The sequence below is a fragment of the Nonlabens sp. Ci31 genome (assembly GCF_012974865.1).
In the GTDB taxonomy this organism is placed as follows: domain Bacteria; phylum Bacteroidota; class Bacteroidia; order Flavobacteriales; family Flavobacteriaceae; genus Nonlabens.
In genome coordinates this window covers 1,745,001-1,975,686 of the sequence record NZ_CP043633.1, presented here as the reverse complement: position 1 = coordinate 1,975,686, position 230,686 = coordinate 1,745,001, and the positions used below count along the sequence as shown (strand labels likewise).

At 37.3% G+C, this 230,686-nt stretch carries 196 protein-coding genes, 5 tRNA genes, 3 rRNA genes and 4 pseudogenes (1 of these 208 running past the window's edge); 103 read left to right on the top strand and 105 right to left on the bottom strand.

Annotated elements, in window-relative coordinates; translation table 11 throughout:
- The 3 genes from F0365_RS08730 to rlmB form a co-directional block, all read left to right on the top strand.
- Positions 1 to 1,316 carry the 3' portion of a RagB/SusD family nutrient uptake outer membrane protein gene (locus F0365_RS08730; protein ID WP_169933347.1) on the top strand. The gene continues 145 nt to the left of window position 1, outside the view, so only the last 1,316 of its 1,461 coding nucleotides appear in the window; its start codon lies off the left edge, out of view; the stop codon is at positions 1,314 to 1,316.
- Between the two features lie 20 nt (positions 1,317 to 1,336).
- Positions 1,337 to 2,074, top strand: coding sequence for a hypothetical protein (locus F0365_RS08725; RefSeq protein WP_169933346.1), 738 nt, complete (start codon positions 1,337 to 1,339; stop codon positions 2,072 to 2,074).
- A gap of 91 nt (positions 2,075 to 2,165) precedes the next feature.
- A complete protein-coding gene (gene rlmB / locus F0365_RS08720; protein ID WP_169933345.1) occupies positions 2,166 to 2,900 on the top strand; it encodes a 23S rRNA (guanosine(2251)-2'-O)-methyltransferase RlmB in 735 nt (244 codons plus the stop codon).
- A gap of 132 nt (positions 2,901 to 3,032) precedes the next feature.
- Here rlmB and F0365_RS08715 read toward each other — a convergent pair whose 3' ends face one another.
- Positions 3,033 to 3,710, bottom strand: coding sequence for a rhomboid family intramembrane serine protease (locus F0365_RS08715; RefSeq protein ID WP_169933344.1), 678 nt, complete (start codon positions 3,708 to 3,710; stop codon positions 3,033 to 3,035).
- A gap of 117 nt (positions 3,711 to 3,827) precedes the next feature.
- On the opposite strand from F0365_RS08715, the gene F0365_RS08710 reads away from it, so the two are divergent.
- Positions 3,828 to 5,120, top strand: coding sequence for a replication-associated recombination protein A (locus F0365_RS08710; protein WP_169933343.1), 1,293 nt, complete (start codon positions 3,828 to 3,830; stop codon positions 5,118 to 5,120).
- On the opposite strand, the gene F0365_RS08705 is transcribed toward F0365_RS08710, so the two are convergent.
- The 6 genes from F0365_RS08705 to F0365_RS08680 form a co-directional block, all read right to left on the bottom strand.
- Positions 5,102 to 5,800 carry a YjjG family noncanonical pyrimidine nucleotidase gene (locus F0365_RS08705; RefSeq protein WP_169933342.1) on the bottom strand — a complete coding sequence of 233 codons (699 nt, stop codon included), beginning with the start codon at positions 5,798 to 5,800 and terminating at the stop codon, positions 5,102 to 5,104. The genes F0365_RS08710 and F0365_RS08705 overlap by 19 nt on opposite strands.
- Complete coding sequence (locus F0365_RS08700) at positions 5,784 to 7,040, bottom strand: DUF7033 domain-containing protein (RefSeq protein ID WP_240961577.1); 1,257 nt, start codon at positions 7,038 to 7,040, stop codon at positions 5,784 to 5,786. Before F0365_RS08700 ends, F0365_RS08705 begins: the two co-directional genes overlap by 17 nt.
- Before the next feature lie 53 nt (positions 7,041 to 7,093).
- Positions 7,094 to 7,795 carry a RadC family protein gene (gene radC / locus F0365_RS08695; RefSeq protein ID WP_169933341.1) on the bottom strand — a complete coding sequence of 234 codons (702 nt, stop codon included), beginning with the start codon at positions 7,793 to 7,795 and terminating at the stop codon, positions 7,094 to 7,096.
- 60 nt (positions 7,796 to 7,855) lie between these two features.
- Positions 7,856 to 8,617: a peroxide stress protein YaaA gene (gene yaaA, locus F0365_RS08690; protein ID WP_169933340.1), complete on the bottom strand. Its 762-nt coding sequence runs from the start codon at positions 8,615 to 8,617 to the stop codon at positions 7,856 to 7,858.
- Between the two features lie 258 nt (positions 8,618 to 8,875).
- Positions 8,876 to 9,916, bottom strand: a complete 1,041-nt coding sequence (locus F0365_RS08685) for an RluA family pseudouridine synthase (protein WP_169933339.1) — start codon at positions 9,914 to 9,916, stop codon at positions 8,876 to 8,878.
- Positions 9,909 to 10,493: a PASTA domain-containing protein gene (locus F0365_RS08680; protein WP_169933338.1), complete on the bottom strand. Its 585-nt coding sequence runs from the start codon at positions 10,491 to 10,493 to the stop codon at positions 9,909 to 9,911. The genes F0365_RS08685 and F0365_RS08680 overlap by 8 nt, the downstream gene beginning before the upstream one ends.
- A 142-nt stretch (positions 10,494 to 10,635) precedes the next feature.
- On the opposite strand from F0365_RS08680, the gene F0365_RS08675 reads away from it, so the two are divergent.
- From F0365_RS08675 to F0365_RS08660, 4 genes are all read left to right on the top strand, one after another.
- The gene (locus tag F0365_RS08675) at positions 10,636 to 11,619 is read left to right on the top strand and encodes a D-alanine--D-alanine ligase (RefSeq protein WP_169933337.1); all 984 of its coding nucleotides are present in this window, start codon (positions 10,636 to 10,638) and stop codon (positions 11,617 to 11,619) included.
- Positions 11,616 to 12,068 (top strand): pantetheine-phosphate adenylyltransferase, encoded by a 453-nt coding sequence (coaD, locus tag F0365_RS08670; protein WP_169933336.1) that lies wholly within the window; start codon positions 11,616 to 11,618, stop codon positions 12,066 to 12,068. The genes F0365_RS08675 and coaD overlap by 4 nt, the downstream gene beginning before the upstream one ends.
- 212 nt (positions 12,069 to 12,280) lie before the next feature.
- Entirely contained in the window at positions 12,281 to 14,047 is a 1,767-nt protein-coding gene (locus F0365_RS08665) for a M14 family metallopeptidase (protein ID WP_169933335.1), read from the top strand.
- Positions 14,044 to 14,865, top strand: a complete 822-nt coding sequence (locus F0365_RS08660; RefSeq protein WP_169933334.1) for a hypothetical protein — start codon at positions 14,044 to 14,046, stop codon at positions 14,863 to 14,865. The genes F0365_RS08665 and F0365_RS08660 overlap by 4 nt, the downstream gene beginning before the upstream one ends.
- Here the strand turns inward: F0365_RS08660 and F0365_RS08655 are convergent.
- A complete protein-coding gene (locus F0365_RS08655; protein WP_317169814.1) occupies positions 14,845 to 15,456 on the bottom strand; it encodes an NUDIX hydrolase in 612 nt (203 codons plus the stop codon). The genes F0365_RS08660 and F0365_RS08655 overlap by 21 nt on opposite strands.
- 7 nt (positions 15,457 to 15,463) lie before the next feature.
- Here F0365_RS08655 and pyrE point away from each other — a divergent pair, with 7 nt between their 5' ends.
- A complete protein-coding gene (gene pyrE / locus F0365_RS08650; protein ID WP_169933332.1) occupies positions 15,464 to 16,105 on the top strand; it encodes an orotate phosphoribosyltransferase in 642 nt (213 codons plus the stop codon).
- 9 nt (positions 16,106 to 16,114) lie between these two features.
- Complete coding sequence (locus F0365_RS08645; RefSeq protein WP_169933331.1) at positions 16,115 to 16,501, top strand: SRPBCC family protein; 387 nt, start codon at positions 16,115 to 16,117, stop codon at positions 16,499 to 16,501.
- Here the strand turns inward: F0365_RS08645 and F0365_RS08640 are convergent.
- Positions 16,498 to 17,205: a biotin--[acetyl-CoA-carboxylase] ligase gene (locus tag F0365_RS08640; protein ID WP_169933330.1), complete on the bottom strand. Its 708-nt coding sequence runs from the start codon at positions 17,203 to 17,205 to the stop codon at positions 16,498 to 16,500. The two genes, F0365_RS08645 and F0365_RS08640, sit on opposite strands and share 4 nt — an antisense overlap.
- Positions 17,206 to 17,290: 85 nt before the next feature.
- Here F0365_RS08640 and rsfS point away from each other — a divergent pair, with 85 nt between their 5' ends.
- The 6 genes from rsfS to F0365_RS08610 all read left to right on the top strand — a co-directional run bounded on the left by rsfS (position 17,291) and on the right by F0365_RS08610 (position 22,143).
- Positions 17,291 to 17,662 carry a ribosome silencing factor gene (rsfS, locus tag F0365_RS08635; protein ID WP_169933329.1) on the top strand — a complete coding sequence of 124 codons (372 nt, stop codon included), beginning with the start codon at positions 17,291 to 17,293 and terminating at the stop codon, positions 17,660 to 17,662.
- An 18-nt stretch (positions 17,663 to 17,680) separates the two neighbouring features.
- Positions 17,681 to 19,699, top strand: a complete 2,019-nt coding sequence (gene ftsH, locus F0365_RS08630; RefSeq protein WP_410505442.1) for an ATP-dependent zinc metalloprotease FtsH — start codon at positions 17,681 to 17,683, stop codon at positions 19,697 to 19,699.
- 63 nt (positions 19,700 to 19,762) lie between these two features.
- Entirely contained in the window at positions 19,763 to 20,380 is a 618-nt protein-coding gene (locus F0365_RS08625; RefSeq protein ID WP_169933328.1) for an LUD domain-containing protein, read from the top strand.
- 1 nt (position 20,381) lies between these two features.
- The gene (locus F0365_RS08620; protein ID WP_169933327.1) at positions 20,382 to 21,221 is read left to right on the top strand and encodes a phosphatidate cytidylyltransferase; all 840 of its coding nucleotides are present in this window, start codon (positions 20,382 to 20,384) and stop codon (positions 21,219 to 21,221) included.
- Positions 21,211 to 21,861 carry a phosphatidylserine decarboxylase family protein gene (locus tag F0365_RS08615; protein WP_169933326.1) on the top strand — a complete coding sequence of 217 codons (651 nt, stop codon included), beginning with the start codon at positions 21,211 to 21,213 and terminating at the stop codon, positions 21,859 to 21,861. The genes F0365_RS08620 and F0365_RS08615 overlap by 11 nt, the downstream gene beginning before the upstream one ends.
- The gene (locus tag F0365_RS08610) at positions 21,862 to 22,143 is read left to right on the top strand and encodes an acyl-CoA-binding protein (RefSeq protein ID WP_169933325.1); all 282 of its coding nucleotides are present in this window, start codon (positions 21,862 to 21,864) and stop codon (positions 22,141 to 22,143) included.
- Between the two features lie 315 nt (positions 22,144 to 22,458).
- Here the strand turns inward: F0365_RS08610 and F0365_RS08605 are convergent, their stop codons facing one another.
- Positions 22,459 to 25,089: a valine--tRNA ligase gene (locus F0365_RS08605; RefSeq protein ID WP_169933324.1), complete on the bottom strand. Its 2,631-nt coding sequence runs from the start codon at positions 25,087 to 25,089 to the stop codon at positions 22,459 to 22,461.
- A gap of 114 nt (positions 25,090 to 25,203) precedes the next feature.
- Between F0365_RS08605 and F0365_RS08600 the strand changes: the two genes are divergently transcribed.
- Positions 25,204 to 25,602, top strand: a complete 399-nt coding sequence (locus F0365_RS08600) for a DUF1573 domain-containing protein (protein WP_169933323.1) — start codon at positions 25,204 to 25,206, stop codon at positions 25,600 to 25,602.
- Here the strand turns inward: F0365_RS08600 and F0365_RS08595 are convergent, their stop codons facing one another.
- Entirely contained in the window at positions 25,603 to 26,958 is a 1,356-nt protein-coding gene (locus tag F0365_RS08595; protein ID WP_169933322.1) for an aspartyl protease family protein, read from the bottom strand. It lies immediately after the preceding gene.
- A gap of 79 nt (positions 26,959 to 27,037) precedes the next feature.
- On the opposite strand from F0365_RS08595, the gene F0365_RS08590 reads away from it, so the two are divergent.
- From F0365_RS08590 to F0365_RS08555, 8 genes are all read left to right on the top strand, one after another.
- Positions 27,038 to 28,228: a pyridoxal phosphate-dependent aminotransferase gene (locus F0365_RS08590; RefSeq protein ID WP_169933321.1), complete on the top strand. Its 1,191-nt coding sequence runs from the start codon at positions 27,038 to 27,040 to the stop codon at positions 28,226 to 28,228.
- On the top strand, positions 28,228 to 29,256 hold the full coding sequence (gene murB, locus F0365_RS08585; protein WP_206071333.1) for a UDP-N-acetylmuramate dehydrogenase: 1,029 nt from the start codon (positions 28,228 to 28,230) through the stop codon (positions 29,254 to 29,256). The genes F0365_RS08590 and murB overlap by 1 nt, the downstream gene beginning before the upstream one ends.
- Positions 29,257 to 29,737: 481 nt before the next feature.
- Entirely contained in the window at positions 29,738 to 29,947 is a 210-nt protein-coding gene (locus F0365_RS08580) for a membrane or secreted protein (RefSeq protein WP_169933319.1), read from the top strand.
- 9 nt (positions 29,948 to 29,956) lie between these two features.
- The gene (locus F0365_RS08575) at positions 29,957 to 31,066 is read left to right on the top strand and encodes a glycosyltransferase (protein ID WP_169933318.1); all 1,110 of its coding nucleotides are present in this window, start codon (positions 29,957 to 29,959) and stop codon (positions 31,064 to 31,066) included.
- Between the two features lie 46 nt (positions 31,067 to 31,112).
- Positions 31,113 to 31,985, top strand: a complete 873-nt coding sequence (gene lipA / locus F0365_RS08570; protein WP_169933317.1) for a lipoyl synthase — start codon at positions 31,113 to 31,115, stop codon at positions 31,983 to 31,985.
- A gap of 39 nt (positions 31,986 to 32,024) precedes the next feature.
- Entirely contained in the window at positions 32,025 to 32,462 is a 438-nt protein-coding gene (locus tag F0365_RS08565) for a hypothetical protein (RefSeq protein WP_169933316.1), read from the top strand.
- Complete coding sequence (gene gap / locus F0365_RS08560) at positions 32,456 to 33,457, top strand: type I glyceraldehyde-3-phosphate dehydrogenase (protein ID WP_169933315.1); 1,002 nt, start codon at positions 32,456 to 32,458, stop codon at positions 33,455 to 33,457. The genes F0365_RS08565 and gap overlap by 7 nt, the downstream gene beginning before the upstream one ends.
- A 146-nt stretch (positions 33,458 to 33,603) precedes the next feature.
- Entirely contained in the window at positions 33,604 to 35,907 is a 2,304-nt protein-coding gene (locus tag F0365_RS08555; protein WP_169933314.1) for an ATP-binding protein, read from the top strand.
- On the opposite strand, the gene lpxK is transcribed toward F0365_RS08555, so the two are convergent.
- On the bottom strand, positions 35,902 to 36,870 hold the full coding sequence (gene lpxK, locus F0365_RS08550; protein ID WP_169933313.1) for a tetraacyldisaccharide 4'-kinase: 969 nt from the start codon (positions 36,868 to 36,870) through the stop codon (positions 35,902 to 35,904). The genes F0365_RS08555 and lpxK overlap by 6 nt on opposite strands.
- Before the next feature lie 47 nt (positions 36,871 to 36,917).
- Between lpxK and F0365_RS08545 the strand changes: the two genes are divergently transcribed.
- From F0365_RS08545 to msrA, 3 genes are all read left to right on the top strand, one after another.
- Positions 36,918 to 38,009, top strand: a complete 1,092-nt coding sequence (locus F0365_RS08545; protein ID WP_169933312.1) for a Nif3-like dinuclear metal center hexameric protein — start codon at positions 36,918 to 36,920, stop codon at positions 38,007 to 38,009.
- 3 nt (positions 38,010 to 38,012) lie between these two features.
- Complete coding sequence (locus F0365_RS08540; RefSeq protein WP_169933311.1) at positions 38,013 to 38,792, top strand: zinc ribbon domain-containing protein; 780 nt, start codon at positions 38,013 to 38,015, stop codon at positions 38,790 to 38,792.
- A 122-nt stretch (positions 38,793 to 38,914) separates the two neighbouring features.
- On the top strand, positions 38,915 to 39,565 hold the full coding sequence (gene msrA, locus F0365_RS08535; RefSeq protein WP_169933310.1) for a peptide-methionine (S)-S-oxide reductase MsrA: 651 nt from the start codon (positions 38,915 to 38,917) through the stop codon (positions 39,563 to 39,565).
- Here msrA and F0365_RS08530 read toward each other — a convergent pair.
- Positions 39,562 to 40,899 (bottom strand): NRAMP family divalent metal transporter, encoded by a 1,338-nt coding sequence (locus F0365_RS08530; protein ID WP_169933309.1) that lies wholly within the window; start codon positions 40,897 to 40,899, stop codon positions 39,562 to 39,564. The genes msrA and F0365_RS08530 overlap by 4 nt on opposite strands.
- 250 nt (positions 40,900 to 41,149) lie before the next feature.
- On the opposite strand from F0365_RS08530, the gene asnB reads away from it, so the two are divergent.
- The 21 genes and pseudogenes from asnB (at position 41,150) to F0365_RS08430 (ending at position 61,783) form a co-directional block, all read left to right on the top strand.
- Positions 41,150 to 42,811 carry an asparagine synthase B gene (gene asnB, locus F0365_RS08525; protein ID WP_169933308.1) on the top strand — a complete coding sequence of 554 codons (1,662 nt, stop codon included), beginning with the start codon at positions 41,150 to 41,152 and terminating at the stop codon, positions 42,809 to 42,811.
- A 195-nt stretch (positions 42,812 to 43,006) separates the two neighbouring features.
- The gene (locus F0365_RS08520) at positions 43,007 to 44,416 is read left to right on the top strand and encodes an anthranilate synthase component I family protein (protein ID WP_169933307.1); all 1,410 of its coding nucleotides are present in this window, start codon (positions 43,007 to 43,009) and stop codon (positions 44,414 to 44,416) included.
- A 4-nt stretch (positions 44,417 to 44,420) separates the two neighbouring features.
- Positions 44,421 to 44,921: a hypothetical protein gene (locus F0365_RS08515; protein WP_169933306.1), complete on the top strand. Its 501-nt coding sequence runs from the start codon at positions 44,421 to 44,423 to the stop codon at positions 44,919 to 44,921.
- Positions 44,914 to 45,483, top strand: coding sequence for an anthranilate synthase component II (locus F0365_RS08510; RefSeq protein ID WP_169933305.1), 570 nt, complete (start codon positions 44,914 to 44,916; stop codon positions 45,481 to 45,483). Before F0365_RS08515 ends, F0365_RS08510 begins: the two co-directional genes overlap by 8 nt.
- Position 45,484: 1 nt before the next feature.
- Entirely contained in the window at positions 45,485 to 46,480 is a 996-nt protein-coding gene (gene trpD, locus F0365_RS08505; RefSeq protein WP_169933304.1) for an anthranilate phosphoribosyltransferase, read from the top strand.
- 374 nt (positions 46,481 to 46,854) lie between these two features.
- A complete protein-coding gene (gene trpC / locus F0365_RS08500) occupies positions 46,855 to 47,658 on the top strand; it encodes an indole-3-glycerol phosphate synthase TrpC (protein WP_169933303.1) in 804 nt (267 codons plus the stop codon).
- Between the two features lie 17 nt (positions 47,659 to 47,675).
- The gene (locus tag F0365_RS08495; protein WP_240961576.1) at positions 47,676 to 48,293 is read left to right on the top strand and encodes a phosphoribosylanthranilate isomerase; all 618 of its coding nucleotides are present in this window, start codon (positions 47,676 to 47,678) and stop codon (positions 48,291 to 48,293) included.
- Positions 48,290 to 49,459 (top strand): tryptophan synthase subunit beta, encoded by a 1,170-nt coding sequence (gene trpB, locus F0365_RS08490; RefSeq protein ID WP_169933301.1) that lies wholly within the window; start codon positions 48,290 to 48,292, stop codon positions 49,457 to 49,459. Before F0365_RS08495 ends, trpB begins: the two co-directional genes overlap by 4 nt.
- A gap of 145 nt (positions 49,460 to 49,604) precedes the next feature.
- Positions 49,605 to 50,369 carry a tryptophan synthase subunit alpha gene (gene trpA, locus F0365_RS08485; RefSeq protein ID WP_169933300.1) on the top strand — a complete coding sequence of 255 codons (765 nt, stop codon included), beginning with the start codon at positions 49,605 to 49,607 and terminating at the stop codon, positions 50,367 to 50,369.
- A 300-nt stretch (positions 50,370 to 50,669) separates the two neighbouring features.
- Positions 50,670 to 51,521 (top strand): ATP phosphoribosyltransferase, encoded by an 852-nt coding sequence (hisG, locus tag F0365_RS08480; protein WP_240961575.1) that lies wholly within the window; start codon positions 50,670 to 50,672, stop codon positions 51,519 to 51,521.
- On the top strand, positions 51,521 to 52,819 hold the full coding sequence (gene hisD / locus F0365_RS08475; protein ID WP_169933298.1) for a histidinol dehydrogenase: 1,299 nt from the start codon (positions 51,521 to 51,523) through the stop codon (positions 52,817 to 52,819). Before hisG ends, hisD begins: the two co-directional genes overlap by 1 nt.
- Positions 52,816 to 53,976: a pyridoxal phosphate-dependent aminotransferase gene (locus F0365_RS08470; RefSeq protein ID WP_169933297.1), complete on the top strand. Its 1,161-nt coding sequence runs from the start codon at positions 52,816 to 52,818 to the stop codon at positions 53,974 to 53,976. Before hisD ends, F0365_RS08470 begins: the two co-directional genes overlap by 4 nt.
- 39 nt (positions 53,977 to 54,015) lie before the next feature.
- Positions 54,016 to 55,125 carry a bifunctional histidinol-phosphatase/imidazoleglycerol-phosphate dehydratase HisB gene (hisB, locus tag F0365_RS08465; RefSeq protein WP_169933296.1) on the top strand — a complete coding sequence of 370 codons (1,110 nt, stop codon included), beginning with the start codon at positions 54,016 to 54,018 and terminating at the stop codon, positions 55,123 to 55,125.
- Positions 55,122 to 55,778, top strand: a complete 657-nt coding sequence (hisH, locus tag F0365_RS08460) for an imidazole glycerol phosphate synthase subunit HisH (protein WP_169933295.1) — start codon at positions 55,122 to 55,124, stop codon at positions 55,776 to 55,778. Before hisB ends, hisH begins: the two co-directional genes overlap by 4 nt.
- Positions 55,779 to 56,038: 260 nt before the next feature.
- Positions 56,039 to 56,752: a 1-(5-phosphoribosyl)-5-[(5-phosphoribosylamino)methylideneamino]imidazole-4-carboxamide isomerase gene (gene hisA, locus F0365_RS08455; RefSeq protein WP_169933294.1), complete on the top strand. Its 714-nt coding sequence runs from the start codon at positions 56,039 to 56,041 to the stop codon at positions 56,750 to 56,752.
- A 7-nt stretch (positions 56,753 to 56,759) separates the two neighbouring features.
- Positions 56,760 to 57,086 carry a hypothetical protein gene (locus F0365_RS16455; RefSeq protein WP_206071267.1) on the top strand — a complete coding sequence of 109 codons (327 nt, stop codon included), beginning with the start codon at positions 56,760 to 56,762 and terminating at the stop codon, positions 57,084 to 57,086.
- Positions 57,034 to 57,216, top strand: a complete 183-nt coding sequence (locus tag F0365_RS16795; protein ID WP_206071332.1) for a GNAT family N-acetyltransferase — start codon at positions 57,034 to 57,036, stop codon at positions 57,214 to 57,216. The genes F0365_RS16455 and F0365_RS16795 overlap by 53 nt, the downstream gene beginning before the upstream one ends.
- 326 nt (positions 57,217 to 57,542) lie before the next feature.
- Positions 57,543 to 58,332: pseudogene (gene hisF, locus F0365_RS08445) on the top strand (imidazole glycerol phosphate synthase subunit HisF).
- 200 nt (positions 58,333 to 58,532) lie between these two features.
- A pseudogene (gene hisIE, locus F0365_RS16790) lies at positions 58,533 to 59,177 on the top strand (bifunctional phosphoribosyl-AMP cyclohydrolase/phosphoribosyl-ATP diphosphatase HisIE); the annotation flags it as partial.
- Between the two features lie 745 nt (positions 59,178 to 59,922).
- Complete coding sequence (locus F0365_RS08435) at positions 59,923 to 60,570, top strand: hypothetical protein (RefSeq protein ID WP_169933293.1); 648 nt, start codon at positions 59,923 to 59,925, stop codon at positions 60,568 to 60,570.
- 97 nt (positions 60,571 to 60,667) lie between these two features.
- Positions 60,668 to 61,783, top strand: a complete 1,116-nt coding sequence (locus tag F0365_RS08430; RefSeq protein ID WP_169933292.1) for an alkene reductase — start codon at positions 60,668 to 60,670, stop codon at positions 61,781 to 61,783.
- Here F0365_RS08430 and F0365_RS08425 read toward each other — a convergent pair.
- Complete coding sequence (locus F0365_RS08425) at positions 61,773 to 62,336, bottom strand: TetR/AcrR family transcriptional regulator (RefSeq protein ID WP_169933291.1); 564 nt, start codon at positions 62,334 to 62,336, stop codon at positions 61,773 to 61,775. The two genes, F0365_RS08430 and F0365_RS08425, sit on opposite strands and share 11 nt — an antisense overlap.
- Positions 62,337 to 62,515: 179 nt before the next feature.
- On the opposite strand from F0365_RS08425, the gene F0365_RS08420 reads away from it, so the two are divergent.
- Positions 62,516 to 64,168 (top strand): aromatic amino acid hydroxylase, encoded by a 1,653-nt coding sequence (locus tag F0365_RS08420; RefSeq protein ID WP_169933290.1) that lies wholly within the window; start codon positions 62,516 to 62,518, stop codon positions 64,166 to 64,168.
- 98 nt (positions 64,169 to 64,266) lie between these two features.
- Here F0365_RS08420 and F0365_RS08415 read toward each other — a convergent pair whose 3' ends face one another.
- Positions 64,267 to 64,914 (bottom strand): sensor histidine kinase, encoded by a 648-nt coding sequence (locus F0365_RS08415; protein ID WP_169933289.1) that lies wholly within the window; start codon positions 64,912 to 64,914, stop codon positions 64,267 to 64,269.
- A gap of 147 nt (positions 64,915 to 65,061) precedes the next feature.
- On the opposite strand from F0365_RS08415, the gene F0365_RS08410 reads away from it, so the two are divergent.
- The 5 genes and pseudogenes from F0365_RS08410 to F0365_RS16785 all read left to right on the top strand — a co-directional run bounded on the left by F0365_RS08410 (position 65,062) and on the right by F0365_RS16785 (position 69,314).
- A complete protein-coding gene (locus tag F0365_RS08410) occupies positions 65,062 to 65,364 on the top strand; it encodes a rhodanese-like domain-containing protein (protein ID WP_169933288.1) in 303 nt (100 codons plus the stop codon).
- Between the two features lie 102 nt (positions 65,365 to 65,466).
- Positions 65,467 to 66,300 carry a helix-turn-helix domain-containing protein gene (locus F0365_RS08405; protein ID WP_169933287.1) on the top strand — a complete coding sequence of 278 codons (834 nt, stop codon included), beginning with the start codon at positions 65,467 to 65,469 and terminating at the stop codon, positions 66,298 to 66,300.
- 779 nt (positions 66,301 to 67,079) lie between these two features.
- Entirely contained in the window at positions 67,080 to 67,739 is a 660-nt protein-coding gene (locus F0365_RS08400; protein ID WP_169933286.1) for a hypothetical protein, read from the top strand.
- 35 nt (positions 67,740 to 67,774) lie between these two features.
- Entirely contained in the window at positions 67,775 to 68,338 is a 564-nt protein-coding gene (locus F0365_RS08395; protein ID WP_169933285.1) for a hypothetical protein, read from the top strand.
- A gap of 341 nt (positions 68,339 to 68,679) precedes the next feature.
- Positions 68,680 to 69,314 (top strand): annotated as a pseudogene (locus tag F0365_RS16785) (DUF4291 domain-containing protein).
- A gap of 90 nt (positions 69,315 to 69,404) precedes the next feature.
- Here F0365_RS16785 and F0365_RS08385 read toward each other — a convergent pair.
- Positions 69,405 to 69,866, bottom strand: a complete 462-nt coding sequence (locus F0365_RS08385) for a pyridoxamine 5'-phosphate oxidase family protein (RefSeq protein ID WP_169933284.1) — start codon at positions 69,864 to 69,866, stop codon at positions 69,405 to 69,407.
- A gap of 97 nt (positions 69,867 to 69,963) precedes the next feature.
- On the bottom strand, positions 69,964 to 70,764 hold the full coding sequence (locus F0365_RS08380) for a hypothetical protein (RefSeq protein ID WP_169933283.1): 801 nt from the start codon (positions 70,762 to 70,764) through the stop codon (positions 69,964 to 69,966).
- Between the two features lie 139 nt (positions 70,765 to 70,903).
- On the opposite strand from F0365_RS08380, the gene F0365_RS08375 reads away from it, so the two are divergent.
- From F0365_RS08375 to F0365_RS08350, 6 genes are all read left to right on the top strand, one after another.
- Positions 70,904 to 74,056: a WD40/YVTN/BNR-like repeat-containing protein gene (locus F0365_RS08375; protein ID WP_169933282.1), complete on the top strand. Its 3,153-nt coding sequence runs from the start codon at positions 70,904 to 70,906 to the stop codon at positions 74,054 to 74,056.
- A gap of 3 nt (positions 74,057 to 74,059) precedes the next feature.
- A complete protein-coding gene (locus tag F0365_RS08370; protein WP_169933281.1) occupies positions 74,060 to 74,521 on the top strand; it encodes a hypothetical protein in 462 nt (153 codons plus the stop codon).
- 117 nt (positions 74,522 to 74,638) lie between these two features.
- Entirely contained in the window at positions 74,639 to 74,929 is a 291-nt protein-coding gene (locus tag F0365_RS08365; protein ID WP_169933280.1) for a GIY-YIG nuclease family protein, read from the top strand.
- 3 nt (positions 74,930 to 74,932) lie between these two features.
- On the top strand, positions 74,933 to 75,193 hold the full coding sequence (locus F0365_RS08360) for a GIY-YIG nuclease family protein (RefSeq protein WP_169933279.1): 261 nt from the start codon (positions 74,933 to 74,935) through the stop codon (positions 75,191 to 75,193).
- Positions 75,171 to 75,247, top strand: a tRNA-Arg gene (locus F0365_RS08355). Before F0365_RS08360 ends, F0365_RS08355 begins: the two co-directional genes overlap by 23 nt.
- A gap of 193 nt (positions 75,248 to 75,440) precedes the next feature.
- On the top strand, positions 75,441 to 76,508 hold the full coding sequence (locus F0365_RS08350) for a glycosyltransferase family 9 protein (RefSeq protein WP_169933278.1): 1,068 nt from the start codon (positions 75,441 to 75,443) through the stop codon (positions 76,506 to 76,508).
- An 86-nt stretch (positions 76,509 to 76,594) separates the two neighbouring features.
- On the opposite strand, the gene F0365_RS08345 is transcribed toward F0365_RS08350, so the two are convergent.
- From F0365_RS08345 to F0365_RS08335, 3 genes are read right to left on the bottom strand one after another with little or no spacing between them, the layout of a single operon-like run.
- A complete protein-coding gene (locus F0365_RS08345) occupies positions 76,595 to 77,554 on the bottom strand; it encodes a sodium-dependent bicarbonate transport family permease (protein WP_169933277.1) in 960 nt (319 codons plus the stop codon).
- Positions 77,555 to 77,578: 24 nt separating this feature from the next.
- Entirely contained in the window at positions 77,579 to 77,875 is a 297-nt protein-coding gene (locus F0365_RS08340; protein ID WP_240961574.1) for a hypothetical protein, read from the bottom strand.
- Positions 77,876 to 77,878: 3 nt separating this feature from the next.
- Entirely contained in the window at positions 77,879 to 78,154 is a 276-nt protein-coding gene (locus tag F0365_RS08335; RefSeq protein ID WP_169933276.1) for a hypothetical protein, read from the bottom strand.
- Between the two features lie 93 nt (positions 78,155 to 78,247).
- Here F0365_RS08335 and F0365_RS08330 point away from each other — a divergent pair, with 93 nt between their 5' ends.
- On the top strand, positions 78,248 to 79,165 hold the full coding sequence (locus tag F0365_RS08330; RefSeq protein WP_169933275.1) for a LysR family transcriptional regulator: 918 nt from the start codon (positions 78,248 to 78,250) through the stop codon (positions 79,163 to 79,165).
- Positions 79,166 to 79,393: 228 nt separating this feature from the next.
- Positions 79,394 to 80,725, top strand: a complete 1,332-nt coding sequence (gene nhaA, locus F0365_RS08325) for a Na+/H+ antiporter NhaA (protein ID WP_169933274.1) — start codon at positions 79,394 to 79,396, stop codon at positions 80,723 to 80,725.
- Positions 80,726 to 80,907: 182 nt separating this feature from the next.
- Here the strand turns inward: nhaA and F0365_RS08320 are convergent, their stop codons facing one another.
- From F0365_RS08320 to F0365_RS08265, 12 genes are all read right to left on the bottom strand, one after another.
- Positions 80,908 to 82,338, bottom strand: a complete 1,431-nt coding sequence (locus tag F0365_RS08320) for a TolC family protein (RefSeq protein ID WP_169933273.1) — start codon at positions 82,336 to 82,338, stop codon at positions 80,908 to 80,910.
- Between the two features lie 4 nt (positions 82,339 to 82,342).
- On the bottom strand, positions 82,343 to 85,591 hold the full coding sequence (locus tag F0365_RS08315; protein WP_169933272.1) for an efflux RND transporter permease subunit: 3,249 nt from the start codon (positions 85,589 to 85,591) through the stop codon (positions 82,343 to 82,345).
- A 23-nt stretch (positions 85,592 to 85,614) separates the two neighbouring features.
- The gene (locus tag F0365_RS08310) at positions 85,615 to 86,691 is read right to left on the bottom strand and encodes an efflux RND transporter periplasmic adaptor subunit (RefSeq protein WP_169933271.1); all 1,077 of its coding nucleotides are present in this window, start codon (positions 86,689 to 86,691) and stop codon (positions 85,615 to 85,617) included.
- A 130-nt stretch (positions 86,692 to 86,821) separates the two neighbouring features.
- Positions 86,822 to 87,223, bottom strand: coding sequence for a hypothetical protein (locus F0365_RS08305; RefSeq protein WP_169933270.1), 402 nt, complete (start codon positions 87,221 to 87,223; stop codon positions 86,822 to 86,824).
- Between the two features lie 226 nt (positions 87,224 to 87,449).
- A complete protein-coding gene (locus tag F0365_RS08300) occupies positions 87,450 to 89,852 on the bottom strand; it encodes a glycoside hydrolase family 31 protein (RefSeq protein WP_169933269.1) in 2,403 nt (800 codons plus the stop codon).
- A gap of 339 nt (positions 89,853 to 90,191) precedes the next feature.
- Positions 90,192 to 90,530: a GlcG/HbpS family heme-binding protein gene (locus F0365_RS08295; protein WP_169933268.1), complete on the bottom strand. Its 339-nt coding sequence runs from the start codon at positions 90,528 to 90,530 to the stop codon at positions 90,192 to 90,194.
- Between the two features lie 27 nt (positions 90,531 to 90,557).
- A complete protein-coding gene (locus F0365_RS08290) occupies positions 90,558 to 90,851 on the bottom strand; it encodes a putative quinol monooxygenase (RefSeq protein WP_169933267.1) in 294 nt (97 codons plus the stop codon).
- A 681-nt stretch (positions 90,852 to 91,532) separates the two neighbouring features.
- Entirely contained in the window at positions 91,533 to 91,934 is a 402-nt protein-coding gene (locus F0365_RS08285; RefSeq protein ID WP_169933266.1) for a DUF4136 domain-containing protein, read from the bottom strand.
- A 158-nt stretch (positions 91,935 to 92,092) separates the two neighbouring features.
- Positions 92,093 to 93,988 (bottom strand): 1,4-alpha-glucan branching protein GlgB, encoded by a 1,896-nt coding sequence (glgB, locus tag F0365_RS08280; RefSeq protein ID WP_169933265.1) that lies wholly within the window; start codon positions 93,986 to 93,988, stop codon positions 92,093 to 92,095.
- 3 nt (positions 93,989 to 93,991) lie between these two features.
- Positions 93,992 to 95,257 carry a glucose-1-phosphate adenylyltransferase gene (locus F0365_RS08275; RefSeq protein ID WP_169933264.1) on the bottom strand — a complete coding sequence of 422 codons (1,266 nt, stop codon included), beginning with the start codon at positions 95,255 to 95,257 and terminating at the stop codon, positions 93,992 to 93,994.
- Between the two features lie 2 nt (positions 95,258 to 95,259).
- Complete coding sequence (locus F0365_RS08270; protein WP_169933263.1) at positions 95,260 to 96,666, bottom strand: glycogen synthase; 1,407 nt, start codon at positions 96,664 to 96,666, stop codon at positions 95,260 to 95,262.
- A gap of 84 nt (positions 96,667 to 96,750) precedes the next feature.
- A complete protein-coding gene (locus F0365_RS08265) occupies positions 96,751 to 97,131 on the bottom strand; it encodes a hypothetical protein (RefSeq protein WP_169933262.1) in 381 nt (126 codons plus the stop codon).
- Between the two features lie 257 nt (positions 97,132 to 97,388).
- Between F0365_RS08265 and pelF the strand changes: the two genes are divergently transcribed.
- The 6 genes from pelF to F0365_RS08235 all read left to right on the top strand — a co-directional run bounded on the left by pelF (position 97,389) and on the right by F0365_RS08235 (position 109,505).
- Positions 97,389 to 98,918, top strand: coding sequence for a GT4 family glycosyltransferase PelF (gene pelF / locus F0365_RS08260; RefSeq protein WP_240961573.1), 1,530 nt, complete (start codon positions 97,389 to 97,391; stop codon positions 98,916 to 98,918).
- Positions 98,915 to 100,525 carry an exopolysaccharide Pel transporter PelG gene (gene pelG, locus F0365_RS08255; RefSeq protein ID WP_169933260.1) on the top strand — a complete coding sequence of 537 codons (1,611 nt, stop codon included), beginning with the start codon at positions 98,915 to 98,917 and terminating at the stop codon, positions 100,523 to 100,525. Before pelF ends, pelG begins: the two co-directional genes overlap by 4 nt.
- Positions 100,526 to 100,538: 13 nt before the next feature.
- Positions 100,539 to 101,321, top strand: a complete 783-nt coding sequence (locus F0365_RS08250; RefSeq protein WP_169933259.1) for an endo alpha-1,4 polygalactosaminidase — start codon at positions 100,539 to 100,541, stop codon at positions 101,319 to 101,321.
- 1 nt (position 101,322) lies between these two features.
- A complete protein-coding gene (locus F0365_RS08245) occupies positions 101,323 to 103,308 on the top strand; it encodes a hypothetical protein (RefSeq protein ID WP_169933258.1) in 1,986 nt (661 codons plus the stop codon).
- A gap of 2 nt (positions 103,309 to 103,310) precedes the next feature.
- Positions 103,311 to 107,297, top strand: coding sequence for a DUF2194 domain-containing protein (locus F0365_RS08240; protein WP_169933257.1), 3,987 nt, complete (start codon positions 103,311 to 103,313; stop codon positions 107,295 to 107,297).
- A gap of 114 nt (positions 107,298 to 107,411) precedes the next feature.
- Positions 107,412 to 109,505: a T9SS type A sorting domain-containing protein gene (locus F0365_RS08235; RefSeq protein ID WP_169933256.1), complete on the top strand. Its 2,094-nt coding sequence runs from the start codon at positions 107,412 to 107,414 to the stop codon at positions 109,503 to 109,505.
- Between the two features lie 688 nt (positions 109,506 to 110,193).
- Here F0365_RS08235 and F0365_RS08230 read toward each other — a convergent pair.
- From F0365_RS08230 to mraZ, 15 genes are all read right to left on the bottom strand, one after another.
- Positions 110,194 to 111,408, bottom strand: coding sequence for a tail fiber domain-containing protein (locus F0365_RS08230; RefSeq protein WP_169933255.1), 1,215 nt, complete (start codon positions 111,406 to 111,408; stop codon positions 110,194 to 110,196).
- A 299-nt stretch (positions 111,409 to 111,707) separates the two neighbouring features.
- Positions 111,708 to 112,154 (bottom strand): GatB/YqeY domain-containing protein, encoded by a 447-nt coding sequence (locus F0365_RS08225; RefSeq protein WP_169933254.1) that lies wholly within the window; start codon positions 112,152 to 112,154, stop codon positions 111,708 to 111,710.
- 162 nt (positions 112,155 to 112,316) lie between these two features.
- A complete protein-coding gene (gene ftsZ / locus F0365_RS08220) occupies positions 112,317 to 114,293 on the bottom strand; it encodes a cell division protein FtsZ (protein WP_169933253.1) in 1,977 nt (658 codons plus the stop codon).
- 87 nt (positions 114,294 to 114,380) lie between these two features.
- Positions 114,381 to 115,712 (bottom strand): cell division protein FtsA, encoded by a 1,332-nt coding sequence (gene ftsA, locus F0365_RS08215; RefSeq protein ID WP_169933252.1) that lies wholly within the window; start codon positions 115,710 to 115,712, stop codon positions 114,381 to 114,383.
- Positions 115,713 to 115,716: 4 nt separating this feature from the next.
- Complete coding sequence (locus F0365_RS08210) at positions 115,717 to 116,433, bottom strand: cell division protein FtsQ/DivIB (protein ID WP_240961954.1); 717 nt, start codon at positions 116,431 to 116,433, stop codon at positions 115,717 to 115,719.
- Positions 116,426 to 117,787 carry a UDP-N-acetylmuramate--L-alanine ligase gene (gene murC / locus F0365_RS08205; protein WP_169933251.1) on the bottom strand — a complete coding sequence of 454 codons (1,362 nt, stop codon included), beginning with the start codon at positions 117,785 to 117,787 and terminating at the stop codon, positions 116,426 to 116,428. Before murC ends, F0365_RS08210 begins: the two co-directional genes overlap by 8 nt.
- Positions 117,784 to 118,869 (bottom strand): undecaprenyldiphospho-muramoylpentapeptide beta-N-acetylglucosaminyltransferase, encoded by a 1,086-nt coding sequence (gene murG / locus F0365_RS08200; RefSeq protein WP_169933250.1) that lies wholly within the window; start codon positions 118,867 to 118,869, stop codon positions 117,784 to 117,786. The genes murC and murG overlap by 4 nt, the downstream gene beginning before the upstream one ends.
- Positions 118,856 to 120,058 (bottom strand): FtsW/RodA/SpoVE family cell cycle protein, encoded by a 1,203-nt coding sequence (locus F0365_RS08195; protein ID WP_169933249.1) that lies wholly within the window; start codon positions 120,056 to 120,058, stop codon positions 118,856 to 118,858. The genes murG and F0365_RS08195 overlap by 14 nt, the downstream gene beginning before the upstream one ends.
- Position 120,059: 1 nt before the next feature.
- A complete protein-coding gene (murD, locus tag F0365_RS08190) occupies positions 120,060 to 121,421 on the bottom strand; it encodes a UDP-N-acetylmuramoyl-L-alanine--D-glutamate ligase (protein ID WP_169933248.1) in 1,362 nt (453 codons plus the stop codon).
- Positions 121,421 to 122,653, bottom strand: coding sequence for a phospho-N-acetylmuramoyl-pentapeptide-transferase (gene mraY, locus F0365_RS08185; protein WP_169933247.1), 1,233 nt, complete (start codon positions 122,651 to 122,653; stop codon positions 121,421 to 121,423). Before mraY ends, murD begins: the two co-directional genes overlap by 1 nt.
- 1 nt (position 122,654) lies before the next feature.
- Positions 122,655 to 124,121, bottom strand: coding sequence for a UDP-N-acetylmuramoyl-L-alanyl-D-glutamate--2,6-diaminopimelate ligase (locus tag F0365_RS08180; protein ID WP_169933246.1), 1,467 nt, complete (start codon positions 124,119 to 124,121; stop codon positions 122,655 to 122,657).
- Positions 124,118 to 126,109 carry a penicillin-binding protein gene (locus F0365_RS08175; protein WP_169933245.1) on the bottom strand — a complete coding sequence of 664 codons (1,992 nt, stop codon included), beginning with the start codon at positions 126,107 to 126,109 and terminating at the stop codon, positions 124,118 to 124,120. Before F0365_RS08175 ends, F0365_RS08180 begins: the two co-directional genes overlap by 4 nt.
- Positions 126,096 to 126,425, bottom strand: coding sequence for an FtsL-like putative cell division protein (locus tag F0365_RS08170; protein WP_169933244.1), 330 nt, complete (start codon positions 126,423 to 126,425; stop codon positions 126,096 to 126,098). The genes F0365_RS08175 and F0365_RS08170 overlap by 14 nt, the downstream gene beginning before the upstream one ends.
- Positions 126,426 to 127,343 (bottom strand): 16S rRNA (cytosine(1402)-N(4))-methyltransferase RsmH, encoded by a 918-nt coding sequence (gene rsmH, locus F0365_RS08165; RefSeq protein ID WP_169933243.1) that lies wholly within the window; start codon positions 127,341 to 127,343, stop codon positions 126,426 to 126,428.
- A complete protein-coding gene (gene mraZ / locus F0365_RS08160; protein ID WP_169934805.1) occupies positions 127,318 to 127,785 on the bottom strand; it encodes a division/cell wall cluster transcriptional repressor MraZ in 468 nt (155 codons plus the stop codon). The genes rsmH and mraZ overlap by 26 nt, the downstream gene beginning before the upstream one ends.
- A gap of 294 nt (positions 127,786 to 128,079) precedes the next feature.
- Between mraZ and F0365_RS08155 the strand changes: the two genes are divergently transcribed.
- The gene (locus F0365_RS08155) at positions 128,080 to 128,844 is read left to right on the top strand and encodes an alpha/beta fold hydrolase (protein ID WP_169933242.1); all 765 of its coding nucleotides are present in this window, start codon (positions 128,080 to 128,082) and stop codon (positions 128,842 to 128,844) included.
- Between the two features lie 891 nt (positions 128,845 to 129,735).
- Complete coding sequence (yihA, locus tag F0365_RS08150) at positions 129,736 to 130,338, top strand: ribosome biogenesis GTP-binding protein YihA/YsxC (protein WP_169933241.1); 603 nt, start codon at positions 129,736 to 129,738, stop codon at positions 130,336 to 130,338.
- A gap of 263 nt (positions 130,339 to 130,601) precedes the next feature.
- On the opposite strand, the gene F0365_RS08145 is transcribed toward yihA, so the two are convergent.
- The 3 genes from F0365_RS08145 to gldB form a co-directional block, all read right to left on the bottom strand.
- Complete coding sequence (locus F0365_RS08145; RefSeq protein ID WP_169933240.1) at positions 130,602 to 130,853, bottom strand: DUF3820 family protein; 252 nt, start codon at positions 130,851 to 130,853, stop codon at positions 130,602 to 130,604.
- Between the two features lie 126 nt (positions 130,854 to 130,979).
- A complete protein-coding gene (gene gldC / locus F0365_RS08140; RefSeq protein ID WP_169933239.1) occupies positions 130,980 to 131,327 on the bottom strand; it encodes a gliding motility protein GldC in 348 nt (115 codons plus the stop codon).
- Positions 131,327 to 132,298, bottom strand: a complete 972-nt coding sequence (gene gldB / locus F0365_RS08135; protein WP_206071316.1) for a gliding motility lipoprotein GldB — start codon at positions 132,296 to 132,298, stop codon at positions 131,327 to 131,329. Before gldB ends, gldC begins: the two co-directional genes overlap by 1 nt.
- 60 nt (positions 132,299 to 132,358) lie before the next feature.
- Here gldB and nadE point away from each other — a divergent pair, with 60 nt between their 5' ends.
- Positions 132,359 to 133,147, top strand: coding sequence for an NAD(+) synthase (gene nadE, locus F0365_RS08130; RefSeq protein ID WP_169933237.1), 789 nt, complete (start codon positions 132,359 to 132,361; stop codon positions 133,145 to 133,147).
- A gap of 102 nt (positions 133,148 to 133,249) precedes the next feature.
- On the top strand, positions 133,250 to 133,873 hold the full coding sequence (locus F0365_RS08125; RefSeq protein WP_169933236.1) for a response regulator: 624 nt from the start codon (positions 133,250 to 133,252) through the stop codon (positions 133,871 to 133,873).
- On the opposite strand, the gene dnaG is transcribed toward F0365_RS08125, so the two are convergent.
- From dnaG to F0365_RS08090, 7 genes are all read right to left on the bottom strand, one after another.
- Complete coding sequence (gene dnaG / locus F0365_RS08120; protein ID WP_169933235.1) at positions 133,866 to 135,857, bottom strand: DNA primase; 1,992 nt, start codon at positions 135,855 to 135,857, stop codon at positions 133,866 to 133,868. The two genes, F0365_RS08125 and dnaG, sit on opposite strands and share 8 nt — an antisense overlap.
- A 137-nt stretch (positions 135,858 to 135,994) precedes the next feature.
- Positions 135,995 to 136,489, bottom strand: a complete 495-nt coding sequence (locus F0365_RS08115; protein WP_169933234.1) for an outer membrane beta-barrel protein — start codon at positions 136,487 to 136,489, stop codon at positions 135,995 to 135,997.
- A 20-nt stretch (positions 136,490 to 136,509) separates the two neighbouring features.
- Positions 136,510 to 137,172 (bottom strand): hypothetical protein, encoded by a 663-nt coding sequence (locus tag F0365_RS08110; protein ID WP_169933233.1) that lies wholly within the window; start codon positions 137,170 to 137,172, stop codon positions 136,510 to 136,512.
- A 412-nt stretch (positions 137,173 to 137,584) separates the two neighbouring features.
- Positions 137,585 to 138,532, bottom strand: a complete 948-nt coding sequence (locus F0365_RS08105; RefSeq protein ID WP_206071315.1) for an OmpA family protein — start codon at positions 138,530 to 138,532, stop codon at positions 137,585 to 137,587.
- 31 nt (positions 138,533 to 138,563) lie between these two features.
- A complete protein-coding gene (locus F0365_RS08100) occupies positions 138,564 to 139,466 on the bottom strand; it encodes an IS1595 family transposase (RefSeq protein ID WP_169931964.1) in 903 nt (300 codons plus the stop codon).
- Between the two features lie 102 nt (positions 139,467 to 139,568).
- The gene (locus F0365_RS08095; protein WP_169933231.1) at positions 139,569 to 139,766 is read right to left on the bottom strand and encodes a hypothetical protein; all 198 of its coding nucleotides are present in this window, start codon (positions 139,764 to 139,766) and stop codon (positions 139,569 to 139,571) included.
- Positions 139,767 to 139,948: 182 nt separating this feature from the next.
- On the bottom strand, positions 139,949 to 140,137 hold the full coding sequence (locus F0365_RS08090; RefSeq protein WP_169933230.1) for a hypothetical protein: 189 nt from the start codon (positions 140,135 to 140,137) through the stop codon (positions 139,949 to 139,951).
- Positions 140,138 to 140,507: 370 nt separating this feature from the next.
- On the opposite strand from F0365_RS08090, the gene F0365_RS08085 reads away from it, so the two are divergent.
- The 6 genes from F0365_RS08085 (at position 140,508) to selD (ending at position 147,974) form a co-directional block, all read left to right on the top strand.
- Complete coding sequence (locus F0365_RS08085; protein ID WP_169933229.1) at positions 140,508 to 141,812, top strand: M20 family metallopeptidase; 1,305 nt, start codon at positions 140,508 to 140,510, stop codon at positions 141,810 to 141,812.
- Positions 141,813 to 142,065: 253 nt separating this feature from the next.
- Entirely contained in the window at positions 142,066 to 142,494 is a 429-nt protein-coding gene (locus tag F0365_RS08080) for a DUF2141 domain-containing protein (protein WP_169933228.1), read from the top strand.
- Between the two features lie 879 nt (positions 142,495 to 143,373).
- On the top strand, positions 143,374 to 143,661 hold the full coding sequence (locus tag F0365_RS08075) for a helix-turn-helix transcriptional regulator (protein WP_169933227.1): 288 nt from the start codon (positions 143,374 to 143,376) through the stop codon (positions 143,659 to 143,661).
- Positions 143,662 to 143,666: 5 nt separating this feature from the next.
- Entirely contained in the window at positions 143,667 to 144,917 is a 1,251-nt protein-coding gene (locus F0365_RS08070) for a type II toxin-antitoxin system HipA family toxin (protein WP_169933226.1), read from the top strand.
- Between the two features lie 991 nt (positions 144,918 to 145,908).
- Positions 145,909 to 146,940 (top strand): tRNA 2-selenouridine(34) synthase MnmH, encoded by a 1,032-nt coding sequence (gene mnmH / locus F0365_RS08065; RefSeq protein WP_169933225.1) that lies wholly within the window; start codon positions 145,909 to 145,911, stop codon positions 146,938 to 146,940.
- On the top strand, positions 146,937 to 147,974 hold the full coding sequence (gene selD, locus F0365_RS08060) for a selenide, water dikinase SelD (RefSeq protein ID WP_169933224.1): 1,038 nt from the start codon (positions 146,937 to 146,939) through the stop codon (positions 147,972 to 147,974). The genes mnmH and selD overlap by 4 nt, the downstream gene beginning before the upstream one ends.
- Positions 147,975 to 148,478: 504 nt before the next feature.
- On the opposite strand, the gene F0365_RS08055 is transcribed toward selD, so the two are convergent.
- The 5 genes from F0365_RS08055 to F0365_RS08035 all read right to left on the bottom strand — a co-directional run bounded on the left by F0365_RS08055 (position 148,479) and on the right by F0365_RS08035 (position 154,105).
- Positions 148,479 to 150,476 carry a DUF2779 domain-containing protein gene (locus tag F0365_RS08055; protein ID WP_240961953.1) on the bottom strand — a complete coding sequence of 666 codons (1,998 nt, stop codon included), beginning with the start codon at positions 150,474 to 150,476 and terminating at the stop codon, positions 148,479 to 148,481.
- Positions 150,476 to 151,156: a hypothetical protein gene (locus F0365_RS08050; RefSeq protein ID WP_169933223.1), complete on the bottom strand. Its 681-nt coding sequence runs from the start codon at positions 151,154 to 151,156 to the stop codon at positions 150,476 to 150,478. Before F0365_RS08050 ends, F0365_RS08055 begins: the two co-directional genes overlap by 1 nt.
- Positions 151,135 to 151,848 carry a hypothetical protein gene (locus tag F0365_RS08045; RefSeq protein ID WP_169933222.1) on the bottom strand — a complete coding sequence of 238 codons (714 nt, stop codon included), beginning with the start codon at positions 151,846 to 151,848 and terminating at the stop codon, positions 151,135 to 151,137. Before F0365_RS08045 ends, F0365_RS08050 begins: the two co-directional genes overlap by 22 nt.
- Positions 151,849 to 151,884: 36 nt before the next feature.
- Positions 151,885 to 152,802 carry a helix-turn-helix transcriptional regulator gene (locus tag F0365_RS08040; RefSeq protein WP_169933221.1) on the bottom strand — a complete coding sequence of 306 codons (918 nt, stop codon included), beginning with the start codon at positions 152,800 to 152,802 and terminating at the stop codon, positions 151,885 to 151,887.
- Positions 152,803 to 153,031: 229 nt separating this feature from the next.
- Positions 153,032 to 154,105 carry an AAA family ATPase gene (locus F0365_RS08035; RefSeq protein ID WP_169933220.1) on the bottom strand — a complete coding sequence of 358 codons (1,074 nt, stop codon included), beginning with the start codon at positions 154,103 to 154,105 and terminating at the stop codon, positions 153,032 to 153,034.
- A gap of 545 nt (positions 154,106 to 154,650) precedes the next feature.
- On the opposite strand from F0365_RS08035, the gene F0365_RS08030 reads away from it, so the two are divergent.
- The 3 genes from F0365_RS08030 to F0365_RS08020 all read left to right on the top strand — a co-directional run bounded on the left by F0365_RS08030 (position 154,651) and on the right by F0365_RS08020 (position 156,070).
- Positions 154,651 to 154,866, top strand: a complete 216-nt coding sequence (locus tag F0365_RS08030) for a hypothetical protein (protein ID WP_169933219.1) — start codon at positions 154,651 to 154,653, stop codon at positions 154,864 to 154,866.
- A gap of 61 nt (positions 154,867 to 154,927) precedes the next feature.
- Positions 154,928 to 155,158, top strand: coding sequence for a hypothetical protein (locus tag F0365_RS08025; protein ID WP_169933218.1), 231 nt, complete (start codon positions 154,928 to 154,930; stop codon positions 155,156 to 155,158).
- 411 nt (positions 155,159 to 155,569) lie between these two features.
- The gene (locus F0365_RS08020) at positions 155,570 to 156,070 is read left to right on the top strand and encodes a hypothetical protein (protein ID WP_169933217.1); all 501 of its coding nucleotides are present in this window, start codon (positions 155,570 to 155,572) and stop codon (positions 156,068 to 156,070) included.
- Here F0365_RS08020 and F0365_RS08015 read toward each other — a convergent pair.
- The 4 genes from F0365_RS08015 to F0365_RS08000 form a co-directional block, all read right to left on the bottom strand.
- Positions 156,067 to 156,369 carry a DUF6804 family protein gene (locus F0365_RS08015; RefSeq protein ID WP_169933216.1) on the bottom strand — a complete coding sequence of 101 codons (303 nt, stop codon included), beginning with the start codon at positions 156,367 to 156,369 and terminating at the stop codon, positions 156,067 to 156,069. The genes F0365_RS08020 and F0365_RS08015 overlap by 4 nt on opposite strands.
- An 11-nt stretch (positions 156,370 to 156,380) precedes the next feature.
- The gene (locus tag F0365_RS08010; RefSeq protein WP_169933215.1) at positions 156,381 to 157,652 is read right to left on the bottom strand and encodes an McrC family protein; all 1,272 of its coding nucleotides are present in this window, start codon (positions 157,650 to 157,652) and stop codon (positions 156,381 to 156,383) included.
- Positions 157,645 to 160,743 (bottom strand): AAA family ATPase, encoded by a 3,099-nt coding sequence (locus tag F0365_RS16445; RefSeq protein WP_206071314.1) that lies wholly within the window; start codon positions 160,741 to 160,743, stop codon positions 157,645 to 157,647. The genes F0365_RS08010 and F0365_RS16445 overlap by 8 nt, the downstream gene beginning before the upstream one ends.
- A 90-nt stretch (positions 160,744 to 160,833) precedes the next feature.
- Positions 160,834 to 161,340, bottom strand: a complete 507-nt coding sequence (locus F0365_RS08000) for a hypothetical protein (protein WP_169933214.1) — start codon at positions 161,338 to 161,340, stop codon at positions 160,834 to 160,836.
- A gap of 204 nt (positions 161,341 to 161,544) precedes the next feature.
- Between F0365_RS08000 and F0365_RS07995 the strand changes: the two genes are divergently transcribed.
- On the top strand, positions 161,545 to 162,039 hold the full coding sequence (locus F0365_RS07995; protein WP_169933213.1) for a hypothetical protein: 495 nt from the start codon (positions 161,545 to 161,547) through the stop codon (positions 162,037 to 162,039).
- Positions 162,039 to 162,452, top strand: coding sequence for a hypothetical protein (locus F0365_RS07990; RefSeq protein ID WP_169933212.1), 414 nt, complete (start codon positions 162,039 to 162,041; stop codon positions 162,450 to 162,452). The genes F0365_RS07995 and F0365_RS07990 overlap by 1 nt, the downstream gene beginning before the upstream one ends.
- Before the next feature lie 39 nt (positions 162,453 to 162,491).
- Here the strand turns inward: F0365_RS07990 and F0365_RS07985 are convergent, their stop codons facing one another.
- The 15 genes from F0365_RS07985 to F0365_RS07920 all read right to left on the bottom strand — a co-directional run bounded on the left by F0365_RS07985 (position 162,492) and on the right by F0365_RS07920 (position 182,024).
- Positions 162,492 to 163,523, bottom strand: a complete 1,032-nt coding sequence (locus tag F0365_RS07985) for a PD-(D/E)XK nuclease family protein (protein ID WP_169933211.1) — start codon at positions 163,521 to 163,523, stop codon at positions 162,492 to 162,494.
- Between the two features lie 266 nt (positions 163,524 to 163,789).
- Complete coding sequence (locus F0365_RS07980) at positions 163,790 to 165,268, bottom strand: ATP-binding protein (protein ID WP_169933210.1); 1,479 nt, start codon at positions 165,266 to 165,268, stop codon at positions 163,790 to 163,792.
- An 89-nt stretch (positions 165,269 to 165,357) separates the two neighbouring features.
- Positions 165,358 to 165,486 carry a hypothetical protein gene (locus F0365_RS16655; protein ID WP_262889034.1) on the bottom strand — a complete coding sequence of 43 codons (129 nt, stop codon included), beginning with the start codon at positions 165,484 to 165,486 and terminating at the stop codon, positions 165,358 to 165,360.
- On the bottom strand, positions 165,483 to 166,865 hold the full coding sequence (locus F0365_RS07975) for a restriction endonuclease subunit S (RefSeq protein ID WP_169933209.1): 1,383 nt from the start codon (positions 166,863 to 166,865) through the stop codon (positions 165,483 to 165,485). The genes F0365_RS16655 and F0365_RS07975 overlap by 4 nt, the downstream gene beginning before the upstream one ends.
- On the bottom strand, positions 166,865 to 168,361 hold the full coding sequence (locus F0365_RS07970) for a type I restriction-modification system subunit M (RefSeq protein WP_169933208.1): 1,497 nt from the start codon (positions 168,359 to 168,361) through the stop codon (positions 166,865 to 166,867). Before F0365_RS07970 ends, F0365_RS07975 begins: the two co-directional genes overlap by 1 nt.
- A gap of 183 nt (positions 168,362 to 168,544) precedes the next feature.
- Complete coding sequence (locus tag F0365_RS07965; RefSeq protein WP_169933207.1) at positions 168,545 to 169,234, bottom strand: hypothetical protein; 690 nt, start codon at positions 169,232 to 169,234, stop codon at positions 168,545 to 168,547.
- Positions 169,212 to 169,745 carry a hypothetical protein gene (locus F0365_RS07960; protein WP_169933206.1) on the bottom strand — a complete coding sequence of 178 codons (534 nt, stop codon included), beginning with the start codon at positions 169,743 to 169,745 and terminating at the stop codon, positions 169,212 to 169,214. The genes F0365_RS07965 and F0365_RS07960 overlap by 23 nt, the downstream gene beginning before the upstream one ends.
- Before the next feature lie 90 nt (positions 169,746 to 169,835).
- Positions 169,836 to 173,048, bottom strand: a complete 3,213-nt coding sequence (hsdR, locus tag F0365_RS07955; RefSeq protein WP_169933205.1) for a type I restriction-modification system endonuclease — start codon at positions 173,046 to 173,048, stop codon at positions 169,836 to 169,838.
- 419 nt (positions 173,049 to 173,467) lie between these two features.
- Complete coding sequence (locus F0365_RS07950) at positions 173,468 to 173,833, bottom strand: hypothetical protein (RefSeq protein ID WP_169933204.1); 366 nt, start codon at positions 173,831 to 173,833, stop codon at positions 173,468 to 173,470.
- 53 nt (positions 173,834 to 173,886) lie between these two features.
- Positions 173,887 to 173,959: transfer RNA gene (locus F0365_RS07945), tRNA-Met, on the bottom strand.
- A gap of 123 nt (positions 173,960 to 174,082) precedes the next feature.
- Positions 174,083 to 174,262 (bottom strand): CPXCG motif-containing cysteine-rich protein, encoded by a 180-nt coding sequence (locus tag F0365_RS07940; protein WP_169933203.1) that lies wholly within the window; start codon positions 174,260 to 174,262, stop codon positions 174,083 to 174,085.
- The gene (locus F0365_RS07935) at positions 174,259 to 175,626 is read right to left on the bottom strand and encodes a TolC family protein (RefSeq protein ID WP_169933202.1); all 1,368 of its coding nucleotides are present in this window, start codon (positions 175,624 to 175,626) and stop codon (positions 174,259 to 174,261) included. Before F0365_RS07935 ends, F0365_RS07940 begins: the two co-directional genes overlap by 4 nt.
- Positions 175,613 to 178,831, bottom strand: a complete 3,219-nt coding sequence (locus F0365_RS07930; protein WP_169933201.1) for an efflux RND transporter permease subunit — start codon at positions 178,829 to 178,831, stop codon at positions 175,613 to 175,615. The genes F0365_RS07935 and F0365_RS07930 overlap by 14 nt, the downstream gene beginning before the upstream one ends.
- A 3-nt stretch (positions 178,832 to 178,834) precedes the next feature.
- Positions 178,835 to 179,992: an efflux RND transporter periplasmic adaptor subunit gene (locus tag F0365_RS07925; protein WP_169933200.1), complete on the bottom strand. Its 1,158-nt coding sequence runs from the start codon at positions 179,990 to 179,992 to the stop codon at positions 178,835 to 178,837.
- A gap of 79 nt (positions 179,993 to 180,071) precedes the next feature.
- A complete protein-coding gene (locus tag F0365_RS07920; RefSeq protein WP_169933199.1) occupies positions 180,072 to 182,024 on the bottom strand; it encodes an ABC-F family ATP-binding cassette domain-containing protein in 1,953 nt (650 codons plus the stop codon).
- 57 nt (positions 182,025 to 182,081) lie between these two features.
- Here F0365_RS07920 and F0365_RS07915 point away from each other — a divergent pair, with 57 nt between their 5' ends.
- Complete coding sequence (locus tag F0365_RS07915) at positions 182,082 to 182,456, top strand: DUF983 domain-containing protein (protein ID WP_169933198.1); 375 nt, start codon at positions 182,082 to 182,084, stop codon at positions 182,454 to 182,456.
- Positions 182,457 to 182,504: 48 nt separating this feature from the next.
- Here the strand turns inward: F0365_RS07915 and F0365_RS07910 are convergent, their stop codons facing one another.
- The 7 genes from F0365_RS07910 to topA all read right to left on the bottom strand — a co-directional run bounded on the left by F0365_RS07910 (position 182,505) and on the right by topA (position 192,081).
- Complete coding sequence (locus F0365_RS07910) at positions 182,505 to 183,560, bottom strand: NAD(P)/FAD-dependent oxidoreductase (protein ID WP_169933197.1); 1,056 nt, start codon at positions 183,558 to 183,560, stop codon at positions 182,505 to 182,507.
- A gap of 125 nt (positions 183,561 to 183,685) precedes the next feature.
- Positions 183,686 to 184,615 (bottom strand): gliding motility protein GldN, encoded by a 930-nt coding sequence (gene gldN / locus F0365_RS07905; RefSeq protein ID WP_169934802.1) that lies wholly within the window; start codon positions 184,613 to 184,615, stop codon positions 183,686 to 183,688.
- A 19-nt stretch (positions 184,616 to 184,634) separates the two neighbouring features.
- Positions 184,635 to 186,170, bottom strand: a complete 1,536-nt coding sequence (gene gldM / locus F0365_RS07900) for a gliding motility protein GldM (protein WP_169933196.1) — start codon at positions 186,168 to 186,170, stop codon at positions 184,635 to 184,637.
- A 45-nt stretch (positions 186,171 to 186,215) separates the two neighbouring features.
- Positions 186,216 to 186,875, bottom strand: coding sequence for a gliding motility protein GldL (gene gldL, locus F0365_RS07895; RefSeq protein WP_169933195.1), 660 nt, complete (start codon positions 186,873 to 186,875; stop codon positions 186,216 to 186,218).
- A gap of 47 nt (positions 186,876 to 186,922) precedes the next feature.
- The gene (gene gldK / locus F0365_RS07890; RefSeq protein ID WP_169933194.1) at positions 186,923 to 188,284 is read right to left on the bottom strand and encodes a gliding motility lipoprotein GldK; all 1,362 of its coding nucleotides are present in this window, start codon (positions 188,282 to 188,284) and stop codon (positions 186,923 to 186,925) included.
- A 107-nt stretch (positions 188,285 to 188,391) separates the two neighbouring features.
- Positions 188,392 to 189,549: a formimidoylglutamase gene (locus F0365_RS07885; protein ID WP_169933193.1), complete on the bottom strand. Its 1,158-nt coding sequence runs from the start codon at positions 189,547 to 189,549 to the stop codon at positions 188,392 to 188,394.
- Between the two features lie 6 nt (positions 189,550 to 189,555).
- On the bottom strand, positions 189,556 to 192,081 hold the full coding sequence (topA, locus tag F0365_RS07880) for a type I DNA topoisomerase (protein ID WP_169933192.1): 2,526 nt from the start codon (positions 192,079 to 192,081) through the stop codon (positions 189,556 to 189,558).
- 372 nt (positions 192,082 to 192,453) lie between these two features.
- On the opposite strand from topA, the gene miaB reads away from it, so the two are divergent.
- The 10 genes from miaB to F0365_RS07830 all read left to right on the top strand — a co-directional run bounded on the left by miaB (position 192,454) and on the right by F0365_RS07830 (position 204,080).
- Positions 192,454 to 193,926, top strand: a complete 1,473-nt coding sequence (miaB, locus tag F0365_RS07875; RefSeq protein ID WP_169933191.1) for a tRNA (N6-isopentenyl adenosine(37)-C2)-methylthiotransferase MiaB — start codon at positions 192,454 to 192,456, stop codon at positions 193,924 to 193,926.
- A gap of 1 nt (position 193,927) precedes the next feature.
- Positions 193,928 to 195,232 carry a sigma 54-interacting transcriptional regulator gene (locus F0365_RS07870; RefSeq protein ID WP_169933190.1) on the top strand — a complete coding sequence of 435 codons (1,305 nt, stop codon included), beginning with the start codon at positions 193,928 to 193,930 and terminating at the stop codon, positions 195,230 to 195,232.
- On the top strand, positions 195,222 to 195,734 hold the full coding sequence (gene lptE / locus F0365_RS07865) for an LPS assembly lipoprotein LptE (protein ID WP_169933189.1): 513 nt from the start codon (positions 195,222 to 195,224) through the stop codon (positions 195,732 to 195,734). The genes F0365_RS07870 and lptE overlap by 11 nt, the downstream gene beginning before the upstream one ends.
- Positions 195,728 to 196,597: a hypothetical protein gene (locus tag F0365_RS07860; RefSeq protein ID WP_169933188.1), complete on the top strand. Its 870-nt coding sequence runs from the start codon at positions 195,728 to 195,730 to the stop codon at positions 196,595 to 196,597. Before lptE ends, F0365_RS07860 begins: the two co-directional genes overlap by 7 nt.
- Complete coding sequence (gene secG, locus F0365_RS07855) at positions 196,594 to 196,938, top strand: preprotein translocase subunit SecG (protein ID WP_169933187.1); 345 nt, start codon at positions 196,594 to 196,596, stop codon at positions 196,936 to 196,938. The genes F0365_RS07860 and secG overlap by 4 nt, the downstream gene beginning before the upstream one ends.
- A 139-nt stretch (positions 196,939 to 197,077) precedes the next feature.
- Positions 197,078 to 197,353, top strand: a complete 276-nt coding sequence (gene groES, locus F0365_RS07850) for a co-chaperone GroES (protein ID WP_169933186.1) — start codon at positions 197,078 to 197,080, stop codon at positions 197,351 to 197,353.
- 159 nt (positions 197,354 to 197,512) lie between these two features.
- A complete protein-coding gene (gene groL, locus F0365_RS07845) occupies positions 197,513 to 199,141 on the top strand; it encodes a chaperonin GroEL (protein WP_169933185.1) in 1,629 nt (542 codons plus the stop codon).
- 140 nt (positions 199,142 to 199,281) lie between these two features.
- Positions 199,282 to 199,797 (top strand): hypothetical protein, encoded by a 516-nt coding sequence (locus F0365_RS07840; protein ID WP_169933184.1) that lies wholly within the window; start codon positions 199,282 to 199,284, stop codon positions 199,795 to 199,797.
- Between the two features lie 198 nt (positions 199,798 to 199,995).
- Positions 199,996 to 201,360, top strand: a complete 1,365-nt coding sequence (locus F0365_RS07835) for a M28 family peptidase (protein WP_169933183.1) — start codon at positions 199,996 to 199,998, stop codon at positions 201,358 to 201,360.
- A 251-nt stretch (positions 201,361 to 201,611) separates the two neighbouring features.
- Complete coding sequence (locus F0365_RS07830) at positions 201,612 to 204,080, top strand: zinc-dependent metalloprotease (protein ID WP_240961952.1); 2,469 nt, start codon at positions 201,612 to 201,614, stop codon at positions 204,078 to 204,080.
- Between the two features lie 124 nt (positions 204,081 to 204,204).
- On the opposite strand, the gene F0365_RS07825 is transcribed toward F0365_RS07830, so the two are convergent.
- Positions 204,205 to 204,642 carry an exosortase F system-associated membrane protein gene (locus tag F0365_RS07825; RefSeq protein ID WP_169933182.1) on the bottom strand — a complete coding sequence of 146 codons (438 nt, stop codon included), beginning with the start codon at positions 204,640 to 204,642 and terminating at the stop codon, positions 204,205 to 204,207.
- Entirely contained in the window at positions 204,635 to 205,177 is a 543-nt protein-coding gene (xrtF, locus tag F0365_RS07820) for an exosortase family protein XrtF (protein ID WP_169933181.1), read from the bottom strand. Before xrtF ends, F0365_RS07825 begins: the two co-directional genes overlap by 8 nt.
- Positions 205,178 to 205,250: 73 nt before the next feature.
- On the opposite strand from xrtF, the gene F0365_RS07815 reads away from it, so the two are divergent.
- The 6 genes from F0365_RS07815 to F0365_RS07790 all read left to right on the top strand — a co-directional run bounded on the left by F0365_RS07815 (position 205,251) and on the right by F0365_RS07790 (position 212,859).
- Positions 205,251 to 205,706, top strand: a complete 456-nt coding sequence (locus tag F0365_RS07815) for a GAF domain-containing protein (protein ID WP_169933180.1) — start codon at positions 205,251 to 205,253, stop codon at positions 205,704 to 205,706.
- Between the two features lie 73 nt (positions 205,707 to 205,779).
- A complete protein-coding gene (locus F0365_RS07810; RefSeq protein WP_169933179.1) occupies positions 205,780 to 205,971 on the top strand; it encodes a hypothetical protein in 192 nt (63 codons plus the stop codon).
- Positions 205,971 to 207,344 (top strand): class I SAM-dependent methyltransferase, encoded by a 1,374-nt coding sequence (locus F0365_RS07805; protein WP_169933178.1) that lies wholly within the window; start codon positions 205,971 to 205,973, stop codon positions 207,342 to 207,344. Before F0365_RS07810 ends, F0365_RS07805 begins: the two co-directional genes overlap by 1 nt.
- Positions 207,334 to 208,809: a hypothetical protein gene (locus tag F0365_RS07800; protein WP_169933177.1), complete on the top strand. Its 1,476-nt coding sequence runs from the start codon at positions 207,334 to 207,336 to the stop codon at positions 208,807 to 208,809. Before F0365_RS07805 ends, F0365_RS07800 begins: the two co-directional genes overlap by 11 nt.
- A gap of 353 nt (positions 208,810 to 209,162) precedes the next feature.
- Positions 209,163 to 212,198, top strand: coding sequence for a histidine kinase dimerization/phosphoacceptor domain -containing protein (locus tag F0365_RS07795; RefSeq protein ID WP_169933176.1), 3,036 nt, complete (start codon positions 209,163 to 209,165; stop codon positions 212,196 to 212,198).
- On the top strand, positions 212,188 to 212,859 hold the full coding sequence (locus tag F0365_RS07790) for a LytR/AlgR family response regulator transcription factor (protein ID WP_169933175.1): 672 nt from the start codon (positions 212,188 to 212,190) through the stop codon (positions 212,857 to 212,859). The genes F0365_RS07795 and F0365_RS07790 overlap by 11 nt, the downstream gene beginning before the upstream one ends.
- Positions 212,860 to 213,349: 490 nt before the next feature.
- On the opposite strand, the pseudogene F0365_RS16780 reads toward F0365_RS07790, so the two are convergent.
- The 9 genes and pseudogenes from F0365_RS16780 to F0365_RS07745 form a co-directional block, all read right to left on the bottom strand.
- Positions 213,350 to 213,442 (bottom strand): annotated as a pseudogene (locus F0365_RS16780) (GIY-YIG nuclease family protein); the annotation flags it as partial.
- An 86-nt stretch (positions 213,443 to 213,528) separates the two neighbouring features.
- Positions 213,529 to 213,603, bottom strand: a tRNA-Val gene (locus F0365_RS07780).
- Between the two features lie 59 nt (positions 213,604 to 213,662).
- Positions 213,663 to 214,832: a bifunctional folylpolyglutamate synthase/dihydrofolate synthase gene (locus tag F0365_RS07775; protein ID WP_169934799.1), complete on the bottom strand. Its 1,170-nt coding sequence runs from the start codon at positions 214,830 to 214,832 to the stop codon at positions 213,663 to 213,665.
- 50 nt (positions 214,833 to 214,882) lie between these two features.
- Positions 214,883 to 215,698, bottom strand: a complete 816-nt coding sequence (locus F0365_RS07770) for a hypothetical protein (RefSeq protein ID WP_169933174.1) — start codon at positions 215,696 to 215,698, stop codon at positions 214,883 to 214,885.
- A 2-nt stretch (positions 215,699 to 215,700) separates the two neighbouring features.
- Complete coding sequence (locus F0365_RS07765; protein ID WP_169933173.1) at positions 215,701 to 216,093, bottom strand: ExbD/TolR family protein; 393 nt, start codon at positions 216,091 to 216,093, stop codon at positions 215,701 to 215,703.
- 2 nt (positions 216,094 to 216,095) lie between these two features.
- Complete coding sequence (locus F0365_RS07760; RefSeq protein ID WP_169933172.1) at positions 216,096 to 216,791, bottom strand: MotA/TolQ/ExbB proton channel family protein; 696 nt, start codon at positions 216,789 to 216,791, stop codon at positions 216,096 to 216,098.
- Between the two features lie 133 nt (positions 216,792 to 216,924).
- Positions 216,925 to 218,454 (bottom strand): sodium/proton antiporter NhaB, encoded by a 1,530-nt coding sequence (nhaB, locus tag F0365_RS07755; RefSeq protein ID WP_240961951.1) that lies wholly within the window; start codon positions 218,452 to 218,454, stop codon positions 216,925 to 216,927.
- Positions 218,454 to 219,680, bottom strand: a complete 1,227-nt coding sequence (locus tag F0365_RS07750; protein WP_169933170.1) for a Glu/Leu/Phe/Val dehydrogenase dimerization domain-containing protein — start codon at positions 219,678 to 219,680, stop codon at positions 218,454 to 218,456. The genes nhaB and F0365_RS07750 overlap by 1 nt, the downstream gene beginning before the upstream one ends.
- 65 nt (positions 219,681 to 219,745) lie before the next feature.
- Positions 219,746 to 220,801: an anhydro-N-acetylmuramic acid kinase gene (locus tag F0365_RS07745; RefSeq protein ID WP_169933169.1), complete on the bottom strand. Its 1,056-nt coding sequence runs from the start codon at positions 220,799 to 220,801 to the stop codon at positions 219,746 to 219,748.
- Between the two features lie 78 nt (positions 220,802 to 220,879).
- On the opposite strand from F0365_RS07745, the gene F0365_RS07740 reads away from it, so the two are divergent.
- Together F0365_RS07740 and galE are read left to right on the top strand one after the other, a co-directional pair.
- Positions 220,880 to 222,022 (top strand): acyl-CoA dehydrogenase, encoded by a 1,143-nt coding sequence (locus F0365_RS07740; RefSeq protein WP_169933168.1) that lies wholly within the window; start codon positions 220,880 to 220,882, stop codon positions 222,020 to 222,022.
- 89 nt (positions 222,023 to 222,111) lie between these two features.
- Complete coding sequence (galE, locus tag F0365_RS07735) at positions 222,112 to 223,128, top strand: UDP-glucose 4-epimerase GalE (protein ID WP_169933167.1); 1,017 nt, start codon at positions 222,112 to 222,114, stop codon at positions 223,126 to 223,128.
- A gap of 116 nt (positions 223,129 to 223,244) precedes the next feature.
- Here galE and F0365_RS07730 read toward each other — a convergent pair whose 3' ends face one another.
- The 6 genes from F0365_RS07730 to F0365_RS07705 form a co-directional block, all read right to left on the bottom strand.
- On the bottom strand, positions 223,245 to 224,108 hold the full coding sequence (locus tag F0365_RS07730; RefSeq protein WP_240961966.1) for an IS1595 family transposase: 864 nt from the start codon (positions 224,106 to 224,108) through the stop codon (positions 223,245 to 223,247).
- A 766-nt stretch (positions 224,109 to 224,874) separates the two neighbouring features.
- Positions 224,875 to 224,983: ribosomal RNA gene (gene rrf / locus F0365_RS07725) — 5S ribosomal RNA — on the bottom strand.
- Positions 224,984 to 225,060: 77 nt separating this feature from the next.
- A 23S ribosomal RNA gene (locus F0365_RS07720) occupies positions 225,061 to 227,879 on the bottom strand.
- Between the two features lie 133 nt (positions 227,880 to 228,012).
- A tRNA-Ala gene (locus F0365_RS07715) sits at positions 228,013 to 228,086 on the bottom strand.
- A 113-nt stretch (positions 228,087 to 228,199) separates the two neighbouring features.
- Positions 228,200 to 228,273: transfer RNA gene (locus tag F0365_RS07710), tRNA-Ile, on the bottom strand.
- Between the two features lie 128 nt (positions 228,274 to 228,401).
- A 16S ribosomal RNA gene (locus F0365_RS07705) occupies positions 228,402 to 229,927 on the bottom strand.
- The 16S, 23S and 5S rRNA genes sit together here with 2 tRNA genes alongside, the layout of an rRNA operon.
- Positions 229,928 to 230,686 lie beyond the last annotated feature (759 nt).

Here is a 230,686-nt window from a genome sequence, read left to right as displayed (position 1 = left end):
ACGCCTACACAGGTATGTTTGTTACTGCTGAAATGCACTTTACTTCAGTTTTTACTGATGAAATTAGAATTGGATTTGACAGTGGTGGTCAAGGGCAATCGTTATACCGATTTAACCTGGCCTCTAATAATGCTGGTCCTTCTAACGTATGGAGAAATAATTATTCCAGCATTAGAAGAACAAATTTAGTGATTGAGGCTGCTGCAACAGTGGACGCAACAGGAGATGAAGCTAGAAGAGACAATATCTTAGGTCAAGCTCATGCAATAAGAGCATGGCAACACCTTCAACTAGCAAGTCTTTATATTGTGGACATGTCAGATGATACATCTTTAGGGATACCAGTGGTAGATTTTGTAACAGGTACAGGTTACACCGCTCTTAGAAATACTACAGGTGATACATTTGATTTCATTTATGACGATTTAGATACTGCTGTATCTTTAATTTCTGCAAATTCAGGTTCTATATTTTTTAGTAAAGACGCTGCTAGAGCACTAAAAGCTAGAGCTGCCGCTTACCGTGAAGATTACACTACAGCCGCTCCAATAGCACAGACTCTAGCAACTAGCTATCCACTTGCTGGAACAACAGCTTATGAAAATGTATTCAGAGATACCGACAATTCTGAGGTGATCATGAAATTGGAAAGAACTATCAACGATGCATTTGATGGTCAAGGTAATACTGGTGATTCATCCAATGGTGGATGGGCAGGAGCTAAATATGCCTTTACTGGACCTGATATTGCTGGATCTCCTTATTACGAAGTTGCAACAGCATTATACAATGCATTTGATGCAAATGACGTAAGAAGAGGTGTGAATGCAGCAGCATTTGAACCATGGCCTGCAGCAGGACGTAACGTTTATACGGTAAACAAGTATAGAGGTTCACAAGGAAGACCTCTTATGAATGACCATAAGATTTTAAGATCTTCAGAAATGGTTCTTATTCTTGCTGAAGCAAGAGCACAAGCAAACGATCCAGCTGGAGCAGCAGGATTTGTTGACCAAATCAGAGATGCTCGTTATGGTGCAGACCAAGCGACTCCTTCTTATGGAAGTCAGACGGAAGCTTGGGGTGGTATTCTTGACGAAAGAAGATTAGAATTTGCTTTTGAAGGACACAGATATAAAGATCTTAGAAGAATGGGTAGCAAAGGAAATAGAACAGTTGATAGAGATACAGGAGACTGTACTCCATTCGGAGCTTGTACTATTGCAATCAATGACGATAGATTTACATGGCCTTTGCCTCTAGTAGAATTTAACGGAAATCCAGCGTTGAGAGCTCAACAAAATCCTGGATATTAATAAATTTAATACTTATTAAAATGAAAAAAATATTTATAACATTTAGCATATTTGCATCCATACTATTTACTAGTTGTGAATATGATGCAGTTGTGTATGAAGGCACAGCTGTAGGTCTGAGTGAAAGCTCAGCACAAGTTTCAGTTCCAGATACGGGAACATCAGAAACATTTTCGGTAACCGTAACTAGCCCTTCTAGTGAGGCTAGAACTTTCGGACTGGAATATGTAGGAGATGCTCCTGAGGCAGGTGGTGTAACTTTAGGTACCATAACGGTACCTGCAGATTCATACGAAGGTATTGCTACTGTAGATTTTGATTTTAATGCTATTACCTTAGCAGATGGTGTTACTGATACCTTCTCAATCAAAGCAACAAGTACTACTACTGATGTATTTGGTACTGTTTTAGTAATTGAGTATTTCAAAGCTGTTATTTGTAATGATGCTACTTTTACTATGAATACTGATTTGTATGCAGAAGAAACAGGTTTTACCATTACTGATGATGCAACAGGTAACGTAGTTTATACGATGCCAGTTTTATCTAGCGGTGTACAAACTTTCACCGCTGACGTTTTCTTAGCTGACGGTTGTTACACGGCTACGATAACTGACGCTTTCGGTGATGCTCAAGCAAACGGTGCCGATCCTACGGTAGGAAATTACACTCTTACTTGTTCCATCTTGACATTTGCGTCAGGTGGTGGTGGTAGTTTTGGAGCTTCTCAAAGCAGAACATTCTGTGTGAATCAATAATTATTGATCCACATCATAAATTTAGAAACCCAAGCTTAGGCTTGGGTTTTTTTTTGCTCTATACTCAAATAATAACTACTACATTTGCAGCATGGAAAAGACTACATACATTTACGGAATCAGAGCAATCATAGAAGCAATAGAAAGCGATAAAGAAATTTCTAAAATCTACCTTCTTAAAGAAGCTGACGGCGTTTTAATGCACCAACTTCAAAACACCGCACGTAAAAACAACATTGCTGTCTCTTATGTTCCTAATGAAAAACTGGACCATATTGCAAAAGGAGGTAACCACCAAGGTGCCGCAGCTAGCATATCTCCTGTAGACTTTCATGATCTAGAAAGCATTCTTGAAAATACAGATCTAGAAACCAAACCACTTTTCTTATTACTTGATGGAATCACTGATGTACGCAACTTTGGAGCTATTATAAGAACTGCTGAGTGTACAGGTGTAAAAGCAATAGTAGTATCAGAGAAAGGAAGTGCGCCTGTAAATGCAGCCACCATCAAAACAAGTGCTGGTGCCGTTTTTAACATGCCTATTTGTAAAGTAAACCACATTAAAGACGCTGTTTTTCTTTTACAAGCCTATGGAATACAAACTGCAGGAGCTGATGAAAAAGCGACCCAACTGTTGTATGATATTGATTTGAACATACCACTTGCTATTGTAATGGGTAGTGAAGATCGCGGTATCAACCCTTCTACATTGAAAACCCTGGACCACGTGGTAAAGTTACCTATGCAAGGTGATATTGCCTCTCTAAATGTCTCTGTCGCTTGTGGAGCTATGCTTTATGAAGTAGTACGACAGAAGTTATAAAAATAGTTACATACTTATCCTGAACTATGTCCTTTCCATAGGATTACACTTTAAATTTAGTTGTCCCGATCTCCTAGAAAACCGAGTGAACACAGTCTCATTTCTTTACACCACCTAAAAAAGGTATATTCTTCACTCCTCTTCATCGATGGATTCGATAAAATTACCGTTTTCATCAAAATGGCGCATAAATGGATCTTCCTCTTCTTTGTAATGCTCTAATTCCCATACATACTTTCTCTTTTCAGGAAGCTTGTTACGAGTCACAATAGCTAGAAGTAACCCTGCTATGGCACCACTTAGATGGCCTTCCCAAGAAACACCCTCTTTTATGGGCAGCACATACCAGATCAAACTACCATAAAAGAAAGCTACTAAAAAGCTTAAAGAAAGTAATTTATAATGACCCGTAAACACCCCTTTAAAAAACAAAAAAGCAGTTAACATATAAACCACACCACTTGCTCCTATATGGTAAGAAGGCCTTCCTATAAACCACGTGAGAACCCCAGTAATCAAGATTCCACCTGCCAACACTAAGAAACTCACTCTTCTGTAAAAAAAGCTAAGTGCGGTAATAAGAATAAGACATGGCAGTGAATTGCTCCATAAATGTTTCAATCCAGAATGAATAAAAGGACTAAAAACAACCCCTTGCAAACCCGATAATCGCTGTGGACGGATTCCATTATCTGTAAATCTAAAGTGAAAATTCACTTCTAACCAATACACCAGCCACATGACCAATACAAAAAGCACCGCCGGTAAAACGGTGAACCCATCAAATTTAAAATATTCTGAATCTTTCATTAAAACATACCTATCAATTAGGAAGCCAATACAAATAAACGAAATCCTGTCATGACATCCTTACAAATGATTGCATCTTAAATTGTTCGTAAGAAGAAGAACCTTTAATTTAGCCCTATGCAAAACACACCACTCGCAGAACGCATCCGACCTAACAATCTTGATCAATATTTAAGCCAGCAACATCTTGTAGGTGACAAAGGTACATTGAGACAGCATATACTTAATGGGACAACTCCATCCTTGATCTTGTGGGGACCACCAGGCACTGGAAAAACAACTCTTGCTCATATTATTGCTCAGGAGAGCAAACGCCCTTTTTATTCGCTTAGCGCGATCAACAGTGGTGTAAAAGACATACGTGAGGTTATTGAGAAAGCAAAGAACTCTGGGGGTCTGTTTACGGCTAAAAACCCTATATTGTTTATTGATGAGATCCATCGTTTTAGCAAATCACAGCAAGACTCGCTTTTGGCTGCGGTAGAGAAAGGCTGGGTCACGCTTATAGGCGCCACCACAGAAAACCCTAGCTTTGAAGTCATCCCAGCACTTTTATCTCGTTGTCAGGTGTATGTTTTAGACGCTTTCGCGAAAGCGGACTTAGAAAACTTACTGCGCAGAGCAATTGAAATGGATGAACTGTTATCTAAAAAAGATATTCACATTACAGAAACAGAAGCACTCATAAGAATTAGTGGTGGTGACGCACGCAAACTGTTGAATGTTTTTGAGCTTGTAGTGAATTCTCAAACTACCGATAAAATATCCATCACCAACAAGCTGGTATTATCACAAGTACAGGCTAATCCTGCTCGATACGATAAAACTGGTGAACAACATTATGACATTATCAGTGCTTTTATCAAATCCATACGTGGGAGCGATCCTAATGCCAGCGTTTACTGGCTTGCAAGGATGATTGAGGGAGGCGAAGATCTAAAATTCATAGCGCGTAGAATGTTGATACTGGCCTCTGAAGATATAGGGAATGCTAATCCTACGGCTCTTATCATGGCAAACAATACCTTTCAAGCGGTTTCTACAGTAGGTTACCCTGAATCACGGATTATTTTAAGCCAATGCGCTGTTTATCTAGCGACTTCCTTAAAAAGTAATGCTAGTTATCTAGCCATAGGAAATGCTCAGCGACTCGTAAAAGAAACAGGAGACTTATCAGTGCCATTGGGACTGAGAAATGCTCCTACAAAGCTCATGAAAGAACTGGGCTATGGAGAAGAGTACAAATATGCACACGACCATTCAGGTAATTTTGCCCACTACGATTTTTTACCTACGGAGATCAGTAAAACAAAAATCTACGAGCCTGGGAATAATCCCAGAGAAAATGCACAAAAGGAATTTTTACAAAAACGCTGGAAAGACCATTACGATTATGACAGTAATGGGTAGATATCCCTGAGGTGGCGCACAAATACTTCATTTTCGGGAACTACTTCCTCTTTTACTTGAAACCAGATGGTGGATAAGCCTATATTTTGCGCACCTTTAATATCTGCCTCATAGCTGTCTCCTATCATCAGGCTGTTCTCCACTGACGCATCAGCCATTTGTAGCGCTTGGTGAAAAATTTCAGGTGCTGGTTTCTTTGTTCCTGCCGCTTCAGCAGTTAATACCACATCAAAATACTTCTCTAAACCAGAGTTCTTGATTTTATTTTGTTGGACACCATTAAACCCATTGGTAATCAAATGAAGTCGGTATTTATCTTGAAGTTGATCCAAGAGTTCAATACAACCTTCAAAAAGGTGATTGTAATTAGGAAGGTACTCCATATATAAATCTGCAAAGAGATGGATTTTCTCGTCTTCTATGGCATAATCACAAGCATCGAAAGCCGCTTTTAACCTTTGGTAGCGTAGGTTTTCCTTAGAAATCTTATTCTCTCTAAACATGCGCCAAAATTGCAAGTTCAAAGGTTCATATATTTCAATGAATCTGTCCAACTCTAAAGTGAGCTGATGCTCTTCAAATATCTGTTTATAGGCCAATTTACTATTCAGATCAAAATCCCATAGCGTGTGATCTAAATCAAAAAAAATATGCTCTATATTATTAAACTTCTTTGTCATATATATGTTCTAAAATGGTAGTCGCATGACTTTTTAAACCTTGCTCAAATTGTGCATAATCATACATGACTATAAAATGGCCTGACACCTCTTCTACTCTTCTTTTCAATTGCTGTACTATTTGTTTCTGACCGTTAAGCATATTGCCAGAAATACTCTTATAATGCAAGGCGTAGGGATAGATAAGCAATGGAGTTTGCACTTCGTAATCGAGGTCATAAAAATAAAACGGGTGGCTGGTACTTGCTCTAAAACCAGGCATGGTCTCGTAACCCATACTGTAATCTTCTAGCTTTTCTAAATCAACAAGTCGTTTGTAATGTCCTGGAGTGGAAATCTTAGAATAAGCTGCCATAGTTTTACTCAGCGGCCTATTCGATATTTTTTCAAACTTCTTTCCTTGAGTTTTTACTTCATTATCATCACAGAAAAACGAATACCGCAAACCTATATCTACATAATCTCCTATTTGCTTTATAGCTTCCCTATACCCTCTAGACCTGTGACTGATCCCGTTATCGGTACGGTTATATCTTCCCAAATGAAAGAAAAAGATCATGTTTTCTGTAGCACTGGATGTTTTCCTACCGTGTTTCCATCTATTTCTCATAGAACGTATCAATTGCTCATGGTTGCTAAATGGGTCTACTTTTAAACCTAAAAGAACAAAGATCTGTTTGAATAAATAGCGTATTTTAAATCGCTTGAAATGCCCATAAAACATGATTGCATTATCAATCACACCACGACCTTTGTACTTGAAAAAAGAAGACACCTCAATAGTTACAGTTGTTTTAAGCTGCAGCTCCCGCCTAATAGTGGTGTCGAAGCTTCGGTTTAGAAGAAGGAGTAATTTTCTAATCCATAGGTCTACTAAGGGCATTAAAATAAAGCCACCTTTAACGGCAGTACTTTCTTTTGCGCTATACCTTCCTAGGTCGTCTTTTACCTGTGGTAAGTACTCTTCGTATCTCGTTATTAAATAAAACGCAGCCGAAAAGATATCAAAGGGAATATCACTGCGTTCTGGAGCTTTAAAAAAGATAGGCAGCTCCTCCCATTGATGAAATTCAATTTCATGATCATCTATACCATTTTCATCGAGAAGACCATAGGACCAGACAAATAATTCTTCTCCTAATGGTTTAGGTCCATAGCTAAATTTCACGCCCGAATGACTTACAAATTCACTCACCTCTGAAGTAAATTTAAAATCCTGTAACATCAAACGTCGAAACACGTGTTTGAAAATATACTCTTTCCTAGCAGTGATATTCGAACAGTAAATTAAGATCATAATAGCTGTCCTTCATCTGCAAAGCTATAGAAACTTTGTTGTGTTATAATTAAATGGTCGAGTACTTTGATATCGAGTAATTTACCTGCTTCTACTAATTTATGAGTAAGTGATTGATCTTGAACACTAGGTTGTAGATTACCACTGGGATGATTGTGTGCCAGCACCATAGCAACAGCTCCAGCTTCTATAGCCTTTTTAAATACCAGTCTTACATCTACCAGCGTGCCGGTAATTCCTCCTATACTGATGTTTTTTTTCTCTAATACTTTATGAGCATTATCCAGCAACATGACCCAGAACTCTTCGTGAGGCAATTCTCCTATAATAGGTTGCATGATTTTAAAAGCATCCTTGCTGGATTTAATTTTGGGAAGTGCCTCTGGCATTTCCATAGCACGACGTTTACCTAATTCCATTGCCGCAGCAATGCTAATAGCTTTTGCCTCCCCAATTCCCTTATACTTCAGGAGTTCTTTCAGGCTTTTTTTTCCTAGAATATCCAGTGAGTTTTGAGCATCGTTTAAGATAATACGACTTAACTCTACCGCACTCATTTTACGAGTACCGCTACCTATTAATATCGCAATCAATTCTGCATCAGAAAGTGAGGAACTGCCTTTGTGCAAGAGCTTCTCTCTAGGTCTATCGTTAAGAGACCAGTCTTTAATAGAAAAGTGGGAGTTATCTTCTTCCATGCCGAAAGATAAAACTTATACCTATGAAACTCTAAACTAGTTTCATAATTTTGTCGAGGCTTATCTTACAAATACAGGCTCATTTTCTTTAAGGGTCTCTTGTGTTGAAAATTTATAATCGTCCATGGCAAAGGCTTGAATCCCTTCTAAAGAATCGATTTTATTGTCAATTAGATACCTAGTCATGGTTCCTCGGGCTTTTTTTGCATAGAAAGAGATCACTTTAAGCTTACCATTTTTGTAATCTTTAAAAACCGGGGTGATTAATGTTCCCTCCTGATTCTTTTTATCTACTGCTTTAAAGTATTCGTTACTGGCTAAGTTGACCAATAACTCCTCTTTTTTTATCTCTTTATTCAAGGCTGGTGTAATCTTATCTTTCCAATATTCATAGAGATTTTTATTACTTTCAATGGACAAAGATGTTCCCATTTCTAGTCGGTAAGGCTGCAACAAGTCCAGCGGCCTTAAATAACCATACATACCAGACAGTATACGTATACTTTTTTGAGCATGATCTAAAAGATCTGTAGGTAAACTATACGCATCTAAGCCTGTGTATACATCTCCTGCAAAAGCATAAATAGCAGGTCGTGCATTTACTTTGGTAAAATCGTCTTGGAAATTCTTGTAACGTTCGTAATTCAAATCAGCTAGCTTATCTGAGATATGCATCAACTCCCCTACTTCCTTTTTGCTCATACGCTCTAGCTTTGCATTTATTTGCGATGCATCTTCTGCAAATAAAGGTTGCGTTGCTCTGGCAGTAGGCAATTTAGTTTCGTAATCCAATGATTTTGCGGGAGAAAGTAAGATTTTCATAAACTGTATTTTGAATAGTAAAAATACTATCGAAAATCTAATCTTGTTCTCAAAATCTAGTTAAGTTCCTGATTTAGCTGTGAACTTTCTCGATCTTAACAAGAACCGAGATGCTAACTAGAGTTAACACCATATGGAGATAGCACTAGTAAGAAGTGGGGAATAAAGGCTTGGTATCTTGTTTTCGCCTTGAGCTACCTCATGACAAACAAGCATTTCAAGATAGAAAAAGAAAAAGAGATCTTAGACAACCTCTTCTTACATATCTTTAGAATTAGTAGCATAAATACGCCACTTATCGATACATTCTACCATATCCTGCGGTACATCGCTAGTAAAACTCATCCATTCCTTAGTATGTGGATGTTCAAAGCCTAAAGTCCTAGCGTGCAAAGCCTGACGCGGGAGTACTTTAAAACAATTATCTACAAATTGCTTGTATTTAGTAAAGTTGGTTCCTTTAAGAATTCTATCGCCTCCATAACGCTCGTCATTAAAAAGTGTGTGACCTATAAATTTCATGTGGACACGTATCTGGTGCGTGCGACCCGTCTCTAGGCGGCAACTGATTACCGTTACATATCCTAAATCTTCCTCCACTTGATAATGGGTCACAGCGGGCTTCCCTTTATCTGCATCATCACCCAACCATACCGTATTTTGCAGACGGTTTTTAGGATGACGCCCTATATTTCCTTCTATGGTTCCAGAGGTCTCGTTAAAATTACCCCAGGCAATGGCGATGTACTCGCGCTCACTAGTTTTGGCAGCAAATTGAGCCGATAAGTAGGCCATTGCCTCTTCTGTTTTTGCAACGACTAGCAAACCACTGGTGTCTTTATCAATCCTATGGACAAGTCCTGGGCGGTTGCTGGAATTGTTAGGAAGGTTTTCAAAATGATGAAGGAGCGCATTGATCAAGGTTCCAGAATAATTCCCGTGCCCCGGGTGCACCACCATTCCTGCTGGTTTATTGACTACTACTACATAGTCATCTTCATAAACTATATTCAAAGGAATATCTTCTGCCACCAACAGTGATTCGTGTGGTGGATGGTCAAAGGACACTCTAATATCGTCGTGAGGTTTTACTTTATAGTTCGATTTTACAATAGCGCCATTAACAGTAACTGCACCATCCTTGATCCCTTGCTGTATCTTAGAACGTGTGGCGTTCTCAATAAAATTCATTACGTATTTATCAACACGCAATGGATCTTGTCCACTACCTGCTACAAAGTGATAATGCTCGTGTTTTTGTTGATCGTCGAGATCTTCGTGTTCCAACTCTTTATTCATTATCTGTAGGTTGTGCTATTGCTGATGGGTTATTACCGTCTGCTAAGACTAAATCTATGGTAGATGTTTTACTCAATTGTGACCCTGGTTTCAAAGTCACTCCTTTATAACGCATTTCTAAAACGGTGTTTTCGGCAATATTAGGCTTGTAAGTGATCTGTCCTATTTTAAATCCTAATGCTTCTAATGTAGGAATAGCTTGTCTTCTGGTTTTGTAAATCAAATTAGGCACTGTTACCTTCCCATAACCTGATGCGTTTAATTTGATATAAATTTGTCTGTTTTCTTTTACAAATTTACCTGCTAATGGATCTTGTTCCATCACTGTTCTAGGCTTGTAAGCAGGGTTGTAGCTCGCGCTATCGATGATTTTACGACGTAAATCTAACACTTCTAACTGTTCATCTACTTCTGTTAGCGAAAGTTTTTCTAGATTAGGGACTTCTATTCTCTGGTCGTGGTTGGTGTACCAATCCAGCCAAAATAAATAAGCAAAACAGAGTATTATAGTTGCCACAACAGCTATAACTACTTGAATCCAAAAGGTTTTAGTAAAAATGAATCTGAAGAAATTCATAGAATTTTAATGTTTTTAAAGGTTGAAAAACTGTATTTTTTTTCAAACCGTTAATATATTGAACAAAGATAAGGATAGAATAGGTTCTTAGAACGACATCTTTTTTAACTTTGTTGTTTACGCTTAAGCGAAAAATGAACTTATGAAGAACATTGCAGTATTAATGGGTGGTTATTCTCACGAGTGGGAAATCTCCATGAAAAGTGGCGCTGTCATTGCACAGCACATAGACACTGATCTTTATAGGATCTATGCTGTAGCGATTTTAAAAGAAGGTTGGTACTATAAAGACACTGCTGGAGAGCGGTATGAAATTGATAAAAATGATTTTAGTTTATCGGTAGCGGGCGAGAAAATAACTTTTGATTGTTGTTACAATACTATTCATGGAACTCCTGGTGAGGATGGAAAGTTACAAGCCATGCTGGAACTTCTTAATGTTCCACAGACTTCTTGTGATTATTATCAAAGTGCCATAACCTTTAACAAGAGAGATTGTATTGCTGTTTTAAAACCCTGGAACATAACAACTGGTGAACATATTTATATCAATCAAGGCGATCCAATTGATCTCGATAATATAATTGCTGCCGTAGGACTACCCTGCTTTGTTAAAGCAAATCGCAGTGGCAGTAGTTTTGGAGTCTCTAAAGTATATAAGAGGGAAGAAATGACTGCTGCATTAGAGAAAGCCTTTGACGTAGATGAAGAGATTATTATTGAATCCTTTCTCGATGGTACAGAAGTTTCGGTAGGTGTGTATCAAACTGGAAACAAAATTAAAGTGTTATTCCCTACAGAAATAGTAAGTGAAAATGACTTCTTTGACTACGAAGCAAAATACCAAGGAAAGTCTCAAGAAATAACTCCTGCACGTATACCTCAAGAACAAATGACTTCTGTGCAGGATATTACCTCCCGCATTTACCAAATCCTAAAATTAAAAGGCCTAGCAAGAGCTGACTTTATCTTTCATAATAATGTCCCACACTTTATAGAAATCAATACAAATCCTGGCATGAGTGAAGAAAGCATCATTCCTAAACAAATTAAAGCCTCTGGTGAGAGCTTGAAAACAGTACTGACGCGCCTTATAGAACACACCATCAAAACCCATAAAAAATGAAAAGAGCAGTTTTCCCAGGAAGTTTTGACCCGATTACCTTAGGTCACTATGATATTATAGAAAGAGGATTGGGACTCTTTGATGAAATTATAATCGCAATAGGTATTAATGCCGACAAAAAATATATGTTTTCACTAGAAGATCGCAAAAGATTTATCGAAGATGCTTTTGGAAAGGAACATAAAATCAAAGTGATGACCTATTCTGGACTGACCATTGATTTTTGTAAAGAACAAAATGCCGCTTTTATACTCAGAGGCTTGCGCAATCCAGCCGACTTTGAATTTGAAAAAGCTATTGCCCATACCAACAGAAAACTGTCTGAAATTGAAACCGTATTTTTACTTACCAGTTCAGGAAAAAGTTATATCTCTTCTTCTATTGTTAGAGACGTTATTAGAAATAATGGTGATTACACCAGTTTAGTACCGGATACAGTCAGGATATAAGGTTGTAAGCTGGAGGTTGGAAGTTGGAAGTTGGAGGTTAGAGGAGAACGATTTTCTATTTATCAAACTACTCCATTGCTACTCCAAGTTTTAAAAGTGATCCTGTTTTGAACTTGTACGATAGATGTGGATGGGGCTTTTGACGCCGTATTGATCAAGTGCTGAGAAATGAGAGCTTAGAGTGAAAAAATACAGAAACATAAAAACATAAAATGAACAAAATTATCACACTTTTAGTTGCTGCTTTGCTATTGAGCTCTTGTGGGGCGGACAGTAAAAAACAAGCTGTTCAAGCTATTCAAGACGCTAAAGCATATCCTACGCCTTTTGAAAATGGGAATGGTAACCAAACGGCTACCTATGAAGAGGTTATTGCTTTTTACGAAAAGCTAGCTGCAGACTTCACTAGTGTTCAATTAGAGGAAGTAGGACTCACTGATAGCGGTCAGCCGTTGCATCTCATAAGTTTTTCAAGAAAGTCCATTGACTGGAACAGTGCAAACGAGAACAACATTAAAATCTTGATCAACAATGGGATTCACCCGGGAGAAAGTGACGGTATAGATGCTAGCATGATGCTCTTAAGGGATCTTGCGACTGGAAAGGTAGATGCACCTGACAATTTGATTTTTAGCGCTATTGCTGTTTATAATGTAGGTGGTTCTTTAAATCGCAATACGTCCACTCGTACCAATCAAAACGGTCCAGAATCCTACGGCTTTAGAGGTAATGCCCGCAATTACGACTTGAATCGAGACTTTATAAAAGCGGACTCTCGCAATGCGTTAGCCTTTTATAAGATATACCATAAAATCAATCCAGATATTTTTATCGATAATCACGTCAGCAATGGAGCTGATTATCAATACACGCTAACGCACCTATTCACTCAACACAACAAGTTGGGAAATGCAGCAGGAAATTACCTTCACACGAAGTTACAGCCAGAATTAGAAACACGACTTGCAGCAAGAAATTTACCTATTACTCCCTATGTGAATGTCTTTAATTCTTCACCAGAGAAGGGTTTTTCTCAATTTATGGATTACCCAAGATACTCTACTGGCTACACCAGCTTGTGGAATACACTAGGAATGATGGTAGAAACGCACATGTTGAAGCCTTATAAAGATCGTGTATTAGGTACTCAAGCTATTATGGAAGAAATGATTGTTATAGGCTCTGAGAACGTTGCAGAAATCAAAAAAGTTCGTGCTGATTCTTTTAAGACTTATAAAACGTCTGCCTCTTATGCGATGAATTATACTTTGGACAATTCTAAAGCCGATACATTGGATTTTTTAGGTTATGAAGCTGTAATAGGTATCAATGATTTGACAGGAAACGACTTGATGACTTATGATCGCAATCAACCTTTTAATAAAAAAACAGCTTACCATAATTACTTCAAAGCCACAGATAGTGTCTCCATTCCTGACTATTACATAGTACCCCAAAGTCAATGGAAAATCATTGAATTGATGCGACACAACCAGATACAGATGGAGTTCTTACCGCAGGACACCACTTTAAACGTTACTAAATACCACATTGCAAGCTATAGAACTGCCACAAGTGCCTACGAAGGGCATTATCCTCACTCTAAAGTACAAGTGGAAGAGGAAGTTGTAGAAATACGCTTTCGCGAAAGCGATATGATCATCCCAACCCGTCAACCTGGTATTAGATATATCATGGAAACTCTGGAACCGACTGGACAAGATTCCTTTTTTAAATGGAATTACTTTGACACCATACTTCAACAAAAAGAAGGCTTTTCTAGTTATGTATTTGAATCTACTGCTCAAAAAATTCTAAATGAGAATACGGCTTTGAAAAAAGAGTTTGACTCCTTAAAAACGGTAAACAAAGACTTTAGGGAAAGTAATTACCAGCAACTGGACTGGATACATAAACGCAGTCCTAACTATGAGAAAGCGTATTTAACTTACCCTATTTATAAATGGAATAAAAAATGAAGAAGATCCTTTTAATTATTAGTTGCATCACATTATTATCCTGTAAGGACCAGAAAAAGACTCCTGAAGAAACCCCTATCACCGAGCTAAAAGTTGAAGGAACCATTTCTTACGAGTTGTTAGAAAGAAGCGTGGAATGCAACGGGAAGAACTACCAATATTCCATCCCTAATTTCAACTCAAAAACTGCTGCAGATAAGGTTCTAAACGCTGCGATTACCGGACTGATAACAAGAGACTTTATAGACGTTACTTATGTTCAAGGAACGCCATTAAAAAACCTTTTTGACACCTTTACAAATAGAAGAGAGCGTGTTTTATGTAGGGAACAAAAAAAGGAAGGACTTTTGGATTTAAATACCGTTTTTGTCTCTGATGTAGAAAAATTCACCAGTTATGAATTGGAATATACCAGCAGCAGTAAAAAAGGAAGGCTTTTAAAAACGTTCTTAAAACCAGAATTGAAAGAGATTCACTTAAGTGATCTTATTCCAGAGCATAAACAAGGGGATATAAAAATTATATTTGACGCCAACTTACAACAAGCCGTAGCAAATCTAATAAACGAGATTCCTGCAGGGGACTTACAAAATAAATTTATAGAATATGTGCGCAACACTGCATTTCAGTTTAACCCCAAAGATTTTGAGAGCAGTGGTCTTGCATTTCAATTTAACAGTGACATTTCCAAAAACCTAAGACTCTCTAAGAAAGTAAATTTACCTCAAGAATTTGATTTTTTAAACAATACTGTGATCGTGGAAATAGATGCTTACCAGTTAACTCATTACTTAGATCTATCGCGCATCATCAACTAGCATGTCGTCTGGAAAAAGCTCTCTAATATTAGCATAAGAATCCTTCAAAGCTAGGATCGCCATTTCTTTGTTGAGCCACACCGCTTTGTCGATCCCTTCGTTTTTTTGAGGTTTAAGCTTCTTATGGAAGTCTGTTTCCATGATAAACCAGTGTGTCAACTTCAATTTAAGTTTTCCTTTTCTAGAAAAAGTGTGATAGGTATGTCCTAAGTAATTGGTAATTTGAAGATCTCTAACACCTGTTTCTTCTTCTACTTCTCGTATAGAGGTTTGTTCTATGGTTTCACCCTCTTCTGCTTTTCCTTTAGGTAAGTCCCATTTTCCATTGCGATGTATAAAAAGGAAATCGTTATCTTGGTTCAAGACCAACCCTCCACCAGCAATAACTAGAGGCAACAACTTGTGAAGTCTTTTCAAGAGCTTGGATTCATTTTTAGAATATAAAACCACATTATCGATTTCTTTATTTTCGATTTGTTGAACAAGTTCTTTAAAATTTACCTTTTTAATATTAAAGGTATTATGATCTTTGAAGGTGCTTTTATCAGAGGTGACGATTATCGCGACCTCTTTCACAAAAACTTTATACATTTGCCCCATGGTTAGAGATAAGAATATAGCAATAAAAACTGCTGAGTTGTTGTTGCAAATTAAAGCAATAAAATTGCAACCACAAGAACCTTTTACATGGGCAAGTGGATGGAAATCTCCTATTTACTGTGATAACAGAGTAACACTCTCTTATCCAGTGATTAGAAATTTCTTAAAAGAACAACTAGCGACGCGTATGGAAACGCTGTATGGCAAACCAGATGTGATCGCAGGAGTAGCTACTGGAGCAATAGGAATAGGTATGCTGGTTGCCGATTATATGAACCTCCCTTTTATTTATGTTAGGCCCGAAGCAAAAAAGCACGGCCGACAGAATCAGATAGAAGGACATCTAGAGAAAGGACAAAAAGTCGTGGTCATTGAAGACCTTATCAGTACCGGTAAAAGCAGTATCAATGCTGCAGAGGCACTTCAGGTAGCTGGAGCTGATGTAAAAGGAATGCTCGCGCTATTCTCTTATGGCTTTGATTTTGCAGTAGACAATTTTAAAAAACATAACTTAGAGTTAACTACTTTAAGTGATTATGATCACCTTATCGACCAAGCTACTCAGGCTGGACATTTTAAAGGGGAAGAAATAGAATTATTAAAAAGCTGGAGAAAAGATCCTAGCAACTGGAACGTTTAATTAAACAACATGAATCTAGAAAGTCGTGTAGCAAAAACACAAAAAAATCCTGAAGAATTATATAATTTTCTAATTCAGGTAGCAAATTTTAAAAATCTAATGCCAGAGGACACCAAGTTTGAACTTAAAGGTGAAGACAAGTTCCTCTTTGGGCTTAAAGGAATGCCTGAAATAGCGCTAGCTTTAACAGATAAAACTCCTCATTCACAAGTAGTATTAGGATCTACAAGCGATAAACTTGCTTTTACACTTACTTGCAACATCAGTGAAGCTGCAAATGGATCTGAGGCAAAATTATTATTTGATGGAGATTTTAATGCTATGATGGCCATGATGATCAAGGGACCTATCAATAAATTTTTAGAACAACTAGCTAACGGATTAGAAAAGATCTAATACATCCATTCCAACTCTTTAAGTTCATAGGAGCTTAACACATCATTAATTTGCAATAAAAGCTTCCCGTCTGGGTCGGTTCCTTTAACAACCCCTTCAAAACTTCCTTTGGAAGACTTAAATGAAGTCATCTGATTGTACCTAAAAAGATACCTATTATACTCTTGCGCGACTCTTAACGGGTCGCGTAAATTGTTTTTAAGCAGACTTAAAAAACTGATAAGCAAGCTTTCTAAATCAAATTCGCGTCCTGTTATATTTTTTAAAGAGATAGCTCTAGGCAAACTTTCAAATGTTTCTTGATTTACATTGAGACCTATACCGACTACCGCGTGAGTTAATTTTGTTCCAGAAAAAAAGTTTTCAATAAGAATTCCAGCCAATTTATGTTGAACTGACAGGATGTCGTTAGGCCATTTAATTTTTGCTTGCACTTGTAATTCCCGTTTTAACCATTCGACTATAGTCACAGATACGGTTTGATTAACTAAAAAAGGTGTTAGATGTTGAATGTTTTTAGTTATTAATATACTGAATGTTAAGTTTTTACCTTTTTCAGAGATCCATATTGCCCCTTGCTGACCTTTACCTCTAGTTTGTTCCATCGTATAGATGGTGGTTAGGTGCGGCAGCTCGCTTTCGCGAAAGCGAGATTTCAACTCATCATTAGTGGATGTAGTGGCATGTAATTTGACTATGTTCAAAATGAAGATTTATTCGTTAGTTTATGGGTAATTTAATAAACCTAGATCAAAAAAAGAATAAATTTGTCCACACAAAAAATATTTAATGACTAAAGATACAGTTTCTACCGATGCCCTTATTACTCAAATTATAACCGGAATAGAGGATGTAAAGGGAGATAACATTACCATACTTGATTTACGAGAATTAGAAAACACAGTAACTAGCTATTTTATTATATGTAATGGTACGTCAAATACACAAGTAAACGCGATCGTAAACTCTGTTCAAAGAAAAGTAAGCAAACAACTCCATGAAAATGCGTGGCATGTAGAAGGAAGTGATCAAGGAGAATGGGTTCTTATGGATTATGTAAATGTAGTTGTACACGTGTTTCAAAAACATATTAGAGAATATTACGACTTAGAAGAATTATGGGGTGATGCAAAGTTTACCACTATAGAAAGTACTTATTAACAAGATCACAAACAAAAGATGTCAGAAAACAATAATAAAGAACAGGACAAAAAAAAACCAAATTTAATGCCTGGTCAAGGGAAGCCTAAATTTAATATTTGGTGGGTCATTGTTCCTATAGCTTTACTTTTTGTAGGGTATAGTTTATTTAATAACTCCTTCAATCAGACTAAAAAACTAACCTACAACGAGTTTTTTAAAGCGATTGAAAATCAGGAAGTAGACAGTATAGTAGTAGTAAGTAATAGAGGAGTTGCTCAGGTCTTTATGACTAAAGATGCGCTTGCTCTAACCAAATATAAACCTAGCGCAAAAGCACCATCTTTCGGTGGGGTTAAATTGCCGAACTACACGGTAGAATTTGGTGATGCAAAATCCTTTGAAGAGCAATTAAAACTGGCTATAAATACGTCGAGTCCAGAAACCAGACTTGCTTTTGACCGCGAAGATGAAGGTATAACAGATCTATTAATATCCATACTCCCCTTTGTATTTATCATCGGGATCTGGTTATTTTTAATGAAACGTATGAGCGGCGGCGGTGCTGGCGGTGGCGGCGGACAAATTTTCAACATAGGAAAATCAAAGGCAAAGTTGTTTGATCAAAAGACTGATGTTAAAACCACCTTTAAAGATGTTGCTGGACTGGAAGGTGCAAAAGAAGAAGTACAAGAAATTGTAGATTTCCTTAAAAATCCTGAAAAATACACCTCTCTAGGTGGGAAAATTCCCAAAGGAGCTTTATTAGTTGGTTCTCCGGGGACAGGTAAGACACTCTTAGCAAAAGCTGTTGCCGGTGAAGCAAAGGTGCCGTTCTTCTCTTTGAGTGGATCTGACTTTGTAGAAATGTTTGTTGGTGTAGGTGCCAGTCGAGTACGTGATTTATTCAAACAAGCAAAAGAAAAATCTCCTGCTATTATTTTTATCGATGAAATTGACGCGATAGGTCGCGCTCGTGGCAAGTCTAACATGTCCGGTTCTAACGATGAAAGAGAAAACACATTGAACCAACTTCTTACAGAGATGGATGGTTTTGGAACGAATACTAATGTAATCGTATTAGCTGCAACAAACCGTGCCGACATTCTTGACAAAGCATTGATGCGTGCCGGACGTTTTGACAGACAAATTTATGTAGACCTGCCAGACGTAAGAGAAAGAGAAGAGATCTTTGAAGTACATCTCAGACCTTTAAAGAAAGTAGAGAACGAATTAGACACCACATTCCTAGCAAAACAAACTCCTGGATTTTCTGGAGCTGATATTGCAAACGTTTGTAATGAAGCTGCTCTTATAGCCGCTAGAAATGGTAAAAAGGCTGTTGGAAAACAAGATTTTCTAGATGCGGTAGACCGAATCGTAGGTGGCCTTGAGAAAAAAAATAAATTAATCACTCCTTCCGAGAAGAAAACAATTGCTTTTCATGAAGCTGGCCATGCAACTGTAAGCTGGATGACAGAGCATGCTGCTCCATTAATAAAGGTTACTATTGTTCCTCGAGGACAATCTCTGGGTGCCGCTTGGTACTTACCTGAAGAAAGACAAATCGTGCGTCCAGAACAAATGCTGGATGAAATGTGTGCCACTATGGGTGGTAGAGCTGCAGAAAAAGTAATCTTTAATAATATATCTACAGGCGCATTAAGTGATCTTGAAAAAGTTACAAAACAAGCTCGTGCTATGGTCACCATTTACGGTCTTAATGAAAAAGTAGGAAACATTACTTATTACGATTCTAGCGGGCAGCAAGAATATTCTATGACTAAACCTTATAGTGAACAAACTGCTGTTATAATAGATGAAGAAATCTCAAAAATTATTGAAGAACAATACCATCGTGCTATAAAAATTCTAGAAGAAAATAAAGATAAGCTCACGCAGCTTGCTGAAATTCTTTTAGAAAAAGAGGTGATTTTTAAAGATGATTTAGAGAAGATATTTGGAAAACGACCATTCATCAAAGAGCAAGCGGTATCCTTAAAATCTTCTACTCGACCTATTTTAAATGGAACTCCACCGGCTGATGAGGAAGAATAGTTTGCTAGCATTGATTTAAGTAACTATATTTACGTTAATCCCTTAAAATGCTGCTCACAGGCAATGAATATATTTAAACGATTTTTTAAGAAAACTTCTGATTCTGACCCTATTGCGGGTTCTAATGAAGAACGTTCTAAATATATGCCTGATGAAAAACCTCCTTTAGATGAGGAATTTATTCATAATTTCCAACATCAAGGGGGTAGATTTCTTTATGCTATCGATGAAAAGGAGATCCAGCAACATTTTGAAGACATTCTTGTGGAACATGATTATTTTGAGAAAAATGTCTTGTGTTTTGACGAGCAACTCACTAAACGCTTTGAAGGATTTAACTTAAACTACTCTGCTACTCATTTTCGTGGTGAATTCTTTTTAGGCACTTGTGAATATGTAATTGCAAATAATGGAGCCATTCTTTTTTCTTCTAGACAAATAAAAGAAACTAAACCAGTAGACCTGCCCGATACCTATGTCATACTAGCTAGTACAAGCCAGATAGTAGAATCGATTGGAGAAGGACTAAGAGGCATCAAACACAATAGTCAAGGACATATACCTACTAATATAACTACGCTCAAGAACTTTAAAGAAGCTGCTCCTAAACAAGAAAAAGATTTGATGAATTACGGAGTACCTAATAAAAGACTTTACCTACTACTTTTAGAAGACTTATAACATGAGAGAATTAATTACTCGTTCCATTTCTGGAATCGTTTATGTATCTCTTGTGGTATTAAGCGCTTTATTTTCAAGAGATGTGTTTATTATTTTATTTTGTGCCTTTGCTTTTATTTGTCTTTTGGAGTTGATGCCCATGATTAGGTTAAGACAATGGTTCATCTATCCTATACTTCCTATCGCTTATTATTTTTTAGTATGGAAAAGTGTATCGATGGAGTTTATTTACCTGCTCCTCATAGCGACATTATTGGTCAATATATACCTTATAAGGGATTTAGTTCTCGTAGATAGGATTGCACTTTTTAACACTAAAAAACACATCATAGCCTTGCTGTATTTAATTGGAAGCAGCTTGTTTTTAGCTTTAATTCCAGACGTCGTGGCAAAGACCAACTTCGTTCAGGATTCATTCCAAGAAGAATTGATCATAGGTATTTTTGTGATTATCTGGACCAATGACAGCTTTGCTTACCTCTTTGGTAAGAACTTTGGAAAGCACAAGCTTATGAAACGTATTTCTCCAAAAAAAACCATTGAAGGTTTTATCGGAGGATTAGTTATGGCCATTGCTGCTGGTGCTGGACTTTTCTTTTATTTAGAATCCATAGGAATTATTAACTACAGTGTTTGGGACTGGATGATCATTGCCTTTGTAGTAGCCTTCTTTGGCACCATAGGAGATTTAATTCAGAGTAAAATAAAACGACAAGCAGAAGTAAAAGATAGCGGTAGTATTATGCCAGGTCACGGTGGGATTTTTGATCGCATGGACAGTATTATATTTGCAGCTCCATTTGCTTACGCAACTTTTCTAATTATCAATTATGTTTCATAAAGAAGGAAATCAAAGTATATTCATTGCATTTGTAATTACTATAATTATAATGAGTGCCATATGGCTTATCGCTATACCTCAAATGCTACAGATAAGCTTATCGGCTATCACCATAATTCTACTGCTTATCATTCTGCAATTCTTTAGAAACCCTAAAAGAAATGTAACATTAAGCGACTCTACTGTTATTTCTCCAGTAGATGGAAAAGTAGTAGTGATTGAAAAGGTTATTGATAAAGAGTACTTCAAAGGAGAACGTTTAATGATATCTGTTTTCATGTCCCCTATCAATGTGCATGTGACCAGATACCCTATTTCAGGAAAAGTAGCTTACAGTAAATACCATCCCGGTAAATACCTTGTAGCGTGGCACCCTAAGGCAAGTGAAGAGAACGAACGCACCACTGTAGTGATTAATCACAAGAATAAAATACAGGTGATGTACCGCCAGATTGCTGGAGCACTTGCTAAGCGCATTGTTAACTATGCTGAAGAAAACCAGACTATTATACAAGGAAATGACAGCGGTTTTATTAAATTTGGAAGCCGCGTAGATGTTTATCTACCTGTAGACACGCTAATTACCGTAGAATTGAATCAAAAGGTAAAAGGAGGAGAAACCGTACTGGCTACTTTCTAGATGACAGAAAAAGAACTTGATATTGATTTTAATAACGCTTTCGCTAAAGCGTCCTCTGAAGAACAATCTTTAGTGCCACCAGACCTACAACTACATTTGTATGCGTATTACAAGCGAGCCATTAACGAACCTTATGTGAGTAACCGTAGTTTTGAATCAAATGATTTGAGAAGCGCCTTTAAAATGAACGCCCTTATTCAAGTACAATCCATATCTAAAGCTGAAGCAAAAAGAAGGTATATAAAGATCGTTGAAAAACTGTATCCCAAACCTTGGCAATAAATACCCTAACCGCGTTGTATCAAATTATAAAGCTAGTTAGACGATCATAATATTTAAAAAGCCTCCAAAGAAATCTTCTTCGGAGGCTTTTCTTTTTGATAAAAGGAGGTGATCAATCCTTTTTCCTAAGAATATAAATAGCGAGTACTGTTAAACATAAAACAGCGGCGCCTAAAACAACTACTATAGTTACAAATGGATTCATAATTTGTTGTATTTTATCACAATATATTTCACAAATTTAAAAACAATAAAACCTCATAAGGCATTCCAAGACCAACAAAGCCTCATTGAATACCTTTTTCACGACTAAGTTTATTTTAAAGCGTTTATACTTGCCTCAATCGTTTCGATCTTTGCAAGGCTGTCAGCTTCTTTTTTCTTTTCTATCGCCACTACTTGTTCTGGAGCGCTACCTACAAATCGTTCGTTACTGAGCTTTTTTTGTACGCCTGTTAAAAAGCCTTTAGCTCTTTTGAGCTCCGCTTCTAGTTTTTCTAACTCGGCAGCCACGTCTATGTTTCCTTCTAAAGGTATGAAGTATTCATTAGACCTTACTCGATAACTGGCAGCACCAGCAACTTGCTCCGTAATTACCTCAACACTAGAAACATTACCCATTTTCTGAATCAATGCGTTGTATTTTGTATCGAGATTTTCATTATTGATGGCTTTCAACTCGATCAGGTTTTTAAAAGCGATTTGCTTTTCTTTACGCACCGTTCTTATACCTGAAATAACCTCTTGTACCAATTCAAAATCAGTTAGTAATTCTTGATCTGTAGTCCCACCTTGTGGCCATGTATTGATACATAAAGCTTCTTCTACTGTACGGTTAGAAATACTTTGCCATATTTCTTCTGTAATAAAGGGAGTAAATGGATGCATCAACCTCATGTTATCTTCTAATAATGCAAAAACCTCAGCAAGGGTTTTTGGATCTATAGGCTGCTGGTATTCTGGTTTAATAATTTCCAATAGCCATCCACAAAAATCATCATAGATCAATTTGTAAGAGGTCATCAACACATCGCTAATTCTGTATTTAGAATAGTGATCCTCAATTTCTGTAAGTACTTGATTAAAACGGCTGGTATACCATGCAATTCCTTGAGCAGAATGTTGTGGCTGTTCTAGTGATTTGTCCACTTCCCATCCTTGTATGAGTCTGAAGGCATTCCACATTTTATTTACAAAGCCTTTTCCTTGTTGGCAAAGATCTTCATCAAACATGATGTCATTTCCTGCTGCAGCACTTAATAACAATCCAACACGCACGCCATCAGCGCCATATTCCTCTAATAAATTTAACGCATCTGGAGAATTACCTAAAGACTTAGACATCTTGCGACGTTGCTTATCTCTAACTAATCCTGTTAAGTATACTTTATCAAAAGGCTTTTCATCACGTAATTCATATCCCGCAACGATCATACGAGCAACCCAAAAGAATAAAATATCTGGCCCAGTAACTAAATCACGAGTAGGATAATAGTAATTGATCTCTTCGTTTTCTGGCTCTAAAACACCATTAAACACACTTATAGGCCACAACCAACTAGAGAACCAGGTATCGAGAACATCATTTTCTTGACGTAAATCATCTGGTTGTAGGTTGTTGTTATGAGCTCGCTTTCGCGAAAGCGTAACAGCCTCTTCCAGACTATTGGCTACAACAAAATCATCTTTTCCATCACCGTAATAGTATGCAGGAATACGTTGTCCCCACATTAACTGTCGCGAGATATTCCAATCCCGTACATTTTCCATCCAGTGGAAATAGGTGCTTTTAAATTTAGGTGGTAACAACTCCACAACATCTTCCTTAACAGCTTTGATAGCAGGCTTTGCAAGTTCTTCCATTTTCAAGAACCACTGGTCAGATAGTCGGGGTTCTATAACCGCTTTTGTACGCTCACTAGTTCCTACTTTATGAACATGGTCTTCTTTCTTTATAAGAAAACCTTTTTCTTCAAGTTCCTTAGAAATTTCTTTACGCACTACAAAACGATCTTTACCTTCATAATGCAATCCAAAGCTATTTAACGTAGCGTCCTCATTAAAGATATCGATCACCTCTAGGCCATGTGTCTCTCCTATTTTCTTGTCGTTTTCATCATGTGCAGGAGTGATTTTTAAAGCTCCGGTACCGAATTCCATATCCACATAAGAATCTGCAATTACTGGAATTTCTCGATTTACGATAGGTACGATAACCGTTTTACCCACCAAGCTCGTGTAGCGCTCATCATCTGGATGTACACAAATTGCTGTATCCCCTAAAATAGTTTCTGGACGAGTAGTCGCTATGCTTACAAAGTCTTTGCTTCCTTTAATTTGATATTTTAAATGGTATAAATGACCATTGCGCTCTTCATAAATAACTTCTTCATCGCTTAAAGTCGTCTTTGCTTCTGGATCCCAGTTGACCATGCGGTAACCACGATAAATCAATCCTTTGTTGTACAAATCAATAAACACCTTTATGACCGATGCCGACATATCGTCATCTAAAGTAAACTTTGTACGAGACCAGTCGCAACTCGCTCCTAATTTCTTAAGTTGCTCGAGAATAATGCCACCGTATTCATCAGTCCAGTCCCAAGCGTGTTGTAAAAATTCTTCACGGGTCAAGTCATTTTTATCAATGCCTTGATCCTTTAACTTCTTTACCACCTTTGCTTCGGTAGCGATAGATGCGTGATCTGTCCCAGGAACCCAACAAGCGTTGTATCCTTTAAGACGTGCGCGACGTATCAACACGTCTTGAATCGTATTGTTTAACATGTGCCCCATGTGTAAGACTCCTGTCACATTAGGTGGCGGAATTACTATCGTATAACTTTCTCTTTCATCTGGTACAGAGGTGAAAAAATCGTTTTCCATCCAGTATTTGTACCATTTTTCTTCGGTAGCTTTGGAATCGTATTTTGACGCTAAGGACATGTTTGGCTCAGTTTTTGGAATTGTAATACAAAAATACTATTAACTTAAAATATAAGCAGCATTAACAGTCACTTTAAGCTCGATAGTTTACTTTTAATACTTAAATAAATAATGATGAAAAATTTACTCATAATTTTATTTACCGGATTGTTCTCTAGTGCCTCAGTAGCACAGAACAACTCTGTACAGGACCCTCTTACTACTATAGAATTTGAATCTACTACAATGGACTACGGTAAAATAGAAAAAGGAAGTGATGGCATTAGAACATTTACTTTTAAAAATACAGGAAACAACCCCTTGAAAATCTACAAGATTTACTCTTCTTGCAAATGTGACATTTTATCAAAACCTGAAAAGCCTATCGCTCCCGGAGGAACCGGAGAAATCAAAATAAAATATGAAACCAAAAAAGTAGGACCTATCGTAAAAACGATTACCGTTTATGCAAATATTAATCAAAACCCTATTCCGTTGCGATTAAAAGGTGAAGTTATACCTAAAAATAACTAATTATAAGACAAGAGGAACATTGACCATTTCCACCTTAAATATTTTATCGCCTCTTTTAATTCTAATTTTCAATTTCTTATAGGGATTTTTAAAAAACAGCTCCGTAACTTTATTCATGGTGAGCTGTCTCTGATTGTAACGATTAATACCAATAATTTGATCCCCTACTACTATCCCTGCCTTATCTCCAGGAGAACCTTCTCTAATATAATCTACATATATCTTAGACACGTATTGATAACTTAATCGAACTCTTTGGGAAACATCAATAGTGGTAATCGTACTGGTTGAATTTCCATAGCCTACTTTACGATCAGTAAAGTCTTTTACTCCATAGGTCGTAAACAAGTCTAATTCTCCTTTTTGCACCCCTATTCCACTCATGTTGTAATAAAAGCCTTCATCAAAACTCCTATTGGGAATCATACTGATCTTTCTATTTGGATAATCGATAACTACATCAAACCTCCTGAGTACCTCCCCACCCAAACTACCGTCATGGGTGAAACTAGTTTTTTTAATACTGTGGTATTCTTTATACGGATAAGAAACTGCCACTTTTTTCAATGTAGAATTAAAAAGTTTTAAAGAATTGACCTTTGTTCTAAGTCCGTATATGTTGCCATTTATTCCAAAACCTAAATAATCCTCAAAACTGTTTTTGAAAATCGCATCCTTCCCTATTTCATTTAATATCCATAATGCATCTCCACTCCCCGTATCTATAAGCAGCTCATAATCACCTTTTACCAAATCGTTATCAAGATTGATATTTACAAAAGGCCTATTGATCTTTATGTTCATATCAAATTGTTTTGCTCTGCGTAAAAAATTAGGCAAATCATCAAAATTGTTAAAAACCTTTACATAAGAGTCTTCGTAGTCTATATGAGAAATAAAATTCTTTAAAAAATCCACGCTTAACAAACCGTGAACCTCCACATCTAGCTTAGGTGACATGTCTATCTCTGTATCGCCTAGAACTAAAACTTCTGCGTCTTTATTTATAATGTGTTTTCCTACTTCAATACGGTTTCCTAGGGAGTGATAGGCCCTTACTGATTTTTTTTTACCGTAGCCGTTTACTTGAATATATTTACCCTTTTTAATACTTAAAGAGTCTATACCTCTTAAATTAAAAATTATTGTTTTTGTTGCTCCAGTATCTAGAATAAAATTGAAATCAACATCATTAACTTTAACAGGAATAATGATCAAATTGGAATAAGATTCAAATGAAATTTTTTCCTTGTCAATTCCTGGTTCTAAAACAAAACCCTCCTGTTTATCAACTACTTGTGCATCAACTACAGGAGTAATACAAAAGTATAATAAAAAAAACAACAAATTTTTCATGATATATAAATATAAGGTATTGTCAAAGTCTTTTGTCTATCCTTACGCAAGTATTACCTTTGCATTTTAAAAAATTACTATGCCACAAATCTCTGAAAAAGGACAAAATATGCCTTCTTCGCCTGTAAGGAAATTAGTTCCTTATGCAGAAGCTGCAGCCGCTCGCGGAATTCATATATACCAACTCAATATTGGTCAACCAGATATAAAAACACCAGAACAAGCCATCAATGCGGTTAAAAATGCAGATATGGAGGTTCTTTCTTATAGTCACAGCGCAGGAAATCAATCTTATAGAGATAAGCTTACCACTTACTACAATAAAAACAATATGAATCTCACAAGTGAGCATATCATTGTTTCTACTGGTGGTAGTGAGGCTTTACTTTTTGCTATGGGAAGCATTTGTGACTATGGAGATGAAGTGATTATTCCAGAACCATTTTATGCTAACTACAATGGCTTTGCTACGGCAAGCGGTGTTACCGTAAAGCCTATTTCAACTCATATAGAAAACAACTTTGCGTTACCGGCTATAGGCGAGTTTGAAAAACTGATAACGAATAAAACCAAAGCTATTCTTATCTGTAATCCAGGTAACCCTACAGGCTATTTATACACACAAGAAGAAATGGATCAATTAGCTGCTCTTGTAAAGAAGCACGATCTTTTCCTAGTTTCTGATGAAGTATATAGAGAGTTTGCTTATGATGGACGCCAGCATTTATCTGTGATGAACATGCCGGGTCTTGAAGAGCATGCCATTATGATCGATTCTGTTTCTAAACGCTACAGTATGTGTGGAGCTCGTATAGGCTGTATGGTTTCTAAAAACAAAGAAGTGATGGCAACAGCAATGAAGTTTGCTCAAGCCAGACTAAGCCCACCTAGCTTTGCACAAATCGCTGCAGAGGCTGCCCTAGACACCCCACAGGAATATTTTGACGAAGTCATCACTGAATATATAGAGCGTCGTGATATTCTAATAGATGGACTTAAAAAAATAGAAGGTGTTGAAGTAGCAAATCCAGGAGGCGCCTTTTATTGTGTCGCTCAACTTCCAGTAGAAGATACAGATGTTTTTGCACAGTGGATGTTAGAAGAATTTGAGCTGGATGGTGAGACCATTATGGTGGCCCCAGCTGCAGGATTCTACAGCACACCTGGCATGGGAAAAAACCAAATAAGAATCGCTTATGTTCTTGAAAAAGAATCTCTTAAGAAATCTATTCGTATCTTAGATCGTGCTTTGAAGGCCTATAAAGGATGATAGAAATTAAACATCATTTTCCCTTAAAGGAACACAATACTTTTGGTATTTCTGCTTTCGCTAAAGCGTACACAGCACCAGCATCCCTACACGAATTAAAAGAAGCCCTAGGTTATTACCACGATCAGGACGTTTTTCTACTAGGCGGTGGAAGTAATATGTTGCTTATTAATGATGTTCAAAAACCAGTCATTCATGTTCTTTTAAAAGGCATAGAGGTAACGGAAACAATAGAAAATGAGGTATATGTAAAAGTCATGGCAGGAGAAGACTGGCATGACTTTGTACTTTATTGCATGGAAAAAAACTTTGCAGGTATAGAAAACCTGTCCCTTATTCCCGGTAATGTAGGTACATCACCTATTCAAAACATAGGTGCATATGGAGTGGAACTCAAAGATACTTTTGACAGCTGTACGATCATAGATATCAAAACGTTAGAAGAAAAAACACTGTCTTTAGCCGACTGTAAATTTGGTTATCGAGATTCTGTTTTTAAAAATGAAGCAGCTGGCAAGTATGTCATTACCTCAGTAATTTTTAAGCTTACCGACCTTAACAAAACTGATAATTACGATTTTAAAACAAGCTACGGCGCTCTACAAGAAGAGTTGAAACGACTGGATGGTGATCTCAGTATTCAAAAAGTATCTCAAGCTGTGATCCATATTAGAAGCTCCAAATTGCCTGACCCTAAAATATTAGGTAATAGCGGTAGCTTTTTTAAGAACCCAGTTATTAAACGAGCTGAATATGAAGACCTGATAAGAATGCATCCAGAAATGCCTTCCTATCAAGTAGATGAAGAGCATGTAAAAGTTCCTGCTGGGTGGCTTATAGATCAGTCTGGATTTAAAGGGAAAAGGTATGGTGACGCCGGCATTCACGACAAGCAAGCGCTCGTATTGGTAAATCATGGTAACGCTACTGGGAAAGAAATCCTGGAAGTAGCTCATAAAGTTCAAAAAGCAGTTCACGATCGTTATGGAATAAAGATCGACACCGAGGTTAATTTAATTGATGTTTGATGAAAATCACTACTATAGAAATGGGTCACAATGATGAAATATGGAATTTAGCAGATCTGACAGCTCCTCCTATTTTCATTAGAAATTTCTAACCTCACCGCTCCTCAAATTGATCTAAGAAAACCCTCGAACTTTCTGATCCTAATATTTTTAAACGTACAGCTGTAAGATCCATGAATATGGATATGATGACAAATCTTAAAACTGTTTAGAATTACAGGATACTCCTAACGGGCCCCATAGCTTTGACTAATTTACAAAACCTCCACCTGAAGCCCCTAGTTAAATCGAATCCCTTGACAAACAATAGATAGTGCATGAATCAAAAAAGGCTTCCAACATTGTTTTAGTATCGCCTATGAGTTTTTAACCCTAACGACTATAGATGATCAAATGATCATAGATATGAACAATGAATAGCCAAGGGATAATTTATAGCTCTTGCCTGTAAACCCTTGACTCTAATACCTATATTTGCATTATGGATTTAAAACTTATACTTATATCATTTGTCCTTTTATCACTTGCCTTTGCGGGTATCGCTATAAAAATATGGAGCAAAAAGGACGGTAAATTTGCTGGAACTTGTGCCAGTCAGAATCCGTATCTTAATAAAAATGGTGATGCGTGTGGGATGTGTGGTAAATTACCTGAAGAACAAGATTGTAAAGACGATCAAGTAAGAACCTAATTACTCTTCATGGAAATAAGTGTATTCTTCTATGCCTTGGCGGGCTTTGCCATTATCAATATTGCTTTTAATTTATTTTTATCAAAAGTCGGATTCAGTATAGAACCCCAACCGCAAGGCAATTTAAAAGAGGCTATTTCTGTAATTGTTTGTTCCAAAAACGAACAAGAAAATCTCAAAATATTAGTTCCTAAATTATTGGAACAAGACCATCCCAACTTTGAAATCATTTTAATAAATGACGCCAGCCATGATGATACTATAGATGTCATTGAGGAATTCATGGCAATGGACCATCGCATCAAAATGGTAGATGTAGTTAGTAACGAGAGTTTTTGGGGAAATAAGAAATACGCCCTAACTCTAGGGATTAAAAAAGCGGTAAACGATCACTTGATTTTTATAGATGCCGACTGTACTCCTAACAGTACTGCATGGCTGACTATTATTTCTAAACACCTTTCTAAAGAGAAAACGATCGTTCTGGGGTATAGCGGCTATAAAAAAGTTGACGATTCACTGCTCAACAAACTTATAAGATATGAAACTGTCCTAACAGCCATTCAGTATTTTAGTTATGCTATGAATGGCAATCCTTACATGGGCGTAGGTCGCAATCTAGCGTATACAGCGACACAGTTTTATGAAGTAAATGGCTTTATGAATCACATGAGAGTACTCGGTGGAGATGATGATTTATTTGTCAACCAAGCAGCCACCTCTCAAAACACGACAGTATCTTTAAATCAAGATTCCTTTACCAGCAGCCAGCCTAAAACGGACTGGTCTTCTTGGTGGAAACAGAAAAAAAGACATATCAATACAGCAAAGCATTATAAGAGCTCTCATAAGTTTTTGCTAGCTTTATTTTATATATCTCAAATAGGTTTTATCATTTCAGCGATTTTAGGCCTTCTTTTTGGTATCAATTGGATCATTATATTAGCGGTTATTCTTGTGAGATATGTTGTTTTTTGGGTTGTTTTAAGCAAGGGCTTTTCTCGCTTTCGCGAAAGCGATATCATCATTATACTTCCCTTTTTAGAATTAATTTTAATAGGAATTCAACTCGCACTATTTATTTCTAACATGGTGCATCGACCAAAACAATGGAACTAGTTAGTAATCCTTATTGATACGACTACTTTATCATTAACTTTGAATTATGGAATCAGTAACAACATCAATAGCGCCACCTCAGAAAAAACCAAAATGGCTGCGCGTTAAATTACCAGTAGGTCAGAAATATAAAGAGCTTAGAGCTACCGTAGAAAAGTATGACTTACATACTATATGTACTTCAGGCAGCTGTCCTAACATGGGGGAATGCTGGACAGAAGGAACAGCAACTTTCATGATATTAGGAAACACTTGTACACGTTCATGTGGCTTTTGTGGTGTTAAAACCGGCCGTCCAGATACAGTAGACTGGGCAGAGCCTGAGAAAGTAGCTCGCAGCATTAAATTAATGGGTATCAAACACGGAGTTATCACGAGTGTTGATCGTGACGATTTAAAAGATATGGGGTCCATTATCTGGAAGGAAACTGTCGCCGCGATAAGACGTATGAACCCTGAAACGACACTAGAAACATTAATTCCAGATTTTCAAGGAAACACTAGAAATATAGACCGAATCGTTGAGGCAAATCCTGAAGTGGTTTCTCACAACATGGAAACGGTGAGACGTCTAACAAGAGAAGTACGTATCCAAGCTAAATACGATACGAGCTTAGAAGTTCTTAGGTACTTGAAACAACAAGGCATTAAGCGCACGAAATCTGGTATCATGCTAGGACTAGGTGAGCTAGAAGAAGAAGTAATACAAACCATGAAAGATCTCAGAGATAATAATGTGGATATAGTAACCATAGGTCAATATTTACAACCTTCTAAAAAACACTTGGCTGTAAAAGAATTTATTACTCCAGAGCAATTCAAGAAATATGAAACTATAGGCCTAGAAATGGGCTTTAGGCATGTAGAAAGTGGTGCGTTAGTAAGAAGTTCTTATAAGGCGCATAAGCATATACTTTAAGCCTTTTTATTGACTGTATAAATCCTTTAAAGGAGTAACATGACTATTCAAGAAGCTATAGAACAAATCAACTATTATCGCATAGAAAATGAGGATAAAAAAATTCTTTTGCTACTAGATAAATGGAATGAACTACTTTTTGAAATCATCGCTTTTGATTATAGCGACGATGAAGTTGATATCTTACAAAAAGAATTAGATGTTCAAATGAAACGTTTGAGAAACAAAGAACTGTCTGCTCAAATAATCAAAAACTCGCTCGAGTCTTTTATTCAATTTATAAAAAAACAATTAAAAGCAAAATATTCCTATCAATTTTCAATCATAGGGACATTTGCTGGAATGGCACTTTCCTTTTTTGCGCATTTTAATGTGTTTTTTGGTTTTTTAATTGGCGTATGTACAGGTTTATTTATCGATCAATATTTAAATAAAAAACAAAGAGTAATCAAAACCACTTTAAACAATACATGGTAAAAATAAAAGTAGCCATCAACGGCTTCGGGCGTATAGGACGTACTTTTTTAAGAACGGTATTTAATGATCCACAAATTGAAGTAGTCGCTATCAACGACCTGGCTTCTAATGAAGTCATGGCACATCTTTTAAAATACGATTCTATTCACGGTGTCCTCGATGCTAATGTTAGCTTTGATGAAGACTCTATAAGCATCAATAAACATCAAATATCTTTTACTCATTACAGTGATCTCAATGACCTTACATGGAAAAATGTGGATATCGTTATTGAATCAACTGGTAAATTTAAAACCAGGGCTGATCTACAGAAACATATAGACGCTGGGGCTTCTAAAGTGATTTTGAGCGCTCCTCCTATTGAGGACGGCATAAAAACAGTAGTTTTAGGTGTCAATGAGCACATTCTTACCGATGAAGATCTCATTTTTTCTAATGCAAGCTGCACTACAAATAATGCCGCGCCACTTATTAAGGTAATGAATGAACTTTGCGGTGTAGAGCAAGCATACATCACAACAATACACAGTTACACTTCAGACCAAAGCCTTCACGATCAACCACATAAGGACTTACGCAGAGCCCGTGCTGCAGGGCAGTCTATCGTACCTACTACCACTGGAGCTGCAAAGGCTCTGACTAAAATATTCCCCGAATTGAGTAATGTTATAGGTGGTTGTGGCATACGTGTTCCTGTTCCTAATGGAAGCCTTACCGACTTAACTATTAATGTAAAAAAAGATGTAAGCGTTCAGGAAATTAATGATGCTTTTTACGCTTTCGCGAAAGCAAATCCTAACACATTTTCTTATACTACAGTCCCACTGGTTTCCATAGACATATCAGGAAGTCCTTACTCCTGTATTTATGATTCTGAAATGACTAGTGTAATTGGTAAAATGGTTAAAATTATAGGTTGGTACGATAATGAAAGTGGGTATTCTCACCGACTAAAAGATATGGCTCTGTACGCAAAAACATTAACCAAAAGTTAACTCGCGTGATCAAAACATCGATAAAACACAAATAATGGATGTTTATTTGCCTTTTTAAAATAACTAAATCTATATTTGATTTTATATACTTGAATTTGTTTATTAGATCTATACAGAAAATTATTTTTTTTACTCTGCTCCTAGGAATGCAATATATAACCTATGGACAAGAAAACTATGTGTCAAAACCTACACAACAAAGGGTCGTTAATATCATACTAGAAAAAGCTCAGGTTGCTTTACAAAAGGCAAACTATTCAGAAGCTAACGAACTGATCGCTAGTGCCAGCGAAATCGCTAAAGACTCTACTATTTATGCAGAGGTTGAAATGGTAAAAGTGTCTTACTATAATCAAACAGGCCAGTTAGAAAATGCAAAAAATACAATAGACCAGTTGGCCCCGCATTTTGATAAAACTTCTACAGACTATGCTAGACTGTTACTTTTAAAATCAGATTTTTTAATGAATTCCAACCTCTTAGTAGAGGCACAAGATGCCATTTTAAAATCCCAAGTCATACTAGCTCAAAACCGAGATATAGAGCTAAGTTATAACCTTCAGCTTAAACAAGCAGCATTAGATTTTAAAGTTAAAAAATACAATCAAGCAAAAAAGAATTTAGAAGAATTACTGCCTAAATTATTAGACAACAAACAGTTTCATTCTGCAGCAAAAGCACAATTAGAACTTTTTCGCATCACTTTTATAAAAGGAGAATATATAGTATCTAAGAATTACCTCGCTCAAAGCATAGCGCTTTCTGAAAAATATGAATTTAATACCTTACTCAAAGAAAGTTATCTCCTCAACTCTGAATTATTAAAAAACGAGGGGGAGTTCGAAAATAGTATAACTTATTTAGAGAAGTATACCGTTATTTACAATATGGAAACTGCTTCTGTTCAAAAAACTGCTTCGATCATTGAGCTTGCAGAGTTGAAAAAAACGAATAAAGCATTAACGGACTCTAACAATGAAAAGACTCAAAAACTTAAAGGACGTGACACCAGTTATATTTTACTTTGTATTTTTATAACCCTACTCTCTTTACTTACCTTATCATTATTTAAAAATAATAAACTTAGAGCAAAAAGTAATGATGTATTAGAAAATAAAAATTTGGCGCTTATAGATGAAAGAGATAGAGCTAAAGACGCTACAAAAATCAAGGCAGACTTCCTTTCAACCATTACCCATGAATTAAGAACCCCTATGTATGCCGTGACTGGTTTGACCCATTTATTATTAGAAAAAGATCCTAGAAATGATCAAAAAGAACATCTAGAAACTTTACAATCTTCTGGTGAATACCTGCTATCCTTGATTGATAATATTTTAGATTTTAACAAATTAGAAGCTAATAAAGTGGAGTTAGAAACAATACCTTTTGATCTTAATAAAAGAGTAAATGACATTAGCTTATCCCTGAAAGGGCAAGCTACAGACCGCAATAACAATCTTCATATTGAATACGATGATAGTATTCCTTCTAGACTACAAGGAGATCCTGTAAAAATCTCTCAGATTCTCATCAACCTTATAGGCAACGCCATCAAGTTCACTAAGGATGGCGATATTTATATAAGAGTTCATAAAGTAAATGCCAGATCAGGTAAATGTTTGATTAATTTTGAGATAGAAGATAATGGAAAAGGAATCTCTGAAGAAAAACAGATCGCTATTTTTGAAAACTTTACGCAAGAGGGAAGCAGTACAACTAGAGAATACGGTGGAACAGGTTTAGGACTTGCCATTGTGAAAAACTTGGTAACCCTAATGGGTGGTGATATAAGGCTCTATAGCAAGGTAGACAGCGGTAGTAAATTTTCCTTTGAAATATGGTTTGAACTTCCAGATTCTAATAAATTTTACGATGAAAGACAATACCCTCATATTTCTAATAATAAACGCCTCCATCCAACTACTCCAGGCACAAAGATTAAGGATGTTTTAAAAACTCCTGTTGCTCAAACTACAAACTCTTCCAATGAGATGAATAAAAATAAAATACAAAATACTGGAACAGCAAAAGATGGTGTACTAAATGAAAAACAGGCCACACCTTCTGAGTTATCAAACAAACAAATATTAATCGTTGAGGATAATAAAATCAATCAAATGATTACAAGAAAAATTCTTGAAGGAAAGAATTTTTCTTGTGAGGTAGCTAATAATGGAGAAGAGGCCGTGCAAGCAGCAAAATCTAAAAAGTATGATTTGATCTTAATGGATATTCACATGCCCATTAAAGACGGAAAAGAAGCGACTAGAGAGATAAGAACCTTTGATAGAGAAATTCCTATTATAGCTCTTACTGCGGTTACTTTAAATGAATCTGAAAAAGAATTCTACGAAATAGGGTTTGATGACATCATTCCTAAGCCCTTTAAAATGCACGAATTCTTTGAAAAAATACAGAAGGTATTCACTAATTATGAAGTCCTATAACACCGGTTCTTTACCCACAAATTCTGTTTGAATAGGCAAGTAATAAAGGTTTCTAAGCTCATGTTTTTTTAATCTCATGAAATCCTTTTCTGTTGTAATCACTAGTTTTTTATTCCTAATAGTTTCCACTTCTTGCAAGGTGAAATCATGATGATCACTATAATTGAGATGTTCTATTTTAATAAAACCTTTTAAATGCTTTAGAAAAGGTTTTGGCTTTGCGATTCCTGTGACCACCGTTACCTTTTTACCTCTTAGTCCATCAAGAAGGATTTTATGATCCACTCCTTGAAGTTCTTTTTCATAGCCTATGTAGGAAAAATACACCTGTTGTCCCGGCAACAACTTCAGCTTTAGCTTAACCTCATTCCTTTGAATAGCAGAAATATCAGCTGGACATTTAGTAACAATAATGGTTTGTGCACGCTGCGCTCCTTTGCGAGATTCTCTCAAATTACCAGCCGGCAACAGATAATCATCCACGTACAACATGTCATAACTTGTCAATAACACATAATGACTCGCTTTTACATATCTGTGTTGGAACGCGTCATCGAGCAATATCAAATCTAACTGATGTTCTTTAAGAAGCCTTTCTATTCCATCAACTCGTTTTTCACAAACCGCACTTACAATTAAGTTTTTAAACTTTCTTTTGATCTGCAAAGGCTCATCACCTGCTCGCTCTGTTGAATCATTTTCAGAAAGCTCTATGTAACCAGAAGTATTACGACCATAGCCCCGACTCAAAACACCTATCTTTTTACCAGTAAAATGTCTGATGAGATACTCAATCATAGGAGTCTTACCTGTACCTCCAGTACTTAAGTTACCTACAGCGATGATGGGTATCTGATATTCCTTTTGCTCTAGAATTCCTCTGTCAAAAGCATAATTACGCAAAGAGGTTATACCGTCATAAAGAACAGAAAAAGGATATAATAAAAGTCTTAACTCTTGCATGAGCTCAAAAGTAGGTTAATTTTACAACAGACATAAATATTACTATTATGAAGATTAAAGATGTTATTGCACATCTAGAAGTTCTTGCTCCAAGATTTTATGCAGAAGATTTTGATAATACGGGATTACTGACTGGAGAAAAAACCACTGATTTAACGGGGATCTTAGTCACTCTAGACTGTCTAGAAAATGTTGTTGATGAGGCGATTGACAATAATTGCAACCTTATCGTAAGCTTCCATCCGATTATTTTTTCTGGTTTGAAACACTTGCAGCCTGATGACTACGTGCGCAAAGCTGTAGTTAAGGCAATTAAGAACGATATCGCCATCTATGCTACTCATACCGCTCTAGACCTTGCAAAAGGCGGTGTGAGTTATAGAATGGCCCAAGAAATGGGCTTGAACAATGTCAAGACTTTAATTCCTAAATCACAACTCATTAAGAAATTAGTTACCTATATACCGCAGGACCACTTTGAGGAGGTAAAGGAGGCACTATTTGCAGCTGGGGCTGGCACACTAGGCAATTATTCAGAATGCAGTTTTTCTACCGATGGTGAAGGCACCTTTAGAGGGAATGAATGGAGTAAACCGCAGCTAGGGGAAGCATTAAAAAGAAGTACTGTAAAAGAAAAAGCACTTTCTATAACATTTTTACCTCATTTAGAAGCTGCAATAAAAGCTACTTTGATAAATTTTCATCCTTATGAAGAGGTTTCTTTTGAGATTTCCACCCTAGAAAACAGCTATCAAAACATAGGAATGGGCGTTATTGGCGATTTAGCAGAAGCCTTAGAAACAGAAGAATTTTTAAGGAAAACAAAGTCGGTATTTAAAACAGGGGTTGTAAGAAGCTCGTTTTCACGAAAGCGAACTATCAAGAAAGTCGCTCTACTAGGAGGATCAGGAGCATTTGCTATAAAAAACGCCTTGCAATCTGGAGCTGATGCTTATATCACAGCCGATCTTAAATATCATGATTTCTTTCAAGGCCAAGACCTCCTATTATGTGATGTGGGACATTATGAAAGCGAGCAGTTTACAAAAAACCTTTTACATGAATATCTTAAAGAAAAATTTAGTAATTTTGCAGTCCTTTGTGCACAAGCGCGAACAAACCCAGTTAATTATTTTTAAAAGATGGCAAAAAAGACCGAGGCTACTGTAGAAGATAAGTTAAGAGAACTTTACAACCTACAATTAATCGACTCTAGAATAGATGAAATACGCAACGTGCGTGGTGAATTACCTCTAGAAGTACAAGATCTTGAAGATGAAGTAGAAGGATTAAAAACTCGATTGTCTAAACTAGACGCTCATTCTGATGAACTTATTGAAAAAATTAGGTCCAAAAAGAATTTGATCGAGGAGTCTAAAGCTCTTGTTACCAAATATACAGATCAACAAAAAAACGTTCGTAACAACCGTGAATTCAACTCTCTTTCTAAAGAAGTGGAATTTCAGGAACTTGAAATGGAACTTGCTGAAAAGCATATCCGTGAATTCAAAGCGCAAATCGAACAACAAAAAGAAGTGATAGATAAAAGCAAGGAACGCCTTGATGAAAGAGCTGACCACTTAAAACACAAAAAATCTGAACTTGCAGAGATTCTAAAAGAAACTCAAAAGGAGGAGGAAGCACTTATGAAAATGAGTGATGATCACGCAAAATCAATCGAAGAAAGATTGATCAAAGCCTACACGCGTATCAGAACAAGTGTAAAGAATGGTCTAGCAGTGGTGCCTATTGAAAGAGGTGCTTCTGGTGGTTCTTATTTTACTATTCCGCCACAAGTGCAAGTAGAGATCGCAAGTCGTAAGAAAATTATTACTGACGAACACTCGGGAAGAATTCTTGTAGACGCTGCCTTAGCTTATGAACAAGTTGAAAAAATGGATAAAGTATTTGCTAAAGTTTAGTCCCTACCTTATTAACAAGAAAATCCCTTTATCTGTACAGATAAAGGGATTTTTTATTTAACCCTTTTTTAATACTCTACTCTCCGCACTAAGCATATTTTTATATGTATAATAATGAATATATGAAAATGTTATCTTTCTTCCTGATGTTTCTTCTTGCATCAACATGCGCCGATTCAAACAAAGAGACTGAACAGGCCGTAAATACAGACCCTATTCAAGTGGCTGCTCAAAATGGAATGCAACGTGCTTACTTTGCCAGTGGATGTTTCTGGTGTGTAGAAGAAATTTATGAAGGTGTAAAAGGAGTAAATGAATCTATATCTGGCTATTCTGGCGGCCATACAGAAAACCCTACTTATGAAGACAGCAACACTGGAAGAACTGGTCATGCTGAGGCTAACGAGATCATTTATGATCCTCAACTCGTTTCTTTTAAAACACTAGTAGACGTTTATTTTGCTTCACAAAATATTGAACAAGCAAACGGACAGGGACCAGATAACGGTTCTCAATACAGGAGTATCATCTTTTATCAAAATGATAATGAAAAAAAAATTATTGAAGCTAAAATTTCTGATCTCACTCAAGAAGGTTACGAGGTTGCTGCTGAGGTGAAGCCGTTTAAGAAGTTTTGGAAAGCCGAAGATTACCATCAAGATTACGCAAAGCTGCATCCTACTCAAGGTTACATAAGAGGTGTCTCTATACCTAGATTCAAAAAATTTGCTGCAAAAATGCCTGATCTCATTAAAGAAAACGCCCAGCACTAATCTAACACTCCAAAATAGTAACACATGTAAACGAGTGATAAAAAGCTCAAAGTAAAAATTCCCACAAGAGAAATTGCCCTCATGATAAATTTAGGTCGATGCTCTTCTGGGAATTTTTTTCTTGTCACCAATCTGTAATTTAAGGTAGCAACAATAGGTGCAAATAGGAAAGATAATACCGTTGCAATATCTACCAGGAAAAGAAAACCTTTAGGGTTACCACTTAAACCATAGCAAAGACTAAAACCTCCCAAAGCAGTTACGCTCAAAGCGGCTAAATACCACTTTTCGGCAGTTACAGATCCTGCCTTAAACAACACCTCACTCGTTCTTTTTAAGGCTCTAGAATAACCGTCTAGAACCCCTAGACTTGTTCCGTACATGATACAGAAAGCAGCAGTCGCAATGACATAATAAGACCACTGCCCCATGGCATTGGTAAACAAATTAACAACTTGATTTGCAAATCCTGCACTTCCAGAAATGATAACAGTATCCGTTCCATAAACTAAATAGGAACCTAATGTGAGGAACATCACTGCAAGAACTGCGCTTATCCAGTATCCTAGCGCAAACTCATTAGTAGCCTCTTTTACCGTAGATTTATAACCTGAGGCTTTTTGCTTCTCCAGCGTCCAGAGGCTATTCCAAGTACTTAAATCTACCGCTGTAGGCATCCATCCCATAAGCGCTATAGCAAAAGGAATGGTGCTCAGAGACCAGATTTCTGGACCTTCAAATTGATCTGATGCGACTGCTGCTCCTTTATAAATGACAAGAATAAAAGAAATTGCTACACATACAATCATTACCAGACCAACTACTTTAATAAAGCCGTCGAGGAATTTATACTTCCCCCATGCGAGTATCAAGAAAGAAGACCCTATAATTAAAAGAAGAGGTAAAAACCTATATGCCATTTCTTGAAGCTGAAACAATTCTTTCATAAAAACAGCAGTCACTTGAAATACTGCTGCACTCACAAAAAACAAGCTTACAATCATCACAAAGAAATAAGCGATAATAGCCCATTTACCTAAACTTCTATAACCATCGATAAGACTCTCTCCTGTTCCTGCCGCATAACGAGTTCCGTACTCAAAAAACGGGTACTTTAAAATATTGACCACTACAATAGCAAGTAAAAAACCAAATCCGTATATCATTCCCGCACGAGTGCTTTGTACCAAGTGACTCACCCCTATCGCGGTACTCGCAAATAGCAAGCCTGGACCTAAAACCTTGAAGAATTTATTCCTGCAGGTAATATAAAAATATTTTGATGGGCTTATGGAATGCCGCTTTCGCGAAAGCGGAATTAAAGCTACATTCATTTCATTACAAAAGCAAAGTTTATATTCTTTCCATTTTATTGCGAAAGCGTTGTAGTAAAATATAAGCGTTTTAAATGAACAAATCAATTGGTTATGAAATATTTTTAATTATGTTTGTCTTGTTATGTCAATAAATAATAATTTCAGAACTAATAATAATCCTTCACAAACGTAGGGTAGTCTCTGGTATTTAAAATATTCAAAAGGTCTACTTCACAAGTAGGCCTTTTTTCATTTAAAAATTTAAATTATGTGCGGTATTGTAGGAATGTTTGAGCTGAAGAAAGATAGCCAAGAGCAGAGAGAAAGAATCTTAGAATTATCTAAAAAGTTAAGACACAGAGGTCCAGACTGGTCAGGAATCTATTGCGGGGATAATGCGATACTGGCTCATGAGAGACTAACAATCGTAGACCCGCAATCTGGTGGACAACCACTTTACAGTCCTGACGGAAAAGTAGTTTTGGCGGTCAACGGCGAAATTTACAACCATCAAAATATCCGAGATCATTACAGCAATTATGACTTTAAAACAAAATCGGACTGTGAGGTCATTCTAGCTTTATACCAAGATAAAGGAATCGATTTTATGGATGAGCTTACCGGTATGTTCGGTTTTGCGCTCTATGATATGGAGAAAGATGTTTTCTTGTGCGCAAGAGATCATCAAGGAATGATACCTCTGTATTACGGCTATGATGAATTAGGCCAATTTTACATAGCTAGCGAGCTTAAGGCACTAGAAGGAACTTGTAACGAGATCGCTCCATTCCCTCCAGGACATTATTATTATAGTGAAACTGGTGAGTTTACGAAATGGTACGATCGAGACTGGAAAGATTATAAGACCGTAAAAGACAATACAAGCTCTGTAGCCGATTTAAAAAAAGCGATGGAAGAAAGTGTGCACAGGCACTTAATGAGCGACGTGCCTTACGGAGTATTGCTCTCTGGCGGGTTGGACAGCTCTATTGTTAGTGCTATAGCAAAAAAATACGCTTCTAAAAGAGTAGAATCTGGCGACCATGCAGACGCCTGGTGGCCCCAATTGCACTCATTTGCAATAGGATTAGAAGGAAGTCCTGACCTCGCTGCTGCACAAGTAGTTGCAGACCATATAGGCACCGTGCACCACAGTGTTAATTTTACTATTCAAGAAGGACTCGATGCTATCAAAGACGTCGTTTATTTCTTAGAAACCTATGATGTAACTACCATTAGAGCCTCCACTCCTATGTACTTACTCGCAAGAGTCATTAAATCAATGGGAATTAAGATGGTGCTATCTGGAGAAGGAAGTGATGAAATCTTTGGAGGGTATTTATATTTCCACAAAGCCCCTAATGCAGAAGAGTTCCATAAAGAAACAGTACGTAAGCTCGACAGCTTACACCTTTATGACAATTTAAGAGCAAACAAATCTCTAGCGGCATGGGGAATTGAAGGACGCGTACCCTTTTTAGATAAAGAGTTTATGGATGTGGCGATGCGTTTAAACCCTAAAGATAAAATGTGTGGAAATGGAAAAATGGAAAAACACATTTTACGAGAAGCATTTGAAGATTACCTCCCTAAAAGTGTCGCTTGGAGACAAAAAGAACAGTTCAGTGATGGTGTGGGATACAGCTGGATAGACACCTTAAAAGAAGTAGTTGAAGATGTGGTGACAGATGAGATGATGAAAGCTGCTCCTTTTAAATTCAAGATCAATCCGCCGCAAAGCAAAGAAGAATATTATTACCGCAGTATCTTCTCAGAACACTTTCCTAGCGATGCCGCTGCCAGCTGTGTACCTTCCTTAAAATCAGTCGCTTGCTCTACACCGGTCGCATTAGAATGGGATGAAGCCTTTAAGAATATGAACGACCCCTCTGGACGTGCGATAAGTGGAGTGCATGACAAAGGTTATTAAAATCATCTAAAATAGTTGCGGCTTTCAATTACCGTGATTACTTTTGACACATAATGAAAAGAACAAATCATACATGGTGGTGGAATAATACAGCTCAACAGCCGTAAAGTTGCCCGTATGTTTTTAATAAACTTAAAAGGTCTACTTAACGGTAGGCCTTTTTTCTTTTAACCAGTATTGAAACCCCTTTTAAGAATGAATCACATTCAAGATATTTATACACCTCGCACTACACAACAAGTCATCCTTGCAGACACGCTTACTCCTGTTGCTATTTACATGAGATTACGCGATCGCTATCCCAATAGTATTCTTTTGGAAAGCAATGAATATGGACAACGCAGTAACAGCTATTCTTTTATATGCTGTAATCCTGTAGCCACTTTTGAGGTAAATAAGAAAGAAATTAAATCGAGTTTCCCCGATCATTCCTCCACATCACAAGAATATTCTTCCGCTTTTGACCTCACTTCTGGATTGAGTGAATTTAAAGACTCATTTGCTCAGGTTGAAAATGAGTATCCATTTCCGACTAACGGTCTTTTTGGTTACCTCAGTTATGATGCGGTACAATTATTTGAAGAATTGGAATTCCGCTTACGCGAAAACGAGACCAATAACATCCCTCTTGCTCATTATCAAGTATTTCAAAATGTGATGGTTTTTGATCACTACCACAACCAGTTGTATGTTTTTGATCATTCCTATGCTGATAACGAAAGTAAACTAGAAGAGATAGTAACGGTGATCAATCATAGAGATGTGGCTAACTACAGTTTTAAGTGCACCGAACAGGAGACTTCCGAAATGAAGGACGATGATTTTAGAGAACTCGTAAAGAAAGGGAAAGAGCACTGCCGTAGAGGCGATGTTTTTCAAATCGTACTCTCTAGAAAGTTTGAACAACCTTTTCAAGGAGATGATTTTAACGTTTACCGCCAGTTACGTGCCATCAATCCAAGCCCGTATTTATTTTATTTTGATTACGGTGATTTTAGAATATTTGGATCTTCCCCAGAAGCACAATTACTTATTTCTGGCACAAAAGCCAGTATCCAACCTATTGCAGGAACTTATAAAAGAACCGGAAACGATACCGCTGATTTAAAAGCTGCAGAAGAATTGAAAAAGGATCCCAAAGAAGCTGCTGAACATATGATGCTGGTAGATCTAGCCAGAAATGATTTAAGCCGCCATGCAAAAAACGTGGTTGTAGAGGATTATCAAAATATTCACTTTTATTCTCATGTGATTCACATGGTAAGTAAAGTGAGTGGTATCATAAATGAAAAGGATAAAATTCAGCTTATAGGTGATACCTTCCCGGCTGGTACATTAAGTGGCGCCCCTAAATACAGAGCCATGCAATTGATCGATCAGTATGAACAATCTTCTAGAGAATTTTATGGCGGTGCCATAGGTTACCTAGGATTTGATGGCAATTTTAACCATGCCATTATCATTAGAAGTATTTTATCAAGAGAAAACAAACTGCTATTCAGAGCTGGTGCCGGTGTTGTAGTAGAAAGTATTATAGAAAACGAAACCCAAGAAGTATATCATAAAACCAATGCACTTAGAAGTGCTATAACCAAAGCAAATTAAAATTATGAAAACAATTAAAATAGCAGGCGGCATTTTATTTATTTCCTCTTTGCTTTTTTCTTGTCAAGCAGACAAGAAAAATCTCATTGACATCAAAATAATAGAAAAGGATGGTCTAGAAAATATGACCTACCTACCAAATTTAGAGTTTAATGAAATAAAAGATAGCGCACTATTCCTTTTTGATGAAAAAGATTACTACAGAATTTTCACCAGCGAAATAAAAGTGGCTCCACCTATTTTTCAAAATGATGTTATAAAAGTACGAGTCTTCACTAGAAGCCAATTTGTTGAAAACAAATACGAATATGGTTTTTTAGTAAGAACCTACAGTAAGGATGGAAAAATTAAGGATGAAATGGTTGTAGCATCCACTATCGGTGATCTAAGCTGTGAAGGGAAAGTCACTTCTGACCTTAGAATTGTCACCTATTGTCCAGGTGGAGAAAAGACGATAGCGCAAATTGAAAAAGATGGGGCCATAAAAATTTTAGAAAATGAGTAAAAATATTTTATTAATAGATAACTACGATTCATTTGCTTATAATCTTGTCCATTATTTAGAAGAATTGGGCACACAACTCACCGTAGTGCGTAACGATAAAATCACACCTCAAGAATGTGAATTATATGACGCTATTGTGCTTTCTCCGGGACCAGGAATCCCCAGTGAAGCAGGCAATCTGATACCGATTATTAATCATATGAAGGATAAAAAACCTCTTTTAGGGATTTGCTTAGGACATCAAGCAATTACAGAGGTATTTGGTGGAAAAATTATCAATTTAGAGAAAGTATATCACGGGGTTGCTACCCAAATGTCACATAATGGAAATGAAATTTTTAACGATGTAGATTCAGAGTTTGAAGCTGGCCGTTACCATTCATGGGCAGCTGAAAACAATAGCTTTCCTGATATTTTAGAAATTACCGCAACTGATGAGAATGGTCAAATCATGGCATTGAAACATAAAGAATTACCTATATACGGCTTACAATTCCATCCTGAGAGCATCATGACACCTCAAGGGAAAACCATGCTTAAGAACTTTATAGATACCTTATAAAATGAAGGATATATTAAATGAATTATTTAATCACGGCACACTTTCAAGAAAAGCCGCTTATGACATTCTTACCGCCATTACCAGCGGTACGGTAAACGATGCACAAATAGCAGCCTTTCTTACCGTTTATGGGATGCGCAGTATTACCGTCGAAGAACTCGCCGGATTTAGAGACGCCATGCTAGAGCAAGCAAATCTCATCGATTTAACAGAGTTTGATCCTATAGATTTATGCGGAACTGGCGGTGATGGAAAAAATACTTTTAATATAAGCACACTCGCTAGTTTTGTTACTGCTGGCGCAGGTATTCCAGTCGCAAAACACGGTAATTATGGTGTGAGTTCTGTAAGTGGTTCATCAAATGTAATGGAACACTTAGGATTTATATTTTCCAATGATCATGCCGTTTTAAGAAAACAAATTAGCGAAGCTAACATTACATTTTTACACGCACCATTATTTCATCCAGCAATGAAAGCTGTGGCCCCTATTAGAAAACAACTGGGTGTGAAAACATTTTTCAATATGCTAGGACCTTTAGTAAATCCAGCAAAACCAAAATTACAGAGTGTAGGTGTTTTCAATTTACAGCTCGCACGCAACTATGAATACCTTTTTCAATCGGAGACTGATAAAAAATATGCCATTTTACATGCACATGAAGGCTATGATGAAGTAAGTCTTACCGGCAAAGTACGACTTGCTAGAAATAATGGTGTTAGCGATTTATCAGCCGCTGATTTTGGCATGAAGTTTTTAAAGCAATCAGATATTTACGGGGGAGAAACCGTTGAAGATGCTGCTCGTATTTTTATGGCTGTCCTTAATAATACAGCTACTGATGCTCAAAAAAATGTAGTGATTGCAAATGCAGCGACAGCTATTTCAGTGGCGGAAGATATAGAAATAATAAATGCAGTAGAACGAGCTAGAGCCTCTTTAGAATCTGGAAAAGCTCTGGAAAGCTTTAAAAAACTAATGAGTCTGCACGGCTAGAGAAAGATAACAAAACAAAAAGGGCGGAACGCATTCCGCTAAAACAAGCAACAAGCAAAGGGCGGAATGCATTCAGCCCAAACAAACAAGCAAGGGCGGAACGCATTCCGCCCAAACAAGCAACAAGCAAGGGCGGAACGCATTCCGCCCAAACAAACAAGCAAGGGCGGAATGCATTCCGCCCAAACAAACAAGCAAGGGCGGAACGCATTCCGCCCAAACAAACAAGCAAGGGCGGAACGCATTCCGCCCAAACAAACAACAAGCAAGGGCGGAACGCATTCCGCCCAAACAAACAAGCAAGGGCGGATCGCATTCCGCCCAAACAAACAAGCAAAGGGCGGAATGCATTCCGCCCAAACAAGCAAATCAACATGGAAGACATCCTTAAAAAAATAATTGCTCAAACAGCTCAAGATCTAAAAGCTAGAAAGAAGACGACTTCTCTTTCTGAGTTAAAGGACATGTCTGCCTATTCCCGAGAAGTAATTTCGTTGCACCAAAGCCTTAAAAACGGTAGCGGTATAATTGCTGAACACAAAAGACAAAGCCCTAGTAAAGGTTCTTTTAAATGTCCAATGAACCTGGAAGAAGTAGTAAAAGGATATGAAAATGCAGGCGCAAGTGCTATAAGCTGTTTGACCGATCAGCCCTTTTTTGGCGGCACATTACAAGATTTAATTGATGCTAGAGCAGTATTAAACATTCCAATATTGCGTAAAGATTTCCTGATAGATGTATATCAAGTGCATGAAGCAAAAGCATTTGGAGCAGACGCCATTCTTCTTATAGCAGCTTGTTTAAATAATGAAGAGCTTAAAACAATGTCGCTCGAGGCGATGAATTTAGGACTAGAGATTCTTTTTGAGGTGCACGATTTAGAAGAACTGAATAGAATCAAAGAGGTTACTGATTCCTTTAATATTGAAAAATATATCATAGGTGTCAATAATCGAGATTTGAAAAGGTTCCAAACAGATATTCAAAACAGTAAAGATCTATTACCTCACTTTCCAGAAGGTGTTATCGCCATATCAGAAAGTGGCATTTCCAATCCAGAAGTGGTAAAGGAACTTAGAACTTTAGGATTTGAAGGGTTTTTAATAGGTGAAAACTTTATGAAAACAGAGCGGCCAGGAGCAAGTTGTGAGCAGTTTATAAAAGCGATCAACTCATGATGATCAAAGTGTGCGGTATGCGGGACATAGAAAACATCAACCAGTTGCAGGAATTGGATATAGACTTTATGGGTATCATACGCTACCCAAAATCCAAGAGGTTTGTCTCTGATGAGCAAAGAGAAAAAATCTCTAAACAAGCCATGAATAAAGGTACCGTAGGTGTTTATGTAAATGAAACTTTTGAAAACATTCTACAGGATATCATACCATTAGAATTAGATGTTATTCAATTACATGGTGATGAAGATGTTGCTTTTGCTAAAGCCTTATTAGAAATAGATCTTAAAATATTTAAAGCTTTTCAGATCACAGCCGACTATGATTTTGACAAGTTGAAAGAGTGGCAAAAACTTGCACAACAATATGTTGGAAAACTATTCTTCTTATTTGATACGGCGACACCAGATTATGGTGGTAGTGGCAAGAAATTTAATTGGCACATTCTCGACTCATATAAAGGAGACGTGCCCTTTTTATTAAGTGGAGGCATCTCGAAAAGCGATGCTGATACCATTAAAAAAATAAAACACAATATGTTTTTAGGAGTAGATCTCAACTCAAAATTTGAGTCAGCGCCCGGTCTTAAAAACATAACAGAACTAAAAACATTTATAGAAAAACTAAGAAAATGAACTATCAAGTAGATGAAAAAGGATTTTATGGAGAATTCGGTGGTGCATTCATTCCAGAATTGCTCTATCCTAATATTGAAGAACTTCAAGAAAACTATTTAGAGATTGAAAAATCACCAGAGTTTCAAAAAGAGTTTCACCAATTGCTTAAAGATTACGTAGGTCGTCCTACGCCACTCTTCCTAGCAAAGAGGTTATCGGCAAAGTATGGTGCAGAAATCTGGTTGAAACGAGAAGATTTATGTCACACTGGTGCACATAAAATCAACAATACCATCGGTCAAATTATACTTGCTGAAAAACTAGGAAAGAAAAGAATCATCGCAGAGACTGGAGCTGGACAACACGGTGTAGCAACTGCTACGGTTTGTGCTTTAAAAGGCCTGGAATGTATCGTCTACATGGGTGAAAAAGATATCAAACGTCAAGCGCCTAATGTAGCTCGTATGAAAATGCTAGGTGCCACAGTAATACCGGCAACCAGCGGATCTAAAACTTTAAAGGACGCTACTAACGAAGCGATGCGTGACTGGATTAACAACCCAGAAAACACCCATTACATTATAGGTTCTGTAGTTGGACCACATCCCTATCCAGATATGGTAGCTCGTTACCAGTCGATTATTTCTGAAGAGATCAAAAACCAAATGGAGGGCTTGCCAGATTATGTGATTGCATGCGTGGGTGGTGGATCAAATGCCATGGGAGCTTTTTATCATTTCCTAGATGATAAAGAAGTACAGTTAATAGGTGTAGAAGCAGCTGGATTAGGTATTCATACTGATAAAACAGCAGCTACCTTGACATTAGGAACTCCGGGGGTATTACACGCCAGTCGTTCTATCATGATGCAAGATAAAGATGGACAGGTGGTCGAACCGCACAGTATTTCTGCTGGATTAGATTATCCTGGAATAGGCCCAGCTCATGCGTGGTTAAAAGTATCTGAACGTGCACGATATATGGCAGTAACTGATGCAGATGCGCTTATCGCAGCTGTAGAAGTAAGTCGTATGGAAGGTATTATTCCTGCTTTAGAGACGGCTCATGCCTTTTCAGTTTTGAAAGACTTAGATTTAAAACCTACCGACCGAGTAGTGATCAACTTATCTGGTCGTGGTGATAAGGATATGAACACCTATATGGAGGAATTGGATTTGTTTTAAATTTTTCTATTTCCTAAGAACCGAATTTCCTTCTTAAGTTAAAAGAGGACCAACACATCAATTAATCGCAAGTGATCATTTCAAATCGGTCACTCACTTCGGCCTGAATCTATGTAATGAACAGGCAAAATAAGAGTAATGCATTATGAAAAACAAACTCACGGAGTTACTCCAAGACAAGCCTGAAGGCTTGTTAAATATATTCTTTACCGCTGGATATCCTCAATTAGAAGATACCACTACCCTACTAACTGTGTTAGAAAATTCTAACGTAGACTTAGTGGAAATAGGAATACCATTTAGTGACCCATTAGCTGATGGCCCTACTATTCAAGAGAGCAGTAAAATTGCTCTAGAAAATGGTATGTCTATAGAGAAGTTATTTTCTCAATTAGAAAAGCATACGGCAAAAGTACCCTTGCTTTTGATGGGATATTTGAACCCGGTGATGCAATACGGACTAGAAGCATTTTGTAAACGCTGTCAAGAAGTTGGCGTAGACGGTTTGATTGTTCCCGATTTACCTATGTCTATTTACCAGACCGAATTTAAAGAGGTGTTTGAAAAGTACCACATTAGTAATATTTTTTTAGTGACTCCACATACTTCAGACAAACGTATTAGAGAAATAGATGAAAACTCTAACGGATTTATCTACGCGGTAAGTTCTGCAAGTACAACAGGTTCTAAAACTGATTTTTCGGCAGCAGTAGACTATTTAGGCAAACTCAAGGAAATGAATCTTACCACGCCTATTCTTACTGGTTTCAACATCAAAAACAAACAGAACTTTCAGGATGCCTGCAAATATGTGAATGGCGCTATTATAGGAAGTGAGTTTATCAGACAGATAACCGATGTAGAAGACATTTCTCAAGCAGCTGCAACTTTTGTTGCTTCTATTAAATAAATCAAAAAATCGAACGAAGGATTTATAATTTAAAATTGAGTTAAAACCTATCAATAAAATAGGATAAACTTTCAATATTCAATTTTCGGACTTATGTTTGCACCACAATGAAAATACAATACGTACATCATCATCATTTTTTCACTTACCGTCAGGCGAGATAAAAATGTATTGATGTATTTCAAACATATTTAAAAACCGTCTGTTTCAGACGGTTTTTTTGTTTTCTTAAATTTGAAAACTTTAAAATGTTTGTAGACAGCTTAAACAATATTCCCACATAGAATGGCAACAAAAATTATGATCAGAATAGCAGTACAAAAATCAGGAAGACTATCAGATAAATCTTTGCAACTTTTAAAAGATTGCGGAATCAAATTTGACAATGGCGGTCGCAAATTATCTACTCAAGCAAAAAACTTCCCTCTGGAAATTCTTTTCTTACGAGACGATGATATTCCACAATATGTAGCAAATGGCGTTGCAGATTTAGGAATTCTTGGATTGAACGAAGTAGAAGAAAAGGATCAAAAAGTAGATGTCATTAAACAACTAGGTTTTGCTGGTTGTAGGTTGAGTCTAGCCGTTCAAAAAGATGTAGATTACACAGGTCTGGAATGGTTCAATGGCAAAAAAGTAGCCAGTAGTTATACCACTATCGTTAAAAAATTCTTTGCCGATAAAGGTATCAATGCAACCACGGAAGAAATAGGCGGGTCTGTAGAAATTGCTCCAGGAATAGGACTAGCTGAAGGTATTTGTGATATCGTTTCTACAGGTTCTACCCTTCTCATGAATGGGCTTAAAGAAGTAGAAACAGTTATGTATAGTGAAGCTGTTTTAATTTCTAATCCCAACCTAAACTCCGAAAAAAATGACTTATTAAGCAAACTGCTTTTCAGAATGGAAGCCGTTCAAAACGCTAAAAAAAGCAAGTACATTTTGCTTAACGCACCTAATGATAAGATTGATGAAATATCAGCACTTTTACCTGGTATGAAAAGCCCAACGGTTTTACCACTAGCTGAGGAAGGCTGGTCAAGTTTACACTCTGTTATTGAAGAAAATGACTTTTGGAATGTGATTGATCAGTTAAAAGACGCTGGTGCGCAAGGAATATTAGTAAGTCCAATTGAAAAATTGATTGCCTAATGAAAATTATTTCTAATCCAGACAGTTCGCAACAACAGCAGTTATTAGAACGCCCTCAACAAGAGCGTGCTCATGTGGAGACTGCTGTACAAGACATCATTCAATTGGTAAAAGATAATGGTGACCAAGCCTTATTTGCTTTTGCAGAGAAATTTGATAAAGCAACACTTACTGTTCTCCGAGTTACTGAAAAAGAAATTCAAAAAGCAGGCGAACAAATTGCTCCAGAATTGAAAGCAGCCATTCAAATTGCTTATCAAAATATATACAAATTTCACGAAGCTAATTACACCAAGGATTATCCGGTCATAGAAACCATGCCCGGAATGACTTGCTGGAGAAAATCTTTACCTATTCAAAAAGTAGGTTTGTATATCCCTGGTGGCTCTGCTCCTCTTTTTTCAACGGTATTAATGCTGGCTATTCCTGCAAAAATAGCTGGTAACAAAAAGGTGGTTTTATGCAGTCCAACAGATGCTAATGGCGCTATCCATGCCGCTGTATTGTACACCGCAAACCTTTGTGGAGTAACTGAAATCTATAAAGCTGGTGGAGCACAAGCGATCGCTGCAATGACTTATGGAACGGAAAGTATTCCTGCAGTGGATAAGATTTTCGGACCTGGAAATGCCTTTGTCACCAGAGCTAAAGAACTCGCTCAACAACAAGGTGTAGCCATCGATATGCCTGCTGGACCATCAGAGGTTTTGATCATCGCTGACAAGGATGCAAATCCCGCTTTTGTAGCTTCAGACCTTCTTGCCCAAGCAGAACATGGACCAGATTCTCAGGTCATCCTTTTAACAGATTCCCTAAGCTTAAGCGAGGCTGTGAATGACGCATTAGAAATCCAATTAAGCACGCTTTCGCGAAAGCAAACTGCAGAAAAGGCTATAGAGAACAGCAAGACTATCGTTTTAGAAAACATGGAAGAGTGCATCAATTGGTCTGATGCCTATGCGCCAGAGCACTTGATTATAAATACGATAAATGCTGACGAAGTAGCGGAGCAAATTCAAGTAGCTGGTTCGATTTTTATAGGTTCATATACCTGTGAAAGTTTAGGAGATTATGCCAGCGGTACCAACCATACCCTTCCTACTTATGGATATGCACGTAATTACAGTGGAGTGTCTGTTGATAGCTTTGTCAATAAGGTGACCTATCAAAAAGCAACCGCTCAAGGTATAAAAAACTTAGGCCCAGCTGTTGAGCAAATGGCGGCTGCCGAAGGACTTGACGCACATAAAAATGCGGTGAGTTTGAGGTTGAAAACAGTTAAGAATTCAGATTTATGAGTTCAGAATTTAAATTAAAGTCCATAGTAAGATCTAACATCTGGAATCTGCAGCCATACTCCAGTGCACGTAGTGAATTTGACCTGTATGGTAGTGGTAAAAATAATTTGACTTTACTGGATGCCAATGAGAATCCTAAAGGAGATTTGAATCGGTATCCAGACCCAATGCAGTCTTTGATTAAAGAAGAACTCGCAAAACAAAAAAACCTTCCTGCCAACCAAATTTTTGTTGGTAATGGTAGTGATGAGGCCATTGATTTATTATACCGTATTTTCTGTGAACCTGGAAAAGACAGGGTGATTACCTGCCCACCTACTTATGGAATGTATGAAGTGAGTGCTGCAATTAACAATATAGAGGTAGTGAAAATTGATTTAGGTAAATCATTTGAACTGGATCTTGACGGGATCATGAAGAGTGCTGCTTTTACAAACGCAAAATTACTATGGATTTGTTCTCCTAATAACCCTACAGGAAATGCACTTCTTAAAGCCGATTTAAAGCACGACTGGCAAGCACAAAATTACACTCGTGGAGGAATGATGGACATGCCATTTGCACCAGAGTTTGAAGCTGAAATGCTAAATAATCAACGCAAATTAGATCAATTATTTGGTGCTTTTAAAGGTATTGTAGTCGTTGATGAGGCCTATCACGATTTCACAGAGCATATCAGTTTTATCAATCGATTAGAAGATTACCCCAATCTAGTGGTGCTACAAACCATGTCTAAAGCATATGGACTTGCTGGTGCAAGAGTTGGTTTTGCATTTGCGTCACCAGAAATAATCGAGCTATTCAATAGAACAAAGCCTCCCTATAATGTAAATGAACTCTCACAGAGAGCGGTTCTTGAAGCTTTATTACAAACAGAAAAGACAGAAAACGAAATTAAGGAAATTGTCATCAATAGAGAATTTCTTGCAGCGCATTTGAACAGTTTTGACTTTATCAAAAAGGTTTATCCTAGTGAAGCAAACTTCTTATTAGCTCAAGTAGATCAAGCTACTGACGTATATAATTACTTGCGTGATAATGATGTAATCATACGTAATCGCAGCAGTCAGATAGCAGACACATTGAGGTTTACTGTAGGGACGAGAAGAGAATGTGAAGAAGTGATAAAAACGCTTAGAACATTTAAAAAGAATTAGAATAATTAAAACTGGAGCCGTTCCATAACGGCTTGACCTATGAAAAAAGTATTATTTATAGACCGAGACGGTACGATTGTAAAAGAGCCACCAGTAGATTATCAGCTGGATAGTTATGAGAAGCTGGAGTTCTTGCCTATGGCGATTACGCAGTTACACCGTATCGCTAGAGAACTGGATTATGAGCTCGTAATGGTAACCAATCAAGATGGTTTGGGAACTGATAGTTTTCCTGAAGATACGTTCTGGCCAGTTCATAATTTAATGATGAATGTCTTAGCAAATGAGGGCATCCATTTTAGTGAGGTATTGATAGATCGTTCTTTCCCTGAACAAAATGCGCCTACTCGCAAACCGCAAACCGGTTTAATGTCTCCTTATATAAAAGGTGATTATGACCTGGAGAATAGTTTTGTTATCGGCGATCGCAACAGCGATATGCAGCTGGCAAAAAATTTAGGTTGTAAAGGAATTCAGTTGCCATCAATTACTGATGACTCTGAATTTGAAGATGACCTAGTCGTTTTAAAAACGGAGTCTTGGAAAGAGATTTTCCTTTTTCTACGCGGGCAACCTCGTAAAGTAAGGGTAAGTCGCAAAACCAATGAAACCGATATCAATATCGTTTTAAATCTAGACGGCTCTGGAAATGGAACTATTGATACCGGATTAAAATTCTACGACCACATGTTGGAGCAGTTGCAGCGACACGGTTCTTTGGATTTAGACATCAAGGTTAAAGGCGATTTAGAAATTGATGAACACCACACTATAGAAGATACGGCGATTGCTTTAGGTGACGCTTTCGCGAAAGCGTTATCCTCCAAAAAAGGAATCAATAGATATGGCTTTTTACTACCTATGGACGACTCGCTAGCACAAGTGGGCATAGACTTCGGTGGACGACCATGGATTGTTTGGGAAGCCGATTTTAAACGCGAATATGTGGGTGATATGCCTACAGAATTATTCTTTCACTTCTTTAAATCCTTTAGTGATGCGGCAAAATGCAACCTGAACATGAAAGTGGAAGGAGATAACGAACATCACAAAATTGAATCACTTTTTAAAGCATTTGCCAAAGCCATAAAAATGGCAATAAAACAAACCGGTGATGGTAAATTACCTAGCACAAAAGGAACTTTATGATTGCGATTGTAAAATATAATGCGGGTAATATAGGTAGTGTAACTAACGCACTGAATCGCTTGGGGATTGAAAACAAAGTGACCGATGATCCGGCAGAATTACAGGCGGCAGACAAGGTGATCTTTCCTGGCGTAGGCGAAGCAGGAACGGCCATGAAATACTTGCGGGAACGCGGACTGGACAAAGTTTTAAAAGAACTAAAACAACCAGTATTGGGTATTTGTCTTGGAATGCAATTGATGTGCCTTCACAGTGAAGAAGGCGATACCGATTGTCTTGGAATTTTTGATACTTATGTAAAGTTGTTCCGCCCTTCGAGAACCTCAGGGCTGGGTGAAAAAGTACCTCACATGGGATGGAATATTTTAAGCTCAGAATTTGAAGTTCCAAGCGATGTCCTGAACCAGTCGAAGGATCCAGACAAACTTATAACTCATAACTCCAAACTCTTAACTCATCTTCAGCCGAGTGATGATGTGTATTATGTGCATTCTTATTATGCGGAGCTTTGTGAGAATACAGTTGCGGCTTGTGATTATATCTTGCCTTATAGCAGTGTATTGCAAAAAGATAATTTTTATGCGACGCAGTTTCACCCAGAGAAAAGTGCTGGAATAGGAGAACAGATATTGAAGAATTTTATAGAATTATAATTTCTAAGTAGACAGGAATCTGGCTGGTTCAAGTACTGGATTTTGAGATTATAAATGCTGAGGTTTTCACCCTTTAGGGTTGGAAAAAAAACCGAAAGAAGCCGGAGATTCATTTAAATAGAAGCTGTCTTGCGATGGCTTGACAAGAAAAAAAATACCCTGTTAATTTTCCCCTTTAGGGAAATGTCCGCGGGACAATGGGGCTAAATCAGTCGCAGTTGCTGGAATCAAATAGATCTCCACCTGCACGAAGAATAAATATGAGAATAATACCAGCAATAGATATCATAGACGGAAAATGCGTACGCCTTTCACAAGGTGATTACAATAAAAAAACGGTTTATAATGAAGACCCACTTGAGGTAGCTAAAGAATTTGAGGCCAACGGAATTAAACACCTGCACCTTGTAGATCTGGATGGTGCCAAAAGCAGTCATGTGGTTAATTGGAAAATATTAGAACGTATCGCGGGACAGACCGGCTTGCAGGTTGATTTTGGCGGTGGTGTAAAAACCGATGAAGATATCAAAGTGGTATTTGAAAGCGGTGCAAAACAAGTTACTGGAGGCAGTATTGCAGTTAAAGATGCTGCTAAGTTTGAAGGATGGATTTCCAACTATGGAAGTGATAAAATTATCCTGGGTGCTGATGCAAAGGAAGGCATGATAGCAACACATGGTTGGTTAGAAAGTAGTGAGTTAGAAGTTGTTTCCTTTATTACCGAATGGAACAAAAAAGGAATCGAATACATTATTTGTACCGATATTGCAAAAGACGGCATGCTTGCTGGTCCTAGTTATCATCTTTACACAGAGATTCTTAAAACAGCTCCTGTCAAGTTAATAGCCTCTGGTGGCGTTGCAGTGGTGGATGATTTACATCGCTTGCTCGATATGGGTTGTGAAGGAGCCATAGTTGGTAAAGCTTTTTATGAAGGTAGGATATCCTTTCAAGAACTAAGAGCCTTTGTATAGTGAACATTTGACATATCAACTCCTAAAAGCAAGTGATCTACAAGAATTTCATGCCTTGCATATCATAACTGAGGTAGATCAATTCAATACCATGGGAATACCTGAAAGTATTACAGTCTCTCAGCAGTTACTAGATGAGGCCGTCAAAGATCAGAATAAAAAAACAGTAACTAAAGCCACCTACTCTATCAAATTGAAAGACACAGAAGGTTTTATTGGGATTTGTAGTATTATATGGAGCTCTAAAAAATATGCTAAGGCAGAATTGTGGATGAAGTTTTATCTTAAATTCTGGAATAAAGTTATGCTACCGAGACCGTTCAGAGACTTTTAAAGCTTGTTTTGAAGCATACCAACTTTATAGAGTTGAAGCTGGATGTGCTGTTGAGAATCACGCATCAAAAAGAGTACTAGAAAAATGTGGTTTTGTAGTAGAAGGAATACAAGAAAGAATTTGCCTCTAAAAAGTGGATGGAGTGATCATTATGAGTTGGAATATTGGAAGAAGAATGGAAAAAGAGATTAAAATAATCCTTTTGATAAACTAAATCAGAGCCAATAGGATTTTGAGTAAAGAAATTAAAGCTCAGACTCTTTAGGTTGGGAAAGGAAATTGAAAGAGATGGAGATAGAACTAGGCGATTCCGCGTTGTAGCGGAATGATAATTGAACATTTGAGTCGTAGTTGTTGAATTAAAAAGAGCTTCCTTTTAGGAACTGATCGAAGAGTAAGAAAATAAATTAAATGTAGGTGATAGATCTGAAGAGATTTCAGCCTAAGCGGAGAATTATGCTAAAAAAAAGAATCATACCATGCCTTGATATCAAGGATGGACGCACTGTAAAAGGAATCAACTTTGTTGGGTTAAGAGATGCTGGTGATCCCGTAGCGCTTGCTCAGCAATATGCAGATCAAGGAGCTGATGAGTTGTGTTTTCCTCGATATTACAGCAACTATTGAAAAACGAGATACACTCGTACCATTGGTAAAAGAAATAGCCGCTGTTTTGAATATCCCATTTACAGTAGGTGGCGGCATTAATGACGTGGCACTAGCTAAGGAAATTATTAAAGCTGGAGCTGATAAAATTGCCATTAACAGCGCTGCCGTAAAACGACCTGAGTTAATCAGTGAACTAGCGGCAGAGTTGGGAAGTCAGTGTGTTGTGGTTGCTGTGGATACAAAACGAATCGAGATAAATGATAAGTCAACGCCTTCCTTACTTCGACAGAGCTCAGCACAGGAGGACGCCTTGACGATTAATAAAGTTTTGTCGCCGGTGGACGAGTGGAAACAGAGTTAGAAACTATCGCCTGGTGTGAAGAAATAGAACGTCTGGGCGCTGGTGAAATATTGTTAACCAGTATGGACCATGACGGCACTAAAAACGGATTTGCATTAGCATTGACTGATGTGATTTCCAGAAAATTAAACATTCCTGTAATCGCTTCTGGCGGCGGCGGGACAGCTGCTCATTTTGAAGAGCTTTTTAAAGATACAGAAGCGAGCGCTGGACTTGCAGCGAGTATTTTTCATTTTTGGTGAATTGCCGGTTCCTGAATTGAAAAACATTAGTTGAAGCTGGACTTGCGATAGGATTCCTGCGGACTTAGAAACTTAGTTTGCGATAAGAATTAAAGATTTCCGTTTGCGGGGAAAACAAATCCGAGGCCGTCCTGCGACGGCTTAACGAGCAGCGTTATGTTACGGCTTGAGAAACGATATTAAAAACATTGCGGTGGGAATGGAAAGGTTTCCACTTGCGCAGAACTAGTGCTTATGAAATTAGACTGGAATAAAGAAGAAAACGGATTACTACCAGTAATCATACAGGATGCAACAACACATATGATACTCATGCTGGGTTATATGAATGAAGAAGCTTTTGAAAAAACTAAAATTGAAAAGAGAGTAACTTTCTTCTCGCGCAGCAAGCAAAGACTTTGGACAAAAGGAGAATCCTCTAACAACTTTCTCGATGTGGTGGATATTAAAATAGACTGTGATCAAGACACTATTCTCATAAAAGCAAACGCTCACGGACCTACCTGTCATACAGGTGCGGTAAGTTGCTTCGATGCGGCTAAAGATGGTTTAGATAAGGAGAATTTCTCTCGCTTTGACGCCACGCCTGCCGACAGCCAGAAAAGCAAATTTACCATCAACGACTTAGAAAAAATAATCCACCAGCGCATTGATGACAAAGTAGAGGGATCATACACCTATTCTTTGATTCAAAAAGGTATTAATAAAGTCGCTCAAAAAGTAGGCGAAGAAGCGGTTGAAACAGTTATAGACGCCATTAACGGTAAAGAAGAAGACTTTATCTATGAGGCTGGCGACTTGATGTACCATTACCTAGTTTTATTAAAAGCAAAAGGATTCTCACTAGCTGATATTGAGACGGAACTAGCTAAAAGGCATTCTAAGAACAATATCCAAACCACAGTTTCGTTATTTAAAAAATGCTCACTCGTGAAAAAAGCCGCTTTTTGTTTCATATTCGTCCTGATTATATGTACTCTAATCTCCTGTAGTACAGGAAATTCTTCTCCTGCCGCAGTATATAGCCCTCAAAATCGAGCCTACGTTCAAGGTAACATAATCAACACCTCAGGCCAACCGCTGATCAACAAAGAAATAGAAATTCTAGCCGTTCAAAACAACCTTTTACTTGGCACTTCAATCACCGATGATAATGGCGCGTTTGATGCTGTAGTTTTAGAAACTGGACTTAGCGTATTTGATCCCTTTCCAGGAAATTTTAGAAGTGGAGATAATGGATTTATTGTACGTCTTAAAGATACTAGTTACAGACACTCTTTTGTATTTGCATTTGCAGACTATCAATATAATCAAGATTACAGCTTTCCTGAAGTTATCATCACGCAAGGTGTGCCTGTTACCGTAAATTTTACAGATCAAAACTCGACCAACCTTCTTGAAAACGTAAGATTATTTTATACAAATTCTGAGTGTATGGAATATTATAGAGATTATGAAAACAGAACACGGCCAAATGAGTGTCATCAAGAATTCGGTCAATTTAAAGAGGATGGAATAAACACAATGACCACAAATCACGATGCGCTCATAGACACCCAAATACGATTGTTATATGAAATAGATGGTAACGAACAAGAACAATTGTTTTTAATAAATCAAGAAAATGCGGTATTTACTATTAATTATTAGTCTCTTTCTATTCAGCCATCATTCCATTGCTCAAAAAGTTGGAGATTCACTTAACACAAAACTGAATTATTCAGAAATAAAACAACAGTTTCATTTTAAAGCAGGTTTTCAAACAGACTTTACTTTAGGTGAAAGTTATATTTCTAGCGCAGACTCGCCTGCATTGGGTTTTAATCTTCAGGCAGACTGGCAATTTTATAAATCTTTTCAATTAGGTGTAGGTATGTTTAATAGCTCTCATAAAAACTTAGATAGTGAAGTTTCTGGTTTAGTGGAACAAACAAATTTGAGAGGAACCTTTATAGGAATAGGTTATCTAATTCAATTAAAAGAGGTATGGGCAATATCACCACATATAAGATATGCTGATATTAAGTTAAAACAGCAAACGAACTACCAAAGCAAGGAATTTGAAGAAAACGCTGACATGATCATTATCGGCGCTAGCATAAGCTATCAGTTCAACAATAGTCTTTCTAGTTTTATAGACATTGAATCTCGTCAACTCTATTATGAAATAGACAGTAGTCCTCAAATACAAGAGCTTTATGATAAAGATCATTTTCTTACGCTGTCCATAGGATTGCGATACAGCTTATTTTCCAAGAATAGCTTATTTTAAAATTGTCTTAATAAGCCTTTACTATAAAGAAAACCCAATTAACGCAGACTTGACTCTATTTACTTGTACCTACAATATCTTTGAACAAAAGAAAATTATGAGTAACAAACAACCTCTATTAAAGCCCATAACCATCGGAGCTGTAGAGTTAAAAAACAGAGTCGTTATGGCTCCACTTACAAGATGTAGAGCAACAAACGAACATCAAGCACCAGATGATAAGCATGTAGATTATTATACACAACGTGCTGGAGCAGGGTTGATTATTACGGAAGGTAGTGAGGTTTCAGAAAAAGCAAGAGGTTACCCATTTGTGGCTGGGATTTTTAATGACGCACAAGTTCAAGGATGGACTAAAGTAGTCGACAGTGTGCATAACGAAGCTGGTAAAATATTCTTGCAGCTGTGGCACGTAGGTCGTACTTCTTTACCAGATTATCATAACGGAGAGCTGCCATGGGCACCAAGTGCCGTGAATCCAGAAATAGAACATAGAAATGCACTAGGTGAAAAGAAACAAACTGTTACACCGCATGCCATGACTATGGAAGAAATTCATCAAACGGTTAAAGAGTTTGGTCAAGCCGCTGCAAATGCAAAAAAAGCAGGTTTTGACGGTGTAGAAATTCACAGTTCTAATGGTTATCTGATACATCAATTCTTCAACAATCAATCTAATTTAAGAACCGACCAATACGGCGGTAGTCCTGAAAACAAAGCTCGATTCTTTTTTGAAATCCTTGAGGCTATAAAAGAATCTTTTCCAGAAAACAGAATCGGCTGTCGTTTAAACCCGTCTTTGAATGGTGTTTTTGGAATTCATGGCACTCCAGATACGATTCCGTTTTTTGATTACCTCATCCATCGCTTGAACGATCACAATCTTGCTTATGTTCATTTATCAGAACCTTTTACAAATGTGAGTGATGTCAAATTTTTAGAAAGTCATATTGCAAAACATTACAGACCCATTTATAAAGGGAATCTTATGATCAACAGTCAGTTTGATCACGACTCTGGAAATAAAGTTATAGAAGAAGGAAATGCAGATTTAGTTGCTTTTGGAAAGCTATTTATTTCAAATCCGGATTTACCTCATCGATTTGAATGTAACGCTGTACTAGCAGATTGGAATCAAGATACCTTCTACTCTCAAGGTCGTGAAGGTTATACAGACTATCCTGTTCTAGAGCTGGAAAAAGCTAACAACTAATTCCTGTAAGTAATATCTGAGGCAACTCTTTTTTAAGGTCGATTACTTCGGTGGTCGACTTTTTTGGTATCCATAAATAGATAGATCTCAATGTACTTAAGAGGTTAAAAAGCATGGTCTCCACGCTCATTTTTTTAAATTCTCCAGAAGCAATACCGCTTTCTAGAATCTTTTTAAAATCAAGTTCATAATTCTTTCTCAGCTTGATGTATTCCTGATATTGCTGACCTTCCAGATGCATCCAGTCGGTATTTAAAACGGCAAGTGCGTTGGTGTATTCAAGAGCTATTTTTATGTGTAATAATATGAGCTGTTCCGCTTTCGCGAAAGCGGAATGATCATTATCCTCCACGGCATCCATACCAGTCGTAAATTCTTGAGCTACCTCAAGTATCAAGGTGGCGAGAATCTCCTGCTTTCCAGAAATATGATTGTACAAACTGGCCGCTTTCATGTCCATAGCAGCAGCCAGGTCGCGCATGGTAACAGCGCTATAACCTCGATCTTTAAAAAGTTGAGCAGCCGTTTTAAGAATTTGTTTTTTGCGAGACATAAGATGCAAATATAAGAGATGTAGCCGGTTACTTTTCTACTTTAAAACAAGAGTCAACAACTTATATCGGGTCATCGTATTTGCAACATAATCTGGTATTACTTAAAATTAATTAAAAGTCAATGTTCTGTAATTATAATAATTAGTTTTAGCCTAGCTTTGAGCTTTATCCTATTATAATGCTAGAGAATATAGAAATCAACCCACTTATAGAGCGATTACCGCCTCACTTAAAACAATTTATAAAGCCGCAAAACTACAAGCTTTATACCTATCAAGATCAAGCCGTATGGCGTCATGTAATGCGTAAAAATGTGGAATTTTTGAGTCAAGTGGCTCATGGTTCTTACCTCGCTGGATTAAAGAAAACAGGTCTTTCTATAGATCGTATTCCGTCCATGTATGGAATGAATCGCATTTTAAAAGAAATAGGTTGGGCAGCTGTTGCCGTAGATGGGTTTATTCCACCAGCCGCATTTATGGAATTTCAGGCTTATAAAATACTCGTCATCGCAGCCGATATTAGAAAAGTGGACAATATTGAATACACACCCGCGCCAGATATTATTCATGAAGCGGCTGGGCATGCACCTATTATTGCAAGTCCCGATTACGCAGAATATTTAAGACGTTTTGGCGAGATAGGTAGTAAGGCTATTTCTAGCGCACACGACCATGAGATGTATGAAGCAGTGCGTAAAATTTCTATTCTTAAAGAAGTGAGAAGTGAGAAGAAAGATGCCAAATTAGATAAAGAAATCACCGTAGCAGAAGCTGAAATAGAGCGCCTGCAAAATAAAAAAGTAGTACCTAGCGAAATGTCGCTTATCAGAAACCTCCACTGGTGGACTGTAGAATACGGACTGGTAGGAACGCTGGAGAACCCTAAATTATACGGAGCTGGATTATTATCCAGTATAGGAGAAAGTAAAAGCTGTCTAGAGCCTAGCGTTGAAAAAAGATCTTATTCTATTGATGCCGCTTATCAGGATTTTGATATTACACGCAAGCAACCTCATCTTTATGTAACGCCTAATTTTGCGCATCTAAGTGAAGTATTAGAAGAATTTGCTAACACCATGGCCGTGCGTAAAGGAGGACACAGAGGTTTGCAAAAACTCATTGATTCAAAATCTTTAGGAACTATAGAGCTGAGCACAGGACTGCAAGTAAGTGGTTTGTTTACTCGCATGATTACTAATGATGATAATGAGGTTGTTTTCTTTCAAACTTTTGGTGAAAGCGCTCTGGCGTATCGTGAAAAAGAATTGATAAGCCACGGTCGTCATACTCATAAAAACGGTTTTTTAAGTCCGCTGGGCAAGTTGAAAGGAATCAATCTAGCTATTGAAGATATGGGACCTCGCGACTTGCAGGCCTATCACTTTTATGATAATGAACGTATCGAATTCACTTATGAAAGTGGCATTAAAGTAGAAGGGTTAAACGTCACTGGTCAACGTAACGTAAATGGAAAATTAATGCTGATTCAGTTTACCGATTGTACGGTAAGTTATAAGGATGAGATTCTCTTTTCACCAGCAGATGGTATGCTTAATCTTGCCGTAGGAAAAGAAATAGCCAGTGCTTATGCGGGTCCCGCAGACTATTACAGTTTTGACCAAGTATATCACGAAAGCGACGTCAAAACGAGCAAATCCATTTTTACTAAAGAACAAGTCGCTATTCAAGGACTTTACGAGAAGGTACGTCATTACAGAGAAGAGGATAAGATCAACAAACCGTTATTAGAAAAGCTTAAAATTCAAGTTCAAAGTCACTATCCTGATGAGTGGTTGCTTGTTGAGGAGATTGAGGAGTTGATAAGTTAGTAGAAAATATAAAATTCCCTTATACATACACTATTGTAAGGGTGAAGCACCTTATTATTTTACTACTGATTTTGCAGCTATTCCTATGCATTTCATTTTCATCGAATAGGTATTTCTACATTGACTATGGTACCGTTCCCTATGTTACTTGTCAGTTTTAAATCTCCTTTTAAATCTTGAACAGCTCTTTGAATACTATTAATTCCGTTGTGAGCTGGGGTTTCTTTTCGATCGTAACCTATTCCATTATCGTGTGTGATGAGGTTCAATTTTCCATGTTCTACAGATGCAATACTAAAAACGAAACTGGCTTGAGCATGCGTGATTGCATTGTGCAAACCTTCATTGATGATCGTAAGCAGTTGTAGCGTTTCTTTAGGCTCAAAACGGAGAAGTTCTTTTTCGGGAAAGTTTATTTTATAAGCCAACTCATTTTCGATGGTTTGCGCATAATGTCTTTGAAGAACTCTAGTGGCCTGTTCGACGTCCTTTAAAGTAAAGTTGTTTTTACTGGCTGCAAATTGATAGAGCAATGTAACCGCTTCCGTTTTTGGTAATGTGCTCTGCGATGGCCTATGAGCTAATTCCTTTAGTATTTGATCCCGTTGAAGTTGCCGTCTGTTTTGCTCTTGCAATCTTTGTTGTCGCCTGTCGTTTTGCTTATCTCTATCTGCTGCTGATAGGAAGTAACTAATCACCAGTCCTAACAAAAGACCTATAAAAATATTACCTATAATTCCTTCCATAATTCTAAAATAAGAATTAAAAATGAGATGATTTTATAAGTCTTTTGTTTCAGGTCTTCTTTCGACATAAAATTGAGTAAGCTTCACATAACATTTCACTACTTTGCCGGTAAGTAATAGAAAAACAAACGTCTTAAAAATAAAAATATGTTCGGGTTATTTAAAAACAAGAAAAAAGAAATTATTCAAAAGTTCCTGAAGGATGGTGCTTTATTATTAGACGTGCGTACCTCCTCAGAATTTAATGGAAGTCATATTGAAGGCTCTAAAAATATACCTGTTCAGGTGATCGACCAGAAGTTAAGCAGTCTTGATAAAGAAAAACCTGTCATTGTTTATTGCGCGATGGGAGGAAGAAGTAATATCGCCGCTGCAAAATTGAAATCAAAAGGCTTTAAAGTAGTAAATGCTGGCGGAATAGGCTCCATGAGAAAACACCTCAAGTCCTGATATATCACGACTCTTTAATATCATCTAAAAGTTGTTTTTGTATTGATATGAAGTTTTAAAGCTAATTTAAAATAAGTTATATATTCTTCCTACATTTAGCTTATGAAATTAGATCATCATAATACAAAAGAAGGCGGTAGGTTTACGGTTACCAGCTTTCAATGTGGTCCCTCGCTAGAACTCCTTCAAGAAAAGGGATTGTATAAAATCATATGGTGCACGCAAGGTGAGGAGCGTTTAACCATAGATGGCTATGAAATAATTCTCAAAAAGAATCAAGTACTTTTTTGTACGCCTGTAAATATGGTAGCTATCCCTAAAGACAATGATGGCTTGATCGCTTTTATATTCAATCGGGAGTTCTACTGTATACAATACAACGATTCTGAAGTTTCTTGTATGGGTCTTTTGTTTTACGGTTCTTCCAACGCACCTGTAATTGAATTAAATGAAAAAGATCAGCGTAGTTTTAAAGCGATGTTGGTTTTATTCCAAGAAGAGTTTGCTACTAAAGACCACATTCAAGGAGAGATGTTGCGCACCCTTTTAAAGCGCATGCTGATCACCTCAACTCGGTTGATAAAGCTAGAAACTAATCAGGCAGATCTATCTGTAAAACAGGTGGAACTCATCAGGAAATTTAATATTCTAGTAGAACAACATTTTAAAGAAAAACATCAAGTGGCTGACTACGCAGACTTGCTTTTTAAATCGCCTAAAACGCTTTCCAATTTCTTTAAAAAGCACGACGTGAACTCTCCCTTGAAAATCATCAATGGGCGTATAGCTGCTGAGGCAAAAAGATTGCTGCTGTACTCTGATAAAAGTGCTGAAGAAATCTCTTATGAACTGGGCTATAATGAGCCTAGTCATTTTTCTAAATTTTTTAAAACACAAGTTGGTGTCTCACCAATGGCCTTTAGGAAGCAGGCTTAAGATCTTCTTCGGCACGTCCTCTAAAATAAATGGTTTTTCAGAATCCCTGCTATAGATATAAAGACATATTGAATATTTGCAACATCAGTGGCTTACTTAAATCTATCTAAAGCAACTTGATGATCAAAAGACTCTATTTACACGGCTATTTATAGCAGTGGCCTCCTTGTCGTTCGTAATAAACGCATGATCAGTTCTTTTGATGTTGTTTAAACATCACCCTCTTTTGTAGACTCTTCACACCTGACATACTGCCTAATTTTAAGGTTTTCAAAAGGTCATGAGGGTAGGTTTTATCTGTAATAATTCCTTTATTTAAAAGGAAAACTCCTTAGCCTTTTATTTGAGGATACTTTCTATTAGTCCCTTTTGATACATTGCTTTTTACTTGAGAAACACATGATGCTACCTTAGACAACTCACATAGATGTAGCCTATGTTTTTGACTTTATTCTAAAAATAATCAAAACACTCCAACATCAAATAGCGTTGAACGTATTTATTGGTTATAGATTGAAAGGGGACTTTCAAGTAATCAAGTCCTCTCTTTATCAATTAACCTTTTCATCAAACTGGTTAAACCCATACTTTGTAGTCTCAAGATGCCTTAAGAATGCCTCATATATTTTTGAATCTATCAATTTAAGCACCTACTTCTATGTACTATTTATTTGAATTTTTCTTGTGCAGTGGCTATCTAGAAAGTAGTGCTAATCCACTGCATATGAAGGAAAGATAATCACCACTACAGCTATCATAATCAACTAATACTTTTAAAGATGAAAACAATCAAGACGATTTTATTATTGATCCTTATACCTACCATAAGTTGTGATGGAAACGATGATATGCAAACTGACCCTAGTAATCCTACTGACGGGTTTACACATAACAGCGTTTTTTATGGAACGCCTAATGCTTATTTTGAAATTGATGAAGATGACGATGATCCTATTATAGGAGGTGATGGTTACCCTGATAACTATAGCTTCTTCTTTTCCAATGGAAGGATGTTTGATAACGATGCCAATGTAAATGGATCAAGTGGTGATTTTTTATTCTCTTTAAATACCAATAGCTGGGTATTTCTCAACATAGAAGTGAGTGATAACCCTAGTTTATCGAGTTCTGGGCCATTATCAGGAAACACCTATATCGTATCTAGTGTAAACGACTCTGTAATTGTAGAAAATGGTCAGATAGACTCTTTAACACCTGCTTACTTCATTAACAACATAGAATATGGAATTGGTAATGAAAACGTTGGAACTATAAATACCCCTGGTGTTTCTGGCTTATCGATTACTATTCATGCTATAAATCTAGATAACACAAATCCTACAGCTAGCACCATTGATGCAGATTACACCTTTATGAATCAAAACGGAGAAGTAATTATTGGACATTACGAGGGAACATTTGGGGTTATACTGGATTAAATCAAAAAACAAACATCAATCAAACAAAGTGAACTATGAAAAATATAATCAAAACTCTAGCAATAATAGCCTTAGCGGTAATTACCATAAGCTGTAATACTGATGATGGTACCTCTACCACAGGAAATACTCAAGAATATTTTAAATATAAAATAGATGACGGACCAGTGCGCACTTTTGACTATCAGGCAGAAGGACATCTAGAGACACATACAAGTAGCATCATTGATAGATATGAAATTAACGCAATCGGAATATCGGCTGATACTGGAGAGGTACGACGTATAGGAGGTAGCTTTACTTTTGACAGTTCAGGTCCTTTTATGCCTAATACCGTTTACAATTGGGGGTGGGCGACTGATAACGACCCTACTGCAAAATTTTTTTTTATAGAGAGAACCCCAAGTAATTTGTTTGCTTTATCTCTAGATTTTACAATGAGTGCCATTATAACAGAAGTTACTAGTCCAAACCCTACGAACATAGGTGATTATCTTGAATTCGTCTTTGCGGGTACTTATCAAGACGCAAATAATGTTACTCATAGCATTGAAGGGCAATGTAGAGTACTAAGAGACATGGATCAAAATAACCCATAACCCTATAAGTTTCGATATTTACCGTTTTTTGCGATTACAGGAATGCAAAGCAAACTGCTCGACGGCCCTATTGCTCCTCCCAAGTTGCACATAAAACCGGTAGCCCCTAAATTATCTATAGACCGGATGAGGAAACAACTCTAGGAGTCCATTATTTAATAACGAACTTTTATTTGATTTAGAGAATCCCCTACAAACAGCTTTCCTAAAAAGCTGATGTTTTCGAATTTTAACGGGATTTTTATAAGAAATAAGCTTTCCTGCGGGCAGTCATAGCGCGAAAACAAAACTTTCACAAGCTTAATACACCCAAATTAGCATATCCCCTTGCGGATCAACTAATGAAACTAAAAACAGCCTCCTATAAACACCAATTGATGGAATGGCCACAAGAAGGTCATCATATCATAGCACAATACGATGACGAAAAAGTTATTGTTTACCAATCCTACCGACCTGAAATAGGCCTTTTTGCTGCAGAAAATCAATATTTTGGAAGTGCATTTAGACCGACAAGAATGACATGGATCAAACCTAACTTTCTCTGGATGGTGTAACACAATAGTTGGGGAACAAAAGAGGGTCAGGAAGTTGTACTTGCCATACATCTAAAAAGAAAAGCTTTTGAACGTTATTTATCTAAAGCCGTCTATTCCAGTTATCAAAGCGATATCTATAAAGACCTAGAGCAATGGTAAAAGAAGTTAAGAGTTCCAGCATCAGGTTGCCATGGAATTCAGATCACGATCCCTATGGAGCAAAATTAGGGCGTAGAGCCATTCAATTAGGAATACGTAAAGAGGAAGCCCTTGCCTATTCACAAGAGGACATCATCGAGATAGAAGATATTTCTAATTATGTAAAGGAGCAGTACCAGTACGTAAAAGCACCCCAACTGGACCAATTGATATTGCCTAAAGAAAAGCCTTACTTACCTAAAGATGCTGAGGTTTCCAAACACTTGAGATTGTTATAAGGTTGACAAAGTAAACTCCTATTCCTAATCCTGCTTGGACAATCCATTTCATATAGAGGAGCTATAGACACTACAAATAAGCTCTTGCATCTATGATGGAAACTCCCTCCTTTTGCCAGTAATATCTTCTATTTTAATAGTAAAAACAATGGGAAGGTCGTCGTCATATATCTTACTGGAAAACTGATTGATAAAATCTAAATCACGTTGCTCTTGGTTTAAGATAATTTTTTTTATTCCTAATGAAAACTGATGAAGTATGGCTTTAGCATCACTTCCTGTATGCTCTTCATAAATGCCTTGTACCAAAACCGATTTCCAATTATTGACAGAATTTATTTCAGAAACACATAGTGAGACTGTATTTGTTTTTCTTAAAGCATTTGTTTTATGCCCATTACCGGAGTAACAGATGATATTATTTTGTTCTTCGTCATAAAAATAGGTAATAGGTACCACAAAGGGTTTGTTATTGTATATATAACCTAGGTGACCTATATAATTGGTTTGAAGTACAAAGGATTTTTCGCTAGTGTTTAAGGTTACAATCATATCAACATTATTTGAATTTAAAAATAAGGAACCCTTTATAAGTAAAGAATGACATTTATCATTCTGCCTAAAAAATACTACTGACTATCTCCTTTTATTAAAAATCAAGTTCCACTCCCAAAACTAAACCAGTAGCTTTTACTCCACCTAAAGAGTAATCTTGATAACCCGTATAATAAGCTGTCTTCTTTCTGTGGTATTTTAAGTGAAATTTCAGTTCATTAATGTTGCTTTCATTGATAAAGGATTGTTTAAAAGAGGCTTGCAGGCTGATAGGTTTGATAGGGTAAACCTCCACTCCTACTTGGTAAGCAACACCTATAGTATGCACTTCATTTCCAACATATGTCGCGCCTATTCCCCACCAACCGCTAAACGATCGTTCCCTTATGCGATAGTAATTGAGCATCAAAGAGGACACCTTTAAGTTATCTTTCCCAGCGAGATGACTTTCAAAAAAATGACGATGGGATAGCTCCAAACCTAAAAATGGATCAAATCGATAATTGACATGAGCCTCTACAGCATGTATAGCGTTTCCAGCAAAATAATTTGCGCCAACGTTGATAAAACTTCTTTTATCTCCTGGTTCTAACCCGTAGTCGTATGGCCCGTTAACATTCGTATAGTAATACGGATAAGGTGTAAAATGACGGGTCTCAAAATCTCCTAAAAGAGCTTTATAGCTGATAAATAAAAATAACTCTACAAAAACATCAGCTAAGACACTTTCAAAAAAGCCTGCATTATTGGAGGTATTGTTATTAGAGCTAGAACTGGAACTACTGCTATTAGAAGAAATGGATCTAGAAGAAAGGTTTTGTTTGGCTTGATCCAGTTTTCCTTGTGAAAATCCGAACATAGGGATCAAAAGAAATAAGAATAGCCACTTTTTCATAAAATATTTTCAATGATTTTCTAGAATCAACTATCGTGCCTGTAACCAAAACCCCTAATAATCTTATAAAACTCGTTCCTAAAATTTCCCTTTCCTAAATTCAAATTCATCCTTTATCTTTAGAGAAAATTATCTGACCATGAATAAGCTTTATTACCTCCTGTTTGTTTTTACTATTCTCGCTTTCCCTTCGACAAGCTTAGGGCAGCGCACGAAAGCGGAATTACAACAATTACCAGAACCCCCAGAAGAGCAAAAACTCTATGAATCACAAGAATTCAGATTGCTAGGACCCTTCCGTGGCGGAAGAAGTGCTGCGGTGACTGGAGTTCCAGGAAAACCTAACCTGTTCTATTTTGGAAGTACTGGTGGAGGTGTATGGAAAACACTGGATGGAGGACGTACTTGGAGCAATATCTCTGATGGTTTTTTTGGCGGCTCTATAGGAGCTGTAAGTGTGGCACCTAGTGATCATAATGTGATTTATGTAGGTGGTGGAGAAAAAACAGTACGTGGAAATGTATCCAGCGGCTATGGAATCTGGAAGACAGAAGATGCTGGAAAAACATGGACTGCTGCTGGTTTACCTCAAAGCCGTCACGTCCCGCGTATCGCCATTGATCCAAACGATCACCATACCGTTTATGCTGCAGTTTTAGGAAACATCTATAAACCTACTGCCGAACGCGGTGTTTATAAAAGTACTGATGGAGGTAAGTCTTGGAGAAAAACATTGTTTGCTAATGATATGGCTGGTGCCGTAGATTTAATCATCGATCCTAGTAATGCGCGGGTGTTGTATGCGAGTACGTGGAGATTACAACGCACACCCTATAGCCTATCTAGTGGTGGTGATGGTAGTGCGCTATGGAAAAGTACTGACTATGGGGAGACTTGGAAGGAAATTTCAAATAATGAAGGTTTTGCAAAAGGAACTCTAGGAATTATGGGGATTACCGTTTCTCCTGTAAATTCAGACAGAGTCTATGCTATTGTAGAAAATAAAGAACAAGGCGGTTTATACCGCAGTGATGATGCAGGACTGACTTGGAAAAAAACAAATGATGATAGAAGTCTAAGACAACGTGCTTGGTATTATTCTCGTATTTATGCAGATACTGAAGATGTCGATAAATTATACGTGGTTAACGTGAACTACCATAAAAGTACTGATGGAGGAAAAAACTTTAGCAGTGCACGAGCGCCACATGGCGATCATCACGATTTATGGATCGCTCCAGAAGACCCTAACCGCATGATTATGGGTGATGATGGTGGTGCGCAAATCACTTATGACGGTGGAGAAACTTGGAGCACCTATCACAATCAACCTACCGCACAATACTATAGAGTCACTACAGATGATTCTTTTCCATACCGCATCTATGTGGCACAACAAGATAATGGAACCATTAGAATACCACACCGCACCACTGGTCGCAGTATCTCAGATAGCGACTGGGAAGAAACAGCTGGTGGAGAAAGCGCACATATAGCGATAGATCCTAAAAATAACGACATCGTATACGGTGGTAGTTATGGCGGTTTCTTGACCCGATACAATCACAAAACTAAATCCCAACGCGCCGTAAATGTATGGCCAGACAACCCAATGGGACATGGTGCCGAAGGAATGAAATACCGTTTCCAATGGAACTTCCCTATTTTATTCTCCAAACATGAACCAAATAAGCTTTATGCTTTTTCGAACAACGTTCACGTTACTACGAATGAAGGTCAAAGTTGGGAAACCATCTCGCCAGATTTAACAAGAAATGACCCTACTAAACTCGTTTCTAGTGGTGGACCAATTACACAAGACAATACAGGTGTGGAGTACTACTGTACCATTTTTGCAGCAGCAGAAAGTCCGCTGAACGCTGGCGAACTTTGGGTAGGAAGTGATGATGGATTGATCCACCTTTCTAAAGATGCTGGGAAAAATTGGGATAATATCACTCCTAAGGGAATACCAGAATGGGCTCAAATTAACAGTATAGAACCTAGTCGCTATGATGCAGCAACTTGTTATGTGGCTGCAACCAGTTATAAACTAGGTGATTTTACGCCGTATTTATACAAGACGACAGATTATGGAAAGTCGTGGAAAAAGATAACTGACGGCATTCCAGCAGAGCATTTTACCAGAGTAGTACGTGAAGATGACCAAGTACAAGGAATGCTTTATGCAGGAACAGAAACTGGATTATATATTTCGACTAATGATGGGAAATCATGGAAATCATTTCAAATGAATTTACCAATTGTTCCAGTGACAGATTTGGCCGTAAAAGACAACAACCTGATTGTGGCAACACAAGGAAGAAGTTTATGGATCCACGATGATTTAGAATTGGTTCGGGATGCTTTTAGCAGCACGCTTTCGCGAAAGCAAAACACCAACCACCTCTTTGCACCAAAAACAGCTTATCGCATGGCTGGAAGTGGAAGAGCAGGTTCTCTAACCGAAGGAACAAATCATCCTGCTGGTGTACAAATGCATTACTACTTGCCTGAAGTAACCGATAAAGACAGTATCTCACTTTCGTTCTACGACTCAAAAGAGGAACTGATTAAAACCTATGCCACTTATGATAAAAAGAATAAGCTGGAAGTTAAAAAAGGAGCCAACTCCTTCAATTGGGATACGGTTTATGAGGGTGCTGAAAAACTACCAGGAATGATATTGTGGTGGGCCGACCTCTCTGGCGCTAAAGCGGTACCAGGAACTTATAAAGTAGTACTTATCGTAAATGGCGAAAAGCAATCGCAACCTATTCACATTATCTCTACTCCTACTAGTGAAGCTAGCGAGTCAGATATGCAAGCACAATTTGACTTTGTGAGTGAGATCAACGCTACGGTAGATAAAGCGCATAAGTCTATCAAAAATATACGCTCTTTTAATAAAAAGCTGGATGCTTTTGAAGGTTTATATGGGGATAGAGAAGAACAAGGGGTTAAAGAGATGATCGCTATGTCTAAGGAGATGAAAAAGAAATTTGGCGAAGTGGAAAAAGCACTCTACCAAACTCAAAACCGCAGCGGTCAAGACCCATTAAACTTCCCGATACGATTGACCAACAAACTGGCTCATTTAAATAGCCTTGCACAAATAGGTGACTTTGCTCCTACTTCTCAAAGCATCCAAGTGAAAAATGAACTCACTGTGGAGATTGAAAAGCAACTGGCTATTTTTGATGAAGTGTTGAATTCTGAGATTAAAAAGTTTAACGAGGAGTTTAATAAACTGGAGTTGGATTATTTGGTTATTGAGAAGGAAAAAAACTAATCAATGGAAGAACTTAACGGTTATTGGGAAGGCTATTACATTTATGGATTGGGCTTTGCCTTGCCATTTTTTGGTGAGAAAGTAAAGTTGTTTGCTCAATTAAATTTTAAAGACGGCAAAATAACCGGTCAGCATACCAAAGAAAAAGGACCTTTCTCAACAGGAAAAACTGTTAATTTAAATGGTTTCTGGGAACATCATATGGTTTCAATAACGGTACATTATACAAATAACGACGTGATATTAGAAGATGGGTTCCCTAAAGAGAACTTAGAACACGATTTTGAGATCACTTACAACGGCTATTTAGATTTGGACAAGAAAGCCATATACGGTTTGTGGTATATGGAACATGAAATTAATGGCACATTAGATTTAGAAATCCCACCTGCTGAAGGATTATGGATGTTGAGAAAAGCTAAAAAGCCAGTCAGTGATTTTGATTATTCACTTCTTGGCCTTTAAATTTAATATTAAAATCACTTTTGTAGAGATAAGAAGTAAGAGGCTGCTATCTTTGCGATATCATCGGCTACGCAGCTCAGCTGAATACCTGCCGGCAGGCAGGGAGCACTTTAAAATATGAAATATTTTGTTTATGTGATACGTAGTGATGTGGACGGCAGACTTTACAAAGGATTAAGTAAAGATGTAAATCAAAGATTGGTATGGCATAATCAAGGAAAAACAAGATCAACGAAAGGTTACAGACCATGGAAATTAATTTACACAGAAGAACTTCTATCTCTAGAAGATGCGAGAGAAAGAGAAAAATATTTTAAGTCGGGACAAGGAAGAGAAGAATTGAAAATATTAATACGGCTACGCAGCTCAGCTGAATACCTGCCTGCCGGCAGGCAGGGAGCACTTTAAAATATGAAATATTTTGTTTATGTGATACGTAGTGATGTGGACGGCAGACTTTACAAAGGATTAAGTAAAGATGTGAATCAAAGATTGGTATGGCATAATCAAGGAAAAACAAGATCAACGAAAGGTTACAGACCATGGAAATTAATTTACACAGAAGAACTTCTATCTCTAGAAGATGCGAGAGAAAGAGAAAAATATTTTAAGTCAGGACAAGGAAGAGAAGAATTGAAAATATTAATACGGCTACGTAGCTCAGCTGAATAGAGCACTGGATTTCGGCTCCAGCGGTCACAGGTTTGAATCCTGTCGTAGTCACCATCACTCCAGAATCCATGCTTTAAAAAAAGCATGGATTTTGTTTTTTCTAGGAGGTTTGAAGGCCCTTTAGCTTTCCTAATCGAGGAAAATAAATAAAAACGCAATCGATATTATAGGCATAGATACTAGACCTGTCTTAAATATTGTCCGATATTACGGTCAACTTTACAAATACAAAAAACAGTATTGATCCATGAAGGTTCCCAAGAAGATAGATAAATTTAGAAGAGTCCTATTTCGATCGATTACTCGGCAAATAGGCAGCAACGCAAAGAAACAAGATCTCCGTAACATAGAACCGGATAAGATCAAAAAGGTATTGATCATACGTCCCAACCATAGATTGGGAAACCTCTTACTGACCACTCCACTTGTTCAAGAAATTACGACCACATTTCCTAATGCTCATATCGACTTTTTAGCTAAAGGAATGCTAGCTCCTATTGTTTTTAAAAACTATAAAAAGGTAACTAACTTTATACTTCTTCACAAAAGACCATTTGACAACATTTTAAGCTATTTATCCATATGGTTAAAAATGCCCTTTAAGAAATATGACTTGGTCATCAATACAGTTAAATGCTCTTCATCAGGTAAACTACTTACTAAAATTACTCCTGCTACTTATAAGATTTATGAATATGAAGATGATGAAAACACAAAATCCCAAACTATTCATCATGCAAAAGAAGCTGTAATCGCCATGCGTACTGCTCTATATGGATCGGACCTTGAAAAGGTAACTAAAGAGGTGCCCATGTTAGCTATTAAATGCAGTGACGAAGAGCTACAGAAGGGCAAAGATATTTTAGCTTCTTTAATGGGTAAAACTGAAAATATTATTGCCATTTTCACTTTTGCTACGGGCGATAAGTGTTATTCTAAAGAATGGTGGTCTACATTTTACCAGCATTTATTAGTGGCATTTCCTGACCATCAAATTGTAGAAATTTTACCTTATGAGAATGTTTCTCAAATTGATTTTAAAGCGACTTCTTTTTATAGCAAAGATATAAGAGAGATGGCTTCAGTGATGGCGGCTTGTAATATTTTTATTGGAGCAGACAGCGGTATCATGCATCTTGCTTGTGCCTCAGGCGTACCTACTTTAGGATTATTTAGTGGCCGAATGGAACAATTTCGTCCTTACGGAAAAAACAATAATGCCGTAGATATTTCCTCAACAGGTATAGCGTATTGGACAGAAGAAATTAAAGGCATTCTAAATCCATCTCCAAAAGCAATAGATCAAGAGCACTAGAAGTGCTTCGTTTTCAGAGACCCATATCTTCAATTAGGACAACATAAGAACAGTTAAAATCTGTTCTCAACAAAACGTGAATGATTTTATTGTATGAGGTACAAGTACAATGGAAGTCCTATCGTAATGTTTAAAGGAAATGTTATGGCGAGCGCCATAGGCAAATACAGACTAGGATTAGCTTTAGGAGCTGCAATTCTCATCGCTGCAGGAACCGCTATATAAGAAGCGCTTGCTGCTAGAATGGATAATAGCAGTCGGTCACCAGTTTCACTTATTACATAACCGGATAAAAGTGCTACTGCACAACCATTTACAAGCGGCACAACAATGGCAAAGACTAAGGCAAACCAGCCTTTCTTAAACAGCACTCCTATTTTCTTACCACTAGTGATTCCCATATCTAATAAAAAGACAGCAAGAAATCCTTTAAAAAGATCAGTCGTAAAAGGCTTTATTCCAGCGGCTTGTTCATCACTAGCGATGTAACCAATAATCAAGCTTCCTAAAATTAAAAGTACACTGCCATTAGTTAACGCATGCCTAACCAGACCTAATATTTTACTCTTTGAACGTTCTTCTCCTTTAGAGCAAAAACTCATTAATAAAACCCCTACGATTATAGAAGGTGCCTCCATCAGTGCCATAACTGCCACCATATGACCACCGAATGGAATACCTTCCATTTCTAAATAACTTATTGCTGTAACAAAAGTCACTGCACTTACAGACCCGTAAGCCGCAGCGATCGCACCTGCATTCTCGATAGAAAATTTAAGCCTGAGAATGAAGAACGTATATAGAGGAACTGTTATGGCTAATCCTATTCCGATAAAAACAGCCCAATAAATATCAGCTGTAAATATGCTGTGCGAAAGTTCCTGACCCCCTTTAAAGCCTATGGCAAATAATAAATAAAGAGATATAAACTTTGAAGAATTTTCAGGAATCTCCAGATCACTTTTGACCTGAGAAGCAAATAATCCTAAAATAAAGAATAGCAACGCTGGATTTGACAGGTTATCTGTCAAAAGGTGTAAATCCATGGAAGGTTTTTAGGATACTACTAATTAGTCGATGATCTCTATTTCTAGAATACCGTTGATTTTAATCTTCTTACCCATTAGTCGGGCTTCACGGCATAGTTCCTTAAATTCCTTTCTCTCGGTAGTTAGTTCCACTACACGAGTGTCATCATAGCCCGTATCGCTGTTGATGTTACCTTCAGACATAGAAAGTCTGTGTAATTTATGGAGATTAATTTTTTCTCCTATCAGACTGCTTACGATATCTGAGGCTTCTGAGGCAGTAAATATGCCATCTACAAGTTGTACTTTATTCATAACTTCTTTACTTGTATTCATCATAAGTTAATTTTTGTTGTTATTTTTTATTTTAGATAAAACTGAGATGGCAAGTACCAAAAGGACAATTACCATAGGCATCATTAAAAAAGATGACATGGGATGATCTTCCAGTAAACAGACTGCTGTCACAATAAAATAAGCAATACTTAAAACTGCAATACCTATGTACCTCAAGAATTGAGAGATGCGGTCCAAATCGATATTAGTAAACACATTAAATGAACTTTCTGATCTCAACGAGCCCTCTGAAGACCTTCTTGTATTGATTTGCTGTAACATTAGTTGACTTATTTTTAATTGACAATACAAATATGCGAACATACACTCATTAATTTTTATTTATATTTGTAATGAAGTACATAAGAATTAATTATGCATTATACCTTACATCAGCTACAGATATTTCTTCAAATAGTAGAGAAGCGCAGCATTACTAAAGCTTCAGAGGCTTTGTTTCTAACTCAGCCAGCAGTCTCCATACAACTCAAGAAGTTTCAAGATCAGTTTCCGATTCCTTTAACTGAAGTGATCGGGCGCCAACTCTATGTGACCGATTTCGGTAATGAGATTGCTGATGTTGCCCAACGTATTCTGGAAGAAGTGCAGGTAATAGATTATAAAACCAGTCAATATCAAGGGAAACTAGCGGGTAAACTAAAACTCTCTATTGTCTCCACTGGTAAATACGTGATGCCCTTCTTCCTTTCTGGATTTCTAAATGAACATACTGGTGTGGAATTCTCCATGGATGTGACTAATAAAAAAACTGTAATTCACGATCTCGAAGAGAATAAAGTAGATTTTGCTTTAGTATCTGTGTTGCCCGATCATCTTGATCTCGACACCTTACCTCTTATGAAAAACGAATTGTATTTGGTAGGCAGTTCTGAAAGGGAAAAGAACAGAAAAGGTAAAAAGGAGTCGATCTTTTCAGAAGAACCTTTGTTGTACAGAGAACAAGGCTCTGCCACTAGAAATGCTATGGAAAATTTTATTCAGGGAAAAAATCTGCTGGCAAATAAAAAGATAGAATTAACTTCTAATGAAGCCCTTAAACAAGCGGTAATTGCCGGAATAGGCTATTCCATTATGCCTATGATAGGGATTAGAAATGCAGTTGAGAAAGGAGAAATCAGTGTTATTCCCTATAAAGGGCTTCCCATACAGACTCAGTGGAATCTTATCTGGTTGAAGAAGAAAAAGCTATCGCCTGCTGCGATTGCCTTTAAAGAATATATACTGGAAAATAAAGATCAAATCACTGCAAAATACTTTGACTGGGTTGTATAAGATTAAATAAAATAGTTGTTAGGTTATTTTAGAGTTGTGTTGCGCTTTCGCGAAAGCGAAACAATCACAAATACCTACCACATCACTAATTGAAGAGATCCACTTCCTTTATCGCTTATGGTATAGAGCACTTATAACATTTAATGGCTCTTCCTCACAATTCTAAGAATACCTTATGAAAGTTTAACTACTAAATTCCTAAATTAGGAGCTTATCAAAAGAATTAGAATGATTAAAAATTACACCAAGAGACTTTCTCAGTTGACCCAAGGGTTCTTCACATCAGGCTCTTTCTTAGGAATCATCCTATTGGTTATGGTAGTAATTGCTATGGTCTGGGCAAATTCCCCTTGGTCTCACTCCTATCATGAATTATGGGAGTTGAAGCTCACTATAGGATTTGAAGGTTCTGAATTAACTAAATCATTGCATTATTGGATCAATGACTTTTTGATGGCCTACTTCTTTTTTATGGTAGGTCTTGAAGTAAAACGAGAGTTTATGGTAGGCGAGCTTTCCACTGTGAAAAAAGCTGCGCTACCTTTAGTTAGTGCTCTGGGTGGTATGGTGGTACCCGCTCTACTTTATATACTCATCAACTATAATGGTGAAGGAGCTAACGGATGGGGAATCCCAATGGCTACAGATATTGCCTTTGCAATAGGCTTGTTAGCTTTGGCAGGAAAGGGAGTGTCCGATAGTTCAAAAACATTTTTAACGGCACTAGCAACCGCAGACGACATTGGGGCTATTTTAATTATCGCTTTTTTTCTTAGTGGTGGTCTGGATTTGAGTAATTTACTAGCAGCAGGAATTTATTTTTCGATCATGCTTTTAGGAAACCTTATAGGAATTAGAAACGTATGGTTTTACTTTATATTCGGAGTTTTTGGGTTGTGGGTAGCCCTTTTCCTTTCTGGGGTGCACGCCACCTTAGCTGGGGTGCTAGCCGCCTTATGTATTCCTGCTCGTTCTGTTATTAGCGAGTCCACTTTTGTTAAAAAAATAAAGGAAAGTGCTTCTCAACTGCACGACACTTCTTTTACCGATCATCAACTTCTTAGAGAAAACCAAGTAGGTATTGTTACCGAAATAATAAATGACAGTAAAAAAGTCCTTTCTCCCTTACAACGCTTGGAACAAAAAATAAAGCCACTCGTTAATTATTTTATACTTCCATTATTTGCATTATCAAACGCTGGAGTGACTTTAAAAGGAGATGTATTAGGGATGCTTTTACATCCTATAAGCATTGGAATAATTGTAGGTCTTTGTTTGGGTAAATTGATAGGTATTTTTGGAGCTTCTGCTTTAGTAGTAAAATCTAACTTAGGCAAATTACCTACTGGAACCAACTGGAGTGACATAGGCGGAGTATCCATGATGGCCGGTATAGGTTTTACCATGTCTATTTTTATCGCAGAGCTCTCATTAACTGATGAAAGATTGTTACAAATAGCAAAAGTGGGAATAATCACAGCCTCTGTACTTTCTGCAACTATAGGAATTGCCTGGTTCAAATGGTCCAATAGAAAACAGCTGACTGATGACACCGAATAAGGTTTAAAAGGCAAACAAACAGCTTTATACACAGATTTTTTAATAAAAAAGAGAAGCCTTTCGACTTCTCTTCTCTAAAAATATAAGCACGTGATATCCAATTCACTTTAGAAACCTTCAACAATTAGACACCTTATCAAATAATTTTTAAAGATCGCCACCTTGCTGTTGTATTCAAAACTTCAATTCCATCCACCACCTAAGGCTTTGTAAATTCCTACCCTTGTGAGCAGTTGGTTTTTTCTAGTTTCTACTAATTCTGTTTTTGCATTTAAAGCATCTCTTTGTGTCAATAATACTTCCATATAATCTGCTCTTGCAGATTGAAACAACTTATTAGAAATATCTATAGATTCATTAAGTGATTTTACTTGCTCGATTTTGAGATCATAACTTTTTTTCAAATTCTCAATCGCCGACAGTTTATTTGCCACTTCGATGTAAGCGTTTAAGATGGTTTTTTCATACTCAAAAACGGCCTGTAGCTGTCTGTCATTTGCTGTATGATAAGCAGCTTTAATTGCATTTCTGTTAATTAGCGGAGAGACCACGTCACCTGCAAGACTGTACAACAAAGAACTTGGTGTACTCGTTAAAAATTTAGGTTGAAAGGCTTCTAAACCTACCCCAGAACGTATACCAAAGGAGGGATAGAAGTTTGCCCGAGCAACTTGTACATTTAACTTTGCAGCAGCAAGTTCTAGCTCTGCCTGGCGTATATCAGGTCGGTATTGAAGCAGTTGAGCAGGAATACCCTTTGACACGCTATCAATTTCAATTTCAATAAAATCCTGATTGCTACGCATTACAACTGTAGGTTGCTGCCCTATTAAAAAGTTAATTTTATTTTCTACCTCTACAATTTGTTGTTTGATATCATATCGCTCACTCCTGTTTTTATAAACTTCGGCTTCAAAACGTTTTACGGCTAACTCTGTTGCTCTTGCCGCTTGTTTTTGAATCTTTACAATCTCCAGTGAAGCACCTTGAATTTCTAAGTTTTGATTAATAATCTTAAGTTCATAATCCAAGGCTAGCAATTCATAATAAGAACCAGCAATTTCTGCCACCAAGTTAGTGACCATAAAGTTTTTACCTTCTACAGTAGCTAGGTATTCCATTACGGCAGCTTTTTTAGAGTTGCGCAATTTTTTCCAAACATCTAATTCCCAAGATGCAAAAAGTCCCACTTGATAGTTGGTAAGTGGATCTGGAAAAGCATCTCCTTCTCTGATATTAAGGTTTTCTTCCACCGCACCATTTCTAGTAAACTCACCTACTTTTTCCACCTCAGCACCAGCACGCAGATTTACAAATGGTAAATACTCACCCTTTCTAGCTTGTATTTCATTTTGTGAAACCGCAATTTGCTGTAGCATTATGTTCAACTCTTGGTTATTTGCCAAGGCTTGTTCAATGAGCGTATGTAGTTGTGGATCTGTAAAGAAGTCGTTCCATTTTTTATGAGCGCTGGTTATAGTGTCCCCTTGCTCTAGTTGGTAGCTCTCAGGAAGTTGGGTTTTTACCTCTCTTACGTTCCTTGTAGGAACGCAAGATTGAAGAAGTAAAAACACTAATCCGATTATTATTAAATTATTTTTATATGAAAACATAATATTATTCTTTGTCTGTTGTACTTTTTAAACCGAGTTTATTGATAAGCTTTCTAAGCCTACTAAGTTCCTTTCTAGTCGTATCTCCTTCTTCAGAATATTTATAATATTCTTCAGAAACGGTAACTCTAGTTTCGTTCTTGATAAGGCCGCGACCATCTGCCATGGTAGCAAAAATGTAATAGAGCCCAGGAATGACTATAACACCTAATAAGGTACCTAATAACATACCTCCCATTGCAGATGCACCTATAGTCCTATTTGCTATTGCTCCTGCGCCAGAGGCTAAGACAAGCGGTATCAATCCGGCAATAAATGCAAAAGACGTCATCAAAATAGGTCTAAAACGCATTTTGGCACCTTGAATAGCTGCTTCAAAAATGGTTGCGCCTTGATCTCGTTTTTGGACAGCAAACTCGACAATAAGCACCGCGTTTTTACCCAATAAACCGACCAGCATGATCAAACCTATCTGTGCGTAGATATCGTTTGCTAGCCCCATAAACTTAAGTAATAGGAAGGAACCAAATATCCCAACTGGTAATGATAAAATAACGGCTAGTGGCAGCAAGAAACTTTCATACTGTGCTGCTAGAACTAGATATACAAATAACAATACGATTCCAAAGATATAAATGGACTCACTACCTCTACCGGCCTCATCATAGGACAATCCTTCCCATGCGATATCATAACCACGAGGTAAGGTTTCTTCTGCAACTTCTTGAATGGCTTTTATCGCATCTCCACTGGTAAAACCTTCGGCTGGCAATCCATTTATCGAGGCAGAATTATATAAATTATATCTGGTAATCTCATTAGGTCCTAATTTTTTTTCTAAAGTCATAAAAGACGAATAAGGTACCATTTCTCCAGTATCATTCTTTACATAGAGTTTCTCTAAATCTGATGGAAGCCTACGGTATTCTGGCCCTGCTTGCGTATACACTTTAAAAAATCTTCCGAATCGTATAAAACCCTGTTCGTAGGTACTTCCTATTAATATATTTAGATTTTCCATAGCCTTTCCTATAGAAACCCCTTTTTGCATTGCCGCCTCATTGTTGATCTTCAAGTCTATTTGAGGATAGTTTGCCGCAAAAAAGGTGAACACACCTGTTAGCTCTTCTCGTTTGCTTAAAGCGGTCATGAAATTCTTATTTACCTTATCAAATTCTTGATAATCGGTACTGTTATTCTTGTCCAGTAAACGCATTGCAAAACCTCCTGAAGAGCCAAAACCTGGAACTGCTGGTGGTTCAAAATATTCAATCACAGCTCCTAATCCTTCACTTTTCTCTTCCAGCTCTTCCATGATCTCATGAACAGAGTGTTCTCTTTCTGACCAAGACTTTAAGTTGATCAAACATGTTCCTGCATTAGAACCACGACCTTCGGTCATAATTTCATACCCGGCTAGAGAAGAAACAGATTCTATTCCATCTACTTCCAAACATAGCTTTTGTAATTTTTGAGCCACATCATTAGTTCTTTCCAGCGTAGCTCCAGGCGGCGTTTGAATGATCGCATAAATGGTTCCTTGATCTTCATTAGGAATAAAGCCAGAAGGCAATACTTCATTGGTGAAAAATATCCCAACACAAAAGACTATCAAAATAGAAAAAGTAATCACTCTTCTATTCACAATAAGCCTCAACAATTTGATATATCTACCGGTAAGTTTTTCAAATCTGGAGTTGAAACCGTCTATAAATTTATCTACTAAAGATTTTTTTCTAGGTTTCCCATGATTGTCTTTTAGAATCATAGCACACAATACTGGAGTAAGCGTCAAAGCAACAATAGCAGAAATAGAAATAGCTCCAATCATAGTTATAGAAAACTGTCTGTAAAACACTCCTACTGGACCTGACATAAAAGAAATAGGAATAAAAACGGCAACCATTACTAAGGTGATGGCGATAATGGCACCTCCTATTTCCTTGATTACCTTTTTTACCGCTTTATAAGGGCTTAAGTGTTCTTCTTCCATTTTTTCATGGACGGCTTCTACCACAACAATGGCATCATCTACTACTATCCCTATGGCCAGCACCAGAGCAAATAAGGTGATTAAATTTATCGAAAGACCGAATAATTGCATCACAAAAAATGCGCCTATTAAAGATATAGGCACGGCTATAATAGGAATAAGCGTGGATCTCCAATCTCCCAGAAACAGGAATACCACTATCGCAACCAGTATAAAAGCATCTCTCAACGTATGAATTACTTGCTCGATAGAAGCATCTAGAAAATTAGATACATCATAACTAATTTTGTATGCCACACCTGGCGGTAATTCGGTCTCAAATTCTTTTAATTTATCTTTTACTTTTTGAATAACCTCACTGGCATTACTTCCTAGAGTTTGCTTCAATACAATAGAAGCAGATGGTTTTCCATCTAGATTAGAATAAATATCAAAAAACTCGCTACCTAATTCTACCTCAGCAATATCTTTGAGTTTGAGAATTTCTCCTTCAGAATTTGCTTTTATAATGATCTCTTTATACTGCTCTTCTTTATTATAACGGCCTTCATAGGTCAATACATATTCCAGAGATTGTGCTTCGATCCCAGAGCTTTGCCCTATTCTTCCTGGTCTCGCGATGACACTTTGCTCGTCCATAGCTTGTAGAACTTCTTCGGCAGAGATGTTGTAGGCTCTCATTCGATCTGGTTTTAACCATACCCGCATTGCGTACTTACGGCTTCCCAATATTTGAGCACTAGCAATTCCTTCAATACGTTGAATCTCAGGTATGATTTTAGTGTAAGAATAATTATAAAGGAATTTTTCATCATTTTTATCTGCATCACTGAACAAGTTGACATACATCAACATACTCGGTTGCACTGGAGTGATGATAACTCCTTCCCGCTGCACTAATTCTGGCAATAAGGGCATGACTTGATCCACACGAGTTTTTACCCTTACAACCGCTTCATTAGGATCAGTTCCTGGCTCAAAAATAATACGTATAGTCGCTTCTCCTGCACTGGTAGCATCAGAAGCGATATACCTCATGTCTTGAACACCGTTAATGGCTGTTTCTAAAGGAATAAGTGTAGAGTTGACCAGCACCTCTGCACTTGAACCTGGATAAGCTATAAATATATTTACTGTAGTAGGTGCTATTTCTGGAAATTGTGAAACTGGTAATTTATTGATAGACAATAAGCCCATAAAAACAATCACAATAGCAATAACGATGGCCAGTACTGGCCGTTTTAAAAATCTGCTAAACATCTGTTGGTATTTTTAAGTTGGTATTACTCTGCGTAGAGTCCTAAGTTGGAAATGGCTTCTGCAGGAGGCACAAAATCGTAAGAAATCTTCTCTCCTACTTTCACTAATCTCAACCCCTCAAGCAACACCTTGTCTTTTACCGTAAGACCTTTTTCAACAACAAAAAGATGTGGCAACTCTGCTCCTACTTTAATTTCTCTCTGACGTATGATATTATCCTTATCAATCACAAAAACAAATTTCTTATCTAGAACTTCAAAGGTTGCTTTTTGCGGAATAATAATAGCATTTTTGAGCGGCAGGGTCATTAAAATACTACCCGTCTCACCATGACGTAAAATTCTATCTGGATTAGGAAAAGTAGCTCTAAAAGCTATGTTTCCTGTTTCGTTATTAAATTCTCCTTCTATAGTTTCTACTATTCCTTTGTGATTAAATTCACGATTGTTAGCCAGCAATAAACCTACTTGGGTTTTATCATCCCTATGACCATTCATCATGTAATCTAAATACTCAGATTCTGGAAGATTAAAATAAACCCACATCTGACTGTTATCAGATAATGTAGTAAGCAACTCGCCTTCATCTAGCAAACTTCCTTCTCGCACTAAAAAATGATCAATAATACCTTCAAAAGGAGCTTTAATTGTTGTAAAACCCAAATGAGTTTGAGCCATTAAGACTTCCGCTTGTGCTTTGTCTTTCTTTGCTTTTGCCAGAGCTAACTCGTTAGGGGAAACGATTTTATTTTCAACTAGAAGTTTAGTGTTGTTATACTCAATACCAACCGCCTCTGCTTCGGCCTCTGCTTTTGAGAGCTCTGCCTTGTAAACATTAGGCATTACTTGAAACATTAACTGCCCTTTTCTAACTAATTGTCCTTCACCTACGGCTATATGCTGTAAGTAGCCTCTTTCTAGAGCTCTTAATTCAATATGTCTAATAGAATGAATCTGACTTACGTAATCCTTAGTAATAGTGGTATCTAGTTGTATGGGACTCGTTACTAAATGTTTTACTTCTTTGTGATGGTTTTCTTTATGCTCGTTACAGCTTGATAATAAGACGCATGCAACGATTAGCAAAATAACTTGCTTCATGTTAATTTAATATTTTGATGATGATAAGTGATGAGTGAATTACAACCATGTTCTAATTATGTTATAGAAAACAAGTGGCTGATATAATAAAAGTTTACTGAGAAGGCTTGCCTATCTCAGTTCATCAATATCACAGTCTAAAAACCAGATACTTTATGTATAAAGGAAGTGAAAACGGAGGCTGGTTTTTACGAGAGTAAAATTTACAATCAGCCTCTATAGTTTGAAGAGCAATTCTATAAGGGGAATTACTTTTTAAATGAGAAAAATTACTTAAAAACTCTTTTGGATTACTTTCTTCTTCAAGATCTTCTTCTCCTACTTCTTCCAGATATTCTGCAAAGAAATAAATAGGATCTGATAAAGGGTCAGTAGTAAATTCTTTATTTTGTGTTGTAATCGAATCATCAATTACTTCAGCATGGTTGAAGTCAAAAGCGGCGTTAGATGCAAAGCTATGGACACCCAATAATTGGAATCCAAAAACGAACAACATCGTTATTATAGAAAAATTTCTGACTTTTATTTGCATTTCGAGTGCAATATTAAAGCATTTAATTTTCCAAAATTTAATTTTATACCTTTTTAACTATAATATTTTTAGTGCTAAAAATCTCCTTCGCAAGAATGGGTTCTGGAAGCTTATTAGTGTTCCGCTTTCGCGAAAGCGATAAAACAAAAAATACTTTTTCAAAAAGCATTTATAAAAAAAAGAGAAGCCTCTCGACCTCTCTTTTATAACTGAATAACTTAAAATTTTATTTCCCTACAATGTGCAGCTCTGCAAAATTCTTGTCTACATATAGGGTTTCAGTTTTTTGATCGTATTTCAAATCTTCCAATGAAACTTTTACATTATCTACTTCTACATAGTTGATTTCAAATGGTAAGCCTATAAAGTTAAAACGCAAGGTTTCATATTCTGCCGCATATTTTCCATCTTTATATTGAGAAATAATGATCTCTTTTTCCTTGCCTTTAAAACTTAAATTTCTAAGACTAAAACGGCCCTTTTTATAATCATACCCATCTGCTGCGTCTTCATAAACCACCGATTTTTCTTTACCTATGGTATAATAAACGTCTAAAGTTAAGAACTCTATTTTCTTCTCTCCTACATATTGCATTACAGGATAGCGCGGGATGATGGAACCAGCCTTAACGAATAAAGGGATCTCATCTATATCGGCATCTACCCATGCTTCTTTTCCTCCAGTAATCGTTTCACGAGTCCAGAAATTGTACCATTCCCCTCGAGGTATGTACATTCTACGACCTTTGGCGTTAGGTTCTAATATGGGACAAACTAGGATTTGATCTCCAAAAATAAATTCGTCATTTCTATAATGTGTCTGTGCATCTTCTTGATCGTACACCACTAGTGATTTCAACATAGGAGTTCCTTCTTCAGCATATTGCCAGAAGGCAGTGTAGAGATAAGGGAGTAACTTGTATCGCAGCTCGATAAATTTTCTAGTGATATTGGTCACATCCTCATCAAACGTCCAGGGTTCTTGATCTCCATGATCACCACTAGAGTGCACACGACAAAAGGGGTGAAAAATACCAAGGGCAATCCATCTTACAAAAAGCTCCCCTGTAGGCTGCTCTGCAAAACCACCTATGTCAGATCCTGCAAATGACATTCCTGAAAGTGCCATGCGTTGCGCTTGAATATTTGCAATACTCAAATGTTCCCAAGTTGCTATATTATCACCAAACCAGCTGGAGGAATATCGTTGTGTACCAGAATAAGCAGATCTTGTGATGACAAATGGACGTTTAGGATATATATACTTCTTGACACCTTCATACGTAGCCCTAGCCATTTGAGCACCGTAGATGTTATGTGCTTTTCTGTGAGAACAAGGATGACCGTCATAGTCATGACGTACATCATTTGGAAAAGTTTTATTAGGAACCTCCATCACCGCAGGTTCGTTCATATCATTCCAGATACCAGCAAGTCCATTATCTGCAATGAGACCTTTGAATAAATCTGCCCACCAAGTTCTTACTTTAGGGTTGGTATAATCTGGGAAATAACATTCTCCTGGCCAGACCTTTCCTTTCATATAAGGACCATCAGCACGTTTACAGAAGTAATCGTTTTCCATAGCTTCTTTGTAGACATAATAATCTGGATCTACCTTGATTCCCGGATCTATAATGGCTATGGTCTTAAAACCTTCTTCCCTTAGATCACTAATCATTTTAGTAGGGTTAGGAAACTTCTCCTTATCCCACGTAAAACAACGGAAGCCGTCCATGTAATCGATATCCAAATAAATAGCATCACAAGGAATTTGTAACTCCCGGAATTTTGAAGTGATTTCTCTAACGTTACTTTCTGGATAATAACTCCATTTACACTGATGAAAACCAAGCGCCCATAAAGGCGGTAATTCTGGTTTGCCGGTAAGCTCTGTATAACCACTCACCACGCTATTCACGTCTGGACCGTAAATAAAATAATAATCCATATTCCCCCCTTGTGCCCAGAAGCTGGTCACATGATGACGCTCTTGTGCAAAATCAAAGAAGGATCTAAAAGTATTATCAAAGAAAATCCCGTAGGCAATTTTGTTTTGAAGGCCTACGTAAAAGGGTACATTCTTATAAAGCGGGTCTGTGTGTTTACCAAATGCATATTGATCTGTTCCCCACATTTCAAATCTTTTGGCACGCAAATTATTATCTGCTGGCTTATCGCCGAGACCGTAATAACTCTCACCAGGCTGAGCCTTTTTAGACATTTTTACTATCTCTCCACCGTATTTATAGCTCTCTTCATAATGAAAGCCTAACTCGTCTTCACAGATGATTTTTCCTGTCAGATCAAAAATGCGAGATTTTAAATCTTTTTTTGCGATATGACAAACGATCTTTGAGGTAGTAATCTCGTAGTAATTCTTCTTTTCTACAACACTTAGCTTGTTATAACCTCTATTACTAGTGGCCTCTACCGCATAAGAAAAGTCCTTTTCAAGTTTTCCACCGGTACCGTATTTAAAACGTAACAAGCTGTCGCGAAAGATTTGAACCCGCAAAATCACACCATTATCTGCATGAAAGGTGAGTGTATCTACGACATGGTCAAATGAAGTCAATTTACCTGGAAAGACATTTCCCTGACTGTGTAACTCTGTATTTGTAATCATAAGATGATGCTATTCAGTATTTTAAAAAGCGCTTTGGCAAGACGCTCCCAGTTGTGTAAATTATGAAAAATATTGATCTATCAGCTTGTTAAATAGGAGATAGTTACGCAACGCTGACCCTTGAGAATTTGATAAAAACGATAACTCAGAATTATGGAATTCGCAATTATAATAAACGGTCATGGACAAAATTGCGATTTTGTATGTCGCTTTCTGAAGTACAGGCTGCTTTATAAAGCAGAATCGTTATAAAATACGGTGATCAGTTCGCATAAAAAGCCCACTTAAAAAGGGGCTTTCATCAAATATCTAATGGTATTCAAATAGCACTCACAACAGCTAGGCCACTGCATGATCATGCTCTAAATGTTTACCTCTTACTCCAAAAGCACCTGTCACATTTCTTTCTTTATCTTCTAGTGGAGTTCCAGCTGGAAAAGAAATCAATCTGTTATTTGAATGCTCTGTATTGAAAAGAGTTGTTTCTGGTTGTGATAGCTTTCCTGTTTTTCTGGATGGCATGTCAAAGAAACATGCAGTCTTTGCTTTATTCAATGAAATATCTGCACTACCCAAGCATGTAACATGCATACGAACAAAAACTACTTGATTTGCTCCAACATCTACAACGCTGCTATTCCTCTTTGTGTTTAGTTCTTTTGCCTTTGCTTTTTCCATAACAGCTTCAGCATGTTTTAGAAGGTGCTATTTAGCAGAAAGGATTTCAATTTTCTTGATATCTGGTGCTTGTGATAGCAATTCATCTGCTTTTCCCATCAGGGCTTTTGCGATCTCTCCATTAAGGTGTGCTTCACGACCAGATTCGTCTTGGAACGTATCAAAAATTCCGAAAGTAGTTTCGTCTATTCTAAAGCTGTACCAAGTCAATGTTTTTTCTTCTTTGTTAGCCAATTCTACAGCTCCTTTAATAAAGTCAGCTACTGTATTTGCTTGTTCTGGTTTTGCGTGTAAGGTGACTAATAATCCTAAATTTTTCATGATATATTTTTTGTTTTGCACTAAGGTAGGATAACAATTTTGGGAAAGGAGCAGCATTAATGGAATTTTAACGCAGTCTTCTAAGGGTTCATAAAACATTTTGTTTAGCAACTAATTTTCAAAAGAATCGCCCCTTCTGAATGCATTGCCAGATGATTCTTTCTTCACATCGGTTTGAGAAGAGAAAAAAATAATTTATGTATAAGGTGTCAAAGCTCCTTACCTCCCTTTATATGGAAAGCAGTTTTATTTATTAAAGAAACTCTTAGTGTTTTGTCTTACACAGAGCCGAAAAGAAGAACCGATACTAGAAATAATATTCAATTTTATTATAAAAACAGCCTATAAGTTAAGCTTACTTGAATAAACGATTGAATAAATAAATTCCTCTACCGATTATAATTATATGAATAACCTATTGAGCTATATTTAAAAAAAAGACTGGCTATCACACCAATCTTTGATAAACTCTATTTATTTAAATTTTATTTCTTAGTCATCAATGGATATTTTTTAAAAATAGCATTGACCAAATTAGTCATGGCTGTTACATTAGCACTATCATAAATACTTGTGCTACTTAGACCTTTCCAGACCGTTTCATTAGTTTCTCGATCTACCAACTAAATAATAAGAGTACTTTCTTTATAATTATAGGTATCGGTATCATAACCTACTACTCTAGGAAAGGTAGTATAGCCTCTGTAATAATAATTGCTGTAATATGGATTTACACTTAGCCCTGGACGGTTGTAATACCCATAAGAAGCTATAAATAGGGTCTCTTTCCAATTCTGTCTCTTGATAGATCTTAGAACTGATGAGTAGCAGTAAATCTGGTTGATCCCGCTCTAATTCATAACCGGCATCTATCATATTATCATTTATGGCTTGAATGACCATACGATTTACACCGTCTTTGGCATTTTTATCTGGCATTTCCAAAGCTGCGTTGGGTACATATGAGAATGTACGGTACTTATCTAAATTGTCATTTGTAGGTTTCATTGCAGTCACCGCTGGTCCACAACCATATGTAATTAAAACGATTAATGCGATGGAAATTGATTTTATTAGTTTCATGTTTGTTTTTCTTTAAAATAAGAAAACCCAAAAGCTCCTTCCCATAAAAAAAGTCAATTGACAAGAGCTGTACGCTTTAAGTCCCTATTTTAGGATATTTTAAGAAAATTATACAATCAAACTCCTACACTAGATAAAAACACAAATCCCTTATTCTTCTAACCATAAACTAAAACCCCCAAAGGAGGCAATCGCAACTCTGCACTTTGCTTTCTATGTTGCCATTCTTTTTCTTGAGCGATAAAGGATTTTTTAACTTTAAAGTTGGAGCCACCATATTTAGAGTCATCACTATTAAACAGCAATTTATACTTCTTATGAGTTGGCACGCCTATGCGGTAATGCTCTCTGACTACCGGTGTCATGTTACAGACGATTACTAGATGAGAATCCTTTCCTTTTCTTATAAAACTGATCACTGAATTCTCGTGATCTTCATAAGAAATCCATTCAAAGCCCTCTATACTAAATTGCTTCTCGTGCAAGGCTTTTTCATTTTTATAAAGTTTGTTCAAGTCTTTTACAACCTCTTGAATTCCTTGGTGTGGATCATATTGAGTCAGGTCCCAGTCCAAACTCCCGTTAAAATCCCATTCTTCATGTTGTCCAAATTCAGATCCCATCATCATTAAGTTACCGCCTGGGTGAGTGAACATATAAGAATAGAGCAATCTTAAATTTGCAAATTTTTGCCATTCGTCTCCTGGCATTCTTCCCAGTATGGAGCTTTTACCATAAACTACTTCGTCATGAGATAAGGGCAACATAAAATTCTCCGTAAAGGCATAAGTCATCGAGAAAGTCAAATCGTCTTGATGGTGGCGTCTGTAAATGGGTTCTTTTTTAAAATATTGTAATGTATCATGCATCCATCCCATCATCCATTTCATCCCAAAACCAAGGCCGCCGACTGAAGTGGGTGCGCTTACCATGGGAAAGCTCGTACTTTCCTCTGCAATAGTTTGTGTATCTGGATAATTGAGGTAAACGGCCTCGTTCATTTCTTTAAGAAAAGCAATGGCTTCCAGATTTTCTCTACCTCCATAAATATTAGGGTCCCATTCTCCTTCTTCTCTGGAGTAGTCTAAAAACAGCATGCTGGCCACCGCATCAACTCTCAGACCATCAATATGATATTGATCGAGCCAAAAAAGTGCGTTAGAAATTAGAAAACTTTTTACTTCATTACGGCCGTAATTAAAGATCAAAGATTTCCAGTCGGGATGGTACCCTCTTTTTCTATCAGGATGCTCGTATAAATGTGTCCCGTCAAAATAACCTAATCCATGCGCATCCTCTGGAAAATGCGATGGCACCCAGTCTAATATGACTCCCAGGCCGGCATTATGACAAGCGTTAACCAATTCTTGGAATTCTTCGGGATAACCAAATCTTGCCGTAGGGGCAAAATAACCAGTGATTTGATAGCCCCAAGATGGATCATAAGGGAACTCCATGACTGGCATAAACTCGATATGTGTGAATTGCATCTCTTTCGCGTAAGCGACCAGATCCAAAGACAACTCTTGGTAACTCAAACTTCGATCTTCTTCTATCTTTTGTTTCCAGCTGCCCAAATGAACCTCATATACGGAGTATGGAGCATCAAGCGCGTTATTTTTCTTGCGCGACTTCATCCATTTTTGATCATTCCATTTGGGTTGATAATCGTACACCACACTTGCGGTACGAGGTGGATGCTCGCAACGACCTGCGTAGGGGTCAGCCTTTTCAGTTACCGTATTGTTGTGTGAAGATTGTATTTTATATTTATAGGTTGCGCCGTGTTTTACCCCTGGAATAAAGCCTTCCCAAATACCGCTGCTGTCCCATCTCACTTGAAGCTGGTGTTCATTTTCTGTCCAGAAATTAAAGTCTCCAATTACAGAAACGCTTTTGGCACTAGGTGCCCAAACGGCAAAATAGGTCCCTACTACCCCATTAACGGTCATGACATGAGAACCAAATTTCTCATACAATCTATAGTGCTTACCACTTTGGAATAAATCGATGTCAAAATCTGTAAAACGACTGTGTGCGATTACCTCAGCCATCATTTAAAGTGAAAAACCTTTAGGAATAACTGCGCCTTTCTTAATGACAACAATACCGTCTTTTACCACAAAATACTCCGTTTCTTGATCTTTTAAATGTGGCCCTCCATCGATTTTTACGTCATCTCCTATACGTACATTTTTATCGATAATGGTGTTTTTTATATAGCATCGATCCCCTATTCCTGCCAGAATCTTAATATTTGATGTTTCGATTTTCTCTAGGGATTCATAGTCATCATTACCCATCATATACGTATTGATTACCGTAGAATCTTTTCCAATTCTAGAACGTATTCCTATAACAGAACGTTCAATTTTGGCAGCTTGAATGATACAACCTTCAGCAATAACGGCCTTTTTTAGATGAGTGTCTGATATTTTTGAGGTAGGCAACAATCGGGCGTTGGTAAAAACACGTTGCTTATCGTCATAAAGATTGAACTCGGGGATGTCATCAGTAAGACCTAGGTTAGCTTCAAAAAACGATTCTATATTTCCTATGTCTGTCCAGTACCCCTCAAATTGATAGCTCCGTATTTTATGTTTACCAATTGCCTGTGGAATAATTTCTTTACCAAAATCAATAGTGCTCTTATCGTTCATGAGCTCTATCAATAGATCTTTATTAAAAATGTAAATCCCCATACTGGCGAGGTGATTCTTGCCCTGGTTTTTCATTTCATCACTTACTGGACTGGTCCAATCTGATAATAAACTTGTAACTGGCTTTTCAATAAACGAAGTGATGTTGTTGTCATGATCCGTCTTAAGAATACCAAAAGACGGTGCGTCTTTTTCATTTACAGGAATCGTAGCAAGAGATATTTTTACCCCTGCATCTATATGTGCTTGGAGCATTTCATTAAAATCCATTTGATACAATTGATCACCAGACAAAATTAATACATATTCAAAATCATGTCTCAAGACATGATGCATGCTTTGCCTAACAGCATCGGCAGTACCTTGAAACCAGCCTTTGTTGTCTGGAGTTTGCTCGGCAGCAAGAACATCTACAAATGCTGAGCTAAAAAAACTAAAATGATAGGTATTCTTAATATGCCTGTTTAATGAAGCAGAATTAAATTGTGTCAATACATACATTCTCTTTAAACCAGAGTTGATGCAATTGGAAATGGGTATATCAACTAATCGGTATTTTCCAGCGATATTTACTGCTGGCTTGCTTCTGGTTTCAGTAAGTGGATAAAGTCTTGTTCCTTGTCCGCCACCTAATATGATACTTAAAACTTTGTCATTCATCATAATCAGTCGGTTAATGAGTTATAGAGTTGTATATAGATTCTTGCAGATCGATCCCAAGAATGGTCTATGTTCATGATCTGTTTTCTCAATTTTTTAATTTTTACTTGATCTTTATAAAGGGTGGCTGCTCTTTTCACAGAAGATACTATTTGCTCCACCGTCGTATCGTCATGCATCAATCCAAAGCCGCCATCTTCTATATCCACGATCGTATCTTTTAACCCGCCAATACCTCTAACAATTGGAATGGTTCCATACCTTAAGGAATACATCTGATTGAGGCCACAAGGCTCTACTCGAGATGGCATAAGTAAGAAATCTGCTCCTGCGTAGACGATGTGTGATAATTTCTCATCATAACCTATGTGCAAATTGTATTTGCCTTTAAATTTTTCTTTTAAAGCAATCAACTGTTCTTCTGTTTTAGGATCTCCAGATCCTAATAACAAGATAGAAACATTTTGATTATTGAGCACTTGTTCAAAGGCTTCTGGAAAAAGATCGGAGCCCTTTTCATAAACCAGCCTGCCTATAAAGGCAAATAAGGGTTGATCTATATCTAGGTTATAGGTATCGCATAGCCATTTTTTATTGGCCTTTTTACCACTTGTATTTGTTGCTGCGGTATAATTCTTTACCAGATAAGAGTCAGTGACCGTATCCCAAACTTGTGTATCTATACCATTGAGAATCCCAACACATTTTGCAGACTCATGACTTAATAAACCTTCTAACCCATTAGCCTGATGTTTCAATTCTTCCATATAACTAGGAGAAACGGTGTTCACACGCCAGGCACATTTAATAGCGCAGGCGAGCGGATTTATATTACCATTCCAATCTAGCAGTCCTGCGTGCTCTGCATTAAAAGCAGGGATATAATCTATAAGTTCGTGAGAAAACCACCCTTGATACTGTGCATTGTGAATGCTCAGCACAGAGGCTGTATTTTTAAACAACTCAAAATCATAACAATATTGCATCATAAAAGGAACTAGTCCTGTATGATGGTCGTGGCAGTGAATTACGTCTGGCAGTTGCTTTTGTGTCCCTAACCATTGCAGCGCAGCAATTTGAAAGGCAGTAAATCTTTTGGAATCGTCGGCAGAATAAACGTAATCTTTAAAGAGCAATGCTGGAATATCAATCAAATAGAGTGTAAAACCCAAGTCTATGTCTACGAGCTGGAGAACGTTGAATTTATAATGTTCTTGAGCTAAATGGACACTCCCACTTCCAATGTTTTTAAAGCTGTGTGTTTTTGTAAAAGCAAGGTCATAAAAGGGCATAATGACACTCGCATTTTCTCCTTGACCATTTTGATATTTAGGAAGTGCCCCCACAACATCTGCAAGTCCACCTACTTTGGCGACTGGAAAACACTCTGCACTGATGTGGATGATATTCATAAAATTAAGTGGTTCGTTTACGGCATTTAAATTAAATCAATTCCGACAATAATTACTTACTTTATTTCAAATTAAAGGAACTTTTTACGTCCATAAAGATATTTGCTCCGTCGCCCAAACGATCGCTTCGTTCATATTTGAAAAGATCTTAAATGGTTTTGCGCTGAATTGCTTTTCATAATTTGCTGTACTTTGTTTTATCTCAGAATTTGCGACAATTCCTATCCCTAACAAATTATCAATTTCTGCTACTTTTAAATACACCAACGGATTAACAGAGTATGAATGGACTCTATTTCCTATATAAATCATTTTGCGATTTGAAAAATGTTTATTAATCATCGCTTTCAAGACTTGCGCATGATCTACCGTCACTATTTCTCCTTCTTTAATCTGGTTGATCAAATAATTTTCAAAAATAAAAACCTCCGAGTAACCCAAGTCGTAATAGCGTAATTCCTTCATATGTTAAGTTGGCTCTTAAATATACATTAATTTATAGAAAAGAAGATTTTTTTTGTTCCGCTTTCGCGAAAGCGGAATCTAAATAAGCATGATGTTTAACATTCAGATTGCTTTGAAATCAGCCCTGTTATTAACAACTAAAATAATTATAAATCATTTTTTTTGATCAAAATTATATATGTGTAGTGATTTTATTTTTAGTAATTATGTATGTTATTTCAACCCCCCCCTGTTTAATGACTAGAAATAAGAGTGTTATGCTAGTTACCGAAGGAACTTACCCATACAACGGTGGTGGTGTTTCTACTTGGTCACATATTTTGTGTACGGAAACTAAAAACACCGATTTTACGATCTATGCTATTAATGCTGCTTTTGAATCTGCTACCAAATACGATCTTCCAGTATCTGTAAAAAACATTCTTCAAATTCCGTTATGGACTCCAGATGAACCACATGATTATATCAGTTATGGAGACGAATATTATAAAACCATAGGCAAGAAAGTTTGGACGACTCGCAAACCCGTAAGCACCCAATTTACACCCTTATTTAAAGAGTTGCTAGAATTTATTTATAGTGATCAGAAAAACATTCCCTTACTAGACGAAATATTCAAAAAACTGTGGTTGTATTTTGAGGATTATGACTTTAAAGAAACCATGCGCCAGGAAGCTGTTTGGAAAGTTTATAAGGAAACCATTGAGAAAGTAGTTAAAAAAGAAAGAAACCCTGACGCTAGTCTTATGGACCTTACTATAGGTATGCGATGGATTTATAGATTTTTAATACCACTCTCCATTACCGATGTTCCTAAAGTTGATATAACTCATTTAACCCTAAGCGGCTTTGCGGTCATTCCAGCCTTAATTGCTCAATACAAGTACGGATCAAAGATCGTACTTACTGAACATGGTGTTTTTATCAGAGAACGTCTACTGGCTATCAATAGTTCTGAATACCCATTTTTTCTTAAAAAACTGCTCATTAATTTTTCTGAGGCTTTTTCTCGACTAACCTATTACAAAGCAGAAAAAATCATTTCTGTCAATGAATTCAATATCAAATGGGAACAACTTTACGGTGCACCTTTAGATAAGATAGAAGTTATTTATAACGGTGTGGATCACGAGCTGTTTAAGCCTAGAGAAAAGCCTGAACACTTAAAAGGAATTCCTACAGTAGTAGCTTTGGCGCGGATATTTGAGTTAAAGGATGTTTTAACCATGATTCGATCTTGCGCTTTCGCGAAAGCGAAACTACCCAACATACAATATCTGGTCTATGGAGATGATCAAGCTGTACCAGAGTATACAGCAGAATGTCTGGACTTGATAAAAAAACTGCAACTTGAGAATAATTTTAAATTAATGGGGCCAAGAAAAAACTCGCATCTGTTATTTTGCGAAGGAGATGTTTCCATACTCACTTCTATTTCTGAAGGTTTCCCATATACGGTAATAGAGTCTATGGCATCTGGCATTCCAGTCATCTCAACAGATGTAGGTGGCGTAAAAGAAGCCCTAGACGAAGGATCTGGATTTTTGTGTAAACCTAAAAATGCCGAAGAATTAGGGAATCGAGTGGTACAATTACTTCTAGATGAAGCTTTGCGTCGCTCCATGGGAATACATGCTAGACAGCGCGTATTAGATCATTTTACTTTAGACCTTTTTATCGATCAATATGAAAAGGCTTATGAGAATGTGTTGTCTTCTACTATTTTAGAATCCAACTCTTCTCAAATAGAAAATGCTCAGACCACTTACTCTACAACCAACTCATGAGCACACAAAAAACGGCCTTAGAGCAGCTCCTTGAGGATATCAAAGAACGCAATGGCAAACCTGTTAATGTCTTAGTAGTTGCCGCCTCTATTGAATCCCTTGGAATAAGAGATGTAGATGCTCAAACAGATTATGATTATCCGTCCATACTTGATCTGGCAAACTATATATTTCAAATTCTGGATCAAAAAGAATATTACCAACTTAAAAATGAAAAACAGACCAATGCAGGAATAAAAGAATACAAGCGTATTTCTATTAATGCTTATATGACTGGGCGCAGTCTTCTATTTGCTAAAGAATACAGCACGGGACTTTTTCATTTGCTGCCAGTAGCGCTACAAATTTTTGCTATTATATTTTTTGGCTTTTCGCTTTGGACCTACGTAGGATTTAATGACCTTCAATCTACGGCAGTGGTTTTTGGGGTCATCGTTGGACTCGTTGCGACTGGCGGTTTTGTGCAGGTCATAGGTAAACAAGTATCCTTTTATTGGTATAGTGAAGACTATTCCATGGCCTACGCATCTATAAAACAAATTGTGCTTTTAGGAATGAAAACAATGCTGCTGTTATTTATAGTCTCCGTAGCCATTAATTTCTTTATTCATCTGTATCCCTTTTTATTTATTTGCATTGTTTATGCGTACGGATTTTTAATAGGCTTATTTCTATTAGCTCTCGCTCCATTATATACTATTAAGCAGCGCTGGATGATCAGTGTCAGCGTTTTTGTAGCTACGGCACTCGCCCTTGCTCTTCACCTAACAACTGCCATCAACACCTATCTTATCCACTGGTTGTCCATAAGTATAGGGATTTTTATAGCTTTTTCTTACTTGTTTATTTTCTTTAAAAAATTAATTGGTTCTACTAAAGGAGTTCATAATAAAGCACCTAAAATGCTGCTGGCCATATACCGCAACCTGGATTATTTCTTGTACGGAGTCACTATTTACAGCTTTATATTTATGGATAGAATCATCGCTTGGTCCAGTCGCAGCGGTCGTAATTTTCCTTATGCTATTTACTATGAACCGGATTATGAAATAGGAATGGATCTTGCTATTTTGGTATTTTTCTTCCTTGCAGGTGTTCTAGAATACAGTGTTTCAGCATTTTCTCGATTGATGGATTACAGGCAGCGCACCATGATATTTGATCAAGTGGCGCAATTTAATAAGTCCATGTTGCAACTGTATTTTAAGAATATCAAAATTTTTGTTGGGACCGCTATCCTCATTGGTGTTTTGTTATACTTTATAATCACCCAGCCTTGGGGCTATGAAGCCGGTTTTGATGAACAACTCTCTGATTTGAGTATTCAAGTTTTTATAGTTGGAGCACTGGGCTATTTATTTCTTACCCTAGGCATGCTTAATGTGCTTTATTTCTACACCCTTAACCGTCATAAAGAGCCTTTGGCTGCCATTTTTATAGCTACTATAGTTAATCTTATCATAGGCTTGTTATTGAGCCGATTTTTTTCTTATGAATACGCTGTTATTGGTATGTTAATTGGTTCCATGACCTTTGCTGCATTAACCACAATAAAAGCGATCAGGTATTTTAAAAAATTAGACTATCACTTCTATGCATCCTATTAAACTCATTTTACTTATGACACTCTTAAGTGCTGCTAACTTAAGCCACTCGCAAAAACAACAGGGTAAGATTTTGTTTTGTTATGGAGATTTTTATCCTCAAGATATTAAAGGATATGATTATGTTATTGTAGAACCTACTTTTTTTAATACAGAAGATGTGCAGACTCTCAAATCCCAAAACAAGCATGTACTTGCCTATATAAGTTTAGGAGAGGTTAATGAGGCAGCCTCTCATTACGACGAGGTAAAAAACGAGACCATAGGAGTTAACAAACAATGGAACAGTCATACGTTAGACATTAGTGCTCCTGCAACTATAAATGCGTTAAAGAATCAAATAGAAGACCATCTTGCTGTTAAAAAATTCGATGGCCTATTCTTAGACAATATTGATAATTATACAGAATTTGGGTCTACTCCTCAGCTTAAAGATTCTTTAGTTGGTTTTTTAAAAGGTGTAAAGTCTCGCTTTCGCGAAAGCGTCATCATGCAAAATGCAGGCCTATTCATAATAGAAGATTTGCGTCCACTCATAGATCTTATTGCTGTGGAGAGTGTTGCTACTAATTACAATTTTGAGAAAGACACCTATCAATTACGCGATAAAAAAGATTATAAGGAGCGCCTGGATCGCATTAAAGAAATACAGAAATTACATAAAATTCCTATCATACTCATAGAATATGCAGATACCGAGAAACTAAAGAAAAAAATTAAGAGCCGGCTTAAAGCTTCCCAATTCGATCTATTTATAGGACAAATTGATCTCCAAAAAACACCGAGGTTTAAAAAGTAATATGGATATTTTCTATACACCATCTGTAGTAATAGGCCCTTTGCGACTGCTGCTTTTTATTCTCTTTATTTACGGCCTAAATATTATTGCTGTACGCAGGGTTTCGGCTAGTCGTGGCTTGGACTATTTCATGTTAAGGTATCCATTATTTATAAGCGGCCTGGTGATGATAACCTTAGTTTTAACACAACTCAACGCTTATGACATTATAGTTATTCTAGTCATTTTGCTATCCATTCTTTTACTCATTTTCTTAAATCTCAATTTTAAAAAATCATTAAGAGGGCAATTCAAAGAGATCAAAAAACGCTTGCTCCTTTATCTTTTAATTAAAAAGGAACGAAGAGAGTTCTTCTTGGATGTTAAAGGATTTAATAAAAAATTTGAAGTCAGAAAAAGCATTAATGACCCCAAGCTTTATAAATATTTAAAGTGGCAAGTTGGTGTAGGCATAGCACTCGCCATACTAGCCTTTGCATCGAGATATTACTTCTTTTATTTTGACAGCTACCTCTTATCTGACATTTGGTACAGCGATCTAGCCATCATTAAGGACATCAATCACAATCAGTATTTTTTCCATTCAGGCACTATGATGGGAGAGTCTTCTCTTATCAGTTTTTATAGCGATATTACCGGTATAACTCATGCTAATGCTTTAATTTCTTATGGATTAATAGAAAATGCTTTGCTTACGGTTTCTTTATTTTGGTTTGTCAACAAAATAACCAGTAGGCCTATTTTACCAGGTTTAATTACGGCACTTTCTTTTATTTTACTATACCCATTATTACCTCTTAACATCAATCAACTGACAGAATCTAAACCTATTTTTACAGGTTTGTCCATCATGCTTCCCTATATCATCTATGCGCTGCAACCTGTTCAGAACTTTGAAAACCCTAAGAAATTCTTCTATCACATGTTAGTCCTTTCCTTTGGGATCATTAACATCGATTTTATGTTGGGAATTTTTATACTTCCAGTAATTGTACTGACCGCTAGCCTTTATAATTGGAGAGAATCGCACCTTTATTCTTTAAAACTATTGTGGAGTTATGTCTTGGCCTTAGGGATTACAGCCTTGATTTATTTTATTTCGGCAAGTTTTCAAAATTATGATCTCTTGCTTTTTATAAAATCAAATTTATATTCCTCTAATACCTATAGCTATTTGCCACAACTCCTATTCAAAACTGATGTCTTGTATCAGATCGCCATAGGAGTGGTACTGGTCGTAGCTTTTATCACTGCTTATTTATCCTATAGAAAGAAGGCTTCTACTTCCCTATTTATAGTTAGTTTGTTGCTGTTGAGCTTTTTTCTTTTGAATAAAATTAATTTTTACTTTATAGATATAGATATCCTCAACCAGCTTCTTGCACCTAGCATTTGTATTTTAATAGGTATTACAGTATTCGTTAGTTACAGCGCCTTTTATGTCAAAATCCCTATGTGGTCTAAAATGCTGTTGACTACATGTGCTATAGTAAGTGTATTCCTATTTATGGATAATGGAACTCTGGTTAAATTTCCTAAAAAGAATCTAGTCAATGAGCAAATCATAAGAATCTATGATAAAATGGGAACAGAGTTATTGCCTTATTCCTACACAGTGGTCAACAATGAAAAAAATTCCAGATTGGGAGAAGGAAGACATTTTTTTACCAACTATAGAGAGTTTAACGAGAACTATCTTGTTCTAGATTCTACTTATCATTTGTATCGCAATAATTACAACTACTTAAAAGCTAACCCTGATGCTGTTATTCCTAATAGTGCTTTTGTATTTATCTATACCAAACAAGCTATAAGGGACCAGCGAAACAATCTCGATTTTCAGGAACAAGAAGTCACCTTAAAAATTATTGAAAAACTAAGAAAAAGAGGGCGTACGGTAAATCTCTATCGCAAAAGTTCTCAATTAGAAGTATTTGAAATCATCAATGAGCCTAAATCTAATAAAGTAGTAGACCTCCTTTTGTAACTATGAAAAATATTAAAATTTACAAATACGCCCTATTAATTATACTGGTCTCTTTCTTTCAAAATTGCGCAGTAGAACAAGAAGTCCCTGAAGTAGTTCAGGTTACTTATGACAAAGACAGTGACTTTCCATTAGTCATTGATTTTACTCGAGAAGGCAGCCTTAAAAAAGAAGTCAATCAAATTAGAAAAACACTTAACTACTCTAAAATACCTTATCAACAATCGGACCTTGAAAAGTTCAATAACAACCCTGTAATTCCGTCAACTGTTAGAGTAATTATCTTAAGAGATGTCAGCAGTCTTTCCCCAAAAACTATGGATAGTCTAGTGTTATTTATCGCTCGCGGAAACACTATTCTCCTACCTCAAATCTCTTACCACACAAATTTTGACTTTCTGGCCGGAATAAAACGCAACGCAGATAAAACAGAAAATTATAAAGCTCAAGGCTTTTCCTTTGACAACGATTTCCTACCTGGAATGAGAGGAAAAAAAACTGATGATAAAACAAAACACGACGGGTTTCAAAAAGATAACTTTAAGAAAAATGTGATTGTTTTAGCTACAGCATTTAACGAGCCTACCTATCCTACCATCCTAAAAAATAATATAGGTGCAGGTCAAGTCATTACTTTTAACCGGTTAGAAACACCATTAAAGGAGGGACGTGGTTTATTATTTAGCGCTATTTTAAGTGGCCTGCAAGGGGTTCCTTATACCGTAGCAAATGTGAGCACTATTTTTTTAGATGATTTCCCTACGCCACTTTATACTGGCAAAGAGGAGCCTATTGAAAGAGAATATCATATCAATTCAGCTGATTTTTACACTAAAATATGGTGGCCAGATATGTTGGCTTTGGCTCAAAAATACCAACTTAAATATACCGCTATTCCTTGCTTTGATTATCGCAACAGTGTAGAACCTCCCTTTTTATTTCCAGAATGGGATAATAGTTTAGATCCTTCTAATAGAACCCCTAGGCCAGATATTCTTATGAAAGATGTCGTCAAACAACATCACGAATTGGGATTTCACGGGTACAACCATCAATCGCTTGTAGCGTCACAGTGGCCTAACGAGGATTTTATGTTTACCGCATTAGAATCTGTTGTAAAAAAGTGGAAGGCATCTGAATATGGTACTTTACCTAGAACTTATGTACCGCCATCTAATAACATCGATTATATAGGAATAGAGGCTTTAAGCATAGGAATGCCATCTGTTAAAATAATGAGCAGTTTGTATTTGGGAGACTTTGAAGATGGAGGAGGACGCGAGTTTGACCTGGAGCCCTACAATTCTGACCTTTACGATTTCCCTAGAATAAGTAGTGGTTATGTCATCGAAGAACAGACCGTATTTGATCATCAGTCCTTATTTCTATACACAGGTATCTGGTCTCATTTTATACATCCAGATGATGTCTATCAAATTCCTAAAGAAACCAACTCTGATAGAAAGGGGAATTTTGAGTATAGAAACAAAAATTCTTATGGATGGAAAAATTCAGCTGATGGTAGTCCAGGATTACTTCCTAGGTTTGAAAACTATATCAAGCAAATAAAAAAGCAATATCCTTTAATGCGATCTTTAACTACAGAAGATGCCGTAATTAAAACAAAACAGTGGAGAAATTCAACTTTAGTTTATAAAGTGACCGATCAACAATTAGAGGTAAGGAGTACCGCTGGAACAGCACAGTTCTGGATGATGTATATAGAAGGTCACTTGGTGAAAGACTTTGAAAACCTCCTTAAAAAAAGAGAACTTTACTTTAGCTCCACTAATTTACATGATGGGAAATTATTTATGGTTGAAACTGCTGGCTCTAGCCTCGTAATACCTAGCCCGTTTTTAAGCCCTGCTCCTAGCGGTACATTTACTGCTGACAAGGCTATTGTTGACTATAAAAAGTACCTCAGCGATGAAATAGAATTTACCGACACCAACGAAGAAATTGCTTATTATGTAGCAAATGAGAACCTATCAAAAGCTATTTCGGTTTTACGTGAAAAAATAGTCCAGAATTCAAGTTTTAGCAATAACGACTGGATGGCGCTGCATACCTACTCCATCTGGAATGAAGAGCCCAATCAATTTTGGAGCTTTCTAAATGAAGAATATGTAAAAAGCAACAATGAAATGCTAGTGACGCTTTCGCGAAAGCTTACACAACAGAGCGACTACCCTGACTTACCAACGCGTCAATTGTGGATGGAACGAAAAATGGAGCTTTTCCCTGAAGACGAGGCTCTTAAAAAGCTATACCAAGATTCTTTTAAACCATCTGAGGAAAAGGACCTTTCTGATCAAGAATTACTACAAGCAATAGTCAAGAATAAATCCTCTGAAAAGGCTGAGTTATTATCTGTTTTAATGGACCAAAATGAGGACTTGGCCAGTACCTACCTTATAAAGCTTCAACCTTGTGAAGACAAGTCGTTGCATCAAATAGCAAACAAAATAGCACAAAGCTTTGCCGATAGAGACAATTACGAACTTGCTTTAAAATGGGCAGACTGTGCATCTAATTTAGAGGCTGAAACTACTACCGCGTGGCGCATAAGTACAGGAGATAAGGAGGCTTTAAAAAGCGCTGATTATCCCGCCTATTTAAGTTACTTACTAGAAAAAAATCCTTCAAAAGCCTTGCAGGAATTGATTTCTAAAAATCCTTGTCAGCAACCTAAATTACTTTCTATAGCATCAGATATTGCTTATGCTTATGGAAACATAGGGTCTTATAGGAAAGCGATTGCTTGGTCTCAATGTGTTCCAGATTTTAGTATTACAGATCGTTTGCAATGGAATGCAGAATTGGGTAATTATGAGGAGATGACCTCGATTTATGATACCTATATAAAATCTAACAAAAGAGACCCGGATATTGAATCTTACATGGCTACTGCTTTTAAGTCCGCAGGTTTATACGACAAGGCCTTTGCAATTACTTCAAAAATGCTTGAAAGTGAACAAAGAAAACTACTAGTTGTATCTCTGAACCAAGATTTTAGAGATTTAGAATTACCACAACAAGAGCAACTTGCTCTTTCCTATCCAGAAATAGTAGACGCCGAAAACAAAAGAAGGCTGAAAAATGAATTGCGACCTATTAAAGGAACCTTTATAGAAACACAATCTGATCTTTTGACAGATCAACTAAATCCAACATCCTTAAATAATTCCATAAGCTATTCTTTTACCGACCGTAAATGGCAGCGGCACAAAATAGGAGTTAATCAAGCGAGAGCTTATCAAATCAATATCAATGAAGAGAACATTAATAATCGAGATCATGATCTTCTGGGTGTTAGATATAGCTTTAAATCTAAAGAGGTTTTTAAAAAAATCAACTACTCTGCTGGCTTAGGTTTGAATTATGATCTGACAGATAAAAAGCTTTTTTACGAGTTACAAGCAGGAATTTCCTTACCTCTAGATAGTTTATATAGTTCGGCACAATTTTCATTAAGGCCCGCTATAACTGGACCTGCTTATAGTTTAGATATATATAGAGCTCAATGGAGTGTTTATGAAGAATTACAAATGCGAGGAAGCTATCAAGCAGTACTAAGTATGGAAGGAAACTATTTTACAGACGGTGCTATAGACGGCTTATTATTAGCTAGGTTAGGGAAGAAGCTTAAACATGGTAACTCTGTGCTTCAACCTTATGCAGAAACTGCTGGAATGCTAGGTAATAGAGACAATAGTGCTGGCTACCCCTATTGGACAATCAAAGAACGATTGTATGGAGGTGTTGGGATGGAATACAATTTTAAAAATCCTAGAAATAAATTAGATATTACCCTGAATGCAGGCGGGTTTTTGGACACCTTCTCCGGCAGTTTTCTGAGGTATGGAGGAAAGGTCTATTATCCTATTTCTGATCGATTCATATTGACTAGTAACGCAGAGTTTTTTACTCTAAAAGATTTTTACAGTAATAACTTCCTTTTGGGACTCCAATATTATTTAGATTAAATTTTTTATAGGTTCTATTAGACTTTTAAAGAGGTAAAGAAAAAGGAGGCATTTAGGTTTTAATTGCAGAATAATTTATACATTGATCTCTAATTACCAAATTGATAAAAAATTATGAGCAAAATTACATTTATAATATGCATGCTTTTTACCTCCTTAGGGTTTGCGCAATTATTAGAAGATTTTGAAGGACCAACATTTCCAACAAGAAGCGCAGCAAATGGAGCACCTGTACCTACCATCGTAGCAGATCCAGGTCCAGGAGGAATTAACGGTGATGTTCTTGAAATAATCACCACTAATGCAGGTCAACCATGGCAACAGGCTAATTTAATATTACAAAATGGAAATCTTGATTTAACAGGCACAGATAAACTTGTTTCTGTTGATTGGTATTCAGCAGCGCCTTTTGATGGATTTATTAGAGTTGACAATCGCATATCAGGCACAATCGCAGCAGGAACTGCCGAAGCTGCACATCCAGGAGGAGGCTGGCAAACACTTGTTTTTGACTTTACTAACCAAGCACAGCCAAGTCAAACTGGAATGGTCGCACCTAATGGAGTTTATCAAGAAATGTATTTTTTTAATCTTTGGAATATAGGCGCTGGAGACTTTAACAGCCCAGCCGTTGCATCGACAACTTACATAGATAATATACGTAAAGGCCTTCCGCCTCCTCCGGACACCGATTGGACAGGCGCCACAAATACAGGTTGGAATACCTCATCAAATTGGAGTAATGGCGTACCCGTCCCCAATTCCTTTGTGACTATACCAAACACCGCAAATGATCCCATAGCTGCAGGTGCCGTTAGCATAGCAGGTATGTTGATAGAACCAGGTGCCGCCGCAACCATAAATGGCGCTGTAACTAGTAGTGATGTAATTACCGTTTCTGCTGGTGCTTCATTTATAGCCCCTGCATCCGTTTCTGGAACGGTGACTTATGAAAGGAATCTGAATTCGACTAATTGGCATTATATTTCTAGTCCAGTAGTTGGACAAGATGTAGATGATTTTGTTGCGGCTTCAGGTCTTCAGGCAGGAGGAAGCAACATCAGTTTTTGTACGTTCAATACCGCTACAAATGACTGGGATTTTTATCAAAGTGGAACTTCTAATGCAAATGTTTTAAATGATGGTCAAGGATATATTGTCAATTTAACAGCAGCCTCAGGAGGTATTTCTTTTACTGGAACTATGAATGTAGGTGATGTAACTAAAACGCTTACCACAACTGGAGAAGGTTACAATCTATTAGGTAATCCATATACGTCATACATAGATAGTGGTGCCTTGTTATCTGGAAGCTCAGGATCTTTATTCTCAGAAACCATTTGGGTTTGGGATCAATTTACCGATAGTTATACCACTTATGTATCTATAGAAAATTTTCAATTAGCGCCAGGTCAAGGGTTCTTTATTCAATCTAATGGAGCAGCAGGAAATGTCGCAATAAATGAAGCCTTCCAAAGTCATCAAGGGACAGACACCTTTTTAAGATCATCTGGCAGAACAGAAGTCAATCTCACTCTTTCTGATGGCTCCAACACAAAAAGCTGTAAAATATTTTATATAGGCGGTACTACCACTAGTTTTGATAATGGTTACGACGGACCGAAGTTTCGTGCTTTCCCAGAGCCTTTTTCTATTTATACACATTTGATCACCAATGGATTTGGAAGAGACATGGGTGTTCAGTCATTACCAAATAATGACTACGAAAATTTAATTGTTCCTGTAGGTATTGACGCTACTTCTGGAACACCAATTACTATCTCTGCTAACTCTGAACATCTTCCTATAGGCATTAACCTATATCTTGAAGACAGACAGATGAATACATTTACATTATTAAATGCTACTTCAGATTTCACCTTAACACCTGCGACTGATTTAAATGGGACCGGGCGTTTCTATTTACGCACTACCAATAGTGTACTAAGCACAAATGAGACTGCATCAGCTTATGATTTAGAAATTTACACCAGTGATGCTAGGAAGGAATTGATTATTCAAGGACAATTATCTGGTAGCACAAATGCAAATCTCTATGACTTAAAAGGCAAATTGGTATTAAGTAAAGAATTAGAACAAACAAGCAATTCAAATGCTTTAGATGTTTCTAATTTGAGCAGTGGCCTTTATATCATAAAAGTAGACAATGGCCTTCTTTCTAAAACAGAAAAAGTAGTTATTAGGTAATATACTTTGAATAATAAGTGAATTAAGAAACATCTAATTCCGTTAGCTTAAAGTCTTAAGCCTCTAATCAGTTGAAATGGTTAGAGGCTTGTTTGTTTTAAATAAGCTCAGTTTTATAGCCACCTTTCCTATTTCATTTGGAACTGGACAGCGCTATAGAAGTATGAGCACAACAGATCTGTACTCCCTTGGATTGGTTAACTGGCCATTAGAGGTGTTTTAAAGAGCTTTAGCCTACTTAAAAAACAACGTTGGAAGTGAATGCCACCCAACCTTTACAAATCATTTACCCAGCTCCTAATAAGTAACAAAAATGATATCATGCCGCATTTGTATTTGTATTTGTATTTGTAAAAATGCTTTGCTTTGAGTTTATCCAAACTCCTAAATACAAATAGAAATAGGAGAACCAATCACGCAAATACATCTCGACTAAGAACTTGAAACTAACGAACTGTATTTTACAAGAGGAATTCACCGAGACTTATTTGACAAATTGCCACAATCTAGGAGAGGTAAAAGATACTCCGATCTTTAGGCGTTTGAGGACAGAGGGTCTTTATACCAAGAAAGCCTTCGTACTAAAGGTTTAAATTTTTTCAAAGAAGCTAATGAGTAACCTATTAAAAAGACCTGATTTGTATTTGTACAAATCAGGTCTTTTTAATTTCTGAGAAGTTTAATGAAATTATTTATTTTCTAAAGCCTCTAAGCGTTTTAGTATGGCAGCATTTACTGCCTTTAATTCTTCGTTATCCTTTTGAAGTTCTTCTATGATAACTTGTTGCTCTTGTACCGCTTTTACAGTAATAGATATAAAATCATTGTAACGAACACCATACATTCCTTCAAGATCCTTTGAGATGATAGCATTATTTTGATCACCAGCAGCAATTAAAGCCCCTTCGAGTTCTTGCGCTATAAATCCATACTCTGTTTTTTTGTTTTCATCATTTTTTCTAACATAAGAAACTGGTCTTAGTGTTTGTAAAAAATCTAATCCCAAACCAGAATCTTTGATATTATCTTTCCATCTTCTATCTGAAGTAGTCGTCCAAGCTATTTGTGTTGTAGCCGTCCCTATAGTTGTATTTCCGATTCTTATGCTATTACTCGCTGGTACTGGCGCACTATCACCAATCACAATCCTATTAGTCCCTCCAGCTGGAGCTCCTCCAAAAGAACTCCCGATAAATATACTATTGGTAGCATTTGTAACATTAACCTCTGTCCCAATGACAATATTTCTTTGACCAGTAGTGACGTTAGCATTCCTGCCCATCAAAATATTAAAATTACCACTAGAAGATCCAGACCCTGCACCTTCTCCTATAGCTGTATTATTATTACCTGTATTATTTCTTAAAGCACCAACACCCACAGCAGTATTTTGCGCTCCTGGAGAAGCGTTTATCAAAGCCCCTAGACCGTATGACGCATTTGTACCGCCAATTCTTCCAGCTACATCGCCATTTCTTATAAAAGTCACATCAACAGGAGTTGTTGTCCCTAAAAAATTGGTACCCTCTACAATATCATCATTTCCAACTGTTAACCAACCTGCAGCAACTGCGGTCGGTGGATCAGGCGGCGGCGGTGGACCAGAACTTGCATCAGTTCCTAATCGCACCCATGGTCCAGTAGGGGAATTCAGGTAGTAAAAACCTGGACTAACATCTGTGGTACCTGAGGCTGGTGTTATATTATATACAAGTTCTGATGCAATAGGTGTCGTCACGGTGACCGTTGTTGTATTTACCAATGCAACCCTAGGGATTAATAGACCATCTGTTGTAGAAGTTACATCCAGAGCTCCATTAGGAGTTATTGTGCCGATACCGACTTGAGCACTTAATGTAAACGTAAATAATAAAGCAAATGATAGGTGTAAAAATGATTTCATAGGGCGTTTCAGGAATAAATTTTCAAATCTCAAGCTATTGAAATTTGTTAGCTTTATAAAAATAGAAAATTACACAACTATTACCTCCATAAATGAGAAATCCTTGCTAAATTAGAATATCTATTTAGATTATCTTGATTATTTGCACTTCATCTGTTTTTTATGCACTCTTTAACGATGAATAAAAGGATAAGGAGGCCGTGAGAACATACTCACGAGCAATAAAATTGCTCTGTTACCCCAAAAATAAAAATGGCTGCAATAAATTGCAGCCATTTTAAATGAAGCGAAGTATAAGATTAAGTCAGTTGTGCTTTTACAACCGTACTTATGGTTCTCCCATCTGCTTTTCCAGCGAGTTCTTTATTTGCCATTCCCATGACTTTACCCATATCTTTCATTCCTGCGGCACCTGTTTTAGCTATGATAGCCGCGACCGCTTTTGTTATTTCTTCTTCACTGAGTTGTTCTGGTAAAAATTGCTCTAAGACTGCTGCTTGAGCGAGTTCAGGCTCAGAGAGGTCTTCTCTATTTTGCTCTGAAAAAATAAGAGCACTGTCCTTGCGTTGTTTTACTAATTTTTGAACCAATTTAACTTCCTCTTCTTCGGTCAACCCCTCGCTAGTGCCTGATGTTTTAGCTATTAAAATCTCGCTTTTTACTGCTCTTAATGCTGCGAGAGCTGTTTGATCTTTTGCTTTCATGGCCTCTTTCATGGCTGTCATGATATCTTTCTCTAAACTCATAATCTTATTTTTATAGTATTGATAAAGTCTTCTATATGGTTAGGGTAAATTGCTAGATCTACATACTCTTATCCACCAACCAAAAATACGCTATTGTAAAACATAAAAAAAACCAAATACCATTACCGTATTTGGGTTTTTTGTGTTTTATAGAAACTATTTCTAATCTACATTATCATGTAAAAAAGAATTGTTATTAGGTCGCAATTGGATCTCGTTATTCTCATCTGTAGAAAGTGTTGTTCTCGATCTGTCTCTTTCTTCAGGTAATTTATCCAGTTCCACACCATGCCTTAAATAAGCGGGTTGCTTCTCTATCTCATCTAATCTATGAGAGCTCTTGAACTTAAAATTATAAGCGTGCATCTTGCGCTTGCGTTCTTCTGCTCTAAGTACTAAAGCTTCATTAAGAGGCAGGTCAGTAGGGTCTACATTTTTACGCACCTCTTGATCGGCTTGTTTAGGTGGTTGCTCCACGTCTTTTGTCAGGATCCTTATTTCTGGCTCTGCTACCACATTCTCTTTGGATTCTTTAGGTTTTGCAGAGTTCAATTGCTCTTCTACTTCCATATAGTCTTCTAGAGAATACTTTTTTTCACCTTCTTCAGAAAACTCTGTTACTGGAACCACATTAATAGGATCGTTTACTTCAATATCATCTAATTGGTAGGTAATAGCAGGCGCATCTTTGTCTTTTAACTGTGCTGATAAAGGCATGTCAAAATCTAAGAAAAATTGGTCTTCCTCTTCTTCCTCTGTGATTTCTGAAGTTATTTCTATAGATTTTACTTCTTTGATAACAAATTCCTGCGTCTGTTCCAGTACTTCTTCGTGCACGACATTGAGGTCTTTTATTAACTCTGTGGTAGGAATCAATGTGTTTTCTTCTACTACCGGTACAATTGTTTCCTCTGCCTCTTCATCACCTAGTTCATGAACGATAATTAATGGCTCAGCAGGTTCTGAAGGTTGCACTGTTTTTGGTGGTTGTTCCGCTTTCGCGAAAGCGGGATCCTCTTCTATCTCCTCGCCCAAGTCCATGATCAATTCACCAGGGATAACATTTCTAGTCGTCTCTTCCAAAATTGCTGTGGCACGCTGCTCTTCTTCCAGTGTGTGGATAATGCGCTTAGCTTCTGTATTTGATATCTCATTTTGTTGCTCTACATCAAATCCTGTAGCAATAACAGTGATGGAAATCGCGTCGCCTAAAGCTTCGTCTTCTCCTACACCCATAATGATATTTGCTACTCCTCCAGCCTCATTCTGGATGTGTTCATTTATTTCACCTATTTCATCAATGGTAATTTCTTCGGTACCAGAGACGATCAGTAACAACACATTTGTAGCGCCTTCAATTTTATTATCATTCAACAAAGGAGAGTCTAAAGCTTTAAGAATTCCTTCTTGAGCTCGGTTAGAGCCAGTTGATTGTGCACTTCCCATTATAGCAGTACCGCTATTTGCGAGTACTGTTCTTGCGTCATGTAAATCAATGTTTTGAGTGTAGTGATTTGTGATCACCTCAGCAATACCTCTTGAGGCAGTAGCTAGTACCTCATCAGCTTTAGAGAATCCTGCTTTAAAACCTAGGTTTCCATAAACATCTCTCAATTTATTATTATTGATAATGATCAATGAGTCTACACTTTTACGGAATTTTTCAATTCCTTTTTGCGCTTGCTCATTTCGTACTTTTCCTTCAAAATGGAAAGGCGTCGTCACAATACCTACGGTAAGAATATCCATATCGCGAGCGATTTGTGCAATTACCGGCGCAGCACCTGTTCCAGTTCCTCCACCCATTCCTGCGGTGATGAATACCATTTTAGTATTAGAATCTAAGAGCGCCCTAACGTCTTCTATGCTTTCTTGGGCTGCGCGTTCTCCTACTTCAGGATTTGCTCCAGCTCCTAAACCTTCCGTTAAAGTTACTCCTAGTTGTATTTTATTAGGTACTGGGCTATTTTCAAGCGCTTGCGAATCTGTGTTACAGATGACAAAATCTACTCCTTTAATCCCCTGCTGGTACATGTGCTTGATGGCATTGCTACCACCACCACCTACTCCGATGACTTTGATTACGTTTGATTTGTTTTTAGGCAAATCAAAAGCGATGCTGTTAAATTCTTCACTCATAATATGGCTACTTTATGGTTTAAGCTTTGTGGTCGTTTCACCACGATATTCCTATTAATCTGTTGCAAGCGAGCAATCTTAACTGCATTACTCTGCCTTATCAAGAAACTCTTTAAACTTAGTTGCCCAAGTATCAAAAATTCCTTTCTTTTTCACTTCTTCCGAAATAGTTGAAGATTCTTCTTCTGTTTCTTCTCCTTCTTCTGTTGGTTGCTCTAGAACGGTTTCTTCTACTACTTCTTCCTCATCTTCTTCATATTTTCCTTCCAGGCCTTTCATTACCAATCCTACTGCTGTTGCAAATAATGGACTGGTACTTTCTGTATCGCTATCGCCGGCGAGGTGTTCATTGGGATATCCTATTCTGCTAGGCATTCCTGTCACATACTCTGCGAGTTGTTTGATATGCTTTAACTGGCTTCCTCCACCAGTTAACACCACTCCTGCGATCAATTGTTTTTTAGGCTCATCATGACCGTAGTTTTTAATCTCTACAAAAACTGTTTCTAAAATCTCAATAACACGAGCATGAATGATCTTACTCAAGTTTTTAAGTGTGATCTCCTTAGGCTCGCGACCTCTTAATCCAGGAATGGAGACTATTTCATTTTCTTTATTCTCTCCAGGCCATGCACTACCAAATTTTGTTTTGAGCAGCTCAGCTTGTTTTTCTATGATCGAGCAACCTTCCTTAATGTCCTGAGTAATGATGTTACCCCCTTGAGGAATTACTGCCGTATGCCGTATGATCCCATCTTTAAAAATGGCTAGATCTGTGGTTCCACCACCTATATCGATTAAGGCAACTCCAGCTTCTTTTTCTTCTTGACTCAAGACCGCATCAGCACTTGCAAGTGGCTCTAGAGTTATTCTCTTTAATTCAAGATCGGCACTTTTTACACACCTATAAATATTGCGTATAGAGGCTACTTGACCTACTACTACATGAAAATTTGCTTCTAAACGACCACCGTACATTCCTACCGGCTCTTTCACGTCTGACTGTCCATCAATTTTATATTCTTGAGGCAGTACGTGAATGATTTCTTCTCCAGGAAGCATCACCAATTTAAACACTTGATTACAAAGCGTTGCAATATCGTCTTGGTCGATAACGACTTCACTATCTGCTCTGGTGATGTAATCGCTGTGTTGTAAACTGCGTATATGTTGTCCCGCAATCCCTACGGTTACCTCTTTTATTTTAATCCCACTTACCGTTTCTGCCTGGCTTACGGCTTGTTGTATGGAGGTAATGGTTTGCGTTATATTATTTACCACTCCGCGATGAACTCCCAAACTTTTTGATCTCCCTACACCTAGAATCTCAAGTTTGCCGTATTCATTCTTACGACCGATCATAGCTACAATCTTAGTTGTACCTATATCCAGTCCTACTGCATATTCTTGTTGTTCCATTTTCCTACTTTTTTATTACTACTACTTGATTATCAAATCGCAAGTCTATTGATTTGATCTCGCTCAATCCCTTATCCTTCTGCATCTTTGCAAGAAAGGCTTTGTAATTCACCATTTTATGATCTAGCTTTTCTACTTTTCCTAACTTCACTTTAAAATCAAAAGCTCTTACCGATAGCGTCACCTCGTCTCTTTTATCAAATGCTACTTGTGTAAAAGATGCTTTTAACAACTCATCACTTTTGATAAAATTGATCAACTCAAAGGTTTTATCCTGTACGTTCTTTTTATAACCGTACACCAACGGAACATTTACTGTATGTTCTTTTGATAATGGCATGATCAAATTATCCTGATCGAGATAAGCATTCGTTTTTCCCATGATCCTTGCAATAGGCTTTCTGGGTTGCACAACAGCTTTAAGCAATCCATCAATAGAAACAGAAACCTCTGCGTCTCTGATCATTGCGTTTTGAACAAGTCGCCATTCGCTCTTATTCAAATCTAGATTTTCTATGATCAGGTTCTTTACAGTATCGTTATTTTGTATCAACAATTTATTAACGTTTTTTTCAGAAATCAACGGATCGCTATAGTCTGTAAACGTGATACTTATGTCTTTTAATTTTCTGTTCTTATATCTGCTTGATGCAAAAGCGTAAAGACTAATTACCAATAAGATAACCAGCACCAACCTTAAGATATTCTTTAGTTTATGCATCGCCCCATTTTTTAGTGAGTTGATCTATTTCTACGCCTATATCTCCAGCACCTAACATCAAGACAACTCGTGTGTCCATTTCCTCGATAAATTCTTCGAGATCTTCCTTCTTTACTACCCTAACCATCTCTGGTGCATTTTCTAACGAATTTATTTTTTGACACAACAGTTCTGAATGGATTCCATCTATAGGAAGTTCTCTTGCTGGGTAGATATCTAACAAGCCCACTTTGTCAAACTGACTTAAAGCTTGCGCAAAATCGTCCATAAAATCACGCGTCCTAGAGAATAGATGCGGTTGAAACACGACTATTTTTTTCTCTTCTGGATACATTTCTGAAACGGCCTGAAAAACCGCATTTATTTCTGTAGGGTGATGTGCGTAGTCGTCTATCAATACTCGTTTATCGTTATCGATGCGATAGGTAAACCTGCGCTCTACTCCTGGAAAAGAGGCTAAAGCCAATCGAATTTTTTGAGCATCTGCTCCATATTCTAAAGCTACGGCCATAGCCAGTAGTGCATTACTCAAATTGTGCTTGCCTGGTAGCTTTAAAAAGCATTTTTCTAGAACCCCTTGAGGGGTTTTGAAATCAAAATGATATGCACCGTCAATGATCACTTCATTAAGCGCTTGGTAAGATCCAGAATCAAGTCCTACTTGGAGTCCTTTTAGATCTAATTTTTCATTGATCAACAAGGTTTTACCTTCGAGCAAAGCCGCAAAATCATGAAACGTTTTTTCAAAAGTCGCTGCATCTCCATAAATATCCAAATGATCTGCATCCATAGCAGTAATTCCAGCGATATCTGGATCTAATTGCATGAAGGAACGGTCAAATTCGTCTGCTTCAACGACCATTACATCTGTTCCAGAACAAATATAATTAGTGTGGTATTCTTCTAAAATCCCACCTAAAAAGGCCGTTACTTTGACATCGCTTTTGAAAAGTAAATGAGCCAGTATAGCACTTGTGGTTGTTTTTCCATGGGTTCCAGCAATGGCTAGACAGGTCATTGTTCTAGAAATCTGACCTAGAAGTTGTGCGCGTTTGATGGTGGTAACCCCGCTTTCGCGAAAGCGGACTAATTCTCCAAAACCCGCTGGTACTGCCGGCGTGTAAATAACTTGTGCCGTTGGTGAGTTTTTGAATGCCTCTGGAATCATTTCAAAATTATCTGAATAATGAATCGCAATTCCCTCTGCTTCTAGTTTTTTAGTCAAGGAAGTAGCGACACGATCGTAACCGGCTACTTTTTTTCCTTGTTCATTTAGGTAACGAGCCAGCGCACTCATACCAATTCCCCCTATCCCGATGAAATAAAAATGTGATATGTGTTCTAACTCTTTCATTTGAGTAATTGCTCTAATTCGTTAACAATAGATTTTGTAGCGTCTGGAAGCGCTTGCTTTTTTATGTTTTCAGAAAGTTTTTTCTGTAATTCTAGATCTGCATACAAGCCTTTCCAAAGTGTCGTGAAATTCTGATTCAGATCTTCTTCTTTAATCATCAATGCAGCCTCTTTATCGGTTATGGCTTGTGCATTTTTAGTCTGATGATCTTCTGCCACATGTGGTGACGGAATAAAAATCACTGGTTTCCCGACTATACAAAGCTCTGAAATTGATCCGGCTCCAGCACGCGAGATGATAAAATCTGCTGCGGCATATGCGAGATCCATTCTGTTTAAAAAAGCGTGAACTTGAACGCTTTCTTGATTTTTAGTTTTGTACTCCTCATAATAGAATTTACCGCATTGCCAAATGATTTGCACCTCTTCTTTCCATACGCCCAATTGACTTTCTATCAATTGATTGATTCTTCTTGCTCCAAGACTTCCCCCCAGCACCAATAAGGTTTTTTTATGAGCATCTAATTGGAAATGAGCTATGGCCTCTTCTCTTAAATGAGAACTATCGAGCAGGTCCTGACGTACTGGATTACCTGTCAAAACGAGTTTCTCTTTAGGGAAAAACCGCTCGAGGCCTTTACTTGCTACACAGATTTTATGGACTCTTTTACTCAATAATTTATTAGTGATTCCTGGATAGGAATTTTGTTCTTGTATTAAAGTAGGGACTCTCATTTTATGAGCCATAAAAAGAAGTGGTCCACTGGCAAATCCTCCAGTACCTATAGCAATATCTGGTTGAAATTTTTCTATGATCTTACGTGCATCATAAAGACTTTTTATCACTTTAAACGGAAAAGCCAGATTTCTAAGAGAAAGACTTCTTTGAAAACCACTGATCCATAGCCCTTTAATTTCATAACCTGCAGCAGGCACTTTTTCCATCTCCATGCGATCCTTTGCTCCTACAAATAGTATTTCACAGTCTGCCCATCTTCTCTTGCATTCATTTGCAATAGAAATCGCCGGGTAGATATGTCCACCTGTTCCTCCACCTGATATGATTATTTTATATGGCTTCACTGAGTACATCTAAAGGATTCATTTCATCTTCTTTTACTTTTTCTTGAGCAATAGTCTCTTCTCGTTTTGCACTTACACTCAACACGATTCCTATGGCCATACAAGTCATTAATATAGAAGTACCACCACTACTTACTAAGGGCAAGGTCTGTCCAGTAACGGGAATCAAATTAACTGCTACTGCCATATTTGTCAATGCCTGAAAAACAATAGGAAAACCCACTCCTATGACCAGTAACTGTCCAAAAATAGAGCTGGCTTTTGTAGAAATGATGATCAATCTAAATAAAAAGAACAGGTACAAGGCGAGTATAAATAGACCTCCTATGATTCCAAATTCTTCTAGAATAATCGCATAAATAAAATCACTTGCCGATTGCGGCAATACATGTTTTGTCGCACTTTTTCCTGGACCTACTCCAGCAATGTAACCGTTTGCGATAGCTGTTTTGGCACGTTCTACTTGATAGGTGGAATCTGCATCTCCTTCCCCTCCAAATGTGGCAATACGAGATACCCAAGTATCCACACGGTTGGGAAAGACTCCTGGAAAAGCTTTTGCTGTAAGAATAAATAAACTCAACGCTACAAAGCCTATTCCTATGATACCTAGTAAATATTTAATAGGATAGCCCCCCACAAAACAAGTCATTAATATCATAGTGAAAATAAGTAATGCCGTAGATAAGTTAAAAGGTGCAATAAGCACTAATATGATTCCTACTGGCACCCATAATGGTAAAATAGACTGTTTAAAAGTGACCACTTTATCTTTTATAGCCGCCAAGTATTTTGCTACGTATGCCATCAATACAACAAAAGCAAAGGTGCTGGTTTGAAACTTCATTCCTATTACAGGAACGGTCATCCACCTGCTCGCACTGGCACCACCCATAACGGTACCTTGCATTGCCGTGTAAATGAGTAACAGAATGACTACTGGAAGCAGTAAAACGCTCAACCCTCTAAAATATCGGTAAGGGATCTTGTGTACCGAATACAAAAGCCCCAGTCCTATAACTACATGTCCAAAGTGCTTTACCAAATACTTTGTGGTATTACCTGTTCCCTTTCCTATATAGGCAAGATTTGCACTTGCGCTGTACACAGGAAGGAAGGAGAACACCAGTAAAATAATTACCAGTGCCCATAAAAAGGAATCTCCAGATATGTAGCTTCTAATTTTCAATTTATAATCCTCTTACTGCGTTTTTAAATTGGCGTCCTCGATCTTCATAGTTTTTAAAAAGATCAAAACTGGCACATGCGGGACTTAACAGTACTGTGTCGCCTGCATGAGCTAGCTTATACGCCACTCTTACGGCATCTTCCATGTTACTGGTTTCTACCATTTGCTCTACACAATTACCAAAAGCCTCTACGATCTTAGAGTTATCTTCTCCGAGACATACTATAGCTTTAACCTTGCGATTTACCAGACTGTATAAATCGGAGTAATCATTTCCTTTATCCACACCACCAACAATCCATACTGTAGGTTGCTCCATACTGTCCAACGCATAATAAGTTGCGTTTACATTAGTAGCTTTTGAATCGTTGATGTATTGGACTTTATTAATTTTTAATACATTTTCTAAACGGTGTTCTACTCCTTCAAAAGAAGTAAGACTTTGTCTGATGGTCTCTTTTCTTATCTGTAGAAGTTTTGAAGCGGTAGATGCAGCCATTGCATTTGCTGTGTTGTGCTTTCCTTTAATTGATAATTGCTCTGTAGGCATAGTAAATAATGAGTTATGGGTGTTAATATGAATCTGATTGTTATGTAAATAAGCTCCTGTTTCTAGTTTCCTTTCCATAGAAAAAGGAATGAGCTGTGCTTTTATATCTAGTTGTTCTATCGAGTCGGTAATTGCTTTATCGTCGGCATTATAAATGAGGTAATCGTTCTCATCTTGATTCATCGAGATACGCATTTTACTGGCTACGTAATTCTCAAATTTATAATCGTATCGGTCCAAGTGATCTGGAGTGATGTTAAGGATAATGGCAATATGCGGTTTAAAAGTGCTGATACCATCCAGTTGAAAACTGCTTACTTCTAACAATCTGTTTGCCGAATTACCTTCAAAGACTTGTTGTGCAAAACTCTTCCCTATGTTACCGCCAGTGGTGTGATCGAGCTGGGCCACGTTAAGAATGTGATCTAGTAAACTGGTTACCGTTGTTTTTCCGTTAGCGCCTGTTATCGCAATAATGGTTTCGTCAGTGAAACGAGCGGCAAATTCTATTTCTGATAGCACCTCAATTCCTTTGGCTTTAATCGCTACGATTAGTGCTGTGTTATCTGGAATACCTGGGCTTTTTACTACTATAGAAGCGTCGAGAATTTTCTCCATCGTATGACCTCCTGATTCATAGGAAATAGCTTGCTCTTGTAAAGCTTTCGCGAAAGCGGAACTTAAAACCCCTCCATCACTTAAAAAAACATCATAGCCTTTTTGAGCACCTAATACAGCTGCGCCCATGCCGCTAATCCCTCCACCGAGGACGACAAGACGTTTATTACTGTTATGTGGCTGCGACGCACTCATTAACGCACTTTTAGGGTTACAATACTGATAATAGCGAGCAATATTCCTACAATCCAAAACCTTACAACGATCTTGCTTTCATGAATACCTCGTTTTTGATAATGATGATGTAATGGAGACATGAGAAAAATCCTTCTCCCTTCACCATCTTTCTTTTTAGTGTATTTGAACCAACTTACCTGCATCACTACAGAAAGGTTTTCCATTAAGAAAATACCGCAAAGAATAGGGATCAATAATTCTTTTCTAGTCGCAATGGCCAGCACGGCGATGATACCTCCAATGGTAAGACTTCCTGTATCACCCATAAAAACTTGGGCTGGAAAGGTATTGTACCATAGAAAACCAACTAGTGCTCCAGCAAAAGCGGTGACAAAAACCACCATTTCGCCAGAGTTAGGTATATACATGACATTGAGGTAATTTGAGAAAATGATATTCCCAGAAATCCAAGCAAACAATGCCAGAGTAATGACGACGATAACACTAGTTCCCGCGGCCAGTCCATCAATTCCATCAGTGAGGTTTGCTCCGTTAGAAACAGCTGTTACGATAATAATTACGATAGGTATAAATACCAACCACGCCCAATTTGCAAGACTGGGATCGATCCAGTCGATCAAGCTTGCATAGTCCAACTCATTATTTTTTACAAAGGGGATCGTTGTTTTGGTAGACTTTTCTGCAGGTCCAAATTCTACAGGAATGTTTTGAGAAACGAGCTCTTGTTTATTTGTAGGATTTACAATTTTTTCTTTAATCGTTATACCGTCGTGAAAGAACATTATAGAACCTATAATAGCTCCTAAACCCACCTGGCCTATCACCTTAAAAACCCCTTTTAAACCACCTTTATCTTTTTTGAAAATCTTGATATAATCGTCTGTAAAACCTATCAATCCCATCCAGATGGTGGTGATGATCAACATAACTACGTAAATATTATCTATCTGACATAAAAGAAATGCTGGAATCAAAGTGGCCAAAATGATGATGATTCCACCCATTGTTGGCGTACCAGCTTTTTGCGCTTGCCCTTCCAAACCTAAATCGCGTACGGTTTCTCCTACTTGCTGTTTTTGTAAAAAGTTGATGATGCGTTTACCATAAATAGTAGAAAAGCCTAGCGAAAGAACAAATGCAATAGCCGCTCTAAAGGTGATAAACCCAAAAAGCGATGCGCCCGGCATATTAAATTCTTCTTCTAGATATTTAAATAAATAGTATAACATCTTATTTGTTGAGTTGGTTAAGAAACTCTGCGATTAATTTTCGATCATCAAAATCTGACCGCACACCGTGAATCTCCTGATAGGTTTCATGACCCTTACCTGCGATAAGGATGATATCATTTTTGTTTGCCATTTTTGCAGCTGCTTTTATGGCTTGCTTGCGATTTAAAATGGTAATGGTTTTCTTAAAGTCTTGTGGCTGTACACCAGCTTCCATATCGTCCAGAATCTTCTGAGGATCTTCCGTACGCGGATTATCGCTAGTAAAAATGACTTGATCACTCAGAGCTGCCGCTATATGAGCCATTTTGGGCCTTTTGGTAACATCGCGATCTCCTCCACAGCCTACAACGGTGATCACCTTTTCATTTCTGGTACGAATGGAGTTGATCGTTTCCAACACGTTTTTAAGTGCGTCTGGAGTATGTGCATAATCCACTATAGCGGTAATTCTATCTTCTACTGTAGTAAAGTATTGAAACCTTCCAGAGACTCCTTCTAACTGAGAAATCACCTCAAGCACCTCTATATCTTCTAATCCTAATTCTATCGCACAAGCATAAATAGCTAAAACATTGTAAGCATTAAACTGCCCAACCATCTTAGACCATACTTCATGCTCGTTGATTTTCAACAACAAACCACCAAATTGGTTTTCAATAATCTGTGCTCGGTAATCGGTATAGGTTTTTAAGGCATAACCTAATTTTCTAGCCTTGGTATTTTGAAGCATCAAAGCTCCATTTTTATCGTCCAGATTAGTTAATGCAAAAGCCTTTTTAGGCAACTCATCAAAGAATCTTTTCTTGACATCCCTGTATTCAGCAAAGCTGTTGTGGTAGTCGAGATGGTCATGAGAAAGATTCGTAAAAATCCCACCAGCAAATTCTAACCCAGCAACTCGTTCTTGTGCTATTCCATGACTACTCACCTCCATAAAACAATAATCCACTCCTACAGCAACCATATCTGTCAGATGTTTATTGATCGTTAGTGGGTCTGGCGTGGTATGCTTGGTAGGAACCACTTTCTCATCGATCAAAATCTCTACGGTAGAAATCAATCCAGTTTTAAAACCTGATTTTTTAAATAATTGGTATAATAAAGAAGTAGTGGTGGTTTTACCGTTAGTACCAGTAACACCCACTAATTTTAAGTGTCTTGAAGGGTTTTGATAAAAGTTTGCCGCTACTAATGCCAGTGCATTGTGAGCATTTTCTACTTTTATATAGGTGACCTGCTCCTCTTGGTAATCAGGAAGCTCTTCCAGAATAATCGCTTTTGCTCCTAACGAAACTGCTTTTTCAATGTACTCATGACCATCAACGGTTGTTCCTTTAAGTGCAACAAAAACATCTCCTTTTTTGATCGCTCTAGAATCAAATTGGATTTCATTGATCTGTACATCTGTAGTACCTATGACTACGTCCAGACTTACCTTATACAATATGTCTTTAAGAATCATCATAATAATGTGAGTGTTACTTTATCTGTAGAAGCGAGTTTTGTTCCTTGTTTTAAACTTTGAGAGCTTACTTTTCCAGAGCCTCTAAGAACTACTTTAGCCCCTAGGTTTTCAACTATTGCGATGGCATCCATAGCTTCCATACCTATTAAATTGGGCATTTTATTAGCAGTTGTTTCCGCTTGTTGATGCATGGTCTTTAAGTAGTTGTCATTTGATTTTACGATCTGTACAGGGATAGATTTTTGCAGTTCTACCTCATCTAATAATGGGTTATTAGCATAGATCTTTTGAGCAATTGTTTTAAAAACTGGTCCTGCTACAATGTTACCGTAGTATCCTTTTTTAGTGTTTGGCTTGTGTATGACTACGATACAACTGTACTTGGGCTTATCTGCTGGGAAGTATCCGGCAAAAGAAGCTATATAATTTCCTGGGCTTTTCCAATACTCTGCCTGACAGGTTCCTGTTTTACCCGCCATAGAGAAGTTTTTATTGTAAAGATTATCTGCTGTTCCTCTTTTAACCACATTCTCCATCATCACCTTTACTTTATCGATGGTACTCTGAGAACAGATAGCAGGATTGATAATCACTCTGTCAAATTGTTCTATCAATCGCTCCTTTGACCTTACTTCTCTAATAAGTCTAGGCTTTACCATCACACCATTGTTAGCTACCGCATTATAAAAAGTTAAGGTTTGAAGCGCTGTCAATTGCACCCCATAGCCAAATCCCATCCACGGCAAAGAAAGACCGCTCCAGTTTTCATCGTCTGGATGCGGAATCATAGGAACACCTTCTCCTTTAATAGGAAGGTCTAATTTTTCGTTTAGATTCATACTGTACAATCGATTCACATAATCATCTGGATGTGATTTATAATTGTTTTGAATCATTTGTACCAATGCCGTATTTGAAGAAACCTCAAAGGCTTTTGCAACACTTATTTTTCCGTAACCACCGTATTTAGAATCCCGCACATTACGACCGTAATAGGATATTTTCCCACCTTGAGTATCAAAAACGGTACTGGTATCGACTACTTTATCTTCTAATGCGGCAATGACACTCATCAACTTAAAGGTAGAACCTGGCTCATGAGATTCCCAAACAGCATAGTTTCTCTTTTCATAATACTTACCACTTTCTGCTCTACCCAAATTAGAAAGCGCTTTTATTTCTCCAGTTGCCACTTCCATAACCACCGCAGTACCATGGTCTGCTTCAAAATACTCCAACTGTTCTAATAAAGCGTGATGAGCAACATCTTGCATGTTGACATCTATGGTTGTGTACACATCATAACCATCATTTGGGTCAATTTGATTCTCACTTGAGATAGGCTTCCATTGATTCTTCCCTATTTTCTGTTCTAAACGCACTCCATCACTACCTCTTAAATAAGGAGCAAAAGCACCTTCTAAACCTACAGGCGCACTGCCATTGCGATCATAGCCTACAATACGCTCAGCCATTTTTCCCAACGGATGCTCCCGAACGATCCTTTTTTCTATAATAAGGCCGCCACGATAAGGACCTTTTTCAAATAAAGGGAACTCTCTTATTTCTTTGTAGTCTCCATAATTGAGGTTTTTTGCGATCAGCATATAGCGGTTGCGATTGCTGTGTGCCTTTCTCAATTTTTGAAGGTAATAATCTTTAGACGTATTAAATTTCTTTGATAATGCTTCTGCTAGAGCGGCTATGTTATCATTAAAGTCTTGGTTAGATGGTGCCAAAGCATCAAAACGTATATCATATTTACTGATAGAAGTCGCCAGCAACTGACCGTTAGCATCGTATAAATTCCCTCTTGTTGAAGGGATGGTGTCGTTTCTAAAAATGCGTTGTTCAGCTTTTGCTCTGTAGGCATCACCGTCCACAAATTGAATGTTGATGATTTGCACGACAACCAATAGCGCAACAATAACAAACGCTGCACCTACCAAGTACATTTTATTTAATATGTTTTTACTAGTTGTTGCCATCTTTGGTCTTTAAGATTATGATCTTCTGCGGCGGATTTTGAGCCGGAGCAATTCCTTTCTTTTTAATTTTTACCGTTACGGTAGATTCCATTTGCATGAACATCAACTTTCTTTCTAAATCGGTATACTCGCTATGCAACTCTGTCACATGCTCATTAAGAGCCGCCAGTTTGTGCACCTTTCTCTCGTAACTATGACCTGTGTAAATCATGACTATGGCTAGAAAAGCAGCAAACAGGATAAAGCGCCAGTTTTTAAAAGCATCATCATTAGTTAAAAAACTACCTTTTAGTATGTCATAGATTTTGGCAGCCATTTATTCTCTTTCTATTTTCTCTGCAATACGCAGCTTAGCACTTCTAGCGCGGTTATTTTCCTTGATTTCTTCTCTGGAAGGAATGATCATTTTACCTATTTTTTTAAAAGGCACACTGGACCTACCGAAAACATCTTTCTCAGGCTCTCCCTCAAAGAGTCCATTTCGCATAAACCTCTTTACCGGTCGATCTTCTAAAGAATGGTAAGAAATCACACTCAGCCTTCCGCCTACTTTTAAAATATCTTCTGACTGTCTTAAAAAATCGTACAGCACTTCCATTTCTTTATTCACTTCAATACGTATGGCTTGAAATACTTGAGCCAGCAGCTTATGCTCTATACGTTCTGGAACTAAAGGAGCACAAATCTCCTTAAGGTCTGCAACGGTAGTAATTTCAGACTCTTGTCTTGCAGCTGTAATGCGTTGTGCTAGCTTAAGCGCTATACGCAATTCCCCATAGGACTTAAAAATTCTAATAAGATCTTCTTCACTGTATTGATTCAATACGATGACCGCATCTAAGACTTGATCTTGATTCATACGCATATCTAATCGCGCATCAAACCTGGTAGAAAACCCTCTTGCTGCCTCATCAAATTGATGGGAGCTCACCCCTAAATCTGCTAAAATCCCGTTTACTTTTTTAATGCCATAAAGTCTTAAAAAGCGCTTCATGTAACCAAAATTCTGAGGGATCAACATAAAGCGATCATCTTCAATCGTGTTCTTAAGTGCATCTATATCTTGATCAAAAGCATAAAGCTTTCCTTCAGGACCTAATCGGGCAAGGATCTCACGAGAGTGTCCACCACCGCCAAAAGTTACGTCCACGTATACGCCAGACGGATCAATATTCAATCCGTCTACGGTTTCTTTTAAAAGAACCGGATTATGGTAAGAGATCGGTTGTGTCATTTGCCATTACTTCTTCAGCGAGATCAGCAAAGTCATCTAGCGAGTTATCAATAGCCGCTTCATACCTTTCCTTATCCCAGATTTCTAATATATTTACCGCACTTGAAACGGTAACTTCTTTTGTAATTCCTGCAATGGTTATGAGGTCTTTGGGAATGAGCAGTCGCCCATTTGCATCCACCTCAACAGTTTTAACTCCAGCGGTAAAACGACGTATAAAATCATTGTGCTTTCTATTGAAACGATTCAAACCGTTCAATTTTTCCATCATCTTATTCCACTCCACTAGTGGATACAACTCTAGGCAAGGCTGAAAAACAGCCCTTTTGATTACAAAACCTTCTTGCATGACAGGTGTCAACTGCTTCTTTAAAGCGGCTGGCATCATGAATCGCCCTTTGGCGTCGGTTTTACACTCGTATGTTCCTATAAAGTTGATCACTGGAAATAGCTGTTTTGCGCTATCTAAATCAAAAATAGGGAAATTAATACCACTTTTTACCACAATTTCCCACTTTGTTGATAAATGCAGCTGTTTCTGAATAACTCCCCTAGTTATTAACAATTATAAGATGTTGTATGAAATCTTAAGATTTGTGGTCGTTCCGCTTTCGCGAAAGCGGAATAAAAATTAGAGGAATAGTTTTCAAAGAAACCTTTGCTTTACAAATAGCTAGTAGAAAACATTGTTTTTCCTATACGCAAAACCATTATATTTGCCACTTACAATTGCCATATGACGCACGATCTTATCAAAGACGGTAAATTTGAATATTATATTACTGGAGAGGGTACCCCTATCATCATATTACATGGTTTGATGGGAGGGCTCAGTAATTTCCAAGGTGTAATCGATTATTTTCCTCCTAAAGGTTATCAAATAGTCGTGCCTATTTTGCCCTTATACTCTACGCCATTGATCAAAACTAGCGTTGGGACCTTTGCAAAGCACATCAATGCGTTTATAGATCATATGGGTTGGGATGAAGTGATTTTGTTAGGTAATTCTCTGGGCGGACATATAGGCCTACTGACTACAAAGATGTTTCCTGAAAAGATAAAAGCGCTGATCATCACCGGTAGTTCTGGGCTTTATGAAAGTGCTATGGGAGACAGCTATCCCAAAAAAGGAAATTATGAATACATCAAAGCAAAAAGTGAAGATGTCTTTTATGATCCGGCTGTAGCTACTAAAGAAATCGTGGATGAAGTTTTTGCAACGGTAAATGACCGTAATAAATTGCTTAAAACACTCGCCATTGCAAAGAGTGCTATACGCCACAATATGTCAAAGGATCTTCCTTATATGACAACACCCATTTGCATTATCTGGGGAAGACAAGATGGGGTTACACCGCCTAAAGTCGCTGTAGAGTTTCATGAAAAACTACCCAACAGTGACCTTTATTGGGTGGACAAATGTGGCCACGCTGCCATGATGGAACATCCAGATCAATTCAACGATATTTTAAACAGCTGGTTGGAGAAACGTGGACTGTGAGACGAGGTTCCATGTTCCATACTATTTGCAAAAACGTTGAGATTAAAAATTATTTGAATAACAATATCTGGACATTAATCAACTGATCTTTATCGCTAACTTATTGGTTTATAGGAATTTTAAAAAACATCTGGACCTTTTGAAGCTAAACAGATGGGAACTGATTAGGATTCATCAACAACTTACAGATAAGCATCTGGAAGAGATACCTGTTCTGATTTCTAGTTCCTATTCTACTCCAGCCTTCTATATGGAATCACACCAAAATCCTACATTTGATATTCTTTTTTTAGCTTAAAAACCTTTGAAGTTGCCGATTTGAAACTTAAATCTATATCTAAACTTAAAAGTCAAGAAGTACTCAACACGTTTTTTCAATCTGTTGTTCTCGCTTAAAACCTTTGGGGTTGCCTTGACAGCTGCTCTATAATTTTATACTTTTTCTTCAGGCAAAACTGCACCGATTGGTCCAACCGGTTGGGTAAAATCATCTTTATTCTCTTGAATATTTTAAACTTCCTCATCCCTCATCTCTCAACCCAAATCCCTCAAGCCTCATTACTCATCCCACATACCTCAACCCAAATTCCACATCCCTCATTCCTCATTCCTACTCCCACATACCTCAACCCAAATTCCACATTCCACATTCCACATTCCACATTCCACATTCCTCATTCCTCATTCCTCATTCCTCAACCTGAATTCCACATCCCTTCATCCCTCATTCCTCACTCCTCATTCCTCAACCCAAATTCCACATCCCTTCATCACTCATTCCTCACTCCTCATTCCTCATTCCTCCAATATCACTTACTACTTCATCAACAACTCCTGCTTAAAAATGTCCCTGAAAGGGTTTACTATTCTCCTTAACTGTATCTTTGTCATATGAATATTACGAGCGCAGAATTTATTATATCTAATCAAGACGTATCCAAATGTCCCAATTCTGGTATTCCAGAATATGCCTTTATAGGCAGGTCTAACGTAGGTAAGTCTTCATTAATCAACATGTTAGTGAATCAAAAAAGTCTTGCCAAAACTTCTGGAAGACCCGGTAAAACGCAGTTGATCAATCACTTTTTGATCAATAAATCATGGCATCTGGTCGATTTACCAGGTTATGGTTATGCACGAGTTTCCAAATCTAGTAAAGCTAAATTTCAAAAATTTATAACGAAGTATTTTGAGAAACGCGAGCAGTTGGTATCGGGATTTGTGTTAGTAGACGTAAGACATGATCCACAACCTATAGATGTAGAATTTATGGAATGGCTAGGCGAGAGTGAAATTCCTTTTAGCATCATTTTTACCAAAGCAGATAAATTAAAACCCAAAGCATTAGAACGCAATGTGGATGCTTACAAAAAGTATTTACTGGAAGGAATATGGGAAGAAATGCCTCCTTATTTTATCACCAGTGCTTCTAACAATCAAGGTAAAGAGGAGTTGTTGAGCTATATAGGTGGTATTAATGAGACGATTAATTAAAGTTCAGAGTTCAGAATTCAGAGTTCAGAGTTCAGAGTTCAGAGTTCAGAGTTCAGAGTTCAGTAAGGTTAAAAAAAAACATAGACATTAAAAACTTTTTGGACAGCCACTTATTACCAGTAACTATCAATTTAAGGTTTTATCGCATTCCCACGATGGGAATATAATTTAGAGTCTGCACAAAGATGATGCAGCTATGGAACAGAACGTCTTAAACATGGAGCCCTTATTTATTCCATCATCTTGATTTTTGAATAACCCTATTAAAAAACCGGTCTGTCATTAACGGTGTTCCTGCGTATTTCTCTTAGAATATCTTCTATCCCGTTGACTTTCATATCGTAAACACTGGTCATATAATTACCCAATTTACCCGTAGGAAAACCTTGCCTTCTGAACCAGATGTAATACGACTCTGGCAATTCACTTAAAAACTTTCCTTTATGAGTCCCGAAAGGCATTTTATACCATGCCATCTCTATGAGTAGGTTGTGATCAAAAAGTGGTTCTTCCATAAGACCTGTTTATGTACTCTAATTCAATGTTCCATAAGATTTAAAAAAACAATAAACGTTTTACTGTAATTGATGTTTTCCAACCTCTATGCTATATAAAGCTCTAAGCTCAAGACTCCCTTAAACCTACTCCCCTTCTTCCTTAAGATTCAGCTTCTCTGCAAAATAATCACAGAAATCGATCATGGTATCCCGCATCTTGTCATCATTAGTTGCACGATGATAAGTATCTGCCATAGAAACTAGAGTTTGATGAAAGAAAACACGCATCTCGTCTACGGGCATATCTTTGGTCCACAAATCAATTCTAAAGGACTCTTTCTCCTCGCTGTTCCACATAGAAACCATCATCGCTTTTGCCTCTGCAGCGTCCACGCCACCGTCTGGAGCACTCCACCTGATGTGTTCTGGAACACGGTTTTCATCAAGTTCAATTCCTATTTTAATCGTAGATCTATTTTTTTTATCTGACATTACTGTAAAGGTTTGTATTTGGAACGTTTAAAAATTTCTTCTGCATTTAAGTCGATCATAGTTTGTAGATCCACTTCATTATTTTCCATGAATGACTTGACCATTCGGTATCCTATATAGCGACCTACTCCACCAGGAGTTTGCTGATCTACTTCTAAATAAAACTTTGAAAAAGGCGCTGGAAGTATGAATCTGGAAAGCAACTTAGAGTCTGTGTCGTACAGCAACTCATTATCTATAAAATAACGCCACATTTGGGACTCATTTTCTACGGTAAATGCATATTTCTCTGGAGAATAATAAAACAACTGATCGCCTGTAGCCTTAGGGGCAAAAAGCTCTTGCACATAATGCAGCTTTCCATGGTAAATCATATTATCTAATAAGGCACGCTCCATAGAAGGCGTTACAAAAAGTCTCGCATAAGCCAGAGCGACATCTGCCGGCAACTGCTCTCTATTTAAATTCTCCCGCTGGTATTTATTGATTCCTACATACAATTCGTGATCCTTACCTAGATACGTATCTATAGAAATGATCAATTGGCTCGATGTAGGAATCACTTTCTGACGGTAATTCACATCTGAGAGAACTGTTACCACTGGCGTCGCATCAAATTCCGGAAAATAATAAATAACATGTCTCATGACATCTTCCATCTCGCGCTCCATCTCCTGATAATTAAAATCGGCATTCTTTACCGCATTTTCTAATGCGTTATGAATGGTATCTTTTCCTGTTAATTTTAAAATCCACAGGCTGTCTGGAACTCTAGGCGGAAAAAAGAGAGGGAATTCTTTTTTTAAACGGGGCAAGTCTGCTGCATTTGCATTAGCAAACTCTTTATGGAAGGTGACCAAATCAACATCCACTTGTATGTTAGCGATCTCCTCTTCGACTTTATGAGTAGGAGTGCATGAGGTAAACGCTTTCGCGAAAGCGAGAATAATAAAAAACCTAGATAAATTCATCTTCATACTCTTATAACTCCCTATATTTTTATTTATTTTTAGGCTTGCAAAAATACGATTATGAAAGTAGAAAAGGTAACAGATCACATAGTAAAATGGCTGAAAGATTATGCCTCCAAAGCTGGGGTTAAAGGCTATGTAGTAGGAGTAAGTGGTGGTGTTGACAGTGCCGTTACCTCTACTCTATGCGCTATGACTGGCCTAGAGGTACTGTGTGTAGAAATGCCTATTCACCAGCATCAGGATCATGTTACTAGAGCTCAAGAACATATGATACAGTTAAAAAACCGATTTGACAATGTAGACGATGTGAGAAGTGATCTCACAACGGTGTTTAATATTTTTAAAGATCAGATGCCTAGTGTTACCAGCAACCCTCAAATCGAGCTTAGCCTAGGAAACACCAGAGCAAGGTTAAGAATGACTACTCTGTATTATCACGGTGGCGTTCATGGATTACTTGTTGCTGGAACTGGTAATAAAGTAGAAGATTTTGGCGTTGGCTTTTATACCAAATACGGTGACGGTGGCGTGGATGTAAGCCCTATTGCTGATTTATTAAAAAGCGAAGTTTACGCAGTAGGAAAACACTTAAAGGTACCTGAAAGCATTCTAAAAGCGGCTCCAAGTGATGGACTGTATGGTGCTGAAAGAACAGATGAAGACCAAATAGGCGCTAGTTATGATGAATTAGAACGAGCGATGCATCAAGCAAACAAAAACATTCCTGTGGAGACTTTAAGTGCTAGAGAGCAAGAAGTCTTCCACATATACTTATCTTATAACAGAAAGAATCAACACAAGATGAATCCAATTCCGGTCTGCGTCATCCCAAAAGATTTACTGTAATAGCAGTATGTAATGAACTGTTTTGTAAGGCAATACGTACGTATAATATTGTAGGCATAAGTTATAAACAGTCTATATTTGTTTATTTACTATTTATAACCCATGAATATCTTAATAGCAGATCATCATCCCGTTTTCAGAAGAGGACTTAGAAGTATGATGAAAGATCATAAGGAATTTAGTTTTAAAGCAAAGGTGGATGACGCTAATGACCTCATAGCAAGCATAGCATTCCACCATCCAGATGTTTTAATTCTAGAAGTAGACTTGCCTAATTCTAGCGGCATAGGCACTCTAAGAGAACTGAGATCACATTTCCCAGATTTAAAAGTTCTTGTAGTAAGTTATCATCCAGAAGAAATCTACGCTATAAGCGCTGTAAAAGCAGGAGCTAACGGCTATATTTCAAAAACACGTTCTATAAAAGAGGTTAGAAAATCACTTTTAAGCATAGCTAGGGGAGAGAGCTATCTCTCTGAGGAAATGAAATCCCAAATAGACAATAAAAACAATAAGGACATTCTTAAATTCAAAAAATTATCTACTCGCGAGATTGAAGTTTTGAACTTACTATCTAAAGGCCGTCGCAACAAAGAAATTGCTAAAGCCCTTTCTATCCATGAAAAAACGGTAAGCACTTATAAGACTAGGTTGCTTAAAAAATTAAAGGTTGATAATATCGCTGATTTGATACACCAGTCCCGTTTGCTTCAAATTGCTAGTTGAACCTACTCCAACCACCTGAAGGAATTACTGTTCTATTTTTTACATCAATTTTTCTACGTAAAATATTGTAGTTATTGATTTGTTCCAAAGCGCCAATATTCTCAACTTCAGGACTATTTTTTGCTATAACCTTATTAATTTTATCTACTATATCAAAAAGCAAAAGTTGTCTTAAGTGATATAAAACTTGACTTGTATACTCAGAGATTGTTTGGTCTTTTTGAATGGGAAAAATCTTATGTCGTTCCCAATCATGTAAATGATATTTATCATCAGACATAGCAATATCAGCTATCGTATTTGCATATTCCCCTTCAAAAGCTGATAAGATGAGTTGCGTATCAATTTCTTGCTCCAGTAGCAACACATCAATGATCCTGGTGTATATAATTTGAAAATCTGGATTGGCAAATTTGATTTCATCAGCCTGTAAATCCATATAGATTTTTTCATACACCCGATGTTTGGTTTTTACCGTTTCATATTCTAGCTCGACACCGCTATCATCTTGAATGTATTCATCTTCAAATAACTCATCTTTACCTCCATACATTAGTAAAATTGTAATGATTGAACGTTCTAAAAGGGCTCTTCTATCTACTTTGACCGTTGCTTCAGCAGCTTCTACTTTAGTTAAGGGTTGCTGTGCTTTTTCCCTACTGTCTTTTTTCTTTTGTTCATTAAGGCTGGCATTGCGCACTTGCGCCAGGGTTGAGAACAACACATCTTCCCCTATATCAAGAATGGCAGCACTTTCTCTTACGTAGATTTCTCTGGAGATATCATCGGGTATCTTTGCGATACTATTTACAATATCTCTTATCATCCCTGCCTTTTTGATAGGATCGCCTGCGGCTTCTTTTTTAAGGAGGTTGGATTTAAAAGAAATAAAGTCTTGAGCGTTATTTGTTAAAAAATCTATGATCTCAGACTCTGTATGGGATTTTGCAAAAGAATCTGGATCTTCTCCATCTGGAAAAGTACAAACACGTACATTCATTCCTGCTTCCAGAATAAGATCTGTTCCTCTTATAGCAGCACGCATTCCTGCAGCATCTCCATCGTAAAGCACCGTAATATTTGTAGTCAACCGCTGGATTAAACGTATTTGCTGACTGGTTAGGGCTGTTCCAGAACTAGACACTACATTCTTTACTCCAGCCTGGTGCAACTGAATCACATCTGTATAGCCTTCTACAATATAACAAAGATCTTCTTTAGCAATAGATTGCTTTGCCTCATAGATCCCATATAGTACATTAGATTTATCGTAGATCTCACTTTGAGGTGAGTTAAGGTATTTAGCAGCTTTCTTTTCATTACTCAATATTCTACCACCAAAACCAAGAACTCTTCCAGAATGGCTGCGTATAGGAAACATCACACGCCCTTTAAATCGGTCAAATTGCTTGTTTTCTTTTACGATCGAAACACCTGTTTTATCCAGAAATTCTAATTGGTATCCCGCCTTGATAGCTGCATCTGTAAAAGCGCTCCATTGATCTGGGTTGTAACCTAACTGGAAGTACTCCATCGTTTCATCTGTAAACCCACGCTCTTTGAAGTAGCTGTACCCTATTGCTTTTCCTTCGGCTGTTTTCAGTTGGCTTTGAAACCATTCTGCTGCATACTTAGAAACGAGAAACATGGATTCTTTTTCGTCTTGAGCTTGTTTTTGCTCGTCTGACTGTTCGGTTTCTTCTACTTCTATATTGTATTTTTTGGCCAGCCACTTGATCGCTTCTGGAAACGTAAAATGCTCGTGTTCCATAATAAAGGTCACTGCATTTCCACCTTTTCCAGAACTGAAGTCTTTCCAGATTTGTTTTACCGGTGACACCATAAAACTAGGGGAACGTTCTTCCGTAAAAGGACTTAATCCTTTAAAGTTAGCACCTGATTTCTTTAACTGTACAAAATCACCAATCACCTCTTCTACACGAGCGGCGTCAAATACGGCATCTACAGTTGTTCTTGAAATCATGGGGTTTTGTTAGGAGATGTAAAACTACGTGTTTTTCAACAAAATTTTGTTGTGCGGTAAAGGAAGCCTTATAAAAAAAGAAAAGCAGACTCGTAAGTCTGCTTTGTGAATATATATATATTGTTTTTACGATTACCTTAAAACTGATATCTAAGACCTAATGCGATATCTAAATCTAAACCATCGTTATTAAAATTTGAATCTCCAAAACCGAGTTCTGGTCTAAAGTCTAATGAAATTAACAAAGGAATACTAAAATTGTATTCAATTCCTATATCACCTGCGATAAATACAAAAGTATCTTTATTATCATTGTCATTATTATCATCCTTAAAATCATAGGATCCTACTCCTCCTCCAAGACCAAGATACCAATTGAAACGATTTTCTATAGGCATAACCCATTGGTATAGACCAGTAAGTTTAAAACCGTCATAATTCTTACCATCTCTCCACCCCAAGTCCAGTTCTAATCGATTGCTACTACTCAAACGTGCCTGATAGGATATTTCTCCTCCAAAACCATCGTTATCTCCCAATCTTAGGCCTAAAGCATTTTTAGAAATTTCTTGAGCATTCACTGTAAAACCTACTGCTATTACTAATAGGAAGGTAATTAATATATTTTTCATTTGGATTATTTATGAATTGATTATTGTTTTGCTTTTGCGTTTTCTTCTGATTTTGCTCCCATTCTGTTGAAGGTGTACATAGGTGCAAATCTCAGTTTTAAACCTGCGATTTTATTATTATCTGAACTTGTTAAACCTTCATTTTCCACTGTGTTTTTTCTGGTGTCAATAGCCTCGTACAATAATTTGATTTCATCCCAATCTTCTCTTGAATAGCTATCTCTATTTTCCTGAGCAGTATCTACAAAGTTTTGATATACGCTTAATATATTGTCTTTGTTTATCCATTCAAACTTCATGTCATCATTGATATGATCATTACCTATAAGAGACGCTTTCAAATTGTTTTCTAAAGCGAGTTTATTTTGATAATCTCTTTCCAACATAATATCTTTTTTATAGGATTCAAATTGTGAGATTGATTCGTCTATATCATTTTTTAAGGATTCCGTTTCTTTAAGCTCCCCTAAACTTTCACTGGCGGTAAATCTATACGTAGTATGTTCTTTTTCAATTTTCTCCCAATTGGTACTGGCATTAGCAGGGTCTAAATTGCTGATGGAATCTACGTAGGTAGAATAGTCTTCTACGTTTTCTGTTGCTATTTGTCTTTTACCATCATTACAGGATGTAAGAAGTAAACCCAAAACGCAGGATGCGATTGTAAATTTTATTGTTTTCATGTTATTTGCTTTGTTAGTGTTTGATATATTCTTTTACCGTTTTTCAATCTCAGTAAAAAAGTGTTTGAGCCTATCTCGTAAAACTGTTCTGGGCTATTTATACTTTAAAAAAAGGCTGCTACCCTAAAAGAATGATATAGATAAAGGTGATTCTTTAATCCTGCATTGCTGTTATACAATTACAGCAGGATATTACATAAATCACAGATTTTAATAAGGCATATGACCTGTTGACATCTATTAGAAATATTGTGGTAATTATTTATTTAAGTACCAATAACAAAGATGTCTGGACTCCTAAAATCATGGTTATTCTTAACGTTTAAGATATTATCTGTAAAAAAGGGTAGCTTTTAAAACGCTACCCTTTTAAACAACTTTTATAAATATTATAATGGATTCACCAAATACCTTACATCTTGCTAGGTATAATATCAATGATCACAGTTCTGTTGTAAGCTCTTTGTTCTGGCAGTTTGTTTCCAAAAGGAGCTGAATTTTCATTTTCACCCAAACCGTCTACTTCAAATAGGACTCCAGCCGTGCCCAATTTACTCACACTGTTTTTCAAAGTGGTTTGCACATCTTTAGCTCTTTTTAAAGATAATGCTTGATTATACACTTGCTCACCAATAACATCAGTGTGCCCGTGAATAATCACTTTTGCATTAGCAGGAATTTTAGGTGCTACCACTTCTGAAAGGTATTTGTTATACATTTGGATAGCTGTGGCATCATCAAATTCATAAATAATACTGAATCTCATTCCCTCTTCAATTTTAGCAGGTGTCCAGGCTACAATGTGCACATTAGATTCTTTAGTCACGACCTCTCCGGCACTGCTTGTACCTATCATTTTCATTTGATAATCTCCTTCAGGTTTTGTTCCTAAAATCGTTTTGCCAGGAATACTAACTTCTTCTTCCGTATAAGGTCCGAAATTTTGTACAGTTCCATTTTTATCTGTCACTTCCATTTTCCATGTTCTAAATGCTTCATCTTCTCTGTCAACTTTAAAAGTAACATAACTAGAGATAGGCGCATCTTGAGCTCCTGAAATTTGCACTGGTTTCAAGGGTGCACTTGGGCCGTTCTGGTATTCCATTAATAAGACTGGAGAATTGCTCTCTACAGAAACTCTGCGATCTCCTTCACGAAGAAGCTTTAACTCACTTTTGTTCCCTCTTTCTTCTTCCGAAACTTTTGGCTTATTTCTTCCTTCAATGGCAATTCTAGTTGCATTGATGGAGAAAACATCTACTAAATATGTTTGAACAGATGCAGCCATTAGTTTTCCTTCTGCAGGTCCATTTTCTGAAGATCCAACCAAAGTGATGGTTGAGGCAGGATTTTGATCCATACGTTTACCAAGAATATTTAAAATATTTGAGTTACACACTTAGCATCTGTTTTATATCTTTATGATAAATTGGTTTAGCTATTACCATTCTTTCTATTGTTTTATGGAATATGCTCTGTTTGGATTGAGATCGATTAATTCTAAAACAGAATTCGTCAAAGTAGCTTTGCACATGCCATTTACTAACATGGGTAGGTATTGCTCTCAACCAAGATTTTAACTGCATAATTACAACATGTAGTTCTTTAAAATTACTTCCGTTATTACTTAGCTTCTGCTCTATATCATAATTCTTTTTAAGTGGAGCATAACCTCTCCATTTATCGGTAACTATTTTTGCAGAGGGATCTATATGTTCTTCAAATATTGGAGTTAGTGATTTAGCTGAGTAATCATCTATAGACTTCACATAAACTCTTTTGATTTTATGTTCGGCGCTCAGTTCTACCGCTATCACTGCTTTTTTCTTTTTTGAATCGTAACTTCTACCTTGCTTGCCTTGTTCTTTTCCCCCTACGGTAAATTCATCTACATGAACTATTTCGGTTAGAGGATATTTTTGACTGCTTTTCATTGACTTTCTAACTTTCTGCATGAAATACCAAGCGGTACCTTGACGGATATCAAATCGCTTTCCCATTTGAACACTGGAAACACTCTTGGTACTAGTACTCATTTCAAACACAACGCAGAATGCCTTTTGCAAACCAAATTTAACCTTATGAAACAAGGTGTTTGCAGTGGCGCTTTCAACGTGATTGCAACTGTAACAGTGATATCTATAACCAGATTTTTCACAGCCCTTAGTGTGACCACATTTTGTACATGTAAAACCATCCTGCCATTTTATTTTTGCTAAATATGCTTTACAAGTATCATCATCTGGCAGTTCTTTCACAAAACTCAGTATATTTTGACCTTTAAATACTTCCATAACCCGTGTTATTAATGATAACAAGATACGGAAACTATATGACTAACTCAATAATTATTTATCAGTCAGAGGTTCCAAATAACTTGAACCTTTTAAGTACATTTACTGAGGCAGTTTTACAAAACCATTTAATATTTTTTCACAGTCTTTTATATAACCCTCTAATAAAGATTGTGAGGTATAAGTTATAAATTGAACGGTACCACTAGAGTTAGAATAATAGTAACCGTAATACGTGAATTTAATGCCTTGTAAAGTAACGTTTAATCGCAAGAACAGCACCTTTTGACCGTTCACCATTCTGTATTTTCTTGAATTACCTTTAAATCTGGCGCCACTTCTCTTCCATTTAGTATAGCCATCCCTTTCAGATTTTCCATCGGTATTTCTAATCTTTCAGCGATGAGCATGCCGTATAAATCTTCTCCTTTTAACTGAAATTCATACTCGGCTTGTGCATTATCCGTCGCTTTTTGGAAACTCTACTCTTTAGGATCTAGCCTTACTCCTATAGCTACTTTGGCACTTTTAAGGAGAAAGGTAGCGGCATGCTCTTTAGAAAACTTTTCCATACTGTAATTCACCGAAGTTTCCACGTCATCTTTTTCTTGATTTACATATTTCCGTGTACCATTATGATACAAAACCACTTCTTCAGCTATCTCCGTCACTGCTGACTTTTGTGTTTATATTAAAAATAAAGTTGCCAATGCGAGTACTAATGTTGTGCTTTTCATAAAGAGAATTTAATTTAAGCTTAATAAATTGGTGTGGAAGAAAACCAAAAAAACTGTCGATCCCCTGAAACCTTTTACTTTAGCTTACTATAAGGTTGATGGGTATGAGCTAGAGTGCATACAGTACCTGCCAAAGGGATAAAAGTATGGAAAATTGAGTTTTAGAAGCTCTACCGTCATTCTTGTGAACCTTTTATAAGTATATCAACTACTAACTTTGGGGAGCAAGTAAAAGCTGTAGTATATCCTGAAGCTAATAATGATATTAATACTATATTAGTAAAGGTATAAACAGTTTTACTTAATGAAAACTATCAGAATTCAAATGAAAACCAACATTCAACTCGTAACGATTGGCCTTTTATTAAGTCTGGTAATTTCTTGTAAACCGAATGTGAAAAACACGAATCGACAAGAGGTAGAAAAATACACTGACGAAATTTTTGACCCTTTAATTCGTGTCAGAAGGGACTTACATAGCCACCCTGAATTATCAGGAGAAGAAAAAAGAACTTCTAAAATCGTTGCCGATTATTTGAGAGAATTAGGCTTGGAAGTAAGGACAGATATAGCAGGGAATAGCGTGATCGGAATTTTAAAAGGCGGTAAAAAAGGTAAAAAAATAGCTTGGCGAGCAGATATGGACGCTATTAGAATGGAGGCTACGGACACCGTGAACTTGAATTCAAAAAATAAAGGAATTGCACATATGTGCGGTCATGATGTTCACACCACTATAGGTTTGGGTATAGCTAAGGTTTTATCACATCAAAAAGAAAAGTTAGAAGGAAGCGTTTATTTTATTTTTCAAGCCTCCGAAGAAACATTTACAGGAGCCAAAGATTTGATTGAGAATGGTCTTTTTGATATTATCGAACCTGAGGAAATTTACGGACTTCATATAGGTCCAGCTAAAAAAGGGACCGTCAGCACTAAACCGAAAGAATTATTTGCGTACCAGAAAACAATTCAAATTAAATTAAACAATGACAGTGGTAAAGAAGAAGAAATAAAAAGGTTTTTGACTAGCCTATTACAAGGATTTGTGCGCAATGCTCCGAATAGTTCACCTTGGTCTTTGAACCATCTTACCGATCCAGAAATGGGTTTAGAAAATGAGAAAACCATTTATAAAGACTACTTTATTTTACAAAATACTGAAGTTAAAAACACAGCTGACCTTGTTCTCTTTAAGGCTGATCTCCTTGAAACGAATAAGGATCATATCGATAGCATTCTCACTCGCATTCAAAACAAAATTTTCCATTCAAAATGGAAAGATTCCTTCATTTCAATAGAATTTACAGCAGGCAATCCAACAGTTTACAACGACCCAGAATTGACGAAAGTTGCATTGCAAACTATTGAAAGTTCCTATGACAAAAAGCTTATCCAACCAATTTATGGACAAATACCCTATTTTAATGAAGACTTCATATACTATCAACAAAAAGTACCAGGCGTCCTGTTTCTTTTAGGAGGTTCAAATATGGAAAAAGGCCTCTTTTCAATGCCTCATTCGCCTGAATTTGATGTTGATGAAGAAACTATAAAATTTGGCGTCACCTGTTTTTCCTCTTTGATTTTAAAAAGGGCTAATAGCCAATAATACGAATCACAGAGCCGTGTAAAAACAGTGTCTAATTCAAATAATGAATTGTCTGATCTTACTACAGAATTTAAAAACTTAAATTAATAACAACTGTCTGTATTTTATGGAATAATAGATAAAAGGACCCATAAACAAAAGAGGCACATTAGTATATAAGAACTTTTTTAGTTGACCCCCACTGTTTTTTAACAAGTTTTGTTCTTATTGTTTTCCTCCTGTTATATTTGTATTTTGTAATGAAAATCATAAAATGAAAAAAATAATATTTACAATTGTAGCTCTAGTATTTACCACACCTATTTTCGCTCAAAACGGACTCATTGAAGTAACTGTAACAGGTATTCAAAATACGGCAGGTACTATCGAGATCGGTGTGTATGATCATAAATCATCATTTCTTAACTATGGCCAAGAAATTAAAAGCGCAAGGATAAAACCAACAAAAACAGGAGGTTTACATTATACGTTCGAAAATCTCCCTGACGGAACTTATGCAGTTGCCGTTTGGCACGATGTAAATGGAAATCGTGAAATAGACAAAAACATCTTTGGAGTCCCAAAAGAGGCTTATGGTTTTTCTAAAAATGTATTTGGACCTTTCGGACCTCCTGATTTTGAAGATGTTTCGTTTCAAATTGTAGATAGAAAAGATATGAAGTTCACCATCAATTTAGAATAAAGACCTTATTTGAATCGTTTATGTACTAATGCGATTCGTAAAGATGGTGTACTGTTCTTTTTAGTGCTGCTATTTCTTAACAAACTATGCTGCTAATTAAAATGTACACCCTTTTACCTTTTTGAAAAGGCAGTGGAAAATAAAACAACAAATTCATCCTGATTCACAACCTATACAAACAAAAAAAACTCTTGACTTCTCCAGAGTCTTTTTAACTTAGTAGTCCGCCGCGACGGAGACTCGAACCAGCGTACGCCGCGGCGAATAGGAGCCCGACCAGCTATCCCTTAAAATTAATGTGGGCATCCATCCATTCTCTTCCCAGGCCAGATTTCAACTGTTTTTCTCGTTCCATGGCTGCTTTCTTACTTACACTTTTCTATCGTATGCCATGCTAGTCTGCTATAGGGCAGACTATATGTTGGTAAAACACTAGCGTTCCTATACTTTATGCTGAAATCATCAAAATATACCCTTTATAGGGTATTGACAATACTCCATAGTTGTAGTAATTTTATAAATCAAAACAAACTAAATGAAAATTTATCTTACTCCACTCTTATTTCTCTTAGCAATTACTGGACTACAACTGCAAGCCCAAGAAATTAAATGATAACTAAACATGTAGAAAGCGATGAAGTCGCTCGTTTGGACGAGGGTTCGAATCCCTCCGACTCCACGATTAAACTAAACCTCTTTAAATCAATGATTTAAAGAGGTTTTCACTTTTCTATAAAATAATTAAAGAGTTGTCATTCATAGCGTTATATGTTCGAACTTTTACAATTACTCAATCAAAAGCTTTAGCCTTACTAATATTTTAAATAATGATGCTTATTAAATACATTAACGCTATATTTGTTGTAAGTAAGCAACAAAATGAACTCCAGAAAAACTATTCTTCTCCCTAAATATCAAAAGATGTTTGAACAAATAGGTGAGAATATTAAATTAGCAAGAAAACGTAGAAAGTTAACTACTGAGCAAGTTTCAGAGCGAGCTGGTATTCATAGAGCTACACTTTATCGTATAGAAAAAGGCGATCATGCCGTTTCAATAGGTTTATATTTTAACGTATTTAGAGTCCTTAACCTTCAAGATGACTTTCTAAAGCTTGCCAGCGAGGATGAATTTGGTAGAAAGCTACAAGACCTTGATTTATTATAGAAACTATGGGGAAAGGGAAATTTGATATTTACGTTTATGCAGATTGGATAGGTCTAGAATCTGTTGCATTGATAGGTATTCTGTCTGCTCATTTTGCCAAAGCTAAAAAGGCATTTAGTTTTGAGTATGACCGAGCGTGGCTTAAAAGTGAATCCCTACATCTACTTGATCCAGATATTGACTTTTTCTCTGGTGCGCAGTATCCATCAAACAAAGAGAATTTTGGGATCTTTCTAGACAGTATGCCCGACACTTGGGGAAAAACCTTAATGAAACGCAGAGCCGCTCAAGATGCAAGAACTAAAAACGAAAAAGCTCAAACACTCTATGAAATAGATTATTTATTAGGCGTTTATGATCAAAGCAGAATGGGAGCACTTCGTTTTAAAACTGATAGGAACGGACCTTTTCTCGATAATGATGAGCAATGTCCTACTCCACCATGGTCTTCTTTAGGTGATTTACAAGAGGCTGTTAATCAATTAGAGAATGATGAACATAACGAAACCATCAGAAAATGGATCGCAGTACTTATCGCTCCAGGTTCTTCATTAGGTGGAGCAAGGCCAAAAGCTAATATTCTAGATAGCAAAAAAAATCTATGGATTGCAAAATTTCCCTCCAAAACAGATACCATTGACAAAGCTGCGTGGGAATATCTAACATATCAACTAGCAACAAATGCTGGTATAAAGATGGCAGAATCTAAAATTGAAAGGGTCAGTGGCAATTATCATACATTTCTAACTCGTAGGTTTGATAGAGAAAATGGCAACAGGATTCATTTTGCATCTGCCATGACCATGACTGGTAATACAGAGGATAATACTAAAGGAACAACTCCTAGTTATTTAGAAATAGTTGAGTTTATTGAAAACTTCGGTATAAATATCGATATAAACCTACACCAGTTATGGCGTCGTATTATTTTTAATATCGCTATATCAAACACAGATGATCATTTACGCAATCATGGTTTCATTTTAACGGATAAAGGCTGGATCCTATCGCCAGCTTACGACTTAAATCCTTCCATTGAGAAGGATGGCTTATCCCTAAATATTGACATGAATGATAACGCGTTGGACTTTGAACTAGCAAAAAGTGTTGGTCCTTATTTCCGCTTACGCGAAAGCGAAATGGATACGATCATTAATGAAGTTTTACAAGCAGTTAAGAATTGGAAAATAATTGCTAAAAAAATAGGAATTAAAAATGCTGAGATAGAACTTATGTCTGGAGCATTTAGATTTTGAAAATCTTAAAATTTGATTTAGAGATAATTATCTCAATATCTTCACTCAAAAAGTTCGAACTCTTTCGCTCCGACTCCTCGATCAATCAGAAAACCACGCCGGTAGGCGTGGTTCTTTGTTTTATGGAAAACCTAGAGCGGTACGCTCTAAGGTTTGGAATAAAACAAAGAACTAGGGCGATAGCATCGTGGTTTTCTAGTTGAAGTACTGGACGCGCTAGGGAAAACCAGTAGGTAATCCCTCCGACTCCACGATCAATCAGAAAACCACGCCGGTAGGCGTGGTTCTTTGTTTTATGGAAAACCTAGAGCGGTACGCTCTAAGGTTTGGAATAAAACAAAGAACTAGGGCGATAGCATCGTGGTTTTCTAGTTGCAGTACTGGACGCGCTAGGGAAAACCAGTAGGTAATCCCTCCGACTCCTCGATCAATCAGAAAACCACGCCGGTAGGCGTGGTTCTTTGTTTTATGGAAAACCTAGAGCGGTACGCTCTAAGGTTTGGAATAAAACAAAGAACTAGGAAGATAGCCCGTGGTTTTCTAGTTGCAGTACTGGACGCGCTAGGGAAAACCATTAGGTAATCCCTCCGACTCCACGATCAATCAGAAAACCACGCCAGTAGGCGTGGTTCTTTGTTTTATGGAAAACCTAGAGCGGTACGCTCTAAGGTTTGGAATAAAACAAAGAACTAGGAAGATAGCCCGTGGTTTTCTAGTTGCAGTACTGGACGCGCTAGGGAAAACCAGTAGGTAATCCCTCCGACTCCACGATCAATCAGAAAACCACGCCAGTAGGCGTGGTTCTTTGTTTTATGGAAAACCTAGAGCGGTACGTTCTAAGGTTTGGAATAAAACAAAGAACTAGGAAGATAGCCCGTGGTTTTCTAGTTGCAGTACTGGACTCATTAAAGGTCAAGTGGAATAAAATTGAGCTGCCTAAGCAGGCTAAAAAGCTGCTCAAAAGTTTATCTTTAATAATTAAAGACTTTATATGAAACAAATCATCTCCATAGAATACTACTTTCAAAATTTAGATCATATACCAATGATTGATGTGAGGTCACCTGGAGAATTTGCGAAGGGACATATTCCTAATAGTAAGAACATTGAACTGTTTACTGATGAAGAACGAGCAGTAGTTGGCACTGCCTATAAGAAAGAATCAAAAGAAAGGGCTATTGAAATAGGGTATGAATATGTTAAGACAAAACTCACTGATTTTATAACTAAATCTATTGAAGTCGCACCTGACAAAGAAGTTGCAATACATTGCTGGCGTGGAGGAATGAGAAGCAATGCGTTTGCCGATCATCTTATCGAGAACGGTTTCAAAAAAGTTTATGTCATAGAAAAAGGCTATAAAGCATTTAGAAACTATGCATCCCGATTTTTTGAACAGCCGTTAAATCTCAAAATATTGGGTGGATATACGGGAAGCGGTAAAACTGAAATATTGCATTCCTTAAAAAATAAAGGGCAACAAGTGATCGACCTAGAAGGTCTAGCTAATCACAGGGGTTCTGCATTTGGTGGTATAGATCTCCCACCACAACCCACCAACGAGCAATTCTCTAATGATTTATTTTCAATAGTACACCAGCTGAATCCCGAGCAACCCGTATGGGTTGAGGATGAAAGTAACTCCATAGGGAAAATTTCAATTCCCAGTGGATTTTTTGAGAAAATGCAGGATTTGCCCGTGTATTTTCTAGACGTTCCTTTTCAGGAAAGAACAAAACATCTTGTAGACACCTACTCAAGTCTAAGTCAAGATAAATTAGCAGATGCAATAGGCCGAATAACAAAAAGACTGGGATATGACAAAAGCAAGTTTGCTCTGGATGCACTTGAGAATAAAAATTATTCCAAAGTTGTTGAGATAACACTTTTTTATTACGACAAAAGCTATTTAAAAGGATTATTAAAACGCGAAGAATCTACGGTAACTAAATATAAAGTCCCAAACGTTAATCCTGAAAATACAGCAGAATTCTTAATCAGCTTAATACATAAAAACGAATGAATGAAGTTATAAAATTAACCAGTTTTAGTCATGGAGCTGGTTGCGGGTGTAAATTATCACCCAAGGTGTTAAGCACCATATTAGAAACCACCTCTCTAAAAATAGAGGATCCACGACTATTAGTAGGTAATGATACTAGAGATGACGCTGCTGTATATGATATGGGTAATGGAATAGGTATTATAAGCACTACAGACTTTTTTTTACCTATAGTAGATGACCCTTTTACGTTTGGAAGAATCGCAGCTACTAATGCGATCAGCGATATATATGCCATGGGAGGTAAGCCCCTAATGGCGATTGCAATTCTGGGTTGGCCCATTGATAAAATAGCTCCTGAAGTAGCTGCTCAAGTTATGGAAGGCGGCAGGAAAGCATGCGCTGATGCAGGAATAATTCTTGCTGGTGGTCATAGTATAGATAATCCAGAACCTATTTTTGGACTTGCAGTTACAGGGTCTATAGCAATCGCTAATCTCAAACGTAATGACAAAGCGGAATCAGGAAGTATTCTATATCTCACAAAACCTTTGGGAGTTGGTATTTTAGCAACAGCTCAAAAGAAAGGTGTTTTAGAAGAAGAGCATAAGGACATTGGGGCCAACTCAATGATTATTTTAAATGATGTAGGACAACAACTCTCTGAAATTGAAGAAGTATCCGCCTTAACTGATGTCACTGGATTTGGACTCATGGGTCATTTACTAGAGGTTTGTGAAGGTAGTAATGTATCTGCCATTGTCAATTACAGCAAAGTGCCCGTTTTTGATGAGATTCACGCCTATATCGACAAAAAATGTGTCCCAGGTGGAACCTTAAGAAACTGGGAAAGTTATGGCCATAAGCTTCATATTGAAGATGAAATCACAAAATATATCTTATGTGATCCACAAACCAGCGGCGGATTATTAATTGCTGTGAAAAAAGAGGCTTCACATAAAGTGGAAGCAATTTTAAAAAGTCGAGGGCTTTACGCTGAACCTATAGGAGAACTAATAGAAAAATCAGATGCACTTATTCAAGTTAACGAGTGATGATCTTTATCACAACTGTGTAAAATGTAAAAATCAGAATTCCATAAATCGTTTATAGTTTTTTATCTGGTCTTAAAGTATTCACAGTAAAATTAGTAGCAGATTTGTAGTACTCCGTTCAATAATAACAAGTCTCAAATATCAGGGTATAGACTACGAAAGGGATTCGGTAACGCATCAAAAAAAGCGGTTCGAATCCCTTCGATTCCGCCGACTAAAACCACATTCAACTGATTTTCAGTTTTATGTGGTTTTTTATTTAAGTTAGTAGACGACCGTTATACGATGCTGATTTATTTTACGCCTCCGTGAAATAAAAGTTTGTAATCTGACCAGATCTAAAGCTACACATTAGATTTCTTTCCCGAGAAAGCACCCAAGGCTTTCTCTTGTTTTAGATCATCTGGATGGTATTTCAGAGTTAATGATCAGTCGCACTTTAAAGAACTTTAACTTCTTCTTATCTATTGCATCAAGCGCTTCAAAGGCTACTTGTAAAATCTTTCATGAATCTATCAACTCCTTAAAATGCTCATAGATCATGACCATTGCGAGGGTATCTAGCTCACAATAGCGCAGCAAAGCGTCTACAATTTCTGAATGTTCTAGATCAGAAATGCCTCTTCCTTGCAGTTTTGCGTAAGCGAAAAGTGCCGCACCACCATCTGCTATTTGCGGAGCGTCAACCCTTGCATTTTCTAGAGCTTCCTCTAATTGCTCATTAGTCAAACCCTCAAAAAGAGGTGGTAGCGATTTGTAGGGATTTACGAGTTGGCCTTCTTCCGTTTCCAAGAACACATAATCATCCTTAAAGTTTTTACTGGTGAGGTTGATCGCCTCAACGGGCTGGCTGTACTTTTCTTTTAAGTAATCGCTGGAATCCAATACTGCGGGCAATATGGCCTTGATCGAATTGGACCCGCCAGTTTGCGGATGATAATAATTACGCACCACTGTTTTTTGCAAGTCAATCATATCACGCGAGCCTGGAGCATACCCGTTGGGATTGCTTCCCGTAGCATGGCTTATGCTTTCTATAAAATCGCAGAGTTCCTTTCTATCAGGTTCATTTGAATTGCATAGCTGGTTATGGATCACATTGACAATCGTATTCTCATGATTATGATACCTAAAAATACTGCCGTCATTCACCTCTAAATCTCTTTTCAAAGCTCGTATAAATTCAAAATTAGGCAACACCCCTTTCTCCACATTGATGTACTCGCTGGTATGTTCCACCCGACCATCTTCATAAACAATATGGTGGCTGTATTGAAACGCCAGTTGCTCATAGGGCCGCATTCCTGCAGTAAACGGAATCGCTACCGCACTGGTTTCAAAATCAATAAAATTCAAGGGATACTTCCATTGAGACATTTCTAACCTTAGGTTTTCAACATCTGCATAACTGGTAGAGTCATTCTCCTTGTGCTTCTCGATTTGAAGCCATTGTCGCTCACTACGGCTCAATCCATGTGCATCTGGTATGATGTTCAGATCCTGCTCTTCCAGCTCGTCCATAAAGATCTTACTGCTTTCAAAAGCTGTTCTTGCCGGATTATACCATACGTCCGCTGTTTTAGGATCGTTTAATCGCTTTCGCGAAAGCGGAACAAGGTCAGGTCTCAAAACAGGCAACTGCTCCATCCAGCATTCGTGAAAACCACTTAATTTTCCTGGTGGTGGATCTGAAAGTTTGAATTCGCAACCATAGCAATGAGTTCCAATGGGAGATTCTATTTTTTTATCAGCCGCATAATGATGCTTAAAATCCAACAGCATCTCTTCAAATCCTAATTCTGGTCGATGCGGATTCTCATTAAAAATAAAATCCACTTCCTCAGAAACATTGATGTATGCGAGAATGCAATCGCCCAGATCCTCTCTGGACAAACCTGGAGTAACCTCAACACTGGTTCGCAAAGCCGAATTAGGAACGATTTTAAAATGACTGTTCAAACCATTCACAGTAGTTCGTTTGGATTTGTCCACCAGATTGAGATAAGGCACTATCTGCCATTCTGGATGGCATTCCTGAATCACGTAGTGCTGGAAAGCGACATCATAGAGATTCTCTTTCCATTTGCTTATGAGCTTGCCTTTGGGTGCTAATGAATCATGACTTGAGCTATCAATGGATCTTGCCTTGACCTCAATCAACCGAATCTTATTCCCTTTTTTCTCAAGGATATCCACCCGTATAAAAAGCCCCTCATACAGAAAGGCGGCTTCAAAAATTGTTGCGTTCTCTTGCTGTAATAATTCTTGAGTGCGCTTAACTAGCCCATTATAATCCCAGTCTTGATCCAGTATTGCGACGCCTTCAGGAAAATAAAGTCGGGCTAGTTCTTCCACCTGAAAACCTCCTTGCGCTAGACCTTCCAGAAAACTGTCGGTCTCGCTAGTGTCTTCATACTCTTTCTTTCGAGTATAATAGAGCTTCGTCGGACAGCTTAGTGCGAGCTTGAACCTTGATTTTGTGAGATGGCGTGGGTTGATCATTATTGAGTTCTATCGTCTATAAGTGGATTTCTTAGAATTACACCTTCGTGATCGCAATAATCTTTGAAATCATTTAGATTCTTTTTTGTAGCCTTCTCATTTTCAAACTGAGAAATATTATACGATTTAAAGATCATTTTACCTTCGCCCTTTTCATACTTACCGTGAGCTTCAAGAACTAATTTTGGATTATTAAAATTATCATTGAATACCTCTTCACACTCCCATAAATTTTTACCTGCAATAAAAATTAACTTAGACTCTGACAGCTCCACGCTAGCGAAATTTTCAATATCTGTTTTTGTAGTGTGATTAGATTTACCTTTTCGTTGAGAAGTTTCTTTTTCGTTAAAAAGTTCCTGTCGGTTGGTAAGAAAATATCCCGTATCTGAAACTAAGAATATGGAAAAGTTATATTGGTCTTCGCTAATACTTAGATAATCTGAAGTAAAATTATACATGTAAAGATTTAACCAATCCCATGACCATAAACCTAATGTTACTTTTTTTGCTTTTGGGGTAGCGTTGCTAAATTTAGACCAACCAGCATGGCATTGTCTTCCATAAAATTTATTGCTGTAATCGACGATGTCAAGAATGCGTTTTTGGAATTGATATAACAAACGGTAGGACGATCTTACGTCTTTTAATATTTGTTCTAGGTTGTTTGAGGAATCCATAAAGATATTCTAGTTAATGAGTTAGTTAAATTGTTTTGAGCGCTATCTAGAGTCTCAAACCAAATGTGATTAGAAATGTAATATCCGTGTAGTGCTAAGGCGTCTAAAATAGTTTGTAAAATCCTAAGGTAGGAGCCAGAGGTTGGGACTATTTCTAATGAAAGTTCAATGGTGATTGTATACGAGGTGATGATTTCCATAAGCTGTCGCCAGCGTATTTTAAAAATGTCATAAGACTTAAAATCTACTTCAATTATACTTTTTTTCTCTACTCTAATACCTCCTAGAGCGAAATAAATGAGTTGTTTGTTATCGCTGTCATTACTGATGTTTTCTCTGTAAACCTTGATCTGATCTGCCCATTGTTTCTCAGATTGCTGGTTATTATCATATCGCTTTGCTTCAATAATGATATCAGCGTATTCAAATTCTATAAACACATCAGGTTCTATATATCTAGTGTTGCTTACATCTGGAATATCTTTGGTATCCCAGCTAGGCCAGAAATGTACATCTAGAACTCTTCCCACATGTGGTGGCAGTTCTGAATTTTCTGGGTTAGATTTTCTAATAATCTCCCAAATCATGGTATCCGGAAGTAATAAAAGGTAATCTAAAACAGAGGACGTAAGCGTATCCTCTTTTTGATCGCTTTCCAACTTAAACTTACCTCTAGCTAATGCGTTATACATCTATTCAATTTTAATATTGATTCAGTTAAATATAATTTATTTATAAAGCTTAAGATTATTCTCCAGCTTCACCTTCACAATCTTGCGTAATTCCACTGGCTCCACAACTTCCACATTCTCATTCATCTGCAGCAACTGCATAATGAACTCGTGATTAGGTTGTAAGTAAAATGTAACCTGAGCTTGTGAGTTATCTGGTGTATAGGTAACATGTTGACTATGATGCAGCGGCAGTGTTTCCAGATACTTATGTTGGAAATTATAAGTAGTACAAACAATTTTCAATGGCCCCGGGAAATAATCTTCGCTGTAGTTGATCCCTACGATATCGTTATATCTCTTGAGTCCTTTTTCAAAATTCTTTGTATTAATTCCAGGCTCCCTAATGATTTCCAATGATGAAATACGTTCAATCCCATAGTTTTTAAATATAGTGTCGCCATCCTTGATAGCTATTAGATACCAGCGGTTCAAATATTCCTTCAATCGCAGCGGTGTCACTATATATTCTTTAATCTCACCAGAATGAAAATTTTCCTTTTTGAATTTTAGCTTTACGCCGGTATTCATTGCCTTGACTATGGTGTTTATATGGTGAACACCTCTAAGCTCGCTGCTATCGTCTGGAATAATCCACTTTTCAAATTGAGCGTAGTTTTTCAGACCTTCTTCGTAAATTTTGGCCAGCGAACTCAGTTCCGCAAACTTGAAGAATCTGGAAAGCAATCGTTCATCCTCTGCAAGTTCATAACCACGATGCTGGTGACTGTAACTAATATCTAAGCTGTAGTTTTCTTTTAGTGCTTTAAGATCACGCTCCAGCGTGCGCTCTGTAACGTCAAGATCGTGATCCTTCAATAGTTTATCTATAAGTTCCTGCTTTGTGATGTACTGTTTCCGCTTCAAGATATAAAGGATGTTTTCCAGACGTTCGAGTTGTGTATAACCTGCCATAATTTTTGCTTTGATCCAAATATAATCTTCCTAAACGACAGAACGTGTCGGAGCGTGTTTTTTAATTCAATTATTTCGTTTAAGATCAGCATTGTAAGCCCCATTGTCCTGCGGACATTTCCCAAGAGGGGAAAGTTTTTGTACTTCTTTTAATCTTGGAGGTAGCTTTAAAAGGAGAAGCTTTTTTTTCGTTTTTGGTTTCGATTTCGATTTCAGTTTCACTTTCAGCTTATCTAAACCCCACCACCTTCCGCTCCCGCAGGATGGTGGATGGTTCATCCTGATTAAATACATCTGTCAAGACCTGTGGTTCTGTAAAATGACTGTCGTATCCTAGCTTTCGCGAAAGCGTGTTTGCCTTACCCGTATCCAGCTTGCCAAATTCATATGTGGCTATCAACCTTCCTTTCCGCAATAAAGCCTTATCAACATTAGTCAAATCGGTATTGAAGGAACAGATGATCTGAATATTTAAGCAATCAGAAACTAGACCGTCTGACATGTTAAGTATCGTACTGACGGGCGAATTACCATTCTGATTGCGATCAATCACAATATTTTCTGCATCCTCAATTACCAGTATGGAATTCGTGTTTTCCAACATTAGCGGAATAATTTGTGGACTTCCGAGAGAGCTGGCCATGTGGGGAGGTAGGAAGATAACTTTCTTTTGTAACGCTGTTATCAAAGAGCGTATGTAACTGGTTTTTCCAGTACCAGGAAGCCCATGGAGAAGAACAATTCCTTTGTCATTCTCTTTATTTAAGCGATTTAAAATGGTCTCATGTGCTTTTTGAAAATCATCATTGTAATGCTCTTCAATGTTAAATAGGCTTTTTTTAAGTTTAATGTTTTTAGTATGTAGCCTACCACCGTACTCAACAAGAAGATTAATAGTACTCTTCGGCGCATCAAAAACACGTAGTCTTGAAATCTCCTTTTTGTACGCTTCTATAATTGACATATCGGTATGTTGCCACATCAAACTAACTTTGTTTGATTGTTCACAATTACTGATTAGAAGATCCGCTTCCATAAAAAAATAATCTTCTTCATACTTTAGGGTTTCATCCTTTCCACGCATGCATTTTTTGTAATAATGCTTCGAAGATTTCTCCTTTAATTTTGCGGCATAATCATCCCATTTATCAGTGTCCACATTTGTAATGAGTAATAATTGTGGAATATGATTGAAGTAGATCAGATAAAGTGCGCGTTTATCAAGATGCCGCTGATTATCTCGGTGGATTTCATTGGCAAACAACTGCCTGTCTGCTACAAGACCTTTCGTTTCAACTTTCATAAGTTAAGATTTTGAAGCAATACTAATATCTGATTTCGCCAAATCACGTCGAAGTAGTACGCTCAAAATCAGTATGAAGTTTAGATTGTACACTTCGCTATAAACTGCATTAATTTAATTGACTTATCGTCACGGTCATCTTTTATAGGGTCTTATAAAACCACAATATTGAACGAGTTAAGAAATATTTTTGTAATAATCAAATTTATTTTGTGTCCGTCGCATTCTGGCGCTGTCGCCTTTTAGGTTTGTCATGTGTTTGAAATTAAAACATCCGTTACATGGAATCTAATAGGATTTGGGCGAATCCAGGAGGAGGAAGTGTAGCGCTTAGTTTCAATCTCAGGTTCACGAAAAAAGTTATACTGAATCTACTCAAGAATTTGTCATCAAAAAGGGATCATAAGAAACATGCATAAACACAAAACGAGATTAAATGAACATTAAAACAATTACTGACGTACTGGACCTTCTCTAAGGTAAATCAAATCAATTAAGGAGAACATTAGATTAAAGAACTCAACATCACAAATCAAATTCCAACAATGAAGAAAATAGAAATAGAACTAACGGATGAACAATATTCTAGTATCAAGAGCGAAATAGAACGATGTTCTAAATTAAACCTAGAAGAAGCCACTATGACTGGCTTTAGTTTTAAAGTCTGCGATGCATTTCCAGGCATATCGTGGATGGAATTTGAGATGCATAAGAAGATTGACTTAGGTGATGTAAGTTGGAGATTTGTTGATCCTGAATAAATACAATACCAAATAGATGAACATATTGCCTCTATCAAATGGCTTTACAAAAATGGACTAAATGGATAAAAAGCTCAATTCAAGAGAGAAACTAAATCAAAAGATAAAATCGTTAATTGATGGTCTTTCTCAAAACTTAAAAGTGAGTAGCGACATCAAATCAGATGTTGTGAAAGGGCAAAGATTTGAACTGGGAGCTGAAATGCGTGATATAGAAAAGAATCTGGAGTCTCTCATTGAACAACTGGAAAAGATGGCCGATGGAAATTTAAACAATAAGGAGTCAAGGTAAAGCGAACTGCCTCATTTCAAACTAGATAAAAAACCCAAAGAAAAGTGGGAAACGGAAGTGGATAAGAAAGGTGAAGTTCATGCCGTTACAAATATTTTAAGAGGCAAGAATGCCGATTTCGAATCTGTACAAGTTAGTATAGCGTATCAATATGGGGTTGGAGCTGGCTTTTGAAGCGTGAAATACTACTATATTTAATTTATTAAAACCTATCCAATGAAAACAAAACAAGAGTTAGAGGAAATCTAAAACGAGATTAATCGGGAGGTATAAAAATTATCTGATCCAGTTACTAGAGCTACGGCTAAAGTAGATGGAATCGTTGATATCGATCAATATTTGAGTGCGGAGCTTCGTATTATGTGGGTATTGAAGGAAGTCAATTCCTCCGGAGATTCTGAAGAGTGGAATATGATTGACACTTTAAGAAGCTGTAGTGGTAAATCGATTGACCATCAATGGCGTAAAACTTTTGACAATATTCTCTATACTACAAACGGTATTTTAACACAGACCTTATGGGAAGATCAACAAGATCAAGACAAGCATCCTGAAGTCACTAATCAGCTTTCTAAGATCTCATACTGTAATGTAAAAAAGGTACTTGGAGCATCACAAACTAACATGAGTACCTTAGAAAGGTATTACAATGCCAGCGAAAAGCATGTCCTGCGACAAATCAATGAGTTGGAACCTCAAGTCATCATATTTGGTGGAACGTATGATATATTAGAGCCAGGTTTGAATATCATGCATTATAAATCTGTAATGGAAAATGACCTGCCGTGGTATTACTCGCAAGATCAAATAATATTAAATGCTCGTCATCCTCAAAGTACTAGCGGTACTCGCCAAAAATATTGCGACAATATTATTAAGGCCGTCATAAATTGGAAAAACATGAATGGTTAGTCCGTTTTCTCTGATTTTAACTTATAAAAAATACTCGCAACCAACCCAACCGCCACAACTACATCCACAACATTCCACAGGCTTCTGCCTAAAGCTATTTTGAAGAATGGTTGGAACAAGAGTGCCAAAACAATATAAGCGACCATCAAACCTTGATTTTCTTGCTTATGTTCAACATAGGCTAGGTAACCAAAGGCTACCATCGCAACAAAACGGACAGTTTCAAAGTAACTGTACGGCATATCTAGAAGACACAAAAAAAATAAAATCGCTAAAACAATTTTGATGACTTTTTCCATAGTTTCTAAATCTATTGGGTGAGCAAAGTATTTCTATGATTTTCGTGATCCAACAATCCGAATATATCCGTTGCCATCTGTAAGTTTAGACTTGACTCTTTGATCACGTGTACAAATCCTAGCTTGCAAGAATGATGTCCCTTATCTAAGTACGGTAATTCAAATTTCCCTGAGTTGTACGTTTGGAATCCATCATTAGGGTACAACAGCATACTTTGTTGAGCATTCCAGTGGTGGTTGTAAACGTACATTTGTTTTAGATCAGCATCGCTAGGTCTATTGCTATCGATAACTTTCCACTTAGTATCAATAACATATTTCACACCTTCTTTTTCAAGTACAATATCAGGTCGAATGGTTTTCCTTCTCCAGAATAATTGAGATTCTTGCCCCTTTATTTGCCAGCTTCCATCGTTACCCTTTCTCAATATCTGCAATACATATTCTTCCCACAATCTATTCATATCAAACATGATAGCCAGTAGATCTTTGCGTCCAGCTTTGATATCTGGCCGGTAATTAAGTAAAATAAGTTTTGCTATGGACAGTACTTTTTGATACGGTTTATGCTTTCGCGAAAGCACAATACGTTCAAATAGTGTTGCATTTACTTTGACTCTGCTCACCTCCGGAAATAAGGAACGAACCCGACCCATTTTATCTGCAAGATTTGAGTCTGTTGAAATAATGGATATCACGAAAAGAGCTTCGTTTAAAATTTGATGAATAAGGTGGTCTTTAGAATAAATCGTGTGGAGTGTGAAGAACCGTTCTTTATGCACCAGATTCTTACTTAATTGCTGGCTAAAGACTAATGCTCCCTTAAGTGCTCTCTGCTGTCCTTGCTGTTTGCTATATTTTTTAATGAGTCCTCGTCTGATCAGCGCTTCAACCTCGTTTAAGAACAATTCGAAATACAATTCTAAGACGGAATTTGCTCGTAACTTTAAACTTGCAGATCCGCTTTCCTTTGCAGTCAATAAGTGACAGGTCTTGAGCATCGTGAGCAACACATGCTGCCATTCTTGTCTATTCTCATTCTTGCCAGCTTTGGGCAAGACTTCAATCGTTGTTTTTCCGATTTGAATGGCACCAACATAGTTTTTGAAGCGGACGCCGTTATGGATCAAATCAAAAAATGGTGTATTGGGTTCACGTTCATGAAAGCTTAGGAACGATTCATAAATAACTTTGGAGAATTTAGCATTGTAAAATCGCTTGCCTTTAACGTGTGTTATGGACTCATACTCAAAAACTGATATGGAATTTGGCTTTTTACTCATCTACCGTATCTCCCATCAATTGCATTATTGCCTTACTCATTTCAAAATCCTTCTTAATCTCATATCTTACAACGCCGTCGTAATCTGAAGCATAATCGCCATCACTGGTAGCAAATGTCACCTTGCTGTATTGATCTTTATCCATAAAGCCTTCCCCAATAACCATGGCAATCTTCACATAATCATTGAAGAAATATTCTTGCAATAACGGAATGATTTTATTTTTAAAAACCGATTTTAAATTTTTTTCTAAATCAGCGGAATGCTTCAACTTTAAAAAGTAGGAATGTCCTATCTGATGGTCACGATCAATAAGAATGGTGATACGGTTATTGATTATTTTCAAAATTGCTGAAAGCTGATAACCTTCAAAGTCCATTTGATTCAGCTCTTTATCGATCACATCATAATCTGGCAACATTTCTATGAATTCAAATCTCCTGCGCAATGCGCTATCCAGTGCCTCAATAGAACGATCAGCAGTATTCATAGTTCCTATGATGTGTAGATTGCTGGGTACTGAAAATTTAGTTTTAGAATACGGTAAAATGACGCTTAACTCATTCTCTGCTCCAGCTCTTTTATCGGTTTCAATAAGTGTAATGAGTTCGCCAAAGATGGAAGCTACGTTACCACGATTGATTTCGTCTATTATAAGTATATATGGCTGATCAACATCAGTTTCAATGTTAATGGCTGTAGCACTTTTTACAAAGAAGTCCTTTTTTATTAAGGATTGATCCAGTTTATAAAGACTTCGTTGTGTTAAACTGTTTCTATATATTTCTTTTGAAGGGACTTCTTGATCTTTAAATATCCATTCTACTTTTCTAAAATGAGCATATTCTATTTCAGAATTTGGATCATAAAAGTAACCTCCTGTAATCTTTCCTAAAGCTCTAACAATACGATTTCCCTTACTTATAACTATATAATCGTCTTCTTGTAATCCATGTACAAATGTATTCAGCATTTGAGCAGCTGCAATAGATCTATCATTATCACTACTTATTTCTCTTATTTGAGACTGAGATTTTCCTGTTAAGTCAACTTCTCTTATAAAACCAAGAGTAATGAGATTATTATTAATACAATATTCATAAATTATGTCATCTTCTGGATTTGCTGCTTCTCCTAGACTTAGCTTATAGAATAAAGATTGTTCAAAGGTGTTTTCATCCCATGATAACTCTCCATCAGTTTGTAACTCGTCTATACTGCTACTACCTTTTGCTAGTAAGCACATTTTTTTTAAAATACCATCTTCTACTTTGTATTTTAAATCATCAGATTCCATAACGGGCTTTATGCCTTCCACAAAATCCTCATAAGTAAAAGATTGATGGAAAGTGGTAAAGGCAATCTGACCAGTAGTTTTTTCCCAATTAGAAATCAATAATTCTTGATATCGATTCCCTATTTTTTCTCGATCATCTTTATTGATATTATAAAAATCAGGATCTACTAAGGCAACTGCTTTTGCAATAGTTAGATAGGTCTTTCCTGTTCCTGGCGGACCGTATAAAATAGTATTGGGATTGATCATACTGGATTGATTTGAATCAAATAATTTTTGATAAACTTCATTTCTGAATGGAGTATTAAAAACCATTTCTCTAAAAAAAGGATTATCAAACTTTAACCTACTACATTTAATAGTAGCATCTAATTCTTCTTTTACGGCTATAAAATGGTCTTCTAGAACTGTGAAATTTTGTAAATTTTCTAAATAATAATTAAAATAAGTACTTTCTGGATTATCCTTAAAAGCTTCAGAGTTCTCATTGAGTTTATTCTTTGAAATGACGCCGTATATCTTAGAAGTCTTTTCAAAAGATAAATTGAATACATATCGCTGCCCTATATGAAAGTTTAAATTGCCTTGAGCGATATTAAAAACAATTCGTTCATCATTTATGTTTAGCTTAAATTCATCTTTAAGTAATTCTAGATGTTTAAAATAATCTTTAATTTGTTGCTTTGATAACTGACGTAATGCGCTCATTAACTCATCCATGTCTTCTTGAGTATCTGATGGGGTTGCTCCTGAATAATACCACGTTTTCAAATGATCTAATTGTAAAGCTTGATTTGGGTTCAATCGAATCGCTTCTTCAACTATCACATCAAAGGTCACAGATTCTTGTAAATAAGTGAAACCTATCTGACCGATACGTTCTTTATCTTCAAGAAAACCTTTTTCTTTAATACCATCTATTTTGTTTTCTAAAACAAAACTTAACGCACGATCTCCACTTAAGTTTTTAAAGGCTTCTTCAGTAAAATTACCTATTTGCGCATCTCCATAAAAACCGACTATCTTACCTTGTGAATAAAAGATAAGTAGTAGATTATCTTTAATAGTAGGTTCATTTGTAAATTGAGCATAACCATACAGGTAATCTTCATCATTCCAAGGCGCATCAACTTGAAAATTCCAGCTTTCGCCAGGAACATTTCCTTCTTTCACATAACCGTGATTACTTATATCTACACTAGGTTCCTTCCAGTCTTTACTATTCCAAGTCAGGTTTACCAGAATAAGTTGTGGTAATTCTTGCTGATTAGATTTTAAATAAGGTTTTATTTTTTTAGTTAGTTTTTTAAACTCTGTTTTTGAGACTAGAAAATCCTTAGTTTCACTACTCTCTGACCAGTTCAATAGGATTGGGTAAAAACGATTTAAATATTCAAACAATTGATTAGTATCATCATCCTTAACCTGTGCAACAGCAACCTGCTGTCTGGTATCATTGGACTCTAGATTTAAACGACTTACTAATTGATCCAGTGCATTTTTATCTGTTGCGTTTAAATCATCATTATAATTAATATCCAGTTTAACATCAAAACTGTTTTCTCCAGTCTTTACAAAGAATAAAGAAATAGCACGACTAGACAGGTTTGCTCCTTTGCGATTTACTAGACCAGCGGTAGCATAATCATCATTACCTACTAGAATATATCCATCTTCTTTTTTGTACTTTTTAGAATCTCTTTTTCTGGTTAGAAAAGTAAATGATGGATTTACAGCGTGATATGCGATGAGATATTCATACACAGTAAAATGGAAATTTTTAATTTTATTCATTTATTCTTCATTAGTTTAATCAGGTGCATTTCTATTTTTACATTCAGCATAAAGCTCTGTATTACTAAACAAATCCTTACTCATATATCTCTAAAGCAACTTATATCGTTCTATTTCACTACCAGTAAACAATGTGCCGTATTTACTAATCAAACCAAAATCATCCAGCATACTTTCTCTAAAGTAAGGTTCTTTTGCCTTATAAATTGAACTAGCTCTATAACCATTCATAAAATCAACTTTTTTAATATGTCCTAAACGATCTACTTTATGTTGATCGTTTAATTTTATTAATATTAACTCATCATAATCAGCGTCTATTTTTGTGGTACCACCACTTTTATTTTCAGAACTTATAAGCTTTACAGATACAGTTGCTTTATCCTCGCAGGTAATATCAAAGCCTTTATTGGTTTGGTTTTCTTCTACTTTTGGATTCCTTCCTATTTGTTCTAAATAGGAATGGGCAATAGCTTCTCCTATTCTACCCATAATGTTATCATTACCTTGTAATACAGCATCATCATCTGCTGCTTTTCTAAAAGCACTTCGTGCATTTAAATAATCAAGACATAGTTTTTTTCTTTTATTATTCATCCTTAAATAATTTGGATATTTATACAATTATAAGACATAATGATTTATCCTACTTTTTTAAATCAAACTATTGAATTTAAAGATTTCAATTCCTCAAAAAACAATTTAATTATAGATCAACCTCTACTTATAAGTGAATTTTAAGCTAATAAAGGTATTATATTTGCAATTGTATAGTGAATCATACTATATTGCACATTCTATATGACAAGCGTACAGCAACATACCTCACCTAATCTACCTTTACAGGATAATTTTGATCTTATATTAAAATTGTTAGGAAACCATATTGATGATTTTAAAAAATCTATTGATTTAACTGGTTTAATGAGCCAATTAGGTAGTGATACTGAACTAGGTCGTCAAATCAAACAAATGGTTGAAGATCCTTTAAATGGAATCAACGATAATCGGAAGAAAATTGATGCGGTAAACCACGATATTATTAATTTATTTGTCACAAATTATTTGAGAAACTTAGATGATATTGTTGAACAAGCACATTTAAAGGTATTACCTAATTCAAAACTCTATTACAGTATCATTTTAAAAGAGGATACTTTTGAAAACCGTTTAAGAATTAGTCAGTTTACTACAGACTATAATAATTTTGAAATTTCAGACACCTATCCCGTAACTCTTCAAATCACTCCTTTATCTGTAGTATCTAGTGTTGAACATGAGCGACAGGTGATATAATGAAATCTAGTGCTGCACACTTAACTCAAGCGACGCAAAATCGTCAGTTTCATGATGAGCTATGCACTTCTTATCCTGACCATTATTATGATTGGAAAGTAACCGTTTGCTTTTATGAAGCATTACACTACCTCGACTCCTATTGCTGTGAAAAAGGAGAGACATCTTTAAACACACATCGCAAACGAGAAATCCAGCTTAATCCCAGAAACCAATCTGAAGGATTAAAATTATCTAATGGTGCATGGAATTTATACAGCTTCTTACTAGAAGAAAGTAAAAAAGCAAGATATGATGGATTTATAGATTACGATCATTTTATGGAAATGAAAAGAAACGATCATAGCAACTGTATTATTGCCTTACAAAAATTAAAGGAATATTTTAAAAGTAAAGGTGTCATTTTAGACTAAAGCTCACTACTCTATATAGTAATAGACTAAATTATCTGCTTACTTAGTATTTTCTAGTATCAATTTAGAATTCCATTTAATATCTGGATTATCTATAATAAAATTCTTTAATTTTTGAAGCGATTCTTGAAACCATTTTTTTATCTCACTTTCTTCAACCTCAATAAAATTGTAAATCTTACTATTAAAATTAATCATATAACCGTGCTCATTTTTTTCTACCACGTCAAAAATATTAGCCTTTACCGCACGGTCCAAAATGGTTTCACCTAACAGATGATCACTAGCTAACCAGAGTTGTACCTGATATTTTACTTCATGAAAATGAAGTCCGATTAAAATTTCTGCATACTGATCATTTGTCTCAAATACATCTAAGGTTTTAATAGAAATACGCTCACCATACACGATCTTTTGATAACTTTTCACGTTTTGTTTATGAAGCTTTACCTTAGGAAATATCTTCATCATTAAATGATAGCCTGTGCTAAAATGAAGTCTTGCCGTTTCATAAGCAACCTGAAAATTCTTTAATGCAATTACTGCGTCTGTGGTAAACTTAGTTTCTTGTGCCATATGTTGTTGTTTTAAAAATTGATGATAATCTACAACGAGTACATTTTCTGGAAAATGAAGTAATAGAAATACCGCTACTTCATACCAGCGGTATTGTTTAAAATTATTGAGTTGACCTGTCTTAACATCGCTATGTTTTGTAATGTATCGCATTTCCTTTTGTAACCCTTTAGGAAAGGATTGAAGCACTTTTTGATAACGGTTAATTTGCTCATAACCTTCTGTAGAATCTACTTTATTCTCTACAAAGCAAATACAAGAATCGTTTTTAACGACCATATCTACAAAGCAATTAGGATCATCACTTAAGGGATAATACTCTTGTGTAGTAAATTTATATGCTCCTACTGGTAATTCTAAAAATTGCACAGCAAACAAGTTACCTATCTCTGGTACATAATTAAAAATTCCTACCAGACACTCTGTATTAAAATCTTCTAGTGGCGTTCTATTCCCTTTAGATCTATAGTAGAGCTTGTATAAGCTACTTATCATTTACTCCGTTAGTTTTCGTTCGTTTTATTCTTAGTTCTTTTGCGCTTTGTAGTATCGCGCTATTTGCGCGCCAATCTGACGCGTAAAACTTGTTATTTATCTACTTATTCCTTAATCGCGCCATTTGCGCGCCAACTTGGCGCGTAAAACTTGCTATTTATCTACTCATTCCTTAATCGCGCCATATACATAATTGATTGGCGCGTAAATTTCGCTTTTGTATTACTCTAATTTTATCGCGCCATATACGCGCCAAACTGGCGCGATTAATTGTTCAACCTATATTTAGTTCCTCTTCCCGCGCCAATAGTTTCTATAATTCCACTTTCTACCCAATCTTTCAATATGCGCTGGGCAGTCCTTACAGTGAGTAAAGTGTATGATACAAACTCTGATTTCGTTACCAGCTCTTGTTTCCTGAATAATTCAAGATATCCTAACTCTTCTTTATCTAAGCTTTCAATTGCTGGACTAGCCATAACAGATTTTACTCCTTCAGATGTTCTAGGGAAGGTTAATGTTAAAAATGGATTCTTCATTGTATATTTAGGAATAGGCAAATCAAACTCTTTGTTCAAAGATTTAAAGGTTTTCATTCCAAACCCTTTTTCCTCTATATAATCCATTAAACTAAACGCATAAGTAATAATAGGATTTCTACTTAATGAAGGAGCTTCAAAAGTGTTTAATTGTTCTAAACTAATCGCAGGCAGTGGCTCTCCAGGACTAGTAACAATGATTTTATCGTTATCAATTTTAATCTCACACTTAGCTCCTTCTATTTCATAATCTCTATGGACTATTGCATTTACTATAGCTTCACGTAAAACATTAATAGGGAAATCTGGGACATCTTTTCTTTTAAATTCTGAAGTATCTTTTGATAAAGGCAAAACCTTTTTGAGCCATTCTTCTATTTGATCTGGAATTAAAACCAGTGCATCACTAAAATCTTTAGGTTCAATATTATTGTTGCCATAAGTTACATGCGCTTTTAAAACAGCATTTTTAAATCTGGTTCTAGGGTTTGCTCCAAATAGTAAAATACCAAAACCAGTAGGTATGAATTGCTTTTTATCTTCTGACCATTCCATAGCACCAAAATCTGCTAAATATTGTAAGAACGACATATCTTTAAAGTCATAATTTAATTCAGACTCTTTAATAAACTTTTTAAGTGCGCTCTCAGAAAATTTACTGCTATTATAATCAGCAATCGGATTTTCTATAGGGGAACGTAAATCATCTTCTTCACTTTCTTTCTTACGTGTTAATGCTTGGTTTAAAAAATCTTTATTTTCTAATTCAATGACACGTTGTAAATCTCTATCAAACATTTTAACCTCAACGCCATGATTTTCTAAGTGCTTTATTCCTTTCCCATCTACAGTAGGGTCTTTATCTTCTATACCTACAAAAACTTTTTTAATACGTGCATTAGTAGTTCTTCTACAGCAAGGAACCTTAGGATTATTACGTTTAACACATGGTTCTAAAGTTGTAAACAGAATACATTCTTCTAAATTTTCATTGGGGAATTTCCGTTCCAACAAAGTAAACTCTGCATGGTCACCATCTCGTAATTCTCCACGAAAAGCAGTTTCAATTCTACCACCAGGAAACAAAAGCAATGCACCTACTTTGGGTGGCACCTTACCATCTGATCTAGGTTCATTAATACTTTTATTCATGACATCTATAGTCATTTCCATTAATTCCCTAGTTGTGTATTTCTTTTTTGCCATTTCCCTTATTTTACTTTTATTCCTATGCCATTAATTATTTTACAAAACTACCATAACACAACTCCAGTACTAATTTACTTTATACCAACTTAATTTTCTTCTCCTTTTTTATACCCCACCTCATCCTCTGCAACCTCACCCAGCTTATTATTAATTATATAAGACTTTTTAAGGCCAATCACTTCTCGACTACCGCTCGAAGCTGGTTTAAATATCAATTTGCTTTTATTTTTGATTTTGATTTTATTTCCCCTTTCAAATTCGAGTTCAACTTCAGCTTCTTTATCTCCTCCAACAACTCCACCGCACTCCCATCACTAGCCAACTGCTCCACAAGCTCTCCTTTAAAGGCTTTATGCAATATAGACTGCGGTAATGTGTCAATTTGTTCTTTCAACTGCTCATAACGCTGCTCAATAGCCGTAGCTTTCTCAAACAGGCTTTCCACACGGCGGACGATTTCCTGTTGTTCAAGTAAATCTGGGATATTTATTGTTAGAGATCTTATATCTCCCAACGTCAAACCCGATTTTGTTGCTCCTCTCTTTTTAGACTCGAACTGACCGAACCCTTCTTTAGACATTAAATAATAAGAAATGAATTTTGCATCATTAGAATTATTCGGTCTTGCCAGGCAAACATGTTGGTTAACATACGCTTCGAAAGTAAAATCACCCTGAATTAAGGAAACCATTCCCACATCGCCTGTTATTGATATTAGAATATCATTTACCTTTAAGAGAGTTCTTTTACCCTCATTATTTTCAGGTAATTCTAAAAATTGAAGTTTATTCAATGACAAATCAAGATGAAAAGTCCCAAAATTCATGTTTGTTATTCTAACAAATAATTGAGTGCCAGATGGGCTATAATATTTTGCCCAACCTCTTGATCCACTTGTAATAAAAGAGAACACTTTATTAGAACTTTTCATTTCCCATTCCCCCAACTCCTTCCCAACGCGCCATTCCTCCGTCAACTTCCCAGTCACCGCCTGCGTCAACACCTGCTGCCTGAAATCTTTTAACAATGGCGGAATCCGTTCCATCGCTTGCTGGATCGCGGCATATTGCGTCATCAACGCATCTACCTTGGCCACAATCCGATGCTGCTCGGCTCTTGGTGGTAGTGGGATTCTAAATGCCTTTAATTTCTTCTGATTAATCGACGATTGATTAACTGATCTTTGTGCAACTTCTATGAATTTACCTGAGTACCGTAAATCTCTTAAAACTAGATATATGAATTCTGAATTGACAACATTTGAAGACCGCAACAGCAAAAGATTTATTCCGTGTAATAAAGTTTCTTCATTTTGAAAGAAAGCCGTCTTACCTAAATGTTTATCACTGTTTATGTGGCTAAATAATATATCGCCATCAAGCAGTTCATATTTTTCAATTTCACTCTCATTTGCGTCGACATACTTGACTCTATTGAAGTCGATAGTTTCATTAGCAATTGTTTCAATTCTTGAAATTGGTAACGACCCCTCAAAAAACTCTTCATACTGTTTCAATGATGATCCATTTGACATTCTTTCAATAACTGTGTCTAAATCAGTCTCCACCCAACCCTTCGGTAATATATTTTCCATCAAGCCAATTCCTTTATCATCGCGTTCAATTGTTCTTGAATCGCGCTGAGTTCGCTAAGTGCTTCTTTAGCAATGTCCACAGGTTCGCCCAGATCTTCGGCTTTGCTCACGCTGTCATCTGCAATCAGTCCTAAGTCCAGACTGTCGTTCTTTTTAGCAATGTTTTCTCGGGTGATGTAATTCCACCTCACCCTAGCCCTCTCCAAAGGAGAGGGAACTTTGTTCTCGCTGACGCTCGAACTGACACTGCGATTTGAAATAGAACCGTCGTAGTTTTTCTCTAGATCATCCAGGGTTTTTCCACCCGTATAAGCGGTTACAAACTCTGCGAAAGCGGCTCTGGTAAACGGTGTGCGTTTTCCATAGTTGGGCACATTGGTACGCATGTCGTAAAACCAAATGCCATCTGTATTATTCTTCTCGGTGGTACCTCTGGTAAAAAACAGCACGTTGGTCTTTACGCCTGCGGCGTAAAAGATACCGGTAGGCAATCGCAATATGGTATGCAGGTGACACTTATCCATCAAGTCACGACGTATCTTCTGACCATCGCCATCTTCAAAAAGAACATTATCTGGCAGTACTACCGCAGCACGGGACTTGCCGTTTTTCTTTAAACTTCTATAGATGTGTTGTAAAAAGTTGAGTTGCTTGTTGCTGGTAGGAAAAGTAAAGTCGTCCCGGGTAGGTTTCTCACCGCCTTTTTTAGTGCCAAAAGGAGGATTTGCCAGCACGCCGTCATAGCCGTTCAGGTCTTTACCCATCTCTGTCAAGGTATCGCCCAGGATGATCTCGCTTTCCATACCGTGCAATCGGGCATTCATTAAAGCCAGACGGTGCGCATCGCCTACCAGTTCCACACCACTAAAGGCCTTTTCCTTCTGGAACTTGCGGTCTTTCTCGCTTAGTGCATAATAGTTCTCATGCTTGCTGCGCAAGTACTCGTCTGCCGCGATCATAAAGCCAAAAGTCCCAGCTGCAGGATCGTTCCAGCGTTCGCCCAGTTGAGGCGCTAGTAATTCTGTCATTATATTGATCAGCGGTCGTGGGGTAAAATACTGACCGGCACCACTCTTTTTCTCACCCGCATTTTTCTCCAGCAGGCTTTCATAGATATCGCCCATCACATCGCGGTCGTTCTCTTCATACCAGTCCAGTTTTTCGATCGCCTGTACCAGCGTATTAAAGTTGACCGGTTTTCTCAAACTGGTACTTGCATTGTTATGGATCTCTTTTATGCTGGCACTGGTGGATTCGCTGGAAATAGTGACCAGAAATCGCTTATAACGTTCAAAAGCTTCATTGTTATCATGCTCTTCCACAAAACTGCGCCAGCGGTATTCCTCAGGAATATGATTTTCAAAATCTTTAACCTCACTCAGTTTTAAAAACAAGATATAAGTTAACTCATTAAGATACTGGTGATAAGTCACACCATCATCTCTTAGGACATTACATAGGTTCCATAATTTATTAGCAATTTCGTCTGCGCTCATATTTTTACTTTATCATGCTGCACTTGATTCAGCATTTTGATTTTTTTTTATCTCTTGTTGTGTTCTCGCTTTTTTTGTCTCGCTTTCGTACCGCTCTAAAGCGGGATAAACTTCTTTTGTATTACGCTTTCGCGAAAGCGAAACAAAACAGAAAGCTTAATTATAATAATCTTCATACATTCATTACACCTCTAGAATTTCTTGAAGAGTTTCAGTTATAAAAGCACCACGCTCCAGTGCTGTAGTTTGATTGATGTGACACTCAATAATCTCATTGCTGTTTTCATGATCTAGGATAAAAGAACTCATCTCTTTCAAAGTCTCTTGTAATGCTGCGGTTGCAGTCATGGTATCTGGTACTATTTCCCTATTATTATCGAATACATAAATAATATCTTCAAAATCATGACTGTATCTAGGGTCAGATCCTCTACTTTTAAAAGCTTCCCACTTAGTAGCTAAGAATAAAGAAACTGGCAGTACAGCAATTTCAACACCAGCCACCGTGGTTTTAAAAGCTTTTTCAAACCCTGGTTTTAGCCATGGATTAGTAGGGCCAAAAGCGGTTTCTTCAAATGGAATAAAATCTATCGCAATCCCATGATAGCGGTACCGATACATGTGAACACCTTGAGGATCGGGATAAATACTTTTACTAGCCAGCTGCTCGCGCAATGCTTCCATTTGTGCAAAGGTAGAAACCTGTACACATACATCTACATCTTCTGTCACACGAGGTAAGTCTGCTCCAGGCTCAGTAGCATATATACTTATCACTGCGCCACCTATGTAAACGACTTCTTTGTTGAGATCACCTAGCGCTCTTGCAACGCTAGCCACTACCTCTAGGTTAAGCTGCGAGTCCTGTGCCATGAGTCAGTTGTTTTTTTAATAATTCTATCGCTAGTTGTTGCTCTCTTACTTTTCCTACTCGTATGGCATCTATTAAAGCTAGTGCTTCATATAATTTTTGATCCTGCAAAGCTGCTTGTGGTACGGTTTTATAAAGCGGTTCTATGGACTGTCCTCTCATAGTACCACGAGCATAAGGCCAGACGTAAATCTCTTCTCCTACTATTTTTTCATTTAGTGGTGCAGCGGCATGAGCAGTGGCAATACCTCTAACTATCGCTCCAGGACGTTGCGGAAAAATATACTTCACCCCATGTGCTATTAATTCTAAGAAATTAAGCATATTCACCTTCTTGCCACTAGCATTTAAGAGTCCTGAATATTTAGACCTAGAAATACACTCCGATATCTCAGACTGGCTTATGTGCAAATCTTGAGCAAGTGATTGCTGCAACCAAGGCTGATCACCTAACAGCGCTATCTTTAGCAAAATCAATATATCTTGTGGTTTTAAAATTGTTTTATTTTTCATTTATTGCATATTGCGATATGCAATATAGTGTAATTTTACTACATTATTATTGACGCTTCACAAAATATTGCATATCGCGATATTAGATAATTAAGCGGTATATAAATAGCCATTAATACTATTTATGACTTGCTCTACTTCTTCTTGAAATTGCTTGTTGATTCTTTTAAATCCGCCGTCACTTTTAAAGGGTTCTTTATCAAGATCTTCTTTGGTTAAGACTGTTTCGGCGAGCATTTGTACTTCAAAACGGGTAAGCCATTTGATTTGTATGGCATTAAATTTTTTCATTTGTTTCACTTTCGCAAAAGCAGCCTTGATTCTATCCTCGTGGGATATCAGCGCCTCGCCTAATGCTGCTGTTCTTATATAACTCACAATGTCTGCCGCGATATCTTGATTTTTGGCGCTTTTCCATGCCAGTTGAAGGTGCCTCTCATTGAATCCATCTTGATCTAGCAGGAACTTAAGGCTTTTAAGAGAGTCGCGATCTAGTGCCGCAGGACTTGTGATAATTGTTTTTATAGCCAGTACTTTATTACGATTTGCCGCTATATAATGATTAAAACTTTCTATGTAATCACCAGGCTTCTGGTCATCACCAAATTTTTGGTCCATTTTAATGAACTCATCTTCTTGGTCTGCCACTAGCTGCATTCCTGGTCTGGTAAATTTTTGATCAAGGAATTTCCAAAGATTGCCGTATTCTTCTATAATAGAGGTGACTTCACTGCCTTTGGCATTTTTGAAAATACTTAGAAGTTCATCAGCCGTTTTTCCCTTGGCATTATACTGCAATTCCTCTTCTCGTTCTACCTTTTCAATCTGTCGCTTTTTCACTTGGAATTTTGCAATGATTTTTTGCATCTGTCGTTGGGCACGATCGTCGTTATCGATATGATCCATTTCTTCTGCCAGCTGCTGGAAAGAAATACGAGGATCAGAAACTGGTTTGATTTGAATAAAAGGCTCAATAGCTTCATACAATCGTACCGCATCATAGATTCTAAAGACTTCTTTATTGATCTCATCACATTTTCTAGTCGCGCGACCTACCATTTGCTCATATAAAATACGAGAGCGCACACGTCTTAGAAAAACAAGGTTGGTGATTTTAGGAACATCTATTCCTGTAGTAAGTAAATCCACGGTTACCGCGATGGTTGGGAATTTTTCGTTTTTGAATTGCCGGGTTAATTCTTCAGGTGCGTAGGCTTTTCCAGTGATCTTTTCAATGGTGCCTTGCTCTACGGGTAGACCTATAGCTTTATATTCTTCTATAAAAATAGCCTTTATAAGGTCTGCATGTTCATCTCTGGCTGCAAAAATCAAGGTTTTCTCTTCTCCGGTAGGATCTATTAGATGAACCAGTTGTTTAATTACAGCTCGGTTAAAAGGCTCTGTAATGACCAATTTGTTAAACTGGTCTATATCAAATTTAAGCTCATCTTCCAGAGCAGCTAGTTCTTCAATCTTTCCAGTTTCTGGATTATAGGCTTTAGGTCGCTCCCCCTTTTTCCAGACGATACCTTCTGTATTCAGTTTGGTCTCAATATTATAAGGCGGCTCGTAATCAATTAAATGACCATCGAGAACCGCTTGCCTGTATGAATAGCTAAAAACAGGTTCTCCAAAAATTTGCGTCGTATGCAATGCTGGTGTAGCCGTAAGACCTATGATATAAGCGTTGAAATATTCAATCACTTTTTTATACTGACTTATATAATCGTCTTGATCTTTAAAACTGAGATCATCTTCATCTATTTCTTTATCGAGATTGTAACCGCGGTGCGCCTCATCTATAATGATGCAATCATAAGCATCAATGGGAATAGGATTTTCATTATAAAACAAGCGTTTTACCATACTTTGAACCGTAGCAAAATGCAACCTGGTTTCATGATCAGGAACGGTATCTTTCAATTCTTCTAACTGATACACGTCTGCAAAAGTATTGAGGTTCTCAATTTTGTTATCCTGATAGTTTCCTATGGCTTGTGTAGCAAGCATGCGCCTGTCGGTAAGGAACAAAATGCGCTTAAAACGGTCTGACTTGATCAATCGATAAGACAACCCAATAACGGTTCTCGTTTTTCCTGTTCCAGTGGCCATCACTAATAAAGAACGTTGATCTGCAGGTTGAGCAATGATTTTTTCCTCCACTTTCTTTATGGCTTCAATTTGATAATCTCGAAGTGATAAACCAGTAGCGTCTGCTAGATAATCATAATCGCTTTTTTCCAATCGCTCATTAGACTCATCAATATCTCGTTCGTATACATCTATTAAACCTTGTGGCGAATACCAACCTTTTAAGGCGGCTGCATGGTTGTCTTTTTTTCTAATATCCAGATACCAAATACCACTTTTGGTTTTGAGCTGTTCTAAATATTCTCTTCCGTTGGTACTGAATAGAAAGGGCACTTTATAAGTATTCCATTTACCTAAGAGCAGAATATCTTGAGCATCAGTTGTACATTCTGCATAGATTTTAGATTGCCTTAAATCTGTAGAAATATCGCTTCGATATCTTTTTGCTTCCACAATCCCGTAAAGTGTCGTGCCAATAAACAAAGCATAGTCGGCCCATTTTCCATCACAATACCACTCTGCAATAGCGATGTTGCGGCCTTTTTCTGGTACTGTTTTATGAGTTTTATAATTGAGTAATTCGGTATCCACTTCCCAGCCTGCTTTTTTAAGTGCTGGATCGATCAGCGAGATTCTTGTGTCGTTCTCATCAAGATCTATATTACTAGCACTTTTAAGGGACTGTTTTTTACGTGTTTCTTGAACGGCCTTAGATGTATTAAGTGCTTCAATTTTAGACTTGTAATCTTCTAATTGTTGCTCGAGAGAATCCAACTGACCCTGCAATTCATGTGCTCGATTGTCCACAATTTGCGGCAATTGATATTCTGCCAGCTCTAAAAAATCATTTTCATAGGTTTCATAGAACCATTTGGAGAGTTTAAATGCTTTTTTAAGAACGAACTTGGCTTGTTCAAAAGAACCTGTTCCATCGTGACTCGCTTGATTGCCAGATTTTCGAATGGTATGAAAGATGCTTTCAATTACTTCTGGCAGCATGTTAGCATGCGATAACCTTTTCAATCGCATTATTCGCGTTCCGTCAAAGTCACCCATTTGCTCAAAATCCCAAATAAGAACGCTCATTTTTTCTGCGAGCAATCTCGTTTTAGAAAGTGATGAACTAGGATCCACATGGATCAACTGTTCAGACAACTCTGCAATAACAAACAATTGCTGATAACTGGGTTGTAAAAATTTAAATGCGCTCATTTATTAACGGTTAGCTAATCTTCTGTACTACCTATATCGTAAAATTAAAACACCCCAAACCATTCTTTCACCTATCTAAGTAGGAGAAAGCAATGATTCAGGGGGAATGTGAAGATAAGGAAGGAACTTCAATTTAAGTTAAGGTGTTTTATGAAATTTATATAAGTATTGGTTTTAAGTATTCTGTCTAAAATAAATGCCCTACAAATGGTTTGTAAGGGATCTCTTTTCTACATAGCTAAAAATACGATAGGATAACCATTAATTCTTTGCGGGAATCCGCAATTGGTGTGTTTTATATAGAATATGATATTCTAAAAACCAGAATGCCATATTCTCTAAACCCTTACAATCCGAAACAATCTGCTGCAAAAACCTGAATACTAGTGCTTTTTATATGGAATATGATATTCTAAATATCAAAATACCATATTCTCATAAAAAGGCTGGTTCTCTTCATATGGATTAAAGCCAAGTTGTAAACCTGAATGGATTTTAATTCTAATTCGGTTAAGATACTTGAAACGATCTTCTTTGGAAGTAAATTCGTTTGCTCCCCAATGTATATTTGCCTGTCTTACAAGTAAATTAGTTTCAGGATGTCGGTAAGAAAAGTACACGTACCATCTTTTTGACAATGCTTTTTCTTTTTCTTTTGCGGTTAGTTTACCCCAATTAGTTACATCGACTCCACCAGTATAGATTTTAGGTTTAGAAAACTGTTTCATGGGCAAATCGTGTGCGTTAGCGTGTACGTTACGCAAAATAGTGTAAAAAGAAGACATAAAAAAACGGTTTGTGCGAACACAAACCGTTGGTTTAAAGATACTTACTTTAGTAGCGAGGACTGGACTCGAACCAGCGACCTTCGGGTTATGAGCCCGACGAGCTACCTACTGCTCTACCTCGCGATATAAAAACTGTCTGTCACTTGTTGTAAAAACTTCAGATCATTAGGCTGACGACTTCTTGTTTTATTGGAGTGCAAAAATACATACAATTTCATCCTTATACAAGATAATTCGATAAATAATTTACTGCCCTAATTCTATAGCCTCAAAACCAGCTAATTCCCCTCCTTCAAAAATTACTTTTAGTTCTATAGGATTGCAACATACCTCGCAATCTTCTACATAGGTTTGTGAATATGCGGGGTCTAATAACATAGAGATTTCTTGCCAGCAATGAGGACACATAAAGAAATGCTCTATCATAAGGGAATGTTCAATATTTGTCCAGCCAATTGCAGCAATTGGTATTCCGCTAGTTTGGCGTCGTATTTTGCTAGGTTCTTAATGGTTTCTGCATTGAGCAGATTCACTTGTGCCTGCCGGAATTCGATGCTGGAGACTTGGCCTAATTTAAACTGTTCTTCAGAACGTTCAAAATTGCTTTTATTGGTCAGTACATTTTGTTCTTGCATTCTGTAAATCGCAAGTGCATTGGTATAATTACCCTTTGCATTTGCTACATCACGAGCCACTTCTTGTTCCAATTGATTTTTAAAAAGAGCTTCGGTTTCATAGGAGATCTTTGCATTGCGCAAACTGTTGATAGAACGACCACCGTCAAAAATATCCCAAGTTAAGTTAGCTCCTACCGCAACATTAGAACCTGTTCTCGTAGTGGCAGGAAAAAATGCTGTAGGCGGATTGATCGATTGATTCCATCCATAAGAACCTGTTAAACCTATTCTAGGCAATAAAAGCGCTCGAGATGTTTTAATGTCGTAATCACTGATTTGCAAATTGGATGCTGACTGTAACAAACGCACATTATTATCAGGTACTTTTTCTAGATAACTATCCATAACTAACAGGTTTTGTAATACAACAGTGGTATCTACTACAAAGTTAGCCTGCAGTTCCCTATTGAGCAATAGGTTTAAATCGCGTTTGGTATTGCGCAGTGACTGCTTTGAGTTTAAAATATTAATACTGTCGGTATTGATATCTACACGAGCATTGAGAACCTCTAACTTATTTACCTGCCCATAATCAAATTGATACTGAGCGCGCTGCTCTCGTTTCTTAGAAATTTCTAAACTCTCTTCGAGCACCTTTACATTTTCAGTAAGTCGTGCAATTTCTAGGTACACACTCATCAATTGAACCGTCGTGTTCTCTATAGTAGAACGCGCTTCGAGCTGACTCAACTGGTATTGCTCTTGAAGACGTTTGTAGTTATACAAGCGCCCTAAACCATCAAACAAGGTATAATTAAGCGATAGCCCAGCACTGTATTGAGTGGTTTGCGCGTTGTTAATTTCGATATCCTCTCTAAGGTTTCCGTTTTGATCTAAGGCACCGTTAAAATCGGTATTGGAATCATTTTCATCTCGAGAGGCGCCTGCATTTCCTTGCAGAGATGGCAAGTAGTCAGAGTTCAAAATACCGGAATTATTCTCGGCTATTTTAGTCGTGTTTTCTGCTATTTTGATACCGTAATTATTCTCAAGCATCAACTGTACGGCCTGCTCTCTACTCAATAAGGTATCTATAGATGGTTGCGAGTACGCTTTCGCGAAAGCGAAACACATCAAAATCCCTAAACCATATACCAGCTTATTCATTTTCATAATCTTCTAATGCTTTTTGCTCTTTTGCGACACTTGTCAACGCTGTTTTATCTATGGATTCTCCGGTTTTTAACCAATGTATCCAAACTTTAATATTATTGCCAAAACTGAGGAATAGCGGTAGTAATAGCAGTGTCAACAAAGTCGCCATTCCTATTCCGTAAGAGATAGAAATTGCCATAGGCTTTAAGAATTGCGCCTGTCTACTCTTTTCTAATAGTAAAGGTGCCAGACCGGCAACCGTAGTTAAAGAGGTTAAGAAAATAGCTCTAAACCTGCTTTTCCCCGCTTCAAATAATGCCTCGTCAAATTTTAATCCGTCTTTAATTAAGGAATTGAATTTCCCTATAAGCACCAGCCCATCGTTCACCATAATTCCTATAAGGGCAATGATCCCTAACATGGATAAAATATTAACTGGAAAATCGTGTATCCAGTGTCCCCAAGCTACTGCCGTAAAACTAAACGGAATCAGTAATATCAACATAATCGGTTGCGTACCACTGCGGAAGGTAAAGGCGATCACAAAATAAATAAGGAGCAATACAATTGGAAAAATAAATTGCGCACTGCTGGATATTTTTTCTGCCTCCCGTGCTTGTCCACTCAAATAATTAGGCGAGACGGTAGGGTATTTATTCTGCAGTTCTGGAATGATATTTTGTCGTATGTCGTCTAGAATATCCGTCGCACTTTGATTGGGATCCATCATGTCTGCGCTGATCAATATCTCTCTGCGACCTTCTAAGTGATTGATCACGACATCACCGCGTTCTATAGAGTAACTGGCCACATCACGCAAGGGAACTTTACTGCCAGATGGAGTAGTAATTCTAAACTCGTCCAGATCTTTAATACTGTTGCGATTGTCTCTTTCGTATCGCACCCAAACTCTTATCTCGTCTTGACCTCTTTGAAAACGCTGCGCCTCACGACCAAAAAATGCCGCTCTTACTTGAGCCATTACGGTTCTCGAATTGAGGCCTAAAGCAAATGCGTTATCATTGAGTTTTAATTTGATTTCTTTGATACCAGCAGGGTCGTTATCCTCAATATCTTTTAATAAAGGGTTTTGTTCTAAGATTTCTTTAAAATCTTCTGTAGCTGCTTTTAGTTCGTTGATATCGTTACTTAAAAGGGAAACGGCCACTGGACTACCACCAAAATTACCGCCAGAACCAAAAGTGAGACTTTCTGCTCCAGGAATAATTCCTACCAATTCCCGAAGTCGATTAGCAACAATAGGTGATTTTAATTCTTCTGGTCGGGTTTCTCCAGGAAGTAAATTAATAGAAAGACTGGCAGAAGAAGAGGAGGTTTGAGACTTAATAATGTTTTCAAATAACTGCACCGTATCACCGTATTTCTGGTCGGTCAAGTATTCTTTTGTCAGTTCCCTATTGACCATTTTAGCCTTTTCTTCAATAGAAGAAATAATGGAGTCGGTAATGCGCTCTGCAGTTCCATTAGGCATAGAAAGATTTACAGATACTTGATCACTAGAAATACTTGGAAATAAAGTAACTCCTACAACACCTCCTTTAACAGATCCAATAGTTAAAATTAACGCACCTGCAAAGAATGAAAAAGCAAGCAACTTATATTTTAAGGTAAATCTCAAAGCTGGCGCGTACAATTTATCTCGCATCCAGCTCATAGCTTTATCGCCATAATCGTTTAAGACACGCATCTTTTGAAAGAGTCTTGCGAGACCTTTCTTAGGCCGATCAGATCGTGGCTGTAAGGCTTTAGAATGTGCCAGGTGAGCTGGTAATATGATTAATGCTTCTACTAGGGAAACCAATAAAGTTAAGATCACAATAACAGAAACCTCACTAAAAAATTCCCCTATCCTACCATCTAAAAATAAAAAGGTAGAAAATGCCAGTATCGTAGTAATAATCGCACTTAAGATAGGAGGTATCACTTCCATAGTCCCATCAATTGCAGCCTGAATAGGATCTTTACCATCTTCGTAATGCTGGTAAATATTCTCTGCAATCACAATACCGTCATCTACTAAGATTCCTATAACGATGATCATTCCAAAAAGGGAAAGTACATTGATCGTCACATCAAACTGACCTGCAAAAATGAACATTCCTAAGAAAGCAATAGGCAAACCAAATGCCACCCAAAATGCCAGTCTTGTATTCAAGAAAATGGATAAAAAAAACAACACCAACAACATTCCTATAATAGCATTCTCCGTAAGCAGCGCCGTACGCTGATTTAAGGTTATGGATAGGTCGTTAACAACTTTGAGCTGTACGTTGTTGGAACGTTGGTTATAAACTTCGATATATTCCTTAACCTTATCGGCACTATCGATAAGATCCTCAGCATTTGTGCTGGTTACTGTGATATTAACGGCTCGTTCTTCATTAAAATAAGTAGCGTTAGGCGTTTCAGAAAATCGATCTCTTACTTCAGCTACATCTTTAAGATAAATGATCGTACCATCAGCCTGAGTTCTTACCGGAATATAATCGAGCTCATCTCCGTAATAATTTCGGTTATTAGCGCGTATCAGGTATTCTTCTCTCTCTGTCTTAATATTCCCGCCAGTGGTCAAAATATTAGAAGCAGCAACGGCGTCTGCTACTTCTTGAAAGGTAATATTATAACCTAAAAGGGTGTTTTCATTTAATGCAATCTCGATTTCCTCGGCAGGGTAACCTGTTATCGAGATTTGTGAAATTCCATCTATTGCTCTCAAGTCGTTTTCTACATCTCGAGCCAGTTGTTTGAGCGTTTTAAGCGGTACGTTTTTACCACTCAATGCAAAGGTAATCGTAGGTCTGGACTCTTCTCTTTTTGCTACCACCAGTGGTTCCATACCTATAGGAAACGAAGACACACGATCTACTGCGTTCTTTACTTCCAACAACATGAAATCGATATTATATCCTTTGATGATCTCTACGGTAATGGTTCCAGAATTTTCTCTAGATGCCGAAGTCACTCGATCGATCCCCTCTATACCCTTGAGGTTATCTTCAATTTTAAGTACAACTCCTTCTTCAATCTCTTGAGGAGCGGCTCCTGGATAGATGACGTTAATAGTGATCGTTTTAGAATCTACTAATGGGAAAAAAGAGGATTTTAAGGAAAGAGCTCCTAAAACACCAAAAATAATAAATGCAGCAATAACGACGTTAACTGCCACATGGTGTTTGATAAAATAACCTATAATTTTTCTCATGGCTTATTCTGATTCAGGATTTGAACTGGCTGCTTTTGCTTTATCAGCTTTTGCTTGCTTCTCTGTTTTAACTGCCATACCTTCATAAGCACCAGGAACTGATTTAGCCAGAATAACTGTCCCATCTTCTACTCCTTTAAGCACCACAGTTGCATCAGAAAAATGTATTGGTCTTACACCTGTAAGCACCAATTGACCTTCTTGCACAGTAAATACCTGATTCCCATTTTGAAGCAAGCTTCGATTGATCTCTATCGCATTTTCTATCTTTTGCGCTTGTAAGTTTGCTGTGAGGTACATTCCTTCCTTTAAATAAGGATCGCTCACTTCTATAACGGTAATAATGGTTTGGGAGGCCTGGTCTACTTTTGCATTGATACGGGTAACTTTCCCCTGATAGGATTTTGTATTGGAAATATTTCTCATTTCTACTTCCTTGCCTATTTGTAGTAAATCGGCAAACTCAGCACTTACCGCTACTTGAATCTCATAAATTCCCGTTTGGATAAATTCGCCTAATTGCTGACCGTTGCGCACTAAGGTCCCTTCACTCACCATGGTTTCTGTCAAGACTCCTGTAAACGGTGCTGTAATTCTAAATTTACTTAAACGACTTTCCAGATTTTTAATATTGTAATACGCCGTATAAATATTCCTCCCAGTGATAAAATACTTTTCTTTATCATTTATAGGCTCTGGAAGTTGTGTAACACTACGATCTATATTCCAGTTGTTCAAATAATCCTGCCATTGCTGGAAAGACTCTGGATAGTCCAGCCTTAGATCTGGCATGATGGCTGTAATTTGATTGTTTAAATTACTTCTCGCGCTTTTAACTTGAGCATAAAACTCAGTATTATCAATAGCAATTATGGTTTCGCCTGAATTATATGGCTGTCCAGCTCTAAATAGTTTCCCTGTAGAATTAAAAACCCCTGTTACCTCTGCAAATAATTCCACCCGCTTCTTAGCTTTTAGATTTCCGTTTGCTGGAATAATAATAGGAATGGTGGTATTCTGAATTGTATCTGTAGTTACAATTTTAACATCCTTTTTAATCTTAGGCTTAGGTGCTGTTTTATTATCAATGATGACCTTAGCTCCATAGGAAGCGGCTATAATAATAATTATAGCAAGTACAGAAAGTATAACTTTACGCATGGTATTGATTTAGCGTGACATGATCACACGCCAAAGCTAATTAAGTCTGTATTTTAATCATCATAAAGAATCCTTAAAGCTAACTACTGAATTTTTCGAGCTCTTCAGAGACATTTTCCCATTGCTGCATCCACTTATCTAGTTCTCTTTTCTTAGCTTGATAACCATCAAAGAATCCGTCTTTTTGCGCCAGTTCATCATAGTTTGCTACGAGTTCGGCATCGAGCTTTGCAATATTTTTTTCTAAATCGTTGATCTGCGATTCTGCTTTAGAAAGCCTGTTATGGAGAGACTTTTGTTTTTTCTGATCTTCGTAAGAGAGCTGGCTTTTATCGGCGTCTCTCTTTCCCTTCGACGAGCTCTGGGAGCCACGCGATACTTTAGCCTCCTTAACCACTTCTACCTTTTCTATCGCTCTCATATCTTCTGCTTTTCTCTGACCTAGATAATAATCAATATCACCCAGATAGAGATTTAATTTATGATCGCGAAATTCATAAACCAGCTCTGTTAAGCCTTGTAAGAATTCTCTATCGTGAGATACGACAATCAATGTGCCTTCAAATTTTACCAATGCCGCCTTGAGAACATTCTTAGATTGAATATCCAAGTGGTTGGTAGGCTCATCCATAATCAAGACGTTGAAGGGCTGTAGCAATAACTTACAAAGCGCAAGTCGGTTGCGCTCTCCACCACTCAATACTTTAACTTTTTTCTCTGCTTCATCTCCTCTAAAAAGAAAAGAACCCAGCATATCGCGTACTCTTACTCTATTGCTATCTGTAGCGGCATCCATCATCGTGTCTAGAACAGTCTTCTCCCCGTCCATATATTCCGCTTGATTTTGCGCAAAATATCCTAATTGTACGTTATGCCCCAGATGGACCTGGCCTTGGGCTTTTACGTCTCCTACTATGATTTTGGCAAGGGTAGATTTTCCCATCCCATTTTGACCTACAAAAGCGACCCGTTTACCGCGTTCCAAAGAAAGGTCGATTTGGTTTAGCACATTCTTATCTCCATAAGACTTGCTGACTTGATCCACCTCCAAAACAATTTTACCTGGTTGGATAGACTGCGCAAAATTGATATTCATAGCAGCATTATCGGTTTGCTCGATTTCTACTACATCCATACGGTCCAGCTTTTTTACCAGCGATTGAGCCATAGTAGCTTTACTGGCTTTGGCCTTAAATTTCTGTATCAGCTTCTCGGTTCGTTCAATCTCCTTCTTCTGATTTTTAAAAGTAGCTTCTTGTTGCTCGCGCAACTCTGCGCGTAAGGCTAGAAATTTGGTATACGGCTTTGGGTAATCATAAATGCGACCTAGACTGATTTCAATCGTACGGTTAGTGACGTTATCGAGAAACATTTTATCGTGACTTACAATAACAACCGCACCTGCATAAGTTTGTAAAAAAGATTCCAACCACAAGATAGAGTCTATATCCAGGTGATTAGTAGGCTCATCGAGTAAAAGAACATCGTGCTTTTCTAGGAGCAGCTTAGCCAGTTCGATACGCATGCGCCATCCACCAGAAAGCTCGTCTGTGAGTTTATCAAATTGCTCTGGTTTGAACGCCAGACCTTTTAAAATTTTTTCTGTTTCCCCTTTGTATTGGTACCCACCTATAATTTCATATTCATGATTGAGATCTCCTATATCTTCAATGAGCTTGGAATAAGAATCTGATTCATAATCAGTTCTTGTAGTCAGTTGTTCATTGATGACTTCGATCTGAGCTTCTATTTGTCTCGCTTTCGCAAAAGCGGTATACGCCTCTTCCAAAACCGTGCGGCCTTTTTCGAAATCAATATCCTGTCTTAAAAAGCCAATACTGACTTCTTTCTCTATGGCAATATTGCCTTGATCGTAAGGAATATCTCCCGAGATCACCTTTAAAAGAGTGGATTTTCCAGCACCATTTTTACCGATCAAACCAACACGGTTTCCCGCATTAAGCCTAAAGGTAATTTCTTCAAATAACGGTTCTCCACCGAAACTAACATGTAAATCGTGAACGTTGAGCATAGTCGTTTTGTATCTTTGCAAAGATGCGTAACTGCGCGTTAACACTAAAGCTTTCTTATGATAAAAGGAACAAAATTATACAGCATTTTAACAGGAGCTTGTCCTGTGTGCCACAATGAATCCATGTACACGAGCAGCAACCTCTATAATCCTAGTAAGACACAGGAAATGAACGAGCGATGCCATCACTGTAACACCAAGTACAAGATCGAACCTAGCTTCTTCTATGGCTCCATGTACGTGAGTTATGGCGTCGGAGTTGGAATTGCTATGGTAGCTTTTTTCTTGGGCTATTTTGTATTCGAATTATCTCGATGGACTATCTTTCTAGTGATCACCTCAATTTCTATCGTTAGCCTTCCCATAGTTATACGCTTATCGCGAAATATCTGGATCAATATCTTTATGGATTATGATAAAAAGAGGGCATAGAAGTAAGCAGTAAGCAACATATAAAAGATGTCACCACTTCAGGAGAACTCAGGACTCTTCATTACATCTTTGAATATCAATTTCTGGATCGAGAGGTTTATTTAGGTAAATAGAATCAAACAATTGCTGTGCCGCCCATGGCGCCATAAGAACCGCCCTACTTCCCATACCATTAAAAACCAAATAGTTTTTAAACTGTTGATGTGCTCCTACAAAGGGTCTTCTGTCTTTTGTCGTTGGACGTATACCGTAGTTATGCTCCACAATTTCATAAGGCAACTTTAGAAAACGTTCCAATCTAGAAGTTAAAAATTCCTTTGCCTCATCAGTGGGCGCATCTGAAAGATCGTCATTGTTATAAGTAGCTCCTACCCAAAACAAATCATCTGTATAAGGCATTAAGAATACCGAAGATTTAATGATGTAATCCAGGTGAAGATCTGGAACTTTGATGGTAAAAACCTCGCCTTTATTTCCTTGTAATGGCAGGTTTTTAAAAAACGGATTGGACAACATTTGGAAACCTTCTGCAAAAATAATTTTTGGAGCAACGGTATCTTTATAAACTATATGGTCCTTATGATGACTCAACTCCTTAAAATCAAAAGACTCCATGCGGTAAGACGACTTACTTTGCAAATAGTCTCTAGTTAATTGCATATAACCCAGAGTATCCACCCAACCTGTTCCTGAAACTTTGCCATAATCAAAAGGAGCAAGAATAGCTTGATTTTCATAAGTTACGGCCTCTGGAGACATAAAATCCTTTAAGTCCTCTTTTCCCGACTTCTTGATCCATGTTTTGATTTCGCGCTCGTCATGGAACCTCCTCAATATATCAATCGGATGCAAGAACTTAGCACTTAGCAAAGATTCAATTCTAGGATAAAAATCATTCAATACCTCCAATTGATCGTCAGCTTTCCAAACGCTCGTAAAACGCTTTAAAATAGTTGGATTATAGACGCCAGCCGCCACTGCTGAAGAACCTTTATTAGCGTCGGCAATCATCAACACAGATTTACCCTGCAGCAACCATTGCCAAGCGAGCGCACAACCAGCAATTCCTGATCCTACGATAATGATGTCAACTTTTGTTTTCAAATATGTATATTAAATGTTGATGATGGTGTACCAAATGAAATTAGACTTTAACTATTACACAAATTTAGATATAAAAAAAGCCCCACATGATGTGAGGCTTCGATTTTATTTTGAGGCGAATCTAATTAATAGTTCCACATGTCCAACTCAAAGTTACGTATAATTTCTTTAAGCCTGTCCGACTCTAAAAGTTGCATCATTGAATTATCAGAAATATATCTTTTAATATCTCTATCTCCTTGAACATTATCCATTCTGTAGATCATTGCATTAAATCTTCTAGAATTTAATATGTGATCAAAAGATATAGGACGAGCAGAGTTCAATGTATTAAATGCTTTTGCATTGTGTAACAATAATCTAGCATCTGGATAATAGATCCAAAACAGCTCCACCCCCTTAGGATCATCTGGAAAATTAACATCAGGAGTTACTGGACAAATACCCAATAATCGGTACCTTAAATCACTTTGACGGGTATCAAAATACCACAAACCTCGTATTCTATACTCTTTTACATCATCTGCTCCAATAGTTTTAGTTTCAATGTATTCATCAAAACCAGGGATGTTATACGTAGTATCAATATCTAAAGGGTTGATTCCTTCCTCAGGAATAACACCATTGTCGTTAAGGATATTAATACCTGCGTTAGTGATCTTCTGACTTTTCAAAGTACTTTGTACATCACTAAATTTGCGAGGCTCATTAAAATAAGAATCACCATAGAGTGTAATATCACCCGACATAGCTGCTTTAGTTAATACGTGGTACAAAGAACGACGTTCTTTACCCACATAATTCGTATCCACAGGATAATAAAGCGGGAAATTTACTCGCTCATCAAGATCAATAGTTTCCCATATCGTGCGCTGCCATAAAATTTCACCATCTCCTACAAAGCCATAAGGTAGTGGCCTGTCGTTATCATTTGCCAGTTGAGATTCGGTTTTAGTACCAAACTCCTCTGGACTCTTTGCGTTAAGAATATTGTTTTGCGCAAAAGCAGTTCCGGAAAGAACTACTGCTGCTAATAAAACTATGATCTTATTCATCATTTAAATCTTTTTTAAATTAATCTGTAATCTCCACTGTTACGTCAGAGACACTTTGAACATTTACTCCTGGAAGAACGGCCTTAATTTGTGCGAACTGAACTAGATCTCCTTTACGAGCTTTTCTGAGAACGTTAGTGGCACTTGCGCTTAACTTTGTTCCAGAAACTGGTACCGATGGTTGTCCTGGCACTTTAAATAAGAAACTTGTAACTCTAGGAGTTAAATCAAAATCAAAGTCTAAAAACTCAGCAGAAACCGTAGAGATTGCCAAATTAGCACGTGTTTTTGCTATGTTTTCGTATGCTTTACTTACCATTCCAGTTGGACGAGGTAAATTCTTAATACGGAATTCTTTAAAGTCAGAAACTTTATCACCATTAGGCAAAGTTCCCGTAGCAGTAATGGTAACTGTTTTACCAGCACCTGGCTTCATCATATAACCAGTACTGGCTTTAGAAAGTCCTGCACCAGAAACATTTACTTTATTATCAGGAATACCAGCAAATGCTACAGTCATCGGGTTTTCAACACCTCTGTACACCACATTCATTTTATCAGCAGATATGGTAGCCGAGTTCGGTTTTGGAATTACTGCATATTGAGATTCAATAGGAATCTTAATAATCTTGTCATTCTCTATAAACTCCATGTAACCAGTGATTTCTTTCTCACCAACGCTTCCTGACCCCAATTTTAATGGAATCTGACCATTTTTAATGTCTGCTTTATTAACCTCTTGACCGTTGATCACTACCTTACTAGGTACAGTTGTATCATCATAACGCCCTAAAACTACCGACCCTGTAACCGCTTCTCCGCTAAAAAAAGCAGACTTATCTAAATTGACAATTGCTTTATAGTTGTTCATTGAGGCGATCTGAATCAGCTTACCTTGTAACAATTGACTCATGACATCAGACTGGATATTGCGAACTTCATTTTGCAGCAAAGTCAATTTTGTTTTTGATGCAATTAAAGGATAACCTTTGTAGTTGTACTCTAAATACTCGCGTTTCAAACCCTCACGATCTGACACATCTGATGTATCAAACTTTGAAGTTAAATCAGATTTAACCCCTGGATATCCCTCACCAAGCGCAGCGATCATATCATTTTTATATTGATTCATATTAGACTTAAACTCCTTACCTTCTAGTTTAAGTTTGTCTCCCACAAAAAAAGCATTGTCTAAAACATCAGTTTTATCTTGTGTTTGATAATCTTTTTCAGAACCTTCTTCTATAGTTGAGGTAAGCTTTAATTTAATACTCGCTAAATAATCGTTGTAATCATTACTCAACTTAGAAACCTGTTGTGCTGTTGCAGCAGCAGCCTCATATTGCGCAGCATTAGTTGCTGCCTTTTGATTTAAATCTGCAAGCGCTGCAGAGTTAACCTCAGCTAGAGCTGTATTACTTGTACTTAAGTTTTCTTCAATGAGTCCGAAAGCTTGTAACACTTCTTTACTCATGTTTAACGCTAGCATAGCGATAAAAACCAGGTACATTAGGTTGATCATCTTCTGTCTTGGGGACTGTTTTCCTCCTGCCATAATATTCTAATTAGTTTTGTTAAATTATATAAAGTATGAAACTAATTATCCTTTCATAGCTCCTAGCATGTTACCATACACGCCATTAAGAGAAGACAAGTTATTGGTAAGACCAGCCATTTGTTCTTGAAGTTTTGTTGCATTTTCTGCAATGGCTTCATTGGCTTGGTTTTGGCGTGAAGAACTCTCCACTTGAACCTTATAAAGGCTGTTTAAAGATTCCATTTGAGCAGCTGCAAGAGCCATTTCTTCAGAATATTTCTTAGTAGAAGACATTGCCTCTGCCGTTGGAGCCATTCCTTTTGCAGCACCTTCAAAAGAACGTATGCTGTCTCCTAAACTGTGCATTAATTCCCCATCAAGCTTTGCTTCTTTAAGCATCTCATCTAATTTCTTAGATAATAATCCTTGAGCATCTTCAGGAGCTTCTTTTTTTGATTTTCCACTGACCAATTGTCCACCAGCTAATTCAGGATAAACTAGTGACCAATCTAAATCATCTTCTACCGGCTCAAAAGCAGATACGAAGAAAATCAATGCTTCTGTAATCAAACCTATTGCTAATAAATCACCACCGGTTAATTTATAGAATCCCAGATTAAGTTCCCAATGAAGAATCTTGAAAAGTGCTCCAATAATAACGATTGAGGCTCCGATACCGTAAGCCATGTTAAATAATTTCTTTGTTGCTTTAGACTGTGCCATGTGTTAAGTGTTTAATTTAGTTAAGTTACTTTTTAATATTGGGAAATTTAGTTTGTTGCTGCGTTGAGTGTTAGATCTGTACCCATATAAGACTGTACGGTACGGAAACCTATATAACTTCTTGCGCTGTCTTGGTATTCATAATCACGGGTACTTACTTGAAGGAAATAGGAAACATCTTTCCATGATCCACCACGAACACCTTTACGTTTATTGTTTTTATCATTTACAACAGGACTGATCGTAGACATGAGGTCATATGCCCCAGCTTCATAAGAAGAGTTCACCCATTCCGATACATTACCTGCCATGTTGTATAAATTGTATTCATTAGGCTCGTAAGATTGAGCCTCCACTGTGTATAAAGCTTGATCTGCTGCATAATCTCCTCTGAGTGGCTTAAAGTTAGCAAGAAAACAACCTCTATCGTTTTTTGCATAAGGACCACCCCAAGGGTAAGTCGCTCCTTCTAATCCACCGCGAGCTGCATATTCCCATTCTGCCTCAGTTGGAAGACGGTACTCATTAACACGCTCTACATTTTTTTTCTTGCGATAAGCATTGTGATACAATGTTCTCCATTGACAAAAAGCCTTCGCTTGATTCCAGCTTACTCCTACCACTGGATAATCGCTATATGCTTCATGATAAAAATAATCATTGTGCATAGGCTCATTATAACTGTAGTTGAAGTCGCGAATCCACACCGTAGTATCTGGATATATCTTTACCGGTGTTTGAGAAATAAAGTCTTTTCTAGTTTTATTTACATCCCGATTTCTAGCTGCAGCATTAACATCTAAATCAGTATAGGTAAAGATTATTTTCTCTGTATCTATAGTACGCTCTCCATTATACGCTTGATCAAAAGGAATGTACATCAAATCATATACCTCAGCGTAGAACTCATCTGGAATCTCTTCTGTGTCCCAAATTAAATCTACATCGTTGTTCAACTTACGATCTAATCCGCCGTAAGTATTTTGCACATATTCTTGCCAAGGCGTTAAAACAGCACCATTAGCACCATCTGCATCAAAAAAAGCAAACTCACCAATACCATTATCTCCAGGTAGAGCGCTTTGGCCTTCAGCCATAATAGCTAATTCTGTCCTGAATATAGAATCTCTTGTCCAATGAACAAACTGACGGTATTCAGCATTTGTAATTTCCGTTTCATCCATGTAATAGGATGGAACTGTAACTGTTTTTGTTGGAGCATTACGAGTGGCAGCGATGTCATCATCACTTTTACCCATAATAAACGCTCCACCAGGCACTAACGTCATGCCATATGGTTTTTCAGGATGCCATTTCTTTCCTTTGGTTCCTACTACCATTCCACGATCTCCTTTTCCACAACTTGCAAGAAAGGCAACTACTGCTAAAAGGATAAATAACTTTTTCATAAGGGTAATTATGTTTTCTTTATGAATTAAGGGCGTAAACCTATTTAAAAGATTTCGATTCCACAACTTTTTTTTCTCATTAAATTGAAATACAACAAGCTTTAACTTTATATCTCGTTTTTGCGTCTCGCTTTCAACCACCTATCTGGCAACAATTGATCACATGCCATTTCATAATCACGACGGTCGCAAGGTAATAACGTATGTTGTTTTAGTTTATTATTAACTAAAGAAATAAAAGGCAACTCTATCCACCAGCGCCCGGTGTCAGTAGACTTATAAAAGGTGAGGATTTCATTTTCTACAGGTACTTTGTAGGTCAAACAGTTTTTAGACACATCGATAGGATACTCAAAACTTCGGTAATTGTAACCTTCCATGAAATACCAGATCATTTCTGCTACCAACTGTGAACCAGTATTCTTCTCTTCGTTTATTTCAAAGATACCAAATACTTTTAATCGATCGCTGATACCCGAGTACCTGGACAAACTACATATTTGCTTTCCATCAAGTCCGTTGGGATTCGCTTTCGCAGAAGCGATATCACTCGCCCGTACCACACTCATATCTACTCCAACCACATCTGCATCACGCAAAACAGGCTCTGCCAGTGTAATATCATTATCCAAATGACCCAAACGAACGGCATCAAAATACATTCTGTCCAAAAGATCTATTTCATCTTGCGAATTAAAATAAGTTTGAAACCCAAGATTGCTATAATTAAATAAATTATACGGCTCCACTGTAATCATCTTGCCTATGTAACTTCGGGAAGTCATAGGTAAATCAATGTCTCCTAAATCAAATCTACAATCTACATTGACCACATTAATCATGTGTTGAAATTCATCAAAAGCTCTATAAATAGGATACATCAAATCCTGACTACCTCCTAAAAAGATAGGAATAATGGACTCTCTTAAAAAATATGCTGTCAGCTGGTTGACGACGTAATACGTATCCTCGACAGTAGCCCCCGCCACCACATCTCCTAGATCAGCCAGGTTACTGGTCCAGTTCCCTGGATACAACTCGTAGAGCTTTTCTCGCACCTGATTTAAGGTCTCCACTTGAAACAAAGCATTGGCGTCTCTGCGATTTTCTAAAACACCTATGACAACTAGCTTTACACCACTGAGGTCTGGCAAACCATCGGTAATGGTATGTAAACGAATCGTTTTTGCTATGGTTTGCTTAGGTTGTAACTTAGCATGAGCAACCACAGCATCATTAAGAGGTTTTAGAAATTCTAAAGCCATTGCCATTTATTTTTTAGTCGTTTTCTTTTTAGCAGGCGCTTTTTTCTTAGCAGGCGTTTTCTTTTTAGCAGCGGCCTTTTTCTTTGGTGTTTTTTTAGCTATCAGCTCTTGAGCTTTTTCTAATGTAACCTTTAATGGATCTATCTCTTTGGCAATCTCCACCTTGATTTTACCTTTAATAATATTGTGTCTTCCCCAACGGGCTTTTTCAATACGTATGCCTTCTTCTTCCCAGTCTACAATCAGTTTGTCCTTCTCTTTTTGAATCTTATCCTTAATCAAGGTCTCTATATCCTCATTAGAAAGGTTGTCAAAATCGTATTTTTTATTTACTGAGATAAACATGCCTGCCCATTTGATATAAGGACCAAATCTACCAGCACCTTTGGTAACTGGTTGCTCATCATACATATAAACAGGAGCATCTGCCTTTTCTTTCAACTGGATCAACTCTGCCGCACGCTCAAAAGTAAGCGTCATGGGATCGTCTTCTTTTTCTAGACTTACAAAAGTCTTTTCGTTGAACTTTACATAAGGACCGAAGCGTCCTTGATTGACCTCCACAGGGTGACCGTTATACTCTCCTACTGTTCTCGGCAACTTAAACAGCTCCATTACTTCTTCTAGCGTAATGGTATTCAAATTTTGAGTGGGTAGTAAGCTTGCAAATTCAGGCTTCTCTTCATCTTCCACACTACCTATTTGTGCCATAGCACCAAATCTTCCCAATCGCACACTAATAGGCTTACCACTTTCCGGATGAGTCCCTAAAACACGTTCCCCAACCTCACGCTCTGCATTTTCTGCAACGTCTTGTACGGTAGGATGGAAGCTCTTATAGAAATGCCTCATCATATCGGTCCATTCTTCTTTCCCTTCGGCTATATTATCAAAAGACTCTTCCACGTTTGCTGTGAAATTATAATCTAAAATACTACCAAAGTGCTCTACTAAGAAGTTATTGACCACTCGACCTACGTCGGTAGGAATCATTTTATTTTTATCAGAACCAGTTTTCTCGGTAAGCGTTTTCTCTGCTACTTTATCTTTACTTAAGGTAAGTTGTATATAATCACGCTCTAATCCTTCAGACTGCCCTTTCTCCACATATTTTCTATTCTGTATAGTCGTAATAGTAGGTGCGTAAGTTGATGGACGTCCTATTCCTAATTCTTCCAATTGTTTTACTAAAGAAGCCTCGGTATAACGATACGGAGGTCTTGAAAAACGCTCTGTTGCGGTCATCCTTTTACTTAATAAGTTTTGTCCTATTTTAAGATCTGGAAGTAAGCCTTGCTGTTCTAGGTCCTCATCATCAGTGCTTTCTAGATATACCTTAAGGAATCCTTCAAACTTTACGATCTCTCCACTAGCTGTAAATTTCTTATCGTGGGTATCTGCTGTAATGGTCACATTGGTACGTTCTAATTTGGCATCACTCATCTGACTGGCGATGGCTCTTTTCCATATCAATTCATACAGACGCGTCTGATCGCGATCTGCTCCAGAGCTGTGAATAGCAAAATTAGTTGGACGTATCGCTTCATGTGCTTCTTGAGCACCTTTAGATTTTCCTTTATAATTACGTTCCTGATGGTATTGATCTCCGTAGGCTTTGCTTATTTCCTCTTGAGCTCCTTGCTTTGCTTCGTTACTTAAGTTCACGGAGTCAGTTCTCATATAAGTAATCAGTCCGGCTTCGTAAAGACGTTGTGCCAGTTGCATGGTACGACTTACGTTAAAGAACAATTTACGAGAAGCTTCTTGCTGTAAGGTAGAGGTTGTAAATGGAGGTGCTGGAGACTTTTTTGCTGGCTTTTTAACAAGATCAGCTACTTCAAATTTTGCTCCTTTATTGACGTTAAGAAAATCTTGAGCGGCTTTAAGTGATTTTAAATTACTTGGTAATTTTGCTTTTAGTAAGGAACCATCTGACGTATTAAAATCTGCATCAACTCTAAAGAAGTTTTCAGAATTAAAGTTTAAGATTTCTTCTTCACGCTCTACGATTAATCGCACAGCTACGGATTGTACACGACCTGCACTAGCGCCACCTTTTACCTTACGCCATAAAATAGGCGATATTTCATAACCTACAATACGGTCTAAAATACGACGTGCTTGTTGCGCATTTACCAGGTCGTAATCTATAGAACGCGGATTATCAATGGCATTTTGAACAGCACTTTTAGTAATGGCGTTAAAAACAATTCTCTTGGTCTTTTCTTTTTTAAGATCCAGTTGCTCTGCAAGATGCCATGCAATAGCCTCTCCCTCTCGGTCTTCATCACTAGCCAGCCAGACCATGTCTGAAGCAGCAGCTAATTTTTTAAGCTTTTTAACGAGATCCTTCTTATCGCTACTCACGACATATTTAGGAGCAAAATTCTTATCTACATCCACACCCAATTCCTTTGATGGAAGGTCTGCGATATGTCCAAAACTAGACTCCACTTTAAAGTCCTTTCCTAGAAATTTTTCTATCGTTTTTGCCTTTGCCGGCGACTCTACAATAACCAGATTCTTTGCCATTAAGCTTTGTTTTTTGGATTGCAAAGGTATGCGTTATTTTTTTTAACCCCACAAACTACTGTTAAACAAGTAGTTAAAAAGAAAGGTTTTATTTTAAAACGTTCAGGTCTTGGTTGTTAGATTCCTGCGCTAACGAGTTCAAATGCTACTCCACACATAAAAATCGTTGTTTTAAGGTGGAGAATGGTTGGTATTCCGCTTTCGCGAAAGCGAGATTCCCACAAAAACCGTCCTTTATATATAGCTTAAAACCTATATAAAATCGGTAGCTCAAGAAAGAATTAAAAAATAGGTGTTAAGATCATGCTGACATTGTGTCACAAAACATTCAAAACACATATATTTGCAAGGTTATATTTAAGATGACGCTTGATGGAAAAGATTATTGAAGAAGAAAAACAAGGAACTGCAGTCTTGTTAGAGCATAATGCAAAAAACACCCGTAAACTCTATATAGAAAGTTACGGCTGTCAGATGAACTTTTCTGACAGTGAGATCGTTGCCTCCATTCTTGCAAAAGAAGGATTCAACACCACTAACAATATGGAAGAAGCAGATCTTGTACTGGTGAACACTTGCTCCATACGTGACAAGGCCGAACAAACCGTGCGTAAAAGACTAGAAAAATACAACCGTGTTAAGAATAAGAAGAATCCTAATATGAAAGTAGGTGTTCTAGGTTGTATGGCGGAACGTTTAAAATCTAAATTTCTAGAAGAAGAAAAAATCGTAGATATGGTCGTAGGGCCAGATGCTTATAAAGACCTCCCTAATCTAGTGGCCGAGATCGATGAAGGTCGCGAGGCTGTTAATGTGCTTCTTTCTAAGGATGAAACTTACGGAGACATTGCCCCAGTAAGATTGAACTCTAATGGAGTAACCGCTTTTGTATCCATTACAAGAGGCTGTGATAATATGTGTACATTTTGTGTGGTTCCCTTTACTCGGGGTCGGGAACGCAGCCGTGATCCACATTCTATTCTGGAAGAAGTCAATGATCTGTGGAACAAAGGCTTTAAAGAGATTACTTTATTGGGCCAGAATGTAGATTCTTTCTTATGGTACGGCGGCGGACTCAAAAAAGATTTTAAGAAAGCCAGTAAGATGGCTAAAGCTACTGCAGTAGATTTTGCTCAATTATTGCATAAAGTAGCTAACGCGCATCCACATTTAAGAGTGCGTTTCTCGACCAGCAATCCCCAAGATATTAGCGATGACGTACTTCATGCTATCGCTGCACATAGAAATATTTGCAACTACATTCACCTACCAGTACAATCTGGAAGTGATCGTATTTTAAAAGAAATGAACCGCTTGCATACTCGTGAAGAATACATGAGATTGATAGATCGTGTGCATGCGATTATACCAGAGTGTGCCGTATCTCAAGATATGATTACCGGCTTCCCAACAGAGACAGAAGAAGACCATGCTGACACTTTGAGCCTTATGGAATATGTGAAATACGACTACGGTTTTATGTTTGCTTATTCAGAGCGCCCAGGAACTATGGCGGCTCGTAAACTGGAAGATGATGTGCCAGAAGAAACTAAAAGCCGCAGACTTAGTGAAATCATCGCTGTTCAAAGAAGAACAGGACATGAAAGAGCGCAATACTTTGTAGGTAAAACAGTAGAATGCCTTATAGAAAAAGAATCTAAGAAATCTGATCAACACTGGGCTGGAAGAAACACCCAAAATTACGTTGCCATTTTTGACAAGGAAGTTTACAAAGTAGGTGAATACGTAATGGTGGAAATTACGGATTGTACGAGCGCCACTTTAATAGGGAAAGCTGTAGGCTACAGCGATATGGAAGGACCTTTAACTTACGATACGGTATAATATGGAAAGTGTACAATCGGTTAAACAGCGTTTTGAGCTTATAGGTAACGACCCTAGTTTTAATAGAGCTATTGAAAAAGCCTTGCAGGTTGCCCCTACTGATATTTCGGTATTGGTTACAGGAGAAAGTGGTGTTGGTAAGGAAAGTATTCCTAAAATTATTCACTCGCAATCCTTTAGAAAACATGCTAAATATATCGCAGTCAACTGTGGTGCAATTCCCGAAGGAACCATAGATTCTGAATTGTTTGGCCATGAGAAAGGAGCTTTTACAGGGGCTACCTCTACTCGATCTGGTTATTTTGAAGTGGCTGACGGAGGAACTATTTTCCTAGATGAAGTTGGGGAACTACCCCTGCCTACTCAGGTGCGTTTGTTACGTGTATTGGAAAACGGAGAATTCCTCAAGGTAGGATCTTCTGGTACACAAAAAACAGATGTACGTATCGTTGCGGCCACCAATGTAAAATTGTTTGAAGCCATAGAGAAGGGGAAATTTAGAGAAGACCTTTATTATCGATTGAGCACGGTAGAAATAGACCTGCCCCCATTACGAGAACGCAAAGGAGATATTCATTTGCTTTTTCGAAAGTTTGCCAGTGACTTTGCTATGAAGTATAAGATGCCAACACTGCGTCTGGATGACAACGCCATTTCTATGCTTACTAATTACCGATGGAGCGGTAACATAAGGCAACTGCGCAACATTGCAGAGCAAATTAGTGTTTTAGAAAAGGAAAGGAACATCACGGCAGCTATGCTACAAAACTATTTACCTGATGCGGGGAAAAACTTACCTGCAGTAATAGGTGAAAAGAAAAGAAGCGACAGCGAGTTTGCCAATGAGCGGGAGATCTTATATAAGGTGTTGTTTGATATGAAAAATGACCTCAACGACCTTAAAAAGCTGACCAATGAACTTATGGAGAGCGGTAGTTCCAAAGACGTAAGAGAAGAAAATCCAGGATTGATCAAACGTATTTATGGCAATCAGGAAAGCAAAGAGCAGGATTATGAAGATGTGATCGATAATGCTTATGACTTCAATCAAGAAGAAGCAGTTTCCCCATCAAACACCCCTAGTGCAGAAACCAATCATTATGTAGAACCCACAACAGCGGTAGGCGATCGTTACGATTTTGCGCAAGAAATAGTGGAAGAGGAATCACTTTCTCTAGCCGACAAGGAAATAGAATTGATAAAAAAGTCGTTAGAAAGACATAAAGGAAAAAGAAAAGCCGCTGCAGATGATCTTGGAATCTCAGAACGTACACTTTACCGTAAAATAAAACAATATGATCTTTAAGAACTTGCGCTTTTTTATAATAGGACTTGCTTTTTTAAGCCTGACCTCCTGTAGCTTTTACAGCTTAAGTGGTGTCACACTGCCCGCAGATGTAAAAACTTTTCAAGTAGATTATTTTGGCTATCAAGCAGTTTTAGTAGAACCTGGAATTGAAAGAGATTTTAAAATTGCTCTAGAAGAATTAATACTGGATCAATCGCGATTAAGTCTCGTTACTAAAAATGGTGACTACCTTTATCAAGGAGAAATTACGAGGTTTTATATTGCTCCAATGACTGCAACAGCAAACAGCACAGCATCACAAAATAGACTGACCATTGAAATCAACCTAAGATTTACAAATAATAAAGTAGAAGAAGAAAGTTTTGAAAAAAAATACAGTTTTTTCTATGACTACAGCGCTAACACTCAATTACAAGGCAGCGCACTAGACACAGCGCTAGAAGTGATTTATGAACAGATCACTCAAGATATCTTTAACGATACACTGGCAAAATGGTAAATGTAGCTTCCATAAATAAAGTGCTGGCACAACCTGAAACCATTCATGTAGATCATCTTACTGCATTAGCAGATGTCGTAAAAGAATATCCCTATTTCCAAGCGGTGCGAAGTATGTATCTCAAAGGATTGAAAAATGAAAGCAGCCCTCTTTATAACAAAGAACTCCAACGAACAGCTGCACATACAACAGATAGATCTGTTTTATTTGATTTTATTACCTCTGAGTCATTTATTCAAAATGAAGTAAGTGATCACATCAAATTACTTCAACAGGAAGAAACAACATCAGACTCTGATGCTATTTCAGGTAGCGCCCTTGTTGAGGAAGATCTCAACGCCAGTAAAAACTTTACTCAAGTTACCGATGCAGATCTTTTTGAAAAGAAAAAAGAAACTTCCATTGAAGAAGAGCCATTAGAATTTGACAAAAATGAAACCTATAGCTTCTCCCAATGGTTGCAATTGACCAGTTTGAAACCTATAGACCGAAAAGAAGTACCTCAACAAAAAAATCCAGCAGTCGTGGACGAAGAAGTCGAGGAAACTCCAAAGGCCAAAGAAGTAATTCAGGAGGTAGATGACCGCGCAAGAAAGATGGCTCGTATCGATCAATTCCTTGCTGAGAAGCCTAAAATAAAACCTCGCAAATCCTCCAGTAATACGGTTAATATTAGCAATCACTATGAAGATCCTAGTCCGTTTATGACAGAAACTTTAGCAAAGGTTTATCTCGCTCAAAAAAACTATTCCAAAGCTCTGAAAGCTTATAAGGTTTTAGTATTGCAACATCCAGAAAAAAGTGGTTTCTTTGCAGACCAAATTCAAGAAATTAAGAATTTACAAAGTAACCCTACACAATGACAACATTTTATATCTTTTTAGCACTCATCGTATTGGTATCATTTTTACTAATCGTGGTGATCATGGTACAAAACCCTAAAGGTGGTGGATTATCATCAAGCTTTGGCGGCGGTGGAACACAACAACTAGGTGGAGTAAAGAAAACTGGTGATTTTTTGGATAAAAGTACTTGGGTTCTTTCTACAGCTCTTTTAGTGCTTATCCTTCTCGCAAGTACAACACTTATTCAAGGGAAAGAGCAAAGTGCTATTGATGTTACAGAACCAACATCAGTTGAGACTCCGGTAAATACGCCAAGTCCAGCAAACACAACAACAGAAGAAACTTCTACTGACAAGTAGTACATTATAAATTGTAACTGACAAAATATCCAGCTCTTAAGGCTGGATATTTTTGTTTGCAGCAGTTTTGTCAGTGAATAACAATTGGCACATTTATGGAACTTGTTTAATAATACTAATCATAAAAACATTTTTTAAAATGGCATTACATATTCAACCTTTATCAGATCGAGTAGTTATTGAACAAACTGCCGCTGAACAAAAAACAGCTTCAGGTCTTTACATTCCTGACACAGCAAAAGAAAAGCCACAACAAGGGAAAGTTGTAGCGGTAGGAAAAGGCAATAAAGATCACGATATGACTGTAAAAGTGGGGGACACTGTTCTTTACGGAAAATACAGCGGTACGGAATTAAAATTAGACGGTAGCGATTATTTGATCATGCGTGAAGAAGATATTCTAGCAATTATATAATTTAATTATTTCATAGTTGGTGTGGTTATTCTTTCGCACCGCAACTATTGCGGTACCAGCTTTTTTTTAAAGCAAAAAGAGAAAGCATAATCACAACATAAAAGATACTAATCATTGAGAGATTAGATAGCAATTGAAATCTCTTTAAAATAAAACAAAATGGCAAAAGACATAAAATTTGATATAGCAGCAAGAGACGGAATCAAACGTGGCGTTGATGCACTTGCAAATGCAGTAAAAGTAACATTAGGACCTAAAGGTCGTAACGTAATCATCGGTAAATCATTTGGTGCTCCTGTAGTAACTAAAGATGGTGTAAGTGTTGCTAAAGAAATTGAGCTTTCAGATGAATTAGAAAACATGGGTGCTCAAATGGTAAAAGAAGTGGCTTCAAGAACAAATGATCTTGCAGGTGATGGAACTACTACGGCAACGGTGCTTGCTCAAGCAATCGTAAAAGAAGGCTTGAAAAACGTAGCTGCTGGTGCCAACCCAATGGACTTAAAGCGCGGTATCGACAAAGCTGTTGAAGCCATCGTTAAGGATCTTGAAAAGCAAGCAAAAAAAGTAGGTGACTCTAGCGAGATGATCAAGCAAGTTGCTTCTATCTCTTCCAACAACGACGAAGTAGTAGGCGATCTTATCGCTAAGGCTTTTGCAAAAGTAGGTAAAGAAGGTGTCATCACTGTAGAAGAAGCAAAAGGGACAGAAACATATGTGGACGTTGTAGAAGGAATGCAGTTCGACCGTGGATATTTATCTCCATACTTCGTTACTAATTCTGAGAAGATGACCACTGAGCTAGAGAATCCTTATATCTTGTTATTTGACAAGAAAATCTCTACTATGAAAGAATTGATGCCCGTTCTAGAGCCAGTTGCTCAAACAGGAAAACCACTTCTTATCATTGCTGAAGATGTAGATGGAGAGGCTCTTGCCACTCTAGTCGTAAATAAATTAAGAGGATCTTTAAAAATAGCCGCTGTTAAGGCTCCAGGTTTTGGAGACCGTAGAAAAGCAATGTTGGAAGACATCGCTATTTTAACTGGTGGTACCGTAATTAGTGAAGAAAGAGGATTTACTCTCGAGAACACTACATTGGAAATGTTAGGAACTTGTGAGAAAGTTGATATCAATAAAGACAACACGACTCTTGTAAATGGAAGCGGTAAAGCTGCTGACATTAAATCTCGTGTAGGACAGATCAAATCTCAAATAGAGAACACGACTTCTGATTACGACAAAGAAAAGCTTCAAGAACGTCTTGCAAAACTTGCTGGTGGTGTAGCTGTACTTTATGTAGGTGCTGCAAGTGAAGTAGAAATGAAAGAAAAGAAAGACCGCGTAGATGACGCTCTTAATGCAACTCGTGCAGCTGTAGAAGAAGGAATCGTCGCTGGTGGTGGTGTTGCTCTTGTACGTGCAAAATCAGTTCTTTCTAAAGTAAAAGCGATCAATGCCGACGAAGAGACTGGAATTGCAATAGTGGCTCGTGCGGTAGAATCTCCATTGAGAACTATAGTAGAAAATGCAGGTGGTGAAGGAAGTGTAGTCGTTTCTAAAGTACTTGAATCAAAAGGGAATTATGGTTATGATGCTAAAAATGATAAGTATGTAGATATGCTTAAAGAAGGTATTATAGATCCTAAAAAAGTAACACGTATCGCGTTAGAAAACGCAGCCTCTGTAGCTGGAATGATTCTTACTACAGAGTGTGCTCTTATAGAAATTAAAGAAGATAACGCTGGAGGCGGTGGCATGCCAGGTGGTATGGGTGGAATGATGTAAATCATCTCTTAAAACCAATTATTAAATCAAGCCATCTCTTAGGAGATGGCTTTTTTGTTTGCTACTAGGAGTTGCTTAAAAACCCACTGTTGATCAAAATATAAATCTGTTCAACCCGTTAACTATCAAAAGCCAACTCTATGAAATACCTCAGCATTCTCTTTCTATTTACTTTATTAATAAGCTGTAAAGAAGAATCCTCAAAGACTCTAGCAGGCGATACCGCTTCTGAAGAAGGTATCACTATTGATACTGAAACACCTATGGAAAAAGACGAGGCTACTGCTAGCGCTATCTATATGTATCTTACAGACATCAAATCCTTCTCTAGCACCGAAGATGGAAACCCAATAGAGGAATTTCAAGCGCTAGCAGAAAAGTCGGCAGCGCAAAAAATAGATATTACCAAAGAGAATTTTGTTGATGCTTTAAAAACAGCTGCCCATTTTAAACATATTTATATCACCGTAGAAAATCATACCGTCATTAAAATAGAGGACCTCACTAATTGTCAATCTTCTAAATCTTGGGCAACTTGTGTTCCTTATGCTTACGGTTACATTAAAAAGGGCGAAATGCTTTATGAAGAAGATTATGCCAACAACATTATAGGTCTACCTGATGATCAACAACGTACTCTGTATTTATTCCACTAGATTTTATATTCCTTAATCATAGAAAGCCTCCTCCTATAGAGGTGGCTTTTTAGCTACTGCTTTCTATTTTGAAATGAAAACAAAAGTTACATCCAGACTCCTTATAGTTCGAGAGAATTGATTCAACCAACCTATTTCACTAGATCGCATCTTTCTCAATTATTAATTATCTATTTTCGTGATCTATCAAAAATAAGGATGAAAAGAATTGTAAGTATAATGATTTTGTTGGGCTCTAGCATTTTTACCAGTGGCCAAAATATTCAAGACCTTATTGATCAAGTGAGTATCAGCGAACTTTCTTCTGGGCTGCATATTTTTTCTGGTGAGACGAGCACTACTGTAAATAATACTACTGTTAGCATTCTCAATCGGGTAAGCAACACAGGTAATGATCTCGCGGCTGATTATCTGGTGGAAGAACTTCAAAACCTAAATAATCTAATGATAACAAATAATGTCTATAGTTCATTAGGCAGAAATGTGATCGCCACACAAACTGGTACTGTAAATCCTAACGACATCTATTTGATCTGTGGTCATTATGATGCCGTAGCAAACTATTGTGCTGATGATAATGCGAGTGGAACAGTTGCTATACTAGAAATTGCAAGAATTCTTTCAGAGCAATGCGTCGATAACACGATTGTTTATGCCTTTTGGGATGAAGAAGAATTAGGTTTACTAGGAGCGAGAAACTATGCAAATGCAGCTGCAGCTAGAGGTGACAATATCAAAGCCGTTCTCAACCTGGACATGATGGGCTATGATGGTGATGGCGATAATGAATTTGATATAGACGTTAGAAATATAGCCAACTCCATAACGATGAAAGATGAGCTGGTTGCTCTTCTCAACACTTACAACTCTAGTATCAACCTCAACGTAAACATAGTTGATCCAGGAACACCTTTTAGTGACCACAAACCATTTTGGGATCAAAATTATACCGCAGTCCTCTTAGGAGAAGCCTGGTCTAAAAACGATCAAAATAGCGCTTACCATACCGCTGCTGATCGGGTCAACCTTATAGACCTATCCTATTATCACGATATGGTAAAAATGTGCATGGCTTATATGGCTACCAAAGCTGGTATTTCCAGTAATGATACTGCTATCACTCAAGCAGGAAATCTGTTACAAGTAAATCAGACTGCTGCTGTATATCAATGGGTTGATTGTAACAATAGAGGGGTCATTACTGGAGAGAACGGTCGCACATTAACTATAAATGCTTTAGGTGACTATGCTGTAGAGGTAACTGTAAATGGATGTACAGAACGCAGCGATTGCTTTACAGTAACCTCGTTGAATAGTGCAGATGTAGTTGCTTCTAACATTAGTGTCTATCCTAATCCTACAACCGACTTCTTAACTATTGAAAGAAAATCGGACCTTCTCGCCTCTTTTTCCGTTTATGATATACGTGGTAAAAAGCTGAAAACGATGAATTCCCGGGATCGTTTAACTAAAATAGAAGTGAGCGCTCTATCCAGCGGATTCTATTTTATAGAGGTTAGAACATCACATTCTAAAGAAATTAAGAGGTTTGTTAAAAAGTAACCTGAACATTTCAACGGGATTTCAAATAGCACTTGCCTTTTAACAAATTTAGTTACTTACAGTTACCTATGTAATGTAGCGCTATATCGCTTTTGCACCATGCCTGCCGGCAGGCACGAAAGAGAAATTTCAATAAACTTAAATCCGCTTTTTGTGATGAATCGAGAAAACTTCTCTCGCGTTAACGCCTTGTTAAGAAATATTGAATTTTATCATAATATATTTATAACATTAATAAAAACTATAAATCAATGCGAACAATTAAAATGTTGATGGTACTGCTTCTTGCGGCAACTGTAACAACTAGCTGCTCTATTTTCCAAGGGAAAAAGAAAGCGCCAGCAAACAAAACAGCTTCAGCTAAGAAGCCTAAAAAGGATGATATCCAGCCTTATGCTAAGGTCATCACTAAAGAGGCTAAGAGTGATGAAGGTCTATTCACCGTACACCAAGTAGAAGATAAATGGTTCTACGAGATTCCAGACAGTCTCTTTAACAGAGAGATGTTGATGGTAACTCGTATCGCAAAGACCGCTGCAGGCTTAGGCTTCGGTGGTGGAAAGCAAAATACTCAAACCTTAAGATGGCAAAAGAATAACAAAGATGTTCTTTTAAGAGTAGTTTCTCACGAAGTAGTGGCAGCAGATTCTTTACCAGTAAGTATTGCGGTAGAAAACTCCAATTTTGAGCCTATTCTTTATTCTTTTCCTGTAAAGGCAATTAAAAAAGACAGCGTTACTAATAATACAGTTATCGATGTTACCGACTTCTTTACTAAAGACGTAAAAGCGATAGGATTCCCACAAAGAGCTAGAACAAGATTTAAGATAAGTAGATTAGACGATTCTAGATCTTACATAGATACACTACGTTCTTACCCTCAAAATATTGAATCTAGACATGTAAAAACTTATTTTTCAAGCAGCCCACCTTCTAATGGAAGTGTTCAATCTATCTCTTTAGAAATGAGTAACTCTATGATTCTTTTGCCTAAAGAGCCTATGAAGAGACGTTACTTTGATCAACGCGTAGGATGGTTTGCTAGAGGACAACAAGATTATGGCCTTAATGATCAAAAAACAAAGACGGTTACTTACTTAGACCGTTGGAGACTTGAAGTAAAAGACGAAGACCTAGCAAAATTTAAAGCTGGCGAACTCGTAGTACCTAAAAAACAAATTGTTTACTACATCGATCCTGCTACACCTGTACAGTGGAGAAAATATATCAAACTAGGTATTGAAGACTGGCAAGTTGCCTTTGAAGCTGCTGGTTTTAAAGAAGCTATAATAGCAAAAGATGCTCCTACAAAAGAAGAGAATCCAGAATGGAGTCCAGAAGATGTGCGTTACTCTACCGTAAGGTATTTAGCCTCTCCTATTCCTAATGCAAATGGACCTCACGTAAGTGACCCAAGATCTGGAGAAATACTTGAAAGTGATATCAACTGGTATCATAATGTAATGACTTTATTACACAACTGGTTCTTTATTCAAACGGCAGCTATAAATCCTGATGCTCGTATGAATAATTTTGATGAAGAAGTAATGGGACGTTTGATACGTTTTGTTAGCTCTCATGAAGTAGGACACACATTAGGACTGCCTCATAATATGGGAAGCTCTATCGCTTATCCAGTAGAAAAATTGAGAGACCCTGCTTTTACTAAAGAATTTGGTACTGCTCCTTCTATCATGGATTATGCGCGTTTTAATTATGTAGCACAACCAGAAGATGGTGATGTAGCTTTAATGCCAGAAGTAGGTCCTTATGACAAATATTCTATTGCCTGGGGTTACAAACCTATTTTAGATAAAACAGCTAAGGAAGAGAAAGAAACTCTAGACGCTTGGATTCTTGAAAAAGCTGGAGATCCAGTTTATAGATTTGGCCGTCAACAATTTGGTGTGATCGATCATACTTCTCAAACAGAAGATTTAGGAGATGATTCTATGCTTGCCAGTGAATATGGTATTAAAAACCTAAAGCGTATCGTTCCTAATTTAGGAAAATGGACAGGTGAAGAAGGAGAAAATTTTGACGAACTGGAAAATATGTACGGTCAACTAGTAGGACAGTTTAATCGTTATATGGGTCATGTTTCTGGAAACATAGGGGGAATTAAAGAAACGTACAAAGCCTACGGTCAAGAAGGTGCTGTTTATGAGCATGCTCCTAAAGACAAGCAGGAACGAGCAATGGCTTTCTTAAACACTCAATTATTTGACACACCAGAATGGTTGATCGATCAAAGCATTTTCAACAGGATTGAACCTGCTGGCGGCATCGAAAGAATACGCAGCATTCAAGTACGTACATTGAACAATGTTCTTGACTTTGGACGTATGGCTCGTCTTATGGAAAATGAAGAAGTAAACGGTAACAGTGCTTACGGATTACTAGACATGATGACCGAATTGAGAAAAGGACTTTTCAAAGAACTTCCAAGAGGTCAGACCATAGATCGTTACCGTCGTAATCTACAGAGAGCTTATGTAGAAAGATTAGCGTTTATAATGACTAATGATTCTCCAAGTGGCCGTTTTGGCGGCACAAGTATTGATGTAGAGCAAAGTGACATCAGACCTATTGTACGTGCCGAACTGGTTACTTTGAAAAGAGATGCCGCTCGTGCAACTAATCGTACTAGTGATAGACTATCAAAAATTCACTTAAGAGATCTAGAGGAAAGAATCGATATGATTCTGGACCCTAAATAAGATTAGTATAATTTTATTCTTAAAAACTGGTTACTCCTTAGTAACCAGTTTTTTTATGCCTGAATTATAAAGAAGAATTAAAAAAGAATAGTAAGATATATCCCGAGAGATAATGGAAATCTCTTTAGGGGGCACTCTTAGTTTTAGAGATAAAATAGAAACCTGGCACTAAAATAAAGAGTAAAATAGGATGTATTAAAAATCTTCTAATGTAGAACAAGGTCATTTTTACCCATTCATCATCTAGAGCAACTAAAATAAAAAAAGCAGCTAATAGAATTATAAAACTAAACAAATGAACCCATAAGGTAGCTTTGACAAACTCTTTGCTTCTGTACAGCAACCAGATCGTAAATACAGTAAATAACAGGTTGATTAAGTAACGGGACACTGTTGAGATAAGATAAAGTCCCTTGTGTAATTCCGGTAACGATTGTAATTGAAAATTGGATTTAAAATAATCTATAAAAGGATCGTAAAACAAGTCGTTTTCTAACAAACGAACTGATGCTAAACCTAGCAGCGATAACGCGATAAGAACTACAGATATGGTTTTATTCAACTTCCTTAGGCTTTACATTTCTAATCCAATAAATCCATAGTAAAACTACCGCTCCGTAAATAACACTAGGGAATATGATTTCATGAGAGAAATCAGCATAAACGGAATAGTCGTAGTAAACGATTCCCAAAACTACCAGCCTGATTAAGTTGACTATATAGATAAATACAATTCCAATTACTAAAAAAGCTAGTGTCTTCTTCCAGCCTCTAGCAAAAGCAACTACAAAAGAAGTAAATAAAATCATCACACTTACCGCATTACAACCTTCAATGACACGATATATTTTGAATTCATCAATAAACATCATTACCGAAGGATGTACCGGAGAATTTAAGGTTTGAGCATTATAGCCCACTAGCTTTAAGAGTTCTTGTGTTTGATAACTTATTTGGGCGGTTATGGGATCTGGATAGAGTTGTTGATCCCATTCTATACTTATAAAAAGATAGTAACCAACAGAAAAAAGGATGTATAACATGGCAAAAATGGATACAAACTTAAAAACTGGATAATACGGCTTTAACGCTTTCAATAGTAATTATTTAAGGCAAAGTTAGTTATTAAAACAAAACCATGAACTAGCTTTGTCTTCTTATTATTTCCCTATGAAAACAGACGCATTAAAACCTCAGGTTATTAGCATTATCAATCAGCCAGGTGTAGTGATTAAAGATAAAATGCAAGCTATTTGCGATTTACTTCAATCGGCTGTAGCTACTTATGACTGGGTAGGTTTTTACATGGCTCATGAAACAGAACCCACTCTACATTTATGGAATCAAGCAGGAGAACCTACAGACCATACGGTCATTCCATTTGGCAAAGGGATTTGTGGTCAAGTAGCGGTGTCTAATGCAAATTTTGTGGTAGATGACGTTCATGCACAAGATAATTACATCGCTTGCAGCATTTACGTGAAAAGTGAGGTCGTTATTCCTATGTTCAAGAATGCTAAAAACATTGGACAGATCGATATAGATAGCAATACTGTAAATGCTTTTAACGCAGAAGACGAGCGTTTTCTAGAGTGGATCAACGAGCTTGTAGCGGCAGAGCTGTAACATACTTCTACTCTCCTACTGCAAAATGTCCATTTTATTCTATTATAGCATATTAATTAATTAAATTGCCCTTATGAATTACTTGCTTTATTTAGATCCTGGACTAGGAATGATGATCGCTCAAGCGGCAATAGCGGCAATAGCTGGATTTGTTTTATTCTACAAAAAAGTCATCACCACTGTAAAAGCTTGGATAGGTTTAAAAAAACAACAAAAAGACAGTAGTTTTGACAGCAACTATGAACAAGATTCTGAAAGCAAATAATGCTTAGGCATCCATCTTCATACCGAGATCCCTCTGGTTTTGTATACAGAGAAAAAGGCGCCTTTTACCGACAGATCAATCCGGTGTATTTTGAAGAGTACCACACTGCAAAAAACGCTGGAATTTATCAAAAGCTTTTTGATAAAAAATGGCTTATACCACATAAAGAAATCAGTGTTGATGAAGAAAAGATTATTATCCTTCCAGAGCAATTGGACTTTATCAGTTATCCTTATGAATGGAGTTTTAGCCAGTACAAACACGCAGCACAACTTACTCTTAGAATTCAAATTTTCCTTCTAGAAAATAACTTTTCCTTAAAAGATGCCAGTGCTTTTAATATTGCCTTTCATAAAGGCAAAGCAGTATTTATAGACACCTTGAGTATCGAGCAGTATAAAGAAAATGCGCCATGGAGAGCGTTAAAGCAATTTAATGAACACTTTTTTGGACCTTTACTTCTCGCTCAAAAATACGGTGGACAGTATTTAAAAACCCTTCAGCATTCTATTAACGGGATGGCTTTAATTGAGGTAAAACGACAGTTGCCTTTTACTTCTAGATTCCACCCTACTATTTACAGTCATATTCATTTGCTTTCAAAATCTGACACTAAGGAAAGTTCTGAAAAAACAGAAAGCAAAGAAGCGCGTCTTTCTAAGTCTTCTCAGATAAAAATGTTGCTAGCCTTAGAACAGCATATCAACACCATGACTTCCAAAGAAAATACAGAGTGGTCTAGTTACTACGATCAGATCAATTATCAAGAAGAGTCCTTTCAAGCAAAAAAGAAACTCGTTAAAGAATGGTGTGCTGCTATAGAAGCTCGTAAAATAATCGACCTAGGCGGAAATGACGGCACATTTGCAAAGGAATTATTAGACCAAGCAGATCAGATCATGGTGAGTGATATAGACCAGCCCGCGATAGATCAATGCTACTTGAACCAATTAAAATCTAAAGAAAATAAGCTTCTACCTATCGTTTGCGATTTGATGCAGCCTTCACCGGCTATAGGGTTCCATCATAAGGAACGGGATTCTTTTACCTCACGAGTAATTGACTTTCAAGCAGACGTGACTATGGCTCTTGCTTTGATCCACCACATCACCTTGACGGGAAATGTTCCCTTTGAAATGAGTGCTGCTTATTTTGCAAAATTGACTCCGTATTTGATCATAGAGTTTCCAGATCGAGAAGATAGCTGGGTCAAATTTATCCTAGATAGCAAGCGAGATGCTCGTCATTTATTTGATGATTATACCATTTCCGCTTTCGCGAAAGCGTACCAAAAAAAATTTAAATTGCTCAAATCAGAAAAAATCGAAGGAACAGAGCGCACCCTATTTCTTTTTGAACGATATGAAGGATAGAATAGCAAAATACCTGTCTAGTGAAGACCACTTTTGGTGGACAGCGACCCTACTTCCAGGTGGTTACGCCATCATTTATCTATACCTTAAAAACTATACGCTAGTCAATTCATGGCAACAACTCAGTAGTTTTATAGCCTGTTTTGTGTTGTTACCGAGCTTGTTGTTTCTATTACTTGATGTTCTATTTAAGAGAAAACTACCTAAAAGAAGGGCACAATTGTACTGGTCCTTTCTGCTGATCAATTTCTCTATTGTCTTCTCACTTTCTATATATTTAGGATGGAGATGGAAAGGATTGTTATTATTTGCTCTATTAGCAATAGCGACTTCCTTTTTTATTGCAAAACACTATAAGAAAATTGTTTTGCTACTCGGCATCATGAGTCTGCTTGCCCTATGCCAATTACTATTTTTTATAAGCACGTCTGTAATTTCTAGTAAAGAATGGATACAACCTATGGCATTTGAATCTAGTGTCTTTCAAAAGAAGCCCAATGTTTATTTGCTACAGCCTGATGGATATGTAGGTGAACAAGCGGCAAATAACAATGTCTATCAATTAGATAACCAAAGCTTTTACGATACTATGAAAGCACAAGGTTTCCAGTTTAATTCTGATTTTAGAAGCAATTATCCTACCACCCTTGCCTCTAACAGTACCTTGTTTACTGCACAGCATCATTACTTGCATTATGGAGCAATGAATAATGAACTGATGAATGCTAGAGACATTATTCTTGGAGATAATCCTGTACTAAACACCTTTGTAAATAACGGGTATGAGACCCATTTAATTTTAGAACATTCGTATCTCATGCTCAATTATCCTGAGGTTTCTTATGATACCAATAATGTGGATCGCAGTGAACTGTCCTCTTTATTGCCCAACTATTTTTTAGGAAAGGACTATAAAAAAGATTTTGAGAGCCAAGTTTTAAAAGCCAATAAAAGTCCTCAATTTTACTTTGTAGAGATTCTTCATCCACGTCATATCTCTTTTAGTAAAGATCGAGAAGACGCGATCGCATTTGAAAAAAACAAATACCGAGAAGAGATCAAGTCCATTTCGTCACAACTTATTGATATGGTTCAATTCATCGAAGTAAATGATCCAGAAGCTATTATTTTGATTGTTGCAGACCATGGAGGCTTTGTAGGTTATACGCATACTGGAGCTGCATACGCGCAACCAGAAAAAAATAGAGCCCTTAAGGAAAGTGTTTTTAATGCATTATACACGGTAAAAGCGTCTCCAGATTTTGATCCGTTTCAGAAAACGGTTAAAAGTACCATAGGAGTTTTTCCGACCTTGTTTGCCTATTTATCGGGCGCACCGCCACCTCGCAGCAGCTCATTTGATAACAGCAGTTATTTACTCATCAAATCTACTGGAAATACCGAACTATACCAGTATTACGACAGTTATGGAAATTCTGTGATAGAGAAGGTAGAGCAACCTTGATTTTAGATCATAAAAAAAGGCTTTTATTGCTGAAGAACTTTTGATTTAGGGCGAGACAATTAAACAAGTTTAGTTTTTATTTAATGATATAAGCACCTTAAAGTTGGTTAAAAATTAGCTTTCGCGAAAGCGGAACCTTAAACAATTTTACAAACTAACTACATTAAGGGATGAAAGAGTATGCGGCACCCTGTTTAGAGCTATTAAATCAATTTAAAGTCACCAAATTTATGCAGCATATTATTACTTAATTAGAGTATTATCCCTATTTTGTAGAAACAATGAGGGATGACCACTTTTAAGTTGTATGAAGTTCTTTACTTTTGATCATAGCAGATAACACGAAATTTATTTTGAAAAAACTCCTTCTTCTAATTTTTATTTACAGTACGGCGCTCTACTCGCAAAAGGAAAGTTCTATATTGATAAATAAAAGTACGTTTTCATCCAATGACGGTTATTTAATTTCGAGACCTTATCATACTATTTATGATAACAGCGGCTGGCTATGGGTTCTCGGAGAGAACAAACTTTCCAACGAATATGTTTTTGGAGAAAAAGAAATTATAATACAGCGATTTGATGGTTCTAATTTTTTTACCTTAAAAATTCCTGAAACCCCAGGAAAAAAAATCAAGGAAGGACACTTTTTCAAACATAAGAAAAAAGGTCTTTATTTGAAATTATACTATAGGGTTGCAAGAGCAGAATTGTTTTTTATCGATACAGAAACCTTAGAAATGAGAGCCGTTGATGCTTACAACGACTTAGATAAAAAGTATATCATTTCTGAAGAATATTATGTGGAGGACGATACCAGACTCATAATCACTTCAAAAAATAAATTTTATAGTGCAGAGATCAATCAGCTAAAAGTAAAACTAATCGATTCCATTCCTTTTGATAAGCCAGTTGCCGAACCTTTTTTGGCATTTACAAGAACAACAGAGGAATACTCAATTGTCAAATTATTGTTTGAAAAGGATGGCCTTTTATTGGATAAAAATGGAAAAATAACAAGTAAACTAACGGAAGCTAATTTTATCGATAAGGATGGGAAGCACTTTTTTCCGAGTACGATACACAATGTATTTAAGGTTAACGATGACTATTACTGCTATTTTGATGATTATAAGAATTTGTTTAGCTACCATAAAAAAGAGAAGCGTTTTGTAGAAATACCATACACAGGAAAAGACAATGAAATAAATAAGTTATTGCACATCACAAAAGATGGTAACCATGCTTTTACCAAGGAAATCGTGAGCGATTATAGCGATTACAAACTTTATGATTTCAATAATTTTCAGGCCGATCTCATCACCAAAATTGAAATTAAGAATTTCTCTGAAGTGTATTTTAAAGAATTTAGCAAAGATCTAGTGGTTACCAATGGAAACAACTTGACCATTTATAATTTAAGAGAAAGCAACATCAAAACCTTTTTAAAAGGCAAAAGTATACGGTCCATAAAAAAGCTAGGTAAAAACTCCTATATAGTCGCAACAGATAGTGAAGGCTTTTTCATCATAGACACTAAAAATAATACGGAGCGTCAAATAAAATTTATGAACAAGGGCGTGGAAGTACCCATCAACTACTCTCGAGATATTTTTATGGAAGATAACAACACGATAATCACAGGAGATATTGATTATCTATACACCATAGACTCAAATTTTAATCTAATTGATCATAAAAAAAGAGCGATTTTAGGAGAGGAAATCATTAAAGTAAAGGACACTATTTTCACGGCAAATCAAAATGGTACTATTTCTAAACAAGGTGTCAATGACGACAAGTATATCTTAATTAAAAATACGGAACCCGTTAAAATAAGAGAATTTGCGACCGATGGCACAACACTCTATGCTACCTCTTCTCAAGGGATTTTTGAATATATAAGTGGCAGTTTTCAAACCTATGAATTTGAAAATGAAGATACGGACAATTTACTATCTATCAACTACTTAGAAAATTACGGAGTTTTGGTTTCTACAAAATTTGGTGAGATATACAAATTTGATACCACCACAAAAAAACTAAATCTTTTCTATGAAGATGAGTTAAATGCATCAATTGTAGGTATGATAGCAGATGATAACAATAATTTATGGCTGAACACCTATGCCGGAATTGTTTCTTTAAATCAGTCGACAAAAGAAATGCTTAGATATACTACAGCAGACGGCGTTTACGAATTGGAAGGTAATAGATTTAGCACCTATAAAGATGATGAAGGGAATATATTAATGGGAAGTTTTAAAGGCCTTAGCTTTTTTAACCCAACTGACTTAGATGAAAATAACTTAGAGGTACAGCCACAATTTACGTCCATATCATTTTTTAATTCAGAAAAGGACAGGTGGGAAATCAATACTTCCCCAAGTTTTTTAAAAAGCGCTAAAGAAATCACATTACCATCAGAGTACAGAAGGTTCTCTACCACTATTTCTGTATTTGGAGAGGCAAATCCTCAGGATATAAAATACAGGTATCGTTTGTTAAGCAATGAAAGTAATTCAGACTGGTTTAACAGCTATCCAGGAAAAGAGTTGTTATATGCAAATCTAGCAGCAGGAACCTATACGTTGCAAATAGAAGCATTAGACGCGTCAAAAAACAAAATAGGAGATGCGATAGAACTCCGAGTGATTTCTGAGGAATTTTTTTACAAATCTTGGTGGTTTATAGGACTGTTAGTGTTGATTACCACAGGAGTTTTAGTCTACGTATTCTATCAATATAAACTGAAGCAAAACTTATTTGCCAAAAATGAAATTTCTTCCAATGAAGCCAAAATAAAAAGCACCATGATGTTAGAGATCCATCATAGAATCAAAAACAATCTTCAAATTGTTTCTGGATTATTGGGATTGCAAATGGCCGACAGCGATAATGAGGAATTAATCCTCAAGTTACAAGACAGTCAGAGCAGAATTGAATCTATTGCCGGTATTCATAACCTTTTATATAATTCTGAGAACTTAGAAGTTATTAGAATGAAAGAAAATGTAGAAAACATTGTAGCCTACTACAAATCTTTATTTCCGACTGAGATAACCTATCATTTAGATATAGACACTTCCATTTTAAGCATAGATGAAATTACACCTCTTTCTCTTTTACTTAATGAATTGATCAACAATTCTCTTAAACACGCTTTCTCAAAAATAGCCCAACCAGAAATTTTTATAGCGTTTAAGAAAAGTGGTAATGAGTATCTATTTACATATTATGATAATGGTAACTTCAAAAAACGAGAAGACCAAAAAGAATCTATGGGAATGAATATTGTCGAGATGATGGGCAGTCAACTCAAGGGAGAAATCAAAATAGAAAACACCACCAATTTTAAATTAACATTAGTTTTTCCAGATGCCGCATAAAATAAAAGTCTATCTCTTAGAAGACGAAATAATAACTCAAGAATTATTAAAGAGAAACTTGGAAAAATTACAATTTGAAGTTTGTGGAATGGCTACAAATGCAGAAACTGCGTTACAAGAAATCCAATTACTACAACCAGATATTGCTATTTTAGACATCAGAGTACATGGAGAAAAAACCGGTGTTTGGTTAGGGAATCAATTAACTATACCTTTCCTATATTTGACTGCCTTTCACGATACAAAAACTATTAAAAATGCAATTACTACAAAACCAAGCAGCTATTTAGTAAAACCTTTTAATACGAATGATCTCTATATTGCTTTAGAGTTAGCAGTCAGTAAAATAATAAGCAGGTCGCAAATAATTGTAAAAGAGGGAGGTAAAAACATCGTGATTTCAACTCAGGATATTTTATTTGCAAAAAAAGAAGATCAGTACCTAACGCTTTATTTGAAATACTCTGAAAAGTTAATTCGTTCTAGTGTTCAAGATTTTTTAGATCAGTTGAATTCTACTTCTTTTTTACAAGTACACCGCTCTTATGTCATCAATAAAAATCACATCACCTCTTTTAATAGTAAAGAAATTACAATTAAAAACAGCAGTATTCCCATATCCAAGCGTTTTGTTAAGGACGTTTTAGAAGAGATTGCCTAATCGAGAATTGCCTATTGCAGTTTAAGTTTTTGAAACACTAACGACCCAAAAAATTTAAAAAATAATCAGATAAATAATGTTTCTCAAATATATTTGAGTGGCACAGAAAGAGCCAAATGCTAGGATAACATATGTAATCCTGTTCGATACCAATTCATTGAACGCAGCCGGAATATTTTGATGATAAATTACCAATAAAAATAGCATCAGAAACCAATTCCCTGCAATGAAAGAACTGTTGATGTATGCATCTCCATAAAATAGGTGAGAGCTATCACTATGCATAAAAAAAGGTGTTCCTTGCTTGAAGACCATTTGTGGGTACAGAGGGAGGAGTTTATACCGAATTCACTTCGGTATACCCACGATGCACTGAATCAACTGAGCTACTTTGATAGAAGCTTTTCTATCATTGCTCTGCTTTTCCATTTTTTAATTTGGTCCTCCAATTAGAACGCTTCTGTACGAGACTCCAAAATCTCGTGCTATTTTAATTCCCAGTCTGTAGCTTTAGAGGTAAAGCCTTTTTACCAAATAAGTGCTTTTTGATACGTTCTTGAATATCGTTGGTAGAACCTATATAAAATCCGTTTCACTCTTTTGAAAATAATATATAAGTATAGAAATTCATAGACATAAAAAAAGGTCTTCATTGCTGAAGACCTTTTGTGGGCGCAGAGGGATTCGAACCCCCGACCCCTTGGGTGTAAACCAAGTGCTCTGAACCAACTGAGCTATGCGCCCTAAAGCGGTTGCAAATATACAACTGTTTTTATTTCTGCAAAGAAATAAAAACAGATTTTTTAAATAATTTCAGCTACTACAAATGTGCTTCCTGTCGCCAAAATGACATCGGCTTTTGAAGCTCTTTTCTGAGCGGCTTTAAAGGCTTGATTTATAGTATCAAAACTCTCAAAATCCAAATGAAACGAATTCAAATGATTCCCTAATACTTCTATTTCCATTCCCCTTGGAATATCTGGCTTAGAGATATAATAAAATGCTGTTTTGGGCAAGAGCTTTATAACACTAGTGGCGTCCTTATCGCTTACCATCCCTAGAATTATATGCAGCTCTTTAAACTTCTCTGCTTTGATTTGATGTATAAGAAGTCGTATTCCAGCGACGTTATGCGCTGTATCTAGTATGGTTTTAGGAGCTTGACTGACAACTTCATACCTGCCTCTTAAATTCGTGTTTCTAACAACGTTGAGCAAGCCGGTTTTCAAAGCATCGGAAGATATAGTAAAACCTTCTTTTCTCAAAAGCTCGGTTACTTTTTGAGCCACTCTAACATTGGATGCTTGATAGTCACCTTTCAGGTCTGTAGCTTGGCGAGCAGTTCTGTGATCGATAAAATAAGCAGGGCTATTTAAAGATGTCGCTTTTTCTTTAAAAAGCTTTTTTAAATGATTCCTTTTTTCTCCAATCACTACTGGAATATTTTTTTTAATGATTCCAGCTTTTTCCGCTGCGATTTTTAAATAGGTATTTCCTAATATGGCGGTGTGATCTTTATCAATATTAGTAATAGCAGTCACAACAGGCGTAATGATATTAGTGGAATCAAGTCGACCTCCTAATCCGGTTTCAATAACCGCGACATCTACCTTTTGTTCTTTAAAATATTGAAAAGCCATTCCTACGGTCATTTCAAAAAAGGACAGTTGATGGTCTTTAAAAAAGGATTTATTTTGACCCACAAAGTCCACTACAAATTGTTCTGAACACATTTCTCCATTTATCCTGATACGCTCTCTGAAATCTTTGAGGTGTGGCGATGTATAAAGTCCTACCTTATAACCAGCTTCTTGTAATACACTAGCAAGCATATGGCTGGTAGAACCTTTGCCATTAGTCCCTGCTAGATGTATCGTTTTATAAAATGTATGTGGATGAGCTAAGTGCTGATCAAGACTGATACTGTTTTTCAGATCTGCTTTATAGGCTATTTTCCCTGCTCTTTGGTACATCGGTAGCTGAGAGAAAAGCCACTCTAAAGTTTCTTTATAAGTAGACAAAGCTATTCTCCTAGTTTAAATATCACCTCAATAAAACCTATTTGTGTTTCTTTTGCTTGAGGAGCAGCGCTAAATTTATAAGTCATAGCACTCTTCTCAGCAGCAATTAGTAAACATGCAGCGCGATTTGTTGTTCCCTTTTTTCCTGGGGTAGCTTTTTTAACTTTCCCTGCTCGATCTACTTCTATTTCAACGATCACTTTACCCGTTTCATCACAAGTGGGAAGTATGCCTCGTCCGGCAAGTTTACCACGACCTTTAAGTCCATATCCTTTACCCCCTTGCCCACTTCCTGGAGCACCATAATAGGTATTAGCATAAGGATCGCCATTGATATCTCCTTTGTTTCCTGGTCCATCCCCTGGTCCTTCACCTGTATTGGTTTGTCCATCCACGGTTTCGGCACCCGTGACACTATTCAAAGCATCGAGTACAGACGAGTCTGGTTTTGGATCAGGCTTCGGCTCTACAGGTTTTGTAGCAGGCTTCGTAGGTTTTGTAGTTGGTTTTACCTCCGGATCAGAGACTACGGAGGGTGCCTCTGTATTATCTTGAGTGACTATATTCTCTACTTGAGGGGTTTCTGGTTGAGTAACTGGCTCTGGATTAGACTGTGGCGCCACTTTAGTCGTCTTTGCTGGTTCTACCGGACCAGACCCTACAGCAGTATTGCCAAAATTGATGGCTATCCCAGATTCTACAGGTGCTTCAATGACATTAATTATGGAGACAAATCTAAATAACAGAATAAGCAAAACCACCAGTAAAACACTGATAGATGCTGAAATTTTTTGTTCTTTTGTCTTCAGGTAACTCATGGCTAATTGTTTTTTACAGCAAGTACAATTTGAATTTTATTCCTATTTGCTATATCCATAACTCTAACCGAATGGCTTACCGCAGCATCTTTATCAGACCGCAGCATGATGGTAGGTTTTTCTTTCCCCAGCAGTACAGATAGGATTCTAGTTTCTAAATCTTCTTCTGTGGCCTGTGTTGCATCCACATAAAAAACACCGTCTTTTGATATGCTTACGGTCACTTTACCTTGAGTTTGCGTTTTCCCGCCAGCGCTAGGAAGCAATAGATCCAAAGCCTCCGGAGTTATCGATGGAGATGTAAGCAAAAAGAATACCAAAAGCAAAAACACGATATCAGTCATGGACGACATCGAGAATTCTGGACTTACCTTATTTCTACCTCTTAAATTCATAATTAAGCTGGTTCATTTAAAAGATCTAAGAAGTCAGATGCATTTTCTTCCATTTGATGCACCACTTTATCTGTTTTAACTACTAAATGGTTGTAACCGATGTAGGCAACGATACCTACTATAAGTCCAGCAACAGTAGTAATCATAGCAGTGTAAATACCACCTGCAAGACTACCCATGTCTGCACTACCTCCAGCGTCTGCTAGAGTTTTAAAAGCGATAACCATTCCTATAACAGTACCTAAAAACCCAATCATAGGGGCTGCACCAGCTATAGTTGCCAGCATGCTTACATTTTTCTCGAGTTTATACACCTCAAGTCTACCCGCATTTTCAATAGCACTATTGATATCTTCAAGAGGAGAACCTATACGGCTTATTCCTTTTTCTGTAAGTCGTGCTACAGGAGAATCTTCCTTTGCACAAAGCATTTTTGCACTGTCTAGACGACCATTAGTAATATGGTCTTTTATCTGTAACATAAAATTGCTGTCAATTTTTGAACTGGCCCTTATCTTCAAAAGACGTTCAAAGTAGATATAAAGAGCAAAAAATAATAGAAGGATCAATACGCCTATAATCACTGTACCAGAAGGACCTCCAGCGGTGATTAGGCCTAATAAAGATTGAGATTCTTCATTTACAAGTGGAGCTGCCTCTATTGTAACTTCTGCGGTTTCTTGAAAAAGTAGGTTCATTAAGGTATGTAATTAATATGGTTGTTAACGCAGTTCCTTAGCATTTCATTGTCTTGAACTGTGAATTTGATTTTTAAAATTCCGCTTTCGCGAAAGCGAGATCACAATAATCTCCTACAATAATACTCTTTTCTTATAAAAATAACACCACACATGCTAAACCTACCAATGTCAAAACAACGGTATACGGAAATGCCATCTTTACCATCTTACCATAAGATAAGTTGATTAAAGGTGCCAGTGCAGAGGTTAGCAAGAACAAAAATGCCGCCTGCCCGTTAGGTGTAGCCACACTAGGTAGGTTGGTACCTGTATTAATAGCTATCGCAAGGTGTTCATATTGTTCTCTTGTGATAGTGCCTGCCTCGTAAGCGGTACTTACCTCGTTGATGTACACCGTCGCCACAAATACGTTGTCAGAAATCATACTTAAAAACCCATTTGCTAGATAGAAAATTGCCGGCTGGCTTGCTGGATCCTGACTCAATGCCCATTCTATAATAGGAGCAAATAAATGCTGATCATGAATCATCGCAACTATCACAAAAAACACTACTAATAGACCCGTAAAAGGAAGTGCTTCTTCAAAAGCTTTACCTAGACTGTGCTCATCAATAATTCCTATAAAAGCCGTTTGAACAACGATCAAAGCTAATCCTATAAATCCTACTGGCGCTACGTGAAGAGCAAGACCCGTAATTAATAAAACAGCAGATATCGCCTGAACTACAAGTGCATATTTCTCTTTATCCGTGCGCTCTTCGTCTCTTTTTTCCATCCATCCCTTAATAATATTTCTTACTACAGGAGGCATTTTCTGACCAAAACCAAAAGTTTTAGTCGTTTCTAGAAATATGGTTGTTAAGATACCCGCTGCTAAAACTGGCATGGTTACCACAGTCATTACCTTAAAGAACTCTATAAAATCCCACCCCATTTTAGAACCTATCAATAGGTTTTGAGGCTCTCCTACAATCGTAGAAACGCCTCCTAGCGCAGTACCTACGACACCGTGCATTATCAAACTACGTAAAAAAGACCGAAATTCCTCTAGGGTTTTACCGCTTAACTGCTCCCTGTCTAAGGTGCTGTCTTTATCGAGATCAAGATCACTAGAATGAATTTTATGGTACACGTTATAAAAGCCTATTCCCACACTTATCAGCACCGCAGTAACTGTTAAAGCATCTAAAAAGGCAGATAATACCGCACTTAATAAAAGAAATACGAGCGATAAAGCTAGTTTAGATTTGATCTTTGTAAACAGTTTTACAAAAATATACATCAGTAACGGCTTCATAAAGTAAATACCCGCGACCATGAAAACAAGAAGAAGAATTACTTCAAGGTTTTGAGACACCTCTGCATATACTCCCCCCGTGATATGATTTCCTAATTCATCTAGCACAGGTTGATGTGTATTCTCGTCAATTTTATACATGGGATGTGTCAACCCCAATGCCAATACTTGTATGGCTAGTAACCCACCAGATTGTAATGGATAACACTTTAAAGCCATAGCTAGACAAAAGATAAATTCCCCTATGAAAATCCATCCCATCACCGTACCACTCAAAGTAAAGTAACCTAGGACATTAAAAATTAAAAAAGAGATCATGGTTAACTTGAACCATTTAGGGCTGTTACCTAAAAAATATTTCATCAAACTAGTTGTTTAAGAGCGATTTCAAATGCAGTAGAACTGATTTGTTTTTTGGAGCTATTGTTATTAAATGTATTTTGGATGGCGTTGCGTATGGTCATACTGGTATCATTAAAGATAGACTCATCTGTCATTTGCACGCGACGTTCCATAAAGTAGGCAAATACTCTTGCCATACCACAGTTAGATATAAAATCAGGTATCAAACTTACCTGCTCATCTGTATGTTCCATTATCGAGCCGAAGAAGATTTCTTTATCGGCAAAAGGTACATTTGCACCGCAAGAAATAACTTCTAAACCAGCAGCAATCATTTGGTTAATTTGATCTTGCGAAATCAATCTAGAGGCTGCACATGGTGCAAAAATTTCTGTCTTTATTTTCCAGATGCGGTCGTTCACTTCTTCAAAGGGAATTAATTCTTTGGACCTTAAGTTGTTTCCATGTTTATGGAGAAACAACTCTGTAATTTCTTCAAAACTAAAACCATCTTCATTGATCAGCCCTCCTACTTGATCTATGATTCCCACTACTTTTGCCCCCATTTGAGAAAGGTAAAAGGCAGCTGCACTTCCTACATTACCAAATCCTTGCACAACAGCACGTTTTCCTTTTACATCTCCTCCATAAATATCATAGAAGTGTTTTACCGCTTCTGCAACTCCATAGCCAGTGATCATATCGGCCACTGTATATTTTCTTGAAACGTCTGGAGAAAATGATGGGTTTTCAATCACTTTAATCACCCCTTGACGCAACTGCCCTATTCGGTTGATCTTATCTGCCTCACTAGGAGCAAAATGCCCGTTAAAAACACCTTCTTGCGGGTGCCATACCCCACAGTCTTCTGTCATGGGAATAACTTCGTGGATTTCATCTACATTAAGGTCTCCACCGGTGCCGTAATAACTTTTCAGTAAAGGAGAAACTGCTTTATACCAGCGTTCTAAAACACCTTTTTTACGAGGGTCTTGTGGGTCAAAATTTATTCCCGATTTGGCACCACCTATTGCTGGGCCAGAAACGGTAAACTTAATTTCCATGGTTTTGGCAAGAGAAAGTACTTCATTTTTATCAAGCCCTTTTCTCATTCGGGTACCGCCACCGGCAGCACCACCACGTAAACTGTTGATGACCGTCCACCCTTCAGCATTAGTCTCTGGATCATTCCAGTGAAAAACAATTTCAGGATCGGCGTTTTCATAACGTTTAAGAAGCTCCTTCATATAACTCGATTAGTTTGCACAAATATAACGTAGCTGCAAGTGGAAATCTACATTTTTAGATTTTCTTAAGGTACATAAATGTGACCGCTGCTGTGATCTCGATCTGCTCCTGTAACACTAGAAAGACAATTGTTCTGATTGCGCAATTTTAAAACGCCTAAAAGCCCAAAGATCAATGCTTCTTTATTTTCTACGATAATAGCGTCTGGAATTATAATTTTAGCGGTGGTATGCTTACTTATGGAATCGATTAAGTAAGTGTTAAAGGCTCCACCACCAGTGATAAACAAATTTTTTTCTGGTTGTAATTGTCTTGCAATTTGCACCGCAACATGTTCTGTAAATGTGGCTATGATATCGCAGGTATCGGCTATCTGATCGAGAATTTGAAAAATAGTAGCATTTACCCACTCGATCCCCAGTGATTTAGGGGCCTTTTGATGGTAATAGTCTAAGGAGTTTAACTGTTCTAGTACTAAATTTTGTACAGTTCCCGCTTTCGCGAAAGCGCCACCTGCATCGTACTCCTTACCCAATTTCAAAGCATAATGGTTGAGAACGACATTTACTGGACAAAGGTCGTAAGCGATACGTTGTGTATTTTGCTCAAAACTCATGTTTGCAAAACCGCCCAGATTTAAACAATAATCATAGGCCCCGAATAACAATCGGTCGCCTATGGGAACTAAAGGAGCTCCCTGACCATGTAGGGCAACATCCTGAACCCTATAATCACAAACCACTCGCTGATTGATAAGTTGGGCCAACTCTGGAAGATTTCCTATTTGAAGTGTGTAGTTCTCTTGAGGTTGATGGAAAATAGTATGTCCATGAGAGCAAACTGCTACTAGCTTATCTATTTTATGGGCATCGATAAAATAGAGGATTTTTTCTGCCAGATATTTGGTGTATTTTAGATTTAGCTTTTCAACTTCTTCCTTACTATAGGTAATCGCTTCAGCAAGCTGTTGCTTTATTTCGCTGGAATATGGGAGCGTTTCTGCCCTGTGAATCTGAAAGCTCCAGGACTCTTTACGTACTAATGCGACGTGTGCGATATCAATGCCGTCCAGCGAGGTGCCAGACATGATTCCTAAAACGTTATAGTACTGATGATTCATAAGTTAAAGGTGTTGAAAATGGTTAATAATAGCATTAGATTTGCAAAACGGAAAAATAACTAAAAAATAAAAGAATACATGGATTTTGGCCTAACAGAAGAGCATCTTATGATTAGAGATGCAGCGAGAGATTTTGCAAAAACAGAACTTTTACCTGGCGTTATAGAAAGAGATAACTTGCAAAAATTCCCAACAGAGCAAGTAAAGAAAATGGGAGAACTTGGTTTTATGGGCATGATGGCATCACCTAAGTACGGTGGCGGCGGTATGGACACTATTTCTTATGTATTAGTAATGGAAGAGCTCTCTAAAATTGATGCGAGTTCTTCGGTAATAGTATCTGTAAATAACTCACTCGTTTGTTGGGGACTTGACACTTACGGGAATGAGGCTCAAAAAGAAAAATACCTTACCAAGCTTACTACAGGAGAATCTATAGGTGCTTTTTGTCTTTCTGAGCCAGAAGCAGGTAGTGATGCCACTTCTCAAAAAACCACTGCAATAGATAAGGGTGACCATTACGTTCTTAATGGTACCAAAAACTGGATCACAAATGGTAATAGTGCAGATTATTATATTGTAATAGCTCAAACCGATAAAGAGAAAAAGCATAAAGGAATCAACGCTTTTATTGTAGAAAAAGGTTGGGACGGTTTTGAAATAGGAGCTAAAGAGGATAAATTAGGGATACGCGGTAGTGATACCCACTCCTTAATTTTCAATGACGTAAAAATTCCTAAGGAAAATAGAATAGGAGAAGATGGATTCGGTTTTAAGTTTGCGATGAAGTCACTTTCTGGAGGCCGTATAGGTATTGCTGCGCAAGCACTAGGTATTGCTTCTGGAGCCTATGAACTAGCCAGAGATTATTCTAAGGTTAGAAAATCTTTTGGTACAGAGATCTGCAATCATCAAGCGATTGCTTTTAAACTCGCAGACATGCATACTAATATCGCTGCTGCTCGTCACTTAGTAATGCAAAGCGCTTGGGATAAAGACCAAGGGCGTAATTATGATATGAGTGGTGCAATGGCAAAGCTTTTTGCTTCCCAAACGGCCATGGACACTTCGGTGGAGGCCGTTCAGGTTTTTGGTGGTAATGGTTTTGTAAAAGAATATCACGTAGAACGATTAATGAGAGATGCCAAAATCACTCAAATCTATGAAGGAACTAGTGAGATTCAAAAAATAGTGATCTCAAGAGGTTTACTTAGAGATTAATTAAGAATCGGAATATATAGTAAAGAGCTGCAATTTATGCAGCTCTTTTTGTTTAGGTACTTTCATAATAAAGTTTATTTTTACTTCCTATGAAAATATTAGTTACTGGCGGTTTAGGTTATATAGGTTCTCACGTTGTTGTTGAGCTTCAAGAACAAGGTTATGAAGTTCTTATTATAGATAATTTATCTAACACTTCTTTAGACGTTTTAAATAAGATTACCTCTATAACTAATATAAAACCAAGCTTTGAAAAGGTAGATGTAAGAGATAAAGAATCTCTTGCCACTTTTTTTGAAAAACATAGAAATGTAAAAGGAATCATTCATTTTGCTGCTTCCAAAGCCGTAGGAGAAAGCGTAGAGAACCCATTGTTATATTATGAAAATAATATCAATGCACTGGTTTATATGCTTCAAAACATCCAAGATAAAGAGACGAGTTTTATTTTTAGTTCTTCCTGTACGGTCTATGGCCAAGCTGATAAATTACCAGTTACAGAAGACGCTCCCATTAAGCCAGCCGAATCTCCTTATGGAAACACGAAGCAAATAGGAGAAGAGATTATAAGAGACACTTGCAAAGTAACACCACATTTAAATGCAATCGCTCTAAGATATTTCAACCCAATAGGGGCTCATAAAAGTGCTAAAATTGGCGAATTGCCATTAGGGATTCCGCAAAACCTAGTTCCTTATATTACCCAGACTGCCATAGGATTAAGAGAACAACTTTCTGTTTACGGAAATGACTACCCTACTCGAGATGGAACTGCGGTAAGAGACTACATTCATGTAGTAGATCTAGCCAAGGCTCATGTGGCGGCTCTTTCTAGACTGCTAGATAAAAAAGGAGAAGAAAACTTTGAAGTCTTTAATGTAGGAACTGGAACCGGTTCTACCGTACTAGAAGTGATCACGGCTTTTGAAAACGCAACTGGACACCCACTCAACTATAAGATTGTAGGACGTCGCGCTGGAGATGTGGTTGAGGCCTATGCGCAAACTGATAGGGTAAAGCAGGTCCTCGGATGGGAATCTACCTATTCATTGGAAGAAGCTCTTGCTAGTTCTTGGGAATGGGAAAAAGCGGTAAGAGGAAAATAATTTAAGGACCCATTTGCGTTCTTAGCCATAAGAAGCATGGATCAAGAATTCTATGATCGTTTAAACTAAACTCTGCCTGATTAAAGAATTAGTTTATTGAGTTACACACTTAGCATCTATTTTATATCTTTATGATAAATTGGTTTAGCTATTACCATTCTTTCTATTGTTTTATGGAATATGCTCTGTTTGGATTGAGATCGATTAATTCTAAAACAGAATTCGTCAAAGTAGCTTTGCACATGCCATTTACTAAAATGTGTAGGTATTGCTCTCAACCAAGATTTTAACTGCATAATTACAACATGTAGTTCTTTAAAATTACTTCCGTTATTACTTAGCTTCTGCTCTATATCATAATTCTTTTTAAGTGGAGCATAACCTCTCCATTTATCGGTAACTATTTTTGCAGAGGGATCTATATGTTCTTCAAATATTGGAGTTAGTGATTTAGCTGAGTAATCATCTATAGACTTCACATAAACTCTTTTGATTTTATGTTCGGCGCTCAGTTCTACCGCTATCACTGCTTTTTTCTTTTTTGAATCGTAACTTCTACCTTGCTTGCCTTGTTCTTTTCCTCCTACGGTAAATTCATCTACAGGAACTATTTCGGTTAGAGGATATTTTTGACTGCTTTTCATTGACTTTCTAACTTTCTGCATGAAATACCAAGCGGTACCTTGACGGATATCAAATCGCTTTCCCATTTGAACGCTGGAAACACTCTTGATACTAGTACTCCTTTCAAACACAACGCAGAATGCCTTTTGCAAACCAAATTTAACCTTATGAAACAAGGTGTTTGCCGTGGCGCTTTCAACGTGATTGCAACTGTAACAATGATATCTATAACCAGATTTATCACAGCCCTTAGTGTGACCACATTTTATACATGTAAAACCATCCTGCCATTTTATTTTTGCTAAATATGCTTTACAAGCATCATCATCTGGCAGTTCTTTCACAAAACTCAGTATATTTTGACCTTTAAAGACTTACATAACCCTTGTTATTAATGATAACAAGATATGGAAACTATATGACTAGCTCAAAAGTTTAATTCTAGCGTTCCGTAGATTATCCTTTTAAAGAACCCATGATCCAACAGCATAAGCAGACTAATTTATTGGTTCTACAGCACTATTGATTCATCAGCATTAATAGTTGACCCTTTTCTTATCGCATCAATTTTTTTAGGATCAGATTGATGACTCTGAGTATCAAAAAAACTTTTGACCTCGTTTAATTACCTCCTTTACTAGCATGTAATTTTTTTCTTATACCATCATGCAGAAGATTTCGTTTACTTTCCTTAATAGCCTTAGCAACTTGTCCTTAAGGTAATCAAAAATGACCTTTAATGGTATAGGCATTTCATTATAGATCTATAATAATAAAGAGCTTCCATATATTTTAAATGGAACTATAGTCATCTCTTGTTGACATGGACATCACTCGTATTTTATGTCTTCAGAAGCTGTAATGTGTATTTTGATCCAGATCACGGGTACCATAAAGGCATTATACCCATGACCTACTCTATATGATTAGCTATCCACTTGCCTAAATAGGTTAAGCAAAGCGTACTAGGAAGTGGCGCTGGTCATTAAAGGTTATAGGATTACGAAGGCTTTTATCCTTAGTTAGGTAGTCTGTTCCTGGCACAAGGCCAGATACCAGGTATTTTTTTGATGTAGATTTAGGGCATAAAAAAACCCTCATCCGTTAGGACAAGGGTTTAAAAGAAGGCGGCGACATACTCTCCCACAAATAGCAGTACCATCTGCGCAAATGGGCTTAACTTCTCTGTTCGGAAAGGTAAGAGGTGAGCCCCATCGCTATAACCACCTTAATGGTTCAGCTGATATAAAATCAACTGTATAAGTTGACATATTGAAAATATAAACAAGTAAATAAAAAAAGGAATGAATACCTAAGCTTACGGGTAATTAGTATCACTCGGCTATGACATTACTGCCTTTACACCTATGACCTATCAACGTGGTAGTCTCCCACGACCCTTTAAAGAAATCTCATCTTGTGATGGGTTTCGCGCTTATATGCTTTCAGCGCTTATCCCTTCCCGACGTAGCTACCCAGCAATGCTCCTGGCGGAACAACTGGTAGACCAGCGGTCAGTCCAACTCGGTCCTCTCGTACTAAAGTCAGATTCACTCAAATTTCTTGCGCCCACTACAGATAGAGACCGAACTGTCTCACGACGTTCTGAACCCAGCTCGCGTGCCACTTTAATGGGCGAACAGCCCAACCCTTGGGACCTTCTCCAGCCCCAGGATGTGACGAGCCGACATCGAGGTGCCAAACCCCCCCGTCGATGTGAGCTCTTGGGGGAGATCAGCCTGTTATCCCCGGCGTACCTTTTATCCTTTGAGCGATGGCCCTTCCATGCGGAACCACCGGATCACTATGCTCTTGTTTCCAACCTGATCGACCTGTATGTCTCTCAGTCAAGCACCCTTATGCCATTGCACTCTACGCACGGTTACCAAGCGTGCTGAGGGTACCTTTAGAAGCCTCCGTTACTCTTTTGGAGGCGACCACCCCAGTCAAACTACCCACCAAGCAATGTCCCTTGTGAAAGGTTAGATTTCAAATAAGCAAAGGGTGGTATTTCAACAATGACTCCATACTACCTAGCGATAATACTTCGATGTCTCCCACCTATCCTACACATTACTTATCCAAAATCAATACTAAGCTATAGTAAAGGTGCACGGGGTCTTTTCGTCCCGTAGCGGGTAATCGGCATCTTCACCGATACTACAATTTCACCGAGCTCATGGCTGAGACAGTATCCAAATCGTTACACCATTCGTGCAGGTCGGAACTTACCCGACAAGGAATTTCGCTACCTTAGGACCGTTATAGTTACGGCCGCCGTTTACCGGGGCTTCAATTGAGATCTTCGCCGAAGCTAAACCCTCCTCTTAACCTTCCGGCACCGGGCAGGTGTCAGGCCCTATACATCATCTTTCGATTTAGCAGAGCCCTGTGTTTTTGATAAACAGTCGCTTGGATCTTTTCACTGCGCCCTATATAAATATAGGGGACCTTTCTCCCGAAGTTACAGGTCAATTTTGCCTAATTCCTTAGCCATGAATCACTCGAGCACCTTAGAATTCTCATCCCAACCACCTGTGTCGGTTTGCGGTACGGGCTGCTTCACTTGTTTTTCTTGGAAGTTGCTCCTCTAGATTATCCAATCAGTCGTAACCTCATGGTACTATCTCAATCTTAAAAATTGATTCAACGTACTATTCCGTCAGTACGCACTAGATTTACACCTCCGTCACTTTTATTGTGAGCAGGTACAGGAATATTAACCTGTTGTCCATCCACTTCCCCCTTCGGGTACGCGTTAGGACCCGACTAACCCTCAGCTGATTAGCATAGCTGAGGAAACCTTGGTCTTTCGGTGAGGGAGTTTCTCGCTCCCTTTATCGTTACTTATGCCTACATTTTCGTTTCTATAAACTCCAACAACTCTCACGAATCATCTTCAACGTCAATAGAATGCTCCCCTACCACTCTTTCGAATTCATAGCTTCGGTAATATGTTTATGCCCGATTATTATCCATGCCGTACCGCTCGACTAGTGAGCTGTTACGCACTCTTTAAATGAATGGCTGCTTCCAAGCCAACATCCTAGCTGTCTATGCAGTACAACCTCGTTTATTCAACTTAACATATATTTTGGGACCTTAGCTGATGATCTGGGTTCTTTCCCTCTCGGACATGGACCTTAGCACCCATGCCCTCACTGCTAACCACTATTTTATAGCATTCGGAGTTTGTCAGGAATTGGTAGGCGATGAAGCCCCCGCATCCAATCAGTAGCTCTACCTCTATAAAACTTAGTTAACGCTGCACCTAAATGCATTTCGGGGAGTACGAGCTATTTCCGAGTTTGATTGGCCTTTCACCCCTACCCACAGGTCATCCGAAGACTTTTCAACGTCAACCGGTTCGGGCCTCCACTGTATGTTACTACAGCTTCACCCTGCCCATGGGTAGATCACACGGTTTCGCGTCTACCACTGCTAACTACACGCCCTATTCAGACTCGCTTTCGCTACGGCTGCGGATCTGAAATCCTTAACCTTGCTAACAACGGTAACTCGTAGGCTCATTATGCAAAAGGCACGCCGTCACCCAATTAATGGGCTCCGACCGCTTGTAAGCGTATGGTTTCAGGATCTATTTCACTCCCTTATTCAGGGTTCTTTTCACCTTTCCCTCACGGTACTAGTTCACTATCGGTCTCTCAGGAGTATTTAGCCTTAGCGGATGGTCCCGCTTGATTCATACAGGGTTTCACGTGCCCCGCACTACTCAGGATACCGTTATCAATAATGCAACTTACCAGTACAGGACTATCACCCTCTTTGGTTCTTTTTTCCAAAAGATTCCTATTCATTGCACATCAAATATTACGGTCCTACAACCCCAACAATGCCGTAACATTATTGGTTTGGGCTATTCCGCGTTCGCTCGCCACTACTAGCGGAATCACTATTGTTTTCTCTTCCTCTGGCTACTTAGATGTTTCAGTTCACCAGGTTTGCTCCCTTGCGGGTGATATATCTTCAATATACCGGGTTGCCCCATTCGGAAATTTGCGGATCAATTCACATGTGCTGATCCCCGCAACTTATCGCAGCTTATCACGTCCTTCATCGCCTCTGAGAGCCAAGGCATTCCCCATACGCCCTTAATTTGCTTATGATATTCAATTTTACTCCACAACGATATGGAGTAAAAACCTATTTTATTTTACTATTATAATGTAGAAATTAATCTACGTTACTCGTTTAATCTTTTCAATATGTCAATGAACGTTTGTGTATTAAATACACCAGTGGAGAATATCGGAGTCGAACCGATGACCTCCTGCGTGCAAGGCAGGCGCTCTAGCCAGCTGAGCTAATCCCCCATTTCAGAAATTTAGAAAATAAATTCAAAATTATGAATATGGAATATAATCCTCAACATCTAAAGTTTCCTTATTATTTTAAATGAACAAATGTGGCAAAACCACATAAAAAGTAGTCTCAGGCAGACTCGAACTGCCGACCTCTACATTATCAGTGTAGCGCTCTAACCAGCTGAGCTATGAGACTCTAAATCATTGAACAAAACCTTGCGGCTTCTCTTAATTGACAATTCCTAATATAAAATAAATAAACACACTAATTAAGTAACCCATTATTACATCACTCTTGTAGTTTCATTATTTCAGAAACTCCAGAAAGGAGGTGTTCCAGCCGCACCTTCCGGTACGGCTACCTTGTTACGACTTAGCCCTAGTTACCGGTTTTACCCTAGGCAGCTCCTTGCGGTCACCGACTTCAGGCACCCCCAGCTTCCATGGCTTGACGGGCGGTGTGTACAAGGCCCGGGAACGTATTCACCGCATCATGGCTGATATGCGATTACTAGCGATTCCAGCTTCACGTAGTCGAGTTGCAGACTACGATCCGAACTGAGATAGGGTTTGAAGATTCGCTCCTTCTCACGAAGTGGCTGCTCTCTGTCCCTACCATTGTAGCACGTGTGTGGCCCAGGACGTAAGGGCCGTGATGATTTGACGTCATCCCCACCTTCCTCACAGTTTGCACTGGCAGTCTCACTAGAGTCCCCGACATGACTCGCTGGCAACTAGCAACAGGGGTTGCGCTCGTTATAGGACTTAACCTGACACCTCACGGCACGAGCTGACGACAACCATGCAGCACCTTGCAAATTGTCCGAAGAAAAGTCTATTTCTAAACCTGTCAATCTGCATTTAAGCCCTGGTAAGGTTCCTCGCGTATCATCGAATTAAACCACATGCTCCACCGCTTGTGCGGGCCCCCGTCAATTCCTTTGAGTTTCATTCTTGCGAACGTACTCCCCAGGTGGGTTACTTATCACTTTCGCTTGGCCACTCAGTACTCAATCGTACCGAACAGCTAGTAACCATCGTTTACGGCGTGGACTACCAGGGTATCTAATCCTGTTCGCTACCCACGCTTTCGTCCATCAGCGTCAATATATTGTTAGTGATCTGCCTTCGCAATCGGTATTCTATGTAATATCTAAGCATTTCACCGCTACACTACATATTCTAACCACTTCACAATAATTCAAGACTAACAGTATCAATGGCAGTGCCGGAGTTAAGCCCCTGCATTTCACCACTGACTTATTAGCCCGCCTACGGACCCTTTAAACCCAATGATTCCGGATAACGCTTGCACCCTCCGTATTACCGCGGCTGCTGGCACGGAGTTAGCCGGTGCTTATTCTTACGGTACCGTCAACTCTCTACACGTAGAGAGGTTTCTTCCCGTACAAAAGTAGTTTACAACCCATAGGGCCGTCTTCCTACACGCGGCATGGCTGGATCAGGCTTGCGCCCATTGTCCAATATTCCTCACTGCTGCCTCCCGTAGGAGTCTGGTCCGTGTCTCAGTACCAGTGTGGGGGATCTCCCTCTCAGGACCCCTACCTATCGTAGCCATGGTGAGCCTTTACCTCACCATCTAGCTAATAGGACGCATACTCATCTATTACCGTAACCTTTAATTACTAAATCATGCGATTCAATAATACTATGAGGTGTTAATCCAAATTTCTTCGGGCTATCCCTCAGTAATAGGTAGATTGTATACGCGTTACGCACCCGTGCGCCGGTCGCCATCATCTAGCAAGCTAGATATGCTGCCCCTCGACTTGCATGTGTTAAGCCTGCCGCTAGCGTTCATCCTGAGCCAGGATCAAACTCTTCATCGTCGAATCTTTTTAAAGATCATTTAATATATGATGCTTTTTTGAAACTACTTAATTAGCATTGTGCTTATCTAAATTTATTATATAACTATAATTACCACCCTAAAGTGATAACTCTAATTTGTGCTGTCAATCAATATCTCAATGAACATCTTCAAAATCTAAAACTAAAATCTTACCATAAATCTTCACGATTTTATTGTTGATTTTTTAGCCTTTTTGAAGAACATTTGCCTCGTTAAACATATACCTGTTTTCCTTAGCGGAGGCAAATATACAGACACTATCTGTTACAAACCAAACTTTTTAATGAGAAAAAATGAAAATAATTTGAAATGAAAAACAAACACCTCATTTACAGTAAACTACTATTTGAAATGATTTGATATACTCTTTACATATAAGCCCCATCTTGAGCTAAACGATCCTCCTCCCTGCAGCCGCGTTATAACCGCTACATAAATACCTCTATCTTAAAAATAGCAAAACAGCCGAAACCATTAATACGTTTAATGATTAGAGATAGGTAAGTAAGGATTCTTCCTCACAACACTGATTCAATAAAGTCAAGGTCATTACAAAAAGATAACTTCTAATAAGGTTTCATAATGTCTACACTCCAAGCATTTTTTAAAAAGCTCCTCAGATACAAATCCTTAAGAACCCAATAGGGTATCTTTTGAGGAACCAATACCCCATGCTATATAAATGATTATCCTGGAAACAATCTATTCATTAACCATTGGACTTGTACTCATATAA

Excerpts from the sequence above, each read along its gene's own strand:
- F0365_RS08725 (WP_169933346.1), top strand. The coding sequence starts at position 1,337 with ATGAAAAAAATATTTATAACATTTAGCATATTTGCATCCATACTATTT.
- rlmB (WP_169933345.1), top strand. The coding sequence starts at position 2,166 with ATGGAAAAGACTACATACATTTACGGAATCAGAGCAATCATAGAAGCA.
- F0365_RS08715 (WP_169933344.1), bottom strand. The coding sequence starts at position 3,710 with ATGAAAGATTCAGAATATTTTAAATTTGATGGGTTCACCGTTTTACCG.
- F0365_RS08710 (WP_169933343.1), top strand. The coding sequence starts at position 3,828 with ATGCAAAACACACCACTCGCAGAACGCATCCGACCTAACAATCTTGAT.
- F0365_RS08705 (WP_169933342.1), bottom strand. The coding sequence starts at position 5,800 with ATGACAAAGAAGTTTAATAATATAGAGCATATTTTTTTTGATTTAGAT.
- radC (WP_169933341.1), bottom strand. The coding sequence starts at position 7,795 with ATGGAAGAAGATAACTCCCACTTTTCTATTAAAGACTGGTCTCTTAAC.
- yaaA (WP_169933340.1), bottom strand. The coding sequence starts at position 8,617 with ATGAAAATCTTACTTTCTCCCGCAAAATCATTGGATTACGAAACTAAA.
- F0365_RS08685 (WP_169933339.1), bottom strand. The coding sequence starts at position 9,916 with ATGAATAAAGAGTTGGAACACGAAGATCTCGACGATCAACAAAAACAC.
- F0365_RS08680 (WP_169933338.1), bottom strand. The coding sequence starts at position 10,493 with ATGAATTTCTTCAGATTCATTTTTACTAAAACCTTTTGGATTCAAGTA.
- F0365_RS08675 (WP_169933337.1), top strand. The coding sequence starts at position 10,636 with ATGAAGAACATTGCAGTATTAATGGGTGGTTATTCTCACGAGTGGGAA.
- coaD (WP_169933336.1), top strand. The coding sequence starts at position 11,616 with ATGAAAAGAGCAGTTTTCCCAGGAAGTTTTGACCCGATTACCTTAGGT.
- F0365_RS08665 (WP_169933335.1), top strand. The coding sequence starts at position 12,281 with ATGAACAAAATTATCACACTTTTAGTTGCTGCTTTGCTATTGAGCTCT.
- F0365_RS08660 (WP_169933334.1), top strand. The coding sequence starts at position 14,044 with ATGAAGAAGATCCTTTTAATTATTAGTTGCATCACATTATTATCCTGT.
- F0365_RS08655 (WP_317169814.1), bottom strand. The coding sequence starts at position 15,456 with ATGTATAAAGTTTTTGTGAAAGAGGTCGCGATAATCGTCACCTCTGAT.
- pyrE (WP_169933332.1), top strand. The coding sequence starts at position 15,464 with ATGGTTAGAGATAAGAATATAGCAATAAAAACTGCTGAGTTGTTGTTG.
- F0365_RS08645 (WP_169933331.1), top strand. The coding sequence starts at position 16,115 with ATGAATCTAGAAAGTCGTGTAGCAAAAACACAAAAAAATCCTGAAGAA.
- rsfS (WP_169933329.1), top strand. The coding sequence starts at position 17,291 with ATGACTAAAGATACAGTTTCTACCGATGCCCTTATTACTCAAATTATA.
- ftsH (WP_410505442.1), top strand. The coding sequence starts at position 17,681 with ATGTCAGAAAACAATAATAAAGAACAGGACAAAAAAAAACCAAATTTA.
- F0365_RS08625 (WP_169933328.1), top strand. The coding sequence starts at position 19,763 with ATGAATATATTTAAACGATTTTTTAAGAAAACTTCTGATTCTGACCCT.
- F0365_RS08620 (WP_169933327.1), top strand. The coding sequence starts at position 20,382 with ATGAGAGAATTAATTACTCGTTCCATTTCTGGAATCGTTTATGTATCT.
- F0365_RS08615 (WP_169933326.1), top strand. The coding sequence starts at position 21,211 with ATGTTTCATAAAGAAGGAAATCAAAGTATATTCATTGCATTTGTAATT.
- F0365_RS08610 (WP_169933325.1), top strand. The coding sequence starts at position 21,862 with ATGACAGAAAAAGAACTTGATATTGATTTTAATAACGCTTTCGCTAAA.
- F0365_RS08605 (WP_169933324.1), bottom strand. The coding sequence starts at position 25,089 with ATGTCCTTAGCGTCAAAATACGATTCCAAAGCTACCGAAGAAAAATGG.
- F0365_RS08600 (WP_169933323.1), top strand. The coding sequence starts at position 25,204 with ATGAAAAATTTACTCATAATTTTATTTACCGGATTGTTCTCTAGTGCC.
- F0365_RS08595 (WP_169933322.1), bottom strand. The coding sequence starts at position 26,958 with ATGAAAAATTTGTTGTTTTTTTTATTATACTTTTGTATTACTCCTGTA.
- F0365_RS08590 (WP_169933321.1), top strand. The coding sequence starts at position 27,038 with ATGCCACAAATCTCTGAAAAAGGACAAAATATGCCTTCTTCGCCTGTA.
- F0365_RS08580 (WP_169933319.1), top strand. The coding sequence starts at position 29,738 with ATGGATTTAAAACTTATACTTATATCATTTGTCCTTTTATCACTTGCC.
- F0365_RS08575 (WP_169933318.1), top strand. The coding sequence starts at position 29,957 with ATGGAAATAAGTGTATTCTTCTATGCCTTGGCGGGCTTTGCCATTATC.
- lipA (WP_169933317.1), top strand. The coding sequence starts at position 31,113 with ATGGAATCAGTAACAACATCAATAGCGCCACCTCAGAAAAAACCAAAA.
- F0365_RS08565 (WP_169933316.1), top strand. The coding sequence starts at position 32,025 with ATGACTATTCAAGAAGCTATAGAACAAATCAACTATTATCGCATAGAA.
- gap (WP_169933315.1), top strand. The coding sequence starts at position 32,456 with ATGGTAAAAATAAAAGTAGCCATCAACGGCTTCGGGCGTATAGGACGT.
- F0365_RS08555 (WP_169933314.1), top strand. The coding sequence starts at position 33,604 with ATGCAATATATAACCTATGGACAAGAAAACTATGTGTCAAAACCTACA.
- lpxK (WP_169933313.1), bottom strand. The coding sequence starts at position 36,870 with ATGCAAGAGTTAAGACTTTTATTATATCCTTTTTCTGTTCTTTATGAC.
- F0365_RS08545 (WP_169933312.1), top strand. The coding sequence starts at position 36,918 with ATGAAGATTAAAGATGTTATTGCACATCTAGAAGTTCTTGCTCCAAGA.
- F0365_RS08540 (WP_169933311.1), top strand. The coding sequence starts at position 38,013 with ATGGCAAAAAAGACCGAGGCTACTGTAGAAGATAAGTTAAGAGAACTT.
- msrA (WP_169933310.1), top strand. The coding sequence starts at position 38,915 with ATGAAAATGTTATCTTTCTTCCTGATGTTTCTTCTTGCATCAACATGC.
- F0365_RS08530 (WP_169933309.1), bottom strand. The coding sequence starts at position 40,899 with ATGAATGTAGCTTTAATTCCGCTTTCGCGAAAGCGGCATTCCATAAGC.
- asnB (WP_169933308.1), top strand. The coding sequence starts at position 41,150 with ATGTGCGGTATTGTAGGAATGTTTGAGCTGAAGAAAGATAGCCAAGAG.
- F0365_RS08520 (WP_169933307.1), top strand. The coding sequence starts at position 43,007 with ATGAATCACATTCAAGATATTTATACACCTCGCACTACACAACAAGTC.
- F0365_RS08515 (WP_169933306.1), top strand. The coding sequence starts at position 44,421 with ATGAAAACAATTAAAATAGCAGGCGGCATTTTATTTATTTCCTCTTTG.
- F0365_RS08510 (WP_169933305.1), top strand. The coding sequence starts at position 44,914 with ATGAGTAAAAATATTTTATTAATAGATAACTACGATTCATTTGCTTAT.
- trpD (WP_169933304.1), top strand. The coding sequence starts at position 45,485 with ATGAAGGATATATTAAATGAATTATTTAATCACGGCACACTTTCAAGA.
- trpC (WP_169933303.1), top strand. The coding sequence starts at position 46,855 with ATGGAAGACATCCTTAAAAAAATAATTGCTCAAACAGCTCAAGATCTA.
- F0365_RS08495 (WP_240961576.1), top strand. The coding sequence starts at position 47,676 with ATGCGGGACATAGAAAACATCAACCAGTTGCAGGAATTGGATATAGAC.
- trpB (WP_169933301.1), top strand. The coding sequence starts at position 48,290 with ATGAACTATCAAGTAGATGAAAAAGGATTTTATGGAGAATTCGGTGGT.
- trpA (WP_169933300.1), top strand. The coding sequence starts at position 49,605 with ATGAAAAACAAACTCACGGAGTTACTCCAAGACAAGCCTGAAGGCTTG.
- hisG (WP_240961575.1), top strand. The coding sequence starts at position 50,670 with ATGATCAGAATAGCAGTACAAAAATCAGGAAGACTATCAGATAAATCT.
- hisD (WP_169933298.1), top strand. The coding sequence starts at position 51,521 with ATGAAAATTATTTCTAATCCAGACAGTTCGCAACAACAGCAGTTATTA.
- F0365_RS08470 (WP_169933297.1), top strand. The coding sequence starts at position 52,816 with ATGAGTTCAGAATTTAAATTAAAGTCCATAGTAAGATCTAACATCTGG.
- hisB (WP_169933296.1), top strand. The coding sequence starts at position 54,016 with ATGAAAAAAGTATTATTTATAGACCGAGACGGTACGATTGTAAAAGAG.
- hisH (WP_169933295.1), top strand. The coding sequence starts at position 55,122 with ATGATTGCGATTGTAAAATATAATGCGGGTAATATAGGTAGTGTAACT.
- hisA (WP_169933294.1), top strand. The coding sequence starts at position 56,039 with ATGAGAATAATACCAGCAATAGATATCATAGACGGAAAATGCGTACGC.
- F0365_RS08435 (WP_169933293.1), top strand. The coding sequence starts at position 59,923 with ATGCGGTATTTACTATTAATTATTAGTCTCTTTCTATTCAGCCATCAT.
- F0365_RS08430 (WP_169933292.1), top strand. The coding sequence starts at position 60,668 with ATGAGTAACAAACAACCTCTATTAAAGCCCATAACCATCGGAGCTGTA.
- F0365_RS08425 (WP_169933291.1), bottom strand. The coding sequence starts at position 62,336 with ATGTCTCGCAAAAAACAAATTCTTAAAACGGCTGCTCAACTTTTTAAA.
- F0365_RS08420 (WP_169933290.1), top strand. The coding sequence starts at position 62,516 with ATGCTAGAGAATATAGAAATCAACCCACTTATAGAGCGATTACCGCCT.
- F0365_RS08415 (WP_169933289.1), bottom strand. The coding sequence starts at position 64,914 with ATGGAAGGAATTATAGGTAATATTTTTATAGGTCTTTTGTTAGGACTG.
- F0365_RS08410 (WP_169933288.1), top strand. The coding sequence starts at position 65,062 with ATGTTCGGGTTATTTAAAAACAAGAAAAAAGAAATTATTCAAAAGTTC.
- F0365_RS08405 (WP_169933287.1), top strand. The coding sequence starts at position 65,467 with ATGAAATTAGATCATCATAATACAAAAGAAGGCGGTAGGTTTACGGTT.
- F0365_RS08400 (WP_169933286.1), top strand. The coding sequence starts at position 67,080 with ATGAAAACAATCAAGACGATTTTATTATTGATCCTTATACCTACCATA.
- F0365_RS08395 (WP_169933285.1), top strand. The coding sequence starts at position 67,775 with ATGAAAAATATAATCAAAACTCTAGCAATAATAGCCTTAGCGGTAATT.
- F0365_RS08385 (WP_169933284.1), bottom strand. The coding sequence starts at position 69,866 with ATGATTGTAACCTTAAACACTAGCGAAAAATCCTTTGTACTTCAAACC.
- F0365_RS08380 (WP_169933283.1), bottom strand. The coding sequence starts at position 70,764 with ATGAAAAAGTGGCTATTCTTATTTCTTTTGATCCCTATGTTCGGATTT.
- F0365_RS08375 (WP_169933282.1), top strand. The coding sequence starts at position 70,904 with ATGAATAAGCTTTATTACCTCCTGTTTGTTTTTACTATTCTCGCTTTC.
- F0365_RS08370 (WP_169933281.1), top strand. The coding sequence starts at position 74,060 with ATGGAAGAACTTAACGGTTATTGGGAAGGCTATTACATTTATGGATTG.
- F0365_RS08365 (WP_169933280.1), top strand. The coding sequence starts at position 74,639 with ATGAAATATTTTGTTTATGTGATACGTAGTGATGTGGACGGCAGACTT.
- F0365_RS08360 (WP_169933279.1), top strand. The coding sequence starts at position 74,933 with ATGAAATATTTTGTTTATGTGATACGTAGTGATGTGGACGGCAGACTT.
- F0365_RS08350 (WP_169933278.1), top strand. The coding sequence starts at position 75,441 with ATGAAGGTTCCCAAGAAGATAGATAAATTTAGAAGAGTCCTATTTCGA.
- F0365_RS08345 (WP_169933277.1), bottom strand. The coding sequence starts at position 77,554 with ATGGATTTACACCTTTTGACAGATAACCTGTCAAATCCAGCGTTGCTA.
- F0365_RS08340 (WP_240961574.1), bottom strand. The coding sequence starts at position 77,875 with ATGATGAATACAAGTAAAGAAGTTATGAATAAAGTACAACTTGTAGAT.
- F0365_RS08335 (WP_169933276.1), bottom strand. The coding sequence starts at position 78,154 with ATGTTACAGCAAATCAATACAAGAAGGTCTTCAGAGGGCTCGTTGAGA.
- F0365_RS08330 (WP_169933275.1), top strand. The coding sequence starts at position 78,248 with ATGCATTATACCTTACATCAGCTACAGATATTTCTTCAAATAGTAGAG.
- nhaA (WP_169933274.1), top strand. The coding sequence starts at position 79,394 with ATGATTAAAAATTACACCAAGAGACTTTCTCAGTTGACCCAAGGGTTC.
- F0365_RS08320 (WP_169933273.1), bottom strand. The coding sequence starts at position 82,338 with ATGTTTTCATATAAAAATAATTTAATAATAATCGGATTAGTGTTTTTA.
- F0365_RS08315 (WP_169933272.1), bottom strand. The coding sequence starts at position 85,591 with ATGTTTAGCAGATTTTTAAAACGGCCAGTACTGGCCATCGTTATTGCT.
- F0365_RS08310 (WP_169933271.1), bottom strand. The coding sequence starts at position 86,691 with ATGAAGCAAGTTATTTTGCTAATCGTTGCATGCGTCTTATTATCAAGC.
- F0365_RS08305 (WP_169933270.1), bottom strand. The coding sequence starts at position 87,223 with ATGCAAATAAAAGTCAGAAATTTTTCTATAATAACGATGTTGTTCGTT.
- F0365_RS08300 (WP_169933269.1), bottom strand. The coding sequence starts at position 89,852 with ATGATTACAAATACAGAGTTACACAGTCAGGGAAATGTCTTTCCAGGT.
- F0365_RS08295 (WP_169933268.1), bottom strand. The coding sequence starts at position 90,530 with ATGGAAAAAGCAAAGGCAAAAGAACTAAACACAAAGAGGAATAGCAGC.
- F0365_RS08290 (WP_169933267.1), bottom strand. The coding sequence starts at position 90,851 with ATGAAAAATTTAGGATTATTAGTCACCTTACACGCAAAACCAGAACAA.
- F0365_RS08285 (WP_169933266.1), bottom strand. The coding sequence starts at position 91,934 with ATGAAACTAATAAAATCAATTTCCATCGCATTAATCGTTTTAATTACA.
- glgB (WP_169933265.1), bottom strand. The coding sequence starts at position 93,988 with ATGGCTGAGGTAATCGCACACAGTCGTTTTACAGATTTTGACATCGAT.
- F0365_RS08275 (WP_169933264.1), bottom strand. The coding sequence starts at position 95,257 with ATGATGAATGACAAAGTTTTAAGTATCATATTAGGTGGCGGACAAGGA.
- F0365_RS08270 (WP_169933263.1), bottom strand. The coding sequence starts at position 96,666 with ATGAATATCATCCACATCAGTGCAGAGTGTTTTCCAGTCGCCAAAGTA.
- F0365_RS08265 (WP_169933262.1), bottom strand. The coding sequence starts at position 97,131 with ATGAAGGAATTACGCTATTACGACTTGGGTTACTCGGAGGTTTTTATT.
- pelF (WP_240961573.1), top strand. The coding sequence starts at position 97,389 with ATGCTAGTTACCGAAGGAACTTACCCATACAACGGTGGTGGTGTTTCT.
- pelG (WP_169933260.1), top strand. The coding sequence starts at position 98,915 with ATGAGCACACAAAAAACGGCCTTAGAGCAGCTCCTTGAGGATATCAAA.
- F0365_RS08250 (WP_169933259.1), top strand. The coding sequence starts at position 100,539 with ATGACACTCTTAAGTGCTGCTAACTTAAGCCACTCGCAAAAACAACAG.
- F0365_RS08245 (WP_169933258.1), top strand. The coding sequence starts at position 101,323 with ATGGATATTTTCTATACACCATCTGTAGTAATAGGCCCTTTGCGACTG.
- F0365_RS08240 (WP_169933257.1), top strand. The coding sequence starts at position 103,311 with ATGAAAAATATTAAAATTTACAAATACGCCCTATTAATTATACTGGTC.
- F0365_RS08235 (WP_169933256.1), top strand. The coding sequence starts at position 107,412 with ATGAGCAAAATTACATTTATAATATGCATGCTTTTTACCTCCTTAGGG.
- F0365_RS08230 (WP_169933255.1), bottom strand. The coding sequence starts at position 111,408 with ATGAAATCATTTTTACACCTATCATTTGCTTTATTATTTACGTTTACA.
- F0365_RS08225 (WP_169933254.1), bottom strand. The coding sequence starts at position 112,154 with ATGAGTTTAGAGAAAGATATCATGACAGCCATGAAAGAGGCCATGAAA.
- ftsZ (WP_169933253.1), bottom strand. The coding sequence starts at position 114,293 with ATGAGTGAAGAATTTAACAGCATCGCTTTTGATTTGCCTAAAAACAAA.
- ftsA (WP_169933252.1), bottom strand. The coding sequence starts at position 115,712 with ATGGAACAACAAGAATATGCAGTAGGACTGGATATAGGTACAACTAAG.
- F0365_RS08210 (WP_240961954.1), bottom strand. The coding sequence starts at position 116,433 with ATGCATAAACTAAAGAATATCTTAAGGTTGGTGCTGGTTATCTTATTG.
- murC (WP_169933251.1), bottom strand. The coding sequence starts at position 117,787 with ATGAAAGAGTTAGAACACATATCACATTTTTATTTCATCGGGATAGGG.
- murD (WP_169933248.1), bottom strand. The coding sequence starts at position 121,421 with ATGAGTGCGTCGCAGCCACATAACAGTAATAAACGTCTTGTCGTCCTC.
- mraY (WP_169933247.1), bottom strand. The coding sequence starts at position 122,653 with ATGTTATACTATTTATTTAAATATCTAGAAGAAGAATTTAATATGCCG.
- F0365_RS08180 (WP_169933246.1), bottom strand. The coding sequence starts at position 124,121 with ATGATGATTCTTAAAGACATATTGTATAAGGTAAGTCTGGACGTAGTC.
- F0365_RS08175 (WP_169933245.1), bottom strand. The coding sequence starts at position 126,109 with ATGGCAACAACTAGTAAAAACATATTAAATAAAATGTACTTGGTAGGT.
- F0365_RS08170 (WP_169933244.1), bottom strand. The coding sequence starts at position 126,425 with ATGGCTGCCAAAATCTATGACATACTAAAAGGTAGTTTTTTAACTAAT.
- rsmH (WP_169933243.1), bottom strand. The coding sequence starts at position 127,343 with ATGACACAACCGATCTCTTACCATAATCCGGTTCTTTTAAAAGAAACC.
- F0365_RS08155 (WP_169933242.1), top strand. The coding sequence starts at position 128,080 with ATGACGCACGATCTTATCAAAGACGGTAAATTTGAATATTATATTACT.
- yihA (WP_169933241.1), top strand. The coding sequence starts at position 129,736 with ATGAATATTACGAGCGCAGAATTTATTATATCTAATCAAGACGTATCC.
- F0365_RS08145 (WP_169933240.1), bottom strand. The coding sequence starts at position 130,853 with ATGGAAGAACCACTTTTTGATCACAACCTACTCATAGAGATGGCATGG.
- gldC (WP_169933239.1), bottom strand. The coding sequence starts at position 131,327 with ATGTCAGATAAAAAAAATAGATCTACGATTAAAATAGGAATTGAACTT.
- gldB (WP_206071316.1), bottom strand. The coding sequence starts at position 132,298 with ATGAATTTATCTAGGTTTTTTATTATTCTCGCTTTCGCGAAAGCGTTT.
- nadE (WP_169933237.1), top strand. The coding sequence starts at position 132,359 with ATGAAAGTAGAAAAGGTAACAGATCACATAGTAAAATGGCTGAAAGAT.
- F0365_RS08125 (WP_169933236.1), top strand. The coding sequence starts at position 133,250 with ATGAATATCTTAATAGCAGATCATCATCCCGTTTTCAGAAGAGGACTT.
- dnaG (WP_169933235.1), bottom strand. The coding sequence starts at position 135,857 with ATGATTTCAAGAACAACTGTAGATGCCGTATTTGACGCCGCTCGTGTA.
- F0365_RS08115 (WP_169933234.1), bottom strand. The coding sequence starts at position 136,489 with ATGAAAAATATATTAATTACCTTCCTATTAGTAATAGCAGTAGGTTTT.
- F0365_RS08110 (WP_169933233.1), bottom strand. The coding sequence starts at position 137,172 with ATGAAAACAATAAAATTTACAATCGCATCCTGCGTTTTGGGTTTACTT.
- F0365_RS08105 (WP_206071315.1), bottom strand. The coding sequence starts at position 138,532 with ATGGATCAAAATCCTGCCTCAACCATCACTTTGGTTGGATCTTCAGAA.
- F0365_RS08100 (WP_169931964.1), bottom strand. The coding sequence starts at position 139,466 with ATGGAAGTATTTAAAGGTCAAAATATACTGAGTTTTGTGAAAGAACTG.
- F0365_RS08095 (WP_169933231.1), bottom strand. The coding sequence starts at position 139,766 with ATGGTGAACGGTCAAAAGGTGCTGTTCTTGCGATTAAACGTTACTTTA.
- F0365_RS08085 (WP_169933229.1), top strand. The coding sequence starts at position 140,508 with ATGAAAACTATCAGAATTCAAATGAAAACCAACATTCAACTCGTAACG.
- F0365_RS08080 (WP_169933228.1), top strand. The coding sequence starts at position 142,066 with ATGAAAAAAATAATATTTACAATTGTAGCTCTAGTATTTACCACACCT.
- F0365_RS08075 (WP_169933227.1), top strand. The coding sequence starts at position 143,374 with ATGAACTCCAGAAAAACTATTCTTCTCCCTAAATATCAAAAGATGTTT.
- F0365_RS08070 (WP_169933226.1), top strand. The coding sequence starts at position 143,667 with ATGGGGAAAGGGAAATTTGATATTTACGTTTATGCAGATTGGATAGGT.
- mnmH (WP_169933225.1), top strand. The coding sequence starts at position 145,909 with ATGAAACAAATCATCTCCATAGAATACTACTTTCAAAATTTAGATCAT.
- selD (WP_169933224.1), top strand. The coding sequence starts at position 146,937 with ATGAATGAAGTTATAAAATTAACCAGTTTTAGTCATGGAGCTGGTTGC.
- F0365_RS08055 (WP_240961953.1), bottom strand. The coding sequence starts at position 150,476 with ATGATCAACCCACGCCATCTCACAAAATCAAGGTTCAAGCTCGCACTA.
- F0365_RS08050 (WP_169933223.1), bottom strand. The coding sequence starts at position 151,156 with ATGGATTCCTCAAACAACCTAGAACAAATATTAAAAGACGTAAGATCG.
- F0365_RS08045 (WP_169933222.1), bottom strand. The coding sequence starts at position 151,848 with ATGTATAACGCATTAGCTAGAGGTAAGTTTAAGTTGGAAAGCGATCAA.
- F0365_RS08040 (WP_169933221.1), bottom strand. The coding sequence starts at position 152,802 with ATGGCAGGTTATACACAACTCGAACGTCTGGAAAACATCCTTTATATC.
- F0365_RS08035 (WP_169933220.1), bottom strand. The coding sequence starts at position 154,105 with ATGAAAGTTGAAACGAAAGGTCTTGTAGCAGACAGGCAGTTGTTTGCC.
- F0365_RS08030 (WP_169933219.1), top strand. The coding sequence starts at position 154,651 with ATGAAGAAAATAGAAATAGAACTAACGGATGAACAATATTCTAGTATC.
- F0365_RS08025 (WP_169933218.1), top strand. The coding sequence starts at position 154,928 with ATGGATAAAAAGCTCAATTCAAGAGAGAAACTAAATCAAAAGATAAAA.
- F0365_RS08020 (WP_169933217.1), top strand. The coding sequence starts at position 155,570 with ATGATTGACACTTTAAGAAGCTGTAGTGGTAAATCGATTGACCATCAA.
- F0365_RS08015 (WP_169933216.1), bottom strand. The coding sequence starts at position 156,369 with ATGGAAAAAGTCATCAAAATTGTTTTAGCGATTTTATTTTTTTTGTGT.
- F0365_RS08010 (WP_169933215.1), bottom strand. The coding sequence starts at position 157,652 with ATGAGTAAAAAGCCAAATTCCATATCAGTTTTTGAGTATGAGTCCATA.
- F0365_RS16445 (WP_206071314.1), bottom strand. The coding sequence starts at position 160,743 with ATGAATAAAATTAAAAATTTCCATTTTACTGTGTATGAATATCTCATC.
- F0365_RS08000 (WP_169933214.1), bottom strand. The coding sequence starts at position 161,340 with ATGAATAATAAAAGAAAAAAACTATGTCTTGATTATTTAAATGCACGA.
- F0365_RS07995 (WP_169933213.1), top strand. The coding sequence starts at position 161,545 with ATGACAAGCGTACAGCAACATACCTCACCTAATCTACCTTTACAGGAT.
- F0365_RS07990 (WP_169933212.1), top strand. The coding sequence starts at position 162,039 with ATGAAATCTAGTGCTGCACACTTAACTCAAGCGACGCAAAATCGTCAG.
- F0365_RS07985 (WP_169933211.1), bottom strand. The coding sequence starts at position 163,523 with ATGATAAGTAGCTTATACAAGCTCTACTATAGATCTAAAGGGAATAGA.
- F0365_RS07980 (WP_169933210.1), bottom strand. The coding sequence starts at position 165,268 with ATGGCAAAAAAGAAATACACAACTAGGGAATTAATGGAAATGACTATA.
- F0365_RS07975 (WP_169933209.1), bottom strand. The coding sequence starts at position 166,865 with ATGGAAAATATATTACCGAAGGGTTGGGTGGAGACTGATTTAGACACA.
- F0365_RS07970 (WP_169933208.1), bottom strand. The coding sequence starts at position 168,361 with ATGAGCGCAGACGAAATTGCTAATAAATTATGGAACCTATGTAATGTC.
- F0365_RS07965 (WP_169933207.1), bottom strand. The coding sequence starts at position 169,234 with ATGGCACAGGACTCGCAGCTTAACCTAGAGGTAGTGGCTAGCGTTGCA.
- F0365_RS07960 (WP_169933206.1), bottom strand. The coding sequence starts at position 169,745 with ATGAAAAATAAAACAATTTTAAAACCACAAGATATATTGATTTTGCTA.
- hsdR (WP_169933205.1), bottom strand. The coding sequence starts at position 173,048 with ATGAGCGCATTTAAATTTTTACAACCCAGTTATCAGCAATTGTTTGTT.
- F0365_RS07950 (WP_169933204.1), bottom strand. The coding sequence starts at position 173,833 with ATGTCTTCTTTTTACACTATTTTGCGTAACGTACACGCTAACGCACAC.
- F0365_RS07940 (WP_169933203.1), bottom strand. The coding sequence starts at position 174,262 with ATGATAGAGCATTTCTTTATGTGTCCTCATTGCTGGCAAGAAATCTCT.
- F0365_RS07935 (WP_169933202.1), bottom strand. The coding sequence starts at position 175,626 with ATGAAAATGAATAAGCTGGTATATGGTTTAGGGATTTTGATGTGTTTC.
- F0365_RS07930 (WP_169933201.1), bottom strand. The coding sequence starts at position 178,831 with ATGAGAAAAATTATAGGTTATTTTATCAAACACCATGTGGCAGTTAAC.
- F0365_RS07925 (WP_169933200.1), bottom strand. The coding sequence starts at position 179,992 with ATGCGTAAAGTTATACTTTCTGTACTTGCTATAATTATTATTATAGCC.
- F0365_RS07920 (WP_169933199.1), bottom strand. The coding sequence starts at position 182,024 with ATGCTCAACGTTCACGATTTACATGTTAGTTTCGGTGGAGAACCGTTA.
- F0365_RS07915 (WP_169933198.1), top strand. The coding sequence starts at position 182,082 with ATGATAAAAGGAACAAAATTATACAGCATTTTAACAGGAGCTTGTCCT.
- gldN (WP_169934802.1), bottom strand. The coding sequence starts at position 184,615 with ATGAATAAGATCATAGTTTTATTAGCAGCAGTAGTTCTTTCCGGAACT.
- gldM (WP_169933196.1), bottom strand. The coding sequence starts at position 186,170 with ATGGCAGGAGGAAAACAGTCCCCAAGACAGAAGATGATCAACCTAATG.
- gldL (WP_169933195.1), bottom strand. The coding sequence starts at position 186,875 with ATGGCACAGTCTAAAGCAACAAAGAAATTATTTAACATGGCTTACGGT.
- gldK (WP_169933194.1), bottom strand. The coding sequence starts at position 188,284 with ATGAAAAAGTTATTTATCCTTTTAGCAGTAGTTGCCTTTCTTGCAAGT.
- F0365_RS07885 (WP_169933193.1), bottom strand. The coding sequence starts at position 189,549 with ATGGCTTTAGAATTTCTAAAACCTCTTAATGATGCTGTGGTTGCTCAT.
- topA (WP_169933192.1), bottom strand. The coding sequence starts at position 192,081 with ATGGCAAAGAATCTGGTTATTGTAGAGTCGCCGGCAAAGGCAAAAACG.
- miaB (WP_169933191.1), top strand. The coding sequence starts at position 192,454 with ATGGAAAAGATTATTGAAGAAGAAAAACAAGGAACTGCAGTCTTGTTA.
- F0365_RS07870 (WP_169933190.1), top strand. The coding sequence starts at position 193,928 with ATGGAAAGTGTACAATCGGTTAAACAGCGTTTTGAGCTTATAGGTAAC.
- lptE (WP_169933189.1), top strand. The coding sequence starts at position 195,222 with ATGATCTTTAAGAACTTGCGCTTTTTTATAATAGGACTTGCTTTTTTA.
- F0365_RS07860 (WP_169933188.1), top strand. The coding sequence starts at position 195,728 with ATGGTAAATGTAGCTTCCATAAATAAAGTGCTGGCACAACCTGAAACC.
- secG (WP_169933187.1), top strand. The coding sequence starts at position 196,594 with ATGACAACATTTTATATCTTTTTAGCACTCATCGTATTGGTATCATTT.
- groES (WP_169933186.1), top strand. The coding sequence starts at position 197,078 with ATGGCATTACATATTCAACCTTTATCAGATCGAGTAGTTATTGAACAA.
- groL (WP_169933185.1), top strand. The coding sequence starts at position 197,513 with ATGGCAAAAGACATAAAATTTGATATAGCAGCAAGAGACGGAATCAAA.
- F0365_RS07840 (WP_169933184.1), top strand. The coding sequence starts at position 199,282 with ATGAAATACCTCAGCATTCTCTTTCTATTTACTTTATTAATAAGCTGT.
- F0365_RS07835 (WP_169933183.1), top strand. The coding sequence starts at position 199,996 with ATGAAAAGAATTGTAAGTATAATGATTTTGTTGGGCTCTAGCATTTTT.
- F0365_RS07830 (WP_240961952.1), top strand. The coding sequence starts at position 201,612 with ATGCGAACAATTAAAATGTTGATGGTACTGCTTCTTGCGGCAACTGTA.
- F0365_RS07815 (WP_169933180.1), top strand. The coding sequence starts at position 205,251 with ATGAAAACAGACGCATTAAAACCTCAGGTTATTAGCATTATCAATCAG.
- F0365_RS07810 (WP_169933179.1), top strand. The coding sequence starts at position 205,780 with ATGAATTACTTGCTTTATTTAGATCCTGGACTAGGAATGATGATCGCT.
- F0365_RS07805 (WP_169933178.1), top strand. The coding sequence starts at position 205,971 with ATGCTTAGGCATCCATCTTCATACCGAGATCCCTCTGGTTTTGTATAC.
- F0365_RS07800 (WP_169933177.1), top strand. The coding sequence starts at position 207,334 with ATGAAGGATAGAATAGCAAAATACCTGTCTAGTGAAGACCACTTTTGG.
- F0365_RS07790 (WP_169933175.1), top strand. The coding sequence starts at position 212,188 with ATGCCGCATAAAATAAAAGTCTATCTCTTAGAAGACGAAATAATAACT.
- F0365_RS07775 (WP_169934799.1), bottom strand. The coding sequence starts at position 214,832 with ATGTACCAAAGAGCAGGGAAAATAGCCTATAAAGCAGATCTGAAAAAC.
- F0365_RS07770 (WP_169933174.1), bottom strand. The coding sequence starts at position 215,698 with ATGAGTTACCTGAAGACAAAAGAACAAAAAATTTCAGCATCTATCAGT.
- F0365_RS07765 (WP_169933173.1), bottom strand. The coding sequence starts at position 216,093 with ATGAATTTAAGAGGTAGAAATAAGGTAAGTCCAGAATTCTCGATGTCG.
- F0365_RS07760 (WP_169933172.1), bottom strand. The coding sequence starts at position 216,791 with ATGAACCTACTTTTTCAAGAAACCGCAGAAGTTACAATAGAGGCAGCT.
- nhaB (WP_240961951.1), bottom strand. The coding sequence starts at position 218,454 with ATGAAATATTTTTTAGGTAACAGCCCTAAATGGTTCAAGTTAACCATG.
- F0365_RS07750 (WP_169933170.1), bottom strand. The coding sequence starts at position 219,680 with ATGAAGGAGCTTCTTAAACGTTATGAAAACGCCGATCCTGAAATTGTT.
- F0365_RS07745 (WP_169933169.1), bottom strand. The coding sequence starts at position 220,801 with ATGAATCATCAGTACTATAACGTTTTAGGAATCATGTCTGGCACCTCG.
- F0365_RS07740 (WP_169933168.1), top strand. The coding sequence starts at position 220,880 with ATGGATTTTGGCCTAACAGAAGAGCATCTTATGATTAGAGATGCAGCG.
- galE (WP_169933167.1), top strand. The coding sequence starts at position 222,112 with ATGAAAATATTAGTTACTGGCGGTTTAGGTTATATAGGTTCTCACGTT.